Origin of the sequence: Corynebacterium hindlerae (genome assembly GCF_014117265.1) — a bacterium.
GTDB classification, from domain to species: domain Bacteria; phylum Actinomycetota; class Actinomycetes; order Mycobacteriales; family Mycobacteriaceae; genus Corynebacterium; species Corynebacterium hindlerae.
Window position 1 is genome coordinate 1,779,699 of record NZ_CP059833.1, and the last position, 230,686, is coordinate 2,010,384.

Sequence of the window (230,686 nt, forward strand, 5' to 3'; positions counted from 1 at the left end):
TGGGCCGCACTCCTACTATCGGAAGCAGCGCCCACGGGGTGAGCATCATCGGCCACGTTTCTGAGCTGATCGCCGCCACCGTGCTGATCGTGTGCGGCGACAGAGCGAATAAGAAACTGCCCAGCATCTGCCATCCCGGCGCGCCTACCTGAGCTTTCTTTAGTAGGAGGCAGAAGCCGGAATAGCCAAGTCCAAGCAGTAGCCACCACCATAGCCGCTGGGCGATCCAGTCTGGAAGTGGGTCGGTGAGGAGGAAAAACAACCCTTGGGGAAAGAGGTAACCGTAGGCCTGGTTTTGGAGCTGGCCGAGTGGGAAGATGTCGGTCCACGCGTGTAGCGCACCGTGGAGGAACCCCCACGGATTGGCAGTGAGGTCATGCTTGGTGTCCGCAACCGTGAGGCCGGGGGATTGGAGGAATACGAGGATTCCGAGGATCAGCCAGCCGATCAGGTGCGGGCGGCTACTGGCGCGAGCCATACTCCGGGCCGCCTAGCAGCGCGGTGTCGGCATTAGCGACGGGACCGGCGGGTAACGAGTCTTGGTTAGAGACCGTGGCCACGCCGATCACAGCTGCAACTCCCACAGCAAGGCCGAGGACCGCGCTGGCGAGCGCGGGGCCGATGGTGCGACGGGTGAGGGAGTCGGTTTCCAAAGCCATAGGGCGAACTATACCAAGTCGGTGTCGTCGGAGTCCTCTGGCGGGACGATGAGGACCGGCAGGCCGGCATTGCTGACCAGGTTTTCCGCGGTGGAGGAGGTGAACAGGGAGCGTAGCCCCTTGATGGCGCGGGTGCCGGTGACGATGAGGTCGGGGGAGAGCTCTTGGGCGGCGTCGACGAGGGCGCTCCAGATGGAGGTGGAGGTTTCCACCAGGTGAGCGTGTGCTTCGAAGCCGTAGGATTCGGCGAGGGTGATGCCTTCTCGGCAGGTGGTGAGCGCGTGGGTGTAGGCAGGGTCGTCCCCGTCGGCGTTTTCCACGGCCGAGGAGAAGTCTGTTTGCATCATTCCGGCGCCGCCGGCGGCGCGTGCTGCCTGCCGGTGTAGTGGTTCCCAGGCGGTGAGAATGTGAACCTCGGCAGGGCGGAGGAGACGGACACCGTATTCAAGTGCCCGCCGGGATTCGGCGGAGCCATCGAATGCGACAAGGATGGTAGGTGCTGTTGGGCGCTCCATGGGGTGAGTGTTTCCTTATGCTGTTTCGGTTGCAAGGTTCTAATACAGCAGCCTAATCAACTTTGTGCGGTATTGTCTGGGAGAAATCAGCTAGTGGAGGGAGAAGTGTTGCGTCGGTTCGCGGTTGTCACTTCTCTGTCCCTGCTGCTCTGGGGGTGTGCGCCGGCGCCAGAGTCGCAGGTCAGCGGGCCGGCGCCGGCGTTGGTGACGATGCTTGCGAATCAGGAACAGGCGGAGCAGGCGGCTATGGAAAAAGCGGATGCGGCGCGTTTTGGGGTGACGGTGGCTCAGCTGCGTGAGGCGCGAGCGTCGCTGCCTTCGGAGCAACGGGCGAAGGTGGCGTCCTTGCTGATGGTGGGGGTACGAGATTTTGACGATGCGAAGTTCGCGCTGGACCAGGGGGTTGGGGGGATTTTTGTTGGGTCGTGGACGGATCCTGCGCTTCTTACGGAGCCGGGGCGTGATATCGCTGCGTTACGGGAGCAGGTGGGGCGGCCATTTTCCGTGTCGATTGACGCGGAGGGAGGTCGAGTGCAGCGGCAGCCAGCGTTGTTTGGGCAGGTCCCTGCGCCACGCGAATTGGTAGCTGGCGGCACCCCGGAGCGCGCCTACGAGGTGGCTTTCGGGCTGGGAACTCGGCTGCGGGAGGCTGGTGTGACGGTGGATTTCGCGCCGGTGTTAGACGTCGATCATGGCCCTGCGAACGGGGCTATCGGTGACCGCAGCTTCTCGGGTGATCCGGCCGAAGCGGCGGCGTTTGGGGCGGCGTTTGCGCGCGGGCTTCACGACGCCGGGGTGCATCCCGTGTACAAACATTTTCCCGGTCATGGTCGCGCGTCGGGCGATTCTCACTTTGAGGATGTGACCGCGCCACCCCTTGATGACGTGAAACGGGTAGACCTGGCGCCGTATGGCCCGGCCCTGCGCGAGGCTCCTGGGGCAGTGATGATGGGGCACGTGCGGGTACCGGGGCTTGGCGACGCCACCCCCTCCAGCATCAACCCGGCAGCCTACAAGTTGCTGCGCAGCGGTGACTATCCTGGCGGAGAGCCGTTTCGTGGGGTGATCTACACCGATGACTTGTCCGGGATGAAGGCGATTTCTGCGCAGCTGAGCACTCCGGATGCGGTGCTTGCGGCGCTGAGCGCTGGTGCGGATTGTGCGCTGTGGATTTCCACTGTGCAGGTAGGGGCTGCGATTGATGCGGTTGACGCTGCGGTGTCCTCGGGAGCCTATCCGCTGGCGCAGGTGGAGGATTCTGCTGTTCGGATAAGGTTGCAGCAGCTATTTTCCTAATTTTGTTTTCATGTCAACTATAGTGTTGGGTGTTCGTTGCTTAAAAGTGGGAGTTTGATGTCCGCTGCGAAGATTGCCGCTGCATGTGTTGGTGGTGTCATTGGCCTATCCGCCCTGGCCTATGGTGCTGATTACATCCTGACCCAAGACCAGGTTCCGCGCGGTACCACAGTCGCTGGTGTGTCAGTAGGTGGGATGTCGCCACAGGCTGCCAGCGACAAACTTGCGGCTGAGTTGACGACGCGCACGCAACATCCGGTGCTGGTGACGGCCGGCGCCCGGGAAGCAACCGTGGATCCAGTAGTGGCTGGACTTAGTGTGAACTGGGAAGAAACCATCGCTGCCGCCGGGAAGCCTTCCTTGAATCCGTGGACTCGGCTCTCGTCGTTCTTTGTGGATCGGGAAGTGGGCATCGTGAGCGATGTTGCGGAAGAGCAGTTCGCTCCGGAACTGGACCGGGTGGGGCAGGAACTTTCTATCGCCCCAGTCGACGGCACCGTGAACATCGACGGCGGCAGGATCAACCAAACCAAGCCCGTCGATGGGCAGCGCGTAGTGGACACCGACCTGAGGTCAGCGCTGGTGTCGGACTGGCTCAATCCTGCTGGGGTAGTGGTGAAGCCAGCAGTGATCACCCCAGACATCGACGACTCTGACATACAAAAGGCTGTAACCGGCCCCGCCGAACAAGCACTGTCCGCCCCGATCACGGCCACCGGCCACGACGACGTCGCCGGCGTGATCCCCGTGGAACGCATGGGTGAGGTCGTGACCTTCGTTCCCGAACAGGGCGCCCTCAAACCCGAGGTGAATGCGGAGGCTGCGCAAGGAATTCTGGCAGAAAACCTGGGCAAAACAGAAGTGAAGCGCCGCAACGCCACTATCACCTTCACGGGCGGCGGCAGGGATGTCACTCCGTCGGTGGATGGCATCAAAATTGACTGGGAAAAGACGCTGATGGATTTCCCGGAACGGGTCGTCGGTAAGGCAGAGCGCACCTTCGACGTGGTGTACCAGGAGGACAAAGCGACGTTCACCACGGAGATGGCCCGCACCGCCACCTTCGACGACACCATCGGCACCTTCACCACCAGCGGCTTCTCCGGGCCCTCGGGTGTCAACATCGCCCGCACCGCCGACATGGTGGACGGGGCGATCGTCGCGCCGGGCGACACCTTCTCCCTCAACGGATGGACCGGCCCCCGTGGCGCAGCGCAAGGATTCGTGGAATCCGGCATCATTCTGAACGGACGCGCGGACAAAGCGATCGGTGGCGGAATCTCCCAGTTTGCCACCACGCTCTACAACGCCTACTACTTCGCCGGCATGGAAGACGTGACCCACACCCCACACAGCTACTACATCTCCCGCTACCCAGCCGGCCGTGAAGCTACCGTCTATGACGGCCTCATCGACCTCGCATTCAAGAACAATTCGGACTACCCAGTCATGATCACCGCCTCCGTATCTGGAAATTCAGTGACCGTGGCGCTCAAAGGCGTGAAAACCGTAGAGGTGGAATCCGTTCCCGGCGGGCGCTGGGCCCCCACCCAACCCCGCGAGGTGAAGGTGCCGGCCGAGTCATGCCAACCCTCAGGCGGTGCACCAGGCTTCACGACGTCCGATACCCGCATCATCCGTTCCCTATCGGGGGCCGAAATCTCCCGCGAAACCACCACCACGAAATACGACCCGCAGCCGATTGTGCGGTGCGGGTAGGGGTTTCGGGTTCTAGGCTTTAGGGCTTGGGTGTTGGGGCTTGGGCCCGACATTACGGCCCCGAGGTTGGTAGGTCAGGGCCATAACCCCGACATTACGGCCCCGAGGTTGCCCTAAAAACGCTGCGACGAGCCCGAACTTCGGGAGGGTAATGTCGGGAACAACGCTAAACCACCTTCCCCAATGTCCACGAATGCGATTATTGGGATCAGTGAGGAGGTTGGGGATGTTGTGATCGCTAAGTTTCATGCCCCCCTGCGTTACCTCCCCGTGGTGGTCCGGTCAGGGCCATAACCCCGACATTACGGCCCCGAGGTTGCCCTAAAAACGCTGCGACGAGCCCGAACTTCGGGAGGGTAATGTCGGGAACAACGCTAAACCACCTTCCCCAATGTCCACGAATGCGATTATTGAGGCCAGTGAGGCGGCTGGGAAGGCTGTAATAGCAAGCAAGGCAAACGCCACCAACCACCATCTTGTTGCCTATCAAAATAACCATCTCGCCTTACGGCGGCAAAGATTTCTAACAATTCCCGTAAAACAGTGGCACGCGTCACGCTATAACGGTACGGTTAGAGGAAAATCCGTACTGGTTGAAAGGAGGTGTGTCATGGATGTCGTCATCGTAGGGGCGGCGCGAACCCCGTTTGGAAAGCTGCTTGGCGGTTTGTCCGGTGTGAAGGCGACAGAGCTTGGCTCGCATGCCATCAAGGGCGCGCTGGATCAAGGCGGCATTGACCCGAATGCGGTTGAAGCCGTCGTTATGGGACAAGTGCTGCAGGCTGGTGTTGGCCAGAATCCTGCTAAGCAGGCTGCTTTAGGGGCGGGTATTTCTCCGGATGCGCACACCACCACCGTTAATAAGGTGTGTTTGTCGGGGCTAACTGCGGTGATTGACTCTGCACGTCTTATCCGTTCTGGTGAGGCTGAGGTCGTGGTCGCTGGTGGCATGGAGTCTATGTCTAATGCGCCGCATTTGTTGCCGAAGTCTCGTACTGGCACGAAGTACGGTTCGATCGAGATGCTCGACCACATGGCGTGGGATGGTCTTTCGGATGCTGCCCAGGGGATTTCCATGGGTGAGCTCACTGAGCTGCACGCTGAGCGTTATCCGGTGACGCGCGCGGAGCAGGATGAGCTTGCTGCGGGTTCTCACAACCGTGCGGAGGTGAATCGCGATAAGTTGGCCCGTGAGATTGTGCCGGTGACCATCGCGACGCGTAAGGGAGAGACTGTCGTGTCGGAGGATGAGGGCGTGCGGAGCGGTGCGACGCCGGAGACGATGGCACAGTTGCGTCCCGCTTTTACTAAGGATGGCACTATCACAGCTGGGAGCTCTTCGCAGATTTCCGATGGCGCTGCGGCGGTGGTCCTGACTACCCGTGAGCGTGCGGAGAAGGAAGGGTGGCCGATCATGGCGGTGCTGCGCTCTCCGGGGCAGGTTGCGGGGCCGGATTCTTCGTTGCAGGCGCAGCCGGCGAATGCGCTGGCCAAGGCCCTAGAGCGTGAGGGGTGGACCGCCTCGGACCTGGATGTTATCGAAATTAATGAGGCTTTCGCCGCCGTGGGCGTTTACTCCGCGAGGCAGCTGGGCGTGAGCCTGGACAAGGTAAATCCGTGCGGTGGCGCGATTGCGCTGGGGCACCCGATTGGCGCGTCTGGTGCTCGTTTGGTCGCGCACCTGGCGCACCGCCTGGCTAACGGTGAGGCACGGAAGGTAGGCGCGTCGTTATGCGGCGGCGGAGGCCAAGGTGAAGCACTTTTGATGGAGGCAAACTAATGATTCGTACTGAAATTCGTGGCAATGCTGGTCTGATCATCCTGGACCGTCCGAAGGCTCTCAACGCGCTGAGTCATGAGATGGCGCTGGACATTGAACGTGCGCTGGAGGACTGGCGCGACAATGACGCCGTCCAGCTCATCATAGTGCGTGGCGAGGGCGACCGCGGGCTCTGCGCCGGTGGCGATGTGGCGGCCCTGCGGGAGGACGCACTTAACGACGGCCATGCCGGAGCGGATTTCTGGGCCGACGAATACCGTCTCAACCTGCTGATTTCTCAATACCCCAAGCCATACGTGGCCATCATGAACGGCATCGTCCTCGGTGGAGGTGTGGGGATTTCCGCCCACGGCTCCCACCGCATCGTCACCGACTCCACCAAGCTGGGGATGCCAGAAACCGGGATTGGTTTCTGCCCTGATGTGGGAGGCTCCTGGATCCTCGGCCACGCACCGCACAACCTCGGCATTCACTACGGGCTCACCGGGATCCATGAGGGTGGCGCCCAGGCGATCGAGGCTGGGCTCGCCGACTACCTCGTTGCAGACAAAAACATTGATGCGCTCGTCGCCGAGCTGTGCGAAACCGGGCAGGTCGGGGTTATTGAAAAGTTCGCCGCGGAAGCACCGGTGGGCTTCGGGCCTCGGCGCGTCGATATGGAGCGCATCTATGGTGCGGACACTGTCGAAGAAATCCTCGAGCTCCTCGACGCCCACGACGAAGAATGGGCAGCCGACGCCGCGAAGCGAATCCGACGCAACAGCCCGCACGCACTCAAGGTGACGCTGGAATCCATCCGACGCGCACGCTCCCTGACCTTAGCTGATGCATTGCGTGAGGAATATCGCATTTCCTGCCATATGCAGAAGAATCCGGACTTCGCGGAAGGTGTTCGGGCGCAGATTATCGATAAGGACCGGCAGCCGAAGTGGCAACCCGCTACCCTCGGGGACGTCACCGCAGAATCTGTGGCAGCAGCTTTCGAACCACTGGAAAAAGAACTGGAGTTTTAATGTCTTACGAAAACATCCTGGTATCTCGTGAGGGACGCGTCGGCGTTATCACCCTCAACCGCCCGAAGGCCCTCAACGCCCTCAACGATCAAACTATGCGCGAGGTTGTGGCAGCAGCTCGTGAACTAGACGCAGACAGTGGCGTTGGCTGCATCGTCTTGACCGGCTCCGAAAAGGCATTTGCCGCCGGCGCAGACATCAAGGAGATGGCACCGAAGGGTGCCACCGAAATGTACAACCTCGACTGGTTCGCCGGTTGGGACGGCCTCACCGCCGTACGTACCCCAATCATCGCCGCCGTCAACGGTTACGCCCTCGGCGGCGGTTGCGAAGTAGCCATGATGTGCGACTTCATCATCGCCGGTGACAACGCAAAGTTCGGGCAGCCAGAAATCAACCTCGGCGTCACCCCGGGCATGGGCGGTTCCCAGCGCCTCACCCGCGCCGTCGGCAAGGCTAAGGCAATGGAAATGTGTCTGACGGGTCGCATGATGGACGCCGCTGAAGCTGAGCAGTCCGGGTTGGTGGCGCGCGTCGTCCCAGCGGCGTCTCTGATGGAAGAAACAATGAAGACCGCTGAGGTCATCGCAGCGAAGTCGCTCGTTGCAGCCAGCCTGGTCAAGGAGCAAGTCAACGCCGCCTACGAGATGACCCTCACCCAGGGCATCATGTACGAACGTCGCACCTTCCACGCCATCTTCGCCTCCGAAGATCAGAAGGAAGGCATGGCTGCGTTCGTCGAAAAGCGCGACGCGGAATTCCAGGGGAAGTAAATGCGGTATCCAGCGAACCGGGTGACAAAGCCCACTGGATTTGGTGAGAAAGTGCTCGCCTGGCAGCCGCTGCAGCTGCTCAGTGGCATGTACGGGCAGGTCGCCATCGGTGGGCATCTGGAAGTCACCCCGGATGAGCTGGTCTTCCAACCTCATGCCATGAATCTCAGCACCGAAGTGCTGCGCATCCCGCGCAGTGCCATCGTGGGGCTGCGCAAGAAGCAATCGCTAGCTGCCGCGTTGCTGGTGGTGAGCCTGTCAGATGGTCGCGAAGAACGGTTCGTCTCGTGGAAACGCGACGAGATCATCGGGGAGCTTGGTGGAGGCTGAGCATCAGTCATCAATGCGGCATAGCAAGTATGGGCCGGCGAGGAGGGAACCTCGTCGGCCTTTCGCCTACGTGCACTGGCAAAAGCAACGGGGTTAATCGCTTTTGAAATGATGTGGAGTAGCGTAAAACTCAACCATTAAAACGCGTGTTCTAATATTTGGTGAGATTGTCTGAGTCCATTGGTACATTCACATCAGAAGTTGTTCCTCGTCAGGAGCTTCATCAAACCCGTTGAAGGATGCGAATGTCTATTATGAAACTTGCGGATCAGTGGATCGCTGACCGTTCGCCTCAGGCTCATGCGTTATGGGCGAAATCTGGAGATGAAGAAGCATATCTTCGCCTGCCACAGCATCTCATAGACGCTGCCTGCGTTGCAGAGTGGTTGTGGGAAAATTGGACCTCGACGGCTTTAAAAACAACGCTTTCAAAAGCGTGGGGATTGAACAAAGAGCACATTCGTCGGTTGTATGTTTTTCTAGTAGGGGTCCATGATGTTGGAAAGGCAACTGTTTCGTTTCAGCGACAACTGGAATCCTCACAAGGAAAGGATTATCTCACCGCGGAAGTGAGTGCTGCAGGGTTGTCCCTGGATTGGCCTCTCGGTGAAGGAATTGAAAAATTTCCGCACGGCACTGCATCTGCCATGATTTTGAAAAAATGGCTCCGGGATTGGGGGATGGACAAGCTGCGTGCAGGGCGGATTGCATCTGTGGTTGATGCTCACCACGGGTTCGTTACGGATCCCAAACTATCCCAAATTCACGAAAATACAATTACAAATTATCCGGTGGAATGGGGAAACATTCACCGCGAAATCATCGACTCAATGGCTGAGCTCGTCGATATCGAAGATGTTTTGGACAGCATTCTTGATGTGTCCGGCCCCTACGCTGATGCTGTTCAACTTATGACTGGTCTAGTCATTATGTCGGACTGGATGGCATCCAACCAAGAGATGTTCCCTTATGTAAAAACTGGGCCCCAGTCTGATCGTGTTAGCGCAGCTGTAACTCGATTCCAGCTTCCCCGTCCATGGCAGCCAGAACCGGTAATGGAAGATATGGACCAGCAGTTCCAGAAAAGCTTTGGTTGGTCCGATCACTTTAGCGTCCGGCCAGTCCAGGCGGGCGCAGTGGAAGCCGCACGAGCTCAAGAAGGCCCATGTTTGATGATTATTGAGGCTCCTACTGGCGAAGGGAAAACAGAAGCAGGGCTTGCAGCTGCACACATAATTGGTGAACGGAGCGGAGCACAGGGAGTCTTTTTTGCTGCTCCTACGATGGCCACAGCCAATGGACTCTTTGGACGAACCACTGAGTGGGTACGTCGCTCCTCACTCGGAGGTGAGGTCGTTTCGATGTACCTGGCACATTCCAAGAATCAACTGTCAGACCAGTATCAATCGCTGCGGTTTGCTGGAATCGGTGAAGACACTGCGGAACATGAGGGCGACAAGGAGCCTGCAAAACGTGGGATCGCTGTGGCGAATCAATGGCTGTCAGGGCGCTACAAGGGAATACTGGCGGATTTTGTAGTTGGAACCATTGATCAAGTACTCATGATTTCACTGCAGGCTCGGTTTTCGATGTTGCGGCATATCGGTTTTGCTGGAAAAATCGTCATCATCGATGAGGTACATGCGTATGACGCTTATATGTCTCAGTACTTGTATCGCACTCTGCAGTGGCTGGCCAACTATGGGGTGAGTGTCATATTGATGTCGGCGACTTTACCGTCGGAACAGCGAAAGGCCCTTGCTGCAGCCTACGGTTCGCAACTGCTTGAAGAACCGCAGCTTGAACTGTTGGAGCACAATGCGTATCCGCTCATCAGTACTGTAAGTGCATCTGGGCTTGGGGTGATGCCTCTTAAGGCTCGCGCTACAGACTTGATCGCGACAGTTGAGGTTCTTGACGATTCACTAGACTGCCTAGTTGAGAAAATGGTTGGCATGCTTGCCGACGGCGGTGTCGCTCTCATCATCTGCAATACAATTTTACGATCCCAAAAAGCGTTTGAAGCGCTTGATGCGATCTTCCCCGGTGAAGTCGATTTGCATCACTCAGCCTTCGTAGCAGCGCACCGGAGTGTGAAAGAAGATCAACTTCGTGAAGAACTTGGGCCACGATCCCGCAGGGGCGAAGGCCGTCCGTGGCGGAAAATCGTCGTCGCAACCCAGGTAGCAGAACAATCTTTAGATATAGACGCGGATCTTCTTGTAACAGACATTGCTCCGATTGACTTAGTTATACAGCGAATCGGACGTTTGCACCGGCGCAAAAGGCCCAGCAGTGATCGACCCGCACGGCTGTGCGAGCCAAAGATATTCATTCGCGGTGTCGAAAAAACCTCTCCTGTTCCTGAATTTGATAGCGGAGCTGAAGCCGTATATGGCAAAAAGCTGCTACTAGCGACTATGGCTAATCTTCCAGCACAGTTCAAACGACCCGATGATGTCGCAGAATTGGTTCAGAAGGTGTACGGGCCAAATCCTGAAATCCCTGAACCGTGGACAGAAGAATGGGAAACAGCGTGCAAAAAAGCCCTCGAATCTCGGTACAGTGCCGAGGTGCGGGCGCAAACGTACAGGTTCCCGGACCCTTCAACTTCCGACCTGCACGACCTTTTTGCACGCACGCACTCTACCTCCCCTTCGGCGTTGAGCGAGGAAGAACAGGGAAACGCTCAAGTGCGTGACGCAGAGTTGGCAGTGGAGGTCATTGCAATCGAAGAAGGTGAATACGATTACTGGCCATTAGGGTCTGAAACTACCGTCCAGAATGGGACTGATCCAACATACAAGGACTGTCTCGCCCTTGTTGCACATACACTTCGTCTCCCCCCACAAATGACCCGGAAAAGCTCTGATTTTGATGAAGTGATAGGGGACTTGGAGAGTCAAACTCCTGGAGAATGGGCCACATCTGGATTGTTGAAAGGGCAGGTAGCGCTCGTTTTTGATGAATCAGGAATTGCAAAGGCGGGGCGCTACAAGCTCCGATATGACGACTTGCTTGGTCTTCAAATTGTCCAGGTTGTTGACTGATCAGAGTTGGCTTATGTGCCTCGTCAACACAGGAGAAGTAAAGGATTATCAGAGGAGGGCGAGCACCTTACGAGTTGTTGCGAAGGTTGCAACACGTCGAAGTAAAAATAAGCCGCCCACCCCCGCTAGGTGCGGGGAAATGTATGCACAAAGCAAACAGGACGGCTCATCCCAGTTGGTTAGCCGGGAGTCATCGAAAACTTTAGATCTCGATCTTGCCTTCATCAAGAAAAGAGAAACGTTTAACTCCTGATTGCTCTGTATTTCTAAATATGATTTAATTTAACCTGTTAGGTGATAGGAAGGATTATTGATGTTCAATCTGATCGATGAACCATGGATCCTAGTTGTTGTTGAAAGCGGAGAGACGAGGCTCGTGGGGCTTCGTGAGATTTTTGCAGGGGAGGTGAAAATCATTGCTCTTCGCGGAGACTCGGCGATCCAGGACTATGCCATTGCCCGATTGTTGTACGCGATATTTTGCTGTGCCCATCGGGAAGAAGTGCAGGCTGGTCCGGGGAAAAAATTTGACTTCCCACAATGGTTCGCTGGTCAACTTACGAAAGTTCGCAGGCGGGGCAAGGATGTCAAAGCTCTTGAATATCTAGAGAAGTATCATGATCGCTTCAACCTTTTCCATGAAGTGATGCCATTTATGCAGGTGTCGGGGCTAAGGGTGAAATCAGGTGAAGTGAAACACGTCACCACGATTGTGCCAGAAGCTCAAGAAGACTACTTCTCAATGCGAGCTGGAACAGAGCGAAACTCCCTTACCTTCGCAGAAGCAGCCAGATGGCTGGTCTACGTTCAAGCCTTTGACTATTCCGGAATCAAGTCCGGTGCAGAGGGGGACTCTCGCGTAAAAGGGGGGAAAGGCTATCCTATTGGCACTGGGTGGGCAGGAATGACAGGTGGAACCCTGGTGAAAGGGGAGACACTGCTGGAAACATTGCTCCTGAACACTACAGCTGAAGCATTGAGTGATCGACAAGATAAGCCAGTTTGGGAGCGAGCGCCTTACGGTGCTGATTCACGAGAAACAGTGGGGGAAAATCCACTGCCCCAAGGTCCAGTTGACCTCGCTACATGGCAATCCCGCCGAGTGCGACTTCATGCTAAGGGAAATCAAGTTGTCGGTGTGGTTCTGGCCAACGGAGATAAAATTCCGGATGCCGGAGCAAACGTCATGGCCGACACTATGACGCCATACAGATATTCCACAAACAAGTCGAAGAAGAACTTCGACGTGTACTTTCCACGGCCCTACGACATGAACAGGACGATGTGGAAGGCTTTGGATTCCTTAGTTATTGCCGAAACTGACGGAGGATTCAGCGGGAAAGAAAAGGCTCCAAAACGTCCTAAAAACCTCGATAACCTAGCAAAGCTTTCTCAGCTTATCGATGGAATCCCTCCGATCCTCAATCTGAACTTAGTCTCCGTGGAATATGGCCCACAAGCTTCTTCTGTGGCAACTACATATTCATCGCAGATGAGGATGCCAGTTCTTTTGCTTCTCGAAGAATCAGAGCAACTCCGAATTGAAGTCCGAAGCCTTGCTAAGTCCACATACGAAGCTGCTATTGTCCTGGGGCGGTTCGCTGGAGATCTGCTAGACGCAGCAGGAGGGACCTACGAATTTCAACCAGCGGTGACAGACCGGGCGCTAGCAGAGTTGGAGCCACTGTTTAATCACTGGCTCCAAAAGATTCAGAAAACAGATCATGAAATCAACTTCGATAGTCGCTCCCGGCAATGGCAGCACGCCGCCCGCGACTGTATTGATGCTTACGCTCGGATTCTTCTGCGTGGTGCAGGGCCTAAAGCGCTAGCGGGGCGTATGGAATCTGAAGAAAGCAATCGAGTGATTTCCGCCGCGACCTGCTACCAGAAGCTCCAAAGAGCTTTGAACAAGCTATTTCCGCTTACCGAGTTGAAAGAGAATGAACAATGAATAAAGCCCCCGACCTATTGCGCAACGCAGTGGGGTCGACTTGCTATCGTTTGCAATCTGACTACTTTTCCGACCCAACATTGGCCCGTCATCATTCGGCCCGAGCAACGCTCGCGGAGCTGCGTCGTGGTGCAACCCTAGATCTGGCTAAAAATCCACTAGCCCTCGAAAAAGCCCTTTTTGCGATGCAGGGGGATTTCTCTGAACAACTAGCCAGCAAAGGGGACGCGGCATCGCCTTCTGAACGTGCAGCGTGCTTTGCTTTGGCGCTTTTCGGAGTGCACATGCAGGGTGCAAAAGAGAGCGTGCACACACCAGGCGTGAGCTTTGCTGCAGCTTGTGGCCAACTGAACCTCCGGCGTGACTCAAACTCCATCAAACCACGTGTTGATGCCATGTTGTTGGCAAACAACGAGCAATCAAGATTAATCCACATTCGCTCCCTCGTGACTTTGCTGCGCGCAGAAAGTATTGGGTTTGACTATGGCCTTTTTGCACGTGATATCCGCAGCTTGGCTGATCCGATCAAACGTGCGGGAGTTCAATTGAAGTGGGGGAAAGACTTTGCAAACGCACATTTCCGCCAGGCCCCTTCACCTACCGAAACCACCGATTCCTAAAGGAGATTAAACATGACCTACATCATCGATATCTATGCTTTGCAGACCGTTCCCCCGAGTCTTATCAATCGGGATGACATGGGAGCTCCTAAAACTGCGATTTTTGGCGGGGTCCCGCGTCAGCGTGTTTCATCGCAGTCGTGGAAACGGGCTGTACGGAAATACTTTGAGACCGAGATCGAAGGAACCGATATTGGCTTGCGCTCTCGTGAACTTCCTGAGGTGATTGCCAAGAGGGTACAGGACATTGCCCCTGAGATGTCTACAGAGGACGCCTTGAACGGTGTTCGGGCATTGTTCAAAGCAACAAGTAAAGATGGCATTAAGTTGGTAGAACCGAAAAAGCCAAAAAAGGGCGAAGAGCTTCCAGAGGAAACTCAATACCCGACTACCAGTTACTTAATTTTCCTCAGCGCTCACCAGATCGAACGCGCTGCGCAAGCGATCGTAGATAAAGCTGGTGAGAAGTTCAGCAAGAATGAGGCGCAGGAAATTCTTGACACTAAGCACTCGGTAGACGTAGCTATGTTTGGCCGTATGTTGGCCGATGTGCCAGCCTACAAGGTGGACGCTGCGGTGCAAGTGGCTCACGCTATCAGCGTCCATGAGGCTCAGCCTGAATTTGACTACTTTACTGCTGTTGATGATGTAGTTGAAGACGAAGAAGAAACCGGTGCTGGCATGATCGGCACCACTCAGATGATGTCTTCGACGCTGTACCGTTTTGCCTCTGTAAACATCGAAGCGCTGGAAAAAAACCTTGGAGATGAGGAAGTAGCTCGACAAGCTGCGGGTCACTTCATCAAGGCATTCGCCGAGTCAATGCCAACCGGTAAGCAGAATTCCTTTGCAAACAACACCTTGCCGGAACTGGTGTATGTAGCAATTCGTGATACCCGTTCAGTGTCCTTGGTTAACGCTTTCGAATCGCCGATTGTAGAGCCAGGGCAACGTCGCGTAGCAGCTGCTGCTGCACTGGCATCCGAAGAGCGCAGTATTGAACACAACTACGGTATGAAGCCTCTTGCAAGCTTCGTTGTTGGCTTAGGCGATTTGAGCAGTGAGTTCGCAGATATTGCGGAGCAGGTCACAATGCCTGAACTTATTACTCGGGTAACCGACGTACTAGCAAAACGGGAAGCGAACTAGTATGGCCCATTCATTATTGCTGTTGTTCAAAGGGCCACTGCAGTCATGGGGAGATGAATCTAGGTACACTACCCGAGCTACTGGAGCAACACCAAGTAAATCAGGTGTCATCGGACTACTAGCTGCTGCTCAAGGCCGTCAACGGGTGGATCCTGTCGAAGATTTGGTTCAACTTGATTTCGCAGTTCGTGTGGATCAATCGGGTGTGCTTCTTAAGGACTACCAAACGGCTCAACCCTGGCAGAAGGCTCCGAATGCCAACGCAAGACTTGTGACGAGGTATTTCCTCACTGATGCAGCCTTTGTTGTGGCAATCGGTTCCACAGATAGAAAGATGCTTGAGGGGATCCAGGAAAGCCTGAAAAAGCCTGCATATCCACTATTCATGGGGCGTCGTTCTTGCCCTGTCCCCGCAAATTTAGATCTGGGGATTGTGGATTTACCAGTGGTTGATGCTCTGAAGGCTCACGAAACGTGGCACGCGACTGAGGCTCATCAAAAGGAACGCGCTAAAACAGTTGATCTACCCATCTATCGGGATGGTAGACCTGGTGAACCTGGAGACCCTCGTCAAGATGTTCCGATTTCGTTTGCTCAAGAGCATCGAAAGTATGGTTGGAGAAATGTTGTGTACGGAGGTTCGAAAACCGTTGAAAATGAGAACGGCACAGCGATCGACCCATTCTTCGAAGCGGTGATTTCCTAGTATGGCAACTTTTACAAAGGTGTTGATCAATCCTGCCCGAAGAAAAGGACGGGAATATCTCACAAATCCGCATAAACTACATGCGGCGGTAATGAGTGCGTTCCCTCCAGATATGGACACAACTGCTGAGCGCGTTCTGTGGAGACTTGATGAGCGAGGCCACGAACACATCTTGTACCTCGTGGGACCAGAGAAGCCTACTGCGTCGCACATAGTAGAGGAAGCTGGCTGGGACGTGCGTCCGCAACAAACAGCTGACTACAACCGTTTGCTAGCACAGCTCATTAAAGGACAGAAATGGGCATTCGAACTAGTGGCTAACCCGACGCGCACAGTACCCGTGAAAGGAGGGAAGAGAGGAAAGGTTGTCGCCCACGTTGGTGCTAATAACCAGTTGTCCTGGTTACATGACAAAGCCGACTTCATGGGCGTGAGCTTCGGTGATCGCAGCGAAAGTACAGCTCAGGTAGTTGGTAGCAGAAACTTGGATTTTTATCGAACACGTCTCAATGGAGAAAAAGGACAAAGAGTCCATATCGTAACTGCTCGATTCAAGGGAGAATTGGAAGTTGTGGATCCCGAAAAGCTCCGTTTCGCTCTCTTAAACGGCGTGGGGCGCGGGAAAGGCTATGGATGTGGCCTTCTCACCTTGGCGCGAAGGGGATGACATCGTGTCGGGATCTCCCAGCGCGTCTCCAATTGATCGCATGCACATCGCCCGCTTGGAGGACCGTATTTCTTTCCTCTACATCGAACGAGCAGTCCTGAATCGTGAGGGCAATGCCCTCACGATTCAGGACTCCCGCGGGGTAGCGCATGTCCCAGCCACTCAGTTGGCGGTAATCCTACTAGGGCCGGGAACAAAGGTAACTTATGCCGCTATGGCATTGCTTGGCGACGCCGGCTGCTCCGTAGTATGGGTGGGAGAAAAGGGGGTTCGATATTATGCGCACGGAAGGCCTCCTGCAAAAACTTCCAAATTTGCAGAAGCACACGCGAGGCTGTGGAGCAACCAACGATCTCGGTTGAGATGTGCTCGACGGATGTATGCCATGCGGTTCCCAGGCGAAGACGTATCCAGACTTACAATGGCGCAACTGCGAGGCCGTGAGGGCGCTCGAATGAAGAAGATCTACGCTGCTGAAGCTAAGAAGGCCGATGTTTTCTGGTCTGGTAGGAAGTATGATCCAAATGATTTTGAGTCAGGCGATCCAATCAATAGAGCGCTTACCGAAGGAGCTGCAGCACTATACGGGATCGCGCACGCAGTGATAGTAGGTTTGGGGTTCATCCCATCACTGGGGATAATTCATACTGGTACGGACCGGTCATTTGTCTACGATGTTGCTGACCTATACAAGGCGGAGATTTCCATTCCTGCGGCATTCGAAGCTGTCTCGGCAATACCAAGTGGAGACAAGATGAGTGTAAGGAAACTGGTTAGAGACAAAGTTGTCACTGAAAAGCTAATGCAAAGGATGGTTCGAGATCTACAGGAACTAATGGAAATTCCGGAATGTGAAACCTATTCAGAAGTAGAACTTAAACTTTGGAGCGAACTCGAAATCATCGCAGCGGGAGTTAATTGGTCAGATGATCGGTACGACGTCAAATGATTGTTCTTGTTGTGACTGCAGTCCCAGCTGGACTGCGAGGTGATCTCACAAAATGGCTCATGGAAATTTCTCCAGGTGTTTTCGTTGGGAACCCCAGTGCCCGAATCAGAGACCTGATTTGGGACAGGACTACCGAACTGTGTAAGGATGGTCGAGCGATCTTGATCTATTCGAGCAATAACGAACAAGGGATGGAATTTCGTACGCATCGTCATGATTGGCAACCGACTGACTTTGACGGCTTTACGCTCATGATGCGTTCCTCTAAACATGCCACAGAGTCCGAGAGTAGGAGAAAGACAGGCTGGTCGAAAGCTAGGTACCTCGCGCGGCAGCGAAGATAGATCTCGGGGATAGTATCAATTCATTTTCGCTGAAGTTGATGCTAAATTTGCTTTAGGGCCTCGGAAACTGCTGGTCGCCAAGTGTTTTCCCCGCACCTGCGGGGATGAGCCCACCGGCCTGAGACGCTACCCGCTGCGACCCAGGTTTTCCCCGCACCTGCGGGGATGAGCCTCGTTGACCGATCAGGGGAATACGGCAGGCTAGGTTTTCCCCGCACCTGCGGGGATGAGCCCACCCCGCCCGGTGACGGTGACCGGGTAGCGGAGTTTTCCCCGCACCTGCGGGGATGAGCCGTACCGCCCCAAGCATGGAGTGATGTACTTCCGGTTTTCCCCGCACCTGCGGGGATGAGCCTGTAAAATAGCGTAACAGTACGTTTCACGCTGTGTTTTCCCCGCACCTGCGGGGATGAGCCCACTAGGTCATGAAGAATGCGCCCCAGGGGAATGTTTTCCCCGCACCTGCGGGGATGAGCCGCGGGTAGCGATTATCGAAGTGCTGCATACCGCGTTTTCCCCGCACCTGCGGGGATGAGCCGACATGAACGGATCTAAGTACCGCGTAACCGGAGTTTTCCCCGCACCTGCGGGGATGAGCCCGACCTTGACCGCCAGATTTTCGACTTCAAGGAGTTTTCCCCGCACCTGCGGGGATGAGCCGTAGGCCGGTCTATTCTTTTAGCTGTCTGCCTAGTTTTCCCCGCACCTGCGGGGATGAGCCCTTGTCCCGGTAGCCTGTCTTTGATCTGGACCGGTTTTCCCCGCACCTGCGGGGATGAGCCCATCTTTATGTCGCATATCGCAGACGTCGCAAAGTTTTCCCCGCACCTGCGGGGATGAGCCCCCAACTCAAAAAATTCTTTGCTGCGATTCTCGGTTTTCCCCGCACCTGCGGGGATGAGCCCTTCGAGATGTGGCAATTGATCTGATCGAAGAAGTTTTCCCCGCACCTGCGGGGATGAGCCACTGGGGGGGTAGGGGGGGTGCCCCCAGCCGGGGGTTTTCCCCGCACCTGCGGGGATGAGCCCTATGACGATGATTACGGCTGGATACTGGAGGTGTTTTCCCCGCACCTGCGGGGATGAGCCGTAACCGACGCTCCACATCATTTCCGCGCCCTTGTTTTCCCCGCACCTGCGGGGATGAGCCCGCATTCTGGTTATCCACCGTCCACTGTTTCGCGTTTTCCCCGCACCTGCGGGGATGAGCCCCCCAGAAGGAGACAATGACATGACCCCCGAGCGTTTTCCCCGCACCTGCGGGGATGAGCCGCTGGAAGCACATATACAGCCCTTCGTCACGCTGTTTTCCCCGCACCTGCGGGGATGAGCCTGCAAGATCAAGACTACACGAAAGACATTTCGGGTTTTCCCCGCACCTGCGGGGATGAGCCCGCGTAGCTGCTCGATATGCCCGCCAACAGTGTGTTTTCCCCGCACCTGCGGGGATGAGCCCAGTAGATGGGGCGGTATTTTGTTGCCTGCCTGGTTTTCCCCGCACCTGCGGGGATGAGCCCTCCCGTGGTGTGATCCCCTAAAGCACACAAGAGTTTTCCCCGCACCTGCGGGGATGAGCCCTCCGCCACCACCTGCGCTTGTGCTTGATCGACGTTTTCCCCGCACCTGCGGGGATGAGCCCGCGTGGACAATCGGGAAAGACGAGGTGACCTAGTTTTCCCCGCACCTGCGGGGATGAGCCTAAGGCCTAGGAAGGGTAAAGGTACCTGAAGGCGTTTTCCCCGCACCTGCGGGGATGAGCCCGGAATTAACCGGGGGGATTGACTTGTCTCCCAGTTTTCCCCGCACCTGCGGGGATGAGCCCAAGCGTTAAGGCTAATTAAGGTTGATACACCTGTTTTCCCCGCACCTGCGGGGATGAGCCCCTCCCGCAACGGGAAGGTTCTCTTAATCAATCGTTTTCCCCGCACCTGCGGGGATGAGCCCCAGGCCACCACAACCAACACGACACATTCACAGTTTTCCCCGCACCTGCGGGGATGAGCCCTACCTCATGCTATCAATACTCGGCTTATTGAAGTTTTCCCCGCACCTGCGGGGATGAGCCCGAATATCTGTCGTATTCGAAGTCTGGGAATGAGTTTTCCCCGCACCTGCGGGGATGAGCCCGCAGCTTCAACATAAAATCTTCCGTGGCACCGGTTTTCCCCGCACCTGCGGGGATGAGCCCAAACACATCCCAGACGCGGGATATGTGAGCGTGTTTTCCCCGCACCTGCGGGGATGAGCCCCACTTCACGACAGGGCGCGCCACAATATCCTCGTTTTCCCCGCACCTGCGGGGATGAGCCGGTTACTGCTACGCCACACGAACCCCAGAAGGAGTTTTCCCCGCACCTGCGGGGATGAGCCCTCGAGCGGGTCATCGCCAACGAGCGCGATTGGGTTTTCCCCGCACCTGCGGGGATGAGCCGTACCGGCCTATTAACTGAATGAGGATTAGACAGTTTTCCCCGCACCTGCGGGGATGAGCCCACCCCCTCTCAATTTTTGTCAACTCGTCGGCAGTTTTCCCCGCACCTGCGGGGATGAGCCGTAAACATGAAGACTTCAGAACTTAAGAAGCTGGTTTTCCCCGCACCTGCGGGGATGAGCCGGCTTGAGGGCTAGGAATTTTCACGCGCGGGGGGTTTTCCCCGCACCTGCGGGGATGAGCCCAGCTATGTGGCGGAACCATCCCAAGTGGTATTGTTTTCCCCGCACCTGCGGGGATGAGCCCTAGTCCACGCCTTCATCAACGGGCTGCGGGCGGTTTTCCCCGCACCTGCGGGGATGAGCCCCCCACCTCTAAATTTTTGTCAACTCGTCGACAGTTTTCCCCGCACCTGCGGGGATGAGCCTTCCTAGGGGGTGTAGATAGTGGGGACGCCCCCGTTTTCCCCGCACCTGCGGGGATGAGCCCCAATCACTCTTGAGATTGATCGGCGCTAGCCTGTTTTCCCCGCACCTGCGGGGATGAGCCCCAGAACGCACCCAACGCACCAAACCAATCACCGTTTTCCCCGCACCTGCGGGGATGAGCCCCTAGGCGCGCGTAATCTGAGGGGTTGAGGTACGTTTTCCCCGCACCTGCGGGGATGAGCCCCATCATCGGTGAAGAAACCGGCCACTACCCGCGTTTTCCCCGCACCTGCGGGGATGAGCCCGCGGGGAATGGGACCAGCGCGACCGCTTTTAGGTTTTCCCCGCACCTGCGGGGATGAGCCCTCGTGTGTGTCCGGTTCCCCCTCTCGCACTCGGTTTTCCCCGCACCTGCGTGGATGAGCCCGCACCTGATAGGCCAGGTCAACAGCACTACCAGTTTTCCCGCACCTACGGACCCGATCCCACGCCTCAGGAAGTTTTTGCCCTTCGTCAATGAGGATCGTTCCAGGCTCAAAACGTTCAAAATTGGGATCGGCCTGGAATAATGCTTGATCTTCTTGCTGACCGAGGCGGATAGTTCGCTGAGAACGGTGCCTAGCGGTGGAAGTCTTACCCACGCCTTTCGGACCTCCAATAGCAACGGCTGCCACTTCGGGCATAAAGAGATCAAGCTGTTGCTCAAGGGCACGCGGAAGGTTACCATTTGAGCAACTCGAAGGTAACCATTTGAGCTACTCGAAGGTTACCGTTTGAGCGGATTAGCTATTGGGGAAATGATTTGGTAGCGCAGTCTCACGCTATCTGAATGGTCCAGCTCGAGCTTCAACGCTTCTAGAAAGTGCGCATACCCGTGTGGGCGGGACAAAAATCCTACCCGTCCCCGAGCTGTCGTCGCAGCGCGGAGCTTTCCTCAAGGAGCGCTTCGGATGAAATGTCGAGGGAAGTAAAGAACCTGTTCAAGGCGGGCGTTGCGGAAGAGACCAGTGCGATGCCCTGGTCTGTGATGGAGACGAGCACGCCGCGCCCGTCGCGAGGATCCGGCGAGCGCTCCACCAGTCCAGCCTGTTCAAGGGCGGACACCATGTGGGTAATCGAAGCGGGCGGGATGTTGAGCCGAGAGCTGGCCTTTTTCATGGGCAGGGCGCCAGTTCGGGAGAACATCAGCAGGGTGAGCAGCTCGAAGCGGGAAAACGTGATGCCGTAGGGTTTGAGGACTTGGTTGACGTGGGCGTCGAGAAGCGAGCCCAGTCGCACCAGCGAGGTGACCGTGGCCATGCCCAACGACGCCGCAGTCCAGCCCTTTTTATCCCAGTTCTGGCGGGGGAGGTCTACGGCGTCGATCGAGGTGGTCATGGGGGAGATGTTAACCCTTCAGTGATGGAAAATCCGAGTCGGAGAATTCGCAGGAGACAGAGGACGCGCCACCGTCGGCTGCGTGGATCTCGTTTTCGCGCTTGCGCAGATCCACACGACGGATCTTGCCAGACACGGTCTTTGGCAGCTCGTAGAACTCCAGGCGACGGATGCGCTTGTAAGGGGCGAGATTGTCGCGGCAGTGCTTCAGGATCGCCTCGGCGGTCTCCGCGTTAGGCTCAAAACCTGCTGCGAGGGCCACGTATGCCTTCGGCACGGCGAGGCGGATCGGATCCGGGGAAGGAACCACGGCGACCTCGGCCACGGCCTCGTGCTCAATCACGGCGGACTCGAGCTCGAATGGGGAAAGGCGGTAGTCGGAGGCCTTGAACACGTCGTCGTCGCGGCCCACGTAGGTGATGTAGCCGTCCTCGTCACGCTCGGCAATGTCGCCGGTGTGATAGTAGCCGTCGCGGAACACCTCCGCGTTCTTCTCATCGGCTTGGTAATACCCCGGGGTGAGGCCGACTGGGCGGGGATCGATGGAGAGACAGATCTCGCCGTGGTTGGTTTCCTCGCCGGTGATCGGGTCGATCAGTCGCACATCCATGCCTGGCAGCGGGCGGCCCATGGAACCCGGCTTGACTGGTTGGCCTGGGGTATTGGCGATTTGCAGTGAGGATTCGGTCTGTCCGAAGCCGTCGCGGATGGTGGTGCCCCATGCACGTTCGACGGTGGCGATCATCTCCGGGTTCAAAGGTTCACCCGCGGCGACCAGCTTGGTCGGTGGGGTCTTGAGGCGGGTCAGATCCGCCTGCGCGAGCATGCGCCACACGGTCGGTGGGGCACAGAAACTGGTCACCCCTTCGCGGGCCATGGTGTCCATGAGGGCGGCGGCGTCGAAACGGGTGTAGTTGTAAATGAAGATGGTGGCACCGGCGATCCACGGCGCGAAGAAGTTCGACCAGGCGTGCTTCGCCCAGCCCGGCGCCGCCACGTTGAGGTGCACGTCCTGCGGGGTGAGACCAATCCAGTACATGGTGGTCAGATGACCCACCGGGTATGACGTGTGGGTGTGCTGAACCAGCTTCGCCTTCGAGGTGGTGCCGGAGGTGAAGTAGAGGAACAGCAGTTCGTCGGCACGCGTATCGACGGCTGGGGTGAACTCTTCTGGTGCCTGGAAAGAATCAGAGAACTGGATAGTCGGGTGGGAGGTTTGCGTTGGCGCCTCGTCGCCACACTGGATGATGGTGAAATCTCCCGTGACATCCTGAAACTTCTCCGCGTCCTCCGGGTTGACGATGACCCAAGACACCTCGGCTCGTTCGGTGCGATCCTGCAGGTCGGCGGTGCCCAGCATCGCGGTTGCTGGGTTCATCACGAAGCCACCCTTGATACAAGCGAGCATGGATTCCCACAGCTCGACCTGGTTGCCGAGCATGAGCATAATGCGGTCACCGCGCTTCACGCCGAGGGAGGTGAGCCAGTTGGCCATCTGATTGGAACGCTGCTTGAGCTGGCCGAAGGTGCGGCGGGTTTCCGAGCCGTCGATCTCGATAATCACCAACGCTTCGTCGTCATCAGGGAGCGAGTCGAACCAGTCGAGGGCGAAGTTGAACTTGTCAAAGCGGGGCCATTCGAAGGCCTCGCGGGCGGAAGCCCAATCCTGCTGATGAGAGATCAGCAGGTCGCGGGCCGCGCGGAATTGTTCGGTCACGGTCTGGTTGGTGGTCATGGTGGCTCCTCTTCGAAGTTCAACTTCAGTGGGGAACTGTTGAGTGATCCAGCTCCACCACAATGGTTAATTGTGATTTGGGTCGCAAGTGAGCTTAGTTGCAAGTTGAACTAATTGCGAGGAGTCGGGGGTAAAAAATTAGACGCGTGTCACAATTCCGTGCAGGATGAGCTTGCCGAGCTCCCGGTACGCATCTGCAAAGGGCAAGGTAGCAGCGTATGTTCCCTGCTGAATCTGTTCCATCGTGCTGCGGATGATGAGGGTGAGAAATTCTGGCGCGGTGGTGGAAAACTCCCCCTTCTCCACGCCCTTGTCGATGATTCCGGCGATCTTTTCCGTTGCGGCTGCGGTGTTGAGTTCGTACACCTCGCGGGCGACTGGTTCTGTAGCAAGATCTCGCATAAAGGCAGGCGAGGCTGGTTCAAGCGCGCTGGTCATCGCGCTGAAATAGGTTTCCAGGATCGCCTGTTGGGTGCGCAGTCCCGCTAGCTGGGCATCTACCTGGCGGGTGACTTCCTTGAAGAAAGTGACCAGAATGCGCCGAATGATGTCGTCGCGCGTCCTACCCAACGCATATACGGTCGACTTGCTGCAATGGTGGGCAGCTGCTGCACCGTCAATGGTGAAATCGGCGAAGCCGTGGGTGAGGAAGTGGGTGTACAGGGCGTCGAAAAGCTCGCGCTGGCGGGGGGTAAGCACAAAAACTCCTCAGAAAGTAGTGACGTGGCGCACAATTGACTGTACGCTAGCCAATGAAAGCGTACTGATTACTTTACCGCCCTACTTTGAGAGGAACGACAATGCCTCCTATTCTGTCCACCATTGCAACGGACTTCCCGAAGGTCCAATTCCCTCACGCTGACATCCTCGGTGTCGCGGACATGCTCACTCCAGAGGAGCAGGCCCAGCTGCAAACCATTCATGAGTTCCTGCAGACCGAGATCCGCCCGAACGTTGGCGAGTACTGGGATCGGGAGGAACTTCCCTTCGACATGCTGCCGAAACTCGCCGAGCATGGCCTGGGTGAACTCGACTTCATCTCCGATTCCCGCCTGTTCAAAGGCCTCGTCTACGCCGAGGTCACCCGCGCCGATGTCTCCCTCTCTGCGCTGGTGGGAATCCACAACGAGCTCATCGTTGATTTCATCAACGCCATGGGTACCCAGGAGCAGAAGGACACCTGGCTGCCGGGGCTGCGGAAGTTCCAAAATGTTGGCTGCTTCGCCCTCACTGAACCCGATCACGGCTCCGACATCGCCGGCGGCCTCGCCACCACAGCTCAAAAAACCAACGACGGCTGGGTGATCAACGGCGAAAAACGCTGGATCGGCGCCGGCACCTTCGCGGACTTTGCCCTCGTCTTCGCCCGCGATCTGGACGATAACGAAATCAAGGGCTTCCTCGTCGAACTCGACCGCGACGGTGTCACCCGCGGGAAGATCTCCCGCAAGATGGGTCTGCGCATCATGCAGAACGCCGATCTGAAGTTCGAGAACGTTGAGATCCCGTTGGCGAATGCATTGCCTGGCGCCGCTTCCTTCGCAGCCACCAACGTACTGCTGCGCAACTCCCGCGCCTGGGTCGGCTGGCAGGGCGCCGGCATCCAGCTCGCCATGTTCGAAGCCGCCCGCCGCTACGCCATCGAACGTGAGCAGTTCGGCCGACCGCTGGCAAAGTTCCAGCTCATCCAGGAGCCACTGACCCGGATCCTGGGCAACGCAACGGCGTCGCTTAGCATGATGGCGCAGGTCGCCCGCATCCAGCAGGACGATCAGATGGACATGCCACATGCCGCCCTCGCGAAGGCCACCACCACCCGCCTGGCCCGCGAATCCGCCGCCGCCTGCCGCGGCATCTTCGGCGGCAACGGCATCTGCACCGACTATGAAGCCTCCAAACTCATGTCCGACGCCGAAATCCTCTTCACCTACGAAGGCACCTACGAAATCAACTCACTCATCGTCGGCCGCGCCGTCACCGGCACCTCCGCATTCGTATAAGGAGACGTTATGGACCTCACTGGAAAAGCAGCAATCATCACCGGCGGCGCATCCGGCCTGGGCGCCGCCACCGCCCGCGCGCTTCACGACGCCGGAGTCAAGGTCTACTCATTCGACCTGCAAGCAGGGGATATTGAGGGCGTTGACTATCGCGTTGTTGATGTAACTTCTGCTGACGCAGTCACTGAGGCTGTGCAGTCGGTGGCATCCGAAGCTGAGCTGCGCGTTTTGGTCGCCTGTGCCGGTATTTGCCCATCGCAGCGCATTGTGGGGCGCAAGGGCCCGCATGACCTGGGGCTGTATGCTAAGACGATTCAGGTGAACTTGATCGGCACGTTTAACGTGCTCACCGCGTTTTCTTCAGTTGTCAGTGAGCTGGAGCCACTTGATTCCGACGGCCAGCGTGGCGTCGCGATCATGACCGCTTCCGTCGCCGCCTTCGAGGGCCAGGTCGGCCAAGCGGCTTACGCATCCTCCAAGGGTGGCATCTACGCGCTCACCATCACCGCAGCCCGCGACCTGGCGTCCCTGGGAATCCGAGTGTGCTCGATCGCGCCGGGCGTGGTGAACACCCCGATGATGGCCTCTATTTCCGAGGAATTCCGTACCGAGCTGGAATCCCGCGTGCAGTTCCCGTCCCGCATGGCATCCCCTGACGAGTATGCGTTGCTGGTGCAGCAGATCGTGGCCAACAACTACCTCAACGGCGAGACGATTCGCCTGGACGGTGGCCTGCGCATGCCACCGCGGTAGGTGATGTGGGTGCTCTGGCGGGGTTTTCGGGCTTTAAGCACTGTTCGACGATATTAAATTGACGATGCTTCCTGGATATCGATGATTTTCATTAGGCCGACCTGCAAGCATCGTCAATTTAATATCGTCATTCCCGTGGTGTGGTTCCCGCCCTGGTAGTTCCTTAGCTTGAGATCCTGGGGTTGGGGACGTTGCGTTGTCTGGGTTCGGTAGTGCTGATGTTGAATTGACGATGTTTCCTGGAGGTCGATGATTTTCATTAGCGTGACCTGCAAGCATCGTCACTCCAACATCGTCATTCCCGTGGCGTGATTCTCGCCTTGTAATTTCTTAGCTTGAAATCCTGGGTTGTGGGACTTTGCGCTGTCCGATTCCATGATGCTGATATTGAATTGACGATACTTCCTGGATGTCGATGATTTTCATCAGCGTGACCTGCAAGCATCGTCATTCCAACATCGTCATTCCCGTAGTGGGGAGCAAGAATCTTCTTTTGCTGGAACACCCCTACCCATACGGTTGCAGTCCCCAGTAGGGGAACACTGCCTTTGATGTGGCCTTCATTGCAGCGCTAGCCCCGGAGTGCATGATCTGATCCAAGCTGAGCGCATTGACCAGAAAGGCTGCGCCGGGATCTCCCCAGGTCACTGAGCAGGGCGCGCCGACCCGACGGGACCAGTTGTGTGGCATGGGAGCGGTCGGCTCGAAGGGTATTCCGGCGACCGCCGCCATAAGAGCGACCCAGATCCGGGCGACGCTATCGCGGTGGTAGCCACCGCCTCCTAAAGCTACCCAGCGTCCCGAGGCGTAGCGATCCGCCCAGCGCCCGATGGAAGAATAGGCCCGGTAGAGAGCGTCGACTGATAAGCGCAGGTCGGCCAAAGGATCGTCGCGGTGTGGGTCCGCCCCGTGCTGGGAAATGATGATCTCGGGGCGACATACCTTGAGGATCTGCGGGATTAGGGAATGCACGCACCGTAGCCACTCCTCGTCCGAGGTGTCTCGGTCCAGTGCAATGTTCACGGCGGTGCCTAAGGCGGAAGGTCCGCCGATGTCGTGGGCGAACCCGGTACCGGGGAACAGGTAGAGGCCGGATTCGTGGATGGAGATGGTGAGCACGCGTGGGTCGTCCCAGAACTCCTGCTCCACGCCGTCGCCGTGGTGGGCGTCCACGTCGATATACGCCACCCGCTGCGCGCCTTTGTTTAAGAGTGAACGGATCGCGATGGCGGCGTCGTTGTACATGCAAAAGCCGGACATTCGATCCGGGAACGCGTGGTGCAACCCACCCGAAATGTTAACGGCCCGCTTCCGGCGCCCGGACCATACTTCTTCGGCGGCGGCCACGGTTGCGGACACGATGTGGGCGCCAATGGACTCCATTACCGGCGTTACTACTGGATTGTCTTCGACCCCGATTCCGTGTTCCAGCGAAGGTTCACCCGCGAGCAAAGCATCAATGTATGCGGGGGAGTGAACCATTTCCAGCAGTGCGCGCGTGGGGGCCGGCGGAACTTCCAGGTCAAAGTGGGACAGGATCCCGAAGTAGTCCGCGAGTTCCACGGCCAAGCGGACACGATCCGCGCCCATCGGATGCGTGTCGCCGAGGTTGTAACCGTAGAGGGCGTCGTCGAGAAGCAACAGCGGTTTCATAGCGATCGTGCCAGCGGGTCGCGTTCGGTGGCCAGTGGGGCGAGGCGCAGGCGGGCGCCGACGACCGTGGTGCCGTCATTGCTGGCGATCACCGGGGTGAGCTCAATATCCACGATCGCGGCGATATCGTCCTTCATGCGCGCCACCTGCATAATCAGCTGCTCGATCTGGTCGAGCTGGGCGGGCAGGGAACCGCGGTAACCCATGAGCAGCGGGGCGGCGCGCAGCTGCTCGATCATGGCGCGGGCGTCGGTGCGGCGAAGTGGTGGGACACGCCAGGTGGTGTCGCCGAGCAACTCCGACGGCGGGCCGACGACCCCGAGCGAAACCATCGGCCCCAGCACTGGATCCTCAATCGCACGAATCGACAGGGTGGTTCCCGGCTTCACCGTGGGTTGCACGACTGCTTCGAACCCGATGCCGAGGTCATGAGCCATCGTCTCCAGCGTCTCCCACGCCGTGGTGAGCGCCTCCGCGGAGGTGAGGTGGCGCATGACTGCGGAGAGCTCCGGGCGCCCGCGCACAGCGGAGTGGATGTTCTTGAGCACCACGTTCCAGCCGTACCCCTCGGCGGCAGCTAACGCTTCTGCCAGAGACTTCACCGGCGTCCACGGGATCAGATTGATGCCATACGTGCGCAGGATCTCGGCGGATTCTTCATCGGTGGCCCAGCGCCCCTGCGGGGATTCATTCAGGATCTGCTGCACTGCCTGCGTCGCGGCGGTTTTGTCGCCTTCGCCGAACTCATCGTCCGGAGTGGGGCGGGTGGCGGCGCGCTGCTTCTCGGACGCCAAAATGCGCGAGACTGCCTCGATGGCGTCAGCGTAGGTGCCGAAGACCGGGAGCTGTCCGCGCTGCTCGGGGCCGGAAAGATCCTCTGTTACGGGGCGGAACCCAACAAACGTGCTGATGAGAGGAGTGTTTTCTGTGGTGGCCGCGAGTTGTTGTAGTCCAGCGTAGGCTGCCTCGAAAAGTTCCTCGCCGATCTCCACAATGCCACTGAGCACCACGTCCGAGGTCTGTAGCGCCTTTTCGGTAGCTGCGAGAATCCCCTCGACGGGATCTTCCAATACCGTGACCGCGGTGGGCTCCAGCCCGAAACGCTGCGCCGACTGCGTCATTTGCGCAGTAAGCCCCGCGGAATTGGAGATAACCGTGATCCGCGGGCCGCGCGGTACCGGCTGGCGCGCGAGCAGCTGAGCAATATCAAACATGGTTTCGCGACGCGTGACCACCATCGCCCCGGTGTTGCGGATGACCTCGTCGAGCGCCTGCGTGGAGGCAGTTTCCAGGCTGTCCAGCTGGTAGTGGCGAGCGGATTTCAGCGCGCGACTCGGGATGAACACCACCACGCGCTTTTCCAGCGCCAAGCGCGAGAGAACCCGGAAGAACTTGCGGGGGTTACCGATCGAATCCAGGGATAACAAGCAGATCTCGGTTTGTTCGTCGTCGGCCCAGTATTGGATCACGTCGTTGCCGGTGACGTCACCAAACGAGCCAGCGCCGATGAACGAACTCAGGCCCGAGCCTCGCTTCAACGCGTAAGAGAGGGTGAGCGTCGCAACGCCAGCAGACTGCGTAAACAACCCCACCGTGCCCGTGCGCGGCATCGGCGCCGGCGAGGCATTCAGCTGGGTGTGAGTGTTGATAAGGCCGACCGCCGCCGGGCCCAACGCGCGCAGGCCATAATCGCGCGCCTTATCGACGAACGCCTTCGCATCCTCGAGTGTCAGACCAGGGTTCGTAGAACCTGCGAGCGCCACCACCCCGAACGCATGCTTTTCTGCAGCACATTTCAGGGCGTCTTCAAAAGTATCCGGGTCATGCTCCACGATCACCAGATCTGTATTGTCCGGGATCTGCTTGTAGTCAGTGGTGCCGGTGTGGATGCGGAGCTCGCCCTGGAAGCGGGCCTTCGTGAGGTTCGGGATTACCGCCTGCATGTGGTCGACATCGCCAATCACGGCCACCGACTTCGGCTGGAGCAGCCGCCGGATCGAATTCGCCTCCGCACGCAACTCCCGGCGGGCCATGACCTCTTTTGATGTCTCAGTGGGGTCGATCGGGAAATTCACCGTGATGAAGCCATCCTCTAGCTCCGGATTTACTCGATAACCAGCCTTGATGAAGGTCTGCACCATCGTCCGGTTCTGGGTAAGCATCTCCGCGAAGAAGGTCTCGATGTCACATTCCCGGCCAATCTGCGCCAAGTGCTCCAGCAGAATATTGGCCACACCCTTATGATGGTGATCGTCCTGCACCAGGAAGGACACATCAGCGGTGCGCGTTTCACCCGGGATCAGCGCGTACTTGGCCGTAGCCACAATACTGTCCCTGTCCACCATGACCAACGTGACGCGGTCATGGTGATCCACATCCACCCAGTTATCCAGGTCCTCCTCAGTGAGCACCGGGTGTGCTGCGAAAAACCGCAGGTACTTCGACCTATCGGAGACGCGGGAATAGAAGTCCTGTAGCCCATCGCGGTCTGAAGCGCGCACAGGGCGCAGCGTGACAATATCGCCGTCATTAAGGACGACATCAGCTTCCCAATGCTGCGGAGTAATCATGTGATCGAGCTTACAGTGGTGCAGGTGCTCTCGGGTGGGGTTTAGGCGGTGGGTTTCGGCTGGTGGGTTTCGCTGATATTGGATTGACGATGATTCCTGGATGCCGGTGGTTTTCATTAGCGCGACCTGGAAACATCGTCAATGTAACATCGTCAAAAGATCCAGGACACTAAAATCTGCCCCATGGCCACTGAACTCATCGAAGAATGGATCCCGGATACAAAAACCGCGATGCTGATGAACGTCGGTGGCATTATCTCCACGTTTGGCGCGATCCTTGGGTTCGCCACGCTGTACTCCGTGGCTCATCCGGGTCCGCATACCATCGAGTTTTCGGCCCGTGAATTGGGTTTCCTGTTGGGTTCATTGCTGCTGATTCTGTTTCTTATGGTGGTTCACGAACTGTTGCATGGTTTCGCGTTGCGCACCCTTGGCCACAAGCCGAAGTATGGAGCCACCATGGTTGGTGGTGTCATGCCCGCGTTTTATTGCACCGCGCCCGGCGCGCGACTAAGAAAAGCCGGGTTCACGTATGTGGCTCTCTTGCCGGGGATTGTACTAGTGATAGTGCCGGCGGTTTACATTCTTGCTGGTCTGCCGCTTGCGGGGTGGTTGGTTGTTCCCGCTGGTGTGCTGCTGGGTGGTGCTATCGGTGACTGGTTCATGACGTATAAGGCGCTCCGCGCGCCGAAGTTCGCTCAGATCGAGGATATGAAAGACGGGCTGCGTATCTGGCGCTAGCTCACCCCAAACAGGCGCTGTTGGTTCTCCAGGATTGCGGGGACCATGTCTGTCCCGCGCAGAGATGAGATCGCAGCAGCGGTTTCGTGCAGTGCTTGGGATACATCGCGGGCGTGTTCCGTTTCGACTTGCTCGCGTGAGGAAGGGAAGTCGGTCTCTAACAAGATCCGATCCGCCGGTACCTGTTTCACAAAGGCCCGGCCTCGTTTGGTTTCCAGCATCCGGGGATTGACGGAGATGTAGCCGCCCATTCTGATTAGCCTGGTGAGCTCATCGGAGTTTCCGGAAAACCAGTGAATGATTGGGGTAGCGGGGCAATCTTCTAGGGCATCCAGTACCGCTGATGCGGAGCGCACCGCATGAATGGACATCACGTGCCCCTCATCAAGGGCGGAAACAATGTGCCTGAAAGCTCGCTGCTGCAGGTCAGCGTTGTCGAGGCGGCGCGGGGAAAAATCCAGCCCGATCTCGCCGATGAATCGGGTGAGGTGCACTGCGTCGTCGAAAAGCTCGAGCTGCTTGTCCATGTCCGATGCCACCCACCACGGGTGGTAGCCCAGCGACCGCAGCGGGCCGGGGGTAAAAGAGGAGGGCAGGACGGTTTGCGCGACCACCTGCACATCCAGCGCGGCGAGGAAAGCATCGGGATCGGATAAAAAGTCCAGGTGGTAGTGGGTGTCTAAGAGCATTCGAGAGCCAGGGCTTCCTCGCGGGAACGGAACAGGCGGGGTGGGCGGGGCATCGGCTCGAGGCCGCAGAGGCGACGGATGACCTTGCCTGCGATCATCATGCCCATGATCGGTGGCATGTAACTCATCGAACCGAGCGTCTCCGCCTTGGTGGTGCCGTGGCCGGGGCGCTGTGGGATCTCGGTGGAAAACAGCACCTCGACGCCCTTGATGCGTCGCTTGTTGCACTCCAGGCGCATGACTTTGGAGAGCTGGCACACGGTGGTTTTACGCAGATTCGCGAATTTCAGTTGGGTGGGGTCCAAGCGGTTGGCGGCGCCCATGGAACTGAGCAGCGGAATCCCGTTCGAGGCACACCAGTGCGCGACCGCCAGTTTCTGCGACACCGTATCAATGCAGTCGAGCACGTAGTCGGGACGCGGTAGCTCGTCCAAAACGGCGGGGACGTTGTCCGCAGTGAGGAACACCTGCTGAGCGATGACGGAGGCAGCCGGGTTGATGTCGTGGATTTTCTCCGCCATAACCTCGGCCTTTACCCGTCCGATGGTGGAGGTGAACGCGATCAGCTGCCGGTTGATGTTGCTGGCTTCCACGGTGTCACGATCCAGGATGATCAGATTCCCCACCCCACCACGGGCAAGCGCTTCCGCGCACGCCGAACCGACACCACCGAGGCCAAGGACCATGACGGTGGCATTCTTGAGGTTTTCCAGGCCGTCGTCGCCGAGCAGGAGGTGGAGGCGGGCGTGACGTTCATCGTGAATGGGCATGAGGCTCCTGGGTTCCGGTGGTATTAGCTCTGGGGTGGTGGTGACCCACTCCTACTGTAGTGATCCAGAAAAACAAAAACCCAGCCACGCGTGGCCGGGTGTTGGAGCCAACAATAATGGTTCGCGCATCACTTAAGAAACACTCCTAGATAGCGGACGTAACCTTTCGTTCTTTCCCTGATGAAGGTATGTCAATGCCCCGGCGAGAATACCTGTCCAGATTTCTCCGTCAGATAGCGCTCCACCGGGGCTTCGTTGCAGATTCTAGCGGACCCTTGCAACTTCGCCATTCAAGCAGGACCGTTGGAGCAAAGAAGTAGATCTAGCTGTAGCGCGTTTGTAGTTCAGCGCGCAGGTCGCGGGAATACTGGGTTTGGTAGGCGACAAGGAATCGTTTTGCTATCCATTTTGGAAGCAGCTTATTTCGAAGGTGCACATCCTCGACAAATCTGACTTGGCAGCTGCCTCTTCCCGTGGGCTCAAGGATCCCCTGCCATGTCCCAACCAGGGTTGGTGAGTCCATTTGAAATTCCCAAATGTGCGGTGGCTCGAAGCAGGTCGTACGAAAACGAATGGGTTTTCCTTTCTTCGGAATCTCGATAAACCTATGCTCGTCGATTAGCTCGCAATCAGCTAGATCGCTACGCCATTTCCAGTTCGTTAGGTCGGTGATCACCTGCCAGATTTGGTGGGGCGTATAGGGAAGTTGTTCTTCCCAAGTGACAACGAGGTTTCCCATGTCTAACCACCTTTCCTATGCATCATTATAGGGCTGGGGACGAAAACTCTATGGCGGGTGACGGCACCAGCAGCATTGGAGGACACCGCTATTGGTAATGCGGTCGGTGCCTGTTGACAAGATCAAGCCTGAGCCGTACGCACGATAGGTGGGGATTCAGGATGAGGGGAACCTGGGCCCGGTTGGGGACCGTGGCGTCCCTTACCCCAAAACAAAAACCCAGCCACGCGTGGCCGGGTCATGGAGCCGATGACGGGAATCGAACCCGCGTATTCAGCTTGGGAAGCTGACATTCTACCATTGAATTACATCGGCAATTGCTACTTGCAATAGAGAGCATTCTAGCACCAGGGGCTCGGTATTGGAAAACGGGCTGCGTTACACTTAACAACATGCTGCTTTCAGATCGTGATATCCGCGCTGCCATCGAGAACGATGAGCTTGGCATTGAGCCGTTTGAGGAGAAGATGATCCAGCCGTCGTCAATTGACGTGCGTATGGATCGCTTCTTCCGTGTGTTTAATAATCAGAAGTACACGCACATTGATCCGAAGCTGCAGCAGGATGAACTGACTAGCGAGATTGAGGTGCAGGACGGCGAGCCGTTTATTCTGCACCCTGGCGAGTTTGTGCTCGCGGCGACCTACGAGAAGTTCACCCTGCCAGCGCACCTGGCGGGCCGTCTTGAGGGGAAGTCCTCCCTAGGGCGCCTTGGTCTGCTGACGCACTCCACCGCTGGTTTTATTGACCCGGGTTTTTCGGGTCACATCACCTTGGAGCTGTCGAACGTGGCTAACCTGCCAATCGCACTGTGGCCAGGGATGAAGGTGGGCCAGTTGGCGCTGTTCAAGATGAGCTCTCCCGCGGAGACGCCGTATGGCAGCGGCAAGCTGGGCTCCAAGTACCAAGGACAGCGGGGGCCAACCCCAAGCAAGGCGTATCTGAACTTTAGGTAACGAAGTCAGCGCGCTCCCGTATCCGGGACTAGATTGGACTGTTATGCGTATGACAGTCATCGGAACCGGATACTTGGGCGCTACCCACGCTGCCTGTATGGCAGAACTTGGCCACGACGTCCTGGGCGTGGACGTGGATGAGAGCAAGATTGCCGCGCTGCAAAACAGCACGGTGCCTTTCTATGAACCGGGCCTACCGGAGGTGCTGGAGCGCAACATCGCCGCGCAACGCCTGAGCTTCACGACGTCCTACGCTGAAGCCGCGTCCTTTGCCAACGTCCACTTCCTGGGGGTCGGCACTCCGCAGCAGCGTGGCTCCTACGCGGCGGACCTTACCTACGTCTTCGCGGTGATCAAGGATCTGGTGCCGAAGCTTAAGGGGCGGAACGTGATTTTCGGTAAGTCCACCGTCCCAGTAGGCACCGCTGCTGAGCTGCAGCAATTGGCCGATGAGCTGGCCCCGGAGGGGACCAGTGTGGAGATCGCCTGGAACCCGGAATTCCTGCGCGAGGGGTACGCGGTGCAGGACACGATCACCCCGGACCGCATCGTGTTGGGAACGCGCGCTGAAGACAGCGAAGCGGAGCAGATCGCGCGCGAGGTGTACGCGATCCCTCTGAACAATGACACCCCGTTCATCGTCACGGATCTGCAGACCGCCGAACTGGTGAAGGTGTCCGCAAACGCCTTCTTGGCCACCAAGATTTCCTTCATCAACGCCGTCTCGGAGGTGTGCGAGTTGGTGGGGGCGGACGTCGTCAAGCTTGCCGACGCCATCGGCTACGACGACCGCATCGGCCGGAAGTTCCTCGGCGCCGGGCTCGGCTTCGGCGGTGGCTGCCTACCTAAGGATATCCGCGCGTTCATGGCCCGCGCCGGCGAACTGGGCGCTGACCAGGCACTTACTTTCCTTCGTGAAGTTGACGCGATCAACATGCGCCGTCGCGACCGCATGGTGCTGCTCGCGCGGGAGGCCTGCGGCGGCAACCTCCTTGGCCACAACGTGACGGTGCTCGGCGCGGCGTTCAAACCCAATTCCGACGACGTGCGGGATTCACCAGCGCTCTCCGTCGCCGGGTCGCTGTCCCTGGCCGGCGCCCAGGTGACGGTTTACGATCCGCAGGGCATGGATAACGCCCGCAAGGTCTTCCCGACCTTGAACTACGCGTCCTCCACCGATGACGCACTGCGCGGGGCCGACGTCGTGGTGCTAGCCACCGAATGGCAAGAATTCAAGGAACTCGACCCCGTCCACGCCGCTGACCTGGTGCGAAAGAAGGTCATGCTGGATGGTCGTAACGTCCTGCCGGTTGAGAAATGGCAGGATGCTGGCTGGACCGTGCAAGCGCTCGGCAGGAGCCTTTAACGAGCCGGTCGAACAGTGAACGCCGCGATGGCGGTGGTGAGCGGAATAGCGCACACCATCGCCAGGGCGCCCACCCCGGAGCGCATGAGCTCGGTGGCCATCACATGGCTGGTGAGCGTCTGTGACAGCGGGCGGTTTGCCACGTGCAACAGCAGCAACATTGGCAGGGCTGCACCCGTGTAGGACAGCACGAGGGTGTACACCATGGATGCGATATGGTCCTGGCCCACCCGCATCGCGCTGATGAACACTGCCCACGGCGACGCCTGTGGCGAGGATTCGTACAGCTCGTTCACCGTCGATGCTTGAGCGATGGTGACGTCATTGAGCACCCCCAGCGCGCCGATGATGAACCCACACAGCATCAGCCCCGAGACGGAGATGTCCGGAAGATACAGCTGGATGAGCAGGTTGTTTTCATCTCCCAGGCCCTGCAAATCATTGGACGCGATGGCGTAGCGGGCCAATATGGCAGCAAACCCCAACGCGCTGAGGGTTCCTGCCAGCGCGGAGGTTGTTTTCCAACTGATGCCGTGCACCAGGAACAACGTGAGAAACAGGATCGCTGAGCCACACGTCAATGCCAGTAGGAGTGGTGAACCGCCGTGTGCGAGCCCGGGGAGTAAGAACACGCTGATCGCAGTGAAGGTGATGGCGAGGCCGATTAGCGAAAGCAGCCCGCGCAACACACCGATGGCCACAACGGCCCCGGCGATGAGCAGCCCCCACCACAGCAGCGTAGAACCACGCTGGAAATCCGCGAACGCGTAAATCAGGGAGCCGTCCGGACCTTTGGTTTCAGTGAGCCAAATGTGCTGGCCTTGGTGTAGTTCGTAACCCTCCGTCATCAGTAGCGTCGATTTGCCCTGGTTGGGGCCCTCTTCCAGGGCGACTAGCGCTCGGGGGCACAGGCTTCCGCGGTTGATAGTGGTGATGGGGTCGCCGTCGAAGGCCTTGCCTACCGACGGGCTGTTGCAGATCCCCGGTCGGGCATCCGTCACTGTACCCGACACTCGAGGCATGGCCAGGTTTGAGGACGCAGAAAACTTCTCGCTCACGTGCACCGGCGTGGAATCCGGCCACAGCCGCAACAATCCGAAAACTGTCGCCAGCGCCGCGCAGACTAAGGCAATGGCGACGATCAGCCGTGGGATGTTGGTCGGTGCCGGTTCCTTGCGACGCCTATGCCTAGTACGGGATGTGGGGGCAGTAACGGAATGGTGGTGGGCCATGCCAGCCGATTGTAATAAGTGATTGGTGAAGTTGAAACTTAAAAATGACGGACAAGAAATTAGTGTCTTGTCAGCAAAAGGAAGGGCGAACTGAGAAGTTAGCAAGAATAACAATCCTACTCTTTACTTCCTATGCTCGCCCACCTATCTTGAGGGCATATTAACGATCTTGTACTGAGGGATACTTGTGCTCACTTTTGCTTATCGCCTGTTGGAGATTGTTCTCATCGGCGTGGCTTTTACTCTTCCAACAACCGATCCACTGGCTGTGGCGTGCATCGCAATGATGGCAAGTGCAGCATTGAGCGTGATCGCACTGGTGCGGGGACTGGAAGGCGATAAGTACTACGCTTACGGAGTCGCAGTATCGGTCAGTGGTGGCCTCGCGTGGTTCTTGGAGCTTTCCCGCGATATTCCCGCGTGGCTGCTGTGGCTTCCAGTTGCCCTCATCGCCGTGGAGTATGTGATGCGCGGCGGTTCGTTATGGCATAACAAAAACAACTACGCCCGCCGAGCGGGTGCGTAGTTGTCTGGTTAAGTAGCAGAAAGTGTGTCTGTTGTCCGCGATAGGTCCTGGTCAAGGTATGCAAATGCATGTTTTATATTGCTTGAGGTCTTATAAACGCACAATCCTTGTTCAATACCGCGAGTGATACCGTACCTGTGCTAACAGGTGCGGTCACCTAACTCCGGTGACCAAAAACCGACCCCGATGCCCCCGTCTGCCGGGGACGAAAGCAAAAACAACGGCACCACCAAAACCAGAGCGGATCACATACACGCGGCGACCTTTTCGGGCCTTCCATGCTTATGCTGTCGGCTCAACCGCACTGACCGATCCTGCAGGCTCGTGAGGTATCTCCCGATGGGGCATGCCAACCGGGAAACAGGCCGATCAGCTCTATTGCGTCAACGGCTAGCCCAGCCGACTGCCAACACAACAGTGCCCGGCTAGAGACACACCGCCCGGACACACATTGTGTTACTTAACCCTGTAAAACCCGGGAAGCGTTCCCCGGGTTTCGGTGATTTTTTAGGCTTCACACCTGCTATTTCACTGTTTTGGGCCCAAGATCCGGGAAATGCTTCCCGGGTTTTAGTAAAAAACTTCAGGGGCCGTGGCCAAAGACCCAGAAGTGAAGCAGCAACGCCGACTGGACACACATGTTGCTACTTAACCCGTAGTTGTCTGGTTAAAAAGCTACTGCTTGTACCGCTGGAGGAATGCGCCGAAGCGTTTGATGGCGTCGGTAAGCTCCGCGGTGTGTGGCAGCGTCACCACGCGGAAGTGGTCCGGCTTGTCCCAGTTGAAGCCCGTGCCGTGCACCATGAGGATCTTCTCCTGGCGGAGCAGGTCGAGCATCATGCGGGCGTCGTCGTGGATCGGATACATGTCCAAATCAATGCGTGGGAAGGCGTACAGGGCGCCCATCGGTTTCACACAGGAGACACCAGGGATCTCATTGAGGGCCTCGTAGGTGGCGTTGCGCTGGCGCAGCAGCCGGCCGCCTTCGCCGGTAAGGCCGTAGATGGATTGCCGTCCGCCCAGCGCCACCTGGATAGCGTGCTGAGCTGGCACGTTCGGGCACAGGCGAGTGCCGGCGAGCAGTTCCAGTCCTTCGATGAAGCCTTCGGCATTGTGCTTTGGCCCGGTCAGGATCATCCAGCCCGCGCGGTAACCAGCAACGCGGTAGGCCTTAGAGAGGCCATTGAACGTGATGCACAGCAGGTCCGGGCAGAGCGAAGCGATGCAGATGTGTTCGGCATCGTCGTAGAGGATGCGGTCGTAGATCTCATCGGCCAGAATGAGAAGCTCATGCTCACGAGCAATATCGACGATCTGCTGCAGCACCTCGCGTGAGTACACCGCGCCGGTCGGGTTATTCGGGTTGATCACCACGATGGCCTTGGTCTTGTCGGTGACCTTGGCCTTAATGTCCTCGATGGAAGGATTCCAGTCATCCTCTTCATCGCAGAGGTAGTGGACTGCCTTGCCACCAGCCAGGGAGGTAGCGGCGGTCCACAGCGGATAGTCCGGGGCGGGGATGAGGACCTCATCGCCGTCGTTAAGCAGCGCCTGCGTGACCATGGAGATCAGCTCGGACACGCCGTTGCCGAGGAAGACGTCGTCAATGTCGAACTCCGGGAAGCCCTCGGTGAGCTCGTAGCGAGTCACAATTGCGCGTCGCGCCGGGACAATACCCTTGGAGGTGGAGTAACCCTGGGAGGTAGGCAGCGCGGCGATCATGTCCTGCAGGATGACGTCGGGCGCGTCGAACCCGAAGATCGCCGGGTTGCCCGTGTTCAGCTTCAGGATGCGGTTTCCCTCGTTCTCCAGGCGTTCCGCCTCCGCAGAAACAGGCCCGCGGATCTCGTACAAAACTCCCTTGAGTTTTTCGGATTGATCGAAGATACGTGGTGGTTTCTGGGTATTCACCCGTACTATCATGCCACTGTATGGCCCCTAAAATAAAGTACCCGCCGTTTGACCTGCAGCTTTCCGACGCCGTCCTGCACCTCCACGTTGTCACCGATAGCGATTTAGCTCACATGTGTGCGGTGACGGAGGAAGACGTCTTTGAACCTGGCTGCCCATGGGTATTTCCCTGGATTCAGGCAGACGATCGGGCGCTGTCCACTGCCCAATTCCAATGGGGGCTGCGAGCGACTAACAAACCGGAAGATTGGAAGTTGTCTTTCGCCGCCTACCTGGATGGCGAATTCATCGGGTCGATAGACATGCGGGCTGAGCAGTTCCAAAAGAGGCGATGCATTGAAACCGGTTCGTACCTGCTGCGCCGTTTTCAAGGCCAAGGCTTGGGGAAGCGGATGCGCGCCATTGTCGCTGCGTACGCGTTTGATTACCTCGGTGCGCGGGAGATGCGCACCGCGTGGCACGAACTGAACAAGGCGTCAGGTGGGGTGAGTAAGGCACTGGGATATGAGGTTGTAGGGCACACAGCATTCGGTGAGGACGACCGCCCGGAGGTACACGCCCGCCTGGTTCCTGAGAATTTTATTGGGTGCCCGAATCTTAACGTTGCTGGCCACACCCCCGAACTGATGTCCTTCCTGGACGCGCACCCCACCCCATAGTGCTCCTGGGGGGCTGGACTCTGCAGACCGAGTGAGTAAGGTGTCTGGTTGGTCAGGATGAACATCGGGTGGAAAGACTAACGGATGAACAAGCGGATTCAGCAGATACCAGGAATCGACGGGCTCCGAGGGCTTGCTGTTATTTCAGTGCTGCTTTACCACTTTTTTGCCTTCGCCGTCCCCGGTGGTTTCTTGGGTGTCGACATCTTCTTCGTCCTCTCTGGTTTCCTCATTACCTCCCTGCTGGTACGGGAAGTAGCTGCAACGGGGCGAGTCGATTTGGCTCACTTTTGGGTGCGTCGCGCGCGTCGTATCCTCCCAGCGGCCGTGTTTGTGTTGGTGGTTTGCACCGCGCTCGCGGGCCTGGTTGGCGGGGATCCCGCGGTGGGGATCGGTACCCAGTTCACCTCCACGCTGTTTTTCGTGAACAACTGGGCCCAGATTGCGGGCTCACAGAGTTACTTCGCCCAATCCGGGGTGCAGCTGTTCGCGCACTACTGGTCGCTAGCGGTAGAGGAACAGTTCTATGTGTTGTGGCCACTGGTCGTGGCCGGAGTCTGCATGCTGGTGCGCAAACGTTGGGCGATGGTTCTCGCGGCGCTGTCCCTTGCTCTCGGGGCGGGCTCCTTCGCGCTCATGCTGTGGCAGTACAACCCGGACGCAGACCCAACCCGCGTCTACTACGGCACCGATACCCACGCGTTCGGCCTGCTCACCGGAGCGCTGCTGGCGTTCCTCATTACCTCACGAACCCAGGAGAAGAGCTTCCCGGCGCCCCGCTGGGTGGACTATGTGGCAGCAGCACTAGGAATCCCGGCGCTCGGGGTGCTCGGATACTTGATCATCACACTGCCTGCCACCGCCCCGGAGACCTACCGCGGTGGGTTGGTCGCGGCGTCGTTAAGCACGGCCATCGTGCTGTTTTCCGTCATCCGCGAGACCGGCCCCGTGTCGTGGCTGTTCCGCATGCGCTGGCTGCGTTGGTTCGGCGACCGCTCCTTCAGCATGTACCTGTGGCACTGGCCGATTTTGGTGCTGGTGCGGGAGCAGCTTATCGACGTCGCGCCGGGCAACCGGGTGCTCCCCGGTGTGCTGGCGGCTGCGCTGTCCATCCCGCTGGCGATGTGGTCGTACACCTACATTGAGAATCCGTTCCGTCGACTGGGTTACGCGGGTGTGATCAAGCAGGCCGCAGGACAGTTCGCCGGAGCCCGTACCGGTGCGCTCGTGCAGCATGTTGGAGCCATGGCCGTAGCCAGCCTCGCGGTGATTGCTATCGCAACCGCCCCGAAGCAAAGTGCGCTGGAAACTGACCTTATGGCCCTCGCGGCGCACCCACAGCAGGCAGCGGAAAAAGCGGCAGCCGTGCCCCCACCTGCTGAGGTACGCGAATTTCCGGAGGGGACATCAATCACTGCGATCGGTGACTCCGTGATGCTCGCCTCACTGCTTCCGCTGCAAGAGAAATTCCCCGGCATCTACGTCGATGCCGCTGTGTCCCGGCACTACACCGCCGGAATCCCGCTGCTGGAGCAGATGGCTGCGGAAGATACGCTGGATCCCTTTGTGGTGCTCGGATTTGGCACCAACGGCTCCAGCTTCCCTGGACAGATTGATCAGATGATGCAGGTCATCGGCCCGGACCGTACCGTGGTCATGGTAATGCCGTACGGTGACCGCGCCTGGATGCCGGCAGCGCAACAAGAAATCCGTGACGCTACAGCTCGCTACCCCAACGTGTACCTCGCGGATTGGAACGGCGCAGTGATGGGCGACCCGAGCCTGTTGCGTGAAGACTACATTCACCCTTCCGAGGCCGGCGGGCAGGCCTACGCGGAGGCAGTTGCCGCCGCGATCACTGAGTGGGTGAAGGGCTAGTCAGCTAGTGGCTTGCTTGTGAGCTGGTGGAGAGCAAAGCCCGCGTACATGTCCGCCAGCTCATCGGCGGTGTATTCGCCGTCGTCGTTGAACCACTGTGCGACCCCGATGCCCATGTCGATGAGGGCCCAGCAGGTGATCTTCACATCGGCCGCTGTAAAAACGCCCTTATCGACGCCCTCGGAGACAATACTGATCCACCGACCGACGTAGTCCCGTCGCAGCTGCAAAACAATGCTGCGGGCGGGCTCTTCCAGATTGCTGAGCTGGGAATTAGTCACCCGGACTCGCCGGGCCTGCGTGGCGTGGAAGCGGACGTGGTTGCGGACGGTGGCGGTGAGTTGTTCGATCGGATCTGTCAGCCCAGCGATCGCCCTGGCATGGGTGCGTAGCATTTCTTCCATTGCGCTGGTGGCGATCTCTTGGAGGATCTCTTGCTTGGACGAGCAGTGGTTGTACAAGCTGGAGGCCCGCATTCCCACCACCTCAGCGATGTGTTCCATGCCGGTGGCGTGATAGCCGCGGGCGTCGAAAAGTTGCAGGGCCGCGGTGATGATTTGTTCGCGGCGCTGTTGGTTAGCCACGGTTCCCCCTTCTCTTGACAGCTTTTGCGATCCCGGTCACAATAATGTGCTAATGGCCATTCGTTAGTGGAGGTGCAATGTCCCACAATATATTTAAGTCTACAACCGATTTCCTGGGCGTTTTCGATGACGTTTCCGAAACGGACGCTGCAGCGTGGGCCCGCGCCGCATCGTTGAAGGAGGAAGTTCACGAGATTATCAATGATGCCTGGGAACGTGCCGAATACCCTACCCACCTCGCGAAGCGCCTGGGGGACCTGGACCTTCTCACCGATGGGCTGAACATCCCTGGACACGAGCACCTCTCCCCGCTGGCGGCAGGCCTGGTTCAAATGGAAATCACCCGCATCGACGCCTCCCTCGGCACCGTCATCGCCGTGCAGCCCGGCTTGGCGATGCGCGCGATCGACATACTGGGCAGCGGTGAGCACAAGGACGAATGGTTAGACGCTTTGGCCCGTGGTGAAAAACTCGCTGCCTTCGGTCTCACCGAACCAGAGCATGGCTCCGACTCCATCGCCCTGGAAACCACCGCTGTCCGCGATGGGGACTTCTACGTCCTCAACGGCGAAAAGAAATGGATCGGAAATGGCTCCGTCGGTGACGTCACGGTGATTTTCGCACGCACCGAAGATGGCAACGTTTCGGCCTTCCTCGTGCCACAAGATACCCCGGGTTACTCTGCGCAGACCCAGGTGGGCAAGGTGTCGCTGCGGGCCATCAAGCAGGCCCACATCGTGCTGGAAAACTGTCGCGTTCCCCTGTCAGCGAAAATGCCGGGATGCGGCTCCTTCAAAGATGTCGCCCGCGTCCTCACCGCCACCCGTGTTGGCGTGTCCTGGATGGCACTCGGCTCCGCCATCGCCTGCTACGAACAGGCCCGCGACTACGCGCTGGAGCGCAAACAGTTCGGTCGCGAACTTGCCAATGCGCAAATCATCCAGCAACGCCTCACCAACATGCTCATGGACATTAGCCAGATGATGCTCATGTGTCGCCGCGTCACCGACGCCCTGGCCAACGGAACCATGCGCCCCGAGCAGGCCTCTATGGCTAAGGTGCACAACACGCGCGCCGCACGCCGCGTGGCTGCCGACGCTCGCGACATGCTCGGTGGGGTCGGTATCCTGCTCGAAAACCACATCATCCGCCACATGGTGGACATCGAGGCGATGCACACTTACGAGGGCACCGACACCGTGCAGTCGCTGATCATCGGCAAGAAGATCACCGGAATGTCGGCCTATAAGTAGCGGGCTGCTTTTGCTTGCCGACGCCGCGTCCCTGGCTCTCAGCGGGCACGGCTCTACAATTCGCCGAGGTCCTCGGCAAGCTCGAAGATGCCTTTCTTCCAGCCGAAGCCGAGCTTGAGGCCGGTATCGATATCGGCGGGAGAGTTGGCGATCTCGGAGCAATGGGTGCGGCAGTACTCCAGCATGGTGTGAAATAGCTCGCGTGCGAAGTTGCCCGATGGGGTATCGCTGGCCATGAGTTCCCGCGGGTCGTCGGCGGGAAGCGTGGGGGTTTGGCGCGGGCGGTAGGTGAAGTCGGTGTCGATGGTTTCTTCGCGGCCGCGGTAGAAGCCCCCAGGGCCAGTGCTCCCTATGAGACCGCGTTCTACCAGGCCCGCGATGAAAGCGTCGCCGCGCAGCGGGTACTGGGAATAGCCGTCATCCGCGGGGAGGGAGTCCTCGAGGCTGCCCCAAATTGGGTCGACGAGTTGCAGGCCGATGTAGTCGAGGAGCCCAAAAATTCCGGTTCGTGGGATGCCGAAGGGGCGCCCGAAGGTGGCGTCGGCAAGCTCGTAGCTGAGGCCATGTTTGCGGGCGAGGTGCACGCCCGCAGCGAGCCAGAAGCAGCCGACTCGGTTGGCGATGAAACCGGGGGTGTCACGGCAGGTCAGGGCGGTTTTCCCGAGCTGGTCGGTGATCGCCTGCTCGAGGGTTGCGTGCGTCTCTGGATGAGGGGCGACGAGTTCCACCAACTGCATGATGTGGGGCGGGTTGAAGAAGTGGGTGATGGCGAAGCGGTCGGGATCCTTAACTCCCCGCACCAGCTCGGACAGTGGCAGCGTGGACGTGTTGGAGCTCAAGTAGGCGCCATCTTTGAGTTCTAGTTGGCGGTAAAGGTCATGCTTGGCCTGTAGGTCCTCGAAGATCGCCTCCACTACCCAGTCGCATTCCTTGACCAGATCGAGGTCGGTTGCGGTACTTGCTGGGGTGACGTTCTCCGCAAGCTCTGGGGAGGGAAAACCGCCACGCTGCAGCTGCAGATCGATCCCGCGTTGGGCGCCGTCCCGATCCAGATCGAACAGATACACTTTCATTCCCGAGCTGGCCATGAGTGCGGCGATGCCCGCCCCCATCGATCCCGCACCAATCACAGCTGCAGTTGAAATTGGCATAGCACTCTCCCTTGGCGAATGGTCATTAGTCTGACACGTAGCCTACGTCATAGTCAAGGGTTGTGCAATGAAAACTGGCCGGAAGAGCCGCTAAACCTAGTCGACGCTCGGTCGCGCCCCACCTGGCGGGATCGCTCCAGGAGGCTGCGCCGTAGGAGGCTGCGGAGCTGGCGGCTTCACGACGGGCGGTGCTGCCATCGGTGGTTTAGCAGCGGGTGGTTTGGCGGCCGGGGGAACAGCCACAGGTGGTTTGGCAACCGGAGGCTTTGCCACAGGTGGCGTCGCTACTGGGGGCGCAGCCACGGGAGGCTGTGCCACAGGAGGCTTTGCCACAGGTGGTGCCGCCACGGGAGGCTGTGCCGCAGGAGGCTGCGCGGCAGGGGGTTTTGCAGTCGGGGGCTGTGCTGCTGGGGGAGCAGCTACGGGAGGCTGTGCCACAGGTGGTGCTGCTACCGGAGCTTTGGTAACCGGAGGAGCAGCCACAGGAGGAGCAGCCACAGGTGGCTTTGCCGCAGGCGACGCAGTTACCGGAGGAGTCACTGACTTAGGTTCAGGAGTTTCAGCGACGCTCGCGGGTGGCTCGGCAGGGGATTCCGCAGGGTCTGGTGCAGGCTTTTGCGGTGTGATTTCGATGCGCTTTGGTGCCTCCAGGAACTGTGGTTCGCGGAATTCTGGGAGGTTCCCGTCGGTGAGGACGGCGTCGCGAAGCATAACTGCTACGTCCGTGACTTTGGCAGGGGTGCCGAGCGCCTTCGTGCCGCCGTCGAGCATGGTGTTGCAGAACGGGCAGCCGGTGATGATTTCCTCGGACGCAGCGAGGGCTTCGGTGGCGCGATTTTCGTTGATACGGGTGCCGAGCTTTTCTTCCATGAACATCCGCGCGCCACCTGCACCACAACAGAAGCTGGTGTCGCGGCTGCGAGGCATTTCTACCAGTGGACCAGCTGCCGTGATCAGTTCGCGTGGCGGGTCGTACACCTTGTTGTGCCGGCCGAGGAAGCATGGATCGTGGTAGGTGACCGGCTTGCGGTTTTCGGGGCCACGCGGGATAGGTGTGAGCAGGCCCTCACGCACCAGCCGGTTGAGGAGCTGGGTGTGGTGGATGACATCGTAGTGGCCATCGAAGTCCGGGTATTCCTTGCGCAGCGTGTTAAAACAGTGCGCACACGAGGTGATGATCTTGCGCTGGCCGGCCGGGTAGGTGGCGAAGGCATCGTCCAGTACCTCCACGTTGGTGGCGGCGAGCATCTGGAACAGGAACTCGTTGCCAGCACGACGCGCCGGGTCACCAGTACACGATTCCCCCTCGATGACCGCGAACTTCACGCCCGCCACATTGAGCAACTCTGCGATAGCGCGGGACGTCTTTCGGCCGTTGTCATCGAACGCACCAGCGCAACCCACCCACAGCAAGTACTCGAAATCCGTGCCGTCAGACACCACCGGCACCGGAATACCATCGCGGTTCGCCTCCTCCACCCAGGACATCCGCTCTGCGGAGTTTCGACCCCACGGGTTTCCCTTGACCTCCAGGTTCTTAAACATTCCCGTGAGCTCCGACGGGAAGTCGGACTCGGCCAGCACCTGGAAACGACGCAGGTTAGCAATGTGGTCAATGTGCTCAATATCTACCGGGCACTGCTCCACGCAGGCGCCACAGTTAGTGCAGCTCCACAGCGCATCTGGATCCACAGCTGTACCCACCAGCTTCAGCACGTCAACTTCTTGGTGCGGAATCGCATCACGAATGCCCGTGAGCAACAACTTCGGAGACAGTGGTTTTTCGGTGTGCCATGCGGGGCACTGTTCCTGGCAACGGCCGCAGTCCGTACACGCGGAGACATCGAGCAGCATCTTCCAGGGTGCGTCGGCAAGCGTACCGATGCCAAGCTTATCGACGTCCGGATCCGCATTCTCAAGCGTTAAATGCTTATCCCCGGAGAGCAACGGTGGTAATGCCCCGAGCGACTTTTTGCCAGGCGTGCGCGTAAAGAACAGCGTGAAGAAGGCGAGGAAGCGGTGCCAGGCCACGCCCCAGCGCAGCTGGCGACCCACCACGAACAGCCACACCATGCCGGAAAGCAACTTGATCAGCGCAAACACCGAAACCAGCAGGGGAGAGGCTGGCAATGGGATCAGACGCGAGACAAAGTCAGCCCACACGGAGCCGTCACGGAACGTAGCAATCTGCGAGGCCTTGACCAACAGCATGCCCAGCCCCTCAATGAGGACCACAGCCTCGACAAAGTGGGCGGCGCGGGCGTTAGAGCCGTAAAACCTATCGAAGCGGTTATCGGAACCGGCTCGCAACCGAACCCCAATGAGGAACAGGATTCCCAGGACTGTTCCTAGGCCGAGGATTTCCTCAACGAAGTGGTAGATCTCCCAATCACAGAAGCCACCGGCCGGAGAGAAGGTTTGTACGTAGGCCTCAAACCAGAACACCGACCCGATGATGAAGCCAAACATCACGAACCAGTGCGCGAGGGCAACGAATGGCTTCCGGGCCATTCCTTCATGGAGGACAACCTTGCGCAGCACCGTCCACACGCGCTTACCGATGTTGGATGCACGATCGGTTGTTGGTTGGCCCGCAGCGATGAGACGGTAAAGGCGCCACGCCCCGCTCAGGAAGTAAACCCAAGCAGGCAGTGACGCCACTACTCCGAAAATGCCAAGCGCGATGCTGGTTGAGGTCATATGGGGCGGATCCTCTAGTTAGATTTCGACAAGGGATGCTCTACCAACCATAGGCCTAAACTACCGCGCGGCTAAATTACATATCCTTCTGCTGAGACTGGACTCCCAGTTGACGCAACGCACGTGCCGTAGCCAAGAACAGACCAAGGCCACCCAGCAAGGACATCAAACCGATACCGATCACGAAACCAGCCAGCCAGCCGCCCGATGTCAGCCCGCCCGTCTGGGCAGAGTTCGTCACCTGAGGGTTCTGAGAATTCTGGTTAGGAGCCGCGGGAACAGGAGTTGACTTCTTCGAAGGCACCCGCTTCGGCGCTACAGTCTGCTTGGTGGGCGCCGCAGAATTCTTCTTCGCCTTGGAATCAGACTTCGCTGCTGGCTTCGAACCGCCACCAGAAGCGGGGGCCTTAGTTCCGCCGCCAGTGCCGCCACCAGCCGAAGCAGGGGCCTTAGAACCACCTGTCTGGGCCTTAGCAGGGGCCGGGCTGTTGTCGCTGTTACCCGTCTTAGCAGCAGGAGCAGCCGCGGCTGGTGCGGTTTTAGCCGTGGTGGAATCCTTAGAGTTCTTATCGGGGTTCATCAGGTGAGACGCCAACTTCAGGCCAACCGCCCCAAGGCCAAGAGCCAAGCCGATGTTTTCCGCGGCCCCGTTACCTTGGGACTTACCGCCTTCGCTAGGAGGCGTTGGGGAGCCAGGGGCTGGGGCTGCTGAAGTGGGATCCGTGGATGGATCCGTTTCATCCGTGCCTGACTCACCCGTGCCTGGCTTATCCGAATTCTGCTCACACGTCGGGGTGGTATCCCGCTCAGGTTGCTCCGAGAGGTTGAGAGTCTTGGGGTCGATGCCCATCGTTTCTGCAGCGTCGTACAGGGCAGAATCGCCAACCATGTAGTAGGCCACGATTTCCGTGTACAGCTTGCCTCCCTGTGCGAGCTCGCCTTCGAAGGAGTAGACCACGCGGTACGCACCTGGCTGGGTGAAGAAGAAGCCCATGTGGTCATGTGCCGTCTTCGGGTAGTGAACCCTTAAGGAAAGATCCTCAGAGTCGAGTGCAATGGTGGTTGAGCTCAAGGAATCATGCGTTGCAATCATTCGCCCAGGACCCTCGACCTTGTCGAGGCCAAGGCGAAGCCCGTCAGCAGTGACGGAGTTGTAGTCGAAGTTCTCCGTAGAAAAACCTGGCCACGGCAGTTCGAAGTCTTGTTGCTGTGGCAGCACCCAGGCCGCGCACACCCCAAGCTGGGTGGCGATAGCCGACGGGAGCTGGTGCAGCGCGCGATTCGGGACAGCGTAGACGAACTGGGTGGATCGGTGATCGCCATCCACGTCACTGTGCATCTTGGCTTCGGCCTCACGGCCAGCGCCGAACAGACCCATGTCCTGGTGGCCATGCGTGATGATTTTCTTCGGGTTGGAACGCCACAGCAGTTTCTGGACCTGGTCCTTGCTCTGGACGTACACCTCACGTTCGGCTTCACCGGGAGTTGGTGGTGCCGTGGGGTCAGCAGCCTTGCTCAACTCATCACGGATCACCTCAGCGGACCTCTTGATGGGGGCCAGGTTCTTCGTGGTGCCTTCTGGAAGTCCCACCTCTTCATCGGAGCCCACGAGCCACCGGGTGGTCACCTTCGGACCAGTTTCCGTGCTGCCGTCGGTCTTCTTGCCGCTGACCTGCCAGGTGAGGTCGTAGATTCCTGGTTTGCTAAAGGTCCAGCTGTAGTGGCCGTGAGAGCCCACCTGCAGATCAAAATTCATCATCTTGTCTTTGGTGGAGAAGATTCGCTTAGGCTTTTGCACGGACCGGTTGTAGAAGAACAACTCGACGTCGCCTGGGCCTTCTACTTCAGCGAGCGTCATGTTGACCTTGTTGCCCTCAAAGTCCGTGGGCACCTCTAGCTCGTGGTGCTTATCGAAGGCGCCTGCGCCGGCCCACAGCGGGCGCCACGCATCAGTGAAGTCCACTTCCTGTGGAGCCACCCACAGGATGTCCCCTGGCTCGCCGAGGAAGCTGAGGTTGGGGTCGTCGTAAGGCACGACGAGGCGCGAGACCTCATCGCCTTTCTTGTTGGCGTCCGGGGCAAGGCGCATGCAGAGTTCGTCGGCAGGTACTGGCACCTGACCATCCACGATCATGGTCGTGAGTTCACCGTTGTAGTGAGTGGCGTAGATAGCGTCGAAGTGGGCTTGGTACGCGAGCTTGCGCCCGGCACACGGGTGCAGCTCGTTTGTCCCCGCCATCTTCGTATCAGCCGGAAGATTAACACCGAAGCCCCTGTTACCCGGCTTAAATTCGGTTGCCTGAGCAGTAGGAACGAGCGTGGAGAAAGCGAGTAGGCTCGCTGCAACAAAGCTTAAGGTCTTTTTCATGCGGGAATTCCTTTGTTGAAGGTGCGAAGGACGCCATTTTTGGGGGACAGCAACCAACACAGGAAGAAAATGACAGTACAAGTAAGAACAATGGTCGCGCCGGTAGGAAGGTTTGCGGCCCAGGAAAGATAAATACCCAGGAAGCTGCCGATGCCACCGATAGCGGCGGAAAGCAACATCATCACGCCGAGGCGGTCTGTGAGCAACCTTGCCGACGCCGCAGGCGTAATCAGCAACGCGAGAACCAAAATGTTGCCGATTGTGCGGACAGAGATCACCACCGCAGCTGTCACCATCACATACATCACGATGTCCAGCGCAAAAACCGGCAGGCCTTGGGCTCGGGCGGACTCCCGATCCAGGCTCACGGCGACGAGCTCCTTGTTGAAGGCCAGCAGCACAGTGATGACCACCGCACCAACAATGAACACCAAAATGATGTCCGAATCAGGCACACCGTTGATCGACCCGAACAAGAAACTAGTAAGTGAGGCGGTATAGCCGTCTATTCGGGAAATAATCACCAAACCGAGGGCAAAGGCTGCGGCATAGAAAATACCGATCAGTGTATCTTCCTTCACGCGTCGACGCTGTGAGAACACAGCGACCAGCAGGGCCACCACCGTGCCGGCTACCGCCCCACCAATTAGCACAGAACCCTGCAGCGCAAAGGCGATGGCGATGCCGGGGAAGACAGCGTGCGCGACAGCGTCACCGATGAAGGCCATCCCACGCAACACCACGTGCGTACCGACGACGGCACACACCAAGGAACTAAGCACCGAGATCAGCAGCGCCTTGGGGAGAAAAGCGAGAGCCGGGTTAGTCAGGTCAGACAGGAACTGAGTGAAAGAGATCATGCGACACCTACAATCCGCAGGAGCGGAGAAGCGGCGGTGATGCCGAACGCTTCCATCCACACGTTTTGATCCTGCAGTTCGTCGGGAGAGCCAGAGGCAATGACTTTCCCATTCAGGAGCACCACTCGGCTACACACCTCCATAGCTTCGGGCAGGTTATGCGTCGACATCACAATCGCGACGCCTTCCTCCGCGAGCTCGTTGAACAACTCCAGCAGCAGTTCCGCGCTAGGCATATCGAGGCCGGTGAACGGTTCGTCGAGAAGCAAAATGTCCGGGTCCGAGGCGAGGGCGCGGGCGACCAAGACGCGCTGGCGCTGGCCACCGGAAAGCTCCCCGATCGGGCGGTCTGCCAGTTCCTGCAGGCGGACACGGCCCAACGCGCGGTCAACTGCCTTGTAGTCATCGACGCGGGGACGACGCAGCCAACCGATCGAACGGGCGCGCCCAGTCATCACAGTGTCATGAATGCTGATGGGGAAATCCCACGCAAACTCATGCCGCTGAGGAACGTATCCAATTCGGTCACGGGCCTTAGCCACCCGCTCACCAGAGATGAGAATGTCACCGGAGGCCATGGGCAACAGCCCAAGAATCGAGCGGAACAGCGTCGTTTTGCCGGCACCGTTGGGGCCAATGAGGCCGACGAACTCGCCAGGGGCGATCTCCAGATCTACGCCCCGCAGTACCTCGCGGCCGGCGAGGTTTACGCACAGATTCGATACTACAAGTGGGGTCACTTCTTGCTCTCCCCGGACACAGCGGCGTTACGACGCCCTGCAGCAGATCGCTTCATCAACAGGGCACCCAAGATGAGAACAACAGTGACTACGAGCAGCCCGATACCAACCCACAGCACGGTGTTAGAGCCTTGGGATGAGGAGGCAGAGTCTGCGGTTGTCTCCTCCACGAGCATTTCACCTTCCCAGGTTGCAGCGGCAGCTTCTTCCACCGAAGTATCGCCAACAGCAAACTTCAGGATCTTCGTGTCACGCATCTCGGTTCCGTCAACCTGCTGGACCACGAGTTCCAATGCCACCTGGTGAACACCGGGCTCGGTAAATACCCAGTTGGCGTGGGTGTGTGTATTGATTTCGGCCCACATGGACTGCTGGGTATCGGACGCGGAGGTAAACAGCTGCTGTGGCTTAGCAAAACCACCGGCCTGCAAGAACAGCGTGTATTGGCCGGGGCCTTGGTGGCCGAGGTAGTTCATGGTGACACCGCGGTCAGCGAGCTCCACGACGCTGGGGTGCTGGGTGTTCCAACCCAGCCAGACTACGCCGGGAACTTCTGTCTGCGGAACGACCCACACGTCTTCACCGCCACTAGCACCAGTGAAGTCAAACTCATCTCCCTCGGGCAACGTTGTCAGCGCGTTATCTCCCACTGGGAAAACAACATCCTCGATGTGTCGCCACACAGGCTGCTCCTGGGAATCATCGCGGACGAGGAACTCCAGCTGCCCGTCGATGATCATAGGGCCGAGATCGGCGTGACCTGCATCGATAACCGCAGGGGTGCCGAGAGGCTCGATGACCTCTTGATCTGTGACGGTTTGCTGGAGAGCCGGATCTTGCATGGGGGCCTGAGCCCATGCTGGGGTGGCCGTGACTAGTGCGATAGTTGCAAGTAATGCGGAAAGTCGTTTTTTCATTTGTTGTCCCAAAATGTTAAGCGGTAAGGCATCGGTGTAGCGAGTCTGCGTTGTAGCGCATCATCGCGGTATAACTGTGAATCTCTTCATCGAAGGAATCGCCGTATATGCGGCAAACCTGGATATTGAGGCGGTGAGCCGTCTCGGTCAGGGTGCCGGACCTACGGGCTAGATTCGGTTCCAAGAAAACTGCTGGCACCTGTAGGTTTTCCAACGTGTGCGTGAGGGCAATCAGGTCGCGGGTACTGGCTTCCACACTGGGGTTCGGTGTGACAAACCCTGCGATGCTGATGCCGTAAGCGTCACCGAGGTAGTGGTACCCATCGTGAGTGGTGACCAAGTGGCGACGAGCCTCGGGGATCGCGTTAATCGATTCCCGCATGTACTCATCCACCTCAGCTAGCTCGGCCAAGTATTGGTCGGTGTTACGCTCGTAATCCCGGGCGCCAGCCGGATCCACCGCGATGAGGTGATCGCGAATGAGCTTGACGTAAGCGATGGCGTTGGCCACGTTATGCCACAGGTGCGGGTCGAGCTCGCCATGGACGTGCTTGCCCAAAACTGCCTGCGGAAGCAGGAAGGTTTCTGTCCCTGGTTTTCCTAGGAAGCGGAATTCCGGGGTTCCCGGAATCTGCTGAAGCGTCGTATTTGGCACTGCGATAACGACGTCACCGGTAGCGTGGTCGCCTGAGTCACCGACGATGCTGATACCGCCCGTGTCCACGTTGACGGCGATATCTTCATGCCCCTGGTTGAGGACTTTCTTTCCAGTAGCTTGCGGATTCACGCCCACTGCAAAGGTGACGGTGGCCTCACCGAGGCTCTCTTTGCCATCTAATGTGGCTTGCAGATCAAGCTCATAGATGCCCGGCTTAGTGAAAGACCAGCTCATGTGAGTATGGGCATCCACGGGGAGCGTGGTGTAGTCATTGCCGAAGCCGTCGGCAGAGTTAAAGAAGATTTCCGGGGTACCGAACGTAGACGTGACAAAACCTGTCATATCTCCGGGCCCACGGACCGCTAGCGCGTTGAGCTTCACCTCGGATGCGCGGGTAGCGCCCTTGTCTTTCCCGGTACCGTTGACGCGAAGTCCCAGCCAGATGGAGTCAAGCGTGATGTCTTCGACCAGCGGGATGACTTTTCCGCCGTAGCGGGCAGCTTCCTCTGCCAAGGTAACCACCGGGACACCAGGGCGCACCGATTCATCCACGGTCCTAATCAAACTCTGCGGCTCGAGCAGCATGTAGTTGGTGAAAGCAACGTCGGCGTTGGCGACGTTGCGCACGTCGCGCAGCGTTGGTTCGTGGGTGTGTGGATCAGCGCCGGGTGGCATGAGAGCCGTTACCCGGGCGCGGTCCCCAGCAACATGGCTGGCGAGATCATACAGAATCGGGGTGGTCACCACCACGTCCGTAATCCCGTCATCGCGCTGGGGGACGGCCTGCGACGAACACGCAGTTAGAGCACAGGCGGCTAGGGCCGCTACCAATTTCTGTTTCACGTTAGAACCAACGGAAGTAACGACCAGTAAAGACGAAGCCAGCACCAAGGGTGAGGACACCCAGCGCCAAAATCGCGATTGGGAGTGTCATGACCGTAAGGCCGGTGTTCGGGAGGGACTTCCCATTAACTGCGCCACCGGCTTGGCCACCACCACAGTTGCTGGAGGTCTTGATCTCTGAACCGAAGTCGAAGTGACCTTCCGTCGCAGAGCCGGCTTCATTTCCGACTTCAAACGTCAACGTTCCAGCGCCAGACGTGGTGCTGCCATCATTGAGCTGTACGGTCTGCGTCAGTTCCACGTGGTACGTACCAGGTGCTGAGAAAACCCAGTTCGGGTGCACGTGGCTGTTGCGCGGCACGACGATCTGCCCACTGCCCTGCCCGTTTTCGGCGCGGAACCATTCTTCACCGACCACATTGCCCAGGTTGCCTTGTGTGAAGACAAACATGTTTCCTGGACCCGAGAAGCTCGTGAGTGACCACGTAACGTCCCCGGAAGCGTGCTCGAGCAGCGAAGGGTTCATCGTGTTTACACCAAGCCATGGCACGTTCGGCTCTTGCGTCGCACCGATCATGTAGGCCTCACCGGCCGGAACCGGTCCGAGAGAATCGGGCAGGTTCTTCTTCGCAGCGGCACCGAGGTTGAACGTTTCGCTGTCGGGGCGCTTCCACACTGCTGGCGACTGACGGTCATCCTTCAGCAGCGGGATCAGCTTCAGGCATTCCTTCGGCGTAGCAGCAGTTTCATTGTTTGCTGAGGCACCGCTTTTCGAGGTCTTCTCTGCTGGAGCCCGCCCGGAATCGGTGGTGACATCGCTGACCGTGGCATTCGTTCCATAGTTGGTTGCTGCAGCCGGGGTGGCGTCGCCACCGCTGCCCACAATCCACTTGTAAGTAGCGCTATTGGAAGTGGTGGTGCCATCTGCGATAGCTTGCACAGTCATCTCGTAGGTGCCAGGCTCTGTAAACGCCCAGTTAGCGTGGGTGTGACCAGGCTGTGCCTGGGTAACCACGCTGCCACTACTAAGCTCATAGGATCCGTTGGTGGTCATGGCACTGAGGGAGCCAAGGTTCTGGTTGAAAAGGTAGACAGAGCCCGGCCCAGAGATCGAGGTGAATTTCAGATCAACTGAAGTGAATCCACCATCGCGCACACCGTTGGTGTCCCAACCTGGCCACAGCAAGTTTGGATCTTGGGTTTGTGGCAGGAAGTAGGTTTGTTTACCAATTTCGGGCACGGACTCGGTAGCGCTGCTTAGCGCAGAATCTTTCACACCCAGAACCACGTCTTCTGGTGCGTGTCGTACGTTGTGGCCGGTGACGTCTTCTTTGAGGTCGAGGAGGAGCGAGCCACCCTCTGCCGTCACGTGAAAGGCATCCACATGGCCCTCGTCGAGGGTGAGGCTTTGCGCTCGGGCCGGGGGAGTGGTGAAGATGCTAATGCTGAAGCACAGCGCAACGCTTGCTAATAGCGCGAGTATGGAGCGGATCCAGTGAGTCCGTGGCAGTGGCATCCGAGGCCTTTCATTTCAGTTTTCTAAAAACTACTTTCGTTAAGCTACGCGGATTAAAAATCGCTGTCAATATTGACCCCTTAGCGATTTTCAACAAAAGTTAACTATTGAAAACGAGAAGTCTTCTCCTGCAGATTTTGACCTAGGGTGATTGTTTTGTGGTGAAAAGCAAAAACCGCTCACCGAGCTTTTGGGGATACTCGGTGAGCGGTCTGTTAGACAATAAGAAGTGACTTCTACTCTTCCTCTACGTTGACTGCCAGGTTGTCAGACTTCTCTCTTGTCTTGGAGGAGTGGCGGCCGAGCTTGCTGAATCGCTCATGAATTGCTTCAAAAGCATCTTCGGCAGAGTTGGTGTTGCCAGCTGAACGAGCTGTCTCAATTTTAATGTCATCCACGGTGAGCTCCCCGGATCGCAGTGAGACCAGATCGGCGTGGTAACGCAGCCACACCGCAATGGAAGCTGCAATAGGGACGGCCAAGAATGCGCCGACGATTCCGAACAGGCTTGAACCCACAGTCACGGACAGCAGAACGATGGCTGGGTGCAGGTTCATGGCCCTGGACTGCAGGATTGGGGACAGAACGTTGCCCTCCAGCTGCTGCACCAAGATGACCAGCGCGAGAACGATAATCGCGGTGGTGAGCCCATTGGAGACCAAAGCAACCAGCACTGCCAAAGCGCCAGCAGCGACCGCACCCACGATCGGGATGAAACCGGCGAAGAACGTGAGTACCGCGAGGACGAAGGCAAGGGGAACCCCGAGTACTACCAGGCCGAGCCCGATGATGACGGCGTCGATAAGCGACACTGCCGCCTGCGCGCGGATGTAACCCGCAAGCGTATTCCATGTACGCATCAGCACCTCGGTCAGGTGCCACCCCGCATTGGAGCCAGTGGTGCGACGCACCCACAGCAGGAAGCGATCGCCGTCTTTCAGGAAGAAGAAGGTGAGGACCAACATGACACCGAGGGTGACCAGCACGGACGAGGCGGTTGATACGCCTTGTGCAACGCCTGATGCGATGCCGGACGCCTGTTCCTGCACCTTCACCATGATGTCATTCAGGAACCCCGTTACCTGGTCAATCTTGAGGTTGAACGGTGGGCCTTGCACCCAGCTTTCCAACTTCACCAGGCCTTCGGAGGCGCGGTCCACCAGCTCTTTAGACTGGTTGGCAATGCTTGGGGCCATAGCCGTGAATGTTCCGACAATCACGCCGATGCTCAAGAGCAAAACGGTGCTCACTGCGAGGCCGGACGGCCACTTCTTGCTGCGCAGCCACTTCACCGGTGGCCACAAAACCGTGGAAACTAAAATGGCAAGCAAAATAGGAAGCAAACCTGTCCAGACCTGACCCAGGCCCTTCCAAAGGATGAAACCGGCAAGCGCAAGAATAATAAAACGCAGCGCCCAGCCAGCTAGCCAGCGGCCATCCTGCCCGAGGATCGAAGATCGATCAACCAGCTCGCCTTTAACAACCTTATTGGTAGGGCCCTCAGTGGCTGACTCAATGACGTCGAGCGGATCTAACGCGCGATCAGGTGAGGTTTCCGTCCCGGTTGTGTTGTCAGCACTCATGAATAACTCCCAAATTTCTTGGTCTGGCGAACTGTGCAGCAACGAGTCTAATCGATGAATCCGCTGTGATTTTAGTCAAACCTTTGATAGGCGAATGCTGGGTGATGCAGCTCAAGGCAGTGGATTGCTGACGTGACCGCATTGGAGGGGTGGTGTGCGGGGGTAACCTATTATTGATTTGACAGCTAATCTTAATTAGCCTCACAAAAAGAATGTGATTAAGGGATTCCAATAGGTCAAAAATCCCGCTTTTTGACAAACTAAGAGAGAGACCGCATGAACCTTCGCAAGCGCACCTTCGCGGCCCTGTTCGTCGCCTCGCTGGCCTTTTCCGCGACACCCGTCGTGATCGCCCAGGAGACGGAAGTAAATACCCCAGCAGCCATCCCGGCCATCCCTGAGAAGGTGACGCTGAAGATTCACAAGCTTAAAGGGCTGGAATCCAGGAACCCTTCGAATGGCCTTCCACTGGAACAGAACCCAGACGGTACCGAAGCTGTCAATGGTGTGAAATTCACCGTATCTAAAGTCAAAGACATTGACCTCAAGACCGATGAGGGCTGGAAGAAGGTGAAAGACCAGACCCCGGAGAGTGTCAAGGGCAACGTAGAAAATCCTCAGACGATAACGACTGAAGATGGCGTAGCCACCGCCAAGGATCTCGCCCCTGGCCTCTACCTGGTGGAAGAAGAGGCAAACCCGAAGGACAACCAGGGCAATGCGCTGGTGAAGTCTGCGCCATTCCTCATCACCCTGCCGTTGACTCACCCCACCGAGCGCACGCGCTGGCTGGACGAGGTGCACGTGTACCCGAAGAACCAGGCGACCGAAAAGCCAGTGAAGAAGATCGCGTCTGACAAGCCGGTAAACGTTGGGGACACCATCACCTACACCATCGAATCAAAGATTCCGACCTTGCCTGAGGGCAAGTCCCTGACCGGCTACAACGTGCTCGATCGTCTGCCGAAGGAGCTCGCCGATGGCAAGGTAGCCAAGGTTGAGTTGGATGGGGAAGACTTCACCTACTACAACGTGGAGACCAAGGGGAACGCCCTGATGGTGAAGGTCTTTGAAGATACCGTTGCCGCGTTTTCCGAGTTGGCGGGTAAGACTTTAAAAGTCACGATCGAAGCAACGGTGAAAGAGGCTCCGCAAGGGACCCTCGATAATGAATCCTTCGTACTGCCGAATGATCCTGGCACCGATTACGACATTGAGAACGGCCCGGTGCCGACCCCTTCCAACAAAGTGAAGTCCATGTTTGGCAAGGTGAATGTGGTTAAGCAGGGCGAGGATGAGAACACGAAGCTGAAGGACGCAACTTTCCAACTGCACCGCTGCGACGACAAAAACAAAGCTGTGGCGGGCCCAATCAAGGTCGACGGCAAGACGGACTTTGTGACCGGTGAAGAAGGAACGGTATCCATTTCTGGCATTCACCTCGGAAACGTCCAGCCGAATGAAGAAGGCACTGACACCTACACTGATGTGTGGGCAAATAGCGGAAAGAATTTCTGCTTGGTGGAAACCAAGGCTCCGGAAGGGTACGAACTGCTGGCTGAGCCGGTAAAGATTGAACTGACGGCTGACGGCAACACACAGCAGCTGGTGACGGCAGATTCCACAATCAAGAACGTTAAGCACAACGGTGGCTTCAACCTGCCGATGACTGGTGGGATCGGTACTTGGGTGAGCATTATCGCCGGTTTGCTGGGATTAGCGGCTGCAGCGTTCTACTTCTTTGCACCCCGCCGCAACAAGAACTAGATGGGAAAGCATCAACTAGTCACTGAGCAGCGCCCCGCACGGCCTCGACACCGTGCGCTCGTGGCGCTGCTCATTGCGCTTGTTTCCCTAGCTGTCATGGTGTACCCAGTCGCCGTGACGTACTACAACAACACTCGTCAGGCGAAGGTTGCCGAAGAAAATCGTGCTGCGCAGCAGGCGATAAATCCTGCTGAGCGAAAAATGTGGCTGGAATCGGCGAGAGAATACAACGAGACTGAAACCAACCAACCCATCCTTGACCCGTGGCTCGCTCGCGTTTCTAAGGACAATGCGCCGTACCGCAACTATCTTGATGAGCTTGCGGCAAGTGACATCATGGCGACGTTGACCATCCCCAGCATCAAAAGTGAACTTCCGATCTATCACGGCACTGATACAGAAACGCTGGAGCGGGGCATTGGACACCTGTATGGGTCGGCGCTGCCGGTCGGCGGTGAAGGTGCCCATTCAGTGCTCACGGGACACACCGGTCTGACTTCAGCCACGTTGTTCGACAAGCTCGACAAGGTTGCGGTGGGAGATGCGTTCTTCATCGACGTGATGGGGGAAACCCTCAAATACGAGGTGGAGAGCATAGAAATTGTGTTGCCGGAAGAGACTGAAAGTCTCGTAGCTCAACCCGGTCGAGACCTAGTAACCCTCATTACCTGTACCCCGTACGCTGTGAATACGCACCGATTGCTCGTGCACGGCCAGCGCGTCCCATATGACCCCGTCAAGGATGCCGACTATGCCGGGAAAATCGCGGTGTGGCAGACCTGGATGTGGGTGGTGGTTGCCATCGTGGTGCTGGCACTGGCTGTTATTACCTTCCTCATTCTTCGTGGACGTACCCAAAGGAGGCAAGATGCGTAGAGGTGTTGCTGCCTTGATGGTCACCGTGGCCCTCATATCCACCCCGACGATGACCGCCACTGCGGTAGAACTCTTTCCCGCAACCGCCCGGGCCTCGCTCGCGGATATCGCCACCGGCAACATTCACGTCGTGCTCACACCGGGGAACCCTTACGACGACAAACCATCCCGCCCGATCGCTGGGGTCCCGGTGGGAATTAAAAAACTCGATTTCGACCTGAACAGCCCTGACGACATCGCCCTTCTGGAACAAGCAACGATGGCTGAGCTCGTCGAAAAGGCAGCTAACTTACCTTTCTTCCTCATCGAAAACACCGACCACAACGGAGAGGTCACCTTCCGCGACCTGAGCGCCGGTATCTATTTGGTCGCCTCGCCGCTTACCGACGCCGACTTCCACCCACTCGTTGTCTCCGTTCCTGCTTGGGACAAGGAAACCAAGACGTGGCGCGCCACCGCGGAAGCTCGTCCAAAGCCACGTCCGAAATCCCCCGAGTCCGCCCCTTACCTTCCGCCGAGGATTACCACAGTTGATCCGCCGCAGTCCGTGCCATCCCATCCGGCTACTGAAGAGCAGCATCGGAATAAAGGGCTCGGTCGTTTGGCCCAAACAGGTGCCAACGTGCTCGGGATAGCAGGAATCGCTCTAGCGCTCCTGGCGCTGGGTGTCATGATAGTGCGACGAAACAAAAGGAATTAAGCAATGAGCATTACGAAACGAATCGCAGCGCTCCTAGCCACGCTGTTCATGGCACTTACGATCCTCGTGGTTCCGCAGGCAATAAATCCTCCGAAAGCAGAGGCACAAACTTCTGTTGCGGGTGAATGTGGCGCCACAGTCGCATTCGTTGTTGACCTTTCTAATTCCTTGTCTAATGCGGACGTGTCAAACCTGAAAAGGGCTCTGGCATCGATGATCAATTCCCTGGCAGGGGCTCCATACAATATCGGTGTCTACACCTTTGCTAGTAAAGCGCCGGCTGCGGGCGTACAAAACACCAATATGAACGCAGTGTCCCTGCAGGATCAAGCAGCAGTACAACAACTGTTAAATAAAGTCGGCGCACTAGAACTTCCCGGTAATGTTTCTGCTCGAGAAGGTGGCACAAACTGGGAAGGTGGCCTCGAACGGGTCGCGGAAGATATTGAGCTGGGAACCAAATACGACATCGTATATTTCATCACCGACGGTAAACCCACCTTCGATAACTACGGCATCAACTACAAGGGAAATTCCACCGAGCAAAAAGAACTGGACAATGCTATTGACCAGAAAAAACGCATTGAAAAGCTTGGCGGAAAGATTATTCCAGTCGGTGTCGGTGACGTTGGCTCAACGGAAAAACAGCCAATTTATGAGCTCAGGCAATACCAGGAACCGGTGATCATAGGATACCGCTCCGTTCTAACTGGCTACGATTGGCTAGGGCGTCCAATTTATGAAGATATTCCGGTGTATGAAAACCGATGGGTGACGCGATGGGAAGAAGTTGACCGGAAAACCAACCGTGAAATGCTGGGATCCATCGCAACCGATGATTCGAAAACTATTATCGCACGGGACTACCAGGCCCTCCCGGGGGAATTGCAGTCTAACTTTGTTACCGGATGTCTCTTCGTTAATAAAAACATCGTCGATAACGATGGAAATCTGCTTGAAAAAGGTGCAGACTGGAAATTTGATCTGCAGCCGCTCAACTTCTCGGGCACCCGGAGAACCTTAAGCACTGATCAAACAGGCGTGGTCCTCACCGCTTTTGACCACATTACTTCGTCCTCTCGCGTCGCCATTACCGAGCAGCAGCAAGAGGGGTTCCGGCTGCGGAAAGCAACATGCACCGCCTACAAACCAGGCCAGCAAAAAACTGAAGTCCGGGTATCACTGACAGGAAACAAGCTGGAAGTCCCGCTTGATCCTGCCAAAATCACTTCCTGTACTTTCGAAAATCTCCCTAGTGTTCCCATGTCCTTGGGCAAGGAAGTTGTGGTTACTGACCCAGTGCTACAACAGCGTCTGCATGACGCAACCTTTGATTTCACCTACACCTGTACCAAGGATCGTGACACCGTCGCTACTGGCGAGATGAAAGGAATGAAAAACGGGGAGCGTCGTTCCATCGGCACAGTGCCATTGGGGACTTCCTGCACGATTAAGGAAACCAAACCTCAAGTAGAGGAAACTCTGTACGGTGTTGCTACCAGCTGGAAAGGCACAAACACCATCGCTCAAGAGACTTCTGCTGACGGGTTGACTCACAAAGTCAAACCCGACCCGGAAGCGTACGTTAAAAGGGGCGAAGCGGCCGTGACGGCCGTCAATACCTATTCCCCTAAGACGGAAAAGATTCAACTTCGCAAAGTGATTCCTAATCGGGATCAGCTGCCTGCCTCACAGGTACCGCAGAAGTTCCCGGTGCGCTACGCCTGCCGGTATGTGCCAACAGCCAAAGACCGCCCGGATCAAGGATCGGCAGTCAACCCGCCATTCGTCGCAGATGGCACCGTCCTCGTTCCACTCGATGGCACCGCTGAGATCGGGCCATTTCCGGTAGGAACCCAATGCGGATTGACTGAGACGAGTACCGGCGGTAACCCAGTGAGCATTCCAGGGTTTGACCTCGATACCAGCTGGCAATCCAATGCATGTGATAAACCCGGTGACGCAACCGCTGGGGGACTTAACCAATGTGGCACGAACTACGTATGGCTTAACCCAGTAGCCGGCGAAACCCAGGCCGCAGTAGCGGTAGAGAATAAGTACACGCGTCAAAAAGGCAACCTAGTTATTGAAAAGACGTTGTCAGGTGATGCCGCGCAAGCAGGCAGCGCAACAGAATTCCTGTTCGATGTCACTTGTACCCAAGAAGGCGTGACTGCGTACGGCCCGAAAGAAATCAGAGTTCGGGGTGGGCAGAGCACCCGACTGGAAGACGTGCCAGTGGGAACCACCTGTACCGTGCGGGAGAAGGACGTCACGATCGAAAATGTTGATGTGGTCAAACCTGCCGAAGGACGCGCAGTGATCACTCCGATCGGTAGCAACGATGCCACCGTGGTGATGAACAACGAACTGACTTACCGTAAGGCCCCGGTGTCTCTGACTAAGACCGTTGACGTGACGCAAGTACGCAACGTGGAGCGAGTAGGAGAGCTCATCGCTGCTCGATTTGAAGTCACCGCAGAATGCAGAGTCCCTGGTGAAGAAGAGCCTCGGAAACTATCACAAACCATGAGCGATAAGGAAACGTGGGAGTTGGGACAATTCCCCATCGGGACACAGTGCGTATTCAAAGAACAGTACGAAGCACCTGAAAACATCGAGTTCACCCACCACTTCGAACCAGACACCGCTACCGTGAGTTCTGAAGCTGGTGAAAAAGTAACCCTGACCAATAGCTTTGCCACCCCGACGGGCGATCTAAAAATAACCAAGAATGTGACCACGGTGAGCGGTGAGGTAGCAGACATTGCTACGTTTGTGCCCAAGTCATTCAACATGCGACTAACCTGCGGCACCCGGACGGAAACCTTCTCCGTAACCGACAATGCTCCGCACACCGTGCCACAACTCACCTCAGGTGAAACCTGTACCCTTACTGAACTCGTCTCCGATCCGGCGGAGCTTAAACGCACCACAACAATCACCGGGCTAGATGGAACAAACCAGGAGAGTGCAGAAGGCCCGACCTACACCTTCCGAGTTCCAGACGAAGGCGGAGCGCTCGCCCTCCAAGTCGACAACACCTATGAACCAGCTATGACGACCATGGCCGTCGAAAAGCAGGCACACCTGACCTATGCTGACGGCAGCTCCGTACCGGAATCGGTGCATGGCGCCTTCCTTAAGGACAGAAAATTCGACTTCACCTATACCTGTAAGCGTGGGGAGGCTGTGGTGGTCCCAGAGCGCGGATTCGAATTAGGGCACGGCGAGAACAAAGAGATCTCCGTGCCCGTGGGATCCGACTGCACAGTCACGGAAAACCCGCTGAAAATCGCAGGCGCAAGCGGACCAACCATCAGCGTGGTCGGTGATGCAACACTGGAAAACAGCACCTTAAGCTTTGCCAAAGTAAGCACGCCGAAGAAAGCCACGGTGAACAACGCTTACGTTGTAGAAACTGGTGCCTTCAATATGAAAAAGAAAGTAGACGGCGACGGCGTTGCTACCATCGGGCGCGACCGCAAATTCACCTTCAACTACAAGTGTGAATACCAAGGTGACGTCCTCAAGGAAGGGACCTGGCAACTCGGACGTTTCGACAGTGGCACCATTGCCCGCGTCGACAACCTGCCTGTTGGAACCACATGCACAGTGATCGAAGATAACGCTTCATCTGCAGAAACTGACGCAGATTGGTCCGTGCGATGGAACATCTCCGAACAAGCGGACGGCTACGGTGAAGAAAAATCGTGTGACAACCTAAGCAGCTGTCAGACTGCTGACAATCAGGCAACAATCACCATTGTTCCCAAAGAAAAAACTGCCGAAGGCGGAATTCACGAGCAAGGCGCGTTGGTGGCGTGGAATACCTACCACTACCACCAAGTGAACCTGAAACTAGCGAAGAAGCTCACTGGTGACGGTCCTGATATCGCTCAGGGCGATACCTTCACCATGAAGCTGGAATGCACCGACCCTCGAAAAGCAGACCTACCTTTCGAGCTTCCCCAAAACACGCATATCCAAACCGTGGAGATCACCGGCGCGGGAGAAGTTCAAGTACCGGAACAAGTGACCGCGGGATGGAACTGCCGCCTCACAGAACAGCCAGTCAACCACCATGACGCATCGGTCACCACATCATTTGATGGCGCACAGCTGGAAGGTGATGGCACCTTTGGGGATTCTGGTGTCACAGGGACCTTCACCGTGCAAAGCGGCAAAGATTCCACGCAAGTTGTCACCGTCGTTAATGACTACCAGCGTGAACGAGCAGAAGTGCAGCTGACCAAACAACTCGTAGGCGAACAACAAAACAACGTCAATGACTACCTTGATAATCGCGAAACCTTTGCCGTGACCTGGGAATGTGCCGACACCGTGGCCGAAGGTAAGACCTACAGTGGCACCGCGCAGGTGCCATCAGACGGGTCAGGGGTTCCTATCACCTTGACAGATGGTAGAAACCTGCCGGCATCCGCCATCTGTAAGTTCACAGAGAATGACGAGGACAAAATCCCCGAAGGCTACGAAGAATCGGTGCACAGCTACCACAGCGTGCAAGTTCATGTCGGTGGCCAGCAAGTCCGCTCAGTAGCAGGCTATAAGACAGTCTCGGAGGTGCCGTTAACCACCAAAGGCGTCACCAGCGTTGCCTTCAAAAACTCCTACTGGGTGAACACCGAGTACTTCGGACTGGAAAAAGCCGTCGAAGGCGATCCAAAGAAAGAAGTGTTCCCTGCCGACACTGCTTTCCAGTTCACCTTCCGCTGCGAAATCCGCGGTCTGCTACCGGGGCAACCGATGCCAAAGGTGATCGGAAGTAACCTCGAATACAAGGAAAAAGAGGTTCATGGTGAGTTCGTGCTGACGATGGGCAAGACGTGGAGCCCTGGCGCGCTCCCTGAAGGGTCGCAATGCTGGGTGAAAGAAAAACCACTCCCAGAAGCACTGCAGAAGAAGTTGGAGGAAAAGAACCTGCGGATGCAGGCCAACTACGTGCATCTTAACGAGGACCGCTACGGGGCTGGCACCAACGAACCCGTAACAAATCCGACACTGAAAGATCGAATCGGCGACGCCAAACGCATCCCGCTGGTGAACAACGAAGTACCGCTGAGTGATAAAGACGGCCGCTTTGCCCTCCTTGTCAACAGCTTGTACCACACCGACGGCAAAGTAGTGGTGAAAAAAGTTGATCCCGATGGAAAACCACTGGAAGGGGCAAAGTTTGCCATCTACCAGGCCGGAACAGGCGATAAACCCGAAGGAGAACCACTTTTCGCTGACCTGGGATTTGAAGGAAACGATCCAACAAAATTCCAGGTAGAGCTAAAACCGGGAAGCTACTACCTGGTTGAAACCCGCTCCGGAACCGGATCACAGCTACTGGCGCAGCCATGGCGGTTCAACGTCGAGGCCACCAACAAAGACAATGTGTTGGAGGACCTAAAGTTCACGCTATCGGCACACTCGGAAAACTCTGGGCTGGTTGAACTTAAGCAACCGGAGAACGAAAACGACCCTTGGGTGATTCAAGTAGCTAACGTGCAGGCCGGATCACTACCAAAAACCGGTGGAGAATGGCTGCCACGAGCCTATGGCTTCGCCGCAATCCTGCTGCTTATGGCAACGGGGCTATTCATTAGCTCGCGACGCCGCAGCTAAAAACCGATATTCGGGTTAGCAGTTCACTCACGAGCTGCTAACCCGTTTCTGTAGTGCGGATAGCTTTTGTTGCTGAAAACTAATCCCTACGCCTATCCCGTTTCCTGGCCAGGGAATATGGTCAACAACGTGATAGGGATTTGATCCTGAGGAACAAATCCCTATCACTATTTCCGCAACAGTCCTGTAGTTTTCCGGCTCTTCAGGATTTAGAGTGCGTTGATCTTGGTGTGCAGCTGTCCGGAGTGGATCAAGGATCGCAAGATGTAGTGCCCGAGGTTCTTGAACCCCAGAGCGATGCCGCCCAGATGCTCCAGGCGCCCGTTGATCGCCTCGACGGGCCCGTTGGACGCGCCGATATCGAAATACGCCAGCACGTCCTTCTGGCGCCGGTACAGCGTGTTTCCCAGCTGCTTAATCTCCTCTAACCCCTTCGGCATCGTCGATGAACGCAGCGTGCTGATCACCTTCCGCATCAGCTTCTTGCCCTCGGCTTTCTTCGGGTGCTGATAGGCGGCGATGATCTGCTGATACACCGACCACGTCACCTCCAAAGCCACGTAGTCTTCGTCGGTGGCCCACAGTTGCTCGAGTCGCCGATGCTGTCGATCAGTGAGGAAGTCAATCCTGGTCAACAGGGTTTTCCGGTTCTTATACAACGGATCGTTTTTCTTGCCCCGCCGCCCGGTGGTCATCCGCTGCAGGCGCTGCCGGCACACGGTCAACTTGTCGGCGGCCAGGTGCACCACGTGAAAGGGATCCATCACCGCCTGCGCCCGCGGCAGGGCCTGTTTGGTGGCGGTGGCGTAGCCGGCAAACCCATCCATCGTGACAACCTCGACCCGGTCGCGAAAGCCCTGCCCACGCTGGCTGAGCCAATCGCTCAGTACCGCGGCGCTACGACCCGGGACCATGTCCAGCAACCGGGCCGGTCCGGCGCCGTCGATGACGGGGGTGATGTCGACGAGCACGGTGACGAACGAGTCCGGCTCACCGGCCCGGTGGGTGTGCTTCCACACGTGCTCGTCCACGCCCAGCACGCGTACCCCGGCAAGGTGGCCGGGGTCGTCGTAGACCAGGTGCCGACAGGCATCCAGGGCGAGGTCGTTGACCAGGTCCCAGCCCAAGCCCAGGGCTTTGGCGGTGGCGGAGATACTCATTTTGTCGATCGCCAACCGTTGCAGAATCCAGCGGGTCACCCGGCGAGTGACGGTGCGCCCGCGTTCGGCGCAGGCCAGTTCGCCCTGGTAGATCCGCTGGGCACAGGACTGATTCAGGCACAGGAACCGCGGCACGCGTACCTGCAGTCTGGTGGGGAAGCCGACGACGGGAAGATCGGTCAGCCGGCGCACGACGTGATCACGCAGCCGCCCTGTGTGTCCGCAGCCCGGGCACTTGTCGCAGGAGTCGATGGGACGAGCACTGATGACCGTGAACTCGCCGGCATCCGCGGCATCGGTGATCGTTAATCCCAGTTCCGCGGTGCGGCAAATGGTGTCGGCGACGAGGTTGAACGTAGGCTGCATTGTAGGGTCCTGGTTCGGTCAGATGGTTGTGTGGTAACTCTCATCTTGTACCGGCCAGGGCCCCTATATGTTGTGCCACCCCGACATATCACTTCCCGCTAATTACGCACTCCAGATCCGGATGAGCCAGTTTTCCGTGTGGGCAGTTGTTGGTGGGAATGGTCGTCGTGAAGCAAGTGCGTTAACCTGCGGAAACAAAAAAGTTGAGCGGAGTGGGAACAACTTTGTTATGTGGTGCGTTGTGACTAGTGAACAGGTTGAGTGACACCGACTCAAGGTATCTGGTAGGGTGACTCCAGAAGTTGAGTACAGTGCAGTCAACATTGCACAACTTTCAATAAACACAGGAGGAATTAAACATGGGACGCGCAGTAGGTATTGACCTCGGAACCACCAACTCGGTTGTATCCGTGCTGGAAGGTGGCGAACCAGTAGTTATCGCTAACGCAGAAGGTGCTCGCACCACCCCGTCCGTCGTTGCTTTTGCAAAGAACGGTGAGGTGCTCGTCGGCCAGTCTGCAAAGAACCAGGCGGTCACCAACGTTGACCGCACCATCCGCTCCGTCAAGCGTCACATCGGCACTGACTGGACCGTCAGCATCGACGATAAGAAGTACACCCCACAGGAGATCTCCGCTCGCACGCTGATGAAGCTCAAGCGCGACGCGGAAGCATACCTGGGTGAAGAGGTCACCGACGCTGTCATTACCGTTCCGGCATACTTCGAGGACTCCCAGCGTCAGGCCACTAAGGAAGCTGGCCAGATCGCGGGCCTGAACGTGCTACGCATCGTGAACGAGCCAACCGCAGCTGCACTGGCATACGGCCTGGAAAAGGGCGACAAGGAACAGACCATCCTCGTCTTCGACCTCGGTGGCGGCACCTTCGACGTCTCCCTGCTGGAGATCGGCGACGGCGTCGTCGAGGTGCGTGCTACCTCCGGCGACAACGAGCTTGGTGGCGACGACTGGGACCAACGCATTGTTGACTGGCTCGTCGAGAAGTTCAAGTCCGCCAACGGTATCGACCTGACCAAGGACAAGATGGCCCTGCAGCGTCTGCGTGAGGCTGCCGAGAAGGCAAAGATCGAGCTGTCTGCTTCCCAGTCCGCAAACATCAACCTGCCTTACATCACCGTTGATGCGGAAAAGAACCCACTGTTCCTGGACGAGACCCTGTCTCGTACCGAGTTCCAGCGCATCACTCAGGACCTGCTGGACCGCACCAAGGCACCATTCAACCAGGTGATCAAGGACGCCGAGCTGTCCATCTCTGACATTGACCACGTGGTCCTCGTCGGTGGCTCCACCCGTATGCCAGCCGTTACCGACCTGGTCAAGGAACTCACCGGTGGTCGCGAGCCAAACAAGGGCGTCAACCCGGACGAGGTCGTCGCAGTCGGCGCTGCTCTCCAGGCCGGCGTGCTGCGTGGCGAGGTTAAGGACGTGCTGCTTCTCGACGTCACCCCGCTCTCCCTCGGTATCGAGACCAAGGGTGGCGTGATGACCAAGCTGATCGAGCGCAACACCACCATCCCGACCAAGCGTTCCGAGACCTTCACCACTGCGGAAGACAACCAGCCTTCCGTTCAGATCCAGGTCTTCCAGGGCGAGCGTGAGATGGCCGCGGCTAACAAGCTGCTCGGTTCCTTCGAGCTCGGTGGCATTGCACCTGCACCACGTGGCGTGCCACAGATCGAGGTCACCTTCGACATCGACGCCAACGGCATCGTCCACGTCACCGCAAAGGACAAGGGCACCGGCAAGGAAAACACCATCAAGATCCAGGACGGTTCCGGCCTGTCTCAGGAAGAAATTGATCGCATGATCAAGGACGCTGAGGCACACGCGGAAGAGGACAAGAAGCGTCGTGAAGAGCAGGAAGTCCGCAACTCTGCGGAATCCCTGGCCTACCAGACCCGCAAGTTCATGGAGGACAACACCGACAAGGTCTCCGATGAGATCAAGGGCAAGGTCGAGGAAGCAGCTACGGCTGTGGACGAAGCTCTCAAGGGCGACGACATCGAAGCCATCAAGTCCGCAGTGGAGAACCTGAACAAGGAATCCCAGGAGCTGGGCAAGGCCATCTACGAGGCGCAGGCTGCAGAAGCAGGTGCCGCTGAGGCTGGCGCAACCGACGACGGCGTTGTTGACGCTGAGGTCATCGACGAGGAAGAAGAGAAGAAGTAATGACTGAGCCGAATCGCGACATGTCGCAAGACCCCGGCGATCCAGAGATCACCGATACGGAAGCCACCTCCCCGGAGGCCGCTGAAGCTGAAGCGGCTGCCGCTGAGGAGGCTCAGGCAGAAGCTGATCTCGAGGCCCAGGTTAACGAGGCGCTTGCCGACGTCGACCTCGACGACGGTGAAGTAGACGACACGGAAGCTCAACTAGCAGAGCGCACCGAAGATCTGCTGCGCATGACCGCCGAGTACGCCAACTACCGCAAACGCACCGAGCGTGACCGGAAAGTGGCTATCGACACGGCCAAAGCCAAGGTGATCGAAAAGTTCCTACCGATTCTCGATGACCTGGAGCTTGCGGAAAAGCACGGTGACCTGGCAGAAGGACCGCTTAAGGCGTTCGCTGACAAGTTCACGAACACCATCACCGCCGAAGGCCTCGTAGCCTTCGGTGCGGAAGGTGACGAGTTTGATCCAGAACGCCACGAAGCTGTCCAGGATCTGTCCAGCGGTGAAGAGAAGGTCATTGGGACGGTGCTGCGCAAGGGCTACCTGGTTGGTGAGCGCCTCATCCGCACCGCGATGGTGATCATCGCAGACCCAGCTGAGGCCTAACCTCGGGCTTCCCGTACACACAGAACAGCAGAAAGGAGGAGATGCCCAATGACGCAACGCGAATGGGCGGAGAAAGATTACTATGCGGACTTGGGGGTCTCCTCGTCTGCATCAGCGGCAGAGATTAAGAAGGCTTACCGCCAGCTAGCACGTGACAATCACCCAGATAAGCATCCAGGTGACAAGGCTGCGGAAGAGCGCTTCAAGAAAGTCGCCGAGGCATACGACGTCCTCGGTGACGAAAAGAAACGCAAAGAATACGACGAGCTGAAAGCCATGCTGAAGTCCGGCGGGTTCGGCGGTTTCGGAGGTCCCGGCTTTCCGGGAGGGTTTCAAGAATCCGGCGGGTTCGAGAACGTTTTCCGAGACGGCAGATTTACTGGCGACGGTGGCTTTGGGGATATCTTCAGTGGCTTTTTCAACCGCGGTGGCCATAGCCGCCAGTCAGCTGCGCCGACGCGGGGCGCTGACGTGGAAACCTCCATCACCCTGGAATTCCGCGAAGCGGCGAAAGGGACCACACTTCCCATCCAGCTAACCGGAGAAGCTCCGTGCACTGACTGCCACGGTTCCGGATCCCGCAGCGGAAACCCCTCCGTATGCGGTGACTGCAACGGAACCGGGTTTACCTCGGAAAACCGGGGTGCCTTCGGATTTTCTGCACCATGCACCAAGTGTGGTGGCACCGGCCGGATCATTACCGACCCGTGCCCTACCTGCAACGGCACAGGCACCGCCCGGCGGACCCGCTCCATCACCGTCCGCATCCCAGCGGGCGTAGAGGACGGCAAGAAGGTGCGCCTCGCTGGACAAGGCGAAGCAGGGCCGAACGGCAAACCTGCAGGTGACCTGTTCGTTAATGTGACGGTCCGCCCGGATAAGGTCTTCACCCGTTCTGGCGACGACATCCAGGTCACCGTGCCAGTGAGCTTCGGTGAGCTGGCGCTGGGAGGTGCCATCACGGTGCCGACGCTTGACGACGCCGTAAAGGTCAAAATCCCAGCCGGGACACCATCCGGCCGCGTTCTACGTGTGCGCGGCCGAGGAGTGCACCGGCCCTCGGGAGTCGCGGGCGACTTGCTGGTGAAAGTTGAAGTGCAGATCCCGAAGAACATGGGAGCTGCAGAAACTTCCGCGCTGCGTACCTACCTGCAAGCCGAGAAGGACGCAGGATATGACCCGCGCGCTGGCTGGGCCGGACTGGAATAAGGAGGTATCCCCATGAGTAGCCGAGGGCAAGAAAGCGAGGTCTTCGTGATCTCCGTTGCCGCGGAGCTCGCTGGGATGCATGCCCAAACCCTAAGGACATACGACCGATTGGGCTTGGTGATCCCCCAGCGCACCCGCGGGGGCGGACGGCGCTATTCACGCCGAGACGTAGACCTCCTCCGTGAAATCCAGCGCCTCTCCCAAGAGGAAGGTGTGAACCTCGCGGGAATCAAATCAATCATTGAACTGACCCAACAAAACGAACGCCTGAAAGCGGAAAACGAGCAACTGCGCAGCGAACTAGCTGAAGCCAAGGAGACTGCGTCACGGCGCCGCTCCCATGGTGAGCTCGTCCACGTCCCACGATCAACCGCAGTAGTGATGTGGGAACCGCGACGGCGTCGCAAGAGCTAGCCTTTTCACAATCCCTGCCCCATTCGAATGGGGCAGGGATTTTTGTGTGCGGGTTTCTGGGGTGTGTTGGTGGTGGGTTTTTGGGTGTTTTGGTGGAAAACCCGGGAAGTGAAACCCGGGTTTCGGGCCTTGCGGCGCCGAAATCAGGCTGCAAGTCTGCTATTTGCTCCGAGATCCGGGGAATGCTTCCCGGGTTTCGGGCGGTGTTGCGTTTTTGCGCGTTGGCCCCGACATTACGGCCCCGACATTACCCTCCCGAAGTTCGGGCTTGCGGACCCATTTTTGGAGCATTGTCGGGGGCGTAATGTCGGGGGCTGCGGCCTAGCAGAGACCGTCAAATGATTGGCGTGAGGCGCCATAGTGGCCATTGTCACAGCAATCTTCAATCGCCTCATCGGCCTCAACAAGTGTGCTAATGAATTCAAGTCAAGGCTTTACAGCAATCTCCCCGACATTACCCTCCCGAAGTTCGGGCTTGCGGACCCATTTTTGGAGCATTGTCGGGGGCGTAATGTCGAGGCCAATGCACAAACCATTCGGCACCCTCAGGGGTTTGTCTAAATGGGTGGGTAGAACTTGACTTTAACCCGTAATGAAAACGGTCGGCGCTATGGGGAAACGACCGTCGGGCACCCTTTGCGGCCAGCTTCAACAAAGTTAACTAAATTTGCAAAATGCTCATATCCAGCGTTAATGGATTAACTTCTTTGCAAATATCTTTAATGTGACTCGGGACACAAAATCTGCTGTTAGTGTGGTGGGCAATTCAGCAAGTTCACTACTGAAAACGAAAAGAGGGTCACATGACTGTTTATGCAAATCCCGGAACCGAAGGCTCCATCGTCCAATTCAAGGACCGCTACGACAACTTCATCGGTGGCCAGTGGGTCCCTCCGGTAGCAGGCAAGTACATGGATAACCTTTCTCCGGTCAACGGCGAAGTGTTCTGTCAGGTGCCACGTTCCGACGCTGCGGACATCGATCTCGCTCTTGATGCTGCGCACGCTGCGAAGGCTAAGTGGGGTAAGGCCAGCCCAGCCAAGCGCGCGGCGGTGCTCAACGCTATCGCTGATCGCATGGAGGAAAACCTGGAGCAGCTCGCTGTCGCAGAAACCTGGGACAACGGTAAGGCTGTTCGTGAAACTCTTGCGGCGGACGTGCCGTTGGCTGTCGACCACTTCCGCTACTTCGCCTCCGTGGTGCGCACCCAGGAGGGGCGCATGTCGCAGATCGACGACAACACCGTGGCGTACCACTTCCAAGAGCCGATCGGCGTGGTGGGCCAGATCATTCCGTGGAACTTCCCACTGCTCATGGCAGCGTGGAAGATCGCGCCGGCACTCGCTGGTGGTAACTGCATCGTGCTCAAGCCCGCGGAGCAGACCCCAGCCTCGATTTTGTACTTCATCGAACTTGTTCAGGACCTGTTGCCAGAAGGCGTGCTCAACGTGGTGAACGGCCTTGGTGCGGAGGCTGGCGCGGCCCTGACTGCGAGCGACCGGGTGGCAAAGATTGCCTTCACCGGTTCCACCGAGGTGGGCAAGATTATCCACTCGGCGGTGTCTGACAAGATCATCCCGGTCACCCTCGAGCTCGGCGGCAAGTCCCCGTCCATCTTCTTCCCAGATGTGATGGACAAGGACGACGAGTTCCTGGACAAGTGCGTGGAAGGCCTGGCGATGTTCGCCCTCAACCAGGGCGAGGTGTGCACCTGCCCGTCCCGCGCCCTCATCCACGAGGACATCGCGGAAGAGTTCCTGAAGCGCGCCGTGAAGAAGGTCGAGTCCCTGAAGTTCGGCAACCCGCTGGACACAGACGTCCAAATGGGCGCCCAGGCTTCCCAGGAGCAGATGGACAAGATCACCAGCTACCTCAAGTCCGGCCCAGCCGAGGGTGCGGAAACCCTCACGGGTGGTGGCGTGAACAAGATCGAGGGCCTGGAGGGCGGCTACTACATCCAGCCGACCATCTTCAAGGGTGACAACTCCATGCAGTGCTTCCGGGAAGAAATCTTCGGCCCGGTCCTGGCGGTGACCACCTTCAAGACCTTCGAAGAAGCCATGGAGATCGCCAACGACACCATCTACGGTCTCGGAGCCGGTGTGTGGAGCCGTAACGGAAACCAGGCATACCGCGCCGGTCGCGCGATCGAAGCCGGTCGCGTTTGGGTGAACAACTACCACAATTACCCAGCTCACGCTGCATTCGGCGGCTACAAGCAGTCCGGTATCGGCCGTGAGAATCACCTCATGATGATGTCCCACTACCAGCAGACCAAGTGCATGCTCGTGTCCTACGACGAGCGGCCAACGGGACTGTTCTGATGACATAAGGAGTAACAATGAGCACCGAGAAGTTCGAGGCAGCGGTCGTCGAAAAGTTTGGCCCGACGCTGGAGCTTACCGACGTCAACCTGCCACAGCCCGGCCCACACCAAGCCCTGGTCAAGCTGCTTGCCAGCGGCGTGTGCCACACCGATCTGCACGCTGCAGAAGGCGACTGGCCAGTGAAACCGGAACCGCCGTTTGTCCCCGGCCACGAGGGCGTGGGAGAAGTGGTGGAGCTGGGGCCAGGCGATCACGATGTTGCCGTTGGCGACATGGTGGGCAACGTGTGGCTCTGGTCCGCATGCGGCACCTGCGAGCACTGCATCGCAGGCTGGGAAACCCTGTGTAACAGCGCTGAATACGGTGGTTACACCGTCGATGGTTCCTTCGGCCAATACATGCTGGTAGATACCCGCTACTGCGCGCGTATCCCGGCTGGCTCGGACCCGGTGGAGGTCGCGCCGATCCTGTGCGCCGGCGTCACGGTGTACAAGGGCCTGAAGGTCTCGGATACTCGCCCCGGTCAGTTCATGGTGATCTCCGGCATCGGTGGCCTCGGTCATATCGCAGTGCAGTACGCCAAAGCGCTGGGTATGCGAGTCATTGCGGTGGACATTTCCGATGAAAAACTCACCCTGGCGAAGGAGTTGGGCGCCGAGTTCACGGTAAATGCGAAAGAAGTGGATCCGGTCACAGCTGTGAACACCTACACCGATGGTGGTGCGCACGGCATCCTAGTCACGGCTGTGCACCCGCAGGCCTTCGGCCAGGCAATCGGCATGGCCCGCAAGGGCGGCACGATCGTCTTCAACGGTTTGCCGCCGGGAGAGTTCCCAGCGCCGATCTTCGAGATCGTGTTCAAGGGGCTCACCATCCGTGGTTCCCTGGTGGGCACCCGCCAGGACTTGGCAGAGGCCCTCGACTTCTACGCCCGTGGCCTCATCAAGCCGCGCGTGACGGAGTGCAAGCTGGGCGATATCAACAACGTGTTTGAGGATATGCGCAGCGGCAAGATCGACGGTCGCATGGCCATCAACTACGTCTAACCAGCTCCTGGAGCTGCCGGTGAAACTCGGCGTCCGACCAGTAGTTTGAGTGACCGCCCTGGATTGCCCAGGTGCGGTCCGCGCCGAACGCTGGGTCGGCCGGGTCTGGGCCATGCACGCCCGCCCGAGATGTCACCGCGAGCCCAATCGGGTCCGCGGGTGATGTCGCTGCAATGACCTGCGGTTTATCCGAACGAAGATTCAGTGCGGTGGCGTGACTAACCCCGACTCCTGGACTGCCCAACAACACCAGGGAATCAGCCACCAAACCTCGCCCTTGTGCCGCATAACCTGCGACGACACTGCCGTAGGAGTGCGCGACCACCACCCGGTGCGGCTCGTTTCCCACCCGGGCGCTGCGCCGGGAGAGCTCTGCTTGAAACTCCCTCAGGTCCGCCGCTCCCGCCGCTGCTGGCGCTGTGCCGGTGGCGGTGATGAGGTTTTTCGGCGGTTGGTAGCCGATCCACAGTACGCCCGCCCCGCCGGTGATCTGGGCAATCTGTTGGGTACGTGCCGCATAGCCAGCCCACCCCGCCGGGTCACCAGACCCCACCCCGGGGACGACGGTGGTCACCGAAGGCGCAGTGTCAAGGTCACCGAACGCCACCACCACGCCGCTTGCCGACGGCAACAGCCTGGCATCCGGAAACTGCTCCGCGAGTGCTCTGACCTCCGGTGACGCCGTGGCTAGCACGGATTCATGTATCTCCGGCAATGACGCATCCGCATAATGGGTCAGATCAGGCCCATGCCGTGCTTCAACGCCGCAGATCCGGTTGATTTCCGCTGCGCAAGCACGATCGATGGAGGACCCGAGTGAGCGGAGCTCGCGAAGTAATGCGTCCATGGTGGGGGAGGACTGGGTGGCGGCGTCGGTGGACCTGATCAGGGAATCTAAATCAATTTCGATGTCGCGAACGGTGTCCGCTGCGGAATGGAGTACACGGGATACCGCTGACATTTCGGTGATGGTGCCCGCGTGCGCCCTCATAAGGGCGCGATCGGACTTTGCTGCCGCGGTGATGAAATCGGCGGAGTTGCCTGCTACGAGGAAGGTATCCCATGCGTCGGTGGAGGCACGGAGGGCATGGGCTTGCTTGGTGGATAAGGTATCGAGGCGCCCGGCGGCGTCGTAAAGCTCGGCGGATCTAATAGGCAGCATTGACCTGCTCCGAGAATCGCTGGTCAGCGCTTCGCAGCTGGTTAATGGTGGCGACGAGGCGACGGTGGGAATCATGGAGCGCTGCCGTGGTGGAGCTGGAGTTGTCACTCCAGCGTTCGGTGGCAGCTCTCAGAGCTGCGCTGGTGTGCGTACCGGCGGGAAGCTGCGGAAAATCCCGGGGGAGAGTAGCAGGGCGGTTGGGGCGAGAGATGAGTTTCATGAGAGGAGAATGGCATATTCGGCACAAAGTGATGCAGCCTCAGCCGTACTACTTGTGGATAACTACCCGTTATCCACATAAAGTGGGGTGGCATGAAGATCGCACTTATCCAGATGCTGTCCACCGGCGATAAGCTGGAGAATTTGGCCCGCATGGAAGAAAAAGCGCGGGAAGCCGCCGGACAAGGCGCTGAACTGCTCGTTTTTCCCGAAGCGGCAATGAAAGCTTTCCAGAGTGGCCGGCTCGATGAAGCAGCTGAGCCACTGGATGGCCAGTTCGGCAGCGCCCTGACTGAGCTGGCGAAGCAGCTAGGCGTCACCATCGTCGCCGGTATGTTCACCCCTGCAGATAAACAGGGCAAATTCAATCGGGTGTACAACACCATGATTATCACCAATGGTGCGGAAACGAAACGTTACGACAAGCTCCACACCTTTGACGCCTTCGGCTACCGGGAATCCGACACCGTCGCGCCGGGTACTGAGCTGGTGACCTGGGGTGATCTGGGCTTCGCCACCTGCTACGACATCCGGTTCCCGGAACAATTCAAAGCGCTCGCACGCCGGGGCGCCAAGCTGATCGTAGTATCCGCGTCCTGGGCGAATGGGGACGACAAGCTCCGGCAGTGGCGCCTGCTCACCAACGCTCGCGCCCTCGACTCCACCAGTTACGTGGTGGCAGTGGGGCAGGCTCAGCCAGAGAACCCAAAGGAGGGCGATCCGACAGGAATTGGCCACTCCGCACTCATCAGTCCCACGGGGAAGCGCCTGGTGGAGGCCGGTTTTGACGAGGAAATCGTGCTGGTTGAGGTTGAGCTGGATGACGTCGATAAGGCGCGGGCAGCGCTGCCGGTGTTACAGGCCTAGCACCTGAATATTGTCTGCGGGGGTGCCTGCGGTGAGCATGGCGTTTCGCATCCGCTGCGCCCACTCGCGCGGCCCGGCGATCAGTACCTCACGGTCGCCCCACGCGCCCCAGGCGGTCACCACGTCCTCCAACTTGCCTTCTTGCTGCAGGTGGAGCCCGCGTGGCGCGCGGGAGTGCTCGGTGGCACCCACCCACCACGCGTCCGCAGGCTTTTCGACGACCGGTGTCACCGACAACCACGGCGCGGCAGCAGCCAACTGCCACAGTCCCGCAAGCTCATACAATTCCCCCGGGTATTCTGCCCCATAGTAAAGGTGGGTGCGGCGATGCTTGCCGGTGGTGAACGCATCGAGGATGAGAGCCCTCAAGGGAGCGAGGCCGGTGCCATGGGAAATAAGCAGTGCGTCGGATTCCCCCGACAGCTGCAGGTTGCCGTGGGCCGGGCCGAAGAACCACTCGTCGCCTGGTTGAGAAACAGCGAGGCCTTCCAGCGCAGGGGAGTGGTCGAGGTGAAACTCGATGAGGCCAGCATCGTTATACGGCATGGCCGGGGCCAGGCGAGGCCAATAGCCTTGGATAAGTGGGGAGGATACCCCAAGGTACTGGCCTGGAAGATAGCGGGGCGGCTCCGGGCATTCGAGTCGAACCACGGTGATGCGTCGGGCGCGGCGCTGCACTTCCACCACCTTCCCCCAGCCGGGCGCGGGGGTGGCGTCAAGGGTTGTGCAGAGGATTTCGGCTAACCACTGCAGGCGTTGATCTGCTTCGTGTACCTCAGAATAGGGTAGTTCGGTGCAGAAGTGATGGATCGCGTCCTGGATGATGGAGATGCCCGAACGGGCAATATCGGAAGTGAGTCCGAAAGCTCGGTGCTCACGTGCCAAGTTAGCCACTAGTGCTTCGTCTGGGTCGCTATCCAGCAGGAACGTGAGCGCAAAGACGAGATGCGTGTGGGCGTCCTCAGCATGCGCGGGAAACCACAGTCGCGTTTCGGGATGCTTTTGGTAGAGCCCACCGAGCACACGCTCACGAAACTCCGCTGCGTTGGCGGAAAGTTCACGGGAGACGAGGGAAGGCATGCTCCCATTGTGCCGTTAATATCTTGGCATGGACAATTTTTCTGGCGCTTTGCCACGAACCCGCACTGATCGGCTGGAAGAGCTGCCGATCACCCGGAAGCACGCCCGACTGTTGGGTGTATCCGGGATCGGGTGGGCGCTGGATGCGATGGACGTCGGACTGATCTCGTTCATCATGGCTGCGCTGGTGGTGGAGTGGGATCTGTCTAAGACCGAGGTATCGTGGCTGGGATCCGTCGGATTTATCGGTATGGCGCTCGGGGCTACCTTGGGCGGGTTGCTGGCCGACAAGTTTGGGCGTCGGCAAGTATTTGCGCTGACGCTGCTGGTCTACGGCGTAGCGACGGGCGCGTCCGCCCTCGCCGGGTCACTCGCGCTACTCATGATCCTGCGGTTCTTTGTCGGCCTGGGGCTCGGCGCGGAACTGCCGGTGGCATCCACCCTGATCTCGGAGTTTTCTCCGCGGGCCGTGCGGGGGCGCATGGTGGTGTTGCTGGAAGCCTTCTGGGCGGTGGGGTGGATCCTCGCGGCGGTGATCGGTACGTTTGTGGTCGCCAGTTCCCCAAATGGTTGGCGGTGGGCGCTCGCGCTGGGCTGCATCCCAGCCCTGTACTCCCTGATCGTGCGCATGGGGCTGCCCGAATCGGTCCGGTTCCTGGAATCCAAAAACCGGCACGACGAAGCCGAAAAAGTAGTGGCATCCTTCGAAGCATCGCCACAGGCGTTCGCCATTCGACCAGCCCCACCTGCACGGACAACGAAGGTCACCGCCCACCACATCTGGGATCCTTCGGTGCGTGGCCGCACCACCGCGCTGTGGATCATCTGGTTCTGCGTCAATTTCTCCTACTACGGTGCCTTCATTTGGATCCCATCGCTGCTGCACTCACAGGGTTTCACGCTGGTGAAATCCTTCAGTTTCACGCTTATCATCACGCTGGCGCAGCTGCCGGGCTACGCGGTAGCTGCGGTGCTCATTGAGAACTGGGGGCGTCGTAAAACGCTTGCTGCTTTTCTCGTGGGGTCCGCGGTCGCGGCGTGGCTGTTCGGGATGTCCAGTGAGCAGTGGCAGATCATCACTGCTGGCTGCTTGCTGTCCTTCTTCAATCTCGGTGCTTGGGGTGCGCTCTACGCGGTGGGGCCGGAGCTGTATCCGACGAACATCAGGGCCGCGGGTACCGGAGCCGCGGCGGGTTTCGGTCGGATCGCCTCGATCATCGCGCCATTGATGGTGCCACCTGTCCTTGCGTCTGTGGGGGCCGATGGGTTATTTGTTCTGTTCGCTGTCGCTTTCGGCACGGCGGCGGTGGCGGCGTTCGCCCTGCCAGAGTTTAAGGGCAGCGAACTGAGCTAGCTTGCTGTGTTTGGCTGCCACCCCAAGGCCGGTGCCACGTGTTCCGCGAAATTCTGCAAAATACCAATGTTGACGTCCGCGCCCATCCCGGTGGGGAGAGTAAGGAGCAAGGTATCAGCTTCTTTGATAGCCGGGTCTTGTTGCAGTTGCTCGATGAGAACGTCGGGTTCCGCGGCATAGCTGCGACCAAAGGTAGCTTTTCCTGCCTCAGGAAGGTAACCAACCTGGTCAACACTTGTTGCTTGCCGCCCGAATAACTCGTGGTCAGCGGGGCTGACCAGCGGGAAGATCGACCGAGAGATGGATACACGTGGTTCCCAGCCGTGGCCAGCTTCCTGCCAGGTCGCCCGGTAGCGCTGAATCTGTTCTGCCTGAATTGCCCCGAGAGTGTCATGGTTGGTTTCCGAAACCAAAGTGGACGACATCAAATTCACCCCGTCTCGAGCCGCCTGCTCTGCCGTGCGGTGGGTGCCGGAACCCCAGTAAATCCGCCGGCGCAGACCCTGTGAATGGGGAAAGACTGGCAACGGGGTGCCTGGCTGAAACATGCGCGGGTATTGCTGTTCGAGCGGTGCGGCCTCAGCCATCGGTCCGCCGTCAATCGCAGCGAGGAACTTCTCGAAGTGAGCGCGCGCTAGATCAGAACCATCGGGCTTTTGACTGCGGTAGCCGAAAGCTTCCCAGCCGCGGGTTGCTACCTCCGGGGCACCACGGGACAGGCCAAGCGCGACTCGTCCACCCGAGAGCTGATCAAGGGCAGCAGCCTCTTCTGCCAGGTACAGCGGATTTTCGTAACGCATATCAATCACGCCGGTGCCGACCTCAATCCGCTTGGTGGCTCCGGCGATTGCGCCTAAGAGCGGCATCGGCGCGGCCGCCTGTGGCACGAAGTGATGCACGCGGAACGACGCGACATTCACCCCAATCTCATCCGCAGCCTGTGCCAGGTCAAGATGGATCCGCATCATGTCGCTTGCCGACGGCCCCTGTTGGCCTCCCGATGAGTAGTGTCCAAAACTCAAAAACCCGAAGTACTTCACTGTAATTCTCCTATTGCTCGTTTCGCTGCTAGTCGACCTGCTCGAGTGGCGCCCACCGTGGATGCAGTAGAGCCGTAGCCAGCCAGCAGTAGGCGGGGATTCCTCAAAGGAGTGACCTCATCGATCATGTCGATTCCGCCCCGCGAGTTACGTAACTGCAGCGGGGCAAGGTGGTTGAGGGAATGCCGGAAACCCGTGTTCCAGAAGATCGTGTCCACCTCAACCTCCGTCCCGGCAGGGAAGGGATCCCAGCCGTAGGCTGCGGGCGAGTCGGAGCCCTGAAACGTGACCGCGGTGGGGGAGATATGGCTGATCATTCCTCGTGAGATAAGCAGGCCTCGTTCCACCCCAGCGCGATACTCCGGGCGCGCCGGGATACCCGTGCTGGCAACCACCGAACGGGGCGGTTCACCTGCGAAGACATGGGAGCGGACACGGTTTTCCACGGTGCGTCCCCATTCGGGAGAAATGCCCTCGCGGCGCCATTCGGGTGGGCGCCTGGTGGTCCACACTGTGTCCGTGACCTTCTCCAGCTGAAGGAGGAATTGAATTGCAGACAAACCACCTCCGACAACGAGGGTCCGTTGGCCTGCGAAGTCTGTTGCATTCTTAAAGTCGCGGGTGTGCAGCTGTCGGCCCTGGAAGGCGTCGATGCCGGGAACGTAGGGGATGAACGGTGAATCCCAGGTCCCGGTTGCGGAAATAACCACGTCCGCCGTGAGTTCGGTGCCGTCTGAGAGTGACAGGTGGAAGTTGTCGGGCATGGTCACCGACGTGACCTTCACTGGGCGTCGCACATGAAGGTTGAATTGTTGCTCGTAGGCTTCGTAGTAGCGTGCTACGGCGACTGATGCGGGGGTGTGGTCGTCGGCAAGCGGGGCAGCCATGCCGGGGAGGTCGGCGATATGGTGGGCGGCGCCGAGGGTGAGGGAGTCCCAGCGGTGGCGCCAGGCACCGCCGGGGCCGGAGTTAGCATCGAGGATGAGGAAATCGGTCCCGGGGATGAGGCCACGATGGGCGAGCTGTTGGCCGGCAGCAAGACCAGCTTGACCTGCGCCGATAACGACAACCCTCAAATGTGACATGTCAACAGTCTAGCGGAAAATAAAGTTGAGTCAAGAAATATCAACTTTTTTCTAGTTGAGTGGAACAGACTCAACCTCTCGTGCGTTACTACTAGTAGAAAGAGAGGAAAAACATGAGTTCATTCAACCCAACTACTAAAACATCCGAGGCCCTGCAGACCGCACTGCAGCTATCCTCAACTAACGGAAATCCAGACATTCGCCCAGCTCACCTGCTAGTAGCGATTCTGGAACAGGCCGACGGCATTGCCGCCCCGGTCCTACAGGCAGCGGGCGTAGACCCGTCCCAGGTACTCAAAGAAGCCAAGGCCAAGGTCGACGGCTACCCATCTGCCAGCGGCAGCAACCTAGCGAACCCGCAGTTTAACCGCGAGGCGCTCAGCGTGCTTACCGACGCCCAGGAGCTCGCAGGCGAACTTGGCGACGAATACGTCTCCACCGAAGTCCTTCTCGCAGCCATCGCGCGAGGAAACTCCGACGCCGCCGACATCTTGAAGTCTCGGGGCGCCACCTACGAGGTGATTAAGAACGCCTTTACCGCCGTCCGCGGATCCCAGAAGGTTACTTCCCAGGATCCAGAGGGCCAGTTCCAGGCCCTGGAGAAGTACTCTACGGACCTGACCAAGCTTGCCCGCGAGGGCAAGATCGACCCGGTCATCGGCCGGGATGAGGAAATTCGACGTGTGGTTCAGGTGCTATCCAGGCGTACGAAAAATAACCCGGTGCTGATTGGTGAACCGGGCGTCGGTAAGACTGCCATCGTCGAGGGGCTGGCTCGCCGCATCGTCGCTGGTGACGTGCCCGAGTCTCTGCAGGGTAAAACGCTGCTGTCGCTCGATCTTGGCTCTATGGTTGCGGGCGCGAAGTACCGCGGTGAGTTTGAAGAGCGCCTCAAGGCCGTGCTCGATGAGATTAAGGCTGCCGAGGGTCAGATCATCACCTTCATTGATGAGCTGCACACTATTGTTGGCGCGGGTGCCGGCGCCGACTCCGCTATGGACGCAGGCAACATGATTAAGCCACTGCTGGCCCGTGGCGAGCTGCGCCTGGTCGGTGCCACCACGTTGGAGGAATACCGCAAGTACATCGAGAAGGATGCCGCGCTGGAACGCCGCTTCCAGCAGGTCTATGTTGGCGAGCCTTCCGTTGAAGACGCCATCGGTATCCTGCGTGGCCTGAAGGAACGTTACGAAGTCCACCACGGTGTCCGCATCCAGGACTCCGCATTGGTTGCCGCCGCAACGCTCTCCGACCGCTACATCACCTCCCGCTTCCTGCCGGACAAGGCCATCGACCTCGTCGACGAGGCGGCCTCACGCCTGCGCATGGAGATCGACTCCTCGCCCCAGGAAATCGACGCCCTGGAACGCATCGTCCGCCGCCTCGAAGTAGAGGAAATGGCGTTGCAGAAGGAATCTGACGCCGCGTCAAAGATTCGTCTGGAGAAGCTGCGCCAAGAACTAGCCGACGAAAAAGAAAAGCTCGGCGAGCTCAAGGCCCGCTGGCAGAACGAAAAGTCCTCCATTGACCGTGTCCGCACGGCCAAGGAAGAACTTGACCGCCTGCGCACCGAATCCGAGCGCGCGGAACGCGAAGGTGATCTGGGCAAGGTGGCTGAGCTGCGCTACGGCCGCATCCCAGAGCTGGAGAAGGAAGTTGCAGCAGCCGAATCCGCAGTGAATGCCTCCATGGTTACTGAGGAAGTCACCCCAGACACCATCGCTGATGTCGTTTCCGCATGGACCGGCATTCCCGCTGGCAAGATGATGCAGGGCGAAACCGAGAAGCTGCTGAACATGGAAGCAGAGCTGGGCAAACGAGTGGTGGGGCAGCTTTCTGCAGTGGAAGCCGTGTCCGATGCGGTGCGTCGCGCGCGTGCCGGCGTCGCTGACCCGAACCGCCCTACCGGCTCCTTCCTCTTCCTCGGCCCCACCGGCGTGGGTAAGACGGAGCTGGCCAAGGCCCTCGCGGAGTTCCTCTTCGACGACGAACGCGCCATGGTCCGCATCGACATGTCCGAATACGGCGAAAAGCACTCCGTCGCACGCCTCGTCGGTGCCCCTCCGGGATACGTCGGCTACGACCAGGGCGGGCAGCTTACCGAGGCAGTCCGACGTCGCCCCTACACCGTCGTGCTCTTCGACGAGGTAGAGAAAGCGCACCCTGACGTGTTCGACATTCTGCTGCAGGTCCTCGACGAAGGCAGGCTTACCGACGGTCAGGGCCGCACCGTCGATTTCCGCAACACCTTGCTGATCCTCACGTCCAACCTGGGGGCTGGCGGAACCCGCGAGCAGATGATGGACGCGGTCAAGCACGCCTTCAAACCGGAGTTCGTCAACCGCCTGGACGACGTCGTGATCTTCGATGCGCTGTCCGCGGAACAGCTGGTGTCCATCGTCGATATCCAGATTGGATTCCTGGCCTCGCGTCTCGCAGCGCGGCGTTTGACCTTGTCGGTTTCCGACGAGGCCAAGCTATGGCTCGGGGAGCGCGGCTACGACCCCGCCTACGGCGCGCGCCCACTGCGCCGCCTGATCCAGCAGGCCATCGGCGACCAGCTGGCTAAGAAGCTGCTGGCAGGTGAGATTGTGGACGGTGACACTGTCCATGTATCAGTTGCAGAAGGCGGGGAAGGGTTGGAGCTTTCCAGCTAGATCCATCCAGATTCTCGGGCCCGCAGAAACGCTTCAAAGCGGTTTTGCGCCCCGAGTTTCGCCATTGCCGAAGAAAGGTAATTCCTCGTAGTCCCGGTGGCCAGGAACACTTCTTTGGCTATCTGTTCAATCGATCCTCCTTTACCTGCGGCTTCGATTACCTCGGCCTCGCGATCTGTCAAGGGGCTTTCCCCAGCTGTAATAGTCATCGCTGCGAGTTGCTGGTCTATGAAGCTTTTTCCCGCGTGCACAGCGCGTATGGCTGTGGCGAATTCTTCAGCAGTTGCGGTTTTCGGAAGGAACCCTTGAACTCCGTTGGTCAGGGCTCGTTTGAGCTGGAGCGGGCGAGAATGACTTGTGACAACAACGATGGCAGTGTTGGGGCTGACTTGCCCAATTTCGTTGGCAAGGTCGATGCCATCGCTACCTCCCAGCTGCAGATCAGTAACCAAAACATCTGGGATTGGTTCTTGTAACGTTAAAGCTCGTTTCCACCAAGCTATGGCATCTTCAGCACTGGAAAAAGTGGCCGACACTTCCAGATCCTCCTCAAGGCTCAGGAGCGTAGTAAGCGAGGAAGCGATGAGCTTCTCATCATCGACAATTGCAAGAGTGATCACTTGATGTTGTCCTTCCAAGTAAGAGACGCGGTAAAGATGTCGGCATCGTGAGTCAAAGTGATTGCTCCGCCGATTTTCTGAGCTCGATCTTGGAGGACTTGCATCCCCCCAAGGGCCCCAACATCTTGGTCAGCGCCGTCGTTGACTATGGTCACCCCGTCCGTTGAAAAAGCGAAGCTTACGGTGCTAGCAGTAGAGTGCTTAATTACATTCGTCGTTGCTTCACGGATGAACCAGGCTGCGACCTGTCGAGACTTCTCAGGGATGGCCTGTGAGTTCCCCGCTACTAGCACTGAGACTCTAGCCTCTTCCAAGAGCTGGATCGCAGTTTTCAATTCTGCACTGGGACTTAGATTGCGATATCCGGTTACAACTTGACGCAGATCTTCGCGCATAAGCCGAACTAGATGTTCGAGTTCTCGCATTTCGCCTTTGACCTTGTCTCTGTCTCTTTCATAAAGCGCAATCGCTAGTTGAAGCTTGAGGGACATCGCGGCCAAATGCTGTCCCAGGCTGTCATGCAACTCTTGAGCGAACCGTAGCCGCTCCTCGTGTACCCGCAACTGAGACTCGAGATTTCTTGTCCTGCATAGCTCTTTCACTACCTTTGCTGACCAAACAGTTGTTTTGCTCCCCCAAACCAACAGGAGGCAGAAGACAACGACGAAAACAGGATGCGCGAAGGTGGGGTGTTCGACTAGTGCGGCTGTAACTGCGCTCAAAGCGAGCGTGATCAAATACGAATGTGGGAGGTGGATCGTTAACGCGAATGCGAAACTGCTGAGCAAGAACAGTGAAAGACCTGATGATTGCACTGAACGATTCGTGGCAAAAACCAGTACGGTGACGAGCCAACAAGCTAGATTTATTGTTAGCGCTGCAGCGTTTAGGCCTTTAGGAGTCTTAGTGACATCTGATAGAACCGGGGATCGTTCGATGACAAACGCTGCCAAAACGCCGTTCGCTAGAGCGATGAAAATGGCAGTTCCCGACTCGAGTGAAACAGGCTCTTCCAGTGCTGGCCGAAAACTTAGGATGGCGAATGCCACCAACGCTGCGTGCATTGAAAAACGGACGTAAGCAGAGAATTTGTCCGTCTCTGTCATCTCAACGAGCCTTCCCAGCGTAGTCATGGTGCCAGGGTACATCGAGTGTCGTTGCGGGTCAGCGGTTGGTTTCCCACTTCATATAGCGATACGCCGCCCACAGGAGGGCGATGCTCCACACCAGCAACAGAATCATCGGGTTTGTCGCGGTAGAGATTGTTGCTGAGAATCCCTCGTCGCCAGTGGCAGCGGCAGCAATATACGTTTGACCTGTCCATTCGATGAAGGTGAGGTCACCGAGCAGTGCGAACGGAGTTCGAGCTAACGGATCCTGGATTTGCTGAGGAAGCGCCGAACGTAGCGGCGACTGTGAGAGCATTGCCAGCACCATGACTGGCAGAGATGTCATCTGAGCAGCCTCAGCATTGGCAGTGATGGAGCTGGTGAGCAAGGCTAATGAGGTCGATATAACGATCCCCAGCAGCGCGATGAGGACTAGTAGAATGCCCGTACACGGGACGATGCCTGTGTAGAAAATGAGGATGGCAGACATCAGCGCAGTCAGCACGAGAGACATGATCGCCCCTGGTGTGGCGAGCGCGACAAGAATCTCTGCGTTTCGAGCTTCACCAGTACGCAGTCTCTTGAGTACCCGCTCGTCGCGACGAGTGGTGGTCATGGAGAGCACGGAATAGAATTGGACAAACATCAAGGTGATGAGGGAAAAGACCTCCATCGAGATTGCGGTGCGAACGGGCGCGGCCGCAGGCTGGCCAGCTGATCCCATGAATAGCATTAGCAGGCCCACCCCGATGGGGAATACCAATGCCATGAACAACAGGGTCTTGTTACGCAAATATTGCCGAATTTCGGCCATAGCCAAAGCCCAGTACCGGTGCCAGCTTGAGTTTCGAGGATGCAGGGATTCATTAACGAATTCGATAACGGCAGAGGCACGTTGGAAGGTGGCGAGTTCCATCTTGTTTACGATCCTTTGTGGCTAGTTTGTGTGTTCCTTGTGGTCCGCAATGCTCATAAACACTTTTTCCAGGGAGGCTGGTCGGGCGGAAAAATCATCCAAATCAAGATGGTTTTTATGTGCCCACTCCAAAACAGCGAAAGTGTCTTGGGGTAGTTGCTTAGTTGAAATTATGTGGCGATTTTGCTCGGTCATGATAGTTGTGCCAGGAAGCCGGGGCGGTGTGTCGGAGCTGGTCACCGTAATCTCCGCAGAAACTGTGTTTACCAGTTCGGAAAGAGTTCCTTCTCGGGCAACGGCTCCTCCATCCATGATTGCTATGCGATCGCACAACAGCTCGGCTTCTTCCAAATAGTGGGTGGTCAGGATCATTGTGACGCCCTGCTTCTTGAGTCGGAGGAGAAGCCTCCACACGTTTCTACGAGATTCTGGATCTAGTCCTGTGGTCGGCTCGTCAAGGAATAGCAATTCTGGATTGCCGAGTAGAGCGCATCCGAGGTCCAGTCGGCGCTGTTCACCACCGGAGAGGACACCCACCCGGACGTTTAGACGGTGCAATAGCTCGACGTCCGTGAGGACCTGCTCGGGGTCACGTGGGTTCGAGCAGGTCCCTTGCCACATCTTGATGGTCTCCCGCACCGTGAGCTGCCTGGGAAGCCCACCCGACTGGAGCATGATGCCCATCTTGGGGCGAACGACAGCTCTGTTGACAAATGGGTTGTGTCCAAAGACCTTTACGACGCCCGAGGTTGCGGGGGCCAAGCCTTCCAGGATTTCAAGGGTGGAGGTTTTCCCAGCGCCGTTAGTGCCGAGAAGTCCGAAGACCTCCCCGCGACAGACGTGGAAGTTGAGCCCCTTGACTGCCTGGAATGCCTCTGCCCCCTTTCCGTAGCTGCGGGTGAGGTCACTGACTTGGACAATTGTGTCTTGGCAGGTTGGTTGGTTCATGCCTCCATGCTGGCAATGCCGTGGTCAATTAGCTACGGGGATAAATCACCGGCTTGCCTGCCAGTGCTCACGAGGTTGGCATGACATTTGTCAAAACGAGCAGCGTGGCGGTGGGAAATTCCTTCTTGTCGCGAATGATAAAGCTCATGTGAACTGCATACTTTTGGCACTAGGGAGCGGCTGCCGATTTCGGCACAGTGGAAAGCGTAAGAGTTAGGCGAACCCTAAGAGGAGGAATTTTCATGAACATTATTGAAGACATGCTTCGGTTGACTCCAGCGCCGACCGTTCAGCGCGAGGTCGCCGTGTTTTTCCTGACGGTGGCTGTTCTGGTCATTGTCGCGTTCCTGGCGACCAGTTCCGCCAACGGCACTCTCGTGCTTGTCCTGGTGGGTGTGCTGGCCGTGTACGCGGCAGGACGGTTGGTTTACCGACTTCTGAACCCCGCGAAGGTTACCACCCAACGGTAGTTTTGAATGCCTCGGCGCCTGCTATGAATTCATGGCAGGCGCCTTTGTCTGCTTAGTCTCGGCCCGAGACAAATCGGACTAATCGCTCCTCCAGCGCATCAATCTCCCCACTGGGCGGGGCATAGTGCCCCCCACGGTGACGAAGCAGCACTGCCGTGCCCTGCGTGCGCTTCCAACGCGCGCAGAAGGAATCGAAGTCTTGGTCTTGGACAATGGAATCCTTGTCCCCGACAACCAGCAGCAAATCCGTGTCGCTTGGCTGCGCCTCGCACACCAATGTGGCCGGGTCCATCCCCGTAGGATCTGCGGGGAATTCTACACGATGCTTTTGGCCCAGCTCGGTGGCTAAATATCGCGGTAGGTCCACGATCGGACAGGTGGCGCTCACCCCATCGACCAATTCCGGGTTTCGCAGGCCGGTGACGAGAGCCAGCCATCCTCCGTGCGAGGCCCCGGATAGGATGATTCTTTGATAGCCACGTTGTCGAAGCAGCTTGGCAGCGGTGGCGAGGTCACATAGCGCATTGGGTTTATTTTCGCCCCGCCCTTTTAAGGCCCAGTCGGCCCCGAGCTCACCGCCCCCTCGGACGTGGGCGAATGCCAGTGTGAGATTTTGAGTGACTGGAAGCGAGGAAAATGGCAGTAACGGGGCGCCGAAGCCGCCGTGAACGGTCAGCACGATGGTGTCCCGGAGATCGTGGGGGTGGGAGAAGACGGTGACCGGGACCTCCTGTGTGCCCGCATACAGTGTTGATGTGACAAACGGTGCTTGAGGAATTTCAGAGGTGCCTGCTAGATCGGTGGCGCTGAGGTTAGTCTCATGATGTCCGCAGCGAAAGCTGAACCGCAGCTCGCCGTTGTTCACGAGCTCCCCGACGAACCAGAGGTGGGGAAGTGGGGTGACGTGGCGGTGGCCCGAACTGTTCGTGGCACAAATGATAGTCCCGGTGATGCTGTGGAACACGGCGTAGCGGCTGCCCTGCCACGTCACGCAGCGACGAAACTGCGCCGGGTGTGTTGTCTCACCTGGGCAGTCGTGGCTAGCGGTGTCCAACGGTGCGCAGGGCCGGCCGGTGGCATCGCAGTCAAGGAAGTGGATCCCTGAGTAGGGGTGAGTGGTGTTCGCAGCGATGTCGACGACAACAGTGCCGGTGGGAGTGCGTGCGATGAGGAAGCGAGAGTTAGCGGAGAAATTGAAATCGGTTGTGGAAAGTGGAAATTGCGCAAGCGTCCAATCGGCTAGGCACAGAATCGAGATCCTGCCAGCGAGATCCAGGAATGCTACGTGGTCGGCGCTTAGCTGAAACTCCCCGATGAGCGGTTGGGACGGCGCAGCTCGGAAACCGCGAGCTGCGGAGAAGTGAGCGAAGTGGAAACGCTCGCCGTCGAGGTAGCTCAGCGCGATTCCGGCCTCGATCTCCGAGATTTGTTGGATTATCGCGTCCGCCGGAATGCATTCGATGAGCTCGGGAGACGCCAGCACTTCTTGGAATGTGGCCTCCAGATGAGGAGCGAGCCTAGGCACCGGCAACCTCCTGGTTGATCACGGCAATGAACTTGTCAATAGTGGGGAAGCCCTGCCCAGTCTTGGTACCGCCATCGGCGACCTCGACCGCGGGGAAGGTTGCGCGGGAAACTCGGTATCCCATCTCCTCCATTCTGCGCAGGACGACCTCCCGTCGCGCACCGACGTCCTCAGCGGAAAAGGCGGGGAAAACGATCACCGGGCAATGCGCGAACGCCGCAGTGGCGCTCACGATGTCATCGGCGATTCCTGAGCTCAGCTTCCCGCAGGTGTTGAATGATGCCGGACAAATCGCAATCGCATCGAGTCCCGCGCTGAGCGTCTTGTGCTGGGCTGTTCCTTTGGTGAGCCAGGCGGTATCCAGCGCTACCGGTTTACCATTGATGGCCTCTAGCGCGGCGACGCTGACAAAGGACTGTGCAGTGTGGGTGAGTGCTACCTCGATGTCCCACTCTTGCACAGTGCGTAAATATAGCAGCCATCCTGGCATGAGCGAGGCGGCAACGCCGCCGGTGATGAAAAGACCAAGTTTCATGACGTGACCTTCCGGTAGTTGAGTGACTGCAGTGAGGTGCTGGCCTTGGCCACGGCGTCGTGGTGGGCAGACAGCATGCCGGGGTTGAGTGCTGCGGTGCGTAGCAGGTGCGAATTCCAGGTTGCGCGAACGGCGTCTGCAGCGAGGGGGAAGTCGCTTGCGATATCGTCGGCGACATCCCGCAGGCCGGTGGTGTTCGCCGCCTTGTGCTCCGCCAGCAATTGGATGAAGAGCTGAAGCTCGGCCCAAATCCGTTCCCGGCCGTTAGAAAACCCGTCTGCGCCCCAGGCGAGTACTGTTAGGGCACCAGCCGATGAGGGATCTAGGAACGCACTGCCCAGCCCAACTCGTCTGTCCCAAGCTGAGCTTGGCGTCAGGACAGTCTCGGCGGTGGAAGAATCCCCGGGTGTGGGGGCGGTCTCCCAGGGGCCACCCCACACCAGGTTCCTGAGGGCTGCCAGAGACTCGGTGGACTCGGGCTCGGCGAGTAGGCGCTGACCCAGCGAGAGCTCGTCTGGGACCTGTTCAAAGATCAGTTGTGATTCCCGAAGCTTTGGCTCCGGATACAGTGTCCGCAGTGCCGGGCCCTCTTGGATGGGGAACGCCCGGTTGGTGGGTTGCACGTCAGTTAACACCGGAACCGCATCGGTGGATCTGTGGGTGAATACGAAGGTGAACGCGTTGTTAGACAAGGGAGTCCACCTCGTTTCGGAATGCATTTTCGCGCTGGTGGAGCTCGTTGAAATCGTTCCTGACTAGGCATTGCGCGGCCACCGCAGATAGTCCAGCTCCGAAACTGGTGTGGGCGTTGATACCAGGGCCACCTATCCATACCGATTCGGTCAGTTGCATTGAGAAGCCGGGGCCGTGTCCTCCTGGGGTGAAGGCACTGATGGCGTCGACAAGCGCGCCGAGGGCACCGGACCTGATTTGAGCGGGGTCGAAGTAGATGACCGTGGCGTCAGGTCGCGGGATGAGGCGGAGGTCTCTACTCTGGCCGAGGGTGGTCTTCATGGACCACCGAGGCAGGTGCGTTTGCCTGTCCATGAAATCGACCAATGCTGAGAATCTGCGAAGGGAGACGCCAGGCAGGTAGAGGCGCCACGCAGCGGTGAGACGAGGCGGCTCGAGCGATTCCACTACGAGCCATCCGGGGAGGGCATTGACCCGCAGCCGAGGCAAGGCCACTGTGAACTGCCCATTCGGTGTCGGGGTGTGAGGGAATTGGTCGGGACGCAGCGTGAATTGGCCATCCTTGCGCAGTTCGCCGTCGACCAAGTCCCAGCCTGGTGAGTGCACGGTATGCGCCGCAAGGTCCACGAATTGCGTCACTGTGGGCAGGTCCGCGAACAGGGCGGCGCTTTCGCAGCCTCGCAGGTGAATGTCGGAGTAGATGTAGGCGCGAAGCTCGGGGGCGGATACTTCCGTCTTGGATGTAAGACGTCGGAATGCGGACGGGGAAATTTTTTGGAAGCTGCTGGTGCACAGGGCTTCCCAGGGAGAACCAGTAGCCATCTTAAGTCTGTTGTCCTTCCAACCAGGCACCAAAGGTGGGCAATCCCGAAGTGGCGATGGTGGACAATGACGTCTCCACCACCGCGACCGTTGTTGGGGCCGAACCGGCGATGATTGCGCCCTGAAGCCGGCACATAAGTGAGAGGAAGACGGCACCGCTCAGCGCTGGCTTGTCGACGGACATCCCGCAGGAGTTCAACACGGAGAGGAATCGGGCAGAAAGCTCCTGAGTTTCACGCATCGCCGTAGTTACTTCGTGTTGGAAGTGAGCTTCAGCGGACGGGTTTCCTTCCTCGGTGGTGAGGTTGGGGCGTGTCATCGCGGCCCAGGTGGAGCGGGCGAGGGCGTAGAATATGACGCTGGCCAGGAAGTTCCCCATGTCCTCCTCTGGGCAGCCGATGCCGCTACACTCCCAGTCGATGAGACTGATCTCATTGTTTTCGGATTTAATCAGGTTGTCTAGCTTGAGGTCGCCGTGAACGAATCGCTGGGGGGTGCTGGTCCGGCGCACTAGTGACTGCGCTGTCTGCACCAACTCGCGGTACTGGTGGCCGATATTGAGGGCTTTTAGCGGGGTGGCAGCGAGATGTTGGAAGCCTAGTGGCTCGACTATGGGACGCTCACGGCTGGCTTTCGGAATGGGAGTGCTCGCAGTTTCAAGCCGCCAGAGCTGGATGAACTCCTCTGCGATCAGTTCAATAAGATGGGGCGTCAAAGTCACTTCGTCAAAACAGGTACCATCGACATACCGGCACAGGTAGAACTCTTCTTCCACGTCCAGTACATGGGACTGAGGTGCGTTATTGGCTAGGAAGCGCAGACGCTGGGTTTCGTCGTCGGCGGGGCCATTAGCTGTGAGCTCGCGACTACGTCGGTGGATGACTACCGGAACTGTGTCAACAGAGCTAAACCTAACGCGTGGATGCTTGGGTACGATATCACCGTCGTGCCAAAGGCGTGCTAGCGGGCTAAGGGGTGGAGCGAATGTAGTCATTGGGCATCACCAGTTTCAGGTCGAAAACAATGGAGTAACTAGTAAAATGCCTCCTGGATTCGTACCGCGGTGTGTACGAATCCAGGAGGCACTAAGCAACCCTTGGGTATTCTGGTCTAGCAGCCCAAGGTGATTGAGATAGTGATGCCGCAAGGGATGGTGGTCGGGGAGTCCACCGTGGCTGCGGTGTTCGCAATGAGCTGTCATGATTCTTGTTGACGGTGAAACCCTCAACGACAAGGATGTGTGATTATGCCGAAGGCTTATCCAAAAGAATTTCAACAGCAGTGCGTGGATGCGGTTCTCGTGTTGGGCAAGACACGCGAGGAAGTCGCTGCCGAGTACGGGATCTCCTCCTCAGCTCTGGGCCGGTGGGTGGCCAAAGCCAAAGGCACCCAAGGCACCGGCCGCGGCTCTCACCTGCGCAAAGCAGACCCCAACTCCCAAGACCCAGCTGAAATGACCAAACGAATCCGGGAGCTGGAGCTTGAAAACGAGTTCTTAAAAAAAGTCAGCGCCTTCTTTGCCAAGGAGCAGTAGAAGACGACTTCTTCCGCGTCATCTACCACTTCGACAAAGAAGGCACGACCAAGCCCAGATACTCGGTCACCATGATGGCACGCGTCCTTAACGTCAGCAGAGCCGGCTACTACGCCTGGAAGAAACGCCACCACACCCCTGTGGCTGCATCTTCTCCCAGGGGGCGCAGGCTTGCCATCAGTGCCCGCGTCACAGAGCTTTTCACGACCAAGCACAAAGGGTTTGCCGGTGCTCGCACCATTTTTGCTGACCTGGTCGCTGAAGGTATTGACACCACGTTGTACGCGGTGCGCACCATCATGGCGCAGAACAATTTAGTCACGAAGTACCGACGCAAGAAGGTACGCACCACCATTGCGGATCCTGACGCTGACCTGCGCAAAGACTACCTGCGGCGGATGTTTTATCCCCCAGTGCCCACCACGGTCTTGTGCGGAGATATTACGTACCTGCGCACCCGTGAAGGCTGGATGTACCTGGCCACAGTCATGGATCTGGGCACCCGGATGGTGGTGGGCTGGTCGATGGCCGATTCCATGCGCTCGAAGCTTGTGGTGGATGCCTTGACCATGGCCCATGATCGAGGCTTCGTTGCTGGTGATGCGATATTCCACTCGGATAGAGGCAGTCAGTACACCAGCTGTTCCGCGGACAGCGCATCGAAGATCACGACGTTCGCTTGTCTGTCGGCTCTGTTGGCGTGTGCTGGGACAATGCGGTGGCGGAATCCTTCTTTTCCACGCTGAAACTTCACCTGCTGCATGAGCGCAAACAATTCGATTCCAAGCAGCACGCCCGCCTAGAGACACTGTCGTGGATTGAGACGTATTACAACCGACAGCGCCGCCATAGTGCGACCGGCCTCATTCCCGCTGAGGCGATGGCCGATTTCCTGACCCCCAGCCCCGAATTACTCCCCGAGGCCCTTGCAGCCTAACCAAAACAAACGGGTCTAACCGTCAACAAAACTTGACACAGCCCACAATATCGGTTGCAGCGATTGCGTTTGCTTCCTTGAGGTTCATGTTTTCGAACATGCCGTACTTCCTTTCAGTAGAGGCCCGAGCGCTTTCGCCCGAGTGTATTTGGTGGGGTGTTGCGGTTAACTGTTGCTTGCCTCCCGCACCACCGACACTGGCAGAGTCGACTCAGGGTTTCAAGGGATGAATTTCGGTTCTCGTCCTTTCCGGGCATTGAATAATAATCGACTAGCTGGGCGATATTAACGAATGACGATAACGGCATGATTTTTGTCAGTAGTAGTCGGTATTAACTTCAGTGGTAATTTCTATTCCCTCATCTCGCGCAGAGAAAAATTTGTTTGAGCTGGAAATGTATTGATTCTGGGTTTCGTGATGAGTGTTGATTTGAGCCCCTTAGTTGAATTGATGACGCTTCAGGGTGCCCCCATCCTGGAGCTGAATCTTTAAAAACGATCAGTAAAACAAATGGTGGCCGATCCGGCTTGATTTTCTAAGAAAAGGGTCAATTGTCTCTTTTGGGAACGATCTTTAAAGTTGTTTGGAACTATATTTTGGCCGATTTGACGAATTATCCGCATTGAGGTCGAGGCTATTGTTACTAAATTTGTGTAACCCTCTGCAGCGAGTGCCGGGAGCAAAAATTACAATGCTCCAATATGTTGGCGATCACGGCATTCAGAACAGCACTCACCAAAGCCGGCGTCGTCTGGTTTGGGATCTTCGTCTTGGGGCTCGGCTTTGGAGTCCTCGCGACCAATCTGGGTTTCCCGTGGTGGGCGGCGTTCTTGATCTCGGCGACGGTCCTGGCGGGGTCGATGGAGTTCATCCTCATCGGCCTTATTTCTGCTCATTCACCGTTAGTAACGATCGCGGTGACGACGTTCCTGGTGAATTTCCGGCACTTGTTTTACGGACTGACCTACCCGCTTGAATTATTCAAGGGCAAGCTCCGGAAGTGGTACATCATGTTTTGCATGGTCGATGAAGCCTTTGCGCTGAACATCACCGAGCGGGATCCGAAGACCATGTGGTGGGTGCATGTCGGCCTCCATGCGAGCTGGGCGGGCGGCAGCTTGGTCGGTGCTCTTGGCGGAGCCCAACTACTAGGCGACGTGCACGGCCTCGACTTCCTGCTCATCGCGCTGTTTGCCGTCTTGGCGTTGGACTCGTGGCAATTGCGGAAAGACAAGGTGGGGGCGCTGTTGGCTGCTGGGGCGGCAGGAATTGGCATGGTGGCGGGCCACCAAAACATGATGCTGGTGGCGATGCTCCTGTTCGCTGGATCGTTGGTGGTGAGGCACAGCCGTGGATAGTTACTTCTTTATGGCCGTCGGCACGGCGGTGGCGGTGACTTTTATGCTCCGGGCGCTGCCGTTCGCGATTAAGGCAAAGCTGTCAGGATCCCCGTTTTTGGAGAATTTCGGGCGGTGGATGCCACAGGGCGCGATGATCATTTTGTTGCTTTATTGCCTGCATGGGGTTGGTTGGGGCCCGACGCACGTAAATGTGGGATATGGCGTCGGCTTGGCGGTGACAGCGGGGGTGCACCTGTGGCGGCGTAACGCGGTGCTGTCCATCGTGGCGGGCACGATCGCTTGCGTCGCGCTCTCGACCGGCCTTGCCTAGACTGGCAGCCATGATCACCATCACTGCTGATGAGTTATTGCAACGTGTACGCGGCTCGAAGAAGACCTCGATCATCGCGTCTGTGTGGGAGCCTGGCGAGGGCGCGAGCCTGTCCAGGTTCCAGGCCGAGCACATTCCGAATTCCATGTTTTGTGATGCTTCCCTGGCCTTGGCTGATATCCCTTCCAGCCAGGAGGGGCGCAACCCGCTCCCGAATACTGACCAGCTGCAACGCTGGTTCGTCAAGATGGGGCTCAATGCGGAAAGCGCCGTCGTGGTGTATGACCACAGCAAAGGGCTTCTCGCGGCGCGAGCGTGGTGGATCCTCACTTGGGCTGGGATTGACAATGTCCGTATTCTGGACGGCGGCATCGACGCGTGGGAAAGGGCCGGCCAGCCCGTTGTTGGCGGCCCAGGGAATTTTCCGGCAACGTCCACGATCCGGCCGAACATTGGGCAGCTTCCCACCGCGACCCTGGAGGAAGTGAAAAACCACAAGGGCATCCTCATCGACTGCCGTGAGCGCTCCCGCTTCTCCGGCCAAAAGGAATCCCTCGACCTCAAAGCCGGCCACATCCCGGGCGCCATCAACCTGCCCAGTGGCGAACTGCTCAACGAGGATTACACCTTCAAAACCCCGCAGGAAATTCGCCAGCTTTTCGACGCCGTGGGCGTCACCTCTGGCGAAAACGTCATCGTGTACTCCGGTTCCGGCCTGCACTCCTCCCAAATGATCGCAGCCATGCACCATGCGGACATGCCAGGTGCGGCGTTGTTTGTTGGCGGTTGGTCGCAGTGGGCGGCAGACCAGAGTAATCCAGTGGTGCGCGTGGACTAAACTAACTCGATGTGTGGTTTATTCTTGCAGCTTTAGTCCTATTCGCCGTCTCAGGCGTGCTGTTGTGGATCACCCGTCCGCAGCGGCAAGCCCCTGAGGCGGTGGAGGAACGCCAGCTTGAGGTAGTTGAAGAACTAGAGCCAGTGCTGGAAGGGGATCCCGAGCCGGAATTCTTGCCCGAGCCAGAACCAGAACCGGAGCCGGCACCAAAACCAGAACCCGAGCCCGAACCGGAACCCGAACCGAAAGAAACTAAGCATGTAGCCATCAAGCTGCCTGGTGGCGGACGTCGCGAGCGTAAAGCGTGGGCCGCTGATCGAGGCTTCGGCTTCTCCAAATCCGACATGTATCTCACGGACGAGTGGTCACGTGGCGCGGCAGCCTCCGGAGTGTCGCCCCGCGAGGTGGTTTCCGGTGTGGTGAACACCCTGGGCGTGGACTACGAGATGTACCTGGTGGACCTCGACACCATCCCGGTCATGGCGATGCGACGCAGCGCCGCCAGCGACGTGGTGGTAGACGCCCGCAGGGTGGGCGTGCTGCTTGACGACGACTCAGACGACCTTCTCCCCGTCACCCAAACATCCGGATTTGAGATTCTCTCCAACGACTATGGTGCGGCGGAACGCGTCATCGACGAGCGAGTGATCGCCTCCCTCGCCGCCATGCCCGAGGCTGTGACCGCGGTGTGGGCGGAATCGGATTGGGTGCTGGCCCAAACCACCAAATCCTCGCATTCAGAGGATTGGGATCAGATGATCGAACCGTTGGCGCTGCTCGCGGATGCATTCCGGGTACTGCCACCCCGGGCTGTCCGTAACTTGGACATCGTTATGAAGACCCGACCGGTGGGGGAGGCTACGGCCGTCGATAAGCCTGCGGAAGCAGACCTGGTGCGGATGCCCCGCTCGGAAGAGCCCGTTGAGATGCCGACCCGCGCGCGCCACGCCGCCCACGGAGTGGTTGAAGCCCGGCCGGTCGGCGCAGACGAAGTAGGGGCAATCGCTGAGGGACCATCCGAGGTGCCCGACAGCGATGGCACCCGCGTGGTACGCCGCGATAACAACCCAACAATCTTCTAAGGAGACACAGCATGGATAAGAAGCAGCAGCTTGCTGAACTGGTGAAAGAACTCGCCGTCGTGCACGGCAAGGTGACCCTCTCGTCTGGCAAAGAAGCCGACTACTACGTTGACCTGCGCCGCGCGACGCTGCACGCACAGGCCTCCCGCCTGATCGGCGAACTGCTACGCGAACTCACTGCCGACTGGGACTACGCGGCAGTAGGCGGACTAACCTTGGGTGCAGACCCAGTCGCGACCTCCGTGATGCACGCCGATGGCCGTGAGATTCACGCCTTCGTGGTGCGCAAGGAAGCCAAGAAGCACGGCATGCAGCGTCGCATCGAAGGCTTCAACGTAGCAGGTCAGAAAGTGTTGGTGGTAGAGGACACCACCACAACCGGTAACTCGCCGTTGACTGCTGTGAAGGCGCTGCGCGAGGCAGGTGCCGAAGTCGTCGGTGTGGCTACCGTGGTGGATCGCAACACCGGCGCCGGCGATGTCATTGCTGCCGAAGGCCTGGAATACCGCTACCTGCTGGGCTTGGATGACCTTGGACTCTAACAACGCCGACTCTAATAAAGGGCCCACCGAGTGGTTTGAGGCGCGCATCGGCGTGGGACCCTGGGAAGGCGACTGGCCGACCGACCCACGTTATGATCCGGAGCTGCTAGAACAGGGCGATAAGCGCAACGTGGTGGACGCCTACCGCTACTGGACGCGGCAGGCGATCGTGGCGGACATCGATACGCGTCGGCACCCGCTGCACATCGCCATCGAAAACTTCGAGCACGACGCCAACATCGGCACCGTGGTGCGCACCGCGAACGCCTTTGCCGTGGACACTGTCCACATTGTGGGCAAAAAGCGGTGGAACCGGCGCGGGGCGATGGTCACGGACCGCTACCAGTACCTGATGCACCACGACACTGTTGATGACCTGATCAGCTGGGCGCGTCTGCAGGGGCTCACGATCGTGGCGATCGACAACACCCCAGGTTCGGTTCCGCTCGAAACAGCCAACCTTCCGCGGGAATGCTTGTTACTCTTTGGTCAGGAAGGTCCAGGGGTGACGCAAGCTGCGCGGGATGGGGCACTGATGACGTGCTCGATCGCGCAGTTTGGTTCCACGCGGTCAATCAATGCTGGTGTCGCTGCCGGCATTGCGATGCACGCGTGGATCCGGCAGCACGCCGACCTGAACAACGCTTGGTAAGGGGCAGAGTAAGGTGCAAGAAAAGTGGTCGCATCGTGCAGATTTGGCTGAGGCAGCCATCACTGATCGGCATGCGCGGAAACTTTGGGGAATCCCCCGCACGAATCTCGGCGTGGTCAGCTGGCCGCCGAGCACCAAAGACGAGTTTTTCGTCCACTGGCACTACTGGTGGCAAGCCCACTACCTGGACTGCCAGATCGATGCGGCGCTGCGCCGACCCACTATTCAACGCAAACGGCGGATCAAGGAAACCATGCGTGGCATCCGCATCCGCAACATTCGCGGTTGGACCGTCAATCGTTATTACGACGATAAGTCGTGGCTGGCACTAGCCGTCGGTAGGTGGCACACTTCTGCGCGGAACAAGGCACTGCGGGCGCTGGAAAACAACATCGTTGCTGGCATCGATACGTTGACCGGAGTGCTGCCGTGGCGCACCAACGAAACCTTCTACAACGTCCCCACCAATGGCCCAGCGGCGATCATGATGGCCCGCTCCGGCAGATTGGCACAAGCGTGCACCCTCACCGACTGGGTCTTCGACAACCTCATTGACGAAAACGGCCTGGTCATGGATGGCATGAGGATGCGCATGCACGGCCCAGAGCTCGTACGGGCGATTCACCCGTATTGCCAAGGTGTCATGATGGGCGCCTGCCTGGAGATTGCCGACCGCATGCTCGCCGACCAGGGCGTCACCGACGTCGCCTCGCTTGACGACGCCGAACGCGCACACGACGCATACGCCTACATTGCTCGTATCCGCGAGCTCGTGGTGGCGGTGGAAAATAACTTGGCCACGCCAGACGGCGTCATCAACTGCCTCACCACCGGCGGTGACGGTGGCCTTTTCAAGGGTATTCTCGTGCGCTATCTCGCAGATGTGGCGCTGCGTCTGCCAGGCGACTCGGCCGCGAGCCGGGAGACCAAGAAGAAAGCCACTCGCCTGGTCCTGCAGTCAGCGACATCGCTGTGGAACCACCGGCTAGAGATCGACGGCCTTCCGGTATTTCCCTCCGACTGGACCAAAGACGCACAAGTCCCCACCACCAGCACGTATAGAGGCTCCATTGGTGGGGCAGTGCTCGGTTCGTTTGTCCCGGAGCGGGATCTATCAGTCCAACTGTCCGGCTGGATGTTGTTGGAAGCCGCGGCGAAGGTCGCTGGAGGGAGTTCATAAAAGTGCGGAAGTTGAGTGCCATACTGCTGGCGGCCTTGGTAGGGATGGGCGTTGCTAGCCCGCACGCTAGTGCCACCCCTGCACAGCAGCGCAATGTCATTATTTTGGGCGATTCTATGGTGGCGGACCCGTGGGCGGGGGATGTCGTTGTTAATCGCCTGCGTGGCGGTGGGCAGTGCCCGCGGTCTGCTGAGAGCTACGCCGAACAAGCAGCGCGGCAGGCTGGATTGGAAGCCCGGAATTTCTCTTGCGCCGGTTCACAGGTCAACATTGGTGGGCCGTTCCTGAAAACGGCATTTGCTGACCAGGTTGACGCAGCCCTTCCCGCAATAGATCCCAACACAACCCACGTGTGGATTACCCAAGGATTTAACGACACGTGGAGTGGCTTTGGCCCGGAAGCCTATCTAGACGGCATGAGTTGGCACATCGCCCGCATTCGGGAGCGCGCTCCTCAGGCGACCATCACGATGATTGGCTATCCGAGCATTACGAGTAACGGGCAGCTGTGCCTCGCCCGCGTCATACCGGGAGCTCCCGGGCCTGTTCCCGCAGTCCAGGTTGCCGACATGGAATCGCAAGCCCAGGAGATGCAACGTGAGCTGGCTCGTCGCACGGGCATCGGTTTTGTTGATGTCCGCAGTCAAACTCCTGGAAACGGCATGTGCTCACCCGACGACGTGCGGTACGTGTCGGCACTTATTGATACCACCGGCCCGGTGGCTCACATGCCGTTCCACATTAACGAGCGTGGGCATCGTGAGATGGCGCATATGGTGGTGGATCAACTGGGGCTGTGACACCCTCCAAATTTGTGTGCCACGGCGAAACGCCGCAAACACAGGCATAATTGAGGGCAGGTAAATTTTCCCCAACTTGGAGGTCCTAGACTATGCCTATTGCAACTCCTGAGGTCTACAACGAGATGCTGGATCGCGCAAAGAAGGGTGGCTACGCCTACCCTGCGATCAACTGCACGTCTTCCGAAACTATCAACGCTGCTCTCAAGGGTTTTGCTGAGGCAGAGTCTGACGGCATTATCCAGTTCTCCACCGGTGGCGCTGAGTTCGGCTCCGGTCTGGCTGTGAAGAACAAGGTTGCCGGCGCTGTTGCACTGGCTGCCTTCGCTCACGAGGCTGCTAAGCACTACGGAATCAACGTTGCGCTGCACACTGACCACTGCCAGAAGGAAGTTCTGGACGAGTACGTTCGCCCACTGATGGCAATCTCTCAGGAACGCGTCGACCGCGGTGAGCTGCCTCTGTTCCAGTCCCACATGTGGGACGGCTCCGCTGTGCCAATCGATGAGAACCTCGAGATCGCACAGGAGCTCCTGGCTAAGGCTAAGGCCGCCAACATCATCCTCGAGGTTGAGATCGGTGTTGTCGGTGGCGAAGAAGACGGCGTTGAGGCCAAGGCTGGCGCTAACCTCTACACCTCTCCTGAGGACTTTGAAAAGACCATCGACGCCCTCGGCACCGGCGAAAACGGCCGCTACATGCTGGCCGCTACCTTCGGTAACGTGCACGGCGTGTATAAGCCAGGCAACGTGAAGCTGCGCCCAGAGGTCCTCCTCGAAGGCCAGCAGGTAGCCCGCAAGAAGCTCGGCCTCGGCGACGACGCCCTCCCATTCGACTTCGTCTTCCACGGCGGTTCCGGCTCCGAGAAGGAAAAGATCGAAGAAGCCCTGCGCTACGGCGTGATCAAGATGAACGTCGACACTGACACCCAGTACGCGTTCACCCGCCCAGTCGCAGCACACATGTTCTCCAACTTCGACGGCGTCCTGAAGATCGACGGCGAAGTCGGCAACAAGAAGGTCTACGACCCACGCTCCTACCTGAAGAAGGCAGAGCAGTCCATGGCTGAGCGCATCATCGAAGCTTGCCAGGACCTGCACTCCGTAGGAACCACCGTTTCCAAGTAACAGGTTCTTCGGTATCCCCTTCCCTCATTGTGTGAGGGAGGGGGATTTTAAATTTAGTAACAGAATTTGGCGTACGAATGGGATTTTTCACGGCGAAATCGTCCCATCCGTACGCTCGATTTCGTCGCCCAGCCACACCTGGCTGCTTGATCGCAGGCCCAGGCTGGTCAGGGATAGGGATTTGCCCCGAGCAACAAATCCCTATCATTTTTCCTAAGCCCCCATTACTAGTTGGGCGTCGCGGAGGTGCCGGTAGAAGGTTGCTCGTTCGACGGGGCGTTTGCGGGATATGCCGTCGACAAGCACGCGCACGTTCTGTCCGCCGACCTGCAGCGCCCGTCCTGTTGCCAGCGTGGCCGGGTCGTATTCTTTTTTAAATAGCCGCGGGCGGGGGTTGATGCGTTTGACGGCGGCGATTCCGGGTGCGCCTGATGTGGGGACGAGGCGGGCCCCGAAGTTGTTAATTTGTTGTTCGCTGTGGAGCAGCACGTGGTCGTCAACGATTATTTCGCCCACGAGTTCAGCGTTGTCCCACTCGGTGATGGTGGCGGATCCTGCGACGGCGATGCCGGCGTCGTCGCGGATGAGGGGAGCGGGTTTCGCTGCTGCTTGGGTGGCGAACTCCCACGCGTCCTTAGGCAGCCCCCAGTTCTGGGCGACAACTGAGGGGCTGGTGGGGACGAATCCGACCTGGATCCACATGTCATCTTGGCGCATGAGTCGGGTGAGGACTGCGGAGAGGGCGGCGTCGGAGCCGATGACGACGAGGCGGACGTCGCGAAGTGGTTGCTGTGGTGCTGGCTGCGGGGCGCCGAGGGGTTTCACATCGGGCTGGCGTTGAATGTCATCCAGGGACGGGGTGGGGTCTTCGGGGAGCGCGCTGCGGGCGATCCCTTCCAAGAACTTCAGGTCGCGCTGGGACGGGACGTCCGGGAGGCGAATATCGGAGGGGAAGTTGCTGTTGCCACAGTCGATGGAGAGCAGTTGCATGGTTCTTTAATCTACCGAAGCGGTTAGACTCGCGGTGTGATAAGGCAACAAGCATTCGGTAGGTTACGCGAAGGCGCGCAGCGCGTGGCGGTGTCGTGGCCTTATATTTTGCAGCTCGGAATCACGGCAGGCCTGGCGTATTGGGTAAGTTTGCGTGTGTTTGGACACCCGCAGCCGTTTTTCGCGCCGATGGCCACGATCATTGTGCTTTCGACGCAGGGCGGGGATCGGGTACGTCGTTCCATTGAGCTGGTGCTCGGCGTGGCTGTTGGCGTTGGGCTGGGCGACATCCTCATTTACTACGTGGGCACTGGTGTGTGGCAGATCGCGGTGGGCGTGATCGTGTCGGTGACCGCGGTGATGTTCATTGATAAGGGAGTGCTGGCGGCGAATCAGGCGGCGTTCGCGTCGGTGCTGATCGCGACGATTTTTCCGCCGGGCACGGCTGGCGGGCCGGAGCGTATGTTTGACGCCCTAATCGGTGGAGTCATTGGTGTGGTGATGATGGGGCTGATCCCGAAATCGCCTTTGAAGGATGGGCGTCGTGAAATCGCTAAGATCCTGTCGACGATCGCTGCGGTGATGGAAGAGCTGGTGGAGGCCCTTTCTGCCCGGGACGGTCGCCAAGTTTCTGACGTGCTTGAACGGGCGCGCAGCTCGCAGGCGGCGATTAACACGATGATTGCCGCGGCTCACACCGGCAAGGAGGTGGTGAAGACCTCGCCGATTATGTGGAAGCAGCGTCGCGAGTTGCGCTCCATTTTGCGGGTGCTGGGGCCCGTCGATAATGCCATGCGCAACACCCGCGTGCTGGTGCGCCGTGCGGGCGTGCTTCTCGACGACCATTCCACCGTCTCCTCGCGCCAACTGGAAATCCTGGCCGAGCTTTCCGAGATCATGCATGAGCTGTCAGAGGTGTTTTGGCAAAAATCGGATGCTGCGCTGTCCCCCGAGATCCCGAAGCTTACGGTGCGGCTGCGGAAACTAGCAGCGCAGGCCCACCCCGACATTGCGGATCCTGCGACGCTGTCCGGCATCATGATCGTCGGCCAAACGCGCTCCTTGATCGTGGATCTGCTGCAAGTGTGCGGTCTATCGCGCCAGTCTGCTGTTGCGGCGCTCGTTCCGACTTCAGACAACCCAGGGATGCCCCCGGAAGTTTGGGGAAATGGTTCGTGAAAACCCTTGTGGCATGTAGAATTAGTTAACGTCTTTTGCCCCGCAGCACGCCGGGGCTACTCGAGTTGATCGGAAGTGACGTGACATGGCTGCAATCGTGATTGTCGGCGCCCAGTGGGGCGATGAAGGCAAAGGTAAAGCCACAGATATCCTCGGCGGTGTAGTTGACTACGTAGTCAAACCCAATGGTGGCAACAACGCTGGCCATACCGTGGTGGTTGGCGGGGAAAAGTATGAACTCAAGCTCCTGCCAGCTGGTGTACTCTCGGAGAACGCTACTCCAGTGCTTGGCAACGGTGTTGTGATCAACCTCGAGGCCCTGTTCGAGGAAATGGACGGCCTCATCGCGCGTGGCTGCGACGCTTCCCGCCTGCGTATCTCCGCTAACGCACACGTGGTGGCCCCATACCACCAGGTGCTGGACCGAGTTCAGGAACGCTTCCTGGGCAAGCGCGCCATCGGCACCACAGGTCGTGGCATTGGCCCAACCTACGCTGACAAGGTTGCCCGCGTCGGTATCCGAGTGCAGGACATCTTCGATGAGTCCATCCTGCGCCAAAAGATCGAATCCGCACTGGACGTGAAGAACCAGATGCTGGTGAAGATGTACAACCGCAAGGCCATCCTTGCGGAAGAAACCGTGCAGTACTTCCTGTCCTACGCGGACCGCCTGCGCCCGATGGTCATCGAAACTGAGCTGGAACTGAACAAGGCGCTGGATGAGGGAAAGCACGTCCTCATGGAGGGCGGCCAGGCCACCATGCTCGACGTGGACCACGGTACCTACCCGTTCGTGACCTCCTCCAACCCCACCGCAGGTGGTGCGTGCGTGGGCTCCGGTATTGGCCCGACCCGCATCACCCACTCCATGGGCATCATCAAGGCCTACACCACCCGCGTTGGCGCCGGCCCATTCCCAACCGAGCTGTTTGACAAGTGGGGCGAGTACCTGCAGACCACCGGTGGCGAGATTGGTGTGAACACCGGACGCAAGCGTCGTTGCGGATGGTACGACTCCGTGATTGCCCGCTACGCCTCCCGCGTCAACGGCTTCACCGACCTGTTCCTGACCAAGCTGGACGTGCTCACCGGCATCGGCGAAATCCCAATCTGCGTCGCCTACGACGTAGACGGGGTCCGCTTCGACGAAATGCCAATGACCCAGTCCGACTTCCACCACGCCACCCCGATCTACGAAACCATGCCAGCCTGGGATGAAGACATCACCGGCTGCAAAACCTTCGAGGATCTGCCACAGAAGGCAAAGGACTACGTGCTTCGCCTGGAAGAACTCTCCGGCTGCCAGATTTCCTACATTGGCGTTGGACCTGGTCGCGACCAAACCATCGTTCGCCATGATGTGATGGCTGACTAGCACCCTGAACCATGTGCCCTTAATCATATCCATATATCCTTCTAAGAATTTTGTAAACTTGATTAAGGGGTCTATTATTCACCTGTCAATAATTTTCTAGTGAAGTGACAAGGGGTGGGAAGGTTCTTTTCCCCTTGGCTAACTAGGTTTGAAGCTGTGTCCTAACTAATAGAAAACGCGATCCCACATGTGTTGATCGACCTAGCTAGGGCACGCAATTGGAGAGGTGAGATATGGCCCTAGTTGGTGGGTGGCAAGTGCGCAGGAAGCTTGTGGCGCTTTTGACGGCCATTTTGGTTTTGGTCCCTGCAATGTTCGTTTCATTGTCGGGTGCGAATGCGGCAGAGCCCCGTATTGACGACGGCGTAAAGGTGTCTTCGGGGAAGCAGGGCTACGAGATCGTTTCTGAAGACGGTAAAAGTAGAGAAACGCAGCTCTTCAAACTTGTTAGCGAAAGCTTCAATGGTCAGTCCTATTGTGTCGAGGCTGATGTTCGCATCGATGTCTCAGCGAGTGTCGATGGCAAATTTACTTCCTGGAGCAATTTTGCTGGCAACAACCAGTTTGTGAAATATGCGGACAAAGTTAATTGGATTGTAGAAAATAGCTATCCGGCAGTGTCCCTTGAATCTTTGGCTAACACCATCGGTGCCAAATCGGGTGAACTAAACGAGAAGAGCGCTATCGCTCAAACACAAGCTGCTATTTGGCGCTTTACCGACGGGTACAGCCTCAAAGAAATTAAGTTTACTAATGCCCGCCAGGAACTGTCCGCGCTGCAGGAAGGGCAAAAGAAGCTCTATGATTACCTAGTTGGCGAGAAAAACATTGGTTCTAAGCGCGTCGATATTGTCCAGGTTAACGAAGAAAAAGTCGTTGAAAAGGACGGCGTTGTAGGCCCGTTCCAATTCCAAATCACTGGCGGAGCATCAGAGTTTTCCGTGAAGCTTGGCGCGGGGCAGTCTCTCGTAGACAAAGATGGCAACACAGTTCGTAGCGGTGAAGAGTTCTACGTGAAGGTGGACCAGAACGTCTCCTCGGTAAAATTTGATCTCGAGGTGCCTAACGCCGGTGTGGGTGGCGCGATCGTTCATGCAGTGAAGGATAACGTTCGTCAGCAAACCACCATCGTGACCTATTCCGAACAAAAGACTCCACTTACCCGGACTGTCGAGTGGACCAAAAAAGAAGAGTCTGTGGCGAATCACGATATTGAAATTTCTAAGGTCGATCTGAATGGCACGGAGCTTCCTGGTGCGCAGATCACTGTGTTGAAGAAGTCTGACGGTTCTAAGGTCGACTCATGGGTATCCACTGATAAGCCACACCGGATTAGCGTCGCTCCAGGCGAGTATGTCTTCAAGGAAACCGCAGCTCCTAAGGGATACAAGGTCGTTTCCGACATTACGTTCACTGTGAATGCTAAGGGTGAGGTGTCCACCTCTGACGTTCAGCAAACGGTCAACAGTGTAAAGGTTGCAGTCGCGGAGAAGAATCAGCTGACCGTGATCAACGAGGCGGAGCAAGCTCCACTGACCAAGGTTTTGCTTTCGAAGGTCGCGTTGGGGCAGAAGGATGAGCTAGCTGGCGCGAAGATGACCTTGTCCAAGGTTGGTATTGCTTGGGATGAGCCAGTAACGGCACTCATCGAGGAATGGACTTCTGGAAACAAGCCGCGTGAGTTCTCTGCGGAGCCAGGCGTATATCAGCTCACCGAGGTCACTGCGCCACAGGGCTACGAAGTTGCGGAAAGCATCATCTTCCATGTTGCTGGTGACGGAAAAGTTCAGGTTGGTGTCAAAGACAGCGATGGTCACTACAAGCTGGAAGATGCGGAAGACAACAAGGTCGTAATGGTGGACAAGCCGTCACCTACCACTACTCCTTCCACTTCCGTTACCACGAGCGAGCCAACTCCTTCGGAAACCACTGTGACGGTGACGACGGAAGTTCCAGTGACGGTTACGAGCACCACTGAGGTTCCTACTACCGTGACGACGACGGTAGAAACCCCGGTTCCTACCACGGTGACGGAAACGACTGTTGTACCGACCACTGTTGTGACCACGGAAACGACTACCACTGAGGTGGTTGTTCCAACGACGGTCGAGACGACCACCACTGAGATGGCGGCTCCTACCACTACAACGACCACGGTCCAGGCCGCCTCTGGCTTCGATCTGCGTTACGTACTTGGTGCTCTCGGGCTGTGGGCACTACTGAAGGAAGGCGGTTCATCGTCTTCCGATATGGGGTCATCTTCCTCATCGACCAAGGCCCCGATAGTGGTTCCGGCACCTTCCGTTCCGAACCGCCAGGATCGAGTGGACTCCATTTCTAATGAGCCTCCAGTTGCTCAGAAGGGTGTCCAGCCTCAGCAGACTCCTGCGAAGAAGATGCTGGCATCGACCGGCGCGAACGTTGTAGGCCTTTCGGCAGTTGCTGCGCTCCTGCTAGCTCTCGGCCTGTACTTTGTGGCGAAGCGTCGTAAAGAAAGCTAGTACTTAGCTAGTTGTCGTAAGAGCGGTGTGCTCGGTGATCCGAGGCACCGCTTTTGCGATAGTAGTGCCTGTCACCACGATGCGGCAGTGCTCCCGGATTATGATTGCACCATGTACACCCCTGAAAATATCGGTACCCCGTTAACAGACAACGCCACCCGCGTCATGCTCCTCGGCTCGGGAGAGCTCGGCAAAGAAGTAACTATCGCGCTGCAGCGCCTCGGCGTCGAAGTGCATGCTGTTGACCGCTATGAAAACGCCCCGGCGCACCAGGTTGCGCACCGCGCATACGTCATTGACATGACGAATCCGGACGCAGTGAAGGAACTGGCTAATCAGATTAACCCTCAGTTCATCGTCCCAGAGATCGAAGCGATTGCCACCGACGCGCTCGCAGAACTCGAAGCAGGCGGGACGACGGTCATCCCCACCGCCCGAGCAACCCAACTGACGATGAATCGGGAAGGCATCCGCCGACTTGCCTCCGAAGAACTGGGGCTACCGACCTCGGCTTACGAATTCGCATCCACGAAGGAAGAATTCGCGTCAGCGGTGGAGAATATTGGGTACCCGTGCGTCGTTAAGCCAGTGATGAGCTCTTCCGGCAAGGGCCAATCTGTCCTTCGCTCGGCTGCCGACATCGACACCGCCTGGGACTACGCCATGTCCGGCGGGCGCGTCGACTCCGGCCGCGTTATCATCGAAAGCTTCGTCGATTTCGACTACGAAATCACCCTCCTCACAGTCCGTTCCATCGACCCTGCCACCGGCAACGACGCCACCTGGTTCTGCGAACCCATCGGCCACCGCCAAGTCGACGGCGACTACGTGGAATCCTGGCAACCGATGGCCATGACTGAAACCGCACTCGAAAATGCCCGCTCCGTCGCAGCCCGCATCACCGGAGCCCTCGGTGGCCGCGGCATCTTCGGTGTCGAGCTCTTCATCTCTGGCGACGACGTCTACTTCTCCGAAGTTTCCCCGCGTCCGCACGACACCGGACTCGTCACCCTCGCCTCCCAACGATTCTCCGAATTCGAACTCCACGCCCGCGCCATTCTCGGGCTCCCGATCGATGTCACCCTCGTATCCCCAGGCGCATCATCCGTGATCTACGGGTCCTCCGAAGGGCCAGTGCGGTACGTTGGGGTAGCTAACGCGCTAGCCGTCCCAGAATCCGACATTCGCATCTTCGGCAAACCAACCGCCGGCGAAAAACGACGCATGGGTGTGGCCGTCGCCACCGGCGAAAACGTGGAGACTGCGCGCGAACGGGCAGTCGCTGCTTCGTCAGCCGTCAGCGTGATGGAATAGCGCCGGGCTTGGAGGCTTCTTGGTTTTTGACCCCGACATTACGGCCCCGAGGTTGGTGGGTCGGGGCCTTGACCCCGACATTACGGCCCCGAGGTTGCCCCAAAATCGCTGCGACGAGCCCGAATTTCGGGAGGGTAATGTCGGGGAGAAGTTTGTAGCGCCTTAACCATGGCTCAATGGTGTGATTGTTGAGGGTGGTGAGATGACTGGGGATGTTGCGGCTTCTTGGTTTTTGAGCCCGACATTACGGCCCCGAGGTTGGTGGGTCGGGGCCTTGACCCCGACATTACGCCCCCGAGGTTGCCCCAAAATCGCTGCGGCGAGCCCGAACTTCGGGAGGGTAATGTCGGGGAGAAAGCCGGTCGGCTTGCGAGCTATCGCTGAATGCAGCATGATATTGGCATGAATTCGGGGGATTTCATATCGGGGAAGTTATGTTATTTGCGTGCGCTGAGCTACGCTCGCGCCTTGGAAATGAGGCGCGATTTTCCGGATGCAATAGAGCTGACGCCGGAGGTCATAGTTCACCGAGAGTATTTTGAGAGTCAGCAGTGGTGGAAACAAGAGGAAATCCGCGCGATTGCTGTGGGGATGGCGGCGTATCGGGCAGTGCTCGTCGGTAAGGCTGCTGCGCGTGTAACCGGAATTCCGGTGTTGCGCAACGGCCCAGTGGAGTTGTGTTTGCCGGGTGGGGTGTGCGCGCCGTCGCGAAAGCGCTGGCAAACGGGTGTGGAATATCGGCATTGGCAGCTTCACGACGACGATTGGACCATCCACAAAGGTGTCAGAGTTACTCGTGGCCGGAGAACAGTCATTGATATCGCGCGAACTGGAACTTTAGCTGAGGGCCTAGCGGCTATCGACTACGTGCTTTATACCCAGCAAACGAACATGGAAAGCATCGACGCCCAACTAAGTCGCTTCCGTCGCCTACCTGGGGTGAGCAAAGCTCGGCGGGCAATGGAACTGGCATCCCCAAGAGCGGAAAGCCCACTAGAATCCTGGGCCCGGGCACAACTTATCGAAGCTGGCATACACGATTTCTTCCTGCAGATCGAGATCGAAGGATGTCGCGTTGACTTTCTTATTCAAGAATGGCTTGTCGTGGAAGTCGACGGAAAATCCAAGTACACGGATTTTGGTGAAGAGAAGAAATGGGCGGAAGAGAAAGAACGCAATGACAAGATTCTCGCCGCGGGATATCACATTCTGCACGTAGGGCGAAAAGAACTAAAAACAATGGTCCAAGGCGAATCCGAATTCATCCACAAAGTCCGGAAGCTACTACAACGACGCCCTCGATAAACGCCTAAGCCAAACAACTTGATGATCGGTTAGGGCGTTGACCCCGACATTACGGCCCCGAGATTGGTGGGACAAAGCCTCGAGCCCGACATTACGCCCCCGAGGTCGCCTCAAAAACGCTGCGACGAGCCCGAACTTCGGGAGGGTAATGTCGGGGCCAACGAGGGCAGCCGACCAGCAGCGCCTACGGGCTGCAAATAATGAGGCCAAAGTGGCCGGTGTGAAGCCCCAAACCAAGCCCCAAACCAAGCCCCAAACCACACCCCAAACCAAGCCCCAAACCACACCCCAAGAATCCTCAAGCCACCTGATACCGCCCGTTGGCATCCACTCCGCGGGCTTGTTGCACGACAAGGTGATGCCCGTAGCTGGCGACGCGCTGCTGGAGCAATGGCAATTCGGCTTCCAAGACAGAGCCGGGCCACACCGTGGTGCGTACTTGTAAGGGAACGTCGGCGTCGGTGAGCAGCTCGAGGGACTGCCAGCTTCCGGCTGCAGCTCGTGGGGTGAGCCCAACCTCGGAAGATGAGCCGGGCAGGCATTTCACATCGAGCCCCACCCAGTCGGGTCGGGTGTTTTCCGAGGCCAAGAGCGTGGCGATTGCTTTTGGTCGGTATCCGCTGGTGTGGAGGCCGACGGGGTAGCCACGCGAATGCACGGTAGCTATGAAGGAGCCAAGCCCTGGGTGCATGGTGGGTTCGCCGCCGGAGATGACGAGGGCGTCGATAAGTCCGCGTCGTTGTTCCAGCAAGGACCACGGAAACTTAACGCCTGGCCCGACCTGTTGCAGGGCCGGGTTGTGGCAGTAGTAGCAGGTCAGGGGGCAGCCTTGGGTGAAGGCTGTGATGGTGAGGTGTCCTGGCCAGTCGGTGGCGGAGAAGGGAATGACTCCGGCGATGGGGAGGTCAGGAGGCGAAGTAGACGCGCTCATGGAATTCGCCCTTCTTGCCGGTGTTGAAGCTGGCCACCGGGCGGAAGTATCCCATCACGCGGGTCCATACCTCGGTGGGGGAGCCACAGGAACATACCGGGACTTCTCCCGCGAGGTAGCCATGCTGCGGGCAGATGGAGTAGGTCGGGGTGATGGTGACATAGGGGAGCGAGAAGTTTGATAGGGCCCGTTTGACCAGGAGCGCGCATTCCTTGCCGGAGGAAAGGTAGGCGCCCATGTAGAGGTGCAGGACGGTGCCGCCGGTGTATTTGCGTTGCAGCTCGTCTTGGAGCTCTAGCGCCCGGAATGGGTCCGGGGTGTGGGAGACGGGCAGCTGGGTGGAGTTGGTGTAGTAGGGTTCCTCGGCGGTGCCGGCTTGGATGATTCCTGGGTAGCGCGCAGCATCTGCCCTGGCGAAGCGGTAGGTGGCGCCTTCGGCGGGGGTGGCCTCCAGGTTGTAGAGGTGACCGGTGGTTTCTTGTGCTTCGACGAGGAGGGCGCGAATGTGGTCGAGGAGCCGCAGCGCGATGTCGGGGTCGGTGGCGATTGTGCCGCCGGTCAGGTTGCGGATCATCTCATTGACGCCGTTGACGCCGATGGTGGAGAAGTGGTTGTCGAGGCTGGGGAGCCAGCGCGCGGTGTAGGGGTAAAGGCCCTGCTCAAGCAGGCGGGTTACGGTCGCGCGTCGGCGCTCAAGCGTATCGACGCCCAGCCCCACCAACCTCGTCACCTCAGCGAGGATCTCTCCTTCCGTTTCGCACGTGAACCCGAGCCGAGCGCAGTTGAGGGTCACCACGCCGATCGATCCGGTTTGCTCCGCGGAACCAAACAGGCCGTTTCCTCGTTTCAGCAGCTCGCGAAGGTCGAGCTGCAGACGGCAGCACATGGAGCGGATGTCACCGGGGTTCAGCTCCGAATTAATAAAGTTCTGGAAGTAAGGGAGCCCGTACTTCGCGGTCATCGTGAACAGCGCCTGGGCGTTTTCGGAGTCCCAGTCAAAGTCGCGAGTGATGTTGTACGTCGGGATGGGGAAGGTGAAGGAGCGGCCATCGGCGTCGCCCTCGGACAGTACATCAATGAAGGCGCGGTTAATCAGGTCCATCTCGGCCTGTAGCTCGCCATAGGTGAAGTCGCATGGCTCGTCGCCGACGATCGGGTAGTCGTCCGCAAGGTCCGCGGGGCAGACCCAGTCCAATGTGACGTTAGTGAATGGGGTTTGGGTTCCCCAGCGGGACGGCACATTCAGGTTGAAGACGAATTCCTGGATCGCCTGGTGCACCTGCTCGTAGCCCAAGCCGTCGAGCCGCACGTAAGGCGCGAGGTAGGTGTCAAAGGAGGAGAACGCTTGGGCCCCGGCCCATTCGTTCTGCAAGGTGCCCAAGAAGTTCACCATCTGCCCGAGGGCGCTGGACAGGTGGCGGGGCGGCTTCGAGGAGATTGCGCCGGGCACCCCACCGAACCCTTCGGTGAGCAGTGCACGCAGGGACCAGCCGGCACAATATCCACCGAGCATGTCCAGGTCATGGATGTGGATGTCGCCGTCGCGGTGGGCGGCGGCAGCCTCCGGGGTGAAGACGTTGTCGAGCCAGTAATTGGCGATCATTTTGCCGCTGGCGTTGAGGATCAACCCGCCGAGGGAGTAGTCCTGGTTGGCGTTCGCGTTGACCCGCCAGTCTTCGCGGCTGAGATATTCGTTGATAGTGGCGGTGGGGTCAATGACAGTCATAACCCCAACCCTAGAACTGAATTACATCATTGTAACCGTGAGAATTATCGCAGAAACTTTTTGCGCATCGGGGTATGAGGGATGCCGTCCCAGTCGAATTCCTCGCCCGAGACCTCAAAGCCGAACGCCTCGTACCAGGACACCAGTGGGGTTTGAGCGGTGAGGTGGACCGGGCCGTCGCAAAGCTGCAGTGCCCTGTGCATGATCTCCTGTGCCAGCCCCGTGCCGCGCGCCTGCTTACCGACGCAGAGCCGCCCCAGGTGCCACACTCCCTCCTCGGCGTACACGCGGGCATAACCGACCAGCGGGCCGTCGTACGCCAGGATGTGCATCGCGGTGAGGTCAATGCTGTCGATCTCCTGGTAGGGGCAGTGTTGCTCCACCACGAACACATCGACACGCAATTTCAGAAGCTCCCACACCTGGCGAGGTGTGAGGTCATCAAGCTGGGCGACGAGCATACTAGTGCAGTTTCATCATCGGGGTGAGCGTGATGTCCGCGAACGGGTACTCCTCGGCGATCTGGCGGAAGCCGAACTTCTCATACCAGCCCACCAACGGAGTGCGGGCGTCCAGCACCAGGTCCTTATCCGGGTACGTCTCATCAGCGAAGTTGATGGTGAACTCCATCAGCTTCTTCGCCAGTCCCGTGCCACGCTCGGACTCGGCAACACAGACGCGCCCCAGGCGCATGACATCTTTTCCGTCAACTTCACATTCGTACACGCGAATGTTGCCCAGCAGTTCTTCCTTGTTCTCAGAGGACCACACCAGGATGTGGCGAGTGGTCGGCAAAGCGTCGATCTCGTCCACTTCTTTGTAGGCGGTGTTTTGCTCTTCCACGAAAATGCCCACGCGCAACTTGTACACCTCGTGTACATCGAGAGCGGAGAGGTCCTTGAGCTGCGAAACTTCGAAGTGGTAACTCATAGGGAAAAGTGTAATGAGGTTAGCCACCTTGACGCGAAAAATAACGCAAAAAGTCGGCCAAAACCACAGCGTGAAAAAACTGCATGTGGTTTTGCCGACGTTAGCTGCAGGTGAAAAGGGGGTGGTTAGCTATCCGCAATGTTCTTACGGGAATGCTTCACCATCTCGTCCCATTCCACAATCTTCTTCCGCTCGCGGCCCTCGGCTTCGCCCAGCGCCTTCTCGGCGGCATCGAGCTGGTACCAGCCATCCCAGGTGGTAAATGGGATATTGCGGGAATCCAGGAACGCGGTGACAGCGTCCGGCTCTGGGGATGCAGCCGGGGTCAGCTTGCCGTCCGCGTAGTCCGCGAGCAGCATGTCGGTGGTTTCCTTAGCATCGGACTTGGTGTTGCCAATCAACCCCACCGGGCCGCGCTTAATCCAGCCGGTGGTGTACAGGCCCGGAACGATTTCGCCTTCATGAGTGATGACGTGGCCACCATCGTTACGGATGACATTCTTGGCTGGGTCGAATGGGACCTCGGGCATCTCGTCGGACTTGTAGCCCACGGCGCGGTAGACCGACTGCACTGGCCATTCGGTAAACTTGCCGGTGCCCTTCACTCCGCCGGAGCCGTCGAGCTCCATGCGCTCCGTCTTGAACGCAGTCACGCGGCCGTTTTCTCCAATGATCTCCACTGGGGATTCGAAGAAGTGAATGTATAGCTTGTGGGGTGCACCCTTTGGCTCGCGCATGGCGTACCCTTCCAGGGTCTGGCACACCAGATCCACAGACTTGGAGGCGTGGCGTGCCTCAATGGAGGCTTCGTCGTAGTCGATGTCCTCTGGATCCACGATGACTTCGATGGTTGGGGAGTGGTCCAGTTCCTTCAGTTCCAGCGGGGTGAACTTGGCCTGGGCTGGGCCACGGCGACCGAACACGTGAATTTCGGTAGCCTTGTTTTCCTTCAAGGTTTCGTACACGTTGTCCGGGATTTCGGTGACATGCAGCTCGTCCGCGGTCTTAGCGAGGATACGAGCCACGTCCAGGCCCACGTTGCCCACGCCGATCACGGCGGTGGAGGTGGCGGACAGATCCCAGGTGCGCTTGAAGTTCGGGTTGCCGTCGTAGAAACCAACGAAGTCGGCGGCGCCGTAAGAACCGTCGAGGTCAATACCAGGGATGTCAAGGTCTCGGTCCAAGGTGGCGCCGGTGGAGAAGATAATGGCGTCGTAGAATTCACGCAGCTCATCGACGGTCACATCCTTGCCGATGTTGACGTTACCGAGCAGGCGCAGCTCCTCACGATCCAGCACCCGGTGCAGCGAATTTACGATGCCTTTAATACGTGGGTGGTCCGGGGCGACACCATAACGGATGAGACCGAACGGAGCGGGCATGCGCTCGAAGAGGTCGATGCTCACCTCTTGTCCAGACTTCATCAGAATGTCAGAAGCATAGATTCCGGCTGGGCCGGCGCCGATCACAGCAACACGAAGCGGTCGAGACATAGGTGGCTAGCATCCTTTGTTTAGTTCTGGATTTAATTCGACCTGCTAGCATACCAAATTTTCGGAGTTTGCTAAAGGTTGCTGAACGGTAAAACGAGTGTCGAAACGCCACACTTTCTGTAAGATTCCGTTGTGAATCACACGGCACTTCATGATTGTGCCTTATTCAGTCACTAGAAAGGGATAGCATGACCAACTCAGTCCTGCTCACCTCGGTCGGACGCACTCTCGATGGCTACGATTACGACGCATTGGCCCAGGCCAACGGAATGCGCGTCCGCCCGCTCGCTGACGGTGTCATGGAGCTCTCTGAGATCCTCGCATCACGCCCGCTTGCCGACGGCCCAGTCCTCCTCACCGGCACGGGCTCCATTGACTACGACGCAAAAGCCGCCGCAGCACTCGGCGTGGGGATGCTCATTCTCGCTGATGAGCGCACTCCACGCGCGGATCTATCCGTGCTGCATGCCCAGGAACTCGGGGCGACGGTGCTCGGGGTATTCAGCGCAGATCAGCCAGTACCAAACCTTGATGTTGCAGTAGAACCCGTCATGAGTGCGGAAGTGTTTGCGGATTGGCTGCTGGGGCGTGCCCGCGAAGCAGGCTCGCACATCGTGCTTCCGGAAGGCGACGACGATCGCATCCTGGAAGCAGCCCACTTTTTGCTGGTAGACGACACTGTGAAGCTGACGATTTTGGGTGACCCGGCCGTCGTGAAGGCGCGTGCTAATGAGCTGGGCCTGGACCTATCCAAGGCCAACCTCGTTGACCACCTGACCTCGCCGCTCGCTGAGGAATTCGCTGCGGATTTCTACGAAATGCGCAAGCACAAGGGCGTCACGGAAGAACAGGCTCGCGAAACAATGCGAGATATCTCATACTTTGGCACCATGATGGTGCACAAGGGCCTTGCCAACGGCATGGTCTCCGGCGCCAACCACACCACCGCCCACACCATCAAGCCATCCTTCCAGATCATCAAGACGGTCCCGGATGCTTCCGTCGTGTCCTCCATCTTCCTCATGGTCATGCGTGGCCGTCTGTGGGCATTCGGCGACTGCGCCGTGAACCCGAACCCGACCGCCGACCAGCTCGGTGAGATCGCCGTCGTGTCCGCACGCACCGCCTCCCAATTTGGCCTCGACCCGCGCGTGGCGATGCTGTCCTACTCCACCGGCACGTCGGGTAGCGGCCCGGACGTGGACCGTTGCGCTGCCGCCGTCGCGAAGGCACGCGAGCTCAACCCTGCACTGCTTGTCGACGGCCCACTGCAGTTCGATGCCGCCGTCGACCCGGGAGTCGCAGCAAAGAAGATGCCAAACTCTGAGGTCGCAGGCCGCGCCAACATCTTCATCTTCCCAGACCTCGAGGCCGGCAACATCGGCTACAAGACCGCACAGCGCACTGGGCATGCGCTCGCAGTCGGCCCAATCCTGCAGGGCCTGAACAAGCCGGTCAATGACCTGTCCCGAGGCGCAACCGTCCCAGACATCATCAACACCGTGGCCATTACGGCCATTCAAGCGGGAGGTGCTCAGTGACGCTAGCCCTCGTACTGAACTCTGGATCGTCCTCGATCAAGTTCCAGATCATCGACCCAACCGCCGACGCCACCGCCGACCCCTTCGCCTCTGGCCTAGTGGAGCAGGTGGGTGAGCCTGTCGGTCGCATCACCATTAAGCATGCTGGCGAGAAGTGGGTCGAGGAGCTGCCGCTTGAAGACCACGGTGTTGGCCTGGGGCGCGTCTTCGAAATGCTAGACGAACACGGCATCGGCCCATCCTCCCTCGACATCACCGCTGTCGGTCACCGTGTGGTGCACGGCGGTTTGCTATTCTCCCAGCCCGCCGTCATTACCGACGAAATCCTCGGGATGGTTCGCGACCTCATCCCGCTTGCGCCGCTGCACAATCCGGCGAACATCATCGGCATCGAAGTCGCCCGGGAGCTCTTGCCAGACATTCCGCATGTCGCGGTCTTCGACACCGGCTTCTTCCACTCCCTGCCACCAGCGGCCGCGCTCTACGCCATTAATGCAGAAGTAGCAGGATCCCAAGGCATTCGTCGATACGGCTTCCACGGCACCAGCCACGAATACGTATCCCAGCAGGTCCCCGACCTCATCGGCCGCGAAGCCGACCACACCCGGCAGATTGTGTGTCACCTCGGCAACGGAGCCTCCATTTCCGCAGTTCATAACGGCCACGCTGTAGACACCTCCATGGGCATGACGCCACTCGCCGGCATCGTCATGGGCACCCGCTCCGGCGACATTGACCCTGGCATCGTCTTCCACTTGCTGCGAAACGGCATGAGCGTAGATGAAGTAGACACCCTCCTCAACAAACAATCTGGCGTGAAAGGCATCTCCGGAGTCAACGACTTCCGCGAACTGCGCGCCATGATTGAAAACGAGGACCAGGACGCCTGGCTCGCCTACAACATCTACATCCACAACCTGCGCAAATACATCGGCGCCTACATGATCGCCCTCGGTCGCGTCGACGCCATTACCTTCACCGCAGGCGTCGGCGAAAACGACTTCCACGTCCGAGCCGATGCGCTCGCCGACATGGAAGAATTCGGCATCATCATCGCCCCCGAACTCAACGAGATCCGATCCTCCGAACCACGGATCATCTCCGCACCCGAATCCAAAGTCAAGATCTGCGTCGTGCCGACCAACGAAGAGCTGGCAATCGCGCGGTACGCCGTGGCTTTGGCGTAGTGGTTGCTAGGCGGAATTTAGCGTATGGATGGGACGAAATTCGCAATTTTTGTACCATCCGTACGCTAAATTTTGTGTGCCAGCGCGATCAACTTCCCGACCCGCCACAACAACTGATCCCGGCGTTCCGGAGTGACCATTGATTTGGTGACGCGAAGTACTCGCCACCCGTTTTCTTGCAGGTAGGCATCGATTTCTTTGTCGCGGTTTGCTGTTGACACAATGTTGTGGTGGTGTCCGTCGTAGTAGATGGCGACCTTGAGCATGGGCCAAGCGAAGTCAATGACGGTGACTAGTTTTGAGCCGTTCCGCACTTCGTGTTGGCACACCAGTCCGGGGAAGATCTGCGTTAAAAGCAACCGGAGTGTGGTTTCCTGGGGCGATCCTGAATTGGGGATCGAGTGTTTAAGCAGCCGTGATAACCTGCATCGATCAAAGCGGTGGCGAGCAGCTTTGCGTAGCTGGGTGTTGGTGAGCCCGGCGTAATTGCGGGCAGCATCAATGATGTGGATGCAGCGGACGTCGGGAAGCGACATGCCTGGGATGATAGTGGTCCACCATTGCTCTCGTTCCTTTGCCAGGTCGACCAGGCAATCCACTGTGGCTGTCGCGACATCTGTGCAGGTCAGTTCGGGGTAGGCGGGGTCGAGTCCAGAGAACGGGGAAAACTCCGTGCCGCGGAGCAACCGGAAATGCGGATCGACGCGCGCATGATTCGAAACCACATGGCCGAGCGCTATCGCAGAGTCTCCCCAAAACGGCACACCGTGGAATAAAAGTGCAGCATAACCGCCGATTGTTGCCGTCGGATATCGTAAATGCAATGCCCGGGCCGCACCGATCCGATTGACGGAACAACCCCGAGGCACATAAATCCCCGGGACAAAAGGGACCCATCGTCCCGAACGGATATCAGAACGCTTCAGGTCAGAGAAACGCTGTGGATGAATGTCAAAATTAAAAGTGCTCACACTTAGTTAGACTGTGCAACCCACTCAAAAGGATCCCTCGGGGGAGGAAAACTAGCCCACGCGGAAATCGAGCGTACGGATGGGACGAAAACGGCTCGGAAAATCCCATCGGTACGCTAAATTTCGCGGGGACGCGGTGCCCCACTAAAACCACGTCGTGGGCCGCACCGCGTTTGCCATGTCTACGAGTGCGTAGCGGTGGCGGGCGAAGGGGGCGGAGCGGGCGAGGAGTCGGAGGTTTTCGTCGAGTCCGGTGCGTAGTCCTCGTTGGGTGAAGGGGTGGTCGAAGAGATCGTTGGGGCTGGCGGCTTGGTCGAGGTTGTTGGTGCGGAGCCAGGTAAGGGCTGCGCCGAGGACTGCGATGCGGATCTGGAGCAGGCGGGGTTCGTTGGTGGGGATTTCTTCGAGGCGTCGGGAAGCGCGGCGGATGCGGGATTCGGTGAGGTTGTCGCTGATGAGCAGGAGGATGGTGGTGAGTTTTGCCATGCGGTGGTGGCGGGAGTTTTGGGGGACTCGGTCGAGGGCGCTGACGGCGAGCTCGAGGTGGTTTTCGGCCATGAGCTGCCGGGACATGCCGAAGGCAGAGGAGACGGTGGTGGGGTTGGTGGCCCAGACGAGTCGGTAAAGCCGGAGGGAGTGGAAGCGCAGGGCCATTGGGTCTTGGGTGACGTGTGACCAGGTGTTTTCGAGGCTGTCAAGGAAGGCGATGTCGAGGTCGGCCATGGAGGAGCCGAGCTCTGCTGTTGCCTTTGCGACGTCCGGGGTCAGCAGGGCAGTGGACTGCAGGTCGGCTTGTTGCAGGAGTAGCTCATCGACGGCGGCCAGCGCCAACTTCGGGGCGGCCTCGCCCGGCAGGATGGTGAGCACGTTGTTGAAGTGGATTTGGGCGGTGGCGAAGTCGTCGAGGAGCAGCGCAGTGATCCCCGAATGCCATTGGAAACGCCAGTCAGGTTCCAACGTGGCAGCCAGGGAGCTCAGCCAGTTGCGGGCCTCAGCAACAAAACCGAGGTCAAGGAGTGCGCGGACCACCCCGAGCGGGATCTCGGCTGACCCTTCGTACTCCGGGTTTTGCATAGCCCCGCGGAGCGTTTCGAGTGCTTCGGAAGGTTCGGCGTAGGAGGATCCAGAGAGCAAGGCCGCGCCCGTGTCAGTGCGGTCAATCAGCGGGGTGGGTAGGGCAGCCACGACTTCCGGTGAGGTGATGCGGACTGTGCGCTCAATGCCGTCGATAAGCTGGTCGGTGCGAAACACCAGGTGTTTCGTGCCGAAGGTGGTACGTTGCGGGGAAAACAGGGAGTGCTGCGCGGGGTATTGCTTCCCGTCGCGGACCGCGATGATTTCGCGGAGCACGCCGTACAGCTGGGTGCGGAGCTCGTGGATGTCGCGGAACCGTTGGGTTGGGTCCTCATGGGTGGCGCGCAGCAATAAACGGTACAGCGATAAGTGCCTGCGAAACAGTGGTTCTTCGAATGGAGTTGGTAGCCCTGGGGCGAAGTGCCCGTCCACCACGGGAAGCGTGCACACCAATGAGGCAAGGGTCCGTCCAACGGTGTAAATATCGGAGGCGACGGACGGCCCGGAGGTGGCAACTTCCGGAGCCTGGTAGCCCTTGGTGCCGTAAATGTAGCCGAAGGCACCGATACCGGAAACCGCGCCCAGGTCAATCAGCTTCACCTGGTCTTCCGTGACGATGATGTTGTCCGGCTTCAGGTCGTTGTACACCACGCCGCGCGAGTGCAGGTATTCGAGCGCCGGCAGGATCTCCAGAATGTAGGCGATGGCGATGTCAACCGGGAACACATTGCCGGGTTGTTCACGCCGTCGATCCAGCAGCGACGGCCCGCCCACGTACTCCATTACAATGAACCCACCGGGCACGCGCGGATCGTCGATGAAGTTATAAATCTTCACAATCTCCGGGTGCGTGATATCCGCCAGGAACTCCCGCTCGGCCTCGGCGGTACCGTGATCGCGCGGGTTGCCACCTGGAATCATGCCCTTGAGCACCACCCACCGGCCAGAGACATTGCGGTCATTAGCCAGGTAGATCCAGCCCATGCCGCCGTGCGCGATCACGCCAAGAACCTCGTATTGGCCAGCGACCATATCGCCGGGCTGCAGCGTCGGTGGCTCAACCGACGGTTCCGGTTCGATCACAGCATCCTGGGCGTTGGTCAACGCGACGAAGGGCAGTTGCACCATGCCGTCGGCCACGGTGCGGCCGGCGCGCGTCGTCCCGCGGCGCTGACGGAACGTAGACAGTGCTTCACGACGGCTCCGGCTGCTCACATCCTCCGACTCAGTAGCATCCGGAACGCCCGCAACAGCAAGGACAGCTGCTGTATCTAGCTCAACATCGTCTTCGTCTTCATCATCCGCGAACGGGTCGAAGGGAACCGCGGAGGTGTGGGTGACGGAGTCGCGCAGGTGATCGAGGTCTTCGACCAGCGCGCGGATTTGGCCACTGGTGTCATCGTCGGCGAAGGGATTGTAAGGGACGGCTTCGGTGCGTACGTTCTCCTCAGTCACTGGTGATCCCCTTCTGCGCGATAAATGATGGGCGGTGGGCCCTTAATGAACTGGTAGCTGGCTAGCCAGCGGTTGTAAATATCCCACCAGGTGCCGTCGGCGACGATGCGCTCAATAGTGGAATTGACCTGACGAATCAGTCCTGTCGTATCATGCCGCGAGCCCGGCTTGGCGATACCGACGCCAAAGTTCTCCAAGCTCAGCGACCTTCCGACGATCCGCAGATATGGGTCCTGGGCGGCCATTCCCGCCAAAATCGTGTCATGGGCGACGATAGCGTCCACATTTCCCTGCTGCAGCAGCACCAAACAGTCTGACCACGAGTTCGTCGCCATGATGTTTGACCGCGGATTGTACTGGCGGATCAGCTGAATCGCCGTGGAGTCTTTCAGCGCACACGCAGTACGCCCGCCCAAATCCTCCACAGATCCGAGCCCGGATGACTCCATCACCAGCATGCGGGTGCCGGTGGACAGATACGGCACCGAAAAGAACATCTGATCCTGGGTGTGGCGAGTGATGGATAGGGACCGCAGCATGATGTCTACCTGCCCGGATTCCAGCAACTTGACGGTGTCCTGGCTATCTACGAACCGGAAATCGACCTTGTCGGGGCTGCCGAAAATATCACGTGCGATCTCGCGAGCTAGTTCGACCTCAAAGCCACGCAGCTCACCGGTAACGGGATCACGGAAACTCAGCAGGTTCTGCGACTGGTCCACCCCCACGATCAACCTGCCCCGGCCGACGATGCCCGGCACCCGGTCCTCTGGTTTCCGGTCATCCGGACGCAAACTACCCAGCAGGTTATCCAACAACGGCGGGTTGGCCGGTACCGAACCCGCCGGCTCAAACGTGGCGCCAGCGGGAACAACCGGCTGGTAGGTCGCCGGGGTAGGCGCGTACGGAATCACCTCAGGGTTGGTGCAGCTAGCAACTAATACTGCTGGTAGGAGAGCAGTCAGCAATTTTTTCATCATAGGTACTCCTGCAGCCGAGGTCGGATGCCAAGCCACAATGCGGCTACCGAAGCGATCGACAAGATAAGTACCAGCGTGGACACCCAGCGGGTGGCCATCAAACCACTGTCCAAATACGTGCGGAGGGAGAGTCGGGCGTCTTGAATGAGACGCGCGAGCCCGGAGTCCACCGTGTCAAAGTATTCGGCCGTGGTGCCATCATGCTCGGGTGTTTTTCTGTCCGGGGAGTGGAACGCAATGGTGCTGGCTTCGCTGTACTCGCCTTGGTCCACTGCTCGGCGGAGCCGCTCGTGGGAGGCCTGCCAATCCTGCAGTGCTGTTTCCACGGTATTAGCTTCCGCAGCGTTGTCGTCGTGGTTGCTGAGAGAGGAGTCTTGGTAGTGATTCAGCTCGGCCTGTACCTTCATCATGATGACGTCGAAGCCCTCAATGGTCTGGGCGGAGGTTTCGCGACGCACCAGTGCCAAGGTTTCGCCCGTGCGTGCTTGCTGAGACAGCACACGGGCATTCGTCAACGCACTGAGCGGGGCGGCCGCTTCCTGGTAGCCCTTGGAACCGGAATACCAGGTGTATCCGTTAGAAATAGTCACCCATAGCAACGCAATGGCCATGAATGTGGTGGCAGTGAGGAATCCCTTGTTGAGGCGTCGTCTAGTGCGCACTGCCAACCAACGCTGCGCCCAGTACAGCATGATCAGCGCCGCCACCAGGCCGGAGATCGGCACCCACTGCGGCTCGGTGAGGCTGCGCTGCTTCTCATTCAACGTGCGGTTGGAACTATCGAGCAACTCCCTGGCGGCTGGCAGGATCGTAAGACGCATCAGCGAAGAGGCCTGCGCCAGATAAGCAGCGCCAACGGGGTTGCCCATGCGGTTATTCGAACGCGCGGTTTCCACTAACCCGGTGTAAACAGGCAGCTGCGTCTGGATTTGGGTAATCAGCTCCAGCTCCCGGGAGGGCTGAGGTCCAAGTCCCGCGGTGGTTTTAGTCGCAGCCGCGGAGGCGCGTTGGATTGCGCGCTGGTACCGTTCCCGGTTTTCCGGAAGCTCCACTCCCGCCTGGACAAAACCAGTGGTCGCCACGGTTTCTGCGAGGGAAAGCGACGTGTAAAGGTCCTGGGCGGTGGAGGACATCGGCTCGGTGTTGTTAATCAAGGAGGCGAGCGCAGTTTGCCGACTCTCCGTGGACTGCGCCATCGAGACGCCCGCCGCCAAGATCGCGACGGTGAGCACCATGGTAATTAGCGTCATCATGCCGATGGTGGTGGAACCAAAGGTGCGGATGCGCCTGCCCCAGAGCGCCGGCAAGCTCATAGATTCGCGCAAGCGATTGGAGATCTTCCGCGAGGTGATTTCGCTGGTGGGGTAGTTCAACCAGACGTCCGTTGCTGTGGCCACAGCAGGCCGAGCCGGTGCGTCTTCAAGCACGACGGTCACCGGAGCGTTGCTGCGCTGTACCTCGGTCATAGTTGCTTCTATAGTACTTTCTGCCAGCGGCCAGGTTGGAGCAAGTTGAAAATGTCGATACTTCAACTGTCTAACATGGTTTATCGGCATCCCGCTAGCAAACGTTTCAGCGCTACAGTGAGTGGTATGCACGCTGATGGAGATGGCTGGGCTGCGGGCCCTAACGGCACGAGGCGCTGGGGTGTGTGGGGCGCCGCTGGGTTGTTCTTGGTGGCATACGATACCGACTCGGTGCTGATGCAGCACAGGGCGTACTGGACCGCGAACGGTGGCACGTGGGGCGTGCCTGGCGGGGCCCGGGATTCCCACGAAACGGTGGCGCAGAGCGCGCTGCGGGAGGCCGTGGAGGAAACCAACATTGCCACGGACCGCATTGAGACTGTCGCAGATATTGTCACCGCCGGACCATATCCCGCGGATCCAGAGCGCCCCGAGCTGCCGGGCGGGTGGACCTACACCACAGTCATCGCGGTTACCCCAGAGCAATTGCCGGTGGTTGCAGATGAAGAATCACTAGAGCTGCGGTGGGTTCCGATTCCTGAGCTGCCGAAGCTGGACTTGATCCCGCCTTTCGAAGAAGCGCTGCCACTGATCCTGGCCCGCTACCAGGAGTGGAAAAATCACAAAATGACCACTTAGCGATAGCTTAGGAACTAACCTGTGCCACACTGGTGGTCATGATTGACGTAGCGAATCTGAGCAAACACTACGGCAGTGTGCGCGCAGTGGATGACCTCACCTTTACCGTGAAGCCAGGTGTGGTGACGGGCTTCCTTGGACCAAACGGCGCCGGAAAATCCACCACCATGCGGATGATTTTGGGGCTGGACAGCCCCACCAGCGGCAGCGCCTTCATCAACGGCCAGCGATACAAAGATATGAAGAATCCGCTGCGTGAGGTGGGCGCGCTTCTCGACGCCAAAGCCGTCCATCCCAACCGCTCCGCCGCTAATCACTTGCGGTGGATTGCTCAGTCCAACGGCATTCCCTCATCGCGCGTGGATGAAGTGCTCGGCTTAGTAGGCCTTTCGGACGTGGCGGGCAAACGCGCGGGTGGGTTCTCGCTCGGTATGGGCCAGCGCTTGGGGTTAGCCACGGCGCTGCTCGGGGATCCTGGTGTGCTGCTGCTGGATGAGCCGGTCAACGGCTTGGACCCAGAGGGAATCCGCTGGGTCCGTAGCTTCCTCAAAGCGTTGGCTGCGGAAGGGCGGAGCGTGTTTGTCAGTTCTCACATGTTGTCTGAGATGGCGCTCACCGCGGATGACCTAGTGGTCATTGGTCAAGGCAGGCTGATTGCAGAGACCACGGTGTATGACTTTGTGAAGAACTCTTCCCAGTCGGCAGTTCTGGTTCGGACGGAACATCTTCCTGAGTTCAAGATGGTGCTCGACGAAGAGCAGATCGAATTCACGGAAGAACAGGATGAAGAAAACCGCTCGGTGGTGGTCATTCCGGGGCAGAGCACTGACTTTATTGGGGCGCTTGCCTACTCGACGGGCATTTTACTCAAGCAACTTTCGGAGCGTAAAGCGTCTCTGGAGGATGCGTTCATGGAAATGACGGGAGATGCCGTGCAATACCGGACCGATGTACCAGTGGGGGAGCAGGGCTAATGTTTCTCAATGTTTTGAACGCAGAATTTACTAAGCTGCGCACCACCAAAGCCTTCTGGGGCAATGCGATCGTGTACGCGGCGATGACCGTGGGCATCATCGTCCTTGTAGCCACCATTATGCGGTCCACGAGGGGAGACGGTCCGGGGCCGACGTTGGTTCCCCATGACCTGGCGCAGGTGGTGAACCTGGCTGGCGGACTGGTGCTGGCGATCATGTCCATCCTGGTAGTGACAAGTGAATATGGCCAGAAGTTGGTGTCCGTGACTTTTCAGGCGACCCCGAACCGCCTGGTGGTTGCGCTGGCGAAACTGCTGCTCATGATCTTGGTGGCTACGGTGTTCACCGTGGTTACACTGGTTATCGTTATCCCTCTGGTCCGGATGATCGTGGGGTCAGAGCTGGGGCCGGAGTTGCTGCTCAGCAACTCAGAAGCACAAAAATACCTGTGGAAAACACCGGTGTATGCCACCATGTTCATCATTTTGGCGCAGGGATTGGCATGGATCGTGCGGAGCGCAGTGTTCTCCATCATGATAATTTTGCCGTGGTTCATGGTGGTGGAGGTCGTGGTTGTGCCGATGATCCCGAAGTTTGGGGAAAAGGTATTGCCGTACTTGCCGTTTAAGAACCTGAGCGCGTTTTACTATGCCGAAGCGATTGAGGAAGCGCCGTGGGGATACTGGGGGTCGCTGTGGTACTTTGCTGCGATCGCGCTCGTTGTGTACGTGGTCGGTGTTGCTCTGCTGGTCCGAAGGGACGCCTAGAATAGCGCCACCAGGGCGATAACCCCAAAGGGGATGAGTATGTAGGTGGCCAGCACAGCGATAAAAGCTGGCAGCGGGGCGCCTACAGCGCGACGTGCGACAGTGGTGGACAGCGTGATGATGCCACGGCCGAGAGGCCGGATAAGCATCACAGCCACCACGCCGATCAGGTTGAAAAGGACGTGGACGAACGCCGCTTGCATAGCTAGTTGTCCAAACTCCCCGGAGACCGCGAACGCGGCGATCATCGCGGACATCGTGGTTCCCAGGTTGGCTCCCAAGACGATGCCGAAGGCCTTGCGGAGCGACAGCGTGTTCGTACCCACGAAGGGAACAGTGGAACAGATGGTGGCGGACGAGGATTGCGTCATGAGGGTCAGCCCCAGGCCAGTGAGGACTGACCTGATTTGGACGGCGGTTTCTGGTTGTTCTGCCGAATGAGCAAACACGAAACGGGCGCTGGCGGCGGTCATGTCGCTGAGCAACACCGTGGTGAAACGGATCGTTATCATGATGGCGATCACGCCGAGCCCGATCGATACCGCCGCCGCAATGTTGGGGCTCCCTAGGTAGCCGAGCAGTCCGTTGGTTCCTATTCCTTCCACGACTGGGTGGATGAGGGCGTCGACAAGCCCGCTAACACTAAATGTGATGGTGGTGCAACCGTAAAGCCAGCGTGAGAGCTGGTCAGACAGCGCTCGTAGGGGGTGAAATGCAACTTCGAGGGGGAACAGGAAAGCTACCAAGGAAACATTGAACCACCAGGTGGTCATCGTGGCGCTCAGGGCGCGTTGAAACTTGGGCTTATCGCGGAAGAACCCGAATGCGACGAGTTGCGGGGTGAAACAGGTACCAATGTTGGATCCCATGATCAGCATGACCGCGGTTTCGATGGGCACCACGCCAGAGCCGACCGCCGCGACCACAATGGTGGTGATCACGGTGGAGGATTGCACACCAAAAGTGATCAGGATGCCGACCAGGATCGCGAGCACTGGGTGGGTGGCGTAGTCCATGATGTTGGCGACCACCGCATAGCCCAGGTCACGAACTCCCGTCGTGATTAACTTGACGCCAGTGAGTAGCACGTAGAGGCACAGCAACACCCCGATGCCACGGACGACCTTGCCGAACCCCGAGATCTGCACTTCGTCCTCATCGCGAGGGACGAGGCGCGGGTTGATGTAGTGAATGGTGCCCGGGAAATAGTTGCGTTGAGCAGCAGTTTGTGAACCCACAACACCCCTCGTTTACCTTGGTCAACAACTATTCACTTCTACGTTACCCGACTACACGATATGGTATTTTCTGTGATGCGTAAACAATATCTTGGTGCTGGTTTGCTCTCGGGACTCGCTCTGCTCAGCGCGGGCGGGCCGTTTGGTATCGACGTATACCTCCCCGCATTGCCCGCCATCGCCGAGGACCTGGGCACCACCCCGGCGTTGATGCAGCTCACCCTCACTGGGTTCCTGGCAGGTATGGCGGTGGGCCAGCTTTTCATTGGCCCGCTTTCCGACGCCCACGGCCGCCATCGCCTCATGGTGGGAGGAACTCTACTCGCGACTCTCAGCGCCGTGGCATGTGCGCTGTCGCCGTCGATAGGCGTGCTGGTTTGTGCCCGGTTCTTGCAAGGCGCTGGATTGGGCTCCGGGGTGGTGCTTTCCCGAGCCACGGTATCGGACCTAGCAGAGGGAAATGCGGTTGCGAAAGCATTTTCCCTGCTCATGATGATTCAAGGTGTAGCTCCGGTGGTCGCACCCGTCCTAGGTGGCTTCCTTTTGGAACCAATCGGGTGGCGAGGCCTGTTCTGGGTGCTCGCTGCGATCAGTGTCGCTCAGTTTGTAGTGGCTTTCTTCTTCATCCGGGAATCGCGGCCTTCGGAGGAGCGAACCACAGGCGGACTTAAATTCCGGGAAGTACTGCGCAACCGGGAATTTATTGGTTACTTACTCGCTTTTGCTTTCGGGTTCGGCACCATGTTTTCCTACATTGCGGCCTCCCCCTACCTGTTCCAAAACCAGCTGGGGTTCAGTCCTCGGGCGTTCTCTATCATTTTCGGCATCAACGCGGTGGGCATTGCCTTGTCATCGTTTATCAACTCAAAGCTTGTGGAACGCACCGAGCCGTTTAATTTGCTGGTCCGGGGCCTGCTAGTGATGCTCGGATGCGCTGTGATCTTGCTGGTGGATTCGCTTTTTGGCCCGCACCCGTGGCTTGCGGTGCCGGTGCTCTTCTTGGCGATCTCCCAAATCGGCTTCATCATGGGCAACGCCACCGCCCTGGGCACTTCTGCTGTCCGACCACTCGCCGGAACCGGAGCTGCGGTTATGGGCGCGTGCCAATTCGTTGTGGCTGGCACCGTCAGCCCACTGGTCGTACTCGGTAACAACTATGGGCTGTCGATGGCAATGGGCATGGCATGCTGCGCCACGATTGGCTTAGTGGGATTGCGTCTGGCGAGCAAGTAATTTTGGTGTTTTTAGGGGTCTGGATAGCGATTTGTTTTTGAATACGAATCGCTTCGCCTATCCCGGTGGTTTGCCTGGGGTTTTCCGGGCCAAGGCGTAGGGATTTGTCTCACGAAACAAATCCCTATCAACAACTACTGCAGCGCAGAAGTCAGTCGCATGACGTTGTCTACGTACCGCTTGACCAGGGGGCGCTTGGCCCATTCCTCAGCGGTGAGCAACGTGGAACGCTGCCGGTACTCAAGCGCGAGATCAGCGAGGTCATCGATGAGGGTGCCGTGTGCGACCAGCAGCGACACTTCGTAGTTAAGCCCGAAGCTGCGTTGGTCCAGATTAGAGGATCCGAGCACCCCGATAGCGTCTGGAGATGAGGGGTCCGCGATCATGAACTTCGAATGCAAAATCGCGGGGGCGGGGTAGCGGTAGATTTTCACTCCGGCCTCCAGCAATGCGGAGTAATAGCTCGATTGGGCGTGCGACACGATGAACTGATCGCCCTTTTCGTTGACGTACAGTTCCACGGACACGCCCCGGTAGCAGGCGGTGATGACGGATTCCAGCAGCGTCTCGTCGGGGATGAAGTACGGGCTGCACAGGACGAGGCGTTCCTTGGCGTGGTGCACGATGGAGTTGAATAGCCTCAGGTTCGGCTCGGTGGTGTAGCCCGGGCCGGAAGGGACAAGCTGCAGCACGTTGATGTCAGTTTTCTCTTCGGGCAGCGAGGGGCCGGATCCGGTTTCGGGTAGGGCAAGCGCCTCGCCGCTTTCCGAGTACCAGTCGACCGAAAACACCATCTCCATGGAGGACACGACGGGTCCGCTGAGTTCCACCATGGTGTCTACCCAGTGCAGGCCCCGGCGTCGGTTGGAGCGCAGGAGGTAGGAGGAATCGATCATGTTTTGGGACCCGATGAAGCCGCGGTGGCCGTCGATAAGCAGCATTTTGCGGTGGTTGCGCAGGTCAGGTCGGCGGAAGCGCCAATTCCACGGCTGCAAGGGGAGCATTAGGTGCCAGTCGATGCCGATGGCGTCTAGACGACGGCCGAGTTTTCGATACCCGGGATACTTCCAGGAGCCGACGTGGTCGAACAGGAGTCGGACCTTCACACCGCGTTGCACGGCGCGTTCGAGGGCGCGGAAGAACGGGTCGGTGGTCTCATCCCACGCGACGATGTAAATTTCCGCGTGCACTGTCTCAGTCGCCTCGTCGACGGCTCGGGTCATTTCCGCGATGGAGGCTTCATAATCCGCATACAGGCCATGGTGCGTGCCAGTGACGGCGGGTAAGCGGGTAAGGCTCCGGTTGAGGCGAATGATGGATTCCAGCTCGGGGCTGAGGGTGGCGTGGGGTGGGACGTCGGGAACGTTTTCCTGCACGTCGCGGATCATCGCATCGGATTGCTGCTGGATGCGGTGGCGCCTGCGGTTGATGTACGGGCTACCCATGAGGAGGAACAGCGGCAGTCCCACGATCGGGATCAGCAAGATAGCGAGCAGCCATGCGCTGGACGCCGCGGGTTTACGCCCCTCTGGAACCACGCCGATAGCGAGGATCTTAATGCTGTAGTCCAGCACCATGCCGACAGATTGCCACCAGGTGAAGTGTCCGATATCCCAAAAATGTAGCCCGAACATTTAGCGCACGTCGTCCATTCGGGCCGTCTCGTAATCCACGATGACAGGCGCATGGTCGGAGGCGCCGGTGGTGGAGCGTTCGTCGGCGTCGATAAGGGCGCTGACCGCACGCACGCTTTTCGACGCCAATTGGAAGTCAATCCGCATCCCCTGCCCGCGCTGGAACCGCATCTGCTGGTAGTCCCAGTACGTGAACTGTCCTGTGGTGAAGTCGCGGGTGACTTCGATTAGGCCGGCGTCGAGGAGGTTTTCAAATGCCACACGTTCCGGGTCGGTGACGTGGGTTTTCCCTTCGAAAAAGGCCATGTCCCACACGTCCTCGTCGCGGGGAGCGATGTTGAAATCCCCCACGAGCACCAGCTGGCTCTCCGGGGTGGCGCGCAGCTCATTTTCCACATAGTTGGCGAGGGCGCCCAGCCAGCGCAGCTTGTAGTCATAGTGCGGGTCGGCGATCTCGCGGCCATTAGGAACGTACAGGCTCCAGATGCGTACCCCGTCGCACACGGCACTAATCGCTCGTGCTTCCACATCTTGCGGCTTGGCCGGGTCTTTGTGGAATCCGGGCTGGTCGGGGAACTGGGTGCGCACGTCCTCGAGGCCAACACGGGAGGCGATGGCCACGCCGTTCCACTGGTGCAGGCCGTAGTGGGCGACTTGGTATCCCAGGTCGGTGAACGCTTGGTACGGGAAGTTCTTATCCGCGGTTTTTGTTTCTTGCAGGGCAAGCACATCAATGTCATGGCGGGTTAAGAATTCGGTGACGCGGTCGATTCGCGTCCGCACAGAGTTGACGTTCCAGGTGGCAATGCGCATAGCAACAAACCTACCCGGCTCATGGGGAGTGTGGAACTTTTACGGTGGTAGTGGGCGTTAACTCCATAGGGAAGGAGCCAAACCACCATGGAAGCTAAACCAATGCGGCAGCGTCTTGCACGCGAAGTCCGTGATGCGCTACAGCCACCGATTGCGCACGGTGAAATCGAGAAGTACCGCGCGTTTTTGCCGGGACGTAACACCGGACAGCGAGCTATCGACAATGCGCCGGTTACTGCTCGCGTCGGTGCGCTGGCCATTGACGTAGCCCTGTTTAGCAGCATGTTTGTCACGATGTTGTTGGGACTATCGATCGCGTTTGCGCAGGGATGGTTCCTCGCCGGGGTGTTCGTGCTTCCAGTCGCGTTCTACTGTTGGCAGACTCTCCTGGACACCGTCGGCGGGTCCATCGGTAAACGGCTGATGGGGCTGCGGGTAGTGGGGCCCGCGGACACCCCAGTAGACGCCCTGCAAGCGGGACGACGCAACCTGTGGCTGCTCATCCCGATGATCCCCATCGCGGGTCCAGTCGCGGCGCTCGGGGTGGGGCTGTGGTTTGCGGGAGCGGCCAAGGCGGATGCTTTCGGGGTGGCGCCACATGACCGATTCTCCCGCATCAGGGTGGTTAAGAAGCTGGGCTAGCGTACCGGTGCCGGTGGTGCTCCACGAAGCCGAGCTTCTCGTACAACCCGATCCCAGGCTCGTTACTGGCCAGGACCTGCAGGTAGGCGTCGGTGGCACCGTGTTCGATGCCCCAGTTCACCATGCGCTGGCCCAGTGCGGTGCCAAGGCCTTGGCGTCGGTAGGCGGGTGCTACTTCTACTGCGGAGTAGCCCAGGAACCGGCGGCCGTCGGGGGTCTCGGTGAGCGTGCCACGGGTGATGGCGATGGTCTCGCCGGTTTCGGAGAGTATGCGCCCGAAGCACATGTGCCCTTCGATCTGGGTGCGCAGCAGCTCCAGTGCGTGTGCAGGCAGGGGCTGGCCACGGAAGTGATAGAGCTTCAGCCAGTCCTCGTCGGGCTGGTCCTGAATATCGAAGCGGATCTCGGTGGGCAGGGGGTCCGGGTCGGAGAGTTCGCGGGTCATCACCACGATGTCAGGGCCGAAGCTCCAGCCGCGCGTGCGGGCGAATTGCAACGCGGAGTTGCCGATGCGGTCGGGGATCAGCAGCTGCACGGGCAGATTGTGGCGATCATAAAACTCCTGGATAGCCGCCATTGGGACTGGGGTGAGTCCCGCGGAGCTGCCGAGCGGGGCGGCGGAGTTGGAGCGTTCGGTGATGCCGTCGCCGGCGCGGAGCAGCCAACCGTCCTGCCAGACGTGTTCGATCCCGGGGAAAGCCATCGCGGTGGCGGTCTCCACAGCGCGAATATCGGAGTTGCGTACCCGGCGCGGCGGCAGCACTTTCACCACCTGGATCAGCTCGGCAGGGATTTCCACGGCGTCAGCGATGGAGGCGAAACCGCCGACAGATTGCGGGCGCACGATCAGTGGGGTGGTGGAGAGTACGTGGCCAATGACGTCGGTAAGGTGCCCTGGCGTGTCTGGCAGGCGGCGACGGACGATGACGCGGTCGCCTACTTTCGGGTTAGTCGTCGTGCCCAAATGGGTCCTCATCTACGCCAGGGGTCCAGGTTAGGCCCTCGGTGGTCCAGCCGTTGGCCTTAATGGTCTTTTTGGCTAGTCGTTTCCAGCGGCCGATGAGGGTGTCGGTGTAGACGTAGCCGTCGAGGTGGCCGACCTCGTGCTGGAGGCAGCGGGCGAAAAACCCATAGCCTTCGACGGTGACGGGGTTGCCGTGTTCGTCGGTGCCGGTGACGCGTGCCCAATTGGCCCGGCCGGTGGGGAAGGTTTCTCCTGGTACGGAGAGGCAGCCTTCGTCTTCGGAGCCGTCGTCGTTGGGCATGGTTTCTGGGATTTCGGAGGTTTCCAGTACTGGGTTGATCACGCAGCCGCGGCGGAACTCGCCGCCCTGGGCCTTGATTTCTTCCTCAGATTTCAGGGTGCCGTCAGGCCCCTCTACGTCGGGGCAGTTGTAGACGAAGAGGCGTTTGCCGACGCCGATTTGGTTCGCTGCGAGGCCGACGCCGTGCGCGCGATCCATGGTCTCGTACATGTCCGCGATGAGTTCCGCCAGTTCATCAGGGGTTTCCGTGACTGGGGCGGTGGGGTTGTGGAGCACTGGGTCGCCGTGGATGACGATGGGACGAACTGTCATAGTTAAAAGAATATACCCTGGACAACATGGCAGATGAGCTTGGTGAATTCGATCGCGCGATCTTGGAGTTTGAGTCCCGTGCGCCCGCGAACATTGGGGTGAAGGAGGAGGCGATCCGTTCGGAGTTGGGGATCACTCCGGTGCGGTACTACCACCGGTTGAATACGCTCATTGATGTGCCTGCTGCGCTGGCGGAGTATCCGGTGCTCATTCACAGGTTGGGGAATGTGCGGAATCAGCGCGCCAGTCTCCGAAAGTAATGTGACTGAAGTGTAGGATGTGACTCGTGTCTACGAATGAAACTTCCTCAAAGTCCGCCGGCTTGCCGATCCGTGGCATTGCCATGATCATCCTCGCGGTAGCCGTCGCCTTGCTGGCATGGGGTGTCTACTCAATGACCAACACGGGCAGCGACGATGTTGTAGTCAGTCAGGAAACCACGCAGCAGCAACCAGCCCCAGCCCCAGCCGCTCCGGCACCCGGAGCGCCTACTCCCGCTGCACCAGTTCCTGCCGCCGAAGCACCAGCGACACCTGCAGCGCCTGCGGCGCCGGAGGCGGGGGAAGCGGAAACCCCAAAGGTTTTCGCCCTCAATAACTCCACCGTGCAGGGCCTGGCGAACCGAGTAGCCGACAACCTGAAGAGCAAGGGCTATCCGGACGTGGAGTCTGGCAACTTCCCTGAGGAGATCCTGCCGGAATCTGTGGCCTATTACACTCCGGGCAACGCGGCAGAGCAGCGAGCTGCGGAGAAGATCGCCCAGGAGCTCCAGATCAAAGCCGCTCCGCGCATCGAGGCTCTCAAAGACAAGCCAGCGGGCGTGGTTGTGGTGATCACCGAGGATCTCAACCGCTAAACTCAGTGGCATGGCCATTGAGTTTGCCCAAACGCAGAACCACACCTTAGGTGTGGAATGGGAGATCGCGCTGATCGACCCCGACACCCGCGATCTTGTGCCACTGGCGGACGAGGTCATCGCGGAACTCGCTGATGACGATCTCGACGTCCGCGTTGAACGCGAGTTCCTCTCCAACACCGTGGAGATGGTCACCGGCGTCTGCGAGACAGTCGGCGACGCCATCACGCAGCTTTCCGGCGGCCTGTCCGCCGTCCGCGACGCCGCAGCGCGACACGGCGCCCGGCTGTGGGCCAGTGGCTCGCACCCTTTTGCAAACTCAGAACAGCAGCAAGTCTCGGACAAGTCCCACTACAACGAGATCTTGGAACGCACCCAGTACTGGGGAAAGCAAATGCTCATCTGGGGAGTCCACATCCATGTGGGAATCGCCTCAGCGGACCGGGTTTGGCCGATCATCAACGCCATGATGACCAAATACCCGCACCTACTTGCCCTATCCGCCAGCTCCCCAGGATGGGCCGGTCGCGACACCGGGTACGCGTCGAACCGCACGATGCTGTACCAGCAGCTCCCCACCGCCGGAATCCCATACGACTTTAAGGACTGGGACGAGTGGTCTTCCTTCGTGGCGGATCAGAAGAAATCCGGGGTGATCGACCACGATGGCTCCATGCACCTGGACATTCGCCCTGCGGAAAAGTGGGGAACCATTGAGGTGCGCTTCTCCGACGCCCCCACCAACCTGCGGGAACTCGCAGCCATCGCAGCCCTGACCCACTGCCTGATCGTGTACTACGACGATCTGCTCTCTGCGGGAGACACCCTGCCGAGCCTGCAGCAATGGCACAACAACGAAAATAAGTGGCGCGCTGCCCGCTACGGGATGGACGCCATCATTATCACCACTCGCGATACCGACGAAGTACTGGTCACTGAGGACCTTGAGTTATTGCTCGGCGTGCTCGCGCCCATCGCGGAGAAGCTGGGCTGCGCCAAGGAACTGGGCTACGTGTGGGAAATCATGGCAGGTGGCGCTGCCTACCAGAGGCAGCGCGCCGAGTTCGAACGCACTGGAAACTGGGGCACCGTTGTGGACTTGGCGTGCACCGAATTGGAGGAGTGGCGCCCCTAGCGTGCGGTGTCGTTGCGCATGAGGTGGTCGGCGTCGTAAAGCTGCTCGCGCCGGGCGATGCGCCCGATGCGCTGGCCGACCACTGGGGCGGTGAGCAGCGCAAACAGGATCACCAGGACGAGCGCGCCCATGTCACCTTTGTTGCCGGGCGTGAGTTCACCCGAACCGAGGAGGCGGAGCAGCGCGCCGAGCACGGTGAGGATCAAGCCCAGCGTTTGTGGTTTGGTCACGGAATGCAGGCGGGAGAGCGTGTCGCGGAAGCGGGCCATGCCGACGGCAGTGGCCAACACCAGGATCGTGCCGCCGAAAATGCAGACCAGCGAGGCGATGTCGAATAGCAGATTCATCAGGCGTCCTTCTTCCGGAAACGGGTTACGGCCACCGAGGAGATGAAGCCGAGCAGCGCCACCACCATCATCGCGTTGGAGACCGTGGTGTCTAGGGTCCAGCAGATGTACAGGGCGAGGGCGCACTGGATCATCGCCACCGTGGCGTCCAAACTGAGGAGCCGGTCGAGGGAATTGGGCCCAGCGAGCAGCCGGTAGCCGTTGATCAGGAACGCCACCACAAAACCGCAGGCGGCGATAGTGAGGAACAGATTGTAAAGGGATGAGTCCACGGCGTTAGACCTCCATTTCAAACGTGCGGATCAGGCGTCGTTCCAGCTCCGCGATGCCACGCAAGCTGCGATCTAGCTCGGCGGTGGAACGGGCGTCCAGGATGTGCATGGTGAGGATGCGGGACGGGATGTCTACTTCCATGACAGCGCCGCCTGGGGTGAGGTTGAGCAGCGAGATCGCCAGCGACAGCACGAAGTCTTCCTGCACCCGCATCGGCACTTTCACAATCGCTGCCGGCGGCTGGGGAGCAGGGCGCAGTGCCAGGAGGCTCACCCGCACCGAGGAAATCAGCAGATCCCAACAGAAGAAAACGATCAATTCTGCCAGGGAAAGCCATCGGATGCGCATACCGGAAACCGGGAGCGCAGGCAGCGGAAACAGCAGCACAATGAGGGTACCCACGGCCATACCGCCCAAGATGTTGGCCCAGGAAAACTCCCCGTAGAGCAGGCACCACATGAGGGTGAGCCACAGGATAGTCATGGGACGGAACCGACGCTGAATACCAGAGATCATGGGTGTGCCTCCTGAGCATCGTGGGACAGTGATGCGGTTCTGCCTGGGGCACTATCGTCGGTGCCGAGGACGGCGGTGCGATACTGCGTGACGTCGAGTGACGTGGTGGCCGAACGTGTGGCCACCCCAGAAAGCGGGCCAGCCAGCACCGTCACCGCCAGGGATGCCGCGACCAGCACTGCGGTGGGGGCCACCATGCCCACTGGCATGCGGCCGACGTCGGCGCGTTCGTCAATGTGTACCATGTCCTGCACATCGGATAGCGGGGTGGGGCGTGCGGTGGCGAGTTGGCCGTCGGGGGCATCGGCACGGTCGCGCCAAAATGCCTTCGACCACACCAGCACCATCGTGTACAGGGTGAGCAGGGACGTCACGACCGCGCCGCCGACCAACACCCAGGCCATGGTGCCGCCATGTTCGGCGGCCGCTTCCACCAAAATCACCTTGCCCAGGAACCCCGAGAACGGTGGGATGCCTCCCAAGTTGAGGGCCGGGATCAGGTACAACATCGCGAGCACCGGAGACGCATACGCCAGCGACCCCAGCGAGCGGAGCGAGGACGATCCGGCTTGGCGCTCGATGAGGCCAACGACCAGGAACAGCGCGGTTTGCACCAAAATGTGGTGGACGGCGTAGAACATGGCACCGGCCAGCCCGTGGGCGGAGGCGAAGGAAATGCCCATGATCATGTAGCCGATGTGGCTGACCAGCGTGAACGACAGGAGGCGTTTGATGTCATTTTGCGCCATCGCGCCCAAAATACCGACGATCATGGTGAGCAGCCCCGCCCACATCAGCACGGTGTCGAGGCGACCATCGATGAACAGGACGTAGCGGGCGCGGATGATGGAGTACACGCCCACCTTGGTCAGCAGACCGGCGAACACGGCGGTGACCAGTGCCGGAGCGGTGGGGTAGGAGTCTGGTAGCCAGGAATACAGCGGGAACACCGCGGCTTTGATGCCGAAGGCGACGAGCAAAACGGCGAAGATGGCGGTGCGCGTTCCGGAAGGGACGTCTGCCATACGCTGCGAAATCTGCGCCATATTCATCGTTCCTACGGCCGCGTACACCAGGCCCAGCGCGAAGAGGAACACGATGGAGCTGAGCATCGAGACCATCACGTAGGACACACCAGCACGCACGCGGCTCGGCGAGGCCCCTAGCGTGAGTAGCACGTAGGAGGACACCAGCAGCACCTCGAAACCGACGTAGAGGTTGAACAGGTCGCCCGCCAGGAACGCCAGGTTCACACCCATCGTGAGCAGCAGGTATGCGGGGAGGAACACAGCGACGGGTTCGTCGTCGGTACCGTCGCGGAGGCCCTGGCCGATCGCGTACCACATCACGCAGAACAGCACGAGAGAAGACACCGCCAGCATGATCGTGGCGAGTCGGTCAGCCACGAGGGTGATGCCAACCGGGGTGTCCCACCCGCCGATTTGCAAGGTATGAATTCCGGAGAAATCGACCAGCACCACGAGCAGCGTACAGAGCACGATCAGCGCGAACAGCGCCCCGAGGGCGATCACGCGTTGCAGGTTGTGGAACCGGCCGAAGACGAGCACCAAGGCCGCCGCTGTGGCGGGCACGATGATCGGTAGCGCGATCAGGTAGGGCAGCGCGGGGAGCAGCCACAGGATAATGGAATCAGGCATCGGTTTCTCCCTGCAACGGTTGTTCGAAGGACGCGGGCCCGAACGCGTCGCCGGTGTGCGTCGGGTGGCCGGTGGTTGGGTCGTCGGAAAGGTCGTGGTCAGGTGCGGCGGAGGCAGTAGCAGGCCGCTTTGCGACGACCGTATCCTCCGTATCGTCCTGCAGAATATCGGCCGTGCGGTATTGATACTGGCGATAAGCCAGGGCCAGGATGAACGCGGTCATCGCCATCGAAATCACAATGGCAGTGAGGATCATCGCTTGGGCCAGTGGGTCCGCGTCGACGGCATTCACCGCAGATTCGCGCCCCTTGATCGGCGGCGCCCCGGCGCCACCGCCTGCCGTGAGGATGAGCAGATTGGCGCCGTTGCCCATGAGCAGCAACCCCATGAGCATCCTGGTGATGGCTCGTTCAAGGACCAGGTAGACGCCGCAGGCGACCAGGACCGCCGCGGCGGTGAGTAGGGCGAAATTAGCAACCATTGTTCTTACACGTCCTTACTCTGTAGTCGATTGCGACGCTCCCGGGCGCGCTGTTTACGCACTTCCTCGTCTTTATCCAAGCGGGCGCCGAGGCTACCCAGTATGTGGAGGATCAGTCCGATGACGATGAGGTACACACCGGCGTCGAAAAGCAGCGGCGTGACCACGGCCATGTGGCCGATCAGCGGTAGCTGGAGCTCCCAGTAGTGGCTGGTCAGTGGCGGCATCCCGAAGAACAGGGGCGCGATGGTGGCGGTCGCTGCCAGCAACAGGCCTACGCCCAGCAGTTTCGATGGATCGATCGGTAGCGCTACTTCCAGCTCGCGTCGGCCACCTGCCAGATAACGCAGTGTGAACGCGAGGGCAGCGACGAGGCCACCGGCGAAACCGCCGCCCGGCCCATTGTGACCTGCGAAGAAGAAGTAGGCGCTGAGCGCGAGCATCGACGGGAACAGCAGCCGGGTGGCCACATCGATCATGAGGGAACGATTCCGGGTGCGATCATCCACGGAGGTGGCGAGCCACCGGCCGCCCTCGGCTTGTAGCGTGGGGCGTCGTGACGAACGCGAGAAATCCCTCGTGCGATACACCAGAGAGGCCACGCCCGTGGCCACAACGACCAGCACCGAAATCTCGCCGAAGGTGTCCCAGGCGCGGATATCCACCAACAGCACGTTCACCGCGTTCGCTCCGTGGCCGATGTTCTTGGCCAAATCCGGGATGAAGATAGACACCGGGAGGGTGGTGCGGGCATTCATCGCGAACACCGCCAACACCATCACGGACACACCCACCGCTACGGAGAGCCACGCCCGGGCACGCACGAAGTTGCTTTTGGGCAGCATTTTAGGGCTCGCGGGAAACTTACGGAGCACCAGCATGAACACCACCACGGACACGGTTTCCACGAGTAGCTGCGTCAGCGCCAAATCCGGGGCACCATGCAGCGCGAAAATCATGGAAATGCCGTAACCCGTCATCCCCACCATGATCAGCGCCGAGATGCGGTTATCCAGTACCGTCACCGCGATGGCCGCGATGATTACAATAACGGCAATCACGCCTTGCAACGGGGTGTCCCACAGCTCCATGCGCACATTCGTCCGTTGCCCAGTAATCAATGCCACCAGCGGCAACAGCACTAAAGTCAGCAAAATGATGGCCTCGTTGATCGGCAGCGAACCACGCTGGGTATTCGCCGTGATCTTCAGCGACACTGTCCGCAGCGCCTCAAGCACCCTGTCATAGGCAGCGTTCGCGCTGCCCAGCGCCGGCTGGGAAAAGTGCAGTCCGGCTAGCACGCGCCGCTGCCAATGCATCACAACACCAGCGGTGATAATCACGGCCGTGATGGCCAGCGGAACCGTGAAACCATGCCACAAGGCGAGGTGGGAGGCGGGCTCATCAGGGTAGATGGTGGACAAGTGATGGGTGATGGGGGCGTCGATAAGCTGCGGCGCGAGCCCGGCCACCACGCTACCTCCCGTGAGCAGCGCAGGTGGCGACCACAACCACCACCCCACCGAGTGCATCCCCCGCACCGCCTCCGAGCAGCCGGAGTCCGGTTTGGTGGCGAAGGCGGACCACAGGAAGTACAGCGAATACGCCATGGTCAGGACGGAACCGAGGACGATGCCCGTCAGCGTCATCCGGCCCGGCATCCCCACCAGCAGCTGTTCATGCAGAACCGCAGTGATCGCCGCTTCCTTCGCCACAAACCCCACCAGGGGCGGCAGGCCTGCCATCGACGCCGCCGAAACCGTGGCGATCACCGCCAAACCAGGCTGCTTGCGACCGAGCCCCGACAGCTTGCGGACATCACGCGTCCCCGTCGCATGATCAATCGCGCCCACCACCATGAATAGCGCCGCCTTAAACAGCGCGTGGCCCACCGTCAGCGCCAGCCCCGCCATCAGCGCTTCCCGGGAACCGATGCCCACCAACGTCATGATGAACCCCAGCTGGGAGAGCGTGCCGTACGCCAAGATCAGCTTGAGATCTTTCTGGCGCAGCGCCATCCAACCCGCCATCAGCATGGTGAACAGCCCAAACGGGATCACCACCAGGTGCCACGTGGGAAGGTGCGCCAGCTCGGGAGCCAGGCGCGCCACCAGATAAATGCCGGCCTTCACCATCGCTGCGGAGTGCAGGTAGGCACTCACCGGGGTCGGCGCGGCCATCGCGCCGGGCAGCCAAAAGTGCATCGGGGCGATTGCGGACTTGGATAGCGCACCTACCAGGATCAACACCGCCGCTGTGGTCAGGTACGGGGTGCTCGCGACCGCCGGGCCTTCGGCGAGCGCAGACAGCGTCCAAGTCCCCGCCCCGTAGCCGAGCATGATGATGCCCACCAGCATCGCCAGGCCACCCAACGTGGTGACCATCAGCGCCTGCCCGGCACTGCGCCTTGACGACGCCCGTTCCGAGTAATACCCGACCAGCAGGAAAGACAGCACAGAGGTGATTTCCCAAAAGACGAACATGAGCAGCAGGTTGTCGGAAATCACCAGACCAAACATCGCCATGGTGAACGCTGCCATCTCAGCTGCGAAGGCGCCGAGGCGCCGTGGCGCCTGGCTGAAATAGCCCCAACAATAAAGCAGGACTAGGGCGCCGACGCCGAGAATGATCAAGCTGAACAAGCTGGCCAGCGGATCCAGTCGCAACTCAATATTGAGGTGAGTACTGGGCATCCATTCGAAGCTTGATTGGTGGGTTTCGCCAAGGTGGCGGGCTACCCAGACGAAACCAGCTGCGGGAGTGAGCGCGAGCGCACCAAAGGCGGCGCGCCCGAACTTCTGCACCAGCAGCGGGGCAATGAGAGCGTTGATGAGGAGGGCTAGAAAAAGGACAATCACCTGGGTTAGTTTCCGGTTGGTTGGACACGGGCGTGCCACTCGTCGACGCCTAACCGCGATTCCCCGAAAAAGAAAAAGGTTGCACTGCCGGCGTCTCTGAGAGCGCGACAATGCAACCGAGTTTACAGAAAATTAGCTGACCTTGTTTTAGGTGAACTTGTCTTAGACGAACTTGTGGCCGTGGAGTCGGTGCGCTGCGGAGCTCATAGCGGCAGCACCCGAGTTGTCACGATCCGGGCCAAAGCCCATAGCCCAGACAGTGGTCCCGCGGAACGTTGCCTTAACGAAGGTGACGGTTGCCTCGAAAATATCCATCTGGTGGAAGCTGACGATCTCGATCGGGCAGTTCATCTCAGCGAGAATGTTGGTGCAGGCGGAAATAGGTCCGGTCGCTTCAATATCGCGACCGAGGGTGATGCGACGTTGACCGCGCATGGTGGTGATGTTCGTGAAGAAGTTGTAGCGGTGGCCAGGAAGTGGCTCGGAAAACATGTTGTGAATTCGAATTGCACTGGTAGGTGCGTAAGTTTCGGTGAACGTCCGCCAGGACATCCCCCGAGCTTCTCCACGAAGATCGCTAGGCAGGTTGTGGCCGAATCGTGCTTGGAAAGGGTCCGCTGCTAGCTCGTTGGTATGACGTTGAAAACCTGTGCGCGGGGAGGTGGTCGTTTGGGTGAACATTGTTACGTGGTCCTTTTCTTGAGATTCTTCTTGTCGGACCGACCCAGGTTGCTGGAGTTCTAACGACTACTTCCCCATGCGAAGGGGGTCAGTCTCTCAGTCCTTCGCTGGGGTACGTAGCCTTAGCCACTCGGAGAATTAGGTTTGCAATAGTCATGTAGATCACAGTAATCCCCGTCACATATATTGGCAAATGTGGGGTGAACAATGGGGGTAGTGGGATTGCCTGTCCTGGTGGGTAGGATTTTGGGATTTTTGGGTCCAGCGGAAAACGCGAGACGTGGAATTCGAAACTCGGAGCTTCAAACCTGCTATTTTTCCAAAAAGCAAATGTGAAGCTCCCACTCTCGAAAAACAGGACTCGAACTCAAGCGGTGGGGCGCTTAGGGGAGGGTTGCTGGTGAGATAGTCGGCTTTGGGGTTGGCTGGGGTGGGGGTTGGCCCCGACATTACGGCCCCGACAATGCCTGGCTAGCGCGTTGGCCCCGACATTACGGCCCCGACAATGCCTGGCTAGCGCGTTGGCCCCGACATTACGGCCCCGACAATGCCTGGCTAGCGCGTTGGCCCCGACATTACGGCCCCGACAATGCTGCCAAAACGCCTCAATGAACCCGAACTTCGGGCGGGTAATGTCGGGGGGGGGCAAAGGATATGCCGACCCACCATCAACTAAAAACGCAACTGTTGGGAACAATGGAGCAATTGAGGATATTGTGATAAATGGGCTAACGTTGCGCGAATCGCAAAAACCCGCGAACCCAAATAACTGAGCTCGCGGGAGAAGGTAAGGAAAATGCGTTATGCCTTGTAGTTCAGCAAGAACAGAGCTTCGGCGATCGCAATATCGCGGATTTCTTCTGGAGCCACGGACTCGTCAGGGGAGTGGATCACGCAAGACGGTTCTTCGACGCCAAACAGTGTAATTTCAGCGGATGGCATGATCGACTGCAGCTTTTCGCACAGCGGGATGGAGCCACCGGAGCCGACGGTTACTACGTCAGAGGAAAAGGCGTCTGCCATGCAGCTGTTGAAGTAGGTGACTGCGGGGCCGTTGATGTCGGTGCGGAAGGGGTCGTTGAGGCCTGAGGTTTCGATGGTGATGTGTGCGCCCCATGGGGTGTGTTTACGCAGGTGGGCCTCGAGGGCGTCGGCGACTTGCTGGGCGGTGAGTCCTGGTGGGACGCGGAACTGGAGGTTCGCGGAGCAGGTTGCTGGGACGGCGTTGACTGCTTCGGCCACTGGGGTGGAGGTCCAGCCGGTGATGGAGATTGCCGGACGCGCCCATACCTGATCGGCGACTCCTGCAGTGCCGGAGCCCATGACTGCAACGCCGTCGAGGATGCCGGCGTCGGCGCGGAAGTCGGCTTCATCGTAGGGAAGGCCGTCCCACTGCTGGGTGCAGTCGAGGCCGTCGATGGTGATCAGGCCGCTCTCGTCGCGGAGCGTGTTGAGCAGGCGCACCATGGCGAAAACGGCATCAGGCGCGGCGCCACCGAAACCGCCAGAATGGACGGGTGCGCGGAGGGTGTCGAGGGTGACCTGCATTTGGCCGCCACCGCGTAGCGTCGTGGTGAGCGTCGGCTTACCGACGGCCACATTCCCCGAATCCGCGATGAAAATAACATCGGCTTGGAACAGTTCTGGCCGGGTGTCGATGAGGTTTTCCAAGCCCTCGCCACCCATCTCCTCAGAACCTTCGATCACAACGCGGAGCCCCAGCGGGGTGCCACCGTGCTCAGCAACAGCGCGCAACGCAGCCAAGTGCATGACCAGGTTGCCCTTGCAGTCGGCTGCGCCTCGGGCGTACCAGCGGCCATCACGCTCGGTGAGGGTGAACGGATCGGAAGTCCATTTGGCCAGGTCGCCCGCTGGAACCACGTCATAGTGGGAGTACAGCAGGACGGTAGGCTGACCTGGTTCTGGGTCCTTGGTGGCGATGAAGATGCGGGCGCCGTCGATGCCGTCGTGGTGAGTGACGTTGAGTCCGGCGTCGGTAAGCGCCTGCTCTACCCAGTTCGCTGCGCCGGCGAGCTCCTCAGCGAGTTCCGGCGTGGAGTGCACCGAGTTGAAGGACGTGAGCTCGGAAAGGTCCTTGAAAATGCGGTCGCGCTGGCCCGTGATGTGGTCGCGGATGGATTCAATCGAGTTAGTCATGCCTTACAGCATACGGACAATAGCGAAACGCCCGAGCAAAAATTCATTTGCCCGGGCGCGATGGCTAGAAGTGTGGAAGTCCGTTGCTCTTCAAGAAATTGTTGATCACGGTGCCGATTCCGAAAACGATGCCGATGGTTCCGAAGGCGCTGAGGATGACGTCCACGATGCCAAAAGCGCTGTCAGAGGAAAACCCGCCGTCTGCATCAGATTCAGGGGATTTCTGCTTGTTGTCGGTTTCCGGCTTGACTGGGTTTGCCTGCTTGTTGTCGGTTTCCGGCTTGACTGGGTTTGCCTGCTTGTTGTCGGTTTCCGGCTTGACTGGGTTTGCCTGCTTGTTGTTGGTTTCCGGCGTGGCCTCAGGGGATTCCTGCTTGTTGTTGGTTTCCGGCGTGGCCTCAGGGGATTCCTGCTTGTTGTTGGTTTCCGGCGTGGCCTCAGGGGATTCCTTCAGGTCCTTTTCGGTAGGAGACTCAGCTTTTGTTCTGGCCTCTGCCTCAGCATCGAGTGATTCCATTTCCTTTTCATCTATGACCTTGGCAAGGTCGGGGAATGCCCAGTGGAGGTATGCGGAGGGGTCAACTTTAAGTAGTTGGTCTCGAAGGTCCTTAGCTTCCTTAAGGGAGGCCTTCTGGAATAGTTCCTTAACCTGTTTAACCCATTCTTTGGCTTCCTTATCATCAATGTTTGAATTTTCACCAGGGGCCGGTGGGTGTTCAGCCGATTGTTTGATCTTAAGTTTTAGATAATCTGGCACTGGCGGAAGTTCCACAGCTTGTGCGTTTGGAGCCGTAAGCGCGCTTACTGCCAGGGAAATAGCCAGCGCCGAGGTGAAAAGAGCTTTGCGCATGAAAGACCTCACGATAGATGATTGATGAACTGATTTCAGAGTTTAGTTCGGAGAGTTAGGGTTGCCTTAATTTCTCGCGCGTGTTTTTTATCACTGCTGGGTGTGGTGAAACCTTAAGTGCAACCAGGGTTAATGTAAAACATTTAAAATAAATGATCAAAGTAGATTAATAAAAATATGTAGCAAACGTTTAAAAAGTTTTAAGGAATGGGTCTGGGCAATGGTGAAGGGTTATAGCCCGTGGGTGCTTGATCCTTATTCACAAGAGTGTGAACTACACACAGTCGGATCCGCAAACTGTGGAGTTTCAAGTTGTCGATGTAGATAAAAGACTGGTCATTGACGGAGCTTCCTGCTCCAAAGCCGTATGCTTTCGCTGACTCGTGGGAAGCGAATGTTCATCCGGTGCCTCAGTTGCCTGTTGTTCCCGCGCGGAAATGGTCGTCGAAGCTGATTGTCAGCGTTGTGGTGGCGATTGTGGGTCTGTTGCTGCTGGGTGGTGGTAGCTATTGGGATTATTTGCAGTATCAGACAAAGGCGGAGGGGGAGCCTGCCGTGGTGAGGATTACCCGGAAAGTTCCGCCGCCGGTGCTGGACGTATTCTCAGTTGGTGGCGATTTTGGCGCAGTGCTTTACGATGGTTCGCAGTCCCACATCTTTGGCACCCTAGTTTCGGATGTGCCGTGGGCCACTATAAAAGTGTCAATCGCGCTGGCTGCACTGGCGCAGGGCGCTGCTGATCCGGGGTTGGTGGCGCCTGCTCCTGTGGTTAATTCGGCGCCTTCTCGACATGGTTTCAGTGTGTTTGGGCAGATGGAATGGACGCTAGCCTCACAAGCTGAGTTAGGGTGCCACCCGAACGCTGCGATAGTAACGGACAAAATGGGTTTAGTAACTCCTGAACAGCGCTACGGTTTAGGGCGGATTCCAGGGATGAGGTTTAAAGGGGGTTGGGGGCCGGATCCTTCGGGCGGGTATTTTGCGCGGCAGTTCGGTTTTGTGGAAACTCCGGCGGGGCGGTTTGGGGTGGCGATTGCTGCGCGACCGACGGATGGGAGCTATACGTCTGCGCAAATGATGCTGGATGAGGTGACATCTCAGCTGCAGCTGCGGATGGTTGCGGGTGGTGCACTGAATTGCGCGGAGCTGCCTCACTAGGGTGGTTATAACCGATCCGGTTTTAGTGGCCGAAACTTGTCTGCAAAAATTCTCTCTATACCTATATATAAGGAGCGATGTTTCGCTGGGATAATCTTGCACTCACCCCTATAGACTGCTAGAAACGAGTATTAGCACTTGCATTGCCTAAGTGCCAGGAATTTTTAGCGGGTGAGGTTGGCAACACACTCACCGACCGTGCCGTCGCGGGCGCCCGCTATTAAGTGACGTGAGTGTCGTCCTCAACTAACAAGGAGTACATACTTACATGGCTAAGATCATCGCCTTTGATGAAGAAGCACGCCGTGGTCTGGAAAAGGGCCTGAACACCCTGGCTGATGCAGTCAAGGTAACCCTTGGCCCTAAGGGCCGTAACGTGGTGTTGGAGAAGTCTTGGGGCGCTCCAACCATCACCAACGATGGTGTCTCTATCGCTCGTGAAATCGAGCTGGAGGATCCATACGAGAAGATCGGCGCTGAGCTGGTCAAGGAAGTAGCTAAGAAGACCGACGATGTTGCCGGTGACGGCACCACCACCGCTACCGTGCTCGCTCAGGCGCTGGTTCGTGAGGGCCTGCGCAACGTGGCAGCTGGTTCTAACCCGATGGGCATCAAGCGCGGCATCGAGAAGGCTGTAGAGAAGGTTACCGAGCAGCTGCTGAGCTCCGCTAAGGAGATTGAGACCGAGGAGGAGATCGCTGCTACCGCTGGTATCTCCGCCGCGGATCCTGCGATTGGCGCCAAGATTGCTGAGGCGATGTACGCCGTTGGCGGTGGCAAGCTGAACAAGGAATCCGTCATCACGGTGGAGGAGTCCAACACGTTTGGTGTTGAGCTCGACGTGACTGAGGGTATGCGCTTTGACAAGGGCTACATCTCCGGTTACTTCGCTACCGATATGGAGCGCCAGGAAGCAGTCCTGGAAGATCCATACATTCTCCTGGTGTCCAGCAAGATCTCTAACATCAAGGAGCTGCTGCCACTGCTTGAGAAGGTTATGCAGACCGGCAAGCCTCTGCTGATCATCGCTGAGGATGTTGAGGGCGAAGCCCTCTCCACCCTGGTGGTCAACAAGATCCGCGGCACCTTCAAGTCTGTTGCTGTGAAGGCTCCGGGCTTTGGTGACCGTCGTAAGGCCATGCTGCAGGATATGGCAATCCTCACCGGTGGCCAGGTCATCTCCGAAGAGGTCGGTCTGTCCTTGGAAACCGCGGACATCGAGCTGCTGGGTACCGCACGCAAGGTGGTTATTACCAAGGATGACACCACCATCGTTGAGGGTGCCGGCCAGGCATCCATGATCGAGGGGCGTGTAAACCAGATCCGCGCCGAGATCGAGAACTCCGATTCTGACTACGACCGCGAGAAGCTCCAGGAGCGCCTGGCTAAGCTCGCTGGCGGTGTCGCAGTGATCAAGGTGGGTGCCGCTACCGAAGTTGAGCTCAAGGAGCGCAAGCACCGCATCGAAGACGCCGTCCGTAACGCCAAGGCTGCGGTCGAGGAAGGCATTGTGGCCGGCGGTGGCGTGGCGCTGCTGCAGGCTTCGCACGTGCTTGACGACGCCCTGTCCCTCACCGGCGATGAGGCCACCGGTGTCAAGATCGTTCGTTCCGCCCTGTCTGCCCCTCTGAAGCAGATTGCGGAGAACGCTGGCCTGGAACCAGGCGTTGTTGCCGACAAGGTCGCTAGCCTCCCGCTGGGCCAGGGCCTGAACGCCGCTACGGGCGAATACGTTGACTTGATGGCTGCTGGCATCAATGACCCAGTGAAGGTGACACGCTCTGCCCTGCAGAACGCAGCATCCATCGCTGCGCTGTTCCTGACCACTGAGGCTGTTGTTGCAGACAAGCCTCAGCCTGCCGGCGCTGCGGTCCCAGATGCAGACGCTATGGGTGGTATGGGCGCCTTCTAAGCTCCCTTTAGCACCGCTTTATCCCGTTCCTTCTCGGCTACGTCCCGCGAAGGAACGGGATTTTTGTGTTTCTGCAAGGCACACAAGTTAATTCTTGGGACAGTAGAGGGTATCTAGTGCCATGCAACTACCCCCGGATGGGGTAAAAAATGGGGAGTTTTTTCGGGTGTATTTCCAGCGCTCGCGCTTAATCGAAGCGGCTCCGCCGGGCGTTACGGGGTCAGGAAAAGTTTCACGAAAAAGTAGTGTTATGGAAACAGCTTCAAAAGCAATTTTCCTGCTCTGTACAGGTAATTTACAAAATGAAGATTGAAACATGTTGACGTGACCATTTCTTCTGCTGTGGCTGGGGTGGGGGAAAGTGTGATGAGAGAAAAAGTGGTTTCAGGTTGACCGTGGAAAGAAATGTGCTTTAATTTAAGTCATGACGTCCTGAGGGGCGTCAGCAACTGGAACCGTTTCTCCAGCTAGAAGCTGGAACCTCTCAAGGAGTAAATATGTTCGAACAGATCGGCAACTTCGGCAAGGTCATCGAAGGTCTCGCAAAGATCTCCGACAACATTGGCGGCGCTTTCGATAACATCGTGACTCTTGCTAACCCAATCAACTGGATCATCTTTGCTGATGACTTCGCATCTAACGTCTTCGATGCCACCAGCTCGGCTCTTCTGTCGTCCTACTAATTCTGGGCAACATCAATCACACTTTCTTATCTACTAGGAGATAACCAATGCTTTCTGCTGAACTGATCACCTCCACCGCTGACTTTGCAATCGACCTCTTCCAGCCAATCCTGACTCTGGGCGAGACCCTCAAGCCACTGGGCAACGTTGCTTCCGCTATCGCAAGCATCGCTAAGGTTTTCGGCCTCAAGTAAGCCTTAATAGCCTGAGCTTTGAGCTCTAGCTTGTGAAATTCCCCCGACCATCAGGTTGGGGGATTTTCTTTTTGTTTCTCGGCCTGTAGTTCAGGGGATCGTTGCGGTTGCTTGATTCAGGCGTTGACGCGCAGGTTTCGGTGGCTCACCGGTAGGCCACTACTGAAAGAGCATTTCCGCGCCAGCAGCTGGGATGAGTTACGCCAGAAAAACATTTCGAGAATCTCAGTAACTACTCCCACCTATTTTAGGGTCCGTTTTAGCAGGTCTGGCCCACGTTCCCGGGGTAGTATTGAACTATGGCTGAAGCAAAAGAGCAGGAATTCCACATCGTCGATCTCGCCGCTACCGAAGGGTACGTAGTAGACGACTCGGACGAGGACGATCCGGTCCTCCTTACCCCTTCGGGTAAGCCGATTGATACCTGGCGGGAAAATTACCCATACAGTGAACGTCTTACTCGCAAAGAATACGAGCGTGAAAAGCGCGCACTCCAGATCGAGCTTTTGAAGTGGCAGAACTGGACCAAGGAAACTGGTCAGAAACACATTATCTTGTTTGAGGGCCGTGACGCTGCGGGCAAGGGTGGCACCATTAAACGCTTTAACGAGCACCTCAATCCTCGTGGTGCCCGTACCGTTGCGCTGGAGAAGCCCTCGCCCCGCGAATCTACTTCTTGGTACTTCCAGCGTTACATCCAGCATTTCCCTTGCGCTGGCGAGATCGTGTTCTTTGACCGTTCCTGGTACAACCGTTCCGGTGTTGAGCGCGTTATGGGCTTCTGCACTGAATCGCAGCACGCTGAGTTCCTGCGTGAGGTCCCTATGCTCGAGAATATGATCATGGGTTCCGGAATTTCCCTGACCAAGCTGTGGTTCTCCGTTACCCAGAAGGAGCAGCGCACCCGCTTCGCTATCCGTCAGGTAGACCCAGTGCGTCAGTGGAAGCTTTCCCCAATGGATCTCGCATCCCTGGACAAGTGGGATGATTACACCCGCGCTAAGGAAGAACAGTTCCGCTACACGGACACTGACGAATCTCCATGGATCACCATTAAGTCCAACGACAAGAAGCGCGCCCGCCTCAATGCGATGCGCTACGTGCTTTCCAAGTTTGAATACACCGGAAAAGATCACGAGCTCGTTGGCGAGCCAGATCCGCTGATCGTGCTGCGCGGTCGCGACCAGATCGGCGACTAAACCAACAAAAAATGGGCGCCCACCAGGGGCGCCCATTTTCGCTAACTACACCCGAGGCTCAATCGGGTTGCCCTGCCACGCAGAGTTGGCGGGGACCCGGTCGCCGCGCATCACGAGGGAAGCAGGCCCCACGGAGGCGTCGACACGTAGCTCAGAGGCAGGCAACGCCACAGAATGCGGTCCGAGGGTTGCGCCGTCGGCAAGCGTCACGGCGTCCAAACTCATCACCCGGTCCTGGAACAGGTGGGTCTGCACCACACAACCCCGGCCCACGGTAGCGCCCCGACCCACGTCGCACAGGTCAGCCTCCGGGAACCAATAGGACTCAATCCACGCGCCCCGACCCACGTGGGCACCGAGGAGCCGCAGCGCATTGTTCAGCGCGCCGGTGCCCAAATTGTGATTCAAATACCACGGGGCACACACGCCTTCCACAAACACATCCTGCAACTCGTTCAGCCACACGAACCGCGACCACAACGGGTGATCGCCCGCCTGAATCTGGCCCACGCACGCCCACTTCACCAGCACCGTCACCAGCAGAGCACACAGTCCGGCCACCATCAACACCACGCCACCGAGTGCCCACGCAGCCCAAAACCCCCACACAGACCACAACGTTTGCAAAGCTGCGAGCACCGCGACGAACAGCAACCCAGAGGTGATCGGGCCCAGGAGACGCAAGGTCTCCACCAAACCACGGGCCGCCTTCACACCAAAGCCAGGGTTGTAGGTGAGATCCTCACCGGAACCGGCGGACACCGTCACGCGACGCAGCCGCTCCGGAGGGCTGCCCCACCAGTTAGATCCCGCCCGGGCCTTCTTCGGAGTCGAGGACAACACGGCCACCAGGGAATTCTTGCCCAGCTTGCGACCCGGCCCAGCGATACCCGAATTACCGAGGAAGGAACGCTTGCCCACCCGTGCTACGTCAGTGAGCATCCAGCCACCGCCCAGCTCATAGCCACCCACCATGGTGTCATCAGCCAGGAAGGAGCCCTCCTTGATTTCCGTCAGGCGGGGAATCATCACGGCCGTGGAGATTTCGGCGTTCGCTCCGATCTTTGCGCCCAAGCTGCGGAACCACAGGGGAGTGAGCTGCGAAGCATAGAGCACGAAGAGGTGGGTTCGGGCGTCGTCAAGCGTGCGCTCCGTCACCCACAGCCGCCAGCCCATCACGCTGCGCACCGGGAACACACCCGGCTTCAGGCCGATGCCCACCACGCGGACGATCAGCCACACCATCACCATGTAGCTCAGCAGGCCCAGGAGGGCGCCTGCCGGGGTGAGCGCCAACGCCCAGCCCAGTGCCGCCAACCCGGACAGTGGGCGCAGCATACTTGGCAGCATCACCACGACACCAGCCACGGCCAACGCCAACAACGGCACCAGGCTGAGCGCCACCGAGGTGAGCCCATACAGCGGAACCCAGTAGCTGCGACGCGGCGGATGCTCCTCGGGGAAGCGGTGCTTGGAACGGCCCACTTTCGCCGCCGGCGAACCAGACCAGCGCGCCCGCGCCTTCACCGGCTTGTGGCCAGTCACGCAGGAGCCTGCCTCGATGTGGGCGTCTTCACCAATGACCGACCCCGGCAACAACGTGGAACGCGCGCCGATGCGCGCATTAGCGCCAATCTCAATGGCACCCACGTGCACCTTGTCGCCTTCAACCCAATACCCGGACAGATCCACCTCAGGTTCCACCGCAGCATGATCCCCGAGCGTCAGCAAACCCGTCACTGGCGGCAACGTGTGCAAGTCAACCTGGGCGCCTACCTTCGCGCCCAGGAGCCGCGCATAGGTCAAAATCCATGTCGCACCGGCGATGCTCGTGGCTCCGGACGTCGCTGCGAAGCGTTCCGCTGCCCAGAGCCGCAGGTGTGTCACCCCGCCGCGCGGGTATGTACCCGGCTTAATAGACCCGGCGATGAGACGCACGAGCAACGCACCTACCGGCAGCCTGCCCAGTGGGGTGAAGAATGCCAAGACCAGGACCACCAGCGCCCACGTCGGCAGCGACAGCGCCCAGGTGACACCAGCAAAGCCCAACAGCCAATTCAGCAACGCCAGGCCCGTCACCCATTGGCCGGCCAGCAGCGTCATCGCCGGAATCTGAATCAAAAACTGCGCCAGGCGAGTGCTCAGGCCAACTGGCTTGATTTCCGAATGCATATCTTCCGGGATTTCCGACGTGAGCGACACCCCGGTGTCAGCCGCGATCTGGTCGACCCGTTCCGCAAGCAACTCCAGGCGCGGGTGGTCATAGAGGTCCCGCACGGACACGGTGGGGACCCGGTCACGAATCGCGCCTACCAACGTGGCCGCCGCGAGTGACGTCCCCCCGAGCTCGAAGAAGTCCGCCTCCTTCGATTCCACCGACACCCCAAGAGTGTCCACCCACAACTGCGCAAGCCACGACTCCGTGCCACTCAGGCCCTCGGCCTCCACCGCAGTACCCGGCAGCGGCCACGGCAACGCCTTCTTATCCACCTTGCCGGACGTGCGCACAGGCAGATCATCCATCACATGAATGCGCGGCACCAGGGCAGCGGGCATGATGTTGCTCAACCGTTCATGGGCCTCGGCGTGATCAAACGCCTGCGTCTCGTCCTCCAAGGACACATAACCGACCAGCACCTTATCGCCCGCGCCAGTGGCCTGCACCGCCACCGCGGACTGGCGAACATTCGGCAAAGACGCCACACCGGCCTCCACCTCACCCAGCTCAATGCGACGCCCACCGATCTTCACCTGATCGTCCACGCGCCCCACAAAGTACAGGCCGTCCTCTTCCAGGCGCACGTGGTCGCCGGAACGGTACGCGCGATCCCAACCGATCGACGGCATCGGCGCATACTTTTCCGCATCCTTTTCCGGATCCAAATAGTGGGCCAGCCCCACCCCGCCGATCACCAACTCGCCGACCTCACCGACCGCCACTGGTTGCTCCTGCTTATCGACGACCACCAGGTCCCAACCCGCGAGCGGCAAGCCGATACTCACCGGCTGATTCGGCTCCATCGTGGTGGCGCACGCCACCACCGTGGCTTCCGTGGGGCCGTACGTGTTCCACACCTCGCGATCCACCGTCGCCAAACGCTCCACCAGCTCCGGCGGGCAGGCCTCGCCACCAAAGATCAACAGGCGCACGTTATCCAGCGCTTCTGCAGGCCACATCCCCGCCAAAGTAGGAACCGTAGAGACCACGGTGATGTCCCGGCGAATGAGCCACGGGCCCAAGTCCATGCCGGACCGAACCAGCGAGCGTGGGGCGGGGACCAGACACGCGCCGTGGCCCCAGGCCAGCCACATTTCCTCACAAGAAGCATCGAATGCGACAGACAAGCCAGCCAGCACTCGGTCCTCCGGGCCGAGCGGTGCGTCCTGCAGGAACATCTGCGCCTCTGCGTCCACGAACGCTGCCGCGCTGCGGTGCGAGACCGCAACCCCCTTCGGTTTGCCGGTAGACCCGGAGGTGAAGATGATCCAGACGTCGTCGTCAAGGCGGGGGCGCTCGGTGTCACCGCTTTCGGAAAGGCGCTTGATACGCAGGCCTTCGTCGGTGAACACGGCGTTGACGTCGGCTTCCCCGAACACCATGTCCGCACGCTCATCCGGGTCATCAGCGTCCACGGGAACGTAGGCAGCGCCGGCGGCGATCGTGCCCAAAATGGCAAGGTATAGATCCTTGGTTCCGGAGGACATGCGGATGCCGATGCGATCCCCACGCCGGATCCCATGAGCATGTAGATGGGCAGCTAAATTATCTACTTCCTCGATCAAATCGGCGTAGGTCATCACCGTGCCGTCATCAATGGCTGCGGCCTCCGGGTGCGCCTCGGCGGTGGCTTGCAGCAGCTCATAGAGGGTGCGCGCGGGCGGGGCCTCGGCGCCACGCAAATACTGGGCGGGGACTAGATGAATACTCACAGCTACTGAGGGTCCTCCTCAGCGATCAGGACAGAAGTTGCGAGTTTGCGCAGGTGCTTGAGCTGCTTAGAGGTGGAATCGTCCAACGCCCGGGCCTCGGCTTCGCTGACCAAAGTCGCCAATTCCGCGTGGGCATTCTTGCCCTTCTTGGTTGTGGCAACGATCTGCCGACGACGATCCTTTGGATCACGCTCCCGCTTGGCCCAGTTGTGGGACTCTAGGGCGTCGATAAGCCGAACCATGTCGGACGCGTCAATGGCGAGCAGCTCGCCGAGGGACGCCTGGCTCGACGCCGACGCCTCAATGAGGCACGTCAGCACCCAAAATTCCCGAAGGGTTGTGCCCTTGGTGGCGAGGGTAGCTTCCACCTCATCGCGGGTGCGACGGCGCAGGCGCTCCAGCTGGAAGGAAGGGGACTGGAGCAGACATGTTGGGATCTCAAGAGGCGTGGTCATGCCTCAATGTTAAATCCCAAACATCAAAAAGTTAAATCATTGGTGCGGCACCACTATTTTGTTGACTGTTAGCCAGTTGGCAGTCCCGCAGCTACCCAGGCATCCGTGCCGCCCTCAACATTGATCGCGTCATAGCCGGCGTTTTCCAGGTACTGGCACACCTGTGCAGAACGGCCACCACTCTTGCAGATCACGTACACCTCCTGGTCCTTATTGACCTGGTCCACGTGAGACGTGAAGTTGGACATTGGTAGGTTGACGGCGTTTTCGGCGTGAACGGCGGCGTACTCATCGATTTCGCGAACATCGATGAACTGGGCGCCGGACGGAACCTCAGAAACAGATACAGAACGCATAGTTTTTCTCCTTACTTAGATGGATGTGTTAGCCAGTGTACTGAAGGAAGAACCAGGCAGACTCGCTCCCGCCATGTGGTTTGGATGTGTATTCCCTGCAGATAGATGCTGGTGGCGGGTTGTGCGGGGTGGTGTTTGCGTTGTCCCCGACATTACCCTCCCGAAGTTCGGGCTGGTGGGGGGTGTTTTTGGGCAATCTCGGGGGCGTAATGTCGGGGTCGTGCGTCTGGCCCACCAATCTCGGGGCCGGTGGGTGCTACGTCACAGCAGCCTCACTATCCCCTTCACTCTCAGCAATCATGGGCTCAGGACCACGGAGTATGCGGTATCGCCTTCACCCCGACATTACCCTCCCGAAGTTCGGGCTGGTGGGGGTGTTTTTGGGGCAATCTCGGGGGCGTAATGTCGGGGTCGTGCGTCTGGCCCACCAATCTCGGGGCCGTAATGTCGGGATCAACGGCATCCAGCAATGTCAGGGCCAAGGCCCATCAATATCAGTGGGGCGCCGAATTGCAGAACCTGGAGAATGTCAACTTACGGCGCATAGATCAGCCATCCCCATTAGGATCGGCGACTATGAACTCCGGATTTATTATTTTCATGGTTATCGCAATCGTGGCTGCTGGGCTGGCGATTTATTTCTTCCGCTCTGCCAGCCGAGATGACAAGGATGGCCTTGGTCAGCCGCAACGTTTTCACCGGGACCCGTTGCAGGATGTTGTCGGCGCGGATCAGTTCGGTCCAGACGTCGTGGCCCCGGGCGCGATTATTTCTCGAGGCGGGAAGGATTACGTGGTACGCGGCACCTTAACTCTCAACCAGGGGCCTTATTACTGGTGGGAGCACCTGCTTGATGGCGGTGACGGTTCTGAGTGGTTCGGAGTCGAGGTTGATGAGGGCCAGCTGATCCTCACGTGGTGGCGCACTCGTAAGGGCGCTGGTCTGACTCCGGATTCCTCCGTGGAGTTCGAGGGGATCACGTACCAGGAGGACGAGCGTGGCCACGCCCACTACCAATCCCAGGGTACGACCGGCCTTCCGGAGAGCGGCGAGATGCGGTACATCGACTACGCGGATGCCTCGGGCGCGAAGCTGCTCGGTTTTGAAGGCTGGGCGAGCGATGAGTCGTGGGAAGTGTCGACCGGCGAGACGATTCAGTCGGGCGAGCTCACCGTGTACCCAGCACCAAAGGTGTAACGTATGCGAGTTAGTCTCGAGTGCCCCACCGCCGACGTCAGCGCCCACGACCTTGGCTTGCTTCTCGACGGCCCACTGCCCGAGATCCTCACCGCCCGCAGCTATCGCACCCAGTGGCGCAGGGCGGAAACCAGTCTTGAGCTTGGCATCATCGGGGCGTCGCACGTGGCGACGGTCCGGCACGGGGATTGCACCTTTAGGGAGGAGATTTCCTGTTTCGCGGGGACCCCGGGGAGCTTGGTGTCGCAGCAACGGCGTCGTTACGCACTGCGTGCCAACGTGGCCACCCGCCTCGACTTTCCCGATGCAGCCACAGACCTGCTGGCGGGGTTAGATGGTTGGCTGGTCGCGGAGTTTCCGGGCGTCGGTCCGTTTCATATCACCGCCGTGACCGGAGGTTTTGCTGCGGGCGTGTGGGAGTGGCAGACGCACCACCTGTACCCGGAAGAGAAGATCATCGTGAGTACGGCTAGTAGGTTTGAGCTATGAGTTCTCGGATGAAGCGAAAGTTAGGGGCTCTGTTCCTGGTCATTGCAGTGGTGAGTTTCGCTGCGGCGCTGATCGTGGGCACGTCACCCAAGCCGAATACGTATTCGCGGTATGGCACTTACTCGTGCGAGGGAAACGTCCAGCAGGTGGCGGATCAGATCGCGGCGGAGGATCGGCCGCAGGCCCGCCAGTTTGATCCCAAGACGGGGACGGAATATTTGAAGTATCGCAAGCGTGTGGTCACGGTCTATCAGGCTGGTCCTACCAACTGTGAGATCCGGGTGGAAGACTTGCGGCGCTACAACGACGGGACGTTTGTGTGGCTCGGCCCTGGTTTCACCCCGAGCTCGCCGTCTCATTCCTCCGGCGGTTCGTCTGGCTCGGGTGGCTCCGGTTCCGGCGTGAAGTGAATTAAAGAAAAGGAAAAGCGTAATGGCCGCTGACTTGCTGATTGAAGTTCGAGACACCGTCGTTTATTTCGTGTTGTCGCTGTTTGTGCTGCTAGTGGGTTTTGGGATGTTGGATCTGCTGACTCCGGGCAAGTTGTACCGGGCGGTGTTTGTGGATCACCTGCCAAATGCGGCCGCGATTGCGATTGGCCAGCAGGTAGGCCTGGGGCTGATCGTGGTGACTACGGTGCTGGGCTCCCCGGAGTCCTTGCTGGAGGGCATCACAGAGGTAGTGGTGATCGGTCTGCTCGGCGTGGTGTTGCAGGCGGTGGTGCTGGTTGCTTTGGAGGCGTTGATCCCGGGCAGGTTCCGTGATTTGGTGCTGGATCGTAAGCTGCGCGCCGGGGCTGTGACGTGCGCGGTGTTGCTTGTTGTGATCGCTGCTGTGAATGCTGCATGTTTGACTTAACTAGTAGATGGTGGCGGTTTTTCCTGCTGATTTCGGTAGGGATTTGCGCCGCCTCGGGGTTGATTTACGAGCTCGCGCTGCTGAGCCTATCCACCAGTCTGAATGGTGGTGGGGTGGTGGAGACGTCGCTCATTGTGGCGGGGTATGTCGCGGCGTTGGGGGCTGGTGCGCTGTTCGCGAAGCCGCTGCTGCGCTGGCCGGGCCTGTCGTTTTTGATTGTGGAGACCACGCTCGGCATCATCGGCGGGGTGTCAGCCCTGGTGCTGTACGTGGTGTTCGCGACGCTGGGCCAGTCGACGGTGGTGCTGGTCGCGGCCACTTTCCTGATCGGCGCGTTGGTGGGCATGGAAGTGCCGCTGTTGATGACGCTCATCCAACAAGGCAAGCTTGCCGACGCGCGAAGCGTCGGATCCCTGCTGGCCACGTTGAACTTTGCCGACTATGCCGGCGCGTTGATCGGCGGCTTGCTGTGGCCTTTTGTGCTGTTGCCGCAGCTTGGCATGATGCGCGGCACTCTTGCTGCGGGAATGGTGAATCTGGCGGCCGCGTTGTTCATTGCGGTGGTGCTGCTGCGTGGCTCGCTTCCTGGTCGGCAACTCTGGTCTGCGGTGACGGCATTGGTGCTGGCGTTGGCCCTGCTCACGACGCTGCTGGTGCGCAGCGAAGGGATCGTCACTACGGCGCGTGCTGCGCTGTACCGGGACCCGGTGATCTACGCGCACCAGTCCGACTACCAGGACATCGTGGTGACTAAGCAGGGCAAGGATCGGCGTCTGTACCTCAACGGTGGCCTGCAGTATTCCAGTCGCGACGAGTACCGATACACCGAATCCCTGGTGTACCCGGCGCTGACTGAGCGCACGAAGGATGTGCTGGTCATCGGTGGGGGAGATGGGCTGGCTGCCCGGGAGCTGATTCGGTTTGGGGCGCAAGTGACGCAGGTGGAACTGGATCCGGAGGTGGTGAAGGTGGCGAACACGGTGCTCGTGGAGGATAACGAGGGTGCCTTGCTGAGTCCGCAGGTGCAGGTCCTGAATGAGGACGCTTTCACGTGGCTCCGCGCCGGGGGAGAGGGCAAGCAGTACGACGCCGTGATCATCGACCTCCCCGACCCCGACAACCCCACCCTGGCGAGGCTCTATTCGCAGGAGTTCTACACCCTGGCGCTCGCGACTCTGAGGCCGTCGGGGCGCATGGTGGTCCAGGCATCTAGCGCCTTCACGACGCCCGACGTGTTCTGGCGGGTGCGCGCCACGCTCGAGGCTGCAGGCTGCTTATCGACGCTCCCGTACCACACCCACGTGCCCACCTTCGGGGATTGGGGTTTCGTGCTGTGCGGAGATGCCCTCACCATGCCCTCGGTGTCGGGGCTGCGCTATCTTTCCCCGGAGGTGCTAGCTGCAGCTGGGGTATTCGGGCTGGACAACGGGCCACGGGACCTGCCGCCATCTACCCTGGACCACCCGTACATTGTTGACGACCTACGTCGTGGCTACCGCCTGGCGGGGGAATAGCTGGTTCTTAGTCAGCACCACCATCAAGCCAATCGTGGCCACCTGAACCGCTACGATCAACACCATCGCTAGTGCATAGAGTGGGGTGCCGCTGGCGAGCAGCCCGTTCTTCACCAAGCCCACATGCAGGAAGAAGTAGCCCAATACTGTTAGGGCAACACCCGGGCAGACCAGCGTAAACGGTGCCGGAGTGCGGTTTTCCTGTGAGAACACGAACCTGCGGTAGAAACCGTTTTTCTTCATCACGGCGTGGCCGCCCATGAGAAACGCCAACTGGATCGCCAACGCAACCCCCAGCACCACCATCACCATGATGGATGTCGCCGAATGGGGTGCTAGCGGCTTGCTGAGTGCGGTGGCCCCGGCGTCGGCAAGCGTGTGCGTGCCATGGCGCAGGCGCAGGAACGTTATCGCCCACAGCGTCATGATCGGAACCATCAACCACAACGTCGCGGAGTTGTGCAGGGTGAGTTTGTAGCGGAACATGCTCATGGCGCCCATCGGAAGGAACACGGCGACGAGCATCGCAGAGATCACGCCGAAGAACAGCGCACCAGCGAAGCCGAACAGCACCGTGTACTTGTTATCGCTCATCGCGGCGGGCGCGGCGAAACCAACGGCCACCATCGCGAACGAAAACCCAGACAGCAGCTGGTTCAGGCCACCATTGCCCTCGAAATCGAACCCAGCGGTCAAAATGCGCTTCACATACCCCGCCAAGTACTTCAGCGCGAGGACGCCCGTCAGACCGTAGGCGACCAACGCGCCGGGGAACAAGTACTCCACCACGCTCCACAAATTGGGAGTGGTGGTGGCAAATGCCATGAACAGGCCATTGACAGTCATCGCGAGGGTGAGGGGGATCGCCATCAACGTGATCTCCGCATTAGAGCTGAGCAACTTCGGATACGCCGCAGTGCGCTTAAACGCGGCAAACTCCTTGAGATTCCACAACAGGAGCGCTACATGGATAGCGAAAAACACAAACATGCCCGCATAACCGATGACGATCGCGGACTTCATGATCGGCCCGGCGGTGGACCATGCCGCCTGTATTGATTCCAGGGTTGGGATCGGGGTCTTTGGGTGCGGGGTGAGGTGCATGAAGATCATGAAGAAACCAATGCTCATCCCGCCAAAGCCGAGTGAGGATAGGAAATAAAGTGGCGAGTACTTTTCGCCAAGGTGAGACAACATAACTTAGCCAACAACTTTCTGTATTCGAAGGGGGCTTCGCAGAGTTTCAAGCTGGCAATTGTGTGCTTCATTCCTCGCGTTTTTCAGCAGGGGTAGGGTTAATGAAAAACTGATGGTTAGATGACTATGAAAATGAAAAGGTGGTACCCCCGGCGGGATCTGGAGTTTTGCTGAAGTGGGAGTCCTGGAATTCGATACTCGGAGTAGCTCGGGGTGTTTTGTGGGGAAAACGGGTTATATTCACCGAGTCTCGAATTCCAGGACTCGCAGTTAAGCGGTTAGTGTGGCTCGGGGGTGCGGTATGTCGGGGCCTGACGGCTGTTAACTATGGTCCTGAGGTTGTGTTGCTAAAGCGTAAACCCCGACATTACGCCCCCGAGAATGCCCCAAAATGGGTGCGATGGGCCCGAACTTCGGGCGGGTAATCTCGGGGAGAAAAGGTAGGCAGCCTGGCTCGTAATTTGGTTGCATGTTTCTTGAGTCCAGTGGGGTGATTGGGGCTGTTGTGGCGATGGTGACCGTGGCGCTCGATGCTACGCCGCTGAGGATTCTGGGCTGCGGTGCTTTAAGAATGCTCCCGACATTACTCCCCCGACAATGCCCCAAAATCGCTGCGATGAGCCCGAACTTCGGACTGGTAATGTCGGGGCCAAAGTTGCGGGCCCCAGAAAACCAAAAACCCGCGAACCCAAAAGCGGGCTCGCGGGTGTGTAGTTAAGAAACTACTTGCCGTAGCGTTCGACTGCTTCGGCGAGGATCTTTTCTGCTTCGGCCTTGTCGCCCCAACCGGAGCCGGTGACTTCCTTGTTTGGCTCGAGGTCCTTGTAACGGGTGAAGAAGTGCTCGATCTCGTCCTTTACATGGGAAGGAACATCGGCGATGTCCTGCAGGTGCTCCCAGCGGACGTCGTCGACGACGCAGAGCAGCTTGTCGTCGCCACCTGCTTCGTCGGTCATCTTGAACACGCCGAGTGGGCGAGCGTTGACGATCACACCTGGGAATACTGGTTCTGGCAGGATGACGAGTGCGTCGAGTGGGTCGCCGTCTTCGCCGAGGGTGTGGTCGATGAAGCCGTAGTCTGCTGGGTATGCCATTGGGGTGAACAGGTAGCGGTCCAGGTAGACTTTGCCGGTTTCGTGGTCAACCTCGTACTTGTTGCGGGAGCCCTTCGGGATCTCGATGGTTACTTCAATGCTCATGCGCACTCCTTGGTTTGGTCAAAAGTTCACCACTATCGTAGCGCCGAACCCTGGATGGCACGGGCAAGAGGGCTAACCTGGTGGGGTGTTCAAAAAGGTTGGGTGGATCAGCGCAGTGGTCGTGACCGCGATCGCGGTCGGTGGCGTCGCGACGGTTGCGGTGGTGGATTCTGACGTGTTGCAGCCACGTAAGCATGATCCGGCTGCCACGCTGAGCGCGCCGACGAGGACGCTGGTGGGGATGGGGAACCAGCCGGTGGACGTCGATAAGCTGCGTGCCCGACTGCAGGATGCCGCGCAGGATCCTCGGCTGGGGAAGCTGGGTGGCGTGGTGACCGCGGCGGATGGGCAGGTGGTGTGGCAGCAAAGCCCCACCGCCGTGATGAAGCCCGCGTCGAGTACCAAGGTGCTCACCGCGGCGGCGGCGCTGCTTACTCTGGACCTGAACGACCGCATTGAGACGCAGGTGGTGCAGGCCGAGCCCGGTGTCGTGGTGGTCAAAGCCGCTGGTGACGTGATGATGACCGATGAACAGCTCGATGACCTCGCCGACCAAATTGGCGCCGCGGACCGCGTCCTCATCGACACCTCCCTCTGGTCGCAGGACACCTTCCTGCGCGGGTGGGGCGAGGAGAACATCGCGCAGGGATTCATCGCCCCCATGGAACCGGCCATGCTGTACGGCGGGCGGAACGGAGGCACAAGCGGCGACCTGCCACGCTCAACGACGCCCGCAGCCGACCTCGCAGCAGCCCTCGCAACGCGACTCGGCGCCACCAGTGGCACAGGGAAAGCCCCGCAGGAAGCCCAGGTCGTTGCCACGGTGCGCTCCGAACCGCTCTGGCAACGCCTCGAAACCATGATGGAAAACTCCGACAACGTCATGGCCGAAGCCATCGGCAGGGAAGTCGCCGTACGCCGCGGCACCGGCAACGACGTGGCCGCCGCAGTGCGCGCCACCCGAGAAGTCCTCGCGGAAAACGGTTTCGACCTCACCGGACTCGACCTCAAAGACAACTCCGGTCTGTCAGAAGATAACCGCAACACCCCACGCCTGCTCTCCGACATCCTGCACCGCGCGGTGACGGATACCCGCCTCCGCCCCCTGATAGACACCCTGCCCGTCGCGGCAGCAAGCGGCACCCTCGCCAACCGCTACCACGACCTCGAAGGACGCGGCTGGGTGCGAGCCAAAACCGGCACCCTCACCGGCGTATCAGCCCTCGCGGGGGCCGTCACCGGGCAAGATGGCCAGACCTATACCTTCGCCCTGATCTCCAATGACTCCGACGTCCTCGCCGCCCGCGCTAGCCTCGACGAATTCGTCTCCACGCTCCGCCAATGACAGTTCCCTATCCTCGGCACAGCCCGGCATTCCTCCGCATCCGGAACGCAGTGCGCCCATTTGTCACCGAACAACCCACCGTGATCGGGCTGTCCGGGGGAGCCGATTCCCTCGCGCTGGTCGCCGCTGCTCTCGTGGAAGGCGCGCAGGTGCATTCCGTGGTGGTCGATCACCAGCTGCAGGAAGGCTCAGACGTGGTCGCGCAGCGCGCCACCGATGTGGCCTCGCGATGGGGTGCCCACGCAACCGTTATCCCGGTAGTTGTGTCCGGTGGTGGCGGAATGGAAGCAGCTGCCCGGCAGGCCCGATATGCAGCGCTAACTTCCTTTGGGAAGCCCGTCTGGACCGCACACACCATGGACGACCAAGCCGAAACCTACCTGCTTGGGGCACTGCGGGGAAACCCAACAGGTATTGCGCAGGAGTCTTGCATAAGCGGGGTGCGGATCGTGCGACCGCTCCTCGGCGTACGGCGCGCCGACACTGTGCAAGCGTGTACCGAACTGGGAGTGGAAGCGTGGCAGGATCCACACAACGACAGCTTTGAATACCGCAGAGTCCGCATCCGCCACGAGGTATTACCCCTGCTCAACGACATAATCGGTGGCGACAGCATCCCAGCCATAGCGCAGGCCGCCACTCGGGCACACCAAGCCAATGAGACAATCACGAGCCTGGCAGATCCCTTCGCGCCGATATCACAACTGCGATCCATGCCGGTGGCGGTCCGGCACGAGAGCATCGCAGGCCTCATCCGGTCTGCTGTCGGAAAAGTATCTCAAGCTGCGTTACAGCAGGTAGACGACCTAGTCATGGGTTGGAAAGGTCAAGGTCCGGTCGCGATCGGGGGAGGCTCGGGCGTGCGGATCTGGATCCGGCGCAGCGGGGACCAGCTCGTGGTGGAGGAACAGTAGGGTGCTGTGGAGTCTTAGTGTCTTGGGGCCTTAGTGTCCTTTGCAGAAATGATGATATTGAATTGACGATGCTTCAAGGTCAAGCTAATGAAAATGAGCGACATCCAGGGAACATCGTCAATTCAATATCGTCAAAACCCAAGAACAACAAAATATCTAGCCAGACTTGCCCTAGTGAAAACCTGGGCCGGTACCGGTGGACCTATGTTTCTGGAATTTCTTGGTGGTTCCCGCTAAAAAGTGGCAAGCTGGCTATAACTGTTTGTTACTCGCTACCAAGGGGCGTACTACACATGCATGACAAGAAGGATTTCAACGTTCCGGCTAACCGTTATGGGGAGGATGTGGAGGCGGTTCTCATCGACGAAACCACACTCCACAACCGCATTCAGGAGCTGGCAGATAAAGTTTCTGAGGCTTATCGGGATGCTGACGATGACCTTCTGCTGATTTGTGTGTTGAAGGGTGCGGCGTTCTTCATTACTGACTTTGCGCGTGCGCTGAGCATTCCGAGCCAGTTGGAGTTCATGGCGGTGTCGTCTTATGGCAATTCGACGAGCTCGTCGGGCGTGGTTCGTATTTTGAAGGACTTGGATCGGGATATTGAGGGCCGCGATGTGATCATCGTGGAGGACATCATTGATTCTGGTCTCACCTTGTCGTGGCTGCTGAAGAACCTGGAGAACCGCAACCCGAAGTCGCTTGAGGTGGTGTCGCTTCTGCGTAAGCCGGAGGCGGTGAAGACGAAGATCGACCTGTTCGATGTCGGTTTCGAGATTCCGAACGAGTTCGTCATTGGATACGGCCTCGACTACGCTGAGCGTTATCGCGACCTGCCGTTCGTCGGCACGCTGCACCCGCGGGTGTACACCAGCTAGCACGCTTGACGACGACCACGGGAACTACCACCTGTGGTCTTTCGTTATTCTTTAGGAATTATTACCCGCCCGACTAATCCCAAGAAAGGTTCCGCCAGACAACCACTGGCGGTAATCGATGGACAATAAGAAACTGCTGCGCTACGGCGCTATCGCCGCAATCGTCCTGATTATGATGTTCAGCACCGTGTTGCTGACTAGTGATACTCGGGGCTTCCAAAAAGTGGACACCAGCATTGCGCTCAAGGAGCTGGATGCGAAGAACATCAAGGAAGCTCGCATTGATGATCGGGAACAACGCGTGCGCCTGGAGCTCAAGCAACCAATTAAGGTGCAAGAACGCGAGGGCGTGACCAAGGTCATCGCGGATTATCCTGCACGCACCGCGCCGATGATCTTTGAAAAGGTGCAGGCTTCGGACGCTGAGAAGTACAACACCAAGGTCACCCGAGACACCTTCCTTGGCTCCATGCTGCAGCTTCTGCTGCCAATGCTGCTGTTCTTTGGCCTGATCATGTTTGTCATGACCCGGATGCAGGGCGGCGGCTTCGGCATGTTCGGATTTGGTGGCTCCCGCGCCAAGGAACTGACCAAGGACATGCCGACGAACACCTTCGCGGACGTCGCGGGTGCCGACGAAGCTGTCGATGAACTGCAGGAAATCAAAGACTTCCTGCAGGACCCCTCCCGGTACGAAGCACTCGGTGCGAAGATCCCGCGGGGCGTGCTGCTCTACGGCCCTCCCGGTACAGGTAAAACCCTCCTCGCTCGTGCCGTGGCCGGCGAGGCCGGGGTGCCGTTCTACTCGATCTCCGGTTCCGACTTCGTGGAAATGTTCGTCGGTGTCGGTGCTTCCCGTGTCCGTGACCTGTTCAAACAGGCCAAAGAAAATAGCCCGTGCATCATCTTCGTCGACGAAATTGACGCCGTCGGTCGCCAGCGCGGCGCCGGGATGGGCGGTGGCCACGACGAACGCGAACAAACACTGAACCAGCTGCTGGTGGAAATGGACGGCTTCGGCGACCGCCAAGGCGTCATCCTCATGGCCGCCACCAACCGACCGGACATCTTGGACCCAGCGCTGCTGCGCCCCGGTCGCTTCGACCGCCAGATCCCGGTCACCAACCCAGATTTCAAGGGGCGCGAAGCTATCCTGAAAGTTCATGCGAAGGGCAAGCCGTTTGCCAAGGACGTGGACATCACCGCACTGGCAAAGCGCACCGCGGGCATGTCCGGTGCAGACCTGGCCAACGTGCTCAATGAGGCTGCGCTGCTCACCGCCCGCATCGGTGGCAACGTTATTACTGCTGACGCCCTGGAAGAAGCAACCGACCGCGTGATCGGCGGACCGCGACGCTCCTCCAAGGTGATCTCCGAGCACGAGAAGAAGGTCACCGCCTACCACGAGGGCGGCCACACCATCGCCGCCTGGGGCATGAAGAACATCGAGTCGATCTACAAGGTCACCATCCTGGCCCGTGGCAAGACCGGCGGCTTCGCCATGACCGCGCAGGAAGACGACAAGGGCATGTACACCCGCGACGAGCTGTTCGCCCGGATCGTCTTTGCCATGGGCGGGCGCTCCGCAGAAGAACTCGTTTTCGGTGTTCCAACCACTGGCGCCTCCAACGACATCGAACAAGCCACCCGCATTGCCCGCGCCATGATCACCGAGTACGGCATGAGCCCAGAAATCGGCACGGTGAAGTACGGGGAGGAACAGGGAGACCCGTTCTCCGGTCGCGGCGGAGGTGGCATCTTTGACCCGTCGGAAAGCGTGCAGGCCACCATCGACGAGCAGACCCGCTACCTGGTGAACAAAGCCCATCAAGTCGCCTACGACATCCTCCGCGAAAACCGCCACTACCTGGACAAACTGGCGGAGAAGCTGCTGGAGAAGGAAACCTTGCGCCGCCCGGACCTCGAGGTGATTTTCGAAGGGCTGGAGCCACGCGACGCCCTGGAAGTATTCCCAGGAGAGTCCGCGAACTTCCCAGCACAGAACGGGTTCGAACCCGTCAAGACCCCAGTGGAACTTGCTATCGAACGCGGCGAGGAACCACCGAAGCGGTTCTCCATCCTCGAAGCATCCCGCGCTGCTCGCGAGAAGCGCCAGAAGGAACTCGAAGCACAGCGGAACATGCCGATGTCACCAGTGGCTCCGGTACCGCCGTCGGAAAGCGGGCGACATGCAGCGCCGGAAGGACCTACCCCCACCTACGGCGGCACCCCACCGCCAGCGGACTGGTCCGCGCCGGGCTGGCCACCACGCGAGGCGAACAATAATCCGTACGCAGGGCCAGAAGCTCCGCATCCGGGATTGCAGCAGTACCCTGCGCCACAGGATGACAAGCCCGAAGAGACCGAGGAAATCGGATTCCGCCTGCCGGACCACGAGCAACCGGACCACGAGCAGCCGGAGAACGAGGAGCGCAAGGATGATTAGCCCTCAGTTCGACCAACAGCGCGCCGAAGCTGCGGTGCGGGAACTGCTCATCGCGGTGGGGGAGGACCCGGACCGGGAGGGGCTGCAGGAAACCCCGGCCCGCGTCGCGCGTGCTTACGCGGAAGTGTTCGCGGGCCTGCATGTAGATCCAACGGAAGTGCTGGCCAAAACCTTCTCCGAGGACCACAGGGAGCTGGTGCTGGTCCGGGACATCCCGATTTACTCCACGTGCGAGCACCACTTGGTGCCGTTCTTCGGAAAAGCGCACATCGGGTACATTCCGGGAGCTTCCGGGAAAGTCACCGGCCTGTCCAAGCTTGCTCGGCTGGTGGACTTGTATGCGAAGCGGCCGCAGGTCCAGGAGCGACTTACCTCGCAGGTCGCTGACGCGCTGATGGACAAGCTTGATGCTCACGCGGTGATCGTCGTGATCGAGTGCGAGCATCTGTGCATGGCCATGCGGGGCATCCGCAAGCCAGGGGCCACTACCACTACGTCCGCGGTGCGGGGCGGGTTCCAAACCAACGCTGCCTCCCGCGCCGAGGTCTTGAGTCTCATTCGGGGTGCCTGATGCGGGTTGCTGATCTGACGATTCCCGGCCGGTGCACCGTCATGGGCATCGTGAACGTGACGGAGGATTCCTTCTCTGATGGGGGTCAGTATGTGGACGTCGATAAGGCGATTGCGCACGCCCATGAGCTGATTGCGGCCGGCGCCGACATTATCGATGTTGGCGGCGAGTCCACTCGGCCAGGCGCAACGCGGGTCCCCGCGGACGTCGAACAGGCCCGTGTGGTGCCCGTCATCAAGGCCTTGGCAGCGGACGGCATCCGCACCTCGGTGGACACGATGCGCGCCAGCGTCGCCGAAGCAGCGGCGGAGGCTGGGGTGAGCCTGCTTAACGACGTCTCAGGCGGCCTCGCTGATCCCGACATGTATCGCGTGATGGCTTCCGCTGACCTTCCCGTGTGCCTCATGCATTGGAAGACCGTGCGGTTTGGCGACGCCGCGGGCCAGGCCCACGCCACCGGCGATGTGGTGACAGATGTGCGCCGGGTGTTCGACATCCTGGTGGACAACGCCCTGACCGCCGGAGTAAAAGCCGATCAGATCACGCTGGATCCGGGCCTCGGCTTCGCGAAATCCGCGGCCGATAACTGGGCTCTGCTGAAAGCCTTACCGAGCTTCATCGCCGGCGAATATCCCATCTTGGTCGGAGCTTCCCGGAAACGCTTCCTCGCCCAGGTGCGCCGGGATCGAGGCCTAGACGTGGCTTCCCCCGTGGAGGCTGATCCCGCGACCGCTGCCGTGACCGCCATCGCTGCCCAGTTGGGGGCATGGTGCGTGCGCGTGCACGAGGTGGGGGTGTCCCGCGACGCTGTGGACGTGGCCGCCCGCTGGAACCAAGGAGCGTAAATGGCAGACCGCATCGAGCTCAAAGGCCTCAAATGTTACGGCTACCACGGGGTGCTGGAAGAAGAGAAGGCCACCGGGCAGAACTTCTACGTTGATGCCACCTGCTGGCTGGACTGCGCCCCCGCGGCAGCCACTGATGACCTCACCCAGACCCTGAATTACGCGGAGCTCGCCGAGGTTATTTACGGTATTGTTACCGGTCAGCCGCGCGATTTGATCGAAACCGTCGCGGCGGAGATCGCAGACACCATCATGGCGCGGTATGAGCTGCTCCATGCCGTGGAGATCACGATCCACAAGCCTGATGCGCCGATCCCGCTGCCGTTTGCGGACGTTGCCGTGGTCGCCCGCAGATCCCGGAGGAAATAGGATGCGCGCCGTTTTGTCCATCGGATCCAACATGGCGGATCGCTATGCGCTTCTGCGCAGCGCCTACGACTATTTCGCAGCGGACCTCGTCGTCGCCTCCAGCATCTATGCCACGCCGCCGTGGGGTGGGGTGGAGCAAGACGAGTTCCTCAACGCCATCTTGATCATCGACACCGAGCTCAGCCCGATGGAACTCCTCGCGGCCGCGCATGAGGTTGAGGAAGCGGGGGAGAGGCGTCGTGAAGTGCGCTGGGGCCCGCGCACCCTCGACGTGGACATTGTGCAGTGCCTTGACGACGCCGTGGAACAAATCTCAACCGACCCCGTCCTCACCCTCCCACACCCCTATGCACACGAGCGGGCCTTCGTCCTGGTGCCGTGGCTGGAAGCGGCCCCTCAAGCCACCCTCCGCGGCGTCCCCATTAGCGAGTGCCTCGCAGCGATCAGCCCGGACAATGTGGCTGAGGTGCGGAAAGTCGGTGAATTTTCATGAAGTCCACCAGCATCACCGCGCTGATCTTCTCCGGGGTGGTCGTTGCCTGCGCAACAGCCATTCTCACCTGGGGATTCTATGGCTCGTTGCCTGCGACCGCGGCGAGCGCTTCGGTGACGCTGTGGCTCCTTACCCTGGTGTGTTTGGTGCTGGCCTGGCGGATCCGGGAACGTAAAGACGCTGGGAAGATCGGCATGGACCGCTCGCAGTTAAGTCCGTTGCTGGCGGCGCAGTTTCTGGTTATCGCTAAGGCCTCTGCATGGACTGGGTCGCTGGTGGGCGGCGCGTACCTTGGGATCGCCATGTATGTGCTCCCTCGGGCCGCGGACCTCGTCGCCGCAGCCGAAGATGTTCCTGGGGTGATTGCATCCACGCTGGGCGGAATCGCCCTCAGCGCTGCTGGAGTTTATCTAGAAAGAAACTGCGAGACGCCTCCGCCTACCGACGGTGAACCCGCATAACAGGTAGATTGAATAAGCATGAGTGACGATCCAATGACCCAACCTGCGGAAGAGACCAACACCACCGACAAAACCCAGATCATGCTGGTGGCGTTGGTTGTGCTTGCCGTGGTGGCGAGCGTCGTCATGCTTTTCTCCAATAGCGCAGCAGCAATGAAAGTGGCGGTGCTGGCGGCACTGTGGGCAGCCTTCCTCGGCCTGTTCCTGGTGGCCAAGTACCGGCGCATCGCCACCGAAGAACGTGCGCGTGCAGAAGAGGAACGAGAAAAACTCGCTGCTGAGCTCCGCGCCGAACAAGCAGAACTCGCAGCAGAAAACGCCATCTCTGCTTCTGCACAAGACACCGAACTCTTGCAGGACATCCGCGCCCAACTTGGTGAACTACGCCAACAGCTGGAGGAACTCTCCGGTCGGGAATTCGGGTATGAACCAGCAACCCTCACGGCCGAAGCCTCCCGAATCCGGGAACTTGAAACCGCAACCGACGAGGCACTGACCGAAACCATCCCAGCAGTGGAGGAACCACCAGTCGAGGCAACTGTGGAACCTTCTGATGATACTTCTGGCGCCTCTCGCTTCGATACCGGATCCTTCGCCACCGTAAAACTGGACACCCCTGCCGCGGTACCAACCCCAGAACCGGAATCACACGGCCGTCGCCGTCGTGATGAAAACAAAGATTCGATCTCTGTTGCAGAGCTGCTCGCAAACCTGAAGAAGAACAAGTAACTTTCCGCTGAAGAAGAACAAGTAACTTTCCGCTGAAGAAGAACAAGTAACTTTCCGCTGAGGAGAACATTCACTTGGCCGCACTAAGCCCACGGTTACGGGTAGCTGACACGAGTCGCCTCTCGGAGTTAGCACGTCGATTGAGTCAAGCAGGACACCATGTGGGGGAGGCGACCTCGTGGGAGGACCTGGCCAAGTTTGATCTAATCATCATTTCAGAGCCGGCGGAATATGTCCCAGAGGCTGTACAGCGCTTGGAACCATTAGTTTCATCGCGACAGATCGTGATTCACACCGCGGTGGAGTTAGGCGCCGAACCACTTATTGACCTGCCCGCCCTGGGCATAGCCATGGCGTGCTTTGGAGACGACTTCATCGTGGATACCTGCGATGAAATCAGTCAGGCCGTGGCGGAAGTCCTCGTGGCCGAGATGCATGGCAGCGTGTGGGCCGTTTCAGATGAAGAACGCCCTGACTTAGCCAGGGCGTTGAAAATAGCTGCTGAAGCGAATGCACTGAAACTTCAGGCGCTGCGTAGCGTGTCCAGCGAAGCAGCGCGAAACATTGTCATCCGCCAGCTGGGTGGGTGGTAGGTTACCCCAGGCGATGGGCCGGGAGCAACCCTTAAGGTTTAGGCTTCCTTAGGCTTCGACGCCAACCTTGCCCTTCTTAGGCCACACCACAACTACTGCTGGGCGTGGGACAGCGTTGCCACCGTCTGGCCAGTGGATTGCTGGCTTGTCCGCGGAGGCGTCGTCACCTTCGCCTGGGTGCTGGACGTTGACCATGACGCGCTCGTCGGTGACGATCGGGCCACAGGTCTCAGCGCCCTTCGGGACGGTGAGGAAGCACTTGAGCTCGCCACGGTGGTCACCCGGCTCGACAGCGCAGGCGTACAGTCCGTCGTTGGACTTGAGTGCGTTGCCGTCGGTGGAGATCCACAGGTTGCCGTGGGAATCGAAGGCGAGGTTGTCTGGGCAGGAAATTGGGGAGACCTTTTCCTTGTCGAAGCCACCGAAGTAGGTGTAGGCCTCCTTCGGATCGCCACAGACGAGCAGCAGGTTCCAGGTGAAGTTTTCCCCAGCGTGGTCATCGTCCATTTCCAGGACCAGACCGTTCTTGTTTTCCTTGATCGGAGCGACTTCTTCGACTCCTGGGTAGTTCTTGCCCTCTTCGACTGCGCCACGGTACTTGTTGTTGGTCAGCGCGACGTAGACCAGGCCGGTCTTTGGAGAGACTTCGACGTCCTCTGGGCGGTCCATCTTGGTGGCTTCGACCTTGTCGGCAGCGAGGCGGGTCCACACAGCAACCTCGTCTGGCTTCATGCCGTCCACGTGGGATTCAGCGGAACCGTCTTCCTTGGAGGTCAGGAGCTTGACCCAGGTGCCCTTGCCGTCGAATGCGCCGTCCTTAGGGAGCTGGCCGGAGCCGTCGATCTCGTCCTTAGGGGAGTTGCCCTCGAACTTGGCTACGTACAGGGTGCCTTCGTCCAGGATCTTCAGGTTGTTTTCCTTGTCGCCTTCTTTGAACTTGCGCGTGGAGACGAACTTGTACAGGTAGTCATTGCGCTCGTCGTCACCGGAGTAGCAGACGACGGTGCCGTCGGAGGTGATGTGGATGTTGCCGGCCTCGTGCTTGAAGCGGCCCACGGCGGTGTGCTTGATCGGGGTGGAGGTTGGATCCATTGGGTCGATCTCTACCAGCCAGCCGAAGCGGTTTGGTTCGTTAGGGGTCTTGGATACGTCGAAGCGGTCGTCGAAACGCTCCCACTTGCGCTCGGATGCGTCGCCCTTGATGCCGAAGCGCTTGAGCTTCTTCTTGGCGTCTTCGTCGGAAAGCTGGTTGGCGTTGCCGAAGTACTGGTCGAAGTTTTCTTCGCCGGAGAGCATGGTGCCCCATGGGGTGATGCCGCCGGAGCAGTTGTTGAGGGTACCCAGGACGGTGTTGCCCTCTGGGTCCGCGGCGGTCTTGAGCAGGTCGGATCCAGCTGCTGGGCCAGTGACCTTGAATGGGGTGGTGCCGGTGATGCGGCGGTTGAGCTTACCGAATTCGCGCTTCAGCTCGCCCGAGCCCTCAACCTTGGATACTTCGAGGATGGTGTGGCCGTGCGCCGCGAGACCGATCTTGAACTGGTTCTCGGTTGGGTTTTCTGGGTCGTAGCCCTTGAACATGTTCGGCTCGGTGGAGTACTCGTGGGAGCACACGTAGACCATGCGGTTGCTGTCTTCAGGGTGGTCCAGCAGGCCGGCGAAGTCATTGTTGAAGCCGAACTGCTTCTCGGCTGCCTCTGGGGTCTGGTTGTCGACGTCGAATTCAGGCGCGCCCTCGATCACTGGATCGCCCCACGCGATCAGGACCTTCTGCTCGTAGCCTTCTGGGATCTTCACTTCCTTTTCGGTGTTCGCTTCGACCGGAGTGAACTGCATGCCCGGCAGGGACTTGGCCTGGTCTTTCTTCGCGGAGGAGGAAGCAGAACCCGTGGTTTCAGCATTACCGGAGTCGCTATCAGAGGAGCATGCTGCGAGGGCAGAAGCGCCACCGACGGCCAAGACAGTTACCGCACCGGCCTTCAACGCGGAACGACGCGTGATGTCGCCGAAGTACTCGTTATTCGATTCGTTGGCGCACTCGCCGAAGCAGGCATTACCGCACTTGTAGGTGCAGGTCTGCTTGGTGCGACTAGAAGTGAACAGGTTGAAACCCTTAAGTCCCACGGTGGGGCCTCCATTTTCTTACGCGGTTTTAGGGGGTGAGCGGATACAGACTTTAGGTAAGCAGAGTTGCAGCAATTGAGAATCGGAGTTACGCCTAAGTGAATTTTCTGTGAAATAACGGGGCATTAGCGTGTGTGGAGCGGGGCGTCGAAAAGCTGGCACAAAGAGTGAGGTGTTTCCAGGTACCACTATGGACTACGCTTAATAGCCGTGACTGACGCTAAGAAGACTCAAAACGCCAATGAAGACCTCCCAGAGCAGCTGCGCATCCGACGTGAAAAGCGCCAGCGTCTGCTGGACGCAGGTACCGACGCGTACCCCGTCGTTGTCGACCGCACCACCTCCATCAAGGATGTGCGTGCAAAGTACAACGTGGTCACCGAAGGCACTGAGCCTATCGACGGCGTGGTGAACCTCCAAGTAGGGGAGGAAACCCAAGACGAAGTAGCCATCGCAGGCCGCGTCATTTTCGTGCGCAACACCGGAAAGCTGTGCTTTGCTTCCATCCAGGAAGGTGACGGCACCCGCATCCAGGCCATGCTCTCCCTCGCAGAAGTCGGCGAAGAGCGCCTGGTCGCCTGGAAGTCCGATGTTGACCTGGGTGACTTCGTCTCCGTTCGTGGTCGTGTGATCGCCTCCAAGCGCGGCGAGCTCTCCGTTATGGCTTCCTCCTGGGCAATGGCAGCGAAGTCTCTGCGTCCGCTGCCCGTCGCTTTTGCGGACATGTCCGAAGACACTCGCGTGCGTCACCGCTACACCGACCTCATCATGCGCGAGGCCGCTCGCGAGAATGCCATGACCCGTATCAAGGTCATGCGCGCGCTGCGTAACTTCCTGGAGTCCGAAGGCTTCCTTGAAGTCGAGACCCCAATGCTGCAAACCCTGCACGGTGGCGCCGCAGCCCGCCCATTCCAGACCCACTCAAACGCACTTGACATCGACCTTTACCTGCGCATCGCCCCTGAGCTTTACCTCAAGCGCTGCGTTGTCGGCGGCATGGAGCGCGTCTTCGAAGTCAACCGCAACTTCCGCAACGAAGGCGTGGACTCCTCCCACTCCCCAGAATTCGCCATGCTCGAGACCTACCAGGCCTGGGGCACCTACGACGACGGCGCCGACCTGATCAAGCGGCTCGTCCAGTCCGTCGCCATGGAGGTGTTCGGCACCCTCGAGGTCACGCTTGCCGACGGCACCACCTACGATCTCGGTGGCGAGTGGAAGCAGATCGAGATGTACCCATCTCTCAACGAGGCCCTGCAGCGCAAATTCCCTGGCCAGCCAGAAGTCACTATCTCCAGCTCGGTTGAGGAACTGAAATCCATCGCCTCCGTGATTGGCCTGGACGTTCCCGCAAAGGGCGGTTGGGGCCACGGCAAACTCGTGGAAGAGATCTGGGAGCACCTGTGCGAAGACCAGCTCTACGGGCCAATCTTCGTACGGGACTTCCCAGTTGAAACCTCGCCATTGACGAGGCAACACCGCTCCAAGCCGGGCGTAACCGAAAAGTGGGACCTGTACGTCCGTGGCTTCGAGCTGGCTACCGGCTACTCCGAACTCGTTGACCCAGTCATTCAGCGCGAACGCTTCGAAGATCAGGCACGCCTGGCCGCCGGTGGCGACGACGAAGCCATGGTCCTCGACGAAGACTTCCTCACCGCCATGGAACAGGGCATGCCACCGACCTCCGGTAACGGCATGGGCATCGACCGTCTCCTCATGGCCCTCACCGGCCTGGGCATCCGCGAGACCGTGCTGTTCCCGATGGTGAAGCCAGAAGGTTAAGTACAGAAACAGGGGCTTCAGAAAACTCTGAAGCCCCTGTTCATCGCGTCGCCTATAGGGCGATCACGCCCACGATCGCGGCGTTCAACATGTTGGTGCAAAAGCCGGCAAATAGCGCTTTGACGCCTAGCTCAGCGACCTCCGAGCGCCTCTCGGGAACGAGCGCGCCGAAAGATCCAATCTGAATGGCGATGGAGGAAAGGTTGGCAAAGCCAGCCAGAGCGAAAGACGTAAGCATGATGGACTTAGGGCTGAGATTGGCCACGTGCTCGGAAAACGAGGTGTAGCCGACGAATTCGTTGATGATGGTCTTCTCACCGATGAAGGAGCCGACCAGTCCGGCTTCGTGCCACGGCACACCGATTGCCCAGGCAAGTGGGGCGAACAACAGGCCGAATAAGCCCTCGAGAGACCAGCCTTCTTGACCGAACATCGAGCCCACTCCGCCAATAATGGCCGAAAGCATAGCGATCGTGGCAACGAAGGCGATGAGCAGGCATGCGACGGTGACCGCGATTCGCCCGCCCGAAAGCGCACCGGCACCAATTGCGTCGATTACGTTCTTCGAGCTTTCATCGCGCATTTGTGTGACGTTCGCATTTACTTTTGACTCCTCCGTCTCCGGCATGAGTGCTTTGGCTACCATTAGTGAGGCAGGGGCATTCATGACGGAGGCGGCGAGCAAGTAGGGCAGCGGTGCTCCCAACAGGGAATACCCGACCAGCGTGGAGCCTGCGACCGACGCGAAACCCCCGGACATACAGGCGAAGAGCTCGGAACGAGTAAGTTGTGGCAGCCAAGGACGGATAACGAGTGGGGCCTCAGATTGGCCGAGGAAAATTACTGTCGCAGCCCAGACAGATTCCACTTTCGAGGTTCCGAGTACTTTGTTGAGTGCGGTTCCGACGATTTCCACGAACCACTGCAGGATGCGCAGATAGTACAGTGCGCCGATGATGGCGCCCAGGAAGATAATCACAGGCAGTACGTTGAGCGCGAAGATGAATCCGACATTGTTGCCGAAGAGTGGTCCAAAAACGAAGGAGGTGCCTTCGTTGGTGTAATTAATGAGTTTTTCAATGGAACCAGCCGTCGCTTTGAGCGCCTGGAAACCCGGTTCCCACTTCAGTACGAGCAGGGCAAAGGCAATCTGGAGGGTTAGCCCTACGCCCAGGATGCGCCAATTGATGCGTCTGCGATTGTTTGACAAGGCAAACAGAACTAGGAAAATCAGTGCGATACCAATGAGGCCCTGGAAGCGTTCCATGGTCTATGCCTCTTTCTCTGCTGGGAGATGATCGGGACCGAAGGAATAGGGGAGGAGGCTTTCAAAATCGATGCTTAGCGGTTCATGATTGTCGTCTTCGACGATGACCCGCTTCGTGTTGAATTCTCGGAGCACCTGCCGGCAGGCACCACATGGCCAGCATGGCGCAGCCTTGAGGCCGACGATAGCAATAGCCTCGATTACTCTTTCGGAGGAGGTAGAGGTGCTGGCAACCATAGTGGTCGCCGCATTGCGCTCTGCGCATAACGTAAGTCCGTAGCTAGCGTTTTCGACATTGCATCCCGTGAATACTGCGCCATCCGTAGTGAGCAACGCGGCTCCTACGGGAAAACGGCTATAAGGGGCATAGGCATGATGCGCAGCGTCCCGCGCTAAGGCGAGTAATTCTGCATCGCTGGTCATGAGCGAATCCTTTCCATGAACCGCCAGGTGCTCGTGGCTGCTCAACCACAAGCGAGCCACATAACATTTGATAAAGCTTCCATTGACATATGTTCTATCTTATGATGTTAATTGTCACAGGGTTCCAATACAAGAGGTGAGATTACAGCAGCCCCATGGGAGTGATGATCCTCACCAGATATTTGTCGTGGGGCAGAAAGGAAGCAGAAATGGCCACAACTTTTGATGTCGTCGACATCATTCGCACCAAGAGGGACGGGGGTGAGCTCTCCACGGAACAGATCAACTGGGTAATCGATGCATACACGCGCGGGATTGTGGGCGATGAGCAAATGGCTGCTCTGAACATGGCAATCTTCATTCGGGACATGAATCGTCGCGAGATCGTCGACTGGACGCAAGCCATGATCAACTCCGGTGAACGGATGGATTTCAGCTCTTTGAGCAAGCCCACGACAGACAAGCACTCCACCGGCGGGGTGGGAGACAAAGTCACCCTTCCGCTCGGCCCGTTGGTCTCATCCTTCGGGGTCGCCGTGCCACAGCTCTCCGGTCGAGGCCTCGGGCACACGGGAGGAACGCTGGACAAACTGGAAGCGATCCCAGGCTGGAAAGCTGACATGTCTAATGCGCGCATGATGGAGATTCTGGAAGATAGTGGGGCAGTGGTCGCAGCTGCGGGTGCCGGCCTGGCTCCGGCCGATAAGAAGATCTACGCATTGCGCGACATCACCGCGACTGTAGACTGCATTCCGCTGATCGCTTCCTCCATCATGAGTAAGAAGATCGCAGAGGGTACGTCCTCTCTCGTGCTCGACGTTAAGGTTGGCTCGGGAGCGTTCATGAAGGACCTGGATCAAGCGCGAGCTCTCGCACAAACCATGGTTGACCTGGGGCACGATGCTGGGGTTCAAACCCGTGCGCTGCTCACAGACATGTCGACTCCGCTCGGCAAGAAGATCGGCAACGGCCTCGAGGTGGAGGAATCGATTGAAGTACTCCAGGGCGGTGGGCCTAGCGATTTGGTCGAAATCACCTGCGAGTTGGCGCGACACATGCTCGATCTAGCGGGTGTGCATGATGCTGACGTGGAGACTGCACTCAAGGACGGTCGAGCAATGGACTCCTGGCGCAGGATGATCAAGGCGCAGGGCGGAGACCCAGATGCCAAGCTCGCCCGAGCTCCCCACACTTACGAGGTTCTAGCGGAAAAAGAAGGAACAGTGCAACAGTTGGATGCTCTGGCATTGGGCGTGGGTAGCTGGCGTCTTGGCGCGGGGCGCGCCCGGAAGGAAGATCCAGTGCAGGCCACCGCTGGCATCGAGATTCATGTGGATTTGGGGCAGCGCGTGACCAAGGGGCACAAGCTGCTGACGCTGCACACCGAAACTCCTGAGCGCTTCGAGCATGCCCTCAACTCGATCTTGCCAGGCATTGTGATTGGTGAGGCAGCTGCTCCCGAGCGGAGGATCATCCTCGACCGTATTGTATGACAGGCCACTTGGTGTCCCCTTGACGTGTGCATCTCACAGGCCTAAAGTTAACAACAGATTAACCAATCAGGGTTGTTACTCCTAGAATCCTTCGAGGCAAGACCTGAGACATGGAGCGTCGGACAATGCGTTCGGTGCCTTGTGTCTCGGGTCTTTTTTTGTATGCAGCGGGGAAGCTACAGAGCAGCCCTAGTGACAAAGTTAAGGAGTGATTACCGGTGAGCATGACTCGGCAAGAGACTGCGCGGGCCATTCTTGATGGCATCGGTGGCGCCGACAACATTGCGTCGTTTAGCCACTGTGCTACTCGGCTTCGTTTTGAGCTGCGAGATGCCAAGAAGGCTGACAAGGCGAAGCTGGAGTCCATCAGGAAAGTGATGGGTGCTGTCCCACAAGGCGGCAACTACTACCAGGTTGTGATCGGTGGCGACGTCGCTACCGTGTACGACGACATGAACGCTCTGCCAGAGATGAAGGGTGTGCAGGCGAAGTCCGATGCCGAGGTGAAGGCTGAGCAGCGGGCAAAGGCGAAGGGTAAGCTGCCTTGGCTGGACGCGTTCTTCGAGTACCTGTCTGATTCCTTCCGCCCAATCCTGGGTGTGTTGCTTGGTGCATCGCTGATTATTGCGTTTGCTGCAGTTTTGGACGCATTGGGAGTCGTTGATTTCCGTGCTGAGGACAAGCCGATTTCTTGGGTCTTCGTCGACGCAATGTGGCGCAGCGTGTTCTACTTCCTGCCGGTGATGGTTGCGTTTAACGCTGGTAAGAAACTGCGCATCGATCCATGGGTTACGGGCTCGATTATGTTTGCGCTGCTCACCCCGGAGTTCATGGCGCTGTCCGAGCACACATCCACCGTCTGTACCACCAACGATGCACTGGGCACCGAAACCTGTAAGGCCACCATTTTCGGCCTGCCAATGTTGCTGCAGGGCTACGGCGGTAACGTCTTCGTGCCACTGATCATGGCTGCTGTCGCCGCTGCTGCTTACAAGTTCTTCCAGAAGATCATTCCTTCCGCCGTACACATGGTGTTCGTGCCATTCCTCACCCTCGTTGTGATGATCCCACTGACGGCGTTCCTCATCGGCCCATTCGGCGTCTGGCTCGGTAACGAAATCGGCATTGGTCTGTCCTGGATGAACACCAACGCACCGTTCGTGTTCGCAATCCTCATCCCGATGCTGTACCCATTCCTGGTGCCGCTGGGCCTGCACTGGCCACTCAACGCTCTGATGCTGGTCAACATCAACACCTTGGGCTACGACTTCATCCAAGGCCCAATGGGCGCCTGGAACTTCGCCTGCTTCGGTGCTACCGCTGGTGTGCTCTTCCTGTCGCTGCGTGACCGCGACACTGAAATGCGCCAGACCTCTGCTTCTGCACTGGCCGCAGGCCTGCTCGGTGGTATCTCTGAGCCTTCCCTCTACGGTATTCACCTCCGCTTCAAGCGCATCTACCCACGTATGCTCGTCGGATGTTTTGCAGGTGGCTTGACCATCGCAGTTCTGGGCATGGCTTCCAATGGTGTTAAGACCTCGGCATTCGTCTTCACCTCGCTGATCACCATCCCAGTGTTCAGCCCAATGCTCACCTACGCTGCCGCCATCGCCGTCGCATTCTTCGTGGCATTCACGCTGATCGTCATCACTGACTACCGCACCCCAGAAGAGAAGGCAGATGCTTTGGCACGCATCGCTGCAGCCAAGGCAGAGCCAGCAGCTCCTGCAGAACCAGTAGCTCCTGCAGCGCAGCCGGTAGCAGCCCCAGCTGGTGGCGTCGGTACGCTCACGAAGGTTGCTACTCTGGCAGCACCTGTCGCTGGCCAGGTCGTGGACATGAAGGATCTGAGTGACGCAGCCTTCGCCTCCGGGGCGCTCGGCACCGGCCTGGGCATCAAGCCAACCGAGTCCACCGTGGTCTCCCCAATCGAAGGCACCGTGATCACCGCGATGAAGACCGGCCACGCCTACGGCCTGAAGACCGACGACGGGGTGGAAGTCTTGGTCCACATCGGCATCGACACCGTGAAGATGAAGGGCGAGGGGTTCACCCAGCTGGCTAAGAAGGGCGATCGGGTGACCGTCGGCCAGCCACTGGCTGAGGTTGACTTCGCAGCCGTCACCGCCGCTGGGTACGACGACACCGTCATCATGACCGTCACCAACACCAAGAAGTTCGGTGATGTCTCCCCAGTACCATCGGGCCCAGTATCTGCCGGTGACACGGTGGTAACAGTTTCTTAACAAAGGGGCTGCACTACACTGCATACTATGCGTGTTCTGCGAGTCTTTAACAACAACGTCGTCCTTGCCACGAGTGGTGAGGGCGGCGAAGTTGTTGTTACCGGCCGCGGAATTGGGTTCCAGGTCAAAAGCGGCGATCCTGTCGCACAGGACAAGGTGGCCAAGGTGTTTTATCCCGCCGACGGCCGCGACCCCGACCACCTTGCGGAAATGCTCGCGATGATCCCGGCGGAACACATCCGGATCGTCATTGAGGCGATGGCCAAGGCGGGGATGCCGTCCGAATATCAAGACAAGATCACTCTGGTTATCGCGCTGGCAGACCACGTCAGTGGTGCGATCCGGCGTAGCTACGAGGGGCAGGAGCTGTCCTACCCGTTGCGGGCGGAAGTGCAACAGCTTTACTCTGAGGAATATTCCCAGGCGGTCCGGCTGCTCCACGCGATAAATGAGCAACTCAGGCAGCCTATTTCGGAAGAAGAAGCGGTCGCTTTCACCTTGCACCTGGTCAACGCCAGTTTTACCAGCGGCGATTTGTCGTATACCTACCAGATGACAGGCCTCATCGAGCAGATGATTGCCGTGGTCGAGCAGGGCAGCGACAAGGAACAGCTGGACCAGATCAGTATCGCCCGCTTCATCACTCACCTGCGGTATTTGTTTGTGCGCATTGCGCAGCATAAACAGCTTGCGGAAAAGCCAGGGGCGGTCAGCACCGCGATTATGGAAGCGTATCCGGAGTCTGTGGAGGTTGCGTACCGGCTGGCTGAGTTGGTGGAGCTGCGACTGGGCGAGTCGCTCACGGAGGACGAGGTGTCTTACCTGGTCCTCCATGTCGCACGGTTGAGGAACTAATCCTTCGTCAGGGCCCGCTCCGCTACGGACATTGCCCCAATGAGGGCAGCGGTGACAGCCCCGACTGCGCACACGTTGCGCACAGCAGTGGGGTAGCCGAGGATCGTGGGGTTGATAAAATCGTAAGGGTAGTAGCCCTGGGTGCGAATCCCTCGGTTAAACGTGTAAGCGGCCCAGAACAGCGGGATCGCGAAGGCGAAAGCAGCGGAGTTTCGTGTGACGTCCTGCGTGGGCGCGCCGGGGCGGTCCAGGAGCCACAGTGCGGGCACAGCGATAGGCATGATGGTGTGCACGATCGGGTTGGTGATCTTACCCAGCCCCTCCACGATGGATGTCTTTGCCAGCAGCGTGTTGTACACCAGGCCGGTGATCACCAGCATGGTCACCGCGTTGATGCGCAGAAACGCGAGGCGGGCAGGCCGCTTACCGACGGCGTACTGCGCGCTTACTAGAGCGCCGATGATATTCGACCACAGAGTGAAGTAGGAGTAGTGGTTGATGAGCTTTTGCTTCGGGGTTTCAAAGGCCGGCCAATCCTGAAAGACGGTGGTAGCAGCCTGGTAGCCGGACAGTGCGATGGCTGCGCCACCAAGAACTGCGGTAAGCGCGCCGGTGCGGCGGACAAGTTTTCTCATAGAAACCGATGGTAGTAGCTTCGGTGCGCAGATATTATGGTGCTATGAAAAAGATGATTGCTGTAATTTCTGCTGTGGTAGCAAGCGGCGCGATGATGCCAGCTGCCAGCGCCAATCCTGTCGAAATGTCCCTAGAGCCGATTATCAAGGTGGATTCTCCGGAGCACTCGTACTGGGCTGCCGTTGCCGTTGATAGTTGGGATATGCCGGTCTCTCCGGTGCCGGAGCTGCACAAGTGCGCCAAGTTTGTGGGCGGGAGCACGGCTGACCCGGGGTTGCGCTTCTTCGCTTCCAACGTGTGCTTAAAACTGAATCCGAACTCAGTTCCGGCTTTGAATTGGTAGTTTCGGTGTAAATCGGGCGCTGTTCGCTAGAGGCGTACAGCGCCCTTTGTGCAGCTAAAGGATAGTTTTTGTGCTGTTCGCTCTGGGGTGGGGCTGAAATTGGAAATTTTGGTGCGGTCTGCGCGTTAAAGTGGGTGCAATTAACAAACGGAATTTAGGAGTGTCATGTTCGAGAGGTTTACCGACCGCGCTCGACGCGTTATCGTGCTCGCTCAAGATGAGGCGCGCATGCTCAACCACAATTACATCGGCACCGAGCACATCCTGCTCGGTCTGATCTCTGAGGGTGAGGGCGTCGCAGCGAAGGCCCTAGAGTCCATGGGGATCAACCTGGAAGATGTGCGTCGGGAGGTTGAGGAAATCATCGGCCACGGCACCACTCCGCCGACCGGCCACATTCCGTTTACCCCGCGTGCTAAGAAGGTGCTGGAGCTGTCCTTGCGGGAAGGCCTGCAGATGGGCCACAAGTACATCGGCACCGAGTTCCTGCTGCTCGGCCTGATCCGCGAAGGTGAAGGCGTCGCAGCGCAGGTGCTGGTTAAGTTGGGAGCTGATCTGCCTCGCGTGCGCCAGCAGGTTATCCAGCTGCTCAGCGGCTACGAAGGTGAAGGCGGCAACCCGGATGATTCCTCCGGTGGTCCTTCCCTCGCTGGTGCTGGTGCTGCCCCTGGTGGCCGTTCTCAGGGTGGTCCTGGTGAGCGTTCCAACTCCCTGGTTTTGGACCAGTTTGGCCGTAACCTGACCCAGGCTGCTCGTGAGGGCAAGCTTGATCCGGTCGTGGGGCGCGAGAAGGAAATCGAGCGCATCATGCAGGTGCTGTCTCGCCGTACGAAGAACAACCCGGTTCTGATTGGTGAACCTGGTGTGGGTAAGACGGCCGTCGTTGAGGGCTTGGCGCTGGACATTGTTAACGGCAAGGTCCCGGAGACCTTGAAGGACAAGCAGCTGTACTCCCTGGATCTGGGTTCTCTGGTTGCGGGTTCCCGCTACCGCGGTGACTTCGAGGAACGCCTGAAGAAGGTGCTCAAGGAGATTAACCAGCGTGGCGATATCATCCTGTTCATCGATGAGATTCACACGCTCGTCGGTGCGGGTGCTGCTGAGGGTGCGATTGATGCTGCGTCCTTGCTGAAGCCGAAGCTGGCCCGTGGTGAGCTGCAGACCATCGGTGCCACCACCCTGGATGAGTACCGTAAACACATTGAGAAGGATGCGGCGTTGGAGCGTCGTTTCCAGCCGGTGCAGGTCCCGGAGCCGTCCGTGGAGATGACGATCGACATTTTGAAGGGGCTGCGGGACCGCTACGAGGCGCACCACCGCGTGTCCATCACCGATGGCGCTCTGGCTGCCGCCGCGAACCTGTCCTCTCGCTACATCAATGACCGGTTCTTGCCAGATAAGGCCGTGGACCTGATCGATGAGGCCGGCGCCCGGATGCGTATCAAGCGGATGACCGCGCCGGAGGGCTTGCGCGAAATCGACGAGCGTATTGCTGACGTGCGCCGTGAGAAGGAAGCGGCGATTGACGCTCAGGACTTCGAGAAAGCAGCTGGCCTGCGCGACAAGGAGCGCAAGCTGGGCGAGGAGCGCGCTGAGAAGGAAAAGCAGTGGCGCTCCGGCGACCTGGAAGAGATCGCTGAGGTGGGCGAGGAGCAGATCGCTGAGGTACTCGGCCACTGGACCGGCATCCCAGTGTTCAAGCTGACCGAGGAAGAGTCTTCCCGCCTGCTCCACATGGAAGAGGAGCTGCACAAGCGCATCATCGGCCAGGAGGATGCCGTCAAGGCGGTCTCCCGAGCAATCCGCCGCACTCGCGCAGGGCTGAAGGATCCGAAGCGTCCGTCCGGTTCCTTCATCTTCGCTGGTCCTTCCGGTGTGGGTAAGACGGAGCTGTCCAAGGCGCTGGCAGAGTTCCTCTTCGGTGAAGAGGACGCCCTCATTCAGATCGACATGTCCGAGTTCCACGACCGCTTTACCGCGTCGCGTCTGTTCGGTGCCCCTCCGGGGTACGTCGGCTACGAAGAGGGTGGCCAGCTGACCGAAAAGGTACGCCGTAAGCCGTTCTCCGTTGTGCTGTTCGACGAGATTGAGAAGGCCCACAAGGAGATCTACAACACCCTCCTGCAGGTCCTCGAAGATGGCCGGCTTACCGACGGCCAGGGCCGTGTTGTCGACTTCAAGAACACCGTCTTGATCTTCACCTCTAACCTGGGCACCAGCGACATCTCGAAGGCTGTGGGTATGGGCTTCTCCGGAAGCACCTCGACGGACCAGGATGCCCAGTTTGATCGGATGAAGGGCAAGGTCCACGACGAGCTTAAGAAGCACTTCCGCCCAGAGTTCCTCAACCGTATCGATGAGATTGTGGTCTTCCACCAGCTCACTCAGGAGCAGATCGTGGAAATGGTGAACCTGCTCATCGGTCGCGTGGAGAAGGCGCTGGCTGCCAAAGACATGGGCATCACGCTTACCGACGTCGCCAAGAATCTCCTTGCCAAGCGCGGTTTCGATCCTGTGCTCGGTGCCCGTCCGCTGCGCCGCACTATCCAGCGGGAAATTGAGGACGTGCTGTCCGAGAAGATCCTCTACGGTGAGTTCGGTGCCGGTGAGATCGTCAACGTGGACGTCGAAGGCTGGGACGGCGAGTCCAAGGGCGATGACGCTAAGTTCGTGTTCACCGCCACGGAAAAGCCACTGCCGGAAGGCCAGTTCTCAGAGATGTCCGTCGAAGCTGCGGAAGCAGTCTCTGACGTTTCCGACGTAGAGTAAGCCAGTCAAGTTAGCAGGCCACCAGAACCTCAAGGTTGTGGTGGCCTGCTTTTGGTGGAGCGGGAAGAGTGTGACTCTGCTGCGTGCTTGTCTTAGAAACCAGCCCGTCCTCGGTCGATATCGCGCTGGAAATCTAGCGCTGATTGACGGGTTTCTTCGTCGTGTTCCTCGCTGCGCTTACGAATCTTTTGCTGCATCATGCCAGCGGGGATGACGATCAACAAGATGGCGACGATAACAACTAGCCAGAAAGTCGACATGTTAGCCTCGGCTGCCGTGCCCACTCCAAGGGGTAAGGGAGCAAAATGTGTGTCCGGTCGGCGTGTTGTCGGTTGTTACTTCACTTCTGGGGGCTTTGATCACGGTCCCTGAAGTTTCTTACTAAAACCCGGGAAGCATTCCCCGGATCTCGGGCCGAAATCAGTGAAATAGCAGGTGTGAAGCCTAAAGGATCACCGAGACCCGGGGAACGCTTCCCGGGTTTTGCGGAGTTAAGCAGCAAAATATATGTCCGGCCAGGCACTGTTGTGTTAGTGCTCGGCTGGGATAGCGTTGTCGCAACAGGGCTGGTCGACCTGTTTCCCAGCTTGTTTTATTTCCCATTTGTCCCAGTGTGAGCACACTACGTGGTCGAGGATGGATGTGATGAGTAGGCAGCCTGCTGCAGTGTACGTCGCCTTCGATAAAGACCTGATCGTATACGCGGTAGGGGTCGGCGGTGCAGAGGGCATCAATAAGTCACAAGGGGTGTGAACCCGCGGTCCAGACTTCTTCGGGAGATGCCTCACGAGCCTGCAGGATCGGTCAGTGCGGTTGAGCCGACAGCATAAGCATGGAAGGCTCGAAAAGTTTGCCGCGTGTGTGTGATCAGCTTTGGTGTTGGTAGTCGAAGCGCCACTAGGTGGTGCACCGCCACCTAGTGGTGCCGTTGTTTTTGCTTTTGTCCCAGGCAGACGGGGGCATCGGGGTCGGTTTTTGGTTACCGGAGTTAGGTGACCGCACCTGTTAGTGCAGGTGCGGTATCACTCGCGGTATTGAACAAGGATTGTGCGTTTATAAGACCTCAAGCTATATAACACATGCATTTGCATACCTTGACCAGGGCCTATCGCGGACAACAGACACACTTTCTGCTACTTAATCCCACTCCAAGCTGGAAATTAATGATGCTGAGTGAAAGGCTGGGGAGCTTTGAATTTGTTAGCTGTGGTTGGGCGCTCTCGGGCTATGCCACACGCGTGTCCAATAACTCACAGTCTCAACCATTACAAGTAACAACCATTGGGATGTGGTGCTCTCAGGTCAAAGAGAAGAAGTCCACTTGTAGGTTGGGCTTCCGGGGACATGCCACGAGCATGAGAAAGTGCCGAAACCTCAAGTCGGGTTAAAAACGACGCCGAAGCGTCGTTTTTAACCCGCTAACTAGTTACTTCATCAGCCCAAAGTGCTTGGCGATGGCCACGCCAGCCAGGCCGAAAAGGCCGCCAAGTGCGGCGAGGATCCCGGCGTCGGTGCCGGAGCTTCCCAGGCTGAAACCGTTGTCCTGGTTGTTTTCCTTACCGGGCTTGTTTGGTGCAGGTGCCGGTGCAGGTGCCGGGTTTTCACCGGGCTTGTTTGGTGCAGGTGCCGGTGCAGGTGCCGGGTTTTCACCGGGCTTGTTTGGTGCAGGTGCCGGGGCTGGGCTATCGGCACAGGTTGCTTTGAGCTTAAGGGATACCTTTACGGTGTCCATAGGATCGCCAGCTCGGTAGGCTCCCATGAAGGCGCGGTCGGCGCCCTTTTGTAGGTCACGGGTGGACTCGGGGTGCTTGACGTATTTCAGGCCGGGGGCTTCGAGGGTGAGGGTGCCCTGGTCGAACTTCCAGCCGGTGGTGGTTCCTTGGGCGATGACGTCGCGGCCGGTTACTTTGTTTTGTTCCGTTTTGTCTTCCGGGGTGAGGGACGTCATGGCTTTACCTGGTACGTAGTACGAGGTGTAGTCAGTCTTGACGGTGACTTGGTTGCCGCTGACGTCGACGCCGAAGTTGCCTAGGGTGACATCGAGCGCGTCGTGGTGGCCGGTGAAGTGGGCGGTGCCGGTGGCGGCGAGGGAGGTGACAGCTGGAGTGCCGTTGTTGGCGGTGAGCTTGACTGATGCTGGGTCGATTGGGCTGGAGAAGTAAAAGTCTGGGCCAGCTTTGTCGGTGCCGTGCTCGGTCATGCCGCTGACGGTCCATGCTCCGTTCGCGATGGGGCCGTCGATGTAGTTGCGCCAGGTTTGCTTGATGCCCCAGTCTATGGTGCCGCTTTCAACGTCGAAGCTTGGGTTTGCGCAGGTGTTTTCTGCTGCTGTCGCATGTGGGATTGTCAGGGTGCTTGCGAGAAGGCTGGTGCCGATTGCGGTAGCGAGGATTGAACGTTGCATAGAAGTCCTTTGTGTCGGAATGGAATCTTTGAGAAAATCAAAGTAAGGTTAGCCTAACCTACGAATTTGCTTTGAAGGTAGTGGGGTGTGCTTCGGGGGTGAGGTTAGCTTTACCTAACTCACCTCGTTTTGTACTGTTCACCCGAAGCGTTAATTAACAAAGAAAAGATGGACAACGATGCGCTCACGTACTGTGACAAGTTTTTGTGCCACAGCCCTGATCGTCTTACTAGGGGTGGCGCCCGCCGCTCAGGCAGCTGAGACGGGTTCTGGCAGTTGCGAAAACCCAACTTTCGAGATCTCCGGCGGCGAGCTGAGCTGGGGTTTTAAACATAGTTTCCGCCGCTATATCGACAGCCCCGTGGCGCACGGTGGGTTTGAAACCACCGGCGATGCCCAACTACAAGGCGCCTTCACCGATGAGAATGCCGCCTTTGTTTTTCCGGTTAACAGCAGCTCCGGGGCAGCGAGCAGCCTGGAAGTCGGCTCGCGCGGTGGCGTCCGTTTCACCGGTCATGACGGGGTGCTCGACTCGGCATTCAGCGATCTTAAGCTGCAATTTTCCAGCGCCAATCAGGCAAAGCTGATTGCTTCTTACAACGGCAAGATTGCCGAAGACTTCCGCCCGGGTACACCGACCCGTGATGTGTCCGAACCTGCTTTGGAGCTTGCCGACGTCCACTTCTCCGACTCCTTAAGCGCAACCAATACTCAGCTCACCGGTCGGGTAGTGCTCACCCAAGCCGGAAACGACATTGGATTTAATGGTGCGTACCGCACGGAAGCAGATCGAACTGTCGATCCGCTGAAAATTAACCTTAAGGGTAAAGCAGTGTGTGCCGACGGGTCCGAGCGCGCTATTGGAGGCTCTGGCAACTCTGGCACCTCTACGTCCGGTGGTGGGAAAAGCAGCGGAACCAAGATTGAAAAACTGCCCGATCGCCAACCAGTCCCGGAAGCCAACCACACCATTGTGCAATGGGGAGACACCCTCACTCTTTCTGCCAGTGGCTTTGCGCCTAACAGCGTGGTAGCGGTTCGGAAGGGCAAAGACACCACTGATATTGGTACTGCTACCGCAGATGCCAACGGCTTGGTGGCAGTGGACATCACCATCGCTCCGGAAACACCCCTGGGCACCACCACGTATTCCCTCGTTGGGGCTGGGGCAGGCGGTGGAGCTCATACCGCTACCACCCACGTGCGCATTGTTCGCTCCTCCGGGGTGCACAACTTCTGGGAAGGTACCAATCAGGTGGTGAACGGACTGGTGGAGACCCAGCGGGTTGCCACCGCCGGCGGCAACTTGTTCACAGCAACGACCGGAATGCTTAACGCCGCTGAAGCGCTGGGAGCTAAGTTCGGGTTGAAGCCCGGTAACTCCACCACCGAAACTAAGGGCAGCCAGACAACGCAGAATGGCGTCGATAAGCCTGCTTCGGCGACAGCCACCGTCAAAAGCGGTGCGCCGTCTGGCGGAACCGCGAGCGCGGCCGGTCCTGCAGCCGCAGGAGCCGCAAAAGCTACCGGTGGCGCCGCTAATGCCGGGGCGCAGGCCGGAGTGTGCTCCGCTTCCGATGGGAAAGGCGTCTCCCAAGCGAGCTTGTCCTGGGGTGTGAAGGAATCCTTCCGCTCTTACATTTCGGGCAATATCGCCAAGGGGTCCTGGGAAACCAATGGCACCACATACTCCGGTGGCAACTTTGTCTGGAACGGCACCGCGGGTGCGGTAGCCGGAAACAACGGCGTCATTCAGTACACCGGTGCAGTCCGATTCACCGGCCACGACGGGGTTTTGGATCTCAACATTGCCGATCCGGAAGTCCAATTCGACGGCAATACCGGTACCCTATTTGCCAACGTCCGGTCCAGCGACATGGACGGCAATAGTCGCGACTTCGGCAGGGTAGCCCTGGCCACCTTGAACACTCAGGCTTCGGGTTCCGGCGACAGCCTCAATCTCACGGCCACCACCGCATTGACCGCAGAAGGGGCTAAGGCATTCGCTGATTTCTACCCAGCTGGAATCGAGCTCGACCCCATCACAGCTACAGCGCAGCTTTCCGGTGCCGCCAACTGCGCCGCATCCCACGGGGCAAGTGCGGGCGGCCAAGCAGCGGGGAACACCACCAGCGCAGCAAGCGCAGCGGTGAAGAAAGCTAACGCCAAAAATGGTGGCGCTCCAGAAGCGATGGGGCAAGCCAAAACCGGTCGCAGTGCAACATCTTTGCTGGATGAAAAAGAGCAGCCAAACACCATGTTGGTGGCAGCGGTTGGTAACCCTGGCATTCCCGTAGCCCTGGCGTTGTTGCTCATCGCAGCGTTCGGGTTCATGGCATTTTCCCCGGGTGGTGCAAAACACCGCACAAAATTTTTCCGTCGTAACAATGAAGGAGCAGGCGAATGAGCCTGAAAAACAAGATCGCCGTCGTGGCGCTGATCACCACTGGCGCCATCGCCCTCACAAGCTGTGGCTATGGTTCCTCCGCTGAGCTAGGACGCGGGGCGAAACTTGGTGAGGCCAGCAGCCAGATCACCACGCCACAGGCAGTTCCGGCGGCTCATGAACTCCCGGACCCGCTGTCCTTGCGTGGCCCGAGCGTTGCTGCAGACATCGGTGAAATCATCCCGATTACCACCAACCCGCAGCCACAACTGCCAGTGAGCTTCACTGACGCTGACGGGCATCAAGTAGAGGTTACCGACGTCTCCCGCATCATCCCCCTGGACCTGTACGGAACCTACTCCCGCGTCATTGAGGGCTTGGGACTCGTGGATAACATCGTCGGGCGCGCGGTCTCGTCGAACGAGAAAGCACTGGAGCATGTACCACTGGTGACCAAAGACGGCCACAGCATCAACGTGGAAGCGGTACTGCAACTCCAGCCGACCTTGGTGATCGTGGATCATTCCGTGGGACCACTGGAAGCGATTGAACAGCTGCGCGCCGCCGGCGTTACCGTCGCGATGCTCGATCCGCAGCGCACCCTCGAATCCGTAGGCTCAGACATCCAGCTGGTAGCGAACTGTCTGGGGTTGAAGGACGAAGGAAAGCGCTTGGCAGAGCGGTCCACGAAGCAACTCGAAGTGGATCAGGCTGCGCTGGCAAAGATGATTCCAGCTGACTTCCCACGACGCCCGCGCATGGCGTTCCTCTACGTGCGTGGCAACGGCGGCGTGTTCTTCATCATGGGCAACGGCTACGGAGCTGAGGTGCTTATCGACGCCGTCGGCGGCGACAACGTAGGCAAAGACATCGACGGTGTTCGCCCCGCAAACGCAGAATCCCTGGCAGAACTCAACCCAGAAATCATCCTGGTCATGAGCAAAGGGCTGGAATCCACCGGTGGTGTCGATGGATTGTTGCAGCGTCCAGGTGTCGCCCAAACCATCGCTGGCCAGAACCGCCGCATCGTCGCGATCCCAGACGGCCAGTCCCTGTCCTTCGGGCCCCAAGCGGGTGCGCAGCTCGTAGCAACCGCTAAGGCGATCTATGCGCCAGAGTGATGCTATTGCCCAGCGTCGACGTCAGCGCATCCTCACCACCTGTGGCCTTAGTCTTGCTGTCTTGGTCATTGCGGCGGGGGCGCTGTCGGTAGGACAGTACAGCATGACGCTCACCGACGTCCTCCGGATCATCGCCGCCGGTCCCACCGCACCCAGCCCCGAGCTCGGGGCATCAGTACTGTGGCAAGTCCGCATGCCCCGAATCGTGCTCAGCCTGCTCATCGGTGCAGCTCTCGCGGTATCCGGCGCCGTGATGCAGGCGCTGTTTGCTAACCCGCTGGCAGAACCCGGAGTCATTGGTGTCTCCTCCGGCGCCGGTGTGGGAGCTGCGATTGCCATCGTTTCCGGGCTTAGTTTCGCGGGCACTTTCACTGTGCCACTACTCGCATTCGTCGGCGCGTCGGCTACCGCATGGCTTGTGTTCATCTTGTCCCGCGTCCGCGGGCAAACCCAGGTGGTGTCGCTGATCCTCACCGGTATCGCAGTGAACGCCGTCGCGGGTGCTGCTATTTCCTTTCTGATTTTCCTGGCACCCACCACCGCGCGAGAGCAAATCCAGTTCTGGCACATGGGGTCGTTGAACGGCGCGCAGTGGAAGCATGTGGTCACGGTGCTTCCCGTCATCATCCTGGGAATCGTGCTGTCAGCAGCGCTGTCCCGCCAACTCGACCTCTTGGCTCTCGGCGAGCGCGCCGCGGAACATGTGGGAGTGGGCGTCGCAAAGCTGCGCTTTTATTCCTTGGCGGTGGCCACGATGCTCACCGCAGCAGCCGTGGCTTTCGGCGGCATCATCGGCTTCGTGGGGCTGATCGTGCCACACCTGCTACGCCTCGTGCTCGGCGCCGGTAACCGCTGGTTAATACCCGTTTCGGCGCTGGGCGGTGCGGTGCTGCTGTCCGCCGCGGATATCGTGGCGCGCACAGCCATCGCCTATGCCGACCTTCCCATTGGCATTTTCACCGCGCTGGTAGGCGGCCCAGTGTTCTTCTACCTCCTGCGACGCACTCTAGCGAAGGGGCAACACGTATGACGGCGATTGTGAACGCCAAGGACATCACCGTTTCCGTCCTCGGCAAGAAACTCATTAAGAACGTCTCAGTTCAGCTCACGCCCGGCCTCGTCACCGGCATCATCGGCCCAAACGGCGCCGGAAAATCAACGCTCCTGGCGGCGCTCGCTGGCGACATCGCCACCACCTCCGGCACCATCACCATCGGTGGCAAGGACATCACGCGCTACACCCCGCGGGAACTCGCCCGTCAACGCGCCGTGATGCTGCAGGATGTTGGCGTCTCTTTTTCCTATCTTGTTCGCGACATCGTGGAAATGGGGCGCAGCCCGTACCCCGCTGACCCTGGTGACCCACAGCGCGTCGACCACGCCCTCCGCACCGCTGACGTTGCCCACCTCCAGGATCGCATCATCACCAACCTCTCCGGTGGCGAACGGGCCCGTGTCGCATTCGCCCGCGTCCTCTGCCAAGACACTCCCGTGGTGATGCTCGACGAACCTACCGCCGCCCTCGACATCAAACACCAAGAACAACTCCTCTCCACCGCCCGTGATCTGGCGCGCCGGGGAGTTGCCGTTGCCGTAGTGCTGCATGACCTCAACCTTGCCGCCGCCTATTGCGACAGCATCACTTTGCTCAAAGCCGGTTCGATCTATGCACAGGGCACCCCGCAGGAGGTATTGAACAGCACGCTGCTTACCGACGCCTACGAGTGCCCCATCTCTGTCACCCACCCACCCTCATCCCCCGATACTCTGCTCATCAGCCCAGTGCGCGGGTAGGGAGAACCTGATAGGGATTTGTTTTCCGGGACAAATCCCTATCACATTGACTGCTATTTCCCCAGGTAAAGCATCGGGATAGGCGTAGCGATTCGTCTTTCCCAACCAAATCGCTATCCAACCCCCAATAAAAATGCCGGTCGACATTACGTCGACCGGCTTTGCTGTCAGTACTAGACCTCAGCGAGTTCCTTGAAGATCGCGGAGTTGAAGTAGAAGCCTGCTACTGCCTCATCGAGGAGGTAGCTGCGCTCTTCATCACTTAGCACTAGGGCGTCGAGTTTGGCGCGGTAGCTATCCTTGTATGGCTTCGGCTTTTCGATCTCCTCGAAGTTGTAGAAGTTCACTGCGTCGGAGCCAACGTTGTAGTGGCGCTGCATCATGCGACCAATCACCTGCCCGCCCGAAAGATCCCCGAGGTAGCGCACGTAGTGGTGGGCAATCAAGGCAATTGGATCCTGCAAGGCACCGATCTCGTTTAGCCGCTGGACATAACGCGCGGTAGCAGGCAGCATCTGTAATCCGCCTTTCCAGCGGGCACTGCCGTGCAATGCCGTTAGATCTTTGGCGATGGATGGCAAGCGGAGCAGGCGGGCGTCATAAAGCTCGGCGAACAGTGGTGAGGTACGCAGCGCCTGGGAGCTGCACTCCAACGCCGAGTAGAACAGGTAGGTCTGCTCGAGGAGGTTTCGGTAAGCAACCTTGTCCAGGCGACCTGCAATTAGATCGTCGATGAACTGGGATTCCTCGGCGCGGCTGTGGGCCACGCTGGTCACGGACTTGATCTCGTGAGAAAGCGGGGTGTCAAGAGCGACGGTCATTGCTAAATTCACATCCTTAAATCAGCTGGATAGACGGGCCTGCAGTGCCTGCTTCATGTGTGCTGGCAGCAGGTTGATGATTACTGGGAAGAACAGAAACAGTGCTGGAGCTGCCACGAGAAGAGCATCCACCGCCTTTTTGAACCAACCAGACTGTGCCTTCTTCACCGGTTCCGGCTTCACGACCACTGGTGTTGGGGCATTCTCAGTTGGTGTGGCGGTCGGCGTGGCAGTTGGTGTTGCGGTCTCCTTGGCTGCTTCGGCTGGCTTTTCAGCTGGCTTTTCGGCTGGTTTCTCGCCTGGCTTTTCGATGGGCTTTTCGACGGGCTTACCTAGTTCCTCAATCGTGGAGGAATCATCCTTACGCAGCGAGGCCGGGTCTGCGATGCGCAGCACGTGCGAGTACTCCTGGTAGGTGGCCGGATCTGTGTACACCGAGTTAGCGAGAACTTCGCCGTTCTCGCGGGTAATAAGCATGCGGTGCTCGCCCTTAGTGCCCTTGGAATATGGCAGGCGGAGCGAATCCGTGCTTTCGTTCGTCGTGGTGTTCACCCAGCGCAACGTGCCATCCGATTCGCCGGTGACAAAAGCACTACCATCCGGGCCGAAGGAAAGCCCACTGATGGAGCGCAGATCGCCTACCGGGCCACGTGGTGAGGTGGCGGTGAGTTTCTTATCTGCATAGGTGAAGAATTGGACTGCGGAATCGTGGTCCGAGTCGTTGTATAGCGCGACGCGGTTGTCCTGCACCACCATCGCATTCATGCGCGCGAATGCCTCGGTTTTTGCAACATCGTCAATGCCCAGCGCCCGAGTAACTTCACCGTCTGGTGTGATGACCAGTGGTGCGATGGGCCGGTGCTCATTCTTCATATCGATGACGGTGCCGCTGTTGAAGTACAGCAGGTTGCCGTCCGGCATGACAGCCAAATCGCGCAGCGAGCTGAAGGAGTAGGTTTCGCCGTAGAATCCTGCGATTCGGATGTCGCCAGCTGGGACGTCGGCGAGGTGCTCATCCACCTTGCGTGGGTCTGGAAGTGGGGCGGCGGTGACTGTGTTGCTGATGCGGTGCAAGGTAGCGCCGTCGCCTTCCTCGCGAGTGATGACGTAGACATCATCAGTGTCCGGGGCGGCGGCGATGGCTACTGGGGTTCCAGCTACGGTTCCGCGTACGGTTGGCGTCTCAAAGCCGTTGCGGGAGATCTTGGCGGTGACAACTTCGTTGCCGGTGACCCAGCTCAGGTTGCCCCGCTTGTCTGCCGCTACCAGGACGTTTCCGGAGGAATCGACATCCATGGTTTTGATCTCTGTCATGGTGCGGGCGTTAGCAAGCGCAATTTTGCTCTTGCCAGCGACTGCGATGACGTCTCCAGCGGCGAACATGCGGCTTGGTTCGTCAGCCGGGATGGGGGAGGCGAACTTGCCTACCATCTTCATCGGGCTACCCTTGATATCTGGCTTTCCACCTTCGCCCTGGTAGGAGAAGTTCAAGGGGGCCAGTGGGCTGCCGAGAGGATAGAAACCAGAGAAAGTGTGTACGCCGTCTTGGGTCAGTGCTGGTACAACGTTTTTCCACTCAGAACGGCCACCATTTTGGGAGAAATCGGCATTTCCAACATCGAGGTCGGCAATAGCGAGGTCTTCACCTTCAAAAACTTGTCCACCTGGGTATTGCTTGGATCGGATATCCGCCAGCACAGTGCCACCGTCGTTGTTGATAACGATGATCGGATCTTTAATTTTCAGCTCAAGGGAGCAATTACCTTGTTCTGCTTTGTTCCCATCGCAGTATTTGAAGTACTCGACCGTGCCCTCAAATTCAGCGCGGGTCTCGAGTTTCTCAGGGTTGTAGGAAACGTTTTTTGCTTTGAACTTGTAGCTGCTTTCAACGAGGTCCTCGTTGGCGGAGGTGTCGCGAAAGACTTTTTCTGCTCCGTTGCTGACGTTGGTTGCGCCGCTGACATAGCGGAGGAAAGAGTCGCGCAATGCCCAGTTCAGGTGGGAATCGGTCTGGTCATTGGTTGGTTGGGGGTCGGCGTGAGCTACCGGTGTGAGCGGTGAGAGTAGTCCGAAAAGTAGCGCGCTGGTAACGGTAGCGCGCGCGATTGGTGGCATTAGGTCTCCTTGCCTTGGTCAAATATAACAAAGGTTAGGCTAGCCTAAGTCTGCATGATGGCAAAGAACTACCTTGGGATCTCATAGCAAAACTTAGAAGGATGGGGGTGAATCTCAGTAAAATGGATGACTACCACCCGCTTCAGTAAGCTGGTTTCTCATGGGATTGCAATACCGCGATAAAAAGAAAATTGGCAAGAACAGCTGGATCAACGTGTCAGGCTCCGGAGCGTCCGCATCCACCAAAATCGGACCCGTTACCATCAACAGCCGAGGTGGCGTATGGGTCAAACTGCCCGGTGGGATGACCTACCGCGGGCGCTGGAAGTAAAACTCGAGACCTGGAATTCGAGACTGGGAGTAGAACAGGGCAATTTTCCCGCCTTTCCAAGAAAAACACTCCAAGTCTAGAATTCCAGGTCTCGAGTTTTTCGCTGGGTCTTACCGAGGGAGATGAAACAGCCCTGTCTCGTCTTGCTCCGCGAGCCCATCTTCTAGCAGCGAAAACAGTGCTCGCGAGCGCTGCGCTGCATCGGGCCAGACCACATCGATCGCGGCTTGCTGAACCGGGGCGGTAGCTGAGCGCAGCACGTCCATGATGAGACCGCGTACTTGCCGATCTGTGCCCGCAAACTTCTGCACCCGTCGCTTCGCCTTCGCTAGTTCCTCCTCGGTGGGCGCAGGACATCCCGCTTGTTGCCACGCGCATAAGTCGAGCACGGGACATTCGTCGCACTTGGGGGTCGTGGTGCAGACGAGCGCGCCGAGTTCCATGAGCGCGACTGAAAATTCAGGGGCTCCTTCTTCCGGCAGAATGGCTTCCACCTCTGCGAGTTCGCTTTTGCGGGCGGGGCCGGGGAGGAATTGGGCGTCGTAAAGCCTGCGGAACGTCCGCCGCACGTTGGTGTCCACCACCGGCACCCGCTGGCCGTAAGCGAACGCTGCGACGGCCCGGGCGGTGTAGTCGCCAATGCCGGGCAAAGCAAGCAGCTTATTGACGTCTCGTGGCACCTCACCCCCATGCTCTGCCACGATCGCCTTCGCGCACTCCAACAGTCGAAGCGCGCGCCGCGGGTACCCCAACTTTCCCCACGCCCGTAGCACCTGATCGGGGGTAGCTTGAGCGAATTTTGCGGGGGTAGGCCAGCGCTCCACCCATTCCAGCCACACCGGCTCCACCCGAGCCACCGGAGTTTGCTGGCTCATCACCTCTGACAGCAAAATTCCCCACGCCGAAGTGTGAGGATTGCGCCATACAATGGTGCGCGAGCTGGCACGAAACCAGGCAATCAGACGGGGCTGCAACATAGCTTGTCACTGTAGAGGTTTTTAAATCTTTCAACAAAAGAGCACAATTAGAAGTATGCGTGACGTCACCGAAGTGAACCCTGTAAATATCTGGAACGCCCTCAAAGAGGGCAACCGGCGCTACCAAAACCACGAGATGCTTCATCAGAATCTGGATGCGGCGCGTCGTGAAGAATTGGTCGCCGGGCAAAAGCCGATGGCCGCGGTATTGGCATGCTCCGACTCCCGGGCCCCCGTCGAGCACATTTTTGACCAGGGCGCAGGTGACATCTTCGTTATCCGTACCGCCGGCGAAGTACTAGACATGGGTGTGTTTGCTTCCCTGGAGTTCGCCGTCGACGGTTTGGGCGTCAGCAACCTCATTGTGATGGGGCATGAATCTTGTGGTGCCGTCAAAGCCACCAAGGCGGCATTGGAAGGCGGCGAGATCCCTCCTGGATTCCAGCGTGTCCTGATCGAAAAAGTTGCGCCATCCATCTTGAACGCCAAGCGCAAGGGCATGACCACCACTGATGACTTTGAAATCGAGCACGTGCGGGAAACCGTCGACATTATCTTGGATCGCTGTCCGGTGATCAAGCAGCGCCTCGACAGCGGCTCCTTGGGCGTTATCGGCGCCCGCTACCGACTCGGAAACGGTGCGGTTGAACCGATCGTGGAACTCGGTGTCAGCTAGACACGCCCCCACGGGCTAGCTGTTTTCGTGCAGTTAGCCCTTTAAGCTGGTGGTGTGACCCAGAAGCAGCTCCCGGAGATTATCTACATTCGACGTCGCGTCGCGGCGATCTTTATCGTGCTGGTTGTTGTTGCCCTCGCGATATGGCTGATGGTCAGCATGGGCGGAGATAAAGAACCCACACCAGTCGCTGAACCCACTTCGACGTCCGCTTTCACCCGGGACGTCACGCCGACAGCAATCCCGGAAACATCGTCAGCTGCTGCAACCTCTCCTGCTGCTACGGAAGCAGCAACGGACACTGCAACGCCGACCCCAGAGCCTAAAAAAAGCTGTTCACTAGAAGACCTGGTGATCACTGCAAACGCCGACAAGCCCTCGTACGGGCCGGACGAGCGCCCCAAGTTTTACCTTTCCGTGAAGAACCCAACGGCTGCTGACTGCAAGATTGACCTGCGTAAAGACGGCCTCCGTTTTGAGGTTTATGACCTGGCCACGAACCAGCTGCTATGGGCTGACACGGACTGCAACCCGAGCGAAGACACCTCCGAGCGCACTTTCCCGGCCGGCGAGGAACGCCACTACGAGGCAGTGTGGTCCCGAACCACCTCCGCCCCGAACCAGTGCAACGCCCGTCAGCCAGTTCCAGCAGGCAGCTACTTCCTACACACCCTGGTGGGAGACAACAACTCCGAGGCCTTCACTTTTAACCTGGGGTAGCCAGTCTGGGGTGGCTTACTGGGGTAGCTTATGCCTTAAGCCTGATCAGCCCGTCGTGAATGTGGCGGGCCCACAGTGAACCGACGCTTTCGACAGCTGCGATGTCGTCCACGCTAGCTTCGAGTAGATGGTTGGAATCGCCGAATGCCAAGATGAGCTTGTCCATCAAGAAAGGCTGCACACGGGGGACTCGGCCAAGGATCCGGTAGCCGCGAGGCACGATCCACTGGTGGAGGGATTCTTCGGCAGTGGGGAACCCGAGAATCCGGGCGATGTGGGTGGATTTGACGATGTCTTTATCGTTCAGCTGCTCTAGCTCCAGCAACGCTTGTTTCACGTCGTCTTCGGTGGGCAGTCCGGCAGCCATCAAGTAGTCGCGCAGGATTAGCTCACGGTCTTTGTCGTTGTCACCAAACAATTCCTCTAGCTGCACTGCAAGCTGTTTGCCGTCAGTGCCGAGCTCGATCACGTCGCGGTCGATGGTGACGGCGGCGCGTCGCAGCATTTCCAAGCGCTGGATCACGGTAATCACGTCGGACAGTGACGCGTAGTTGTGGAGCTCTGCAACGAACAAGCGCTCGTTGACTTGGTCGAGGCGATTGCGGTAGCGCTCCATGGTGGCGATAGCCTGGTTAGCCCGGGAGAGAATGTCTGAGGAGCCCTCCAGGATGTGGCGCTTTTTGTCCACGTAAACAGTGATGATGTTCATCGACTGGCTAACGGAGATAACTGGGTAGCCAGTTTGCAGGGCGGTGCGCTCAGCGGAGCGGTGCCGGGTGCCGGATTCCTCGGTAGGGAAGGTGGGGTCCGGCATGAGCTGCACGTTCGCGCGGCGAATGCGGGTGCCGTCAGTGGAAAGTATCACCGCGCCATCCATTTTGCAGAGCTCCCGCAGCCTGGTGGGGGCGAAAGGAACATCGATCTCAAATCCACCGTCGGAAATGGCTTCCACTTGCTCGTCGTATCCCAGCACAATCAGTGCGCCGGTGCGCCCACGCAGAATGCGTTCGAGGCCGTCGCGCAGCCCGGTACCGGGGGCGAGGCGTTCCAGGATGTCTCGAAGGGAGTAGCTAGCGGTTTCGGTCATGGGTTTTACCTTAGGTAAGAAATGGCGGTGGTGATGTCACTGGCGTATGTGACTTTAATACCAGGGGCTGACACGCGGTCTCCATCCGGGACGATAGCGCGGGTGTAGCCCAACCTAGCTGCTTCTTGGAGGCGTCGTTTGAGATTAGGGACGCGGCGTATTTCCCCAGCTAAGCCAACTTCTCCGATGGCAACAGTCTTCGGTGGAAGAGGAACTGATTTCAGCGCGGATACCGCGGCGAGTGCAATGGCAAGGTCCGAGGCGGGTTCGCCGATCTTCATTCCGCCCACGGTTGCCACGTAGACGTCCTTGTCCGTGGTGTGGTAGCCGGCTTTCGCGGCGAGGACCGCCAACACCATGGGGACTCTGGTGGCGTCGAGGCCGGTGACCGCGCGGCGTGGGTTCTTAGCGGGCGATTTAACAAGCAAAGCCTGAACCTCCGCAAGGATTGGGCGTACCCCGTCCATTGCCACGGTGACCGCCGTGCCGTCCGGTGTGGCTTCCCGATGTGAGAGGAAGAGCCCAGACGGGTCTGCCACCTCGTGGATGCCGTCGGATTGCTGTTCAAAGCAGCCGACCTCATCGGTTGCCCCAAAGCGGTTTTTAATGCCACGCAACATGCGCAGGGAAGAGTGGCGGTCGCCTTCGAAGTTCAGCACAACGTCAACCAGGTGCTCCAGTACACGGGGACCAGCGACATTGCCGTCCTTGGTTACGTGACCGACTAGCAGCACTGGGATGCCTTTGGTTTTGGCGAGTGTAGTGAGCGCTGCCGTGACTGCACGGGACTGGGCAACGCCTCCGGACACTCCTTCGACGCCGGGCGCAGACATCGTCTGGACGGAATCGACGATCAGTAGCGAAGGATTTAGCTGTTCTACATGCCCAAACACCACATCCAAATTCGATTCTGAGGCGAGGTAGAGCGAATCGAGCAATGCGCCGGTGCGTTCAGCGCGAAGCCGAACCTGGCCCGCAGACTCCTCGGCGGTGACATATAAGGCTGTGCGTCCCTGCCTGGCCCACCCGGCAGCCACTTCCAGCAGCAGGGTGGACTTGCCGACGCCAGGTTCACCTGCCAGGAGCACAACAGAACCAGGGATAATGCCAGTGCCCAAGACGCGGTCAAGCTCGCCGATACCAGTTGAGACGGCTTCGCTCTTGCTGGCGCTGATCTGACTGATAGGCAGAGCGGGTGACGTTGGGGTGAGGGAAGCGACGGGGACGCTGGTGCGGATGGGGGCTGCTGTTGTTTCTAGCTCTAGGGTCCCCCAAGATCCACATTCCGGGCATCTGCCCAGCCATTTGGGGCTGGAGTAGTTGCACGCGCTGCAGACATGAATGCTGCGTTCCTTCTTTGCCATGCCTAAAGATAGTAGACCAACCCCCAGACAAGAAAGAACATATGTTCGAATATGGGTGTAAAAAGAAACGGAGCCGCAGCTCCGAAACTTTAATGATTAGTGATTGTGGTTGAGGGAAGGCTCCACGCGGTTGTCCTTGCCATCTTCGTTGTGGTTGGTGGCAATGGCTGCGTTAACCTCGACCTCACCGTTGTCAAACATGAAGGTGACTGGCTTCTGGCCACCGACAGCGAAGCCTGGGTTCTCCAGCTTGGTGTCAACGTAGGTGATGCACAGGTCGTCGTTCTTCTTCAGCAGCTCCAGGTTTTCCTTGGAGTCTGCGACGACGCTGCAGCCACGTTCGAAGGAAGGCTTCTCAGACAGGGTGACATCCTTGCCATCGACCTTGACGGACTTCAGATTGTGCGTCTGCATGGACGCGTTGTCGTTGATGGCGGTGAACTTCAGTGCTGCGGACTGATCGTCGTTGACGATGATGGTGACGTCGCGGACCAGGACAGTTTTGTCTTCGGTAGCGGCGCCGGCACCGTCAACTGCTGCGACCTGGTCAGAGGTCTGGGAAATCTGGCCAGCGCTGCATGCGGAAAGTGCAACGACGGCTGCGCCAGCAACGGCAAAGAGTGCGCCACGGCGGGCAGTCTTCAGGATCATCACTTGGGTACGTCCTTCATCTGAGGCTTTTGGGCAAGATATTTGTCGAATAGCCAGTGTAGCCCGGCACAGGTCAAAGCACATACTTATTGGGGGCTTAACTGGCAGATTCGGTCAAAATCACACCACAATGGCGGTAGTGGACTCAGCAAAGCTGCAGGGTAGATGCGTGGTAGAATGGCCAACACTGTAACAAATTTCTTTTTTAAGAATGGGTGGATTGGGTATGGAATTCAAGGTCGGGGACACTGTCGTCTATCCGCACCATGGCGCGGCTCAGATTGAAGCGATTGAGCAGCGTGAACTCGGTGGCCAGATGATGGAATACCTGGTTTTGCAGATTCGCCAGTCTGACCTTGTCGTCCGGGTGCCCGCCAAGAACGCTGAGCTCGTTGGTGTTCGTGATGTGGTGGGTGAGGAAGGCCTACAGAAGGTCTTCTCTGTGCTTCGGGAAACTGATGTGGAAGAAGCCGGCAACTGGTCGCGTCGCTACAAGGCGAACCAGGAGCGACTTGCTTCGGGCGACGTGAACAAGGTTGCTGAAGTGGTGCGTGACCTGTGGCGTCGCGACCAAGATCGCGGCCTTTCTGCTGGTGAGAAGCGCATGTTGGTGAAGGCGCGTCAGGTGCTTGTTGGTGAGCTGGCGCTCGCTGAGACCGTTGATGAGGCCAAGGCTGATGGCATTCTGGCCCAGATGGATGCCGCGATTGAGCGTCACAAGGCGTCTGCTCCAGAGCCAGAAAAGCCAGCACTCGAGGACGAAGATATTGACCTCGACGACCTCAACTTCGACGACGAGGACTAATCTCCGCAGCATGAGTCGCCGAGTTAGCGCCCTCATCGCCGCCGCGGGTAAAGGCACCCGCCTCGGCGCTCCGATTCCGAAGGCGTTTGTCACTCTGCGTGGCAAAACTCTTCTGGAACGCAGCATTCAGGCGATGGTCAACTCCGGGGTCGTCGACGACATCACCGTCCTGGTCAGCCCCGATATGGAGGACTATGCCCGCGAACTGTTGGCGCGCCGTGGCATGCTCGACACCGAGGTGCCTGTGCGATTGGTACATGGCGGGGGAGAGCGCGCAGACAGCATCTGGTGCGGTTTGCAGGCGCTTAACGACGCCGGGGTGGTACTCATCCACGATGCTGCTCGCGCGTTAACCCCTCCCGGAATGATCGCTCGCGTTGCCCGCGAGGTACTCGCTGGCCACCACGCGGTGATTCCGGTGCTTCCCGTCGCTGACACTATTAAACGAGTGGCGGGGGCAGTGGTCGTCGATACGCCAGACCGCTCCACGCTGCGCGCAGTTCAAACTCCGCAGGGCTTCGACCTGGCCACCCTCAAGGCAGTGAACGAAGAATTTTTCGCGGGAAACAGCGATTTTATCCCGACCGATGACGCCAGCTTGATGGAATGGGCAGGCCATGCGGTACACACCGTGCAGGGCGACCCGATGGCGTTCAAGGTCACCACTCCGATGGACATGATTTTGGCGCAGGTCATCACTGATGACGCCGAACCAACAATTTTCGAGGTACCTAGTGAATAACATCATTCCCCGCGTCGGCATTGCCACGGACGCCCACCAGATCGAGGCCGGTAAAGAATGCTGGATCGCCTGCCTGCTGTTTGAAGGTCAGGACGGCTGCGAAGGACATTCGGATGGGGATGTGGTGGCGCACGTTGTGGTTGATGCGCTGTTGTCTGCCTCGGGGCTTGGTGATCTCGGGTCCTTCGTCGGTGTAGGCCGGCCTGAATACGACGGTGTATCGGGAGCTCAGCTGATCCGCGAGGTGCGCGAGCTGTTGGATAAGGAAGGCTTCATCGTAGGAAATGTGGCCGCGCAGTTGGTGGGGCAGACGCCAAAGGTGGGGCCGCGTCGCAAAGAGGCAGAACAAGTCATGTCTGAACTGCTCGGCGCGCCAGTGTCCGTATCCGCAACTACCACCGACCACATGGGTTTTACCGGGCGTGGGGAAGGTAGGGCTGCCGTAGCTACCGCTGTGGTGTGGAAACGCTAAACTAAACACCGTGACTTTACGCATTTTTGACACCAACACCAGAACGCTCCGTGACTTTGTCCCCGTCAAGGAAGGACACGCGTCTGTGTACTTGTGTGGTGCCACGGTGCAATCCATTCCACACATTGGTCACGTGCGCTCCGGCGTGGCCTTTGACGTGCTACGAAACTGGCTGGAAGCCAAGGGGTACGACGTAGCCTTCGTTCGCAATGTCACCGATATTGATGACAAGATCCTCCGCAAGGCCGAAGAAAACGGTCGCCCATGGTGGGAATGGGCAGCAACCCACGAGCGCCACTTCCAATGGGCGTACGACCAGCTCGGCGTGCGGCCGCCAAGCATTGAGCCACGCGCTACCGGCCACGTGACTGAGATGGTCGAATACATGCAGCGGATCATCGACAATGGCCATGGGTACGCCGCGGACGGAAACGTGTACGCCACCCCAGCAACGATCGAAGGCTACGGCCAGCTGTCCGGCCAGAAGCTCGATGAGATGGACCAGGGCGAATCCGACGGCACAGGTAAGCGCGATCCGCGCGACTTTGCCATGTGGAAAGCCGCCAAGCCAGGGGAGCCGAGCTGGCCTACACCGTGGGGACGCGGCCGACCGGGCTGGCACATTGAGTGCACCGCCATGGCCACGAAATACCTCGGAAGCACCTTCGACATTCACTGCGGTGGCCTGGACCTGCAGTTCCCGCACCACGAGAACGAGATCGCCCAGGCGCACGCTGCGGGCGATGGGTTCGCGAACTACTGGATGCACAACGGCTGGGTCACCATGTCCGGTGAGAAAATGTCCAAATCGCTGGGCAACGTGCTCTCCGTCCCGAACATCCTGGAGATCGTCCGCCCAGTTGAGCTGCGTTACTACCTGGGATCCGCCCACTACCGCAGCATGCTGGAATACTCCGAGGCGGCACTCCTGGAAGCCGCCGCAGGCTACCGACGCATCGAATCCTTCCTGGAACGCGTCGGCAAGGTAGAAAAGACCACCTGGACTGACGCGTTCGCCGCCGCGATGGATGACGATATCTCCGTGCCGAAGGCCCTGGCCGAGATCCACAACACGGTCCGCGCAGCCAACTCGACTTCCGACAAGGAGGAGCAGATTAGGCTGGCTGGCCAGGTTCGTGCGATGATGGCAATCCTCGGTGTCGACCCGCAGTCGGAGCAGTGGTCGTCGACAAGCAGCAATGCGGGCAGCGACCACGCTCTCGCCGTGCTTGTCGACGCAGAACTGCAACGTCGCAGCGAAGCCCGCGCCAACAAGGACTGGGCGACCGCCGACGAGGTGCGCGATCGCCTTGCCGCTGCCGGTATCGAAGTGACCGACACCCCCGACGGCCCACAGTGGTCATTGAAGTAAGGAACAACCATGGCTGGAAATGATCAACGTCGCGGCGCGGTTCGCAAGACCAACAAGAAGGGCGCAACGAAGGGCTCCGGCGGGAAAAACCGCCGCAGCCTGCGAGGCAAAGGCCCCACCCCGAAAGCTGAAAACCGCGAATACCACGCAAAATACAAAGCCAAAAAGGCAGCGGAACGACGCAACCAGGGGCGCCACGTAAAGGAACAAGACGAATTCGTGGTCGGCCGCAACCCAGTGGTGGAATGCCTGCACGCCAAAGTGCCCGCAACAGCGCTGTATGTGGCCGAGGGCACCTCAAACGACGACCGTCTTTCCGAAGCCGTCATGCTCGCGCACAAGCGTGGCATTCCGGTGATCGAAAAGGCACGTCATGAGATGGACCGCATGACCGGCAACATGCTGCACCAAGGCATCGGGCTTGTCATTGCGCCCTACAAGTATGCCGACGTCCACGACCTCATCGACCGCGTCCGCGAGTCCGGCGAACCAGGCATGATCGTGGTCCTCGACAACATCACCGACCCCCGCAACCTTGGTGCAGTCATCCGCTCGGTTGCCGCATTCGGTGGACACGGCGTGATCATCCCAGAACGACGCTCTGCCTCCGTCACCGCAGTCACCTGGCGCACCTCCGCTGGAACCGCGGCACGACTCCCAGTCGCGCGCGCAACCAACCTCGTCCGCACCCTCAAAGACCTGCAAAAATCCGGCTACCAAGTAGTCGGCCTCGATGCTGGGGGCGACCACACTCTCGATACCTACGACGGCACGGGTCCTGTGGTCATCGTCGTGGGATCCGAAGGTAAAGGGATCTCTCGCCTTGTCGGGGAAACCTGCGACACCATCATGTCCATTCCGATGGAAGGCTGGGTGGAATCCCTCAACGCGTCCGTCGCGGCAGGCGTCGTGCTCAGCGAATTCGCGCGTCAACGGAGGGCTTAAGAAGCGGGCTGTTTGAGAGTCTCGTTTTGGCAAAAGTCGAGACCTGGAATTCGAGACTCGGGGGGCAAACGGGCAAGTAGCAGGTTTGCGGCAATTTTATTCACCTAGACTCGAATTCCAGGTCTCGCATTTTTGGGGGATGCGCTGCCCTGATGGTGGTTTTGGGGTGAGGTCTGGGCCTGTGGTGGGGAAGGCTAGTGGCGCTGTGTCTAGCTAGCTTGGTTGCTGTGAAAGTCGAGACCTGGAATTCGAGACTCGGGAGGCAAACGCGCAAGTAGCAGGTTTGCGGCATTTATATTCACCTAGACTCGAATTCCAGGTCTCGCATTCCCCGGCGCCCAACCCCAACCTATTGCGCGCAGCAGTTGTCGCGTGCGTGAGCTGCGCGTGCGTGTACTACGCGTCCTCGACGCCATCCGATGAAGCGGCAGACCAGGTAGATGGCGAAAGAAATTGAGGTGACGAACACGCTCACTGGGAGTCCAGGGGCGAGGGATAAGACGAGGCCTCCCACGGCTGCGGTTTCTGCGAAAATCAGGGACCAGACGACGGCCATGATGGGGTTGGAGGTGATTTGTACGGCTGCAGCGCCGGGTGTGATGAGCAGGGCCATCACAAGCAGCGCGCCCACGATTTGCACTGATTGAGCTGCCGTGAGCCCCACCAGCACTGCGAAGAGGATCGCGACCCAACGTATGTTAATTCCTGAGGCTGCGGCGATCACAGGGTCTGCGGAGGCGAAGAGGAGCGGTCTCCAGAGGATCACTACGGTGAGGACTACGACGAGTACGACGCCGGTGAGCAGCCACAGGGAACTACCGGACACTCCCACGATTTGTCCGGTGAGCAGTGAGAATGCTGTGGATGATTTGCCGGGGTATAGGTGGATGAACAGCACGGATAAGCCCATGCCGAAGCTCATGACTACGCCGACGGCGCTGTCTTGTTGCGTCATACCGAGGAGGGCGAGGACGATGGCTGCGATGACGGATCCGACGACCGCACCGATTCCGACGTTGAGTCCGAAGAGCAAAGCAGCTGCCGCGCCCATGAGTGCGAGTTCCGAGGTGCCGTGTACTGAAAACGACATTTGGCGCAGCACGATGAGTGGGGCCATGATGCCGGAGACGATGCCGAGCAGCGCGGAGGCGATGAGGGCGGTCTGGACGAATTCGACGTTCAGGAGGGTGAGGGTTTCTTGGAGCACGGTTACACCACAATCAGTCGGCCGTCGATGTTGACCACATCAACGCGGGTTCGGTAGAGCTCGGAGAGGACGTCGGAGCGCATGACTTCGTGGACTTCGCCGATCATGTGTCCGTAAGGTGCCAGGTAGAGCACCCGGTTGACCACGTTGAGGATCGGGTTGATGCCATGGGTGACGAACAGGATGGCAGTGTCGTGGTCGCGGCGTCGCTTGTCCAGGCGCGCCACAGTACGCTGTTGCACGCCGGGGTCGAGGGAGAGCAGGGGTTCGTCGCAAAGCAGCAGCTTCGGGTCGTTGGCGAAGGCTTGCGCTTGCCGGACGAGTTGCTGCTGGCCACCGGACAGCTTCCCGACGCGCCGTTCTGCCAAATCCTCCGCACCTACCTCGCGGAGTAGGTTAAGCACGGCGCTTTTCGACGCCCGTCGCCCCCGAATCACACCGTGCGCCAGCGATAACCCCACGAGGTCTTTCGCGCGCATAGGCAGATCCATCGGGAACATGCGTTGTTGCGGGATGAATCCGATGTCGGGAGTGGCTTCAATGGTTCCTGCGGTGAGTTTTCGGGTCCCGAGGATGGCGTGGAGCATCGTGGATTTTCCGGCGCCATTAGGACCAAGAACCGCGATGAATTCGCCCGGCTCGACCTGCATGTTGAGGTCGTGCCAGAGCGGATCCACCGCGGCATTGTTGACCTGAAGGATCACGGTACTAGTGGTTGTGTCCGATGTGCTCGGTAGCCTTTTCGAAGTCAGAGATTGCCCGGTCGAACTCGGTGAAGAAGTTGGTGCCCTTTTCTGGGGTTTCGTTAACTTCAACCACCGGGATGTTCTTCGCCTCAGCAGCCTCGCGAATGCGGGTGGAGTATGGGGTCTTGGTTTGTGGGGTGTCCACAAGCAGCTGGACCTCGCCGCTGTTGACCATCTCGAGCATTGCGTTCAGCTCAGCAGCGGAAGGCTCTGCTTCGCTCAGCGTGGTAGCGCGGTAGTCAGCTGGGGTCACGTCAGTCATGTGCGTGTGCGCCAGGATGTGGTCAGCGATCGGGTGGGTCTGGGCAACCTTAGCCTCTGGGAGGGCGTGGATACGAGAATCGAGCGCCTTGATCTTTTGCTTCGCGGCGTCCAGGTTGACCTTGACCTCAGGGTTCAGCTTCTGGATCTGCTTCGCCGTATCCTCGGCGACCTGCGTTAGTGCAGAAGTGTTGTACCAGACGTGCTCATTCTCCTCAGCACCTGCTGCGCCGTGGTTGTGGCCCTCGTGGCCATGATCGTGGCCCTCATGGCCGTGATTGTGGTCGTGAGCTTCCTCGGTGGCCTTGGCTTCTGCGGTGCCGTGATCGTGACCCTCGTGGCCGTGATCGTGGTCGTGCTCAGTGAGCTCAAGTGCGTGGATGACCTTGCCCTTGTCTACTGCGGAGTAGAGCCAGGAGTCATATCCGCCGCCACCTACGACGATGATGTCAGCCTTCTCGGCTTTCGCCATGTCCTTGGCGGTTGGTTCAAAGGAGTGTGGGTCCATGTCGTTGCCGGTGACGATCGCGGAGATTTCGACACGATCGTCGTCAGTGACGGTGTCAACGACATCGGCCCATACCTGGGTGGATGCGACGATGGAGATCTTATCGTTTTCGGTCTTGTTTTCGTCGGATGAGCAGGATGCCATGCCCAGTGCTGCACCGACGGCAGCGACGGTAGCGACGGCAGTCTTCAAGGTTTTAGGCACACTGAACTTCATGGTTATATAAAACGTTTATTGAATAAGTTTGTCAAATGGAAATGACTGAAAATGATACGGAGTTTACTCTTATTTTTGCAGCTAGCGCCCGTATTTTAAGGGTTTAGGGAGTTGGGCTAAGGAGCACCCCCTAATAGTGATACTGTTTTCTCATGGCGAAACGGAAAACAACCAGGAGCACGTTGGCCTCGCTGGCAGCTGAGCTAGGGGTATCGCGCACTACCGTTTCCAACGCCTACAATCGGCCCGATCAGTTATCCTCCGCGCTGCGAGAACGAATTCTCGCTGCCGCTACGCAGAGGGGGTACCCCGGACCCAACCCCGCCGCTAGGTCGTTGCGAACCCGGAAGACCGGCACGATCGGGGTGCTGTTCACGGATCACTTGTCCTACGCCTTTGAAGATCTTGCCTCGGTGGATTTTTTGGCCGGGATGGCGGAGGCATCTCATGGCAGCCACACGTCGCTAACCCTCATCCCTGCAGGTCCTGGCGGTACGGTGGATCCCCAAGCCTTGGTCGGTCAAGCTGTTGTCGATGGCTTCGTGGTTTACTCGGTAGCGGCCGATGATCCGTATTTAGAAGCAGCGGTATCCCGGCATGTTCCGGTCGTGGTGGTGGATCAGCCTACAACCACGCAGCTCCCCTGGGTAGGAATTGACGACTATCACGCCATCGCCCCTGCGGCGGCAGCGTTGCTGGAAGCTGGGCACCGCGATATTGGAATTCTCTGCATTCGCCTGGATCGCATCCCCAACAATGGGTTCGTGGATCCGGAGAGGTTGGCGTCGGCAAGCTTGCATGTGCAGCAAGCGCGCGTGCAGGGGGCGCTGGCCGTGCTGGTCGACGGTGGCATTGACCCGCGCAGCGTCCCGATCGTGGAGCGACACATCAATGACCGCTCAAACAACATTGACGCTGCTCGTGAGCTGCTGGAAACGCACCCGCACCTCACTGCGGTGCTGTGTACGACTGACTCGATGGCGCTCGGGGTCCTGGAGCTGCGCCCAGACATATCGGTCACCGGTTTCGATGGCATCTCCACCGCACTCAGCCGCAACCTCGCCACGGTCATCCAGCCGAACCGCGAAAAGGGCATCACGGCTGGTCGCATGCTCGCCACGCTTATCGACGCCCACCTGAACGACACCCCCGTGGCCGCACCGCGGACCGTCTTGCCTACCAGCTACAACCCAGGGGCTACCGTGCGGCGCATCTGAAGTAGTTCACTAAGAACCGCTTCCACCTCGGCCAGGCCCGCGACTCGTACATGCGCGCAGGTCTCCCCATCGCCCACCCTAATTCCCAGGTCATTGGGGCCAAGCGCCCGCATCCCGTTTTCGTCGGTGACATCGTCGCCAAGGAACACCACCGAATCAGCCTGGTAGGCCTCGCGAGCCTGGGCAATCCAGGTTCCCTTCGTTACGTCGAGGACGGAAAACTCCTCAATGCACTTGCCCTGCGTGAGGTGAATCCCTTCCCGCATGAGAGCGCGGGCTGCGGTGATCAGCTCTTCGTGAAGCTCAGGGGCCACCATCCGGTAATGCAGGACCCGGTGAACCGGCTTGTGTTCAATGAATGCCCCCTCCACGTCGGCCACGAGTCCCTCTAATTCGGTTGTGAGGTGCTCGAGGAGTGCCTGTTGGGCGTCAGTAAGCGTGAGGCCCTCAGCGCCGTGACTGCCCACCAGCCGGACGCTGCCCACATCGCCGGCCACCTCCGCCAGTCCCGCGAGATGCCGCCCGGAAAGGATGACCGAGTGCGTGTTCGGCAGCCCATCCAATTCCCGAAGTGCAGCAATAGCAGCATGGTTGACCGGCACCTTTGAGGCGTCGGTAGCGAACCCAGCCAGCGTCCCATCAAAATCGGACACCACCAGGAGGGTATGTGCCGAGGCGACACGGCTCAGGGCAGAAGTGATATCAGTGGGCGAAGCGAAATCCATACCCACAAATCTAGTGCGAAGCCACCAATCGGACACCTGGTGGATCCAACTCGCCGACCTTAGTCAGCACCATCTCATCCTCGGAGCGCCTGACCTTGAAGTCTCCCTGCAGAATTGTGGTCAGTTCCTGGTGGTAGAACTGCTGCGGACCCACGCAGTCCGCGACGTCAAACTGCATGTCCCTAAACTGTGCGCGTTCTGGCTCATCGACGGACGGGGAGAACTGCACCATCCCCTGGAACTGACTACAGCCAGTGTTACCCGTCACCGTGGAATTACCGAACACCATGAACGCTGGGTTCGGAGGCTCCGAAGGGGTCTCCGGATTGATATAGATGTTCGTGATCTGCCACGTGGTGGACATCGGCGTCTCCGATGTAGCACAACCCGTGACGGTAGCTGCACACAACAATGCCGCGGAAGCTAGTAGCGCACGGTTCATCGTTTCGCCTCCAAAGAACGCAGGAAACTCGATGCCCACAAATGCACATCGTGCTCCATCACCTGGACGTGAAGATGCTCCATCCGGCTGCGTGCTTCTGGCGCGCCGGTGGAAACGTCATTAATGGCGGTCAGGAGCTGGCGTTTAATGGATTCGATGTCGTACGGGTTGGTGAGGTAGGCGTCGGTAAGCTCGACTGCGGCGCCGGCGAACTCACTGAGCACCAGCGCGCCGTCGTCCTCGTGGCACGCCACATACTCCTTCGCCACCAGATTCATGCCGTCCTTGAACGGGGTGACCAGCATGACATCCGCTGCCGCGTAGTACGCCATCAGCACGTCCTTAGGGATGCTGCGGTGAATATAGTGCACCACCGGGGCACCCACTTCGCCATAAAGCCCATTGATGCGGCCCACGGCAGCTTCGACCTCGGTGCGGGTCTTTTGGTAATGTTCGATACGCTCCCGCGAAGGCGTCGCGATCTGCACAAACACCACGTCCTGCGGCTGGACCGCGTCGCTGGCGAGCAACTCCTCAAACGCCATCAGACGCTGCAAAATGCCCTTGGTGTAGTCCAACCGATCCACGCCCAAAATCAGCGTCTTATCGCCGAGCAGCTCCCGCAGGTTAGTCGGCTGCTTGGCCATCGCGGCCACCGTGCGGGAATCAATGGAAATAGGGAAGGCTGCCACCCCGACCGTGCGACCATCCGGCGCCTGCACCGTAGCGGTCACTTCGCGTATCGACGCCGTCCCCGCAATCTCCAGCGCATCAGGCTGCCCGATGTGAGAACCTGCCGTCCCGGCAATCTGGCGAGAAAGCGCCAGGAAATTCTCTGCATTAGCAATGCTGTGGAACCCAATGAGATCCGCACCTAGCAGGCCACGCATGATCTCCTCACGCCACGGCAACTGGCGGAACAGTTCCGCGCCGGGGAAAGGAATGTGGAGGAAAAACCCGATGGTGAGATCGGGACGGATCTGTCGCAGAATTCCCGGGACCAACTGCAGCTGGTAATCCTGGACCCACACTGTGGCACCCTGGTCGGCGACGGTGCTGACAGCCTCAGCGAATTTCAGATTAACCTCGCGATACGTCTCCCACCAGGTGCGATGAAACTCTGGTGGCACAATGAGGTCGTGGTAGAGGGGCCACAGCGTGGCGTTAGAAAACCCTTCGTAGAACTCTTCGTAGTCCTGTTGGGTGAGCTGAACCGGATGGAGCAAGATGCCATCATCCGTGTGGAAAGGCTCCGGGCATTGGTCCGGAACGCCCGGCCAACCTACCCAGCAGCCCTGCTGCTCGGCGAGCACCGGGCTCAGCGCGGTGACCAGGCCACCGGGGCTGGGCTGCCAGTTGCCCTCGCTATCAAGATCAACTGGGAGCCGATTAGCGACGACAACAAAGCTGTTTCCACTCATAAAGAATCTTAGGCCTTCTTGGTGGCTTTCTTAGTCGCCTTCTTCGTAGCCTTCTTGGTGGCTTTCTTAGTCGCCTTCTTTGTGGCTTTCTTCGTGGCCTTCTTGGCCGTCTTCTTGGCAGCCTTGGTGGTTGCCTTCTTACGCGTGCGCTTCGTGGCCTTCTTCGGAGCAGCTTCTTCGAACTCGGCGGCGACCTTCCGGTGGATGAGACCCTCAGGCTCAACGCCCAACATGCAGGCCAGCGTCACGGCGTCCAGGAAATCAGTAGCGTACGTTGCTACGATGCGCCGAGCGGCGAGAGCCGTCTCCTCCTCAAGCGCAACCATAGAGTCAGTGGCAGCGGAGCGGGTGTCAGTCACCTTGGGTGGCAAGGATCCTCCTGAAAATCAAAGCTATCTGGACACGTAGACACCCCATTCTACGCTAATCCTCAATTCAATGGCGGGGTGGGCTTGTGAAAGAAGCGCCTACGGGCCCGGAACGCACGGTAAGGGTTGAACGTCGGTGGCCTGCGGAGCTTCCGGGCAATCCATTCACCCAACACCACACCCGCGCCCAGGGACGTTGCGATAGCCAAGGCAAGGGCCATGTTGGTAAAGCCCGTAAGCAGCTGCTCGTTCAAAACGGCATACATGCCGCGATAGATCGCTAATCCGGGCAGCAACGGGGTAATGCCAGACACCGAAACGATCAAAGGGGGAATCAGGTGTCGGCGGGCGAGCAAGCCACCGGCGAGGCCGATGATGGTGGAGGAGATCCCGATGCCCACCACGGGTCCCACCCCGTTTGGGAGGAGGAGGAAGTAATACACCGAGGAGCCTGCTGCCGCGGTGAGTCCTGCGATCCACATCGATTTCCACTCAACGTAGCAAGCCACCGCAAAAGCAGCGGAGGCCACCGCGCCTGAAATGACCTTGACAGTGGCGGACGCAAAATTGGGGGGTGCGTTGGTTTCGATCGGTGGCAGATGAATGCCGAGTGCGGCGGAGACCTGAATGCCGATGGCGACGCCCGCCACAATACCGCCGGTGACCAGCATCGTTTCAAAGAAGCGGGCGCTCGCTGTCACCGGGGCACCGGTAATGCCATCCTGCAAGGCCTGCACCAGAGTAAGGCCTGCCAGCATTACGACGATCCCAGAAGCAATGATCTGCGAGGGAGCCAAGCTGAATCCCTGATTAACTGCGATGATGTAGGCCAATGCGGCCGGCACGGTGGCCACGAACCCGCCATAAATGTTTTGGAAGAACGGTGGCAAGTTCTGCTTGTCCAACAGCTCACTTCCAAGCATGATGATCGCAGCAGAGATCGACGAGATCGCCGCCACTAGAAAACCACCGCCGAGCAGCACAGCGACGGCAGCTGCCATCACTGCCCACCCCAGCGTGAACCGGAGCAAACGTGCCTCAGGTTCCGTATTCAGGATCTGGTCGAGGATTTTCTCCGCCATATCGGGCGATGTCGCGCCGGCCTGAATCGAACGGATCAACCGGTCAACTTCGGCGAGTTGTCCGAAGTTGGTGCCTAAGCGGTTGACCACGCGGAACACACTCACTGGGGTTTTGAATGTTCCCATGTGGGTGAACAGCGTGATTGTGTTCATCGTGATGTCCACGTGGGTGTAATGCAGGCCGTATGCACTGGTCACTGCATGGATTTGGGCCTTGGTATCGTTGTTGCCGGTGCCGGAGGAGAGCAGGATGTCTCCGATTCTGGCGGCGATGTGCATCACGCCAGCCACCTGGCCCGGGTCGGTCAAATCAATGGGGGCCAGTGGGGAAGGGGGTGGAGCTGCTTTAGCAGCGTCAATCGTTGCGATGCGGCCGTGGCCTCGGAAGAAACTGAACAACGGCTCCACCTTTCCTTTTCGACCACGGACTTTACCTTTTTGTCGCCCATTGCGCATCCGGCCTTTGTTGCAGATGGGTCTATCAGGTAGCATGACTTTTCGTGTCAATGACACGTGCTGGAGTGGCGCAATCGGTAGCGCAACGCACTTGTAATGCGTAGGTTGCGAGTTCAAGTCTCGTCTCCAGCTCATGGAGATTAGGCAGGCTCTGGACACTGACGCCGCTGAACTAGCGAGGATCTTCAATCACACGATTGAGACCTCCACAGCGTCGTGGTGGACAGAGCCTGTTTCTGTATCGCAGCGTGAGGAATGGCTGGACACCCACGTTGCTTTTGTGGCGGTTGAAGGTGGGGAGATCCTAGGGTTTGCCGGGTTTGCCCAGTGGCAGGAAAATTCGGGGTTTCGCTACACCGCGGAGGATTCGATTTTCCTCGATCCCAAGGCTGTCGGGCGGGGGATTGGGTCCGAGTTGCTGCGGACGGTGATCACTGAAGCACGTGCAAGAGGATTTAGGAAGATGGTCGCGGCTATTGATTCACAGAACGAGGCCTCCATCGCGCTGCACACCAAGTTCGGATTTGAGCAGGTAGGGCTGCTGCCGGCCGTGGGGCGGAAGTGGGAACAGGATCTTGATCTTACGTTGTGGCTCCTCGCGCTTTAGCTGCGAAGGTGGCGATATCAACAACGTGGTACCACACTGGACGGCAGAGACAGTCGCTAACAGGAAGGTACGAAACGATGGCTACAACATTCGCCGCACAGATCGTCAAAGCCCTGGAGAGCTACGGCGTCCAACGCATTTTCGGCTTGGTAGGTGACAGCCTCAATCCGATCTCAGATGCGGTTCGAGATTCCAGTATCGAATGGGTCCATGTCCGGAACGAGGAAGCCGCAGCCTTCGCTGCTGGGGCGGAATCTTTGGTCACAGGCAAACTCGCAGTGTGTGCTGCCTCCTGTGGGCCAGGAAATACCCACCTGATCCAGGGGCTCTACGATTCCCACCGCAACGGCGCGAAGGTGCTTGCCCTCGCCAGCCACATCCCCAGCCCGCAGATCGGCTCCCAGTTCTTCCAGGAAACCCATCCGGAGCAGGTTTTTGCCGAATGTTCGGGCTACTGCGAGATGGTGAACTCTCCAGAACAAGGAGCCCGCATCCTGCACCACGCGGTGCAATCCACCATGGGCGGTGGCGGGGTGTCAGTCCTGGTCCTGCCCGGCGACATCTCCATGCAAGAGGCCACCGATGAGACGTTTTTGGCCTCAACTATTGCCGTCGAGAAGCCGGTGAGCTATCCGCACCCAACGCAGGCCGCCGCGCTTGTCGACGCCATCAACTCCGCCGATACCGTCACCCTATTTTGTGGCGCGGGGTGCCGCGACGCCCGCGAGGAGGTGCTGCAGCTCGCCGAAAAGCTGAAATCCCCCATTGGGCACGCGCTCGGCGGGAAAATGTACATCCAGCACGACAATCCGTTTGATGTCGGCATGTCTGGCCTGCTCGGTTACGGTGCCTGCCACGACGCTATTAACGACGCTGACCTGCTCATCATGCTCGGCACCGATTTTCCGTACTCGGAATTCCTCCCCACAAGCAATGTGGCACAGGCGGACATCAACCCCGCCGCAATCGGTCGGCGGACTACCGTGAAGATCCCTGTTGTGGGTGATGTTGCAGCGACAATCGAGAATATTTTGCCGCACGTGGCGGAAAAAACCTCCCGGAAATTCCTCGACCGCATGCTGCACGAGCACCATCGCAAACTGGAAAAGGTGGTCGAATCCTACACCTCCAAAACCCAAACCCACACCCCAATCCACCCCGAGCTTGTTGCCGATCTACTGGATCAGCTTGCCGCTGATGACGCGGTATTCACCGTGGACACCGGCATGTGCAACGTTTGGGCGGCGCGCTACATCAACAACTTTTCCGGCAAGCGCGAGCTCATTGGCTCTTTCCGGCATGGCACCATGGCTAATGCGCTCCCGCATGCGATCGGTGCGTCGGCTGCGGATCGAACTCGGCAAGTGATCTCACTGTCGGGCGACGGTGGGCTGAGCATGCTCCTCGGCGAGCTGCTCACCATCGCGCTGCATCAACTTCCCGTCAAAATCATTACGTTCAACAACTCCTCGCTCGGCATGGTGAAATTGGAGATGCTCGTGCAGGGCTACCCGGAGTTCGAAACGGATCACAGCGCCGTCGACTACGCCGCGATCGCGCAGGCCGCCGGCATAACATCCTTCCGAGTCACCGAACCAGACGAGCTGCGCAGCACCCTTGAGCAGGCGCTGCTTCACGACGGCCCGGTGCTCGTCGACGTCGTCACGGACCCGAACGCACTGTCCATCCCACCAAACATCACGGCCGCGCAGATCCTCGGATTCTCCAAAGCTGCCAGCCGAACCATCCTTGAAGGTGGGGTAGGCAGAATGTTTGATCTTGCGACCTCCAATATCCGCAACGTCCCCCGACCCTAGTTCGTATGAATAAAACAGCCTGCTGAATCTCAACGCCGGTAGGATAAAAACTCTAAATGCACAGCTCTCACGTGGAAAGGAACACACATGAGCAACATTCGTGCCGCAATCATTGGCTACGGAAACCTGGGCAAGAGCGTGGAAAAAGTCATCGCCGCGCAGCCCGACATCGATCTCGTCGGCGTGTTCTCTCGCCGCGATAAGCTCGACACCGAAGCCCGAGTAATCCCAGTGGCAGACGTAGAAAAGCACGTCGATGACATCGACGTGCTCTACATGTGCCTCGGTTCTGCCACCGACATCCCAGAGCAAGCCGCTAACTTGGCTAAGCTCTACAACACCGTCGACACCTACGACAACCACAACGAAATCCCTCGCCACCGCGCCGAGATGGATGCCGCGGCCAAGGAATCTGGCCACGTCGCCGTCATCTCCACCGGCTGGGATCCAGGAATGTTCTCCCTCAACCGCACTTATGCTTCCGCGGTTGTCCCGGAGTACGAACAGCACACCTTCTGGGGGCCGGGTCTTTCCCAGGGGCATTCCGACGCGCTGCGCCGCATCGACGGCGTGAAGAAGGCTGTCCAGTACACCATCCCTGCAGAAGATGCCCTGGATAAGGCACGCCGTGGCGAAGGCCAAGACATCACCGGCAAGAACGCTCACCTGCGCCAATGCTGGATCGTCACCGAAGAAGGCGCCTCCCAGGAGGACATCGAAAACACGATCCGCACCATGCCGGACTACTTCGTCGGCTACGAAGTCGAAGTCCACTTCATCTCCGAAGCTGAATTCGACGCAGAGCACACCGGCATGCCACACGGCGGACACGTCGTCACCGCCGGCAAGATCGGCGAGACCAACCACCTCATCGAATACACCCTGAAGCTGGACCGCAACCCAGACTTCACCGCAGGTGTCATGGTCGCCTACGGCCGCGCAGCACACCGCCTCGCTCAGGCTGGGGAAACCGGTGCCCGCACTGTCCTCGAGATCGCCCCATACCTCATCCACCCACTGGGTCTGGATGAGCTGATCTCCCGTGATGTCTAGTAACTAGATACGCGGAAATCAAGCGTACGGATGGGATCTTTCAAGCTTAAAAAATCCCATCCGTACGCTAAATTTCGCTTCCCAGTGGTCTCTGCTACCGAGGCGCCTTCACTGCGCTGACCATGAGCAGCCCGAGCATTAGGATGAGTCCGATACCGATGATGCCGGCACGGTCCGATCCGAATAGGGAAACAAAAACGCCGAAGGCCACTGGAGCTAGCCAGCTGACGGCGCGACCGGTGGTGGCGTAGAGACCGAACATTTGTCCTTCGCGCCCGGTGGGGGAGAGCCTGGAGAGGAAGGTACGGGCGGCGGATTGTGCGGGGCCGACGAAAAGGCAGAGGATGAGCCCGAAGACCCAGAAGTTTATTGGTCCGGACACGATGTAGAGAACGGCAACGTCAACCACCATGCAAATCAATGACACGATGATGACGGGTTTGGGGCCGATCCAGTCATCAAGGTAACCAGCCGCCACAGCGCCAAGCGCGCTGACGACGTTAGCTGCGACTCCGAAGAGGAGGACATCGCCTTCGCTGATGCCGTATACCTTGACGGCGAGGATGGCGCCGAATGTGAAGACCCCGGCGAGCCCATCGCGGAAAACGGCAGCAGCGAGCAGGAACCACACCGCATTGCGGTCGGTGTGCCACAGTTCGATGATTTCCCTGATCAGCTGCTTATATGAGGCCACGAAACCGGTGGTTTGAGCAGCGGGATCCGGTGCGATCTCGGGTACTCGGAACATCACCGGCAGTCCGAAGATCAAGAACCACAGGGCGGCTAGGGCTGCGACCATGCGGATGTTGAAGCCGGAGTCGATAGGGAGCCCGAGGAGGCCACGGTTGGGGCCGTCACCCGCAATGAATCCGAGGTAGCAGGTGAGTAGCAGGACGATGCCTCCGAAGTATCCTGCTGCCCAGCCAAAGCCGGACACCCGGCCGACGGTTTCTGGGGTGGAGACTTGGCGGAGCATGGCGAAGTAAGGGACCTCCGCGAATTGGAAGGTCACGGAAGCAATGGCCATGATGGTGATGCCGAGCCAGAAGTAGGAGGCGTCGTCGTTGCGGACCAGGAAGAGCGCAAGCATGAGGAAGAACGTGACGAAGGTCCAGATCCGGACGCTGCGGCGACGGGTGCCCCGGACGTCGGAAAGCCTGCCTTGGACGGGCGCGAGCAGGGCGATGGCGACGCCGGCCGCACCGAGTGCGAAGCTGAGCTTTCCGGTGGGGTTGTCCACGTGCTTGCCCACGGAGTCCGTGAGATAGACGGAGAATACAAAGGTCACGAGCACCGCATTGAACGCTGCGGAACCCCAGTCCCATGCGGCCCACGCGAGAACCGACTTTTTATCCGTTGCCGAGTGCATGTTAAGAAACTCTATCCCTACCGGGGGAAAAGCGCGCGCTTGACCTTGCCGTAGCGTGAAGGTGAAAGGTGGTTGTTGTGAGCGAACTGACTGTAGGACAAGCCGCGAAGCTGCTCGGTATCTCTGCCCGCACGTTACGACACTGGGACGAGATCGGCCTGCTGCAACCCAGCTACCGAAGCTGGGGCGATTACCGGCTCTACACCGGGGATGATCTGGACATGGCCTTGGAAATTTTGGTGTACCGCGAAACCGGAATGCCACTCAAGGACATCGCCGCGATCATCCACGAGGGTGCCTCCACCACCGAGCGACTGCGACGACAACAACAGCACCTACAGCAGCAACTCGCTCGCCTGCATCAGATGAACGATGCGGTCACTGCAATGTTGGAAAGGAACATGACCATGGCGGAAAAACTGGAAAATATGGGCACAAAATGGCAGGACTATGCCGAGGAGGCGGAAGAGCGCTGGGGTGATACGCCCGAGTGGGAGCAGGCACAAAAGCGCGGCAAGGCGGTCGATATGGCGGACTTTGCCACCGCGCTTGCCGACGCCGAACAGCGAGGCGTAGTCCCCGGCTCCGCCGAAGCCCTGGAGTTGGTGGAACGGCACCGCGCCCAGATCGAGCAGTGGTACGACTGCTCGCGCGAGAAGCAAGTGTGTTTGGCGCGGATGTACATCGCTGACGAACGCTTCCATGAAGCTTACGCGGGGCGCCAGGAGTACTTGCTCAGCCTCGTCGAGAAGCAAGCAGAACTCGAAGGCATCGACCTTTCCGCAGTTCAGTGGCGTTAATCACGAAACTCTAGGCTCACAGGGAACGTTCAGTTAACGTGCAGAGTGGCGGTAGGGCAATGCCCTTTACTGGAACTCACAGCGCCTCCTAGCGAAAGAAGAATCTCATGAGTGAGCAGAGTGTAAAAGTGCTTGTCGTTGACGACGAGCCAAACATTGTCGAGTTACTGACCGTCAGCCTGAAATTCCAGGGCTTCGACGTCGCTTCAGCATCGACCGGAACTGACGCGCTGCGCGTTGCTCGGGAATTTCAGCCGGAAGCATTCATCCTAGACGTGATGCTGCCAGGTATCGACGGCTTTGAGCTGCTCTCCAAGCTGCGTGCCGAGGGCTTCGACGGGCCGGTCCTGTACCTGACCGCGAAGGACGCGGTGGAAAACCGCATCCACGGCCTCACCATCGGCGCCGATGACTACGTGACCAAGCCATTTTCCCTGGAAGAAGTCATCACTCGTCTGCGCGTGATCCTGCGCCGGGGCGCTGTCGTCGGAGATGAGGACGAGTCCAGCTCCGTCCTTTCTTACGCGGACCTTGTCCTCAACGATGACACACACGAGGTGACCAAGGCCGGGGAAATCGTCGAACTGTCGCCCACCGAGTTCAATCTGCTGCGCTACCTGATGCTCAACGCTGAAGTTGTGCTGTCCAAGGCGAAGATTCTGGATAATGTGTGGCACTACGACTTCGGCGGTGACGGAAATGTGGTGGAATCCTATATCTCCTACCTGCGTCGCAAGATTGACACTGGAGACACCCCACTGATCCAGACCGTGCGGGGTGTGGGATACGTGCTGCGCAGGCCACGCCAGGCATCCTAATCAGCGATTCGATGACTCCACTGTCCCGCAACATTCCGCTGCGCACGTGGCTCGTGCTTATCGTGGTGGTGATCTCCGGTTGTGGCCTCAGCGCCAGCGCCGTGGTCGTGACTTCAATCATGCGCGATTTCACGGTCAGCCGAGTAGACCAGGACCTGCTCAAGGCATCACAAGGGTGGGCTGCGCGTAACGACTTTCTACGCCCCGACCCATCCAGTGCGCGCCCACCAAGCGACTTCTACGTCCAGAAAATCTACTCCGATGGCTCCCGAATCATCCTCAACGATTCCGAGAGTGCCCCGGACCTTAGCTCTATTCAGCTCGATTCTGACCCCGTCACGGTGGGCCCAGTTTCTGAGGAGGCCGGGCCGACGCGGTGGCGAGTTGTCGCAACCTACACTGATGGCGTATCCACGGTTGTTGCATTGAACCTTGGTCGTGAGGATCGCATCATTGAGCAGCTGATTTTCACTCAAATGACCTTCGGGTTAATGGTCCTCGTGGTGCTTGCGTTGATCGCGTATTTTGTGGTTCGGGCGTCGTTAAGGCCATTGCGTGACGTTGAGCAGACCGCCGTGGCCATCGCCGCGGGCGATCTTGACCGCCGCGTTCCCAACATTTCTACCTCCACCGAAGTGGGGCAGCTGTCATTTGCGCTCAACAAGATGCTAAGCAGGCTGCAAAACTCTGTGGAAGAGGCGCATGCCCAGGAGGAACAGATGCGCCGCTTTGTGGGGGATGCCTCCCATGAATTGCGCACCCCGCTGACGTCGCTGCGTGGCTACACAGAGCTCTATCGTTCGGGTGCCATGCCCGATGCCGATAAGGTGCTTGCCAAGATTGCTGATGAAGCTGGTCGGATGAACTACCTGGTGGAGGATCTGCTTTCCCTCACCCGAGCCGAGGGCAGCCCGACCGAATTTCAGCAAGTCGACGCATTTGACTTGGTTGTCACAGTTGCGTCCTCGCTGCGGGTGGCACACCCGAACCGGAAAATTGCGGTCTTTAATCATGCCAATAACGTGCCACTGGTCAATGCGGATCCGCAGAAACTGCACCGCGTGTTCTCAAACTTGGTGAACAACGCTCTCGTACACGGCGGCCCAGAGGCAAGCGTGGAAGTGGAAATCACGGACACGGACGATTCAGTCCTGGTTAATGTCTCCGACAACGGAGTGGGAATGAGCCAGCACGACGCCGAGCATGTCTTCGAACGCTTTTACCGTTCGGATGCTTCTCGCTCCCGTGCCACAGGTGGTTCGGGCCTGGGCCTTGCGATCGTGAAGTCCATCGTGCAGGCGCACAGAGGTACCGTCAGCGTCGAATCCGAATTGGGAGTGGGAACCACCTTCACGGTGCGCCTACCCAAGTTGAGCTAAGGCATCACCGGTCGCTGCGAAGAATCGCAGCCTCCAAGGCCGGGATGATGACCTCTGTTCGATTCGGCAGGTGGGCGTGGTGGACTCCAGCTATTTCAATGACCTCTCCCAGCACGCTGGAGTAGCGCGGTACAACGGTGTCCGCGGTGGACAACACCGACACCACCTCCACGCCCGTCGGAACCTCCGCCTCAAAACCGCGCTGGAGCTGCAGGAAAGCTGGGCCACCGAACCAGCCCACCACCCGCCCAGTTAGTGTGCGGGGGACACCACGGTAGGCGGCGCCAAGGCCCATGAGCACCCGGATATTGTCTAGCTGCTGGGTGGCGCGCAATCCGATGAGGCCGCCGAGGGAATGGCCAATGACGTCGACAAGCGGAAACTGCGAGAGGAATTTCACCACCTCGTCAGTGCAGACATCCAGGTCAGCCGTCCCGCGCTGCCCGTACTCCAGTCCGATGACTGGGCGCCCACCGGCCTGCAACTCTTCGGCGAGCTTTTGAAAATTACCGGGTGAACTGAGCGTGCCGTGGAGGACCACAACAGGTGGTTCGTCCGAATCAATGGGAGCAGGGAGAGTGCCCCTACGCGGAAGCCAGAGCAGCCTTGATTTTCTCGGCGGCATCGTCCATCTTTTCGGGGTCCGTGGCATCCATTGCCATCGCGTTGCGGAAGTCATAATCGCTCATGGCGTTAGTGGGGAACACGTGGATGTGGGTGTGCGGAACGTCGAAGCCCGCGATGATGTAGCCCGCCCGCTGAGAACCGAACGCAGTGATAATCGCCTGGCCCACCTGCTGCGCCACCTTATTCAGGTGCGCCCATAGCTCAGGGGACAGGTCGGTCCACTTATCGACCTCTTCGATAGGCACCACCAGGGTGTGGCCGTAGGCAAGCGGCTCAATAGTAAGGAATGCGACGACCTTGTCATCGCGGTACACGAAACGTCCGGGCAGTTCGCCGTTAATGATTTTGGTGAATACGCTACTCATGCTCTCTAGCGTAGCTGCGTCTTACTAAAGATGGGTCACGTAAACTAAAGAACATGCGCATTCTGGTAATCGGTTCGGGCGCCCGTGAACACGCCCTTTTGCTTGGCCTCTCCAAGGACCCTGCTGTTTCTGAGCTGCACGTTGTTCCTGGTAACGCAGGAATGGCATCGCTTGCTACCCTGCACGAGGGGAAGGTGGATTCCCCAGCGGAAATGGCTCAACTGGCAACGAAGCTGGGCGTAGACCTGGTGGTGGTCGGCCCGGAGATTCCGCTGGTAGCGGGCGTAGCGGATGCGCTGCGTGAAGCCGGAATCGCGGTGTTCGGCCCTTCCAAGGAAGCCGCCCAGATCGAAGGCTCCAAGAAGTTTGCCAAGGACGTTATGGCCGAGGCTGGCGTGAAGACGGCGCACGCAGAAACCCTGGACCCGGGCGCGGACAACATTGATGAGACACTCGATCGCTTTGGTCCAATCTGGGTGGTCAAGGATGACGGTCTTGCTGGTGGCAAGGGAGTGGTGGTCACTGAGGATCGCGTCGCTGCCCGTGCACATGTGGAAGCCGTGCACCAGGCAGGTAACCCGGTGCTCCTGGAGTCTTACCTCGATGGCCCGGAAGTGTCTTTGTTCTGTCTGGTCGACGGCGAGACTGTGGTTCCGCTGCTGCCCGCCCAGGATCACAAGCGCGTTCGCGATAACGACGAAGGCCCCAACACTGGTGGCATGGGTGCCTACACCCCGCTGCCGTGGCTGCCGGAGGATGGTGTGCAGCGGATCGTGGACGAGGTGTGCGTCCCTGTGGCACGTCAGATGGTCAAGCGGGGCACTCCGTATTCTGGTCTGCTCTACGCAGGCTTGGCATGGGGGCGCGAGGGCATCGCCGTGGTCGAGTTCAACTGCCGCTTCGGTGATCCTGAAACCCAGGCTGTGCTCGCACTGCTGAAGACACCGCTGGGTGTGCTGCTGAACTCGGTGGCTACCGGCACTCTGGCGGAGCAGCCTCCGCTGGAATGGGAGGACGGCTACGCGCTCACCGTGGTGCTCGCGGCCAATGGTTACCCGGAGAGCCCACGCACCGGCGATGTGATCCGCAACGCCGACTCTGAGCAGGTGCTGCACGCCGGCACCGCTCTGCGCAACGGCGAGCTGGTTTCCGCTGGTGGGCGCGTGCTCAACGTTATCGGCACTGGCAGCACGCTTGCCGACGCCCGGAACGCCGCATACGCAGTGATTAAAGATATCGAGTTGGACGGTTCCCACTACCGCTCCGATATTGCCCTCCCCGCGGTAGAAGGCCGGATCTCCTTATAAAAATGGTGCGAAACTGGGGTGAAGGGGTCTACAGTATCTCCCGTGATCTCTTCACATCCACGCCGCGGTTTTAGCCCAGCCCAGCTGGTATCCGTGAGTTTTTTAGTGCTGATCTTGCTCGGAACAGCGTTGTTACTGCTCCCCATTTCTAGGAGCGGCCCGCAGAGCCCCGAACCGGTAACTGCGCTGTTCACTGCGACGTCTGCGGTGTGCCTGACCGGTTTGACCGTGGTCGATACCGCTACGTACTGGTCGCATTTTGGGCAAGCTGTCATCCTCATCCTCATTCAGATAGGTGGCCTGGGCATCATGACCTTGGCCACGGTCGCCAGCTATTTGCTGGCTGGTCGCCTGGGGGTGAAGGGCAGGCTGAATGCCACCGCGGAGATGCGGGGCCGGGAATTGGGTGAGGTGAAAGCCATCATCCTTGGCACCCTGGGGTTTTCCTTCTTTATGGAATTAATCGTGGCTACGATTTTGGTGCTGCGATTCCATGAGCACTATGACCTAGGAGTTGGGGCCAGCGTATGGGAGGGCGTCTTCCACGCGGTGTCGGCTTTTAATAATGCCGGCTTTGGGCTGGCAAGTACCAACCTGGTGCCTTATGTGGGCGACTCCCTGATTATTTTGCCTATCGCCTGTGGCGTCATCATCGGCGGTTTGGGGTTCCCGGTGCTGCTCGAGATTCGACAGCGGGTCCACCATCCGAACAGACTGCCCGTGTCGTTGACCTTGCGTTTTACCCTGTGGGGGACGGCGGTGCTGCTGGTGGTCGGTGCCCTGGGCACGGCAGTTTTTGAATGGAATGGGGCGCTTGCTCACTTAAGTACTTGGAATGCGGTGCAGGCTGCGTTTTTCCATAGCGTCTCCACCCGGACCGCGGGTTTCAATGCTTTTGATCTGTCGCACTTGCATGATTCCACGTTGCTTATGACTGACTTGTTGATGGTTATCGGTGGCGGTTCTGGCGGAACTGCTGGTGGCGTGAAGGTGACCACGACGGCAGTGCTGGTGGCAGTGTTGGTCGCCGAGATTCGTGGCGATGAGCAGGTGTTTGTCTCTGGGCGTCGGGTGCCTAACCGCATTGTCCGTCAGGCGATGGCTGTGTTCATGATGGCTACCTTGGTGCTGCTGGTGTCCATCTTGACGCTGCAGGTGTTGATGCCACAGTTCAGTTCGCACCAGATCGTCTTCGAAACAATCAGTGCGTTTGCTACGGTGGGGCTGACGACGGGCATTACTCCTGACCTGCCGGAGTTTGCCCAGTTGTGGTTGGTGGTGCTGATGTACGCCGGCCGAGTTGGGCCGATTACCGTCGTTGCGGCGCTTGCTGCGCGGCAAAGCAAGCGGTTGTACCGCTACCCAGTAGAAAGGCCGTTCATTGGTTAAGTTGTTTCCCTCTCACAAGACCCCGCCTGTGATCATCATTGGCCTTGGACGCTTTGGTCTGGCTCTCGGCGAAGAGCTGGTCAACGCTGGTGTGGAGGTGCTTGGTATTGACCGGGACGAGGCTACGGTGACCAAGGCTTCCTCCCTAATCACTCATGCTGTGATTTCAGAGACGACGTCTGCGGAAGCGCTACGGCAGCTGGGTGTGGACGATGCGGAGCGCGTGGTCATCGGCATCGGCTCGGACATGGGTGCTTCCTTGTTGACGGCGTCCGCGGTGATGGATTTGGGCGTGAAAAACGTGTGGGCCAAGGCCGACAATGACCAGCATGCCAAGATTCTGACCCAAATTGGTGTGCACCACGTGGTGCGACCGGAACGAGACACCGGCCGCCGGGTGGCGCACCTGATCGCGGGGCATCTGCAGGATTATGTGGAGTTTGAGTCCGATTTTGCGCTGGCTAAACTGGCGCCGCCAATTTCCCTGCACGGTAAAACTGTCAAGGACTTTCCACAGGGGATTACGGTGGTGGCGATTAGGCCTGCAGGGGGCCGCTTTTCGACGCCACAACCCGACTATCGTATTCAGTCCGGAGACTTGGTGATTGTTGCGGGCACCGCTCAGGCCTTGGATGAGTTTTCTGAGAGGTAGTTCAGACGTGGAATAATGGGGACGTGGCTGAAAAGAAGAAGATTTCCAACGTCCTGTCCAATCGGTATGCGTCCGCTGACCTTTCTAATTTGTGGAGCGCTGAAACGAAGATCGTGATGGAGCGCGAGCTTTGGATCGCGGTCATGAAGGCACAGAAAGACCTCGGTGTGGATATTCCCGCCGAGGCCATTGCTGCCTATGAGGCGGTAAAAGATCAGGTGGATGTGGCATCCATCGCTGAGCGCGAGAAGATCACGCGCCACGATGTGAAGGCACGCATTGAAGAGTTCAATGACCTGGCTGGTTTCGAGCACATTCACAAGGGCATGACCAGCCGCGATCTTACGGAAAATGTGGAGCAGCTCCAGATTCACCGCTCCCTGGAGATCATTCTTGGCAAGGCCGTGGCTGTGCTTGCTCGTATCGGTGAGCGTGCCGCCATGTACCAGTCTCTGGTGATGGCCGGCCGCTCTCATAACGTAGCAGCGCAGGCAACAACGCTGGGTAAGCGCTTCGCTTCCGCAGCCGACGAGCTGCTCATCGCCATTGAGCGCACCGAGTCCCTGATTGACCGCTACCCATTGCGCGGCATCAAGGGCCCAATGGGCACCGCACAGGACATGCTCGACCTCATGGGTGGCAACGAAACCAAGCTTGCCTCCTTGGAGACCCGCATTGCGGATCACCTTGGCTTCCACCGCGTGTTCGACTCCGTGGGGCAGGTGTACCCACGTTCCCTCGACTTCGATGCGGTGTCCGCTCTGGTGCAGCTCGGCGCAGGCCCATCCTCCCTGGCCCACACCATCCGCCTGATGGCAGGCAACGAGACTGTCACGGAAGGCTTCAAGGAAGGCCAGGTTGGCTCTTCTGCAATGCCACACAAGATGAACGCACGCTCCTGTGAACGCGTGGGCGGCATGCAGGTTATTCTGCGCGGCTACCTCACCATGGTGGCGGACCTGTCGGGCCAGCAGTGGAACGAAGGCGACGTGTTCTGCTCGGTGGTGCGCCGTGTCGCGCTGCCGGACGCGTTCTTCGCCCTTGATGGCATGTTCGAAACCTTCCTCACCGTTCTGGATGAATTCGGTGCGTTCCCGGCGATGATCGACCGAGAGCTGGAACGCTACTTGCCGTTCCTGGCCACCACTCGCATCCTCATGGCGGCGGTGCGCTCTGGCATGGGACGTGAAACTGCTCACGAAGTGATTAAGGAAAACGCTGTTGCCGTGGCGCTGAACATGCGCGAGAACGGTGGCTCCCAGGACCTCATCGAGCGCCTTGCCGCCGACGAGCGCATGACCTTGTCCGCGGAAGACCTGCAGGCAGCGCTGGCTGATCGCCATGCCTTCATCGGTGCGGCGGAAACTCAGGTGAGCCGTGTCCTGGCCCGCGTGAACGACGTGGTGTCCCGCTACCCAGAGGCTGCGAAGTACCAGCCGGGGGAGATCCTGTAAAAATTTTGCTGCCCTTGCCGACGCTCGACATGGCATTTCGGCAAGGGCAGGGCTACACTACCCTGTTATGCGTCCTGAACTTTCTTCGTACAATCACCTGTCCGCAGGTAAAGTACGCGAAATCTACGAGATCGATGATGAGACCCTTCTGATGGTGGTCTCCGACCGAATTTCGGCATACGACTACATCCTTGACACCGAAATCCCGGACAAGGGTCGTGTGCTCACCGCAATGTCGGTCCACTTCTTTGAAAACATTGATTTCCCTAACCAACTGGCCGGCCCCATCGATGATCCACGGATCCCTGAGGAGGTCCTCGGCCGAGCACTGGTGTGCAAGAAGCTGGAAATGCTGCCATTCGAATGCGTGGCACGCGGTTACCTCACCGGTTCCGGCCTCGCCGAATACAAGGAGAACGGCACCGTCTGCGGTATCGAACTGCCAGAAGGCCTGCGCGAATCCTCCAAACTCCCGGAGCCAATCTTCACCCCTGCCACGAAGGCAGACCTCGGTGACCATGATGAAAACGTAAGTTTTGAACAGGTCGTCGAAAAGCTCGGGCAGGCGCGCGCTGAAGAGCTTCGCGACGCCACCTTGAAGATCTACACCCAGGCCGCAGAAATGGCGCTGGAGAAGGGCATCATCCTCGCCGATACCAAATTCGAGTTCGGCCTTGACTCCGACGGCAACCTTGTCCTCGCCGACGAAGTCCTCACCCCCGATTCCTCCCGCTACTGGCCAGCCGACGACTACGTCGAGGGGCGAGTCCAACCATCCTTCGACAAGCAGTACGTCCGCAACTGGCTCACCGGACCGAAGTCCGGTTGGAACAAGGCTTCCCAGACCCCGCCACCACCACTCCCAGGCTCCGTTGTGGAAGCAACCCGCGAACGCTACATCGAAGCCTACGAGCGCATCTCGGGCAAGAAATTCTCCGAATGGATCGGCTGCTGCGTGTAGCCCGTTAAACAGTCAACCCCCAATGCTGTGTGCGTTGGGGGTTTGGTGTTTAGCAACTAGCGTTCCCGGTTTTCGTATACAGGAGCGCCACTGGGAATGGCTGAGCCTTCTACCAAC

At 58.9% G+C, this 230,686-nt stretch carries 204 protein-coding genes, 2 tRNA genes, 1 pseudogene and 1 CRISPR repeat array (1 of these 208 running past the window's edge); of the genes and pseudogenes, 116 read left to right on the plus strand and 91 right to left on the minus strand.

All coding sequences use genetic code 11. The features are described 5' to 3' along the window. The 3 genes in view from HW450_RS13250 to HW450_RS08720 are tightly spaced (at most 8 nt apart) and all read right to left on the minus strand, a layout consistent with a single transcriptional unit that may run on beyond the window. Window positions 1–478, minus strand: the 5' portion of a protein-coding gene (locus tag HW450_RS13250) for an alpha-(1->3)-arabinofuranosyltransferase domain-containing protein (RefSeq protein WP_407926226.1). Its footprint begins 2,609 nt before the window's first position; 478 of the gene's 3,087 nt are visible here — the first part of the coding sequence; it begins with the start codon at window positions 476–478; its stop codon lies off the left edge, out of view. Continuing rightward, the gene (locus HW450_RS08715) at window positions 462–659 is read right to left on the minus strand and encodes a DUF2613 domain-containing protein (protein ID WP_182385255.1); all 198 of its coding nucleotides are present in this window, start codon (window positions 657–659) and stop codon (window positions 462–464) included. Before HW450_RS08715 ends, HW450_RS13250 begins: the two co-directional genes overlap by 17 nt. An 8-nt stretch (window positions 660–667) precedes the next feature. Continuing rightward, entirely contained in the window at window positions 668–1,174 is a 507-nt protein-coding gene (locus tag HW450_RS08720) for a universal stress protein (RefSeq protein WP_182385256.1), read from the minus strand. A 93-nt stretch (window positions 1,175–1,267) separates the two neighbouring features. On the opposite strand from HW450_RS08720, the gene HW450_RS08725 reads away from it, so the two are divergent. The 14 genes from HW450_RS08725 to cas2e all read left to right on the plus strand — a co-directional run bounded on the left by HW450_RS08725 (window position 1,268) and on the right by cas2e (window position 17,524). Next, window positions 1,268–2,470 (plus strand): glycoside hydrolase family 3 N-terminal domain-containing protein, encoded by a 1,203-nt coding sequence (locus tag HW450_RS08725; protein WP_331251765.1) that lies wholly within the window; start codon window positions 1,268–1,270, stop codon window positions 2,468–2,470. A gap of 57 nt (window positions 2,471–2,527) precedes the next feature. Continuing rightward, window positions 2,528–4,189 (plus strand): VanW family protein, encoded by a 1,662-nt coding sequence (locus tag HW450_RS08730; RefSeq protein WP_182385257.1) that lies wholly within the window; start codon window positions 2,528–2,530, stop codon window positions 4,187–4,189. 610 nt (window positions 4,190–4,799) lie between these two features. Further along, window positions 4,800–5,969 carry an acetyl-CoA C-acetyltransferase gene (locus HW450_RS08735; protein WP_182385258.1) on the plus strand — a complete coding sequence of 390 codons (1,170 nt, stop codon included), beginning with the start codon at window positions 4,800–4,802 and terminating at the stop codon, window positions 5,967–5,969. Further along, window positions 5,969–6,982, plus strand: coding sequence for an enoyl-CoA hydratase/isomerase family protein (locus tag HW450_RS08740; RefSeq protein WP_182385259.1), 1,014 nt, complete (start codon window positions 5,969–5,971; stop codon window positions 6,980–6,982). The genes HW450_RS08735 and HW450_RS08740 overlap by 1 nt, the downstream gene beginning before the upstream one ends. After that, complete coding sequence (locus HW450_RS08745) at window positions 6,982–7,755, plus strand: enoyl-CoA hydratase (RefSeq protein ID WP_182385260.1); 774 nt, start codon at window positions 6,982–6,984, stop codon at window positions 7,753–7,755. Before HW450_RS08740 ends, HW450_RS08745 begins: the two co-directional genes overlap by 1 nt. Next, window positions 7,756–8,085 (plus strand): hypothetical protein, encoded by a 330-nt coding sequence (locus HW450_RS08750; RefSeq protein ID WP_182385261.1) that lies wholly within the window; start codon window positions 7,756–7,758, stop codon window positions 8,083–8,085. A 245-nt stretch (window positions 8,086–8,330) separates the two neighbouring features. After that, window positions 8,331–11,135 carry a CRISPR-associated helicase Cas3' gene (gene cas3 / locus HW450_RS08755; protein WP_182385262.1) on the plus strand — a complete coding sequence of 935 codons (2,805 nt, stop codon included), beginning with the start codon at window positions 8,331–8,333 and terminating at the stop codon, window positions 11,133–11,135. A gap of 313 nt (window positions 11,136–11,448) precedes the next feature. After that, entirely contained in the window at window positions 11,449–13,089 is a 1,641-nt protein-coding gene (gene casA / locus HW450_RS08760) for a type I-E CRISPR-associated protein Cse1/CasA (protein ID WP_182385263.1), read from the plus strand. Beyond that, window positions 13,086–13,709 (plus strand): type I-E CRISPR-associated protein Cse2/CasB, encoded by a 624-nt coding sequence (casB, locus tag HW450_RS08765; RefSeq protein ID WP_182385264.1) that lies wholly within the window; start codon window positions 13,086–13,088, stop codon window positions 13,707–13,709. The genes casA and casB overlap by 4 nt, the downstream gene beginning before the upstream one ends. Window positions 13,710–13,721: 12 nt before the next feature. Next, a complete protein-coding gene (gene cas7e, locus HW450_RS08770) occupies window positions 13,722–14,858 on the plus strand; it encodes a type I-E CRISPR-associated protein Cas7/Cse4/CasC (protein WP_182385265.1) in 1,137 nt (378 codons plus the stop codon). 1 nt (window position 14,859) lies between these two features. After that, window positions 14,860–15,564: a type I-E CRISPR-associated protein Cas5/CasD gene (cas5e, locus tag HW450_RS08775; RefSeq protein WP_182385266.1), complete on the plus strand. Its 705-nt coding sequence runs from the start codon at window positions 14,860–14,862 to the stop codon at window positions 15,562–15,564. Window position 15,565: 1 nt separating this feature from the next. Further along, entirely contained in the window at window positions 15,566–16,231 is a 666-nt protein-coding gene (gene cas6e, locus HW450_RS08780) for a type I-E CRISPR-associated protein Cas6/Cse3/CasE (RefSeq protein WP_182385267.1), read from the plus strand. Between the two features lie 4 nt (window positions 16,232–16,235). Next, a complete protein-coding gene (cas1e, locus tag HW450_RS08785; protein ID WP_182387465.1) occupies window positions 16,236–17,180 on the plus strand; it encodes a type I-E CRISPR-associated endonuclease Cas1e in 945 nt (314 codons plus the stop codon). Next, a complete protein-coding gene (gene cas2e / locus HW450_RS08790; RefSeq protein ID WP_182385268.1) occupies window positions 17,177–17,524 on the plus strand; it encodes a type I-E CRISPR-associated endoribonuclease Cas2e in 348 nt (115 codons plus the stop codon). Before cas1e ends, cas2e begins: the two co-directional genes overlap by 4 nt. Window positions 17,525–17,607: 83 nt before the next feature. Beyond that, a CRISPR array of direct repeats spans window positions 17,608–20,808; the repeat unit is 28 nt; unit sequence GTTTTCCCCGCACCTGCGGGGATGAGCC. Between the two features lie 468 nt (window positions 20,809–21,276). Here the strand turns inward: cas2e and HW450_RS08795 are convergent. The 3 genes from HW450_RS08795 to HW450_RS08805 all read right to left on the minus strand — a co-directional run bounded on the left by HW450_RS08795 (window position 21,277) and on the right by HW450_RS08805 (window position 24,193). After that, window positions 21,277–21,759 (minus strand): MarR family transcriptional regulator, encoded by a 483-nt coding sequence (locus HW450_RS08795; RefSeq protein WP_182385269.1) that lies wholly within the window; start codon window positions 21,757–21,759, stop codon window positions 21,277–21,279. 10 nt (window positions 21,760–21,769) lie between these two features. After that, window positions 21,770–23,494 (minus strand): AMP-binding protein, encoded by a 1,725-nt coding sequence (locus HW450_RS08800; protein ID WP_182385270.1) that lies wholly within the window; start codon window positions 23,492–23,494, stop codon window positions 21,770–21,772. A 138-nt stretch (window positions 23,495–23,632) separates the two neighbouring features. Beyond that, window positions 23,633–24,193, minus strand: coding sequence for a TetR/AcrR family transcriptional regulator (locus tag HW450_RS08805; protein ID WP_182385271.1), 561 nt, complete (start codon window positions 24,191–24,193; stop codon window positions 23,633–23,635). 101 nt (window positions 24,194–24,294) lie between these two features. Between HW450_RS08805 and HW450_RS08810 the strand changes: the two genes are divergently transcribed. Then, window positions 24,295–25,494, plus strand: coding sequence for an acyl-CoA dehydrogenase family protein (locus HW450_RS08810; RefSeq protein WP_182385272.1), 1,200 nt, complete (start codon window positions 24,295–24,297; stop codon window positions 25,492–25,494). A 9-nt stretch (window positions 25,495–25,503) separates the two neighbouring features. Next, complete coding sequence (locus tag HW450_RS08815; RefSeq protein ID WP_182385273.1) at window positions 25,504–26,247, plus strand: SDR family NAD(P)-dependent oxidoreductase; 744 nt, start codon at window positions 25,504–25,506, stop codon at window positions 26,245–26,247. A 507-nt stretch (window positions 26,248–26,754) separates the two neighbouring features. Here the strand turns inward: HW450_RS08815 and HW450_RS08820 are convergent. Both HW450_RS08820 and HW450_RS08825 read right to left on the minus strand, forming a co-directional pair. Continuing rightward, entirely contained in the window at window positions 26,755–27,900 is a 1,146-nt protein-coding gene (locus tag HW450_RS08820) for an acetoin utilization protein AcuC (protein ID WP_182385274.1), read from the minus strand. After that, window positions 27,897–30,470, minus strand: a complete 2,574-nt coding sequence (locus tag HW450_RS08825; protein ID WP_182385275.1) for a GNAT family N-acetyltransferase — start codon at window positions 30,468–30,470, stop codon at window positions 27,897–27,899. Before HW450_RS08825 ends, HW450_RS08820 begins: the two co-directional genes overlap by 4 nt. A 183-nt stretch (window positions 30,471–30,653) precedes the next feature. Between HW450_RS08825 and HW450_RS08830 the strand changes: the two genes are divergently transcribed. Next, entirely contained in the window at window positions 30,654–31,211 is a 558-nt protein-coding gene (locus tag HW450_RS08830) for a DUF3267 domain-containing protein (RefSeq protein WP_182385276.1), read from the plus strand. Here HW450_RS08830 and HW450_RS08835 read toward each other — a convergent pair. The 4 genes from HW450_RS08835 to HW450_RS08850 form a co-directional block, all read right to left on the minus strand. Further along, the gene (locus tag HW450_RS08835) at window positions 31,208–31,900 is read right to left on the minus strand and encodes a TatD family hydrolase (RefSeq protein WP_182385277.1); all 693 of its coding nucleotides are present in this window, start codon (window positions 31,898–31,900) and stop codon (window positions 31,208–31,210) included. The genes HW450_RS08830 and HW450_RS08835 overlap by 4 nt on opposite strands. Next, on the minus strand, window positions 31,891–32,670 hold the full coding sequence (locus HW450_RS08840) for a tRNA threonylcarbamoyladenosine dehydratase (RefSeq protein ID WP_182385278.1): 780 nt from the start codon (window positions 32,668–32,670) through the stop codon (window positions 31,891–31,893). The genes HW450_RS08835 and HW450_RS08840 overlap by 10 nt, the downstream gene beginning before the upstream one ends. Before the next feature lie 322 nt (window positions 32,671–32,992). Further along, window positions 32,993–33,409, minus strand: coding sequence for an SRPBCC family protein (locus tag HW450_RS08845; protein ID WP_182385279.1), 417 nt, complete (start codon window positions 33,407–33,409; stop codon window positions 32,993–32,995). A gap of 241 nt (window positions 33,410–33,650) precedes the next feature. Beyond that, window positions 33,651–33,724: transfer RNA gene (locus tag HW450_RS08850), tRNA-Gly, on the minus strand. A gap of 77 nt (window positions 33,725–33,801) precedes the next feature. On the opposite strand from HW450_RS08850, the gene dcd reads away from it, so the two are divergent. Together dcd and HW450_RS08860 are read left to right on the plus strand one after the other, a co-directional pair. Further along, window positions 33,802–34,365, plus strand: coding sequence for a dCTP deaminase (dcd, locus tag HW450_RS08855; RefSeq protein WP_182385280.1), 564 nt, complete (start codon window positions 33,802–33,804; stop codon window positions 34,363–34,365). 49 nt (window positions 34,366–34,414) lie between these two features. Beyond that, complete coding sequence (locus tag HW450_RS08860) at window positions 34,415–35,731, plus strand: UDP-glucose dehydrogenase family protein (RefSeq protein WP_182385281.1); 1,317 nt, start codon at window positions 34,415–34,417, stop codon at window positions 35,729–35,731. Here HW450_RS08860 and HW450_RS08865 read toward each other — a convergent pair. Further along, complete coding sequence (locus HW450_RS08865; protein ID WP_182385282.1) at window positions 35,728–36,963, minus strand: YibE/F family protein; 1,236 nt, start codon at window positions 36,961–36,963, stop codon at window positions 35,728–35,730. The genes HW450_RS08860 and HW450_RS08865 overlap by 4 nt on opposite strands. Before the next feature lie 187 nt (window positions 36,964–37,150). Between HW450_RS08865 and HW450_RS08870 the strand changes: the two genes are divergently transcribed. Continuing rightward, a complete protein-coding gene (locus HW450_RS08870; RefSeq protein WP_182385283.1) occupies window positions 37,151–37,489 on the plus strand; it encodes a hypothetical protein in 339 nt (112 codons plus the stop codon). Window positions 37,490–38,164: 675 nt separating this feature from the next. Here the strand turns inward: HW450_RS08870 and HW450_RS08875 are convergent. After that, window positions 38,165–39,400 (minus strand): pyridoxal phosphate-dependent aminotransferase, encoded by a 1,236-nt coding sequence (locus HW450_RS08875; RefSeq protein WP_232843224.1) that lies wholly within the window; start codon window positions 39,398–39,400, stop codon window positions 38,165–38,167. 20 nt (window positions 39,401–39,420) lie between these two features. Here HW450_RS08875 and HW450_RS08880 point away from each other — a divergent pair, with 20 nt between their 5' ends. Together HW450_RS08880 and HW450_RS08885 are read left to right on the plus strand one after the other, a co-directional pair. After that, window positions 39,421–40,059, plus strand: a complete 639-nt coding sequence (locus HW450_RS08880) for a GNAT family N-acetyltransferase (RefSeq protein ID WP_182385285.1) — start codon at window positions 39,421–39,423, stop codon at window positions 40,057–40,059. 84 nt (window positions 40,060–40,143) lie between these two features. After that, entirely contained in the window at window positions 40,144–41,937 is a 1,794-nt protein-coding gene (locus HW450_RS08885) for an acyltransferase family protein (RefSeq protein WP_182385286.1), read from the plus strand. Here the strand turns inward: HW450_RS08885 and HW450_RS08890 are convergent. Further along, window positions 41,934–42,521: a TetR/AcrR family transcriptional regulator gene (locus HW450_RS08890; RefSeq protein ID WP_182385287.1), complete on the minus strand. Its 588-nt coding sequence runs from the start codon at window positions 42,519–42,521 to the stop codon at window positions 41,934–41,936. The genes HW450_RS08885 and HW450_RS08890 overlap by 4 nt on opposite strands. A 77-nt stretch (window positions 42,522–42,598) precedes the next feature. Here HW450_RS08890 and HW450_RS08895 point away from each other — a divergent pair, with 77 nt between their 5' ends. Continuing rightward, window positions 42,599–43,774, plus strand: coding sequence for an acyl-CoA dehydrogenase family protein (locus tag HW450_RS08895; RefSeq protein WP_182385288.1), 1,176 nt, complete (start codon window positions 42,599–42,601; stop codon window positions 43,772–43,774). A gap of 53 nt (window positions 43,775–43,827) precedes the next feature. On the opposite strand, the gene HW450_RS08900 is transcribed toward HW450_RS08895, so the two are convergent. From HW450_RS08900 to HW450_RS08940, 9 genes are all read right to left on the minus strand, one after another. Further along, entirely contained in the window at window positions 43,828–44,925 is a 1,098-nt protein-coding gene (locus tag HW450_RS08900) for a 3-hydroxyacyl-CoA dehydrogenase family protein (protein ID WP_182385289.1), read from the minus strand. 96 nt (window positions 44,926–45,021) lie between these two features. Further along, a complete protein-coding gene (locus HW450_RS08905; RefSeq protein ID WP_182385290.1) occupies window positions 45,022–47,625 on the minus strand; it encodes a (Fe-S)-binding protein in 2,604 nt (867 codons plus the stop codon). 76 nt (window positions 47,626–47,701) lie between these two features. After that, the gene (locus HW450_RS08910; protein WP_182385291.1) at window positions 47,702–49,993 is read right to left on the minus strand and encodes a choice-of-anchor M domain-containing protein; all 2,292 of its coding nucleotides are present in this window, start codon (window positions 49,991–49,993) and stop codon (window positions 47,702–47,704) included. Continuing rightward, a complete protein-coding gene (locus HW450_RS08915) occupies window positions 49,990–50,853 on the minus strand; it encodes an anchored repeat-type ABC transporter permease subunit (RefSeq protein ID WP_182385292.1) in 864 nt (287 codons plus the stop codon). Before HW450_RS08915 ends, HW450_RS08910 begins: the two co-directional genes overlap by 4 nt. Beyond that, on the minus strand, window positions 50,850–51,593 hold the full coding sequence (locus HW450_RS08920; protein ID WP_182385293.1) for an anchored repeat-type ABC transporter ATP-binding subunit: 744 nt from the start codon (window positions 51,591–51,593) through the stop codon (window positions 50,850–50,852). The genes HW450_RS08915 and HW450_RS08920 overlap by 4 nt, the downstream gene beginning before the upstream one ends. Further along, window positions 51,590–52,510, minus strand: coding sequence for a choice-of-anchor M domain-containing protein (locus HW450_RS08925; RefSeq protein WP_182385294.1), 921 nt, complete (start codon window positions 52,508–52,510; stop codon window positions 51,590–51,592). The genes HW450_RS08920 and HW450_RS08925 overlap by 4 nt, the downstream gene beginning before the upstream one ends. Window positions 52,511–52,526: 16 nt before the next feature. Beyond that, window positions 52,527–54,011, minus strand: a complete 1,485-nt coding sequence (locus HW450_RS08930) for an anchored repeat ABC transporter, substrate-binding protein (protein ID WP_232843225.1) — start codon at window positions 54,009–54,011, stop codon at window positions 52,527–52,529. Between the two features lies 1 nt (window position 54,012). Next, window positions 54,013–55,527, minus strand: coding sequence for a choice-of-anchor M domain-containing protein (locus HW450_RS08935; protein WP_182385295.1), 1,515 nt, complete (start codon window positions 55,525–55,527; stop codon window positions 54,013–54,015). 236 nt (window positions 55,528–55,763) lie between these two features. Next, window positions 55,764–57,110 (minus strand): AI-2E family transporter, encoded by a 1,347-nt coding sequence (locus HW450_RS08940; RefSeq protein WP_182385296.1) that lies wholly within the window; start codon window positions 57,108–57,110, stop codon window positions 55,764–55,766. A 276-nt stretch (window positions 57,111–57,386) separates the two neighbouring features. Between HW450_RS08940 and HW450_RS08945 the strand changes: the two genes are divergently transcribed. From HW450_RS08945 to HW450_RS08960, 4 genes are read left to right on the plus strand one after another with little or no spacing between them, the layout of a single operon-like run. After that, a complete protein-coding gene (locus HW450_RS08945; RefSeq protein ID WP_182385297.1) occupies window positions 57,387–58,877 on the plus strand; it encodes a SpaH/EbpB family LPXTG-anchored major pilin in 1,491 nt (496 codons plus the stop codon). Continuing rightward, window positions 58,878–59,753, plus strand: a complete 876-nt coding sequence (locus HW450_RS08950; protein WP_182385298.1) for a class C sortase — start codon at window positions 58,878–58,880, stop codon at window positions 59,751–59,753. Beyond that, window positions 59,746–60,453: an LPXTG cell wall anchor domain-containing protein gene (locus tag HW450_RS08955; protein WP_182385299.1), complete on the plus strand. Its 708-nt coding sequence runs from the start codon at window positions 59,746–59,748 to the stop codon at window positions 60,451–60,453. Before HW450_RS08950 ends, HW450_RS08955 begins: the two co-directional genes overlap by 8 nt. A 3-nt stretch (window positions 60,454–60,456) precedes the next feature. Beyond that, window positions 60,457–66,084: a DUF5979 domain-containing protein gene (locus HW450_RS08960; RefSeq protein ID WP_182385300.1), complete on the plus strand. Its 5,628-nt coding sequence runs from the start codon at window positions 60,457–60,459 to the stop codon at window positions 66,082–66,084. 209 nt (window positions 66,085–66,293) lie between these two features. Here HW450_RS08960 and HW450_RS08965 read toward each other — a convergent pair whose 3' ends face one another. Next, window positions 66,294–67,610 carry an ISL3 family transposase gene (locus HW450_RS08965; RefSeq protein ID WP_182385301.1) on the minus strand — a complete coding sequence of 439 codons (1,317 nt, stop codon included), beginning with the start codon at window positions 67,608–67,610 and terminating at the stop codon, window positions 66,294–66,296. 359 nt (window positions 67,611–67,969) lie between these two features. On the opposite strand from HW450_RS08965, the gene dnaK reads away from it, so the two are divergent. The 6 genes from dnaK to adhP all read left to right on the plus strand — a co-directional run bounded on the left by dnaK (window position 67,970) and on the right by adhP (window position 75,406). Continuing rightward, the gene (gene dnaK, locus HW450_RS08970; protein WP_182385302.1) at window positions 67,970–69,799 is read left to right on the plus strand and encodes a molecular chaperone DnaK; all 1,830 of its coding nucleotides are present in this window, start codon (window positions 67,970–67,972) and stop codon (window positions 69,797–69,799) included. Beyond that, window positions 69,799–70,410 carry a nucleotide exchange factor GrpE gene (gene grpE / locus HW450_RS08975; RefSeq protein WP_182385303.1) on the plus strand — a complete coding sequence of 204 codons (612 nt, stop codon included), beginning with the start codon at window positions 69,799–69,801 and terminating at the stop codon, window positions 70,408–70,410. Before dnaK ends, grpE begins: the two co-directional genes overlap by 1 nt. Window positions 70,411–70,458: 48 nt before the next feature. Beyond that, window positions 70,459–71,619 (plus strand): molecular chaperone DnaJ, encoded by a 1,161-nt coding sequence (gene dnaJ, locus HW450_RS08980; protein ID WP_182385304.1) that lies wholly within the window; start codon window positions 70,459–70,461, stop codon window positions 71,617–71,619. A 12-nt stretch (window positions 71,620–71,631) separates the two neighbouring features. Then, a complete protein-coding gene (locus tag HW450_RS08985; protein ID WP_182385305.1) occupies window positions 71,632–72,033 on the plus strand; it encodes a heat shock protein transcriptional repressor HspR in 402 nt (133 codons plus the stop codon). Window positions 72,034–72,836: 803 nt separating this feature from the next. Next, window positions 72,837–74,357 carry an acetaldehyde dehydrogenase ExaC gene (gene exaC, locus HW450_RS08990; RefSeq protein WP_182385306.1) on the plus strand — a complete coding sequence of 507 codons (1,521 nt, stop codon included), beginning with the start codon at window positions 72,837–72,839 and terminating at the stop codon, window positions 74,355–74,357. A gap of 17 nt (window positions 74,358–74,374) precedes the next feature. Beyond that, window positions 74,375–75,406 carry an alcohol dehydrogenase AdhP gene (gene adhP / locus HW450_RS08995; RefSeq protein WP_182385307.1) on the plus strand — a complete coding sequence of 344 codons (1,032 nt, stop codon included), beginning with the start codon at window positions 74,375–74,377 and terminating at the stop codon, window positions 75,404–75,406. Here adhP and HW450_RS09000 read toward each other — a convergent pair. Together HW450_RS09000 and HW450_RS09005 are read right to left on the minus strand one after the other, a co-directional pair. Beyond that, a complete protein-coding gene (locus HW450_RS09000; RefSeq protein ID WP_182385308.1) occupies window positions 75,393–76,568 on the minus strand; it encodes an alpha/beta hydrolase in 1,176 nt (391 codons plus the stop codon). The two genes, adhP and HW450_RS09000, sit on opposite strands and share 14 nt — an antisense overlap. After that, complete coding sequence (locus HW450_RS09005; RefSeq protein ID WP_182385309.1) at window positions 76,555–76,788, minus strand: hypothetical protein; 234 nt, start codon at window positions 76,786–76,788, stop codon at window positions 76,555–76,557. The genes HW450_RS09000 and HW450_RS09005 overlap by 14 nt, the downstream gene beginning before the upstream one ends. Window positions 76,789–76,880: 92 nt before the next feature. Between HW450_RS09005 and HW450_RS09010 the strand changes: the two genes are divergently transcribed. Further along, window positions 76,881–77,654 (plus strand): carbon-nitrogen hydrolase family protein, encoded by a 774-nt coding sequence (locus HW450_RS09010; RefSeq protein WP_182385310.1) that lies wholly within the window; start codon window positions 76,881–76,883, stop codon window positions 77,652–77,654. Here HW450_RS09010 and HW450_RS09015 read toward each other — a convergent pair. Then, window positions 77,643–78,734 carry a 2-polyprenylphenol hydroxylase gene (locus tag HW450_RS09015; RefSeq protein WP_182385311.1) on the minus strand — a complete coding sequence of 364 codons (1,092 nt, stop codon included), beginning with the start codon at window positions 78,732–78,734 and terminating at the stop codon, window positions 77,643–77,645. The genes HW450_RS09010 and HW450_RS09015 overlap by 12 nt on opposite strands. A 28-nt stretch (window positions 78,735–78,762) precedes the next feature. Between HW450_RS09015 and HW450_RS09020 the strand changes: the two genes are divergently transcribed. Further along, window positions 78,763–80,088 (plus strand): MFS transporter, encoded by a 1,326-nt coding sequence (locus HW450_RS09020; RefSeq protein WP_182385312.1) that lies wholly within the window; start codon window positions 78,763–78,765, stop codon window positions 80,086–80,088. Here HW450_RS09020 and HW450_RS09025 read toward each other — a convergent pair. Both HW450_RS09025 and HW450_RS09030 read right to left on the minus strand, forming a co-directional pair. Continuing rightward, window positions 80,085–81,128 (minus strand): LLM class flavin-dependent oxidoreductase, encoded by a 1,044-nt coding sequence (locus tag HW450_RS09025; protein ID WP_182385313.1) that lies wholly within the window; start codon window positions 81,126–81,128, stop codon window positions 80,085–80,087. The two genes, HW450_RS09020 and HW450_RS09025, sit on opposite strands and share 4 nt — an antisense overlap. Further along, on the minus strand, window positions 81,125–82,213 hold the full coding sequence (locus tag HW450_RS09030) for an NAD(P)-binding domain-containing protein (protein WP_182385314.1): 1,089 nt from the start codon (window positions 82,211–82,213) through the stop codon (window positions 81,125–81,127). The genes HW450_RS09025 and HW450_RS09030 overlap by 4 nt, the downstream gene beginning before the upstream one ends. A 113-nt stretch (window positions 82,214–82,326) precedes the next feature. Here HW450_RS09030 and clpB point away from each other — a divergent pair, with 113 nt between their 5' ends. Beyond that, the gene (gene clpB / locus HW450_RS09035; RefSeq protein ID WP_182385315.1) at window positions 82,327–84,870 is read left to right on the plus strand and encodes an ATP-dependent chaperone ClpB; all 2,544 of its coding nucleotides are present in this window, start codon (window positions 82,327–82,329) and stop codon (window positions 84,868–84,870) included. Here the strand turns inward: clpB and HW450_RS09040 are convergent. The 4 genes from HW450_RS09040 to HW450_RS09055 are packed head-to-tail and all read right to left on the minus strand — an operon-like array spanning window position 84,867 to window position 88,463. After that, a complete protein-coding gene (locus tag HW450_RS09040) occupies window positions 84,867–85,490 on the minus strand; it encodes a response regulator transcription factor (RefSeq protein WP_182385316.1) in 624 nt (207 codons plus the stop codon). The two genes, clpB and HW450_RS09040, sit on opposite strands and share 4 nt — an antisense overlap. Continuing rightward, window positions 85,487–86,623, minus strand: a complete 1,137-nt coding sequence (locus HW450_RS09045; RefSeq protein ID WP_232843226.1) for a sensor histidine kinase — start codon at window positions 86,621–86,623, stop codon at window positions 85,487–85,489. Before HW450_RS09045 ends, HW450_RS09040 begins: the two co-directional genes overlap by 4 nt. Window positions 86,624–86,654: 31 nt before the next feature. Then, complete coding sequence (locus tag HW450_RS09050) at window positions 86,655–87,515, minus strand: ABC transporter permease (protein ID WP_232843227.1); 861 nt, start codon at window positions 87,513–87,515, stop codon at window positions 86,655–86,657. Window positions 87,516–87,536: 21 nt separating this feature from the next. Beyond that, the gene (locus HW450_RS09055; RefSeq protein ID WP_182385318.1) at window positions 87,537–88,463 is read right to left on the minus strand and encodes an ABC transporter ATP-binding protein; all 927 of its coding nucleotides are present in this window, start codon (window positions 88,461–88,463) and stop codon (window positions 87,537–87,539) included. A 242-nt stretch (window positions 88,464–88,705) separates the two neighbouring features. On the opposite strand from HW450_RS09055, the gene HW450_RS09060 reads away from it, so the two are divergent. Further along, window positions 88,706–88,933, plus strand: a complete 228-nt coding sequence (locus tag HW450_RS09060; RefSeq protein ID WP_182385319.1) for a hypothetical protein — start codon at window positions 88,706–88,708, stop codon at window positions 88,931–88,933. A 52-nt stretch (window positions 88,934–88,985) separates the two neighbouring features. On the opposite strand, the gene HW450_RS09065 is transcribed toward HW450_RS09060, so the two are convergent. The 5 genes from HW450_RS09065 to HW450_RS09085 are packed head-to-tail and all read right to left on the minus strand — an operon-like array spanning window position 88,986 to window position 93,502. Next, complete coding sequence (locus HW450_RS09065) at window positions 88,986–90,458, minus strand: prolyl oligopeptidase family serine peptidase (RefSeq protein WP_182385320.1); 1,473 nt, start codon at window positions 90,456–90,458, stop codon at window positions 88,986–88,988. Further along, window positions 90,451–90,993 carry a flavoprotein gene (locus HW450_RS09070; protein WP_182385321.1) on the minus strand — a complete coding sequence of 181 codons (543 nt, stop codon included), beginning with the start codon at window positions 90,991–90,993 and terminating at the stop codon, window positions 90,451–90,453. Before HW450_RS09070 ends, HW450_RS09065 begins: the two co-directional genes overlap by 8 nt. Then, the gene (locus HW450_RS09075; protein WP_182385322.1) at window positions 90,990–91,685 is read right to left on the minus strand and encodes a hypothetical protein; all 696 of its coding nucleotides are present in this window, start codon (window positions 91,683–91,685) and stop codon (window positions 90,990–90,992) included. Before HW450_RS09075 ends, HW450_RS09070 begins: the two co-directional genes overlap by 4 nt. Next, a complete protein-coding gene (locus tag HW450_RS09080) occupies window positions 91,678–92,508 on the minus strand; it encodes a hypothetical protein (RefSeq protein ID WP_182385323.1) in 831 nt (276 codons plus the stop codon). Before HW450_RS09080 ends, HW450_RS09075 begins: the two co-directional genes overlap by 8 nt. 1 nt (window position 92,509) lies before the next feature. Continuing rightward, window positions 92,510–93,502: an aminoglycoside phosphotransferase family protein gene (locus HW450_RS09085; RefSeq protein ID WP_182385324.1), complete on the minus strand. Its 993-nt coding sequence runs from the start codon at window positions 93,500–93,502 to the stop codon at window positions 92,510–92,512. Between the two features lie 252 nt (window positions 93,503–93,754). On the opposite strand from HW450_RS09085, the gene HW450_RS09090 reads away from it, so the two are divergent. The 12 genes and pseudogenes from HW450_RS09090 (at window position 93,755) to fbaA (ending at window position 102,872) form a co-directional block, all read left to right on the plus strand. Next, complete coding sequence (locus HW450_RS09090; protein WP_182384945.1) at window positions 93,755–94,042, plus strand: transposase; 288 nt, start codon at window positions 93,755–93,757, stop codon at window positions 94,040–94,042. A 14-nt stretch (window positions 94,043–94,056) separates the two neighbouring features. Beyond that, window positions 94,057–94,788 (plus strand): annotated as a pseudogene (locus tag HW450_RS09095) (IS3 family transposase); the annotation flags it as partial. Beyond that, window positions 94,761–94,979 (plus strand): integrase core domain-containing protein, encoded by a 219-nt coding sequence (locus HW450_RS09100; RefSeq protein ID WP_232843228.1) that lies wholly within the window; start codon window positions 94,761–94,763, stop codon window positions 94,977–94,979. The pseudogene HW450_RS09095 and the gene HW450_RS09100, both read left to right, overlap by 28 nt. Before the next feature lie 702 nt (window positions 94,980–95,681). Beyond that, on the plus strand, window positions 95,682–96,338 hold the full coding sequence (locus HW450_RS09105) for an AzlC family ABC transporter permease (RefSeq protein ID WP_182385326.1): 657 nt from the start codon (window positions 95,682–95,684) through the stop codon (window positions 96,336–96,338). Next, complete coding sequence (locus tag HW450_RS09110; protein WP_232843229.1) at window positions 96,331–96,651, plus strand: branched-chain amino acid transporter permease; 321 nt, start codon at window positions 96,331–96,333, stop codon at window positions 96,649–96,651. Before HW450_RS09105 ends, HW450_RS09110 begins: the two co-directional genes overlap by 8 nt. Window positions 96,652–96,661: 10 nt before the next feature. Beyond that, window positions 96,662–97,489: a sulfurtransferase gene (locus HW450_RS09115; protein ID WP_182385327.1), complete on the plus strand. Its 828-nt coding sequence runs from the start codon at window positions 96,662–96,664 to the stop codon at window positions 97,487–97,489. 11 nt (window positions 97,490–97,500) lie between these two features. Further along, window positions 97,501–98,571 (plus strand): type III secretion system chaperone family protein, encoded by a 1,071-nt coding sequence (locus HW450_RS09120; protein WP_182385328.1) that lies wholly within the window; start codon window positions 97,501–97,503, stop codon window positions 98,569–98,571. Window positions 98,572–98,582: 11 nt separating this feature from the next. Further along, window positions 98,583–99,113: an orotate phosphoribosyltransferase gene (pyrE, locus tag HW450_RS09125; protein ID WP_182385329.1), complete on the plus strand. Its 531-nt coding sequence runs from the start codon at window positions 98,583–98,585 to the stop codon at window positions 99,111–99,113. Then, window positions 99,097–99,765: a TrmH family RNA methyltransferase gene (locus HW450_RS09130; protein WP_182385330.1), complete on the plus strand. Its 669-nt coding sequence runs from the start codon at window positions 99,097–99,099 to the stop codon at window positions 99,763–99,765. Before pyrE ends, HW450_RS09130 begins: the two co-directional genes overlap by 17 nt. 13 nt (window positions 99,766–99,778) lie before the next feature. Continuing rightward, window positions 99,779–100,945 carry a glycoside hydrolase family 76 protein gene (locus HW450_RS09135; protein ID WP_182385331.1) on the plus strand — a complete coding sequence of 389 codons (1,167 nt, stop codon included), beginning with the start codon at window positions 99,779–99,781 and terminating at the stop codon, window positions 100,943–100,945. A 2-nt stretch (window positions 100,946–100,947) separates the two neighbouring features. Further along, on the plus strand, window positions 100,948–101,745 hold the full coding sequence (locus HW450_RS09140; protein ID WP_407926230.1) for an SGNH/GDSL hydrolase family protein: 798 nt from the start codon (window positions 100,948–100,950) through the stop codon (window positions 101,743–101,745). 92 nt (window positions 101,746–101,837) lie between these two features. Then, the gene (gene fbaA / locus HW450_RS09145) at window positions 101,838–102,872 is read left to right on the plus strand and encodes a class II fructose-bisphosphate aldolase (protein ID WP_182385332.1); all 1,035 of its coding nucleotides are present in this window, start codon (window positions 101,838–101,840) and stop codon (window positions 102,870–102,872) included. Between the two features lie 213 nt (window positions 102,873–103,085). Here the strand turns inward: fbaA and HW450_RS09150 are convergent, their stop codons facing one another. Next, window positions 103,086–103,862, minus strand: a complete 777-nt coding sequence (locus tag HW450_RS09150) for a hypothetical protein (protein ID WP_182385333.1) — start codon at window positions 103,860–103,862, stop codon at window positions 103,086–103,088. Window positions 103,863–103,898: 36 nt separating this feature from the next. Here HW450_RS09150 and HW450_RS09155 point away from each other — a divergent pair, with 36 nt between their 5' ends. The 5 genes from HW450_RS09155 to HW450_RS09175 all read left to right on the plus strand — a co-directional run bounded on the left by HW450_RS09155 (window position 103,899) and on the right by HW450_RS09175 (window position 111,536). Next, window positions 103,899–105,041, plus strand: coding sequence for an FUSC family protein (locus HW450_RS09155; RefSeq protein ID WP_182385334.1), 1,143 nt, complete (start codon window positions 103,899–103,901; stop codon window positions 105,039–105,041). 85 nt (window positions 105,042–105,126) lie between these two features. After that, window positions 105,127–106,416, plus strand: coding sequence for an adenylosuccinate synthase (locus tag HW450_RS09160; RefSeq protein WP_182385335.1), 1,290 nt, complete (start codon window positions 105,127–105,129; stop codon window positions 106,414–106,416). 311 nt (window positions 106,417–106,727) lie between these two features. Further along, complete coding sequence (locus HW450_RS09165) at window positions 106,728–108,917, plus strand: thioester domain-containing protein (protein ID WP_182385336.1); 2,190 nt, start codon at window positions 106,728–106,730, stop codon at window positions 108,915–108,917. A gap of 111 nt (window positions 108,918–109,028) precedes the next feature. After that, a complete protein-coding gene (purT, locus tag HW450_RS09170) occupies window positions 109,029–110,231 on the plus strand; it encodes a formate-dependent phosphoribosylglycinamide formyltransferase (protein ID WP_182385337.1) in 1,203 nt (400 codons plus the stop codon). A gap of 474 nt (window positions 110,232–110,705) precedes the next feature. Beyond that, window positions 110,706–111,536: a hypothetical protein gene (locus HW450_RS09175; RefSeq protein WP_182385338.1), complete on the plus strand. Its 831-nt coding sequence runs from the start codon at window positions 110,706–110,708 to the stop codon at window positions 111,534–111,536. A gap of 298 nt (window positions 111,537–111,834) precedes the next feature. Here the strand turns inward: HW450_RS09175 and HW450_RS09180 are convergent, their stop codons facing one another. From HW450_RS09180 to HW450_RS09200, 5 genes are all read right to left on the minus strand, one after another. After that, window positions 111,835–112,467, minus strand: a complete 633-nt coding sequence (locus HW450_RS09180) for an anaerobic ribonucleoside-triphosphate reductase activating protein (RefSeq protein ID WP_182385339.1) — start codon at window positions 112,465–112,467, stop codon at window positions 111,835–111,837. Further along, a complete protein-coding gene (locus HW450_RS09185; protein ID WP_182385340.1) occupies window positions 112,442–114,193 on the minus strand; it encodes a ribonucleoside triphosphate reductase in 1,752 nt (583 codons plus the stop codon). The genes HW450_RS09180 and HW450_RS09185 overlap by 26 nt, the downstream gene beginning before the upstream one ends. A 44-nt stretch (window positions 114,194–114,237) precedes the next feature. Continuing rightward, window positions 114,238–114,654, minus strand: a complete 417-nt coding sequence (locus HW450_RS09190; RefSeq protein ID WP_182385341.1) for a GNAT family N-acetyltransferase — start codon at window positions 114,652–114,654, stop codon at window positions 114,238–114,240. Window position 114,655: 1 nt separating this feature from the next. Next, window positions 114,656–115,123, minus strand: a complete 468-nt coding sequence (locus tag HW450_RS09195) for a GNAT family N-acetyltransferase (protein WP_182385342.1) — start codon at window positions 115,121–115,123, stop codon at window positions 114,656–114,658. A 125-nt stretch (window positions 115,124–115,248) separates the two neighbouring features. Next, window positions 115,249–116,616 carry an FAD-dependent oxidoreductase gene (locus HW450_RS09200; RefSeq protein WP_182385343.1) on the minus strand — a complete coding sequence of 456 codons (1,368 nt, stop codon included), beginning with the start codon at window positions 116,614–116,616 and terminating at the stop codon, window positions 115,249–115,251. Between the two features lie 188 nt (window positions 116,617–116,804). Here HW450_RS09200 and pta point away from each other — a divergent pair, with 188 nt between their 5' ends. Together pta and HW450_RS09210 are read left to right on the plus strand one after the other, a co-directional pair. Continuing rightward, complete coding sequence (pta, locus tag HW450_RS09205; RefSeq protein ID WP_182385344.1) at window positions 116,805–118,157, plus strand: phosphate acetyltransferase; 1,353 nt, start codon at window positions 116,805–116,807, stop codon at window positions 118,155–118,157. Continuing rightward, window positions 118,154–119,344, plus strand: coding sequence for an acetate kinase (locus HW450_RS09210; RefSeq protein ID WP_182385345.1), 1,191 nt, complete (start codon window positions 118,154–118,156; stop codon window positions 119,342–119,344). Before pta ends, HW450_RS09210 begins: the two co-directional genes overlap by 4 nt. Window positions 119,345–119,409: 65 nt before the next feature. Here HW450_RS09210 and HW450_RS09215 read toward each other — a convergent pair whose 3' ends face one another. From HW450_RS09215 to HW450_RS09230, 4 genes are all read right to left on the minus strand, one after another. After that, window positions 119,410–120,315, minus strand: a complete 906-nt coding sequence (locus HW450_RS09215; RefSeq protein ID WP_182385346.1) for an endonuclease domain-containing protein — start codon at window positions 120,313–120,315, stop codon at window positions 119,410–119,412. A gap of 144 nt (window positions 120,316–120,459) precedes the next feature. Further along, window positions 120,460–122,844, minus strand: coding sequence for a serine/threonine protein kinase (locus HW450_RS09220; protein ID WP_182385347.1), 2,385 nt, complete (start codon window positions 122,842–122,844; stop codon window positions 120,460–120,462). Further along, window positions 122,841–123,824, minus strand: coding sequence for a glutamate ABC transporter substrate-binding protein (locus tag HW450_RS09225; protein ID WP_182385348.1), 984 nt, complete (start codon window positions 123,822–123,824; stop codon window positions 122,841–122,843). Before HW450_RS09225 ends, HW450_RS09220 begins: the two co-directional genes overlap by 4 nt. Next, on the minus strand, window positions 123,821–125,290 hold the full coding sequence (locus tag HW450_RS09230) for a hypothetical protein (RefSeq protein ID WP_182385349.1): 1,470 nt from the start codon (window positions 125,288–125,290) through the stop codon (window positions 123,821–123,823). Before HW450_RS09230 ends, HW450_RS09225 begins: the two co-directional genes overlap by 4 nt. A 126-nt stretch (window positions 125,291–125,416) precedes the next feature. On the opposite strand from HW450_RS09230, the gene HW450_RS09235 reads away from it, so the two are divergent. From HW450_RS09235 to HW450_RS09245, 3 genes are read left to right on the plus strand one after another with little or no spacing between them, the layout of a single operon-like run. Then, window positions 125,417–125,929, plus strand: coding sequence for an NUDIX domain-containing protein (locus HW450_RS09235; protein ID WP_182385350.1), 513 nt, complete (start codon window positions 125,417–125,419; stop codon window positions 125,927–125,929). Window positions 125,930–125,967: 38 nt separating this feature from the next. Continuing rightward, window positions 125,968–126,903, plus strand: a complete 936-nt coding sequence (locus HW450_RS09240) for an ABC transporter ATP-binding protein (RefSeq protein ID WP_182385351.1) — start codon at window positions 125,968–125,970, stop codon at window positions 126,901–126,903. Continuing rightward, the gene (locus tag HW450_RS09245; RefSeq protein WP_182385352.1) at window positions 126,903–127,670 is read left to right on the plus strand and encodes a hypothetical protein; all 768 of its coding nucleotides are present in this window, start codon (window positions 126,903–126,905) and stop codon (window positions 127,668–127,670) included. The genes HW450_RS09240 and HW450_RS09245 overlap by 1 nt, the downstream gene beginning before the upstream one ends. On the opposite strand, the gene HW450_RS09250 is transcribed toward HW450_RS09245, so the two are convergent. Beyond that, window positions 127,667–128,908 carry a Na/Pi symporter gene (locus HW450_RS09250; protein ID WP_182385353.1) on the minus strand — a complete coding sequence of 414 codons (1,242 nt, stop codon included), beginning with the start codon at window positions 128,906–128,908 and terminating at the stop codon, window positions 127,667–127,669. The genes HW450_RS09245 and HW450_RS09250 overlap by 4 nt on opposite strands. Before the next feature lie 75 nt (window positions 128,909–128,983). Between HW450_RS09250 and HW450_RS09255 the strand changes: the two genes are divergently transcribed. Beyond that, window positions 128,984–130,141 (plus strand): multidrug effflux MFS transporter, encoded by a 1,158-nt coding sequence (locus tag HW450_RS09255; RefSeq protein ID WP_182387474.1) that lies wholly within the window; start codon window positions 128,984–128,986, stop codon window positions 130,139–130,141. A 134-nt stretch (window positions 130,142–130,275) separates the two neighbouring features. Here the strand turns inward: HW450_RS09255 and cls are convergent, their stop codons facing one another. Both cls and HW450_RS09265 read right to left on the minus strand, forming a co-directional pair. Further along, window positions 130,276–131,775 (minus strand): cardiolipin synthase, encoded by a 1,500-nt coding sequence (cls, locus tag HW450_RS09260; protein WP_182385354.1) that lies wholly within the window; start codon window positions 131,773–131,775, stop codon window positions 130,276–130,278. Continuing rightward, window positions 131,776–132,588 carry an exodeoxyribonuclease III gene (locus HW450_RS09265; RefSeq protein ID WP_182385355.1) on the minus strand — a complete coding sequence of 271 codons (813 nt, stop codon included), beginning with the start codon at window positions 132,586–132,588 and terminating at the stop codon, window positions 131,776–131,778. An 87-nt stretch (window positions 132,589–132,675) separates the two neighbouring features. Here HW450_RS09265 and HW450_RS09270 point away from each other — a divergent pair, with 87 nt between their 5' ends. After that, the gene (locus HW450_RS09270) at window positions 132,676–133,230 is read left to right on the plus strand and encodes an RDD family protein (protein ID WP_182385356.1); all 555 of its coding nucleotides are present in this window, start codon (window positions 132,676–132,678) and stop codon (window positions 133,228–133,230) included. On the opposite strand, the gene HW450_RS09275 is transcribed toward HW450_RS09270, so the two are convergent. After that, complete coding sequence (locus tag HW450_RS09275; protein WP_182385357.1) at window positions 133,214–134,206, minus strand: N-acetylglutamate synthase, CG3035 family; 993 nt, start codon at window positions 134,204–134,206, stop codon at window positions 133,214–133,216. The genes HW450_RS09270 and HW450_RS09275 overlap by 17 nt on opposite strands. Continuing rightward, window positions 134,178–134,807 carry a peptide deformylase gene (locus HW450_RS09280; protein WP_182385358.1) on the minus strand — a complete coding sequence of 210 codons (630 nt, stop codon included), beginning with the start codon at window positions 134,805–134,807 and terminating at the stop codon, window positions 134,178–134,180. Before HW450_RS09280 ends, HW450_RS09275 begins: the two co-directional genes overlap by 29 nt. A 26-nt stretch (window positions 134,808–134,833) precedes the next feature. Between HW450_RS09280 and HW450_RS09285 the strand changes: the two genes are divergently transcribed. The 3 genes from HW450_RS09285 to HW450_RS09295 are packed head-to-tail and all read left to right on the plus strand — an operon-like array spanning window position 134,834 to window position 136,798. Continuing rightward, entirely contained in the window at window positions 134,834–135,067 is a 234-nt protein-coding gene (locus tag HW450_RS09285) for a DUF3263 domain-containing protein (protein ID WP_182385359.1), read from the plus strand. Between the two features lie 26 nt (window positions 135,068–135,093). Beyond that, on the plus strand, window positions 135,094–135,663 hold the full coding sequence (locus HW450_RS09290; RefSeq protein WP_232843231.1) for a LytR C-terminal domain-containing protein: 570 nt from the start codon (window positions 135,094–135,096) through the stop codon (window positions 135,661–135,663). Between the two features lie 10 nt (window positions 135,664–135,673). Next, the gene (locus tag HW450_RS09295; RefSeq protein WP_182385360.1) at window positions 135,674–136,798 is read left to right on the plus strand and encodes a glutamate--cysteine ligase; all 1,125 of its coding nucleotides are present in this window, start codon (window positions 135,674–135,676) and stop codon (window positions 136,796–136,798) included. On the opposite strand, the gene HW450_RS09300 is transcribed toward HW450_RS09295, so the two are convergent. The 9 genes from HW450_RS09300 to HW450_RS09340 form a co-directional block, all read right to left on the minus strand. Further along, window positions 136,795–137,145: a monovalent cation/H(+) antiporter subunit G gene (locus HW450_RS09300; protein WP_182385361.1), complete on the minus strand. Its 351-nt coding sequence runs from the start codon at window positions 137,143–137,145 to the stop codon at window positions 136,795–136,797. The two genes, HW450_RS09295 and HW450_RS09300, sit on opposite strands and share 4 nt — an antisense overlap. Next, window positions 137,145–137,417 carry a monovalent cation/H+ antiporter complex subunit F gene (locus HW450_RS09305; RefSeq protein WP_182385362.1) on the minus strand — a complete coding sequence of 91 codons (273 nt, stop codon included), beginning with the start codon at window positions 137,415–137,417 and terminating at the stop codon, window positions 137,145–137,147. Before HW450_RS09305 ends, HW450_RS09300 begins: the two co-directional genes overlap by 1 nt. 4 nt (window positions 137,418–137,421) lie before the next feature. Then, window positions 137,422–137,934 carry a Na+/H+ antiporter subunit E gene (locus tag HW450_RS09310; RefSeq protein ID WP_182385363.1) on the minus strand — a complete coding sequence of 171 codons (513 nt, stop codon included), beginning with the start codon at window positions 137,932–137,934 and terminating at the stop codon, window positions 137,422–137,424. Continuing rightward, entirely contained in the window at window positions 137,931–139,592 is a 1,662-nt protein-coding gene (locus HW450_RS09315; protein WP_182385364.1) for a Na+/H+ antiporter subunit D, read from the minus strand. Before HW450_RS09315 ends, HW450_RS09310 begins: the two co-directional genes overlap by 4 nt. Next, window positions 139,585–140,073: a Na(+)/H(+) antiporter subunit C gene (locus tag HW450_RS09320; RefSeq protein WP_182385365.1), complete on the minus strand. Its 489-nt coding sequence runs from the start codon at window positions 140,071–140,073 to the stop codon at window positions 139,585–139,587. The genes HW450_RS09315 and HW450_RS09320 overlap by 8 nt, the downstream gene beginning before the upstream one ends. A gap of 5 nt (window positions 140,074–140,078) precedes the next feature. Next, the gene (locus HW450_RS09325; protein WP_182385366.1) at window positions 140,079–142,931 is read right to left on the minus strand and encodes a Na+/H+ antiporter subunit A; all 2,853 of its coding nucleotides are present in this window, start codon (window positions 142,929–142,931) and stop codon (window positions 140,079–140,081) included. 162 nt (window positions 142,932–143,093) lie between these two features. After that, window positions 143,094–143,612 (minus strand): acetyl-CoA acetyltransferase, encoded by a 519-nt coding sequence (locus HW450_RS09330; RefSeq protein WP_182385367.1) that lies wholly within the window; start codon window positions 143,610–143,612, stop codon window positions 143,094–143,096. An 801-nt stretch (window positions 143,613–144,413) separates the two neighbouring features. Further along, on the minus strand, window positions 144,414–145,769 hold the full coding sequence (locus HW450_RS09335) for a dipeptidase (RefSeq protein ID WP_182385368.1): 1,356 nt from the start codon (window positions 145,767–145,769) through the stop codon (window positions 144,414–144,416). A 64-nt stretch (window positions 145,770–145,833) separates the two neighbouring features. Then, window positions 145,834–146,619, minus strand: coding sequence for a hypothetical protein (locus tag HW450_RS09340; RefSeq protein WP_182385369.1), 786 nt, complete (start codon window positions 146,617–146,619; stop codon window positions 145,834–145,836). 405 nt (window positions 146,620–147,024) lie between these two features. Here HW450_RS09340 and HW450_RS09345 point away from each other — a divergent pair, with 405 nt between their 5' ends. The 5 genes from HW450_RS09345 (at window position 147,025) to ppk2 (ending at window position 151,765) form a co-directional block, all read left to right on the plus strand. Next, the gene (locus tag HW450_RS09345; RefSeq protein WP_182385370.1) at window positions 147,025–147,777 is read left to right on the plus strand and encodes a hypothetical protein; all 753 of its coding nucleotides are present in this window, start codon (window positions 147,025–147,027) and stop codon (window positions 147,775–147,777) included. A 268-nt stretch (window positions 147,778–148,045) separates the two neighbouring features. Next, window positions 148,046–149,689 (plus strand): chaperonin GroEL, encoded by a 1,644-nt coding sequence (gene groL / locus HW450_RS09350; RefSeq protein ID WP_182385371.1) that lies wholly within the window; start codon window positions 148,046–148,048, stop codon window positions 149,687–149,689. A 497-nt stretch (window positions 149,690–150,186) separates the two neighbouring features. After that, a complete protein-coding gene (locus HW450_RS09355) occupies window positions 150,187–150,372 on the plus strand; it encodes a hypothetical protein (protein ID WP_182385372.1) in 186 nt (61 codons plus the stop codon). A gap of 47 nt (window positions 150,373–150,419) precedes the next feature. Continuing rightward, a complete protein-coding gene (locus tag HW450_RS09360) occupies window positions 150,420–150,566 on the plus strand; it encodes a hypothetical protein (protein ID WP_182385373.1) in 147 nt (48 codons plus the stop codon). A gap of 299 nt (window positions 150,567–150,865) precedes the next feature. Further along, on the plus strand, window positions 150,866–151,765 hold the full coding sequence (gene ppk2, locus HW450_RS09365) for a polyphosphate kinase 2 (protein WP_182385374.1): 900 nt from the start codon (window positions 150,866–150,868) through the stop codon (window positions 151,763–151,765). Between the two features lie 45 nt (window positions 151,766–151,810). Here the strand turns inward: ppk2 and HW450_RS09370 are convergent, their stop codons facing one another. The 3 genes from HW450_RS09370 to HW450_RS09380 all read right to left on the minus strand — a co-directional run bounded on the left by HW450_RS09370 (window position 151,811) and on the right by HW450_RS09380 (window position 156,506). After that, complete coding sequence (locus tag HW450_RS09370; protein WP_182385375.1) at window positions 151,811–155,695, minus strand: Pls/PosA family non-ribosomal peptide synthetase; 3,885 nt, start codon at window positions 155,693–155,695, stop codon at window positions 151,811–151,813. Between the two features lie 2 nt (window positions 155,696–155,697). After that, the gene (locus HW450_RS09375) at window positions 155,698–156,150 is read right to left on the minus strand and encodes a MarR family winged helix-turn-helix transcriptional regulator (RefSeq protein ID WP_182385376.1); all 453 of its coding nucleotides are present in this window, start codon (window positions 156,148–156,150) and stop codon (window positions 155,698–155,700) included. A 68-nt stretch (window positions 156,151–156,218) separates the two neighbouring features. Next, window positions 156,219–156,506, minus strand: coding sequence for a rhodanese-like domain-containing protein (locus tag HW450_RS09380; RefSeq protein WP_182385377.1), 288 nt, complete (start codon window positions 156,504–156,506; stop codon window positions 156,219–156,221). A 576-nt stretch (window positions 156,507–157,082) separates the two neighbouring features. Here HW450_RS09380 and HW450_RS09385 point away from each other — a divergent pair. The 5 genes from HW450_RS09385 to HW450_RS09405 are packed head-to-tail and all read left to right on the plus strand — an operon-like array spanning window position 157,083 to window position 160,564. After that, complete coding sequence (locus HW450_RS09385) at window positions 157,083–157,703, plus strand: DUF4178 domain-containing protein (protein WP_182385378.1); 621 nt, start codon at window positions 157,083–157,085, stop codon at window positions 157,701–157,703. A gap of 3 nt (window positions 157,704–157,706) precedes the next feature. Continuing rightward, entirely contained in the window at window positions 157,707–158,192 is a 486-nt protein-coding gene (locus tag HW450_RS09390; protein ID WP_182385379.1) for a DUF2617 family protein, read from the plus strand. Further along, window positions 158,189–158,602: a DUF4247 domain-containing protein gene (locus tag HW450_RS09395; RefSeq protein WP_182385380.1), complete on the plus strand. Its 414-nt coding sequence runs from the start codon at window positions 158,189–158,191 to the stop codon at window positions 158,600–158,602. The genes HW450_RS09390 and HW450_RS09395 overlap by 4 nt, the downstream gene beginning before the upstream one ends. 22 nt (window positions 158,603–158,624) lie before the next feature. After that, window positions 158,625–159,050: a DUF350 domain-containing protein gene (locus HW450_RS09400; RefSeq protein WP_182385381.1), complete on the plus strand. Its 426-nt coding sequence runs from the start codon at window positions 158,625–158,627 to the stop codon at window positions 159,048–159,050. Continuing rightward, window positions 159,038–160,564 (plus strand): polyamine aminopropyltransferase, encoded by a 1,527-nt coding sequence (locus HW450_RS09405; RefSeq protein WP_182385382.1) that lies wholly within the window; start codon window positions 159,038–159,040, stop codon window positions 160,562–160,564. The genes HW450_RS09400 and HW450_RS09405 overlap by 13 nt, the downstream gene beginning before the upstream one ends. Here the strand turns inward: HW450_RS09405 and HW450_RS09410 are convergent. Further along, a complete protein-coding gene (locus tag HW450_RS09410; protein WP_182385383.1) occupies window positions 160,532–161,761 on the minus strand; it encodes a TsoY family (seleno)protein in 1,230 nt (409 codons plus the stop codon). The two genes, HW450_RS09405 and HW450_RS09410, sit on opposite strands and share 33 nt — an antisense overlap. Before the next feature lie 722 nt (window positions 161,762–162,483). Continuing rightward, entirely contained in the window at window positions 162,484–162,960 is a 477-nt protein-coding gene (locus HW450_RS09415; RefSeq protein ID WP_182385384.1) for an inorganic diphosphatase, read from the minus strand. An 85-nt stretch (window positions 162,961–163,045) separates the two neighbouring features. Here HW450_RS09415 and dacB point away from each other — a divergent pair, with 85 nt between their 5' ends. The 11 genes from dacB (at window position 163,046) to HW450_RS09470 (ending at window position 172,604) form a co-directional block, all read left to right on the plus strand. Next, window positions 163,046–164,305: a D-alanyl-D-alanine carboxypeptidase/D-alanyl-D-alanine endopeptidase gene (gene dacB / locus HW450_RS09420; RefSeq protein ID WP_232843232.1), complete on the plus strand. Its 1,260-nt coding sequence runs from the start codon at window positions 163,046–163,048 to the stop codon at window positions 164,303–164,305. Then, window positions 164,302–165,219 carry a tRNA lysidine(34) synthetase TilS gene (gene tilS / locus HW450_RS09425; RefSeq protein ID WP_182385385.1) on the plus strand — a complete coding sequence of 306 codons (918 nt, stop codon included), beginning with the start codon at window positions 164,302–164,304 and terminating at the stop codon, window positions 165,217–165,219. The genes dacB and tilS overlap by 4 nt, the downstream gene beginning before the upstream one ends. 293 nt (window positions 165,220–165,512) lie before the next feature. Next, on the plus strand, window positions 165,513–166,097 hold the full coding sequence (gene hpt, locus HW450_RS09430) for a hypoxanthine phosphoribosyltransferase (protein ID WP_182385386.1): 585 nt from the start codon (window positions 165,513–165,515) through the stop codon (window positions 166,095–166,097). 118 nt (window positions 166,098–166,215) lie between these two features. Continuing rightward, on the plus strand, window positions 166,216–168,543 hold the full coding sequence (gene ftsH, locus HW450_RS09435) for an ATP-dependent zinc metalloprotease FtsH (protein WP_182385387.1): 2,328 nt from the start codon (window positions 166,216–166,218) through the stop codon (window positions 168,541–168,543). Then, window positions 168,536–169,114: a GTP cyclohydrolase I FolE gene (gene folE, locus HW450_RS09440; protein WP_182385388.1), complete on the plus strand. Its 579-nt coding sequence runs from the start codon at window positions 168,536–168,538 to the stop codon at window positions 169,112–169,114. The genes ftsH and folE overlap by 8 nt, the downstream gene beginning before the upstream one ends. Beyond that, window positions 169,114–169,959, plus strand: a complete 846-nt coding sequence (gene folP, locus HW450_RS09445; protein WP_182385389.1) for a dihydropteroate synthase — start codon at window positions 169,114–169,116, stop codon at window positions 169,957–169,959. The genes folE and folP overlap by 1 nt, the downstream gene beginning before the upstream one ends. Then, window positions 169,960–170,328, plus strand: a complete 369-nt coding sequence (folB, locus tag HW450_RS09450; RefSeq protein WP_182385390.1) for a dihydroneopterin aldolase — start codon at window positions 169,960–169,962, stop codon at window positions 170,326–170,328. A 1-nt stretch (window position 170,329) separates the two neighbouring features. After that, on the plus strand, window positions 170,330–170,821 hold the full coding sequence (folK, locus tag HW450_RS09455; protein ID WP_182385391.1) for a 2-amino-4-hydroxy-6-hydroxymethyldihydropteridine diphosphokinase: 492 nt from the start codon (window positions 170,330–170,332) through the stop codon (window positions 170,819–170,821). After that, entirely contained in the window at window positions 170,818–171,282 is a 465-nt protein-coding gene (locus HW450_RS09460) for a DUF3180 domain-containing protein (protein WP_182385392.1), read from the plus strand. Before folK ends, HW450_RS09460 begins: the two co-directional genes overlap by 4 nt. An 18-nt stretch (window positions 171,283–171,300) precedes the next feature. Next, on the plus strand, window positions 171,301–172,011 hold the full coding sequence (locus HW450_RS09465; protein ID WP_232843233.1) for a DUF6779 domain-containing protein: 711 nt from the start codon (window positions 171,301–171,303) through the stop codon (window positions 172,009–172,011). Window positions 172,012–172,151: 140 nt separating this feature from the next. Next, a complete protein-coding gene (locus HW450_RS09470; protein ID WP_182385393.1) occupies window positions 172,152–172,604 on the plus strand; it encodes a hypothetical protein in 453 nt (150 codons plus the stop codon). Window positions 172,605–172,652: 48 nt separating this feature from the next. On the opposite strand, the gene HW450_RS09475 is transcribed toward HW450_RS09470, so the two are convergent. After that, window positions 172,653–174,725 carry a PhoX family protein gene (locus HW450_RS09475; protein ID WP_182385394.1) on the minus strand — a complete coding sequence of 691 codons (2,073 nt, stop codon included), beginning with the start codon at window positions 174,723–174,725 and terminating at the stop codon, window positions 172,653–172,655. A gap of 210 nt (window positions 174,726–174,935) precedes the next feature. On the opposite strand from HW450_RS09475, the gene lysS reads away from it, so the two are divergent. Further along, complete coding sequence (gene lysS, locus HW450_RS09480) at window positions 174,936–176,507, plus strand: lysine--tRNA ligase (protein ID WP_182385395.1); 1,572 nt, start codon at window positions 174,936–174,938, stop codon at window positions 176,505–176,507. Window positions 176,508–176,559: 52 nt separating this feature from the next. Here lysS and HW450_RS09485 read toward each other — a convergent pair whose 3' ends face one another. Further along, the gene (locus HW450_RS09485) at window positions 176,560–177,774 is read right to left on the minus strand and encodes a NupC/NupG family nucleoside CNT transporter (RefSeq protein ID WP_182385396.1); all 1,215 of its coding nucleotides are present in this window, start codon (window positions 177,772–177,774) and stop codon (window positions 176,560–176,562) included. A 3-nt stretch (window positions 177,775–177,777) separates the two neighbouring features. After that, complete coding sequence (locus HW450_RS09490; RefSeq protein ID WP_182387481.1) at window positions 177,778–178,242, minus strand: cytidine deaminase; 465 nt, start codon at window positions 178,240–178,242, stop codon at window positions 177,778–177,780. Between the two features lie 164 nt (window positions 178,243–178,406). Here HW450_RS09490 and HW450_RS09495 point away from each other — a divergent pair, with 164 nt between their 5' ends. The 3 genes from HW450_RS09495 to HW450_RS09505 all read left to right on the plus strand — a co-directional run bounded on the left by HW450_RS09495 (window position 178,407) and on the right by HW450_RS09505 (window position 182,791). After that, the gene (locus HW450_RS09495) at window positions 178,407–179,690 is read left to right on the plus strand and encodes a thymidine phosphorylase (RefSeq protein WP_182385397.1); all 1,284 of its coding nucleotides are present in this window, start codon (window positions 178,407–178,409) and stop codon (window positions 179,688–179,690) included. Between the two features lie 224 nt (window positions 179,691–179,914). Further along, entirely contained in the window at window positions 179,915–181,936 is a 2,022-nt protein-coding gene (locus HW450_RS09500; protein ID WP_182387483.1) for a glucose PTS transporter subunit IIA, read from the plus strand. A gap of 27 nt (window positions 181,937–181,963) precedes the next feature. Further along, window positions 181,964–182,791, plus strand: coding sequence for a PRD domain-containing protein (locus HW450_RS09505; RefSeq protein ID WP_182385398.1), 828 nt, complete (start codon window positions 181,964–181,966; stop codon window positions 182,789–182,791). Here HW450_RS09505 and HW450_RS09510 read toward each other — a convergent pair. After that, window positions 182,788–183,426: a Pr6Pr family membrane protein gene (locus HW450_RS09510; protein WP_182385399.1), complete on the minus strand. Its 639-nt coding sequence runs from the start codon at window positions 183,424–183,426 to the stop codon at window positions 182,788–182,790. The genes HW450_RS09505 and HW450_RS09510 overlap by 4 nt on opposite strands. A gap of 44 nt (window positions 183,427–183,470) precedes the next feature. Here HW450_RS09510 and HW450_RS09515 point away from each other — a divergent pair, with 44 nt between their 5' ends. Together HW450_RS09515 and HW450_RS09520 are read left to right on the plus strand one after the other, a co-directional pair. Beyond that, window positions 183,471–183,770, plus strand: a complete 300-nt coding sequence (locus HW450_RS09515) for a hypothetical protein (RefSeq protein WP_182385400.1) — start codon at window positions 183,471–183,473, stop codon at window positions 183,768–183,770. A gap of 165 nt (window positions 183,771–183,935) precedes the next feature. Continuing rightward, window positions 183,936–186,539 carry an ATP-dependent Clp protease ATP-binding subunit gene (locus tag HW450_RS09520; RefSeq protein ID WP_182385401.1) on the plus strand — a complete coding sequence of 868 codons (2,604 nt, stop codon included), beginning with the start codon at window positions 183,936–183,938 and terminating at the stop codon, window positions 186,537–186,539. A 92-nt stretch (window positions 186,540–186,631) separates the two neighbouring features. Here the strand turns inward: HW450_RS09520 and HW450_RS09525 are convergent, their stop codons facing one another. Continuing rightward, window positions 186,632–186,799, minus strand: a complete 168-nt coding sequence (locus HW450_RS09525) for a hypothetical protein (RefSeq protein ID WP_182385402.1) — start codon at window positions 186,797–186,799, stop codon at window positions 186,632–186,634. A gap of 1,166 nt (window positions 186,800–187,965) precedes the next feature. Further along, entirely contained in the window at window positions 187,966–188,943 is a 978-nt protein-coding gene (locus tag HW450_RS09530; protein WP_182385403.1) for an HtaA domain-containing protein, read from the minus strand. Between the two features lie 178 nt (window positions 188,944–189,121). Between HW450_RS09530 and HW450_RS09535 the strand changes: the two genes are divergently transcribed. From HW450_RS09535 to HW450_RS09550, 4 genes are read left to right on the plus strand one after another with little or no spacing between them, the layout of a single operon-like run. After that, entirely contained in the window at window positions 189,122–191,350 is a 2,229-nt protein-coding gene (locus HW450_RS09535; RefSeq protein ID WP_182385404.1) for an HtaA domain-containing protein, read from the plus strand. Then, window positions 191,347–192,450 carry a heme/hemin ABC transporter substrate-binding protein gene (locus HW450_RS09540; protein ID WP_182385405.1) on the plus strand — a complete coding sequence of 368 codons (1,104 nt, stop codon included), beginning with the start codon at window positions 191,347–191,349 and terminating at the stop codon, window positions 192,448–192,450. Before HW450_RS09535 ends, HW450_RS09540 begins: the two co-directional genes overlap by 4 nt. Beyond that, on the plus strand, window positions 192,437–193,480 hold the full coding sequence (locus tag HW450_RS09545) for a FecCD family ABC transporter permease (RefSeq protein WP_182385406.1): 1,044 nt from the start codon (window positions 192,437–192,439) through the stop codon (window positions 193,478–193,480). Before HW450_RS09540 ends, HW450_RS09545 begins: the two co-directional genes overlap by 14 nt. Next, complete coding sequence (locus tag HW450_RS09550) at window positions 193,477–194,244, plus strand: heme ABC transporter ATP-binding protein (RefSeq protein ID WP_232843234.1); 768 nt, start codon at window positions 193,477–193,479, stop codon at window positions 194,242–194,244. The genes HW450_RS09545 and HW450_RS09550 overlap by 4 nt, the downstream gene beginning before the upstream one ends. A gap of 173 nt (window positions 194,245–194,417) precedes the next feature. On the opposite strand, the gene HW450_RS09555 is transcribed toward HW450_RS09550, so the two are convergent. Then, the gene (locus HW450_RS09555; protein WP_182385407.1) at window positions 194,418–195,065 is read right to left on the minus strand and encodes a biliverdin-producing heme oxygenase; all 648 of its coding nucleotides are present in this window, start codon (window positions 195,063–195,065) and stop codon (window positions 194,418–194,420) included. A 21-nt stretch (window positions 195,066–195,086) separates the two neighbouring features. Continuing rightward, window positions 195,087–197,180 carry an HtaA domain-containing protein gene (locus tag HW450_RS09560; RefSeq protein WP_182385408.1) on the minus strand — a complete coding sequence of 698 codons (2,094 nt, stop codon included), beginning with the start codon at window positions 197,178–197,180 and terminating at the stop codon, window positions 195,087–195,089. 160 nt (window positions 197,181–197,340) lie between these two features. On the opposite strand from HW450_RS09560, the gene HW450_RS09565 reads away from it, so the two are divergent. Beyond that, window positions 197,341–197,511, plus strand: a complete 171-nt coding sequence (locus tag HW450_RS09565) for a DUF4236 domain-containing protein (protein ID WP_182385409.1) — start codon at window positions 197,341–197,343, stop codon at window positions 197,509–197,511. Window positions 197,512–197,621: 110 nt separating this feature from the next. Here the strand turns inward: HW450_RS09565 and HW450_RS09570 are convergent, their stop codons facing one another. Beyond that, window positions 197,622–198,488, minus strand: coding sequence for an HhH-GPD family protein (locus HW450_RS09570; protein ID WP_182385410.1), 867 nt, complete (start codon window positions 198,486–198,488; stop codon window positions 197,622–197,624). A 55-nt stretch (window positions 198,489–198,543) separates the two neighbouring features. Between HW450_RS09570 and HW450_RS09575 the strand changes: the two genes are divergently transcribed. Next, a complete protein-coding gene (locus HW450_RS09575) occupies window positions 198,544–199,164 on the plus strand; it encodes a carbonic anhydrase (protein WP_182385411.1) in 621 nt (206 codons plus the stop codon). A 54-nt stretch (window positions 199,165–199,218) separates the two neighbouring features. Further along, window positions 199,219–199,884 (plus strand): P-loop NTPase family protein, encoded by a 666-nt coding sequence (locus HW450_RS09580; RefSeq protein ID WP_182385412.1) that lies wholly within the window; start codon window positions 199,219–199,221, stop codon window positions 199,882–199,884. Window positions 199,885–199,912: 28 nt separating this feature from the next. Here the strand turns inward: HW450_RS09580 and disA are convergent, their stop codons facing one another. The 3 genes from disA to HW450_RS09595 all read right to left on the minus strand — a co-directional run bounded on the left by disA (window position 199,913) and on the right by HW450_RS09595 (window position 202,986). Further along, window positions 199,913–200,971, minus strand: a complete 1,059-nt coding sequence (gene disA / locus HW450_RS09585; RefSeq protein ID WP_182385413.1) for a DNA integrity scanning diadenylate cyclase DisA — start codon at window positions 200,969–200,971, stop codon at window positions 199,913–199,915. Window positions 200,972–200,976: 5 nt separating this feature from the next. Further along, a complete protein-coding gene (gene radA / locus HW450_RS09590; RefSeq protein WP_182385414.1) occupies window positions 200,977–202,335 on the minus strand; it encodes a DNA repair protein RadA in 1,359 nt (452 codons plus the stop codon). Between the two features lie 96 nt (window positions 202,336–202,431). Further along, window positions 202,432–202,986, minus strand: a complete 555-nt coding sequence (locus tag HW450_RS09595) for a hypothetical protein (protein ID WP_182385415.1) — start codon at window positions 202,984–202,986, stop codon at window positions 202,432–202,434. A 226-nt stretch (window positions 202,987–203,212) separates the two neighbouring features. On the opposite strand from HW450_RS09595, the gene HW450_RS09600 reads away from it, so the two are divergent. Genes HW450_RS09600 through rlmB form a run of 5 tightly spaced genes read left to right on the plus strand, consistent with a single transcriptional unit; the run spans window position 203,213 to window position 207,322 of the window. Then, window positions 203,213–203,791 (plus strand): CarD family transcriptional regulator, encoded by a 579-nt coding sequence (locus HW450_RS09600; protein ID WP_182385416.1) that lies wholly within the window; start codon window positions 203,213–203,215, stop codon window positions 203,789–203,791. 10 nt (window positions 203,792–203,801) lie between these two features. Next, entirely contained in the window at window positions 203,802–204,533 is a 732-nt protein-coding gene (gene ispD / locus HW450_RS09605; protein WP_182385417.1) for a 2-C-methyl-D-erythritol 4-phosphate cytidylyltransferase, read from the plus strand. After that, window positions 204,493–205,005, plus strand: a complete 513-nt coding sequence (gene ispF / locus HW450_RS09610; RefSeq protein WP_182385418.1) for a 2-C-methyl-D-erythritol 2,4-cyclodiphosphate synthase — start codon at window positions 204,493–204,495, stop codon at window positions 205,003–205,005. Before ispD ends, ispF begins: the two co-directional genes overlap by 41 nt. A gap of 10 nt (window positions 205,006–205,015) precedes the next feature. Then, window positions 205,016–206,377 (plus strand): cysteine--tRNA ligase, encoded by a 1,362-nt coding sequence (cysS, locus tag HW450_RS09615; RefSeq protein WP_182385419.1) that lies wholly within the window; start codon window positions 205,016–205,018, stop codon window positions 206,375–206,377. Between the two features lie 9 nt (window positions 206,378–206,386). After that, window positions 206,387–207,322, plus strand: a complete 936-nt coding sequence (gene rlmB, locus HW450_RS09620) for a 23S rRNA (guanosine(2251)-2'-O)-methyltransferase RlmB (RefSeq protein ID WP_182385420.1) — start codon at window positions 206,387–206,389, stop codon at window positions 207,320–207,322. 349 nt (window positions 207,323–207,671) lie between these two features. Here rlmB and HW450_RS09625 read toward each other — a convergent pair whose 3' ends face one another. Genes HW450_RS09625 through HW450_RS09635 form a run of 3 tightly spaced genes read right to left on the minus strand, consistent with a single transcriptional unit; the run spans window position 207,672 to window position 210,248 of the window. Then, window positions 207,672–208,529 carry a metal ABC transporter permease gene (locus tag HW450_RS09625; RefSeq protein ID WP_182385421.1) on the minus strand — a complete coding sequence of 286 codons (858 nt, stop codon included), beginning with the start codon at window positions 208,527–208,529 and terminating at the stop codon, window positions 207,672–207,674. 2 nt (window positions 208,530–208,531) lie between these two features. Beyond that, window positions 208,532–209,233, minus strand: a complete 702-nt coding sequence (locus HW450_RS09630) for a metal ABC transporter ATP-binding protein (protein WP_182385422.1) — start codon at window positions 209,231–209,233, stop codon at window positions 208,532–208,534. Between the two features lie 4 nt (window positions 209,234–209,237). After that, window positions 209,238–210,248 (minus strand): metal ABC transporter solute-binding protein, Zn/Mn family, encoded by a 1,011-nt coding sequence (locus HW450_RS09635; RefSeq protein WP_182385423.1) that lies wholly within the window; start codon window positions 210,246–210,248, stop codon window positions 209,238–209,240. Between the two features lie 164 nt (window positions 210,249–210,412). On the opposite strand from HW450_RS09635, the gene HW450_RS09640 reads away from it, so the two are divergent. Beyond that, window positions 210,413–211,477, plus strand: coding sequence for a LacI family DNA-binding transcriptional regulator (locus HW450_RS09640; RefSeq protein ID WP_182385424.1), 1,065 nt, complete (start codon window positions 210,413–210,415; stop codon window positions 211,475–211,477). Here the strand turns inward: HW450_RS09640 and otsB are convergent. The 5 genes from otsB to thrE are packed head-to-tail and all read right to left on the minus strand — an operon-like array spanning window position 211,444 to window position 215,971. Then, entirely contained in the window at window positions 211,444–212,202 is a 759-nt protein-coding gene (gene otsB, locus HW450_RS09645) for a trehalose-phosphatase (protein WP_232843235.1), read from the minus strand. The two genes, HW450_RS09640 and otsB, sit on opposite strands and share 34 nt — an antisense overlap. A gap of 10 nt (window positions 212,203–212,212) precedes the next feature. Further along, complete coding sequence (locus HW450_RS09650; protein WP_182385425.1) at window positions 212,213–212,644, minus strand: META domain-containing protein; 432 nt, start codon at window positions 212,642–212,644, stop codon at window positions 212,213–212,215. Continuing rightward, window positions 212,641–214,065: an alpha,alpha-trehalose-phosphate synthase (UDP-forming) gene (locus HW450_RS09655; protein WP_182385426.1), complete on the minus strand. Its 1,425-nt coding sequence runs from the start codon at window positions 214,063–214,065 to the stop codon at window positions 212,641–212,643. Before HW450_RS09655 ends, HW450_RS09650 begins: the two co-directional genes overlap by 4 nt. Window positions 214,066–214,073: 8 nt before the next feature. Beyond that, a complete protein-coding gene (locus tag HW450_RS09660) occupies window positions 214,074–214,436 on the minus strand; it encodes a hypothetical protein (protein ID WP_182385427.1) in 363 nt (120 codons plus the stop codon). A 59-nt stretch (window positions 214,437–214,495) separates the two neighbouring features. Next, complete coding sequence (gene thrE, locus HW450_RS09665; protein ID WP_182387489.1) at window positions 214,496–215,971, minus strand: threonine/serine exporter ThrE; 1,476 nt, start codon at window positions 215,969–215,971, stop codon at window positions 214,496–214,498. 59 nt (window positions 215,972–216,030) lie between these two features. Between thrE and HW450_RS09670 the strand changes: the two genes are divergently transcribed. From HW450_RS09670 to HW450_RS09685, 4 genes are all read left to right on the plus strand, one after another. Next, window positions 216,031–216,103, plus strand: a tRNA-Thr gene (locus HW450_RS09670). Between the two features lies 1 nt (window position 216,104). Further along, the gene (locus HW450_RS09675; RefSeq protein WP_182385428.1) at window positions 216,105–216,578 is read left to right on the plus strand and encodes a GNAT family N-acetyltransferase; all 474 of its coding nucleotides are present in this window, start codon (window positions 216,105–216,107) and stop codon (window positions 216,576–216,578) included. A gap of 77 nt (window positions 216,579–216,655) precedes the next feature. Beyond that, a complete protein-coding gene (locus tag HW450_RS09680) occupies window positions 216,656–218,395 on the plus strand; it encodes a pyruvate dehydrogenase (protein ID WP_182385429.1) in 1,740 nt (579 codons plus the stop codon). Between the two features lie 87 nt (window positions 218,396–218,482). Then, window positions 218,483–219,448 (plus strand): diaminopimelate dehydrogenase, encoded by a 966-nt coding sequence (locus tag HW450_RS09685; protein ID WP_182385430.1) that lies wholly within the window; start codon window positions 218,483–218,485, stop codon window positions 219,446–219,448. A 94-nt stretch (window positions 219,449–219,542) separates the two neighbouring features. On the opposite strand, the gene HW450_RS09690 is transcribed toward HW450_RS09685, so the two are convergent. Next, window positions 219,543–220,817: an MFS transporter gene (locus tag HW450_RS09690; RefSeq protein WP_182385431.1), complete on the minus strand. Its 1,275-nt coding sequence runs from the start codon at window positions 220,815–220,817 to the stop codon at window positions 219,543–219,545. Window positions 220,818–220,894: 77 nt separating this feature from the next. Here HW450_RS09690 and HW450_RS09695 point away from each other — a divergent pair, with 77 nt between their 5' ends. From HW450_RS09695 to HW450_RS09705, 3 genes are all read left to right on the plus strand, one after another. Continuing rightward, window positions 220,895–221,617 (plus strand): MerR family transcriptional regulator, encoded by a 723-nt coding sequence (locus tag HW450_RS09695; RefSeq protein ID WP_182385432.1) that lies wholly within the window; start codon window positions 220,895–220,897, stop codon window positions 221,615–221,617. Between the two features lie 107 nt (window positions 221,618–221,724). Continuing rightward, window positions 221,725–222,435: a response regulator transcription factor gene (locus HW450_RS09700; RefSeq protein ID WP_182385433.1), complete on the plus strand. Its 711-nt coding sequence runs from the start codon at window positions 221,725–221,727 to the stop codon at window positions 222,433–222,435. A gap of 11 nt (window positions 222,436–222,446) precedes the next feature. Beyond that, window positions 222,447–223,814: a sensor histidine kinase gene (locus HW450_RS09705; RefSeq protein ID WP_182385434.1), complete on the plus strand. Its 1,368-nt coding sequence runs from the start codon at window positions 222,447–222,449 to the stop codon at window positions 223,812–223,814. 4 nt (window positions 223,815–223,818) lie between these two features. Here the strand turns inward: HW450_RS09705 and HW450_RS09710 are convergent, their stop codons facing one another. Both HW450_RS09710 and HW450_RS09715 read right to left on the minus strand, forming a co-directional pair. Next, window positions 223,819–224,439 carry an esterase/lipase family protein gene (locus HW450_RS09710; RefSeq protein WP_182385435.1) on the minus strand — a complete coding sequence of 207 codons (621 nt, stop codon included), beginning with the start codon at window positions 224,437–224,439 and terminating at the stop codon, window positions 223,819–223,821. Next, the gene (locus tag HW450_RS09715) at window positions 224,399–224,806 is read right to left on the minus strand and encodes an HIT family protein (protein WP_182385436.1); all 408 of its coding nucleotides are present in this window, start codon (window positions 224,804–224,806) and stop codon (window positions 224,399–224,401) included. Before HW450_RS09715 ends, HW450_RS09710 begins: the two co-directional genes overlap by 41 nt. 53 nt (window positions 224,807–224,859) lie before the next feature. Here HW450_RS09715 and purD point away from each other — a divergent pair, with 53 nt between their 5' ends. The 5 genes from purD to HW450_RS09740 all read left to right on the plus strand — a co-directional run bounded on the left by purD (window position 224,860) and on the right by HW450_RS09740 (window position 230,569). Continuing rightward, complete coding sequence (gene purD, locus HW450_RS09720; protein WP_182385437.1) at window positions 224,860–226,113, plus strand: phosphoribosylamine--glycine ligase; 1,254 nt, start codon at window positions 224,860–224,862, stop codon at window positions 226,111–226,113. Between the two features lie 42 nt (window positions 226,114–226,155). Then, complete coding sequence (locus tag HW450_RS09725; RefSeq protein ID WP_232843237.1) at window positions 226,156–227,502, plus strand: TrkH family potassium uptake protein; 1,347 nt, start codon at window positions 226,156–226,158, stop codon at window positions 227,500–227,502. After that, window positions 227,495–228,154 carry a potassium channel family protein gene (locus HW450_RS09730; protein ID WP_407926231.1) on the plus strand — a complete coding sequence of 220 codons (660 nt, stop codon included), beginning with the start codon at window positions 227,495–227,497 and terminating at the stop codon, window positions 228,152–228,154. The genes HW450_RS09725 and HW450_RS09730 overlap by 8 nt, the downstream gene beginning before the upstream one ends. Window positions 228,155–228,177: 23 nt before the next feature. Then, window positions 228,178–229,608: an adenylosuccinate lyase gene (gene purB, locus HW450_RS09735; protein ID WP_182385438.1), complete on the plus strand. Its 1,431-nt coding sequence runs from the start codon at window positions 228,178–228,180 to the stop codon at window positions 229,606–229,608. Window positions 229,609–229,675: 67 nt separating this feature from the next. Further along, window positions 229,676–230,569 carry a phosphoribosylaminoimidazolesuccinocarboxamide synthase gene (locus HW450_RS09740; protein WP_182385439.1) on the plus strand — a complete coding sequence of 298 codons (894 nt, stop codon included), beginning with the start codon at window positions 229,676–229,678 and terminating at the stop codon, window positions 230,567–230,569. Window positions 230,570–230,686 lie beyond the last annotated feature (117 nt).

Excerpts from the sequence above, each read along its gene's own strand:
- dnaJ (WP_182385304.1), top strand. The coding sequence starts at position 70,459 with ATGACGCAACGCGAATGGGCGGAGAAAGATTACTATGCGGACTTGGGG.
- HW450_RS08815 (WP_182385273.1), top strand. The coding sequence starts at position 25,504 with ATGGACCTCACTGGAAAAGCAGCAATCATCACCGGCGGCGCATCCGGC.
- folK (WP_182385391.1), top strand. The coding sequence starts at position 170,330 with ATGCGCGCCGTTTTGTCCATCGGATCCAACATGGCGGATCGCTATGCG.
- HW450_RS09000 (WP_182385308.1), bottom strand. The coding sequence starts at position 76,568 with ATGCTGCCTATTAGATCCGCCGAGCTTTACGACGCCGCCGGGCGCCTC.
- HW450_RS08800 (WP_182385270.1), bottom strand. The coding sequence starts at position 23,494 with ATGACCACCAACCAGACCGTGACCGAACAATTCCGCGCGGCCCGCGAC.
- HW450_RS09740 (WP_182385439.1), top strand. The coding sequence starts at position 229,676 with ATGCGTCCTGAACTTTCTTCGTACAATCACCTGTCCGCAGGTAAAGTA.
- HW450_RS09535 (WP_182385404.1), top strand. The coding sequence starts at position 189,122 with ATGCGCTCACGTACTGTGACAAGTTTTTGTGCCACAGCCCTGATCGTC.
- HW450_RS09600 (WP_182385416.1), top strand. The coding sequence starts at position 203,213 with ATGGAATTCAAGGTCGGGGACACTGTCGTCTATCCGCACCATGGCGCG.
- HW450_RS09255 (WP_182387474.1), top strand. The coding sequence starts at position 128,984 with ATGCGTAAACAATATCTTGGTGCTGGTTTGCTCTCGGGACTCGCTCTG.
- HW450_RS09415 (WP_182385384.1), bottom strand. The coding sequence starts at position 162,960 with ATGAGCATTGAAGTAACCATCGAGATCCCGAAGGGCTCCCGCAACAAG.
- HW450_RS09545 (WP_182385406.1), top strand. The coding sequence starts at position 192,437 with ATGCGCCAGAGTGATGCTATTGCCCAGCGTCGACGTCAGCGCATCCTC.
- hpt (WP_182385386.1), top strand. The coding sequence starts at position 165,513 with ATGCATGACAAGAAGGATTTCAACGTTCCGGCTAACCGTTATGGGGAG.
- HW450_RS09375 (WP_182385376.1), bottom strand. The coding sequence starts at position 156,150 with ATGACCACGCCTCTTGAGATCCCAACATGTCTGCTCCAGTCCCCTTCC.
- radA (WP_182385414.1), bottom strand. The coding sequence starts at position 202,335 with ATGGCAAAGAAGGAACGCAGCATTCATGTCTGCAGCGCGTGCAACTAC.
- grpE (WP_182385303.1), top strand. The coding sequence starts at position 69,799 with ATGACTGAGCCGAATCGCGACATGTCGCAAGACCCCGGCGATCCAGAG.
- HW450_RS08840 (WP_182385278.1), bottom strand. The coding sequence starts at position 32,670 with ATGCCCATTCACGATGAACGTCACGCCCGCCTCCACCTCCTGCTCGGC.
- HW450_RS08925 (WP_182385294.1), bottom strand. The coding sequence starts at position 52,510 with ATGAAAAAACGACTTTCCGCATTACTTGCAACTATCGCACTAGTCACG.
- HW450_RS08835 (WP_182385277.1), bottom strand. The coding sequence starts at position 31,900 with ATGCTCTTAGACACCCACTACCACCTGGACTTTTTATCCGATCCCGAT.
- HW450_RS08960 (WP_182385300.1), top strand. The coding sequence starts at position 60,457 with ATGAGCATTACGAAACGAATCGCAGCGCTCCTAGCCACGCTGTTCATG.
- HW450_RS09505 (WP_182385398.1), top strand. The coding sequence starts at position 181,964 with ATGCGTGTTCTGCGAGTCTTTAACAACAACGTCGTCCTTGCCACGAGT.
- ispF (WP_182385418.1), top strand. The coding sequence starts at position 204,493 with ATGACGCCGAACCAACAATTTTCGAGGTACCTAGTGAATAACATCATT.
- HW450_RS09010 (WP_182385310.1), top strand. The coding sequence starts at position 76,881 with ATGAAGATCGCACTTATCCAGATGCTGTCCACCGGCGATAAGCTGGAG.
- HW450_RS08880 (WP_182385285.1), top strand. The coding sequence starts at position 39,421 with ATGGCCCCTAAAATAAAGTACCCGCCGTTTGACCTGCAGCTTTCCGAC.
- HW450_RS08910 (WP_182385291.1), bottom strand. The coding sequence starts at position 49,993 with ATGAAAAAGACCTTAAGCTTTGTTGCAGCGAGCCTACTCGCTTTCTCC.
- HW450_RS08935 (WP_182385295.1), bottom strand. The coding sequence starts at position 55,527 with ATGCCACTGCCACGGACTCACTGGATCCGCTCCATACTCGCGCTATTA.
- HW450_RS08720 (WP_182385256.1), bottom strand. The coding sequence starts at position 1,174 with ATGGAGCGCCCAACAGCACCTACCATCCTTGTCGCATTCGATGGCTCC.
- HW450_RS09270 (WP_182385356.1), top strand. The coding sequence starts at position 132,676 with ATGGAAGCTAAACCAATGCGGCAGCGTCTTGCACGCGAAGTCCGTGAT.
- HW450_RS09530 (WP_182385403.1), bottom strand. The coding sequence starts at position 188,943 with ATGCAACGTTCAATCCTCGCTACCGCAATCGGCACCAGCCTTCTCGCA.
- clpB (WP_182385315.1), top strand. The coding sequence starts at position 82,327 with ATGAGTTCATTCAACCCAACTACTAAAACATCCGAGGCCCTGCAGACC.
- HW450_RS09655 (WP_182385426.1), bottom strand. The coding sequence starts at position 214,065 with ATGAGTGGAAACAGCTTTGTTGTCGTCGCTAATCGGCTCCCAGTTGAT.
- HW450_RS09685 (WP_182385430.1), top strand. The coding sequence starts at position 218,483 with ATGAGCAACATTCGTGCCGCAATCATTGGCTACGGAAACCTGGGCAAG.
- HW450_RS09595 (WP_182385415.1), bottom strand. The coding sequence starts at position 202,986 with ATGATCCTGAAGACTGCCCGCCGTGGCGCACTCTTTGCCGTTGCTGGC.
- HW450_RS09275 (WP_182385357.1), bottom strand. The coding sequence starts at position 134,206 with ATGAGGACCCATTTGGGCACGACGACTAACCCGAAAGTAGGCGACCGC.
- HW450_RS08820 (WP_182385274.1), bottom strand. The coding sequence starts at position 27,900 with ATGAAACCGCTGTTGCTTCTCGACGACGCCCTCTACGGTTACAACCTC.
- HW450_RS09715 (WP_182385436.1), bottom strand. The coding sequence starts at position 224,806 with ATGAGTAGCGTATTCACCAAAATCATTAACGGCGAACTGCCCGGACGT.
- HW450_RS09520 (WP_182385401.1), top strand. The coding sequence starts at position 183,936 with ATGTTCGAGAGGTTTACCGACCGCGCTCGACGCGTTATCGTGCTCGCT.
- HW450_RS08865 (WP_182385282.1), bottom strand. The coding sequence starts at position 36,963 with ATGGCCCACCACCATTCCGTTACTGCCCCCACATCCCGTACTAGGCAT.
- HW450_RS09335 (WP_182385368.1), bottom strand. The coding sequence starts at position 145,769 with ATGACTAACTCGATTGAATCCATCCGCGACCACATCACGGGCCAGCGC.
- disA (WP_182385413.1), bottom strand. The coding sequence starts at position 200,971 with ATGACCGAAACCGCTAGCTACTCCCTTCGAGACATCCTGGAACGCCTC.
- HW450_RS09495 (WP_182385397.1), top strand. The coding sequence starts at position 178,407 with ATGGCCACAACTTTTGATGTCGTCGACATCATTCGCACCAAGAGGGAC.
- dnaK (WP_182385302.1), top strand. The coding sequence starts at position 67,970 with ATGGGACGCGCAGTAGGTATTGACCTCGGAACCACCAACTCGGTTGTA.
- thrE (WP_182387489.1), bottom strand. The coding sequence starts at position 215,971 with ATGCGCAATGGGCGACAAAAAGGTAAAGTCCGTGGTCGAAAAGGAAAG.
- HW450_RS09410 (WP_182385383.1), bottom strand. The coding sequence starts at position 161,761 with ATGTTGTCTCACCTTGGCGAAAAGTACTCGCCACTTTATTTCCTATCC.
- HW450_RS09295 (WP_182385360.1), top strand. The coding sequence starts at position 135,674 with ATGGCCATTGAGTTTGCCCAAACGCAGAACCACACCTTAGGTGTGGAA.
- HW450_RS09300 (WP_182385361.1), bottom strand. The coding sequence starts at position 137,145 with ATGAATCTGCTATTCGACATCGCCTCGCTGGTCTGCATTTTCGGCGGC.
- HW450_RS09525 (WP_182385402.1), bottom strand. The coding sequence starts at position 186,799 with ATGTCGACTTTCTGGCTAGTTGTTATCGTCGCCATCTTGTTGATCGTC.
- HW450_RS09060 (WP_182385319.1), top strand. The coding sequence starts at position 88,706 with ATGAACATTATTGAAGACATGCTTCGGTTGACTCCAGCGCCGACCGTT.
- HW450_RS09045 (WP_232843226.1), bottom strand. The coding sequence starts at position 86,623 with ATGACTACGCTGGGAAGGCTCGTTGAGATGACAGAGACGGACAAATTC.
- HW450_RS09710 (WP_182385435.1), bottom strand. The coding sequence starts at position 224,439 with ATGCCGCCGAGAAAATCAAGGCTGCTCTGGCTTCCGCGTAGGGGCACT.
- HW450_RS09515 (WP_182385400.1), top strand. The coding sequence starts at position 183,471 with ATGAAAAAGATGATTGCTGTAATTTCTGCTGTGGTAGCAAGCGGCGCG.
- HW450_RS09005 (WP_182385309.1), bottom strand. The coding sequence starts at position 76,788 with ATGAAACTCATCTCTCGCCCCAACCGCCCTGCTACTCTCCCCCGGGAT.
- HW450_RS08940 (WP_182385296.1), bottom strand. The coding sequence starts at position 57,110 with ATGAGTGCTGACAACACAACCGGGACGGAAACCTCACCTGATCGCGCG.
- folP (WP_182385389.1), top strand. The coding sequence starts at position 169,114 with ATGCGGGTTGCTGATCTGACGATTCCCGGCCGGTGCACCGTCATGGGC.
- HW450_RS08955 (WP_182385299.1), top strand. The coding sequence starts at position 59,746 with ATGCGTAGAGGTGTTGCTGCCTTGATGGTCACCGTGGCCCTCATATCC.
- HW450_RS09235 (WP_182385350.1), top strand. The coding sequence starts at position 125,417 with ATGCACGCTGATGGAGATGGCTGGGCTGCGGGCCCTAACGGCACGAGG.
- HW450_RS08915 (WP_182385292.1), bottom strand. The coding sequence starts at position 50,853 with ATGATCTCTTTCACTCAGTTCCTGTCTGACCTGACTAACCCGGCTCTC.
- HW450_RS09320 (WP_182385365.1), bottom strand. The coding sequence starts at position 140,073 with ATGGTTGCTAATTTCGCCCTACTCACCGCCGCGGCGGTCCTGGTCGCC.
- dcd (WP_182385280.1), top strand. The coding sequence starts at position 33,802 with ATGCTGCTTTCAGATCGTGATATCCGCGCTGCCATCGAGAACGATGAG.
- HW450_RS09175 (WP_182385338.1), top strand. The coding sequence starts at position 110,706 with ATGAGGCGCGATTTTCCGGATGCAATAGAGCTGACGCCGGAGGTCATA.
- ppk2 (WP_182385374.1), top strand. The coding sequence starts at position 150,866 with ATGGCTGAAGCAAAAGAGCAGGAATTCCACATCGTCGATCTCGCCGCT.
- HW450_RS09400 (WP_182385381.1), top strand. The coding sequence starts at position 158,625 with ATGGCCGCTGACTTGCTGATTGAAGTTCGAGACACCGTCGTTTATTTC.
- HW450_RS09705 (WP_182385434.1), top strand. The coding sequence starts at position 222,447 with ATGACTCCACTGTCCCGCAACATTCCGCTGCGCACGTGGCTCGTGCTT.
- HW450_RS09105 (WP_182385326.1), top strand. The coding sequence starts at position 95,682 with ATGTTGGCGATCACGGCATTCAGAACAGCACTCACCAAAGCCGGCGTC.
- cas5e (WP_182385266.1), top strand. The coding sequence starts at position 14,860 with ATGGCCCATTCATTATTGCTGTTGTTCAAAGGGCCACTGCAGTCATGG.
- ispD (WP_182385417.1), top strand. The coding sequence starts at position 203,802 with ATGAGTCGCCGAGTTAGCGCCCTCATCGCCGCCGCGGGTAAAGGCACC.
- HW450_RS09225 (WP_182385348.1), bottom strand. The coding sequence starts at position 123,824 with ATGATGAAAAAATTGCTGACTGCTCTCCTACCAGCAGTATTAGTTGCT.
- HW450_RS09700 (WP_182385433.1), top strand. The coding sequence starts at position 221,725 with ATGAGTGAGCAGAGTGTAAAAGTGCTTGTCGTTGACGACGAGCCAAAC.
- HW450_RS09395 (WP_182385380.1), top strand. The coding sequence starts at position 158,189 with ATGAGTTCTCGGATGAAGCGAAAGTTAGGGGCTCTGTTCCTGGTCATT.
- HW450_RS09070 (WP_182385321.1), bottom strand. The coding sequence starts at position 90,993 with ATGAAACTTGGTCTTTTCATCACCGGCGGCGTTGCCGCCTCGCTCATG.
- HW450_RS09080 (WP_182385323.1), bottom strand. The coding sequence starts at position 92,508 with ATGGCTACTGGTTCTCCCTGGGAAGCCCTGTGCACCAGCAGCTTCCAA.
- groL (WP_182385371.1), top strand. The coding sequence starts at position 148,046 with ATGGCTAAGATCATCGCCTTTGATGAAGAAGCACGCCGTGGTCTGGAA.
- casA (WP_182385263.1), top strand. The coding sequence starts at position 11,449 with ATGTTCAATCTGATCGATGAACCATGGATCCTAGTTGTTGTTGAAAGC.
- folB (WP_182385390.1), top strand. The coding sequence starts at position 169,960 with ATGGCAGACCGCATCGAGCTCAAAGGCCTCAAATGTTACGGCTACCAC.
- tilS (WP_182385385.1), top strand. The coding sequence starts at position 164,302 with ATGACAGTTCCCTATCCTCGGCACAGCCCGGCATTCCTCCGCATCCGG.
- exaC (WP_182385306.1), top strand. The coding sequence starts at position 72,837 with ATGACTGTTTATGCAAATCCCGGAACCGAAGGCTCCATCGTCCAATTC.
- HW450_RS08905 (WP_182385290.1), bottom strand. The coding sequence starts at position 47,625 with ATGACCTCAACCAGCATCGCGCTTGGCATTTTCGGAGTAGTGGCGTCA.
- adhP (WP_182385307.1), top strand. The coding sequence starts at position 74,375 with ATGAGCACCGAGAAGTTCGAGGCAGCGGTCGTCGAAAAGTTTGGCCCG.
- HW450_RS09315 (WP_182385364.1), bottom strand. The coding sequence starts at position 139,592 with ATGCCTGATTCCATTATCCTGTGGCTGCTCCCCGCGCTGCCCTACCTG.
- HW450_RS08745 (WP_182385260.1), top strand. The coding sequence starts at position 6,982 with ATGTCTTACGAAAACATCCTGGTATCTCGTGAGGGACGCGTCGGCGTT.
- HW450_RS09055 (WP_182385318.1), bottom strand. The coding sequence starts at position 88,463 with ATGAACCAACCAACCTGCCAAGACACAATTGTCCAAGTCAGTGACCTC.
- HW450_RS09200 (WP_182385343.1), bottom strand. The coding sequence starts at position 116,616 with ATGTCTCGACCGCTTCGTGTTGCTGTGATCGGCGCCGGCCCAGCCGGA.
- cls (WP_182385354.1), bottom strand. The coding sequence starts at position 131,775 with ATGTTCGGGCTACATTTTTGGGATATCGGACACTTCACCTGGTGGCAA.
- pyrE (WP_182385329.1), top strand. The coding sequence starts at position 98,583 with ATGGATAAGAAGCAGCAGCTTGCTGAACTGGTGAAAGAACTCGCCGTC.
- HW450_RS08845 (WP_182385279.1), bottom strand. The coding sequence starts at position 33,409 with ATGGGAAACCTCGTTGTCACTTGGGAAGAACAACTTCCCTATACGCCC.
- HW450_RS09285 (WP_182385359.1), top strand. The coding sequence starts at position 134,834 with ATGGCAGATGAGCTTGGTGAATTCGATCGCGCGATCTTGGAGTTTGAG.
- purD (WP_182385437.1), top strand. The coding sequence starts at position 224,860 with ATGCGCATTCTGGTAATCGGTTCGGGCGCCCGTGAACACGCCCTTTTG.
- HW450_RS09015 (WP_182385311.1), bottom strand. The coding sequence starts at position 78,734 with ATGCCTTCCCTCGTCTCCCGTGAACTTTCCGCCAACGCAGCGGAGTTT.
- HW450_RS08825 (WP_182385275.1), bottom strand. The coding sequence starts at position 30,470 with ATGATTACTCCGCAGCATTGGGAAGCTGATGTCGTCCTTAATGACGGC.
- HW450_RS09185 (WP_182385340.1), bottom strand. The coding sequence starts at position 114,193 with ATGACTGTCATTGACCCCACCGCCACTATCAACGAATATCTCAGCCGC.
- cas7e (WP_182385265.1), top strand. The coding sequence starts at position 13,722 with ATGACCTACATCATCGATATCTATGCTTTGCAGACCGTTCCCCCGAGT.
- HW450_RS09465 (WP_232843233.1), top strand. The coding sequence starts at position 171,301 with ATGAGTGACGATCCAATGACCCAACCTGCGGAAGAGACCAACACCACC.
- HW450_RS09340 (WP_182385369.1), bottom strand. The coding sequence starts at position 146,619 with ATGCGCAAAGCTCTTTTCACCTCGGCGCTGGCTATTTCCCTGGCAGTA.
- HW450_RS09405 (WP_182385382.1), top strand. The coding sequence starts at position 159,038 with ATGTTTGACTTAACTAGTAGATGGTGGCGGTTTTTCCTGCTGATTTCG.
- HW450_RS09485 (WP_182385396.1), bottom strand. The coding sequence starts at position 177,774 with ATGGAACGCTTCCAGGGCCTCATTGGTATCGCACTGATTTTCCTAGTT.
- HW450_RS08945 (WP_182385297.1), top strand. The coding sequence starts at position 57,387 with ATGAACCTTCGCAAGCGCACCTTCGCGGCCCTGTTCGTCGCCTCGCTG.
- HW450_RS09090 (WP_182384945.1), top strand. The coding sequence starts at position 93,755 with ATGCCGAAGGCTTATCCAAAAGAATTTCAACAGCAGTGCGTGGATGCG.
- HW450_RS09555 (WP_182385407.1), bottom strand. The coding sequence starts at position 195,065 with ATGACCGTCGCTCTTGACACCCCGCTTTCTCACGAGATCAAGTCCGTG.
- HW450_RS09030 (WP_182385314.1), bottom strand. The coding sequence starts at position 82,213 with ATGTCACATTTGAGGGTTGTCGTTATCGGCGCAGGTCAAGCTGGTCTT.
- HW450_RS08965 (WP_182385301.1), bottom strand. The coding sequence starts at position 67,610 with ATGCAGCCTACGTTCAACCTCGTCGCCGACACCATTTGCCGCACCGCG.
- HW450_RS09180 (WP_182385339.1), bottom strand. The coding sequence starts at position 112,467 with ATGAGCGCGTCTACTTCGCCTCCTGACCTCCCCATCGCCGGAGTCATT.
- HW450_RS08950 (WP_182385298.1), top strand. The coding sequence starts at position 58,878 with ATGGGAAAGCATCAACTAGTCACTGAGCAGCGCCCCGCACGGCCTCGA.
- HW450_RS09390 (WP_182385379.1), top strand. The coding sequence starts at position 157,707 with ATGCGAGTTAGTCTCGAGTGCCCCACCGCCGACGTCAGCGCCCACGAC.
- ftsH (WP_182385387.1), top strand. The coding sequence starts at position 166,216 with ATGGACAATAAGAAACTGCTGCGCTACGGCGCTATCGCCGCAATCGTC.
- HW450_RS08730 (WP_182385257.1), top strand. The coding sequence starts at position 2,528 with ATGTCCGCTGCGAAGATTGCCGCTGCATGTGTTGGTGGTGTCATTGGC.
- HW450_RS09115 (WP_182385327.1), top strand. The coding sequence starts at position 96,662 with ATGATCACCATCACTGCTGATGAGTTATTGCAACGTGTACGCGGCTCG.
- HW450_RS09190 (WP_182385341.1), bottom strand. The coding sequence starts at position 114,654 with ATGCTCGTCGCCCAGCTTGATGACCTCACACCTCGCCAGGTGTGGGAG.
- HW450_RS09240 (WP_182385351.1), top strand. The coding sequence starts at position 125,968 with ATGATTGACGTAGCGAATCTGAGCAAACACTACGGCAGTGTGCGCGCA.
- HW450_RS08740 (WP_182385259.1), top strand. The coding sequence starts at position 5,969 with ATGATTCGTACTGAAATTCGTGGCAATGCTGGTCTGATCATCCTGGAC.
- HW450_RS08810 (WP_182385272.1), top strand. The coding sequence starts at position 24,295 with ATGCCTCCTATTCTGTCCACCATTGCAACGGACTTCCCGAAGGTCCAA.
- HW450_RS09570 (WP_182385410.1), bottom strand. The coding sequence starts at position 198,488 with ATGTTGCAGCCCCGTCTGATTGCCTGGTTTCGTGCCAGCTCGCGCACC.
- HW450_RS09310 (WP_182385363.1), bottom strand. The coding sequence starts at position 137,934 with ATGATCTCTGGTATTCAGCGTCGGTTCCGTCCCATGACTATCCTGTGG.
- HW450_RS09640 (WP_182385424.1), top strand. The coding sequence starts at position 210,413 with ATGGCGAAACGGAAAACAACCAGGAGCACGTTGGCCTCGCTGGCAGCT.
- HW450_RS09280 (WP_182385358.1), bottom strand. The coding sequence starts at position 134,807 with ATGACAGTTCGTCCCATCGTCATCCACGGCGACCCAGTGCTCCACAAC.
- HW450_RS09355 (WP_182385372.1), top strand. The coding sequence starts at position 150,187 with ATGTTCGAACAGATCGGCAACTTCGGCAAGGTCATCGAAGGTCTCGCA.
- HW450_RS09230 (WP_182385349.1), bottom strand. The coding sequence starts at position 125,290 with ATGACCGAGGTACAGCGCAGCAACGCTCCGGTGACCGTCGTGCTTGAA.
- HW450_RS09330 (WP_182385367.1), bottom strand. The coding sequence starts at position 143,612 with ATGTTCACCCAAACGACCACCTCCCCGCGCACAGGTTTTCAACGTCAT.
- HW450_RS09165 (WP_182385336.1), top strand. The coding sequence starts at position 106,728 with ATGTTCGTTTCATTGTCGGGTGCGAATGCGGCAGAGCCCCGTATTGAC.
- HW450_RS09050 (WP_232843227.1), bottom strand. The coding sequence starts at position 87,515 with ATGGAACTCGCCACCTTCCAACGTGCCTCTGCCGTTATCGAATTCGTT.
- HW450_RS08750 (WP_182385261.1), top strand. The coding sequence starts at position 7,756 with ATGCGGTATCCAGCGAACCGGGTGACAAAGCCCACTGGATTTGGTGAG.
- HW450_RS08860 (WP_182385281.1), top strand. The coding sequence starts at position 34,415 with ATGACAGTCATCGGAACCGGATACTTGGGCGCTACCCACGCTGCCTGT.
- HW450_RS09540 (WP_182385405.1), top strand. The coding sequence starts at position 191,347 with ATGAGCCTGAAAAACAAGATCGCCGTCGTGGCGCTGATCACCACTGGC.
- HW450_RS09360 (WP_182385373.1), top strand. The coding sequence starts at position 150,420 with ATGCTTTCTGCTGAACTGATCACCTCCACCGCTGACTTTGCAATCGAC.
- HW450_RS09690 (WP_182385431.1), bottom strand. The coding sequence starts at position 220,817 with ATGCACTCGGCAACGGATAAAAAGTCGGTTCTCGCGTGGGCCGCATGG.
- HW450_RS09020 (WP_182385312.1), top strand. The coding sequence starts at position 78,763 with ATGGACAATTTTTCTGGCGCTTTGCCACGAACCCGCACTGATCGGCTG.
- HW450_RS09575 (WP_182385411.1), top strand. The coding sequence starts at position 198,544 with ATGCGTGACGTCACCGAAGTGAACCCTGTAAATATCTGGAACGCCCTC.
- pta (WP_182385344.1), top strand. The coding sequence starts at position 116,805 with ATGACCAACTCAGTCCTGCTCACCTCGGTCGGACGCACTCTCGATGGC.
- purT (WP_182385337.1), top strand. The coding sequence starts at position 109,029 with ATGTACACCCCTGAAAATATCGGTACCCCGTTAACAGACAACGCCACC.
- cas6e (WP_182385267.1), top strand. The coding sequence starts at position 15,566 with ATGGCAACTTTTACAAAGGTGTTGATCAATCCTGCCCGAAGAAAAGGA.
- cas2e (WP_182385268.1), top strand. The coding sequence starts at position 17,177 with ATGATTGTTCTTGTTGTGACTGCAGTCCCAGCTGGACTGCGAGGTGAT.
- HW450_RS09460 (WP_182385392.1), top strand. The coding sequence starts at position 170,818 with ATGAAGTCCACCAGCATCACCGCGCTGATCTTCTCCGGGGTGGTCGTT.
- rlmB (WP_182385420.1), top strand. The coding sequence starts at position 206,387 with ATGGCTGGAAATGATCAACGTCGCGGCGCGGTTCGCAAGACCAACAAG.
- HW450_RS09380 (WP_182385377.1), bottom strand. The coding sequence starts at position 156,506 with ATGCGTTCTGTATCTGTTTCTGAGGTTCCGTCCGGCGCCCAGTTCATC.
- HW450_RS08735 (WP_182385258.1), top strand. The coding sequence starts at position 4,800 with ATGGATGTCGTCATCGTAGGGGCGGCGCGAACCCCGTTTGGAAAGCTG.
- HW450_RS09675 (WP_182385428.1), top strand. The coding sequence starts at position 216,105 with ATGGAGATTAGGCAGGCTCTGGACACTGACGCCGCTGAACTAGCGAGG.
- HW450_RS09500 (WP_182387483.1), top strand. The coding sequence starts at position 179,915 with ATGACTCGGCAAGAGACTGCGCGGGCCATTCTTGATGGCATCGGTGGC.
- HW450_RS08900 (WP_182385289.1), bottom strand. The coding sequence starts at position 44,925 with ATGCCAATTTCAACTGCAGCTGTGATTGGTGCGGGATCGATGGGGGCG.
- HW450_RS09565 (WP_182385409.1), top strand. The coding sequence starts at position 197,341 with ATGGGATTGCAATACCGCGATAAAAAGAAAATTGGCAAGAACAGCTGG.
- HW450_RS08885 (WP_182385286.1), top strand. The coding sequence starts at position 40,144 with ATGAACAAGCGGATTCAGCAGATACCAGGAATCGACGGGCTCCGAGGG.
- HW450_RS09265 (WP_182385355.1), bottom strand. The coding sequence starts at position 132,588 with ATGCGCATTGCCACCTGGAACGTCAACTCTGTGCGGACGCGAATCGAC.
- HW450_RS08715 (WP_182385255.1), bottom strand. The coding sequence starts at position 659 with ATGGCTTTGGAAACCGACTCCCTCACCCGTCGCACCATCGGCCCCGCG.
- HW450_RS09680 (WP_182385429.1), top strand. The coding sequence starts at position 216,656 with ATGGCTACAACATTCGCCGCACAGATCGTCAAAGCCCTGGAGAGCTAC.
- HW450_RS09560 (WP_182385408.1), bottom strand. The coding sequence starts at position 197,180 with ATGCCACCAATCGCGCGCGCTACCGTTACCAGCGCGCTACTTTTCGGA.
- HW450_RS08830 (WP_182385276.1), top strand. The coding sequence starts at position 30,654 with ATGGCCACTGAACTCATCGAAGAATGGATCCCGGATACAAAAACCGCG.
- HW450_RS08795 (WP_182385269.1), bottom strand. The coding sequence starts at position 21,759 with ATGACCACCTCGATCGACGCCGTAGACCTCCCCCGCCAGAACTGGGAT.
- HW450_RS09245 (WP_182385352.1), top strand. The coding sequence starts at position 126,903 with ATGTTTCTCAATGTTTTGAACGCAGAATTTACTAAGCTGCGCACCACC.
- HW450_RS09195 (WP_182385342.1), bottom strand. The coding sequence starts at position 115,123 with ATGAGTTACCACTTCGAAGTTTCGCAGCTCAAGGACCTCTCCGCTCTC.
- HW450_RS09160 (WP_182385335.1), top strand. The coding sequence starts at position 105,127 with ATGGCTGCAATCGTGATTGTCGGCGCCCAGTGGGGCGATGAAGGCAAA.
- HW450_RS09385 (WP_182385378.1), top strand. The coding sequence starts at position 157,083 with ATGAACTCCGGATTTATTATTTTCATGGTTATCGCAATCGTGGCTGCT.
- folE (WP_182385388.1), top strand. The coding sequence starts at position 168,536 with ATGATTAGCCCTCAGTTCGACCAACAGCGCGCCGAAGCTGCGGTGCGG.
- HW450_RS09130 (WP_182385330.1), top strand. The coding sequence starts at position 99,097 with ATGACCTTGGACTCTAACAACGCCGACTCTAATAAAGGGCCCACCGAG.
- HW450_RS09150 (WP_182385333.1), bottom strand. The coding sequence starts at position 103,862 with ATGCAACTGCTCTCCATCGACTGTGGCAACAGCAACTTCCCCTCCGAT.
- otsB (WP_232843235.1), bottom strand. The coding sequence starts at position 212,202 with ATGGATTTCGCTTCGCCCACTGATATCACTTCTGCCCTGAGCCGTGTC.
- fbaA (WP_182385332.1), top strand. The coding sequence starts at position 101,838 with ATGCCTATTGCAACTCCTGAGGTCTACAACGAGATGCTGGATCGCGCA.
- HW450_RS09085 (WP_182385324.1), bottom strand. The coding sequence starts at position 93,502 with ATGACTACATTCGCTCCACCCCTTAGCCCGCTAGCACGCCTTTGGCAC.
- HW450_RS09550 (WP_232843234.1), top strand. The coding sequence starts at position 193,477 with ATGACGGCGATTGTGAACGCCAAGGACATCACCGTTTCCGTCCTCGGC.
- HW450_RS08985 (WP_182385305.1), top strand. The coding sequence starts at position 71,632 with ATGAGTAGCCGAGGGCAAGAAAGCGAGGTCTTCGTGATCTCCGTTGCC.
- casB (WP_182385264.1), top strand. The coding sequence starts at position 13,086 with ATGAATAAAGCCCCCGACCTATTGCGCAACGCAGTGGGGTCGACTTGC.
- cas3 (WP_182385262.1), top strand. The coding sequence starts at position 8,331 with ATGTCTATTATGAAACTTGCGGATCAGTGGATCGCTGACCGTTCGCCT.
- HW450_RS09650 (WP_182385425.1), bottom strand. The coding sequence starts at position 212,644 with ATGAACCGTGCGCTACTAGCTTCCGCGGCATTGTTGTGTGCAGCTACC.
- HW450_RS08895 (WP_182385288.1), top strand. The coding sequence starts at position 42,599 with ATGTCCCACAATATATTTAAGTCTACAACCGATTTCCTGGGCGTTTTC.
- HW450_RS09510 (WP_182385399.1), bottom strand. The coding sequence starts at position 183,426 with ATGAGAAAACTTGTCCGCCGCACCGGCGCGCTTACCGCAGTTCTTGGT.